This window comes from Rhizobium altiplani (assembly GCF_001542405.1).
Lineage (GTDB): Bacteria > Pseudomonadota > Alphaproteobacteria > Rhizobiales > Rhizobiaceae > Rhizobium > Rhizobium altiplani.
Genome location: NZ_LNCD01000145.1, coordinates 1 through 176,069 on the forward strand (window position 1 = coordinate 1; position 176,069 = coordinate 176,069).

Here is a 176,069-nt window from a genome sequence, read left to right on the forward strand (position 1 = left end):
ACACGCAGAACGCCGTTTCGTCTGGCCTGCGCGTCGGCAAGGCTGCCGACAACGCTGCCTACTGGTCGATCGCCACGACGATGAAGTCGGACAACAAGGCCCTTTCGGCTGTTTCCGACGCCCTCGGCATGGGCGCCGCCAAGCTCGACACCGCATATACGGCTGTCGACAGCGCCATCGATCTCGTCGGCGAGATCAAGGCAAAGCTCGTTGCAGCCAGCGAAGCTGGTGTCGACAAGACCAAGCTTCAGGACGAAATCACCCAGTTGCAGGCACAGCTCTACAGCGTTGCCCAATCCGCTTCGTTCAACGGCGAAAACTGGGTCAACAACACCGGCGGTACCGTCAGCGTCGTTTCCTCCTTCGTCCGCGGCACCGGCGGCACGGTCTCGATCAAGACCACCGACTATGTGCTCGGCACGACCAACACCCTGTTCAACGGCACGACCACCGGCGGCATTCTTGGTGGGACCGGCGCAAGCTCCGGCCAGTCGGTCTACGGCTTCACGATCGGCAACACCACGACCCAGGCCGCAATCGACAACCTGCTGACGGACGTCGAAACCACGCTGAAGAACATGACCACTCTCGGTTCGCAGCTCGGTTCGCTGCAGCAGCGCGTTGATATCCAGACCGAGTTCGTCTCCTCGCTCAGCGACTCGATCGACTCCGGTATCGGCCGCCTGGTTGACGCCGACATGGAAGAAGAGTCCTCCAAGCTCAGCGCCCTGCAGACCCAGCAGCAGTTGGCGATCCAGTCGCTGTCGATCGCGAACTCCTCTTCGCAGAACATCCTCTCGCTGTTCCGCAGCTAATAGCAGGAGCGCCCGCGGGCGCTTCAAACCGAAAGATCGCCGATCGAAGCCGCGCTCCCCCGAGCGCGGCTTTTTTATGTTTGTTAACTCGGCGTTAACCAAACTCATGTTTTCTGCCGTCAACGAAACGGTATGTTAACCAAGCTTAAGAAGCGGTTAGCGGGCATGAAGCTGATTGCCGTTCCCGGTGGCGGACCGGAGTGTCCTTTTCAATATTTGCCAGCCAAGGACCAATAATTTCATGACCAGCATTTTGACGAACGTCGCGGCAATGTCCGCCCTCCAGACCCTCCGCAGCATCAATGGCAGCCTGGAAGAAACGCAGAGCCGTGTTTCGTCAGGCTACCGCGTCGCGGAAGCCAAGGACAACGCTGCCTATTGGTCTATTGCGACGACGATGCGCTCGGACAACAAGGCGCTGTCGGCTGTCTCCGACGCGCTTGGCCTCGGCGCGGCGAAGGTCGATACCGCATATTCCGCCATGGATAGCGCCATCGATATCGTCAGCGAGATTAAGGCCAAGATCGTAGCCGCAACGGAAAAGGGCGTCGACAAGACCAAGGTTCAGGACGAAATCGCGCAGCTGCAACAACAGTTGCTGAGTGTTGCGCAATCTGCTTCCTTCTCCGGTGAAAACTGGGTTGCAGGCAATACAACGAAAAGCGTGGTCTCCTCGTTCGTCCGCGACGCGAATGGACAGGTGTCCGTTCAGACGACAGAATATTTCCTCGATGACTCGACCAGCGGCAACGTTCTGTTTGGCATGACGACAACCGGAGCAATCGACACTGCGACTGGTATCATCGGAACCTCCTCGGGCAGCGTTGGCTCGATCTTCAGCATGGACATCACGAGCTTCAGCGACAGCGATATTAACCTGGCATTGACCACCGTGGAAAACGGCCTCAGCGCGCTGACGAAGGCGGGTTCGCAGCTCGGTTCGATCTCAACCCGTATCGATCTTCAGGAAAGCTTCGTTTCGAACCTCAGCGACTCGATCGACTCGGGCGTCGGACGTCTCGTTGACGCTGACATGGAAGAGGAATCGAGCAAGCTGACCGCGCTGCAGACGCAGCAGCAACTGGCGATCCAGTCGCTGTCGATCGCCAACAACAGCGCACAGAACGTCCTCACGCTGTTCAAGGGCTAAGAACGCCGCCAGCCACGAAGTGAGACAGAAAGCCGCGTCGCGAGATGCGGCTTTATCTTTGTTTTTGAAGCGATAATCAAGGTTGCGCGAGGCTTGCGGCACCGACGCCGTAGCCCTTGCGCCGGTCCGGAGCCTTGGTTACCTTCGCTTAACAGTTGATTTGTTTTAGCGACAATCCGGCCTGGAGGATCCAGTCGGGGGCATGACGCCAGCTCAGTCGCTGCCGCTCGCCGGCCTGTCCCGTTTCCCTATTCAGAGCCAGAAAATGACATACAAAATTACCAGCTCGGCACAGGTGAACGCCCTCGCGGCGCTGCGCATCATCAACAAGGACGCCGCAACGGTTCAGCAGCAGGTTTCGTCGGGTTACCGCGTCGAAACGGCTGCGGACGACGCAACCTATTGGTCCTTTGCAAGCGTCATGCGCTCGGACAGCAATTCGCTGCAGAACATTCACGACGCGCTCGGCGTCGGCGCATCGAAGGTCGATACTGCCTATACCTCGATGGACAGCCTGATTGACCAGTTGGGCGAGATCCGCAAGACGCTGCTGACGGCGAAGGAAGCCGGCGTCGACAAGACGAAGCTTAATACCAGCCTCAGCGAGTTGAAGGGACAACTGCAGACGACGGTTCAGTCGACCAGCATCGCCGGCGAGAACTGGCTTCTTAACCGAGATGCCACGCTTCCGACCTCGCGATCCGTGATCGGCGGTTTCGTGCGCGGCGCGAGTGGTGAATACCAGATGCAAACCATCGATTTTCCGGCGGACCAGACCGTCATGATCGATATGACGGACGCCAATCGCGGACTGCTCACGAAAACGGTAGATGCGAACACCCTGAATTCCGACGGCACTGCGACGGCGCGCAACTATTATCTGCTTAGCGCCGGCTCGACGACGCCGGCGACTGGAACGGAAATAAAGCTCGATGGCAATACGACGTCCGCACAGGTGGACGATATGATCGCAGTGGTCGATTCCCTGTTGTCGACACTGACGGAGACCGCGGCTGGCCTCGGCACGATGAGCGCGCGTATCGGCGATCGCGTTGCCTACACCGCGGACATGTCTGACTTGATCGACAAAGGTGTCGGCGCACTCGTTGACACCGACATGGACGAAACGGCGACCCTTCAGAAGGCGTTGCTTGCGCAACAGCAGATGGGCATTCAGACGATCTCGATCCTGAACACAGCCGCCAGCAAAGTACTGCTACTGCTGCAATAGTGAGGTGAGGCACGGGTGAGCTTGTTGGGCCTCACCCTTCATCCTCGCGCAAGTTTGATTGCCTAGTTTCGATACAAAGGCGCAGTGCGGAAACCGTGCCTGATGAGTTGTCAGTTCATGATGGGGCGCGGCATGTCGCAGTCTTCTGCAGCGAGAGGGTGGATTCGGTGAGCGCGCTGCTTTCTCGGTATCTCAAGGATTTTGGAGAACCGGCCGTCGCCGCTCCCGTCGTGGATGCGGACGATTTCGCGAACGACTTTGGCGGCTTTGCCGATCTTGCCTCAGAGCCTGTCGTCGATCTCGAAGCAGAGCGCCACAATGCTCACGCCGAGGGCTATGCGGAAGCGACCGCCGTGTTAACGGAGAAGTATGAACTGGAAGCGCAAACGGTCGCCTTTGTTCACCAGCGCGAGGTCGAAGAGCTTCGCGACCGCTACGAGGTTGAGACTGCGGCGCTGGTCGCCTCCCGGCTTGATGCCATGGCGAGTGCGATTGCCGAGCTTGTCAGCGCGACTGTCGCAAGGGCGCTGGCCCCCGTAATGACCGATGTCCTGTCGCAGAAGGCTGCCGTCGATCTCGCCGGCATTCTTCGCGAGGCGGTATTGGAAGGCGATGTCGGCACCGTGACCGTCAAGGGACCTGCCCGGCTGTTCGATGTGTTGAAGGGTACTCTTGGCGAAAAGGCAGGTCTTCTGCGCCACCTTGAAACCGGCGATGTCGACCTGACTGTCGAATTTGGCGACGCCGTCCTTGTGACGCGCATGTCGGCCTGGGCGACGAGCTTGAAGAAAGTTCTGGAATGAGTGAGAGCGAAAACCACCATCACGGCAAGAACGAGATCATCATCGTCAAGCGGCATGGCGGCGGCGATCACGATGGGGCGCATGGCGGCGCTTGGAAGATCGCCTACGCCGACTTCATGACGGCCATGATGGCGTTCTTTCTCGTCATGTGGCTGGTCAACGCCGCGAACGAGGAAACCAAGGCCTCCGTCGCGACCTATTTCAATCCGATCAAGCTCTCCGACGAGAAGCCCACGCAAAAAGGCCTGAAGAAGCCTGTCGATCAGGCGGATGGCGATCAGAATCAGGAGAAGTCGAAGGAAAAGGAGGACAAACCCAACGAGGGCGCGGCGGCGGCAAACGGCGACGACCAGACCTCGACATCCGGCGACCAAACGAACTACTCCGAAGCCGACTTCTTCGAGAATCCCTATTCGGTCCTGGCAGAAATTGCGCAGGAGGTCGGCCAGCAGGCAAACGTCAGCGCCAAGGGTGAGGGCGGCGCGAGCGACTCCGGTCCTGCAACCGGAGCCGACGGTGGCCAGGCTTATCGTGACCCGTTCGATCCCGACTTCTGGACGAAGCAGGTCGAAGTTACCCATGCCAACAAAAGGCAGCCGGCTTCGAAAGATGTTCCTGCTGATGAAGCAGCGGACGCCACGGAAGTTGCGAAGGCCGAATCCGGGAACCCGGCGGATCTGACGAAAGCGGCGGACGCCGGCGAGAGTCACGACGCACAAGCCGCAGCGACAGCGGAGGACAAGCCGCAAGCCGAGGCGCAAAAGGCCGTTGAGCAGAAGAAGGCCGAGGACCTGCAAAAGGAAATCGCGCAGCAGATCAGCGTCGTGGCTGGCAAGCTCGCCGAAGGCCTCACGGTTACGGCGTCGGAAGGCGGCCTCCTGGTCAGCATCTCCGATCAGAGCGACGATTCCATGTTCAATATCGGGTCGGCCGTTCCGCGCAAGGAAATGGTGCTCGCAATGGAAAAGATCGGTGAGATCCTGAAGAGCAAGCCGGGCGCAGTCGCCATCCGCGGTCATACGGACGGCCGTCAATACAAGGGTGAAAACGAGAACTGGCGCTTGTCCATGGATCGTGCCCAGGCGGCCTACTACATGGTCGTTCGCGGCGGACTCGACGAAAAACGCGTCTCGCAGGTTTCGGGCTTTGCCGATCGCATGCTGAAGGAGCCGGCCGATCCGTTCAATGCTGCCAACCGGCGCATCGAGATATTGCTGCAGGCGGATCAGGGATAATCCATGGTCCGTCACCACCAACGTCTTCTGCTTTTGCTTTTTGGGCTTGCGGTGAGCCCTGCTACCGGCGTGCACGCGGAAGATCAGGAGGACATTGTCCCTTACAAGATGCTCCGGTCGCTGCAGTTCGTGCAGGATTCCGTCGTGCTCGGGGATCACTCGGCTGCCGAGATGCAGCGCTTCATGCTCGGGACGATCGATCAGCGTCTACGCACGATCGATCCATCGGTTTTCGATGATGAGCGTAATGTCGATGCGGCGCTAATCTACGCGATGAGCGGTGGTAATCCGGAGACCCTCGAATATCTCGTCGCGCGCGACGTGAACGGTCACTTCGACAACCGGGTCAGCGACGTCCTGCGGAAATATCTGAGCGGCAAAGGCCTGCTTGTTGCAAAGAGCCTTGTCGAGACCGCAAACGAATACAAGGACAAGAAAATCGGTCCCTATCTGGCGCTGGTGGGCGGCAACGTCACCATCGCCAAGAGTCCAGTGGAAGCGCTGAAGCTGTATGATCAGGCTCGCCTCTATGCGCCGGGTACGATCGTCGAGGAGGCGGCGCTACGCCGCTCCGTGTCTATCTGCGTCGAAGCAGGGATGGTGGATAAGGGTCTCGACTACTCGCAGCGCTACGTGCGTCGTTTCCTGCATTCACCATATGCCAGCCAGTTCGCGGATCTTTTTGTCAGCCTGCTGGTCAATCACGATCATGAGGTGAAGCCGGACGACGTTGTTAACATCCTCTCCTTCATGGACGAGGCCAGGCAGCGCGAGGTCTACCTCCGCATCGCCCGCGCGGCGGCGATCGCCGGCAAGGGCGATCTCGCACGGATGGCCGCGGCGCGCGCCCAGACGCTTGCAGGCGATTCTGATAACGCCTTTGGAGCGCTGGCGGATTTCTACGGCGGCATGGCGGCGATCCCGACCGACAAGATCGATGCGGCCACGAAGAACATCGAATCCATCCCCGAGCAGGAGTTGTCGCCGCGCGACCAGGCCCTCAGAGCCGCGGCAAAAGCTATTGCGGAACAAGTGCTTCGTCCGCCTGAACCGGCAAGCTTGACGCAAGCGACGACCCCTAAATCTAATGGCCAAGAAATTACTTCTGAACAGGCTGAAGCGGATCAGGGGGAGGTACCAAACCCAGTTCCAGGTCCCGTTGTGGGAGAATCGGCGGGGGGGCCGCCATCCGATGTTGGGGGACAGCAGGACGCCGACCCGTCATTCAACGCATTCGTGACGTCAAGCCGATCGCAGTTGGATGAGATCGACGGCCTCTTGAACAAAGAGAGTAATTGAGATGATGGACATCAGTGTTTTGGGGGGAGCATCCGGAGCAGGGGCTGCCTCTGGCATTGGCCGCCAGACGGGCAGCGGTGGCGATGCGGATGCAGGCGGGTTCTCCGATGTCCTGAACAAGGCAAGCGGCGGAAAGCATGACGCCGCCGAACAGTCCACGGCCGGCCGGCAGGCAGGCGAAGGCACCGATGGCAGCACATCCACTGCGCCGCGCCGCCCAAGCACTCAGCCATTGATCGATCTCGGCAGCACATCTCTCGCTGCGCAGGCGCAGATGAAAGAGAAAGCGTCTGGTTCGGCGGACAAAGAAACGAAGACGACGGAACAGAACGGTAAGCCTAAGGGCAAGCACGCTGATGAAGCCGATTTGCAGGATCTTTCGGATAGGCTGGATGATGACGCTGTAACGGTTCGAAAGGGCGCCAAGGAGACGAAGGCCGACGGTGCCGACGACCAGAAGGTCGCCCCGGACGATAGCACGCTGTCTGATGTCCTGAGCTTACTCAAGCAAGTCCCGACGGACGGAACTGCGGCTGCAGCGTTCGCGGCGATGGCAGCCGCGAAGCCGGAAGGCAAGGTATCGACAGAACCGAAAGAAAAGTCCGTTGCCAGCGTCAAGGCCAAGGATGAGATGTCTGTTGACGCAGGTCTGACCGGCGTCGATACAGCCGCGGACGTCCAGCTACCCGGCACTGAGGCCGAAGGCGGTATCGACGGGACGACATTCCGGCTGACCCGTGCCGACGGCCGTGGTCAGTCCATGGACATGCATCTTGGCGTTGACACGGATGCCGCCGAGTCCGGCGGCAAGGCTAACATCGAGAGCGTCTCTGTTCTGGATTCGCGCCGCTACATCGGTCTTGCGCAGAACACCAATTCTGCCGCCGTGACGGCCGCCATATCCGGTGATCAGGAATGGGCGCACGCCATGCAGGCGAGTTCTTCGCTGTCGAACGCCGCTGAGTGGACGAGCACCGGCAAGGTGGTGAATACACTCAAGATCCAGATGAACCCGATCGAACTCGGTCTCGTCACGGCGACGATGCGGCTGCAAGGCGACGCGCTCAACGTCGATCTGAAGGTCGAGACACCAGCTGCCTACCGGCAGCTCAAGGAAGACCACGGGAAGATCATCGAGGCATTGCGCAGCCAGGGCTTCGCGATCGACAACGTGACGATCAGCATGGCGCCAGTCGACCGTTCGGACACGGGCAACCAAGCGACCGCACAGGGCCAGCAGCAGGGCCAGGCGTTTGCCCAGCAAGGCCAAGGCGGGGAGGCGCGTGAGCGCCAAAATCACTCAGGACAGCGAACTGGCGGAGGCTTCAATGGCTCGGGCGAAAGCGGTGTTGAAAGCACTTCTTCTGGCGCCGCTGGCAGTAGTCGCGCTGGCGACGTCTACCTCTAGCGCTGAAGCGTCGAACAGCGCCTGCGAGGTGGAGATTCAAGCCGCCGCACTGAAATACGGTATTCCGGAAGGCATACTCTATTCCGTGGGTCTGACCGAAACCGGGCGCAAGGGATCCCTCTACCCTTACGCGCTGAACATCGAAGGCAAAGCCTTCTTTCCGCCCTCCGAGCAGGATGCTCTGAGGCAGGTCGATGTGGCGCGCCGATCGGGCGCGAAGCTCATCGACATCGGCTGCATGCAGATCAACCAATACTACCATGGTGAGAATTTCCGGTCCGCGGAGGAGATGTTCGACCCCCGCCGCAATGTGGAATACGCGGCAAGGTTCCTGCGCAATCTCCACGACCGACACGAAACCTGGACGATGGCAGTGGCCCGCTATCACGCCGGCCCCAACAATGACCCTGCCCAGAAGCAATATGTCTGCCGGGTCATCGCCAATCTGGTCGCCACCGGCTACGGCAAATGGACTCGCAATGCGAGCACCTTCTGCCAAAATTGATTCAATCAAAACTAGCAGAAAACAGAACAAAACAGAAATGTGTCATATTGTGGCGAGAATCTGTCTCAATATGGCAAGGCAAGTCACATTTTAGACCTTGTTAACTTTTCCACGAAATTTTTGTGTGCATAATTTCCGACCGCTACTACATCTAGATCAAATCGCGCCCCAATTCTTAATCAACTATTAATTCCTGCCAGTAAGTTCCTACAGCTTGTCCCGGAATCGCGCGATTCGTACCCATAGAGCATCGAGGTACCACAAGTGATTCGGAGGCGGACGAATGATCGTAGTGGTTGATGAGCGTGAGCTCGTGAAAGATGGTTACACTTCACTTTTTGGGCGGGAAGGCATTCCTTCCACAGGGTTTGATCCACGTGAATTCGGCGAATGGGTTCAGACGGCGGCGGACGCTGATGTCGCGGCCGTCGAGGCGTTCCTGATCGGGCAGGGGCAGCAGACTTTCGAGCTGCCGCGCGCGATCCGTGACCGTACCATGGCGCCGGTTATCGCAGTCAGCGATCAGCCGTCGCTGGAAAACACCCTTGCACTTTTTGATTGTGGCGTCGATGACGTCGTGCGCAAGCCTGTGCATCCCCGCGAGATCCTGGCTAGAGCCGCCGCCATTCGGCGCCGACTGAAAGCGATTTCCAGCCACACGGATATCGGTGCGATCCGCGTGTTCTCCGACGGCCGCGATCCGGAAATTCACGGTGAGGTTTTTGCGCTCCCCCGTCGCGAGCGTCGCATCCTTGAGTACTTGATTGCAAACCGCGGTCGTCGTGTCACCAAGACGCAAATCTTCAACGCGATCTACGGGATTTTCGACGACGAAGTCGAAGAAAACGTGGTTGAAAGCCATATTTCCAAGCTGCGCAAGAAGCTTCGGAAGAAGCTGGGCTTCGATCCGGTCGATTCGAAGCGCTTCCTTGGCTATTGCATTGACTGGAACTGATTTTTTCAGAACGGGCCGCGTTGCCTGAACCTGGTCGCTGCATTCTCGCGACATTGGTTCAACGCCAGACAGCCTCACGCAAGGCCCACCAAATACTCTCAAGCCTACTAAGGGAATCGAGGTTTTCAGATGAGCATTTTTGGCAGCATGAAGACGGCCGTGTCCGGCATGAACGCCCAGGCAAACCGCCTTAGCACCGTCGCCGATAACATCGCGAACGCAAACACGACGGGCTACAAGTCCGTTTCGACCGCTTTCTCGTCGCTGGTCCTGCCATCGACCTCGGGTAACTATAATTCGGGCGGCGTCCAGACATCCGTTCGCCAGTCGGTTTCGGAACAGGGCGACATCTCCTACACGACATCAGGCTACGACCTGGCGATCTCGGGCGACGGCTTCTTCATCGTTCAGAGCCCGGACGGCGTTCCGGTTCTGACCCGCGCCGGCGATTTCACCAAAGACCCCGAAGGCAACCTGGTCAATTCCGCCGGCTTCAAGCTGATGGGTTATTCTTACGACGCTGGCGCGCCGGCCGTCGTCGTCAACGGTTTCTCGGGACTCGTGCCGATCAACGTCAACCAGTCCGGCTTGACGGCGATCGCTTCGACGACCGGTACCTTTACCGGCAACTTGAACTCCAATGCCAACGTCGCAACTGGCAACCTTCCGTCTTCCAACACGGCGCCGATCACAGCTGACACGAAGCAGATGTCGATGGTTGGTTACGACAAGCTCGGCAACACGGTTCAGTACGATTTCTACTTCACCAAGACGGCCGTGACGACGCCCCCGCCGGCAGCTCCGGGTGTTGCGAGCACGTGGGAGGTTGCAGTCTTCCGTCATGACGATGCGGCAACAGGTGGAACCTCATCATTTCCGTACACTTCGACGCCCGGTCCGGCTCTCGTTGGCTCGACAAATTTGACGTTCGATGCCAACGGCAAGATGGTCAGCACTGGCGCCCTCACCATCGCCGATCCCGTCACCACCGGTTCGATCGCCATGGACCTCAGCGGTTTCACGCAGCTCGCCGCTGATTTTGCAGGTAGCGGCACGCCGAACGGCCAGGCCGCCAGCCCGGTCAAGGATGTCACGATCGATAAGGACGGCACGGTATATGCCAAGTATGCGGATGGCACGTCGAAGCCGCTCTACCGCATTCCGCTAGCGACCGTCGCCAGCCCGGACAACATGACGCTGATGAGCGGCAACGTTTATAGCGCAAACGGCCAGTCCGGCGTGACGGTCACCGGCTTCCCGCAGACCAACGGTTTCGGGACGATCCAGGCGGGAGCACTTGAAAGCTCGAACGTCGACCTCGCCGGCGAACTGACCGAAATGATCGAGTCGCAGCGCAGCTACACTGCCAATTCCAAGGTGTTCCAGACGGGGTCCGACATCATGGACGTCCTCGTCAACCTCAAGAGATAAGTAGGGTTCGGATAAGCCATGTCGCTCACTTCCGCACTGAATACCGCGCAGAGCATATTCAGCAACACCGGCACTCAAAGCAGTGTGGTGTCGAACAATATCTCGAACTCCAGCAACAGCGACTACGTGCGCCGGCAGGCGATGATCACCACGTCGCTGAATGGAGCGCAGGTTGTGAAGATCAGCCGCGCGCAAGAAGACGCGCTAATGCGTCAGTGGCTGAAGGCGAGTGCGCAAGACAGTGGCCAGCAGACGCTGCTTGGTGGTCTGACCGACCTGAAATCGATCATGGGCGGCAACGACTACGAGACGTCGCCGGCCAACTACCTGGCGACGTTCCGCGAAAAGCTGCAGGCTTTCCGCACATCGCCAAGCAGCACCATTGCCGCGCAAAGCGCGGTCACGGCTGCGCAGGACGTCGCCAATTCGCTGAACAACGCGACGAAATCCGTGCAGGCGGTACGCCTGGGCGCGGACAAGGAAATTGCAACGCAGGTTTCGACGCTCAATACGCTGCTCGCGCAGTTCAAGACGGCGAACGATGCCGTCAAGAGCGAAACGGCAACCGGTGGTAACCCTGCCGATGCGCTGGACGAACGCGACAAGCTGCTGAAGCAGATTTCTTCGATTGTCGGTGTCAACGCCGTCGACCGTCAAAACGGCGACATGGCGCTCTATACGACGGACGGAACCGTCGTGTTCGACACCATTCCGCGAACGGTTACTTTCGTCGCGCAGGACACTTACACCGCCCAGACAAAGGGCAACGGCGTCTACATCGACGGCGTGCTGCTCGGCAGTGGCAAAGGGTCGACAACGACGGCGCAGGGAAGCCTGCAGTCACTGCTACAAGTGCGCGATGACATCGCAACGACGTTCCAGTCGCAGCTCGATGAGATCGCAAAGTCTCTCGTGACGATGTTCTCGGAGACCGGCGGCACTCCCACTACGACACAGCCAGGTCTTTTCGTCTGGAAGACGGCGACCGGAGCAACTGGCGGCACACCGACGACCACAGGCGTGATCGATGGCATCGCGGGTACGATTGCGGTGAATGCCGCCGTCATCACCAACCAGGGCGGCGACCCGATGAAATTGCGTGACGGCACGATCACCGGCCTCACGAATCTCAATCCGACGGGCAGCAGCGGTTTCTCCGACAATCTCGATGCGCTCTACTCGGCGATGGGCGCGGCCCAGACCTTCTCGTCGACCGCCGGCATCTCGTCCAACGTGAACATCATGGACTACGCCTCCAATTCGATCGGATGGCTCGAGCAGTATCGAAGCGATGCGACGACTGCGTCCGAGAATACGGCGGCGGCGCTCTCGCGTTCGACGGAAGCTTACTCCAACGAGACCGGCGTCAATCTCGACGAAGAACTGACCCTGCTCCTCGACATCGAGCAGTCCTACAAGGCGGCCACCAAGATCCTAAACGCTGTCGATGAAATGTTGAAGTCATTGCTAGACATAGCGAGTTAAGCCATGAAAAGTTCATTTATTTCTAGTTCGGCCATTCAGAACGCAATGCGATTGACGATCCGCCAGTCGCAGAAGCAATTGGTAACCGCGTCTCTCGAGGCGACGACGGGCGTTTACGCCGACATCGGCGCCTCCCTGGGCTCTGGTGCAGCCAAGAGCGTGAATTTCACAGCTGAGGTCAGCCGCATCAAGGCCCTCAAGGGCAGCAATTCCATCGTATCGGCGCGTCTCGAAGCTTCGCAGCTCGGCCTCAACAGTATGAAGACGGCCGGCGACGCACTGGTCTCCAAGCTGACCGCGCTTCAGGGAAGCCAGGACAAGACCAGCATCGCGGTGGCCATGCAATCTGCCGGCGACGCGCTTTCGCAGCTGATGGACACGGGCAATTCGATGCTCAACGGCGAGTACCTGTTCTCGGGTATCAACACCGATGTGCAGCCGCTCACCAACCAACAGAATGCCGCAACGACCGCCATTCAGACGAACCTCGAAGCCTACGCGAGCGGCCTGGGCAAGCCGGTAAGCTCTTTGACCGGCGCCGAGATGGGCACCTTCATCACGAACTTCGTTGAGCCGATGTTCTCCCAGGACACGTTCAACGGCACCTCCACACCGGTTGCATTCCCGCCGCCCGGCGCACCGACCCCGGTTGCACCCGCGGCCTACGTCACGCCGCCGGCCTGGAGCGATTGGTCGGCTGCTTCGAACCAGAACATGACGAGCCGCATCAGCAACTCTGAAGTCGTCACGTCGTCGACCAATTCCAACTCGGACGGCATGCGCTACTTCGCGCTGGCTTCGATCACAGTGTCGGCGCTGGCCAGCCAAAATCTGGGCGCCGACGCACTGAGCAAGGTCACCTCCACGGCGATCGGCTATGCCGCGCAGGCCACGACCGGCATCGTGACCCAGGCGAGCCAACTCGGCCTTTCGCAGGAGCGCGTCGAGAAGGCCAATGACGCTCTCGATGCACAGTCGAGCATTCTTCAGAACAAGCTCGTCGATCTTCAGGGCGTGGATACGTCGGAAGCGTCGACGCTGGTCAATACCCTCCAGACTCAGCTGGAGACCGCCTACACCATCGTATCGAAAATCCAGCAGTTGAGTCTCGTGAATTACCTTTGATGATCAAAGGTACGAAAGACAAAGAAGGATGCATGAATGTATCAGTTCTCTTACTCCGAGATCATGGAGGACTCGGTGGCCGATGCGAAGGAGCGGGAGCGTCAAGTTCTCGACCGGTCCATAGAGCTGCTGTCGATTGCGCGAGACAAAGAGAAATACAGCCGGGAAGCCATTGATGCATTGTTCTACACCCGGCGCGTTTGGGTAAGTTTTATCGAGGATCTCAAGCATCCGGACAACCAGCTTGAAATCCAATTGCGGGCCAACCTCATCTCCATCGCGATCTGGATCTTGAAGGAGTGCGATCGGATCAGGCGCCGGCAATCGACAAACTACCAAGGCATTATCGACGTTACCACCATCATCAGGGATGGACTAAAATGAAAAGCACACTTCGTATCTCGCTAAAAGCCGGGGAAAAGATCTTCATCAACGGTGCGGTCCTGCGCGTCGATCGCAAGGTCGCGCTGGAATTCCTGAATGATGTAACATTCCTTCTCGAAAACCACGTCCTCCAGCCGGAAGACGCCACGACGCCGCTGCGCCAGCTCTATTTCATCGCGCAGATGATCCTCATCAATCCGGAAGGCAAGGATCAGTCGACCGCGATGTTCCGCAAGTCGATCACGATGCTGCTGACCTGCTTCAAGAACGAGGAAGTCCTCGCCGAACTGAAGCGCGTTGACGGTCTCGTTTCGACCGGCCGCGCCTTCGACGCCCTGAAGGCGATCCGCGGTCTCTATCCGATCGAGGATAGCATTCTCAACAACCAAGAAATGCACCCGACGATGGTCGAGCAGATTCGCAAGGAGATCGCACCATGGCGGTAGACGGCGTCTCAAACGTCAATAGTTCTTCGTCGTCGAGCACCTCGAGCGCGCAACAGAAGGCGACGCTCAACTACGACAACTTCCTGCAGCTCCTCATCGCGCAGATGAAAAACCAGGATCCGACGGATCCGGTGGACGCGAGCGAACAGATGTCGCAGCTGGCGAGCTTCTCGCAGGTCGAGCAGACGATCCAGACGAACAGCAAGCTGGACACGCTGCTGGCGAGCTCCAGCCTGACGCAGGCTGGCAGCTACATCGGCAAGTACATGACCAGCGCTGACGGCAGCGTGAAGGGCACGGTTGCGTCGGTGAAGGTTTATTCCGACGGCATCATTGCGACGACGACGGATGGCGGTAGTATTCTCGTTCAGGCGGGAATCACCCTGGCCGACAAGGCTCCGACGACGACCGACACATCGTCTTCGAGCTAGTTGAAATGACAAGGCGGTTCGGCCACACCGGACGGACCGCAAGGCGATATGAGGTTGCCTGCAATGAATGAAGCTGATGCACTTGACCTATTCCAGGCAGCGATCTGGACCGTTCTTGTTTCCGCCGGCCCGGCGGTCGCAGCGGCCATGATCGTCGGTCTGATCATCGCGCTGTTCCAGGCGCTGACCCAGGTTCAAGAAGCGACACTCACCTTCGTTCCGAAGATCGTGGCCGTCCTCGTCACCATCGGCATCTCGGCTCCGTTCGTCGGATCGCAGATTTCGATTTTCACCAATCTGGTGTTTTCGCGCATTCAGTCAGGTTTCTGAGCCACTTTCGCGCAAGCTTCGCCATTTAAGTCTCGTTCCGAATTGGTGGGCATCATGCCCGCACCTCTCATGAAGAGACGGAATCGAAATGGCGCAACCTCCTGCACTCCCCCTCCCGAAAGCCGGACTTAGCGTACGTGATATCGGTTTTGCCATGGGCATCATCGTTATTATCTGCGTGCTTTTCCTGCCGATCCCGCCGTTCTTGATCGATATGGGACTGGCCTTCTCGATCGCCTTCTCGGTGCTGATCCTGATGGTGGCGCTGTGGATCCAGAAGCCGCTCGATTTCTCGTCCTTCCCGACCATTCTTCTGATCGCGACCATGACGCGATTGGCGCTGAACATCGCGACGACGCGCGTCATCCTATCGCATGGCAACGAGGGTCATGATGCCGCCGGCGGTGTCATCGCGGGCTTTGCCAGCCTTGTCATGTCCGGCGACTTCGTGATCGGTCTGATCGTCTTTTTGATCCTGATCACCATCAACTTCATCGTTATCACCAAGGGTGCTACGCGTATCGCGGAAGTCGGCGCGCGCTTCACCCTCGATGCGATCCCCGGCAAGCAGATGTCGATCGACGCCGACCTTTCGGCCGGCATCATCGACGAGAAGGAAGCACAGCGCCGCCGCAAGGAGCTGGAAGAGGAAAGCTCCTTCTTCGGCGCCATGGACGGTGCGTCCAAGTTCGTTCGCGGCGACGCGATTGCCGGCTTGCTGATCACTTGCATCAACGTCTTCGGCGGCATCATCATCGGTTACTTCCGCCATGGAATGCCGATCTCCGAAGCCGCCGACGTCTTCGTCAAGCTCTCGGTTGGTGACGGTCTCGTTTCGCAGATGCCGGCCCTCATCGTTTCTCTCGCAGCCGGCCTTCTCGTGTCGCGCGGCGGCACCGTCGGTTCCACCGAACAGGCAGTCGTCAACCAGCTCAGCGGTTATCCGCGGGCGCTTTCTGTTTCGGCGGTTCTGATGGCGATCCTCGGCCTGATGCCGGGTCTGCCATTTGTGCCCTTCATGTTCCTGTCCGGTCTGCTAGCCTTTGGTGCCTGGTTCATTCCCCGCCAGGTCGAGGCGGAGAACAAGGCTCGTCGCGAGCTGGAAGAAAAGAAGGTCGTCCAGAACAAGGAACTCGAAAAGGATTCCGTCAAGTCGGTGCTGCGCACATCGGAAATCGAGCTCGCGCTCGGCAAGATGGTGTCGACACGCCTGCTCGGCGCTCACCAGGAGCTTGCCTTCCGCGTCGGCAAGATGCGCAAGAAGTTCGCAACGCAGTACGGTTTCGTTGTTCCGGAGATCAAGGTCACGGACGATATCGGGATTGCCGAGAAGTCCTATCAGATCCGAATTCACGGCACGACGGTCGCGTCCAACATGCTGCGCGTTGGCGAAGTTCTTGTTGTCACCGGCTCCGGCCGCAAGCCAAGCATTCCGGGCGACGAGATTCGCGAACCAGCCTTCGGCATGCCGGCGGTTTCCATACTCGAAGCATTCGCCGACGATCTGAAGCGCGAGGGTTTCCAGCCGATCGACAACGTTTCTGTCGTCCTGACGCATATGAGCGAAGTCATCCGCAACAATCTGCCGGCGCTCCTGTCGTACAAGGATGTGAAGGTCCTGATCGACAGGCTCGATCCGGAATACAAGAAGCTGGCGGACGAGATCTGCTCGTCGCACATGTCCTATTCCGGCCTGCAGGCCGTGCTGAAATTGCTCCTCGCCGAGCGTGTGTCGATCCGCAACCTGCACCTCATCCTGGAAGCCGTCGCCGAACTCGCGCCGCATGTCCGCAAGACCGAGCAGATTGTCGAGCATGTGCGTGTTCGCATGGCGCAGCAGCTTTGCGGCGATCTCGCGGACAACGGCGTGCTTCGCGTGCTGCGACTCGGCAGCAAGTGGGATCTCGCCTTCCATCAGGCGCTGAAGCGCGACAACAAGGGCGAGATCATCGAGTTCGACATCGACCCGCGCATGCTCGAAGAGTTCAGCGAGCAGGCGACGAAAGTTATCCGTGAATTCATGGATCGCGGCCTGCCGTTCGCCCTTGTCACCTCGCCGGAAACACGCTCCTATGTGCGCATGATCATCGAACGATTGTTCGCAACGCTCCCGGTCCTGTCGCATGTCGAGCTGGCCAAGGGCATCGAGATAAAGATTCTGGGCTCCATTTCATGATAACAGACCCGCAAGGGACCGTCCTGGCGCTGTTCCTGATCTTCTGCAGGATCGGCGGCTGTGTTCTCGTGATGCCCGGCTTTTCGTCTGCCCGTGTCGCACCGCACTTGCGGGTTTTCATTGCAGCTGCCTTATCCCTTGCAATCCTTCCAGTGCTCTGGGAAACGGTCTATCCGATCGTCCACACCTCGAACGCCACCTATATCGGCTACATTTTCAGCGAGTCGCTGGTTGGCGTCATGTACGGCATGCTTGCTCGGCTTTACACGCTCGGCCTGCAGTTCGCAGCCAGCGTGATTGCGATGATGGTCGGCTACACTCAACCGAGCGCGGGCGATATCTTCGAAGATTCCCCGGAAAGCAGCCTTTCAGGGTTCATCACCTTTGCCGGCATGATGATCCTGTTCATGATGGACTTTCATCACGTCGTCTTCAGGGCATTGGTCGATTCCTACACGTCGATGCCCTTCGGAGGCATCCTGCAGATGCGCAGCACGCTGATCTCGTTCACGGACACGCTGTCATCGACATTCATGATCATGCTGCGGCTCTCAAGCCCCTTCCTGATCTACGGCCTGATGTTCAACATCGCGATCGGCTTCATCAACAAGCTGGCGCCGCAGATTCCGGTGTATTTCATTTCGACGCCCTATCTGCTTCTCGGCGGCCTGTTCCTGTTCTATTTCTCAGTGGCGGCGCTGGTTAGCCAGTTCGGCCAATCCTTCGCCAGCGTGTTCATCGGCAGGTAGCGACATGGTGGACAAGACGCGCTCACAGAAACTGAAACGCCTCGTGGCGGTTCAACGTCATCTGGAGCAGATGGCTGAATTCGACCTTGCCGAAACGAGCCGTCAGCGGTCGGAAGTCAACGAGCAAATGGACAGCGTCATCCTGGCGCTCGGCTCCATGGACCCGGTCCATCATGCCTTCTCGCAAAGCTATGCGGATCGCTTCAACCGATTGGGGATCAAGGACAAGCAGCTGATCGGCATGCAGCAGATTCACGAAATGCGCGTTGTTCAGGAACGCGCCAAGGGCGATCGCCTGGAAGACGGCATGCGTGAGGCGCTCGAGGCCGAGCGCCGCGAAGCCGCCGACAACGCAGTCTATGATCTCATCGATCAAAAATTCGGTACGCCAGCCTCCAGCAAGCTTCAAAAATCATAATCGTCACAATCTTAATCAAGAGGATTGTGACTTGGCTATTTCACCTCCGAGTGATCTGGTCCTGGATGTTGTCAAAGCTGCCGACCCGCTCGAGGTGCAGGCAGCCCAGGAAAAACTGAAGGCAAACCAAGCGGCGTTTGCCGCCAACAGTCTTGCCGAAGCCGGCAACGGCTTTACCTCGGCCGTCGATATTCTCGATCGCGCCGCGGGCAAGACCGGTTTGAGCGACAGCAAAAACCGCAGCACCAAGACAGAAGAGGTGCCGGAAACCTACCGCAAGTTCGAGGCCATGGTCCTGCAGAACTTCATCAAGAACATGCTGCCGAACGACAGCGAAGAAGTGTACGGCAAGGGTGCCACCGGTGATATCTGGAAGGGCATGATGGCCGAACAGCTCGGCAACGAGATTTCGAAGGGCGACGGCATCGGCATTGCCAAGCAGCTCTATCACGATGCGCTGAAGAAGCAGGAAGGCAAGGTCGCCAACGCTTCCACCGATCAGGACGATCGCAACATGGCGATGAGCATGATCGACGACTTCCAGCGCAAGACCTTCGGTACACCAACTGCGGACAACAAGTCCGCCAATGACGCCTGAGAAAATCGAGGACAAAAATGGAAATAATCTCGAACGACTATCGTATCAAATCGGTTCTTGGACGCCTCGAAATGATTATCGACAACGAGAACACGCGTATCGGCAACGATCCGCAGTTCGATCTCAAGGTGTCGAACACGCACAAGAGCCGCTGCCTCTACGAGCTGTCGATGCTCTTCCGCGACACAGACCCGAAGGAACTGGCTGCCACGCATCTTGATCAGCTGCATGGGCTCAAGAAGAAGCTGGTGCTGAACGCACGGCGCGTCGAAGCGCATCTGGAAGCGGTCCGCACCGTTGCCGATCTCCTGAAGAATGCAGTCCAGGATGCGGACGCCGACGGCACCTATTCCCAAGAGCAATTCGTAGCACGTGACGCTTGATGATTAAGCTCGTTCTGACAGGCGTCTGGGTTTGCGCGATCACGCTGGCATCGGTCTATTTCTCGGTGCACATGGCAACGGCACCTGCGCCGGCCCCCGATGATTCCAAGCAAAGCCGGCTCGAGCTTGTAAAGGGCGAGACGATCACCGTGCCGATCATCGCCGACGGTACAATTACCGGCTACTTCCTCGGCAGGATCTCTTTCATGATGAACAAGGACGCGGTGAAGAACGTGTCCTTGCCTCTGACGGAAATGACGACCGACGAGCTCTTTACATTGCTCGTCGGCAACAAGATGATCGACATCTCCAACATGAAATCCTTCGATCCGAACGCCTTTCGGGAGATGATAAAGAAGGACGTCAACCAGCATCTGGGTGGAGAGTATATCGAGCAGGTCATGCTGGAACAGCTCGACTACCTCCCCAAGACGAGTGACTCCGGACAACACAAGAGGACGGGCAAGCCCGTCAACGTCGTCGCTCCGGAACCGGTAGCGGATTAAAGCTGCCAGAGAGTGACTCGGTCCTTGCTTTAAGCGGCGCCCTTGGGGCAGCGCCCTTGGGGCGCCGTTTCTGCGTTTTTGTGCCGACTGTAGACGGTTAATAATTCCTTCCACCAAGGGGCGAAATTCAAACGGTTTTCCTAAGAGATAGTTGAAATCGCGCTGTTACAAGACCGGCCCGATGGGCTGACTGTGCACTGACATTCTGTTTCTCGGAATTCTCTCATGCGCTCCCAGGCCAACGCCACCGGTCGATGCTGAATCGTCTGGTGCGGCTATGTGATCTGTTCGGGGATGCATGCGCATGAAACACTATCGTCAGGAAACCGGCATGAACCTGATCGCGAATTTCGCGGTCTTGTCGTCGCGCCGCGCGATTTTCGATCTGCCGGTCTGCGACCTAGGCTGGGATGACGCCCTGGTGCTTTTCAATGAACTCCTGTCGATACCGGTCGGGCAGACATCCGTTTCCTTCGTCACCGCGCGCAACATGCTCATGGCGCTGCGCGACAGCGACTATCGCGCCGTTCTTGCACAAAACCTGCTGCTTCCCAATGGTCCAGGTTTCAACATCGCGTCGAAGGTGGCGCATGGCTCGCCGTTCTCTGCCAGCTTGAGGGCCGCCGATTTCGTGCCGGCGCTGCTGACGTTCATGGAGACACCGCGCCGCATCGGCCTTATCGGCACGAACCCTCAAGAGGCTCGCCTGACTGCAGCGAAATTCCGTCGGCACGCGCCATGGCACGAGTTCACCGTCATTTCCGACACCCTCTCCCACACAGAAGGCAGGTCGCGGATCGTAGATCAGATCGACGGGCAAATGCTCGACATACTCGTCGTCGGAGCGCGCACTCCATTTCAGGAAAAATGGATCCAAGAGAACATCCGGGCGGATCACGCTCGCCTAGTGCTTGCTGTCGGCGACCTGTTCGATGTCGTGGCCGGTATGATCCGCCCCGTGCCGAAGATTGTACGGACGGTGGGACTTGAACGCGCCTATCGCTGGACGCAATGGCCGGCGCGCCCTGGCCTTCGTTCCGGCCTGGGCTTTGCTGCCTTCCTGTACTACGCCCTCCGGTACGACGGAACGCCGCATGCGGATACGGAACTGACCGACGCAAGGTCGGCCAGTTAACCTTTTCTTTGCCATGAACTTTTAGTGTTGGTTAACCCGTCCGCTTTCGCGGATGGCTTCGACCGTTCATACGCATGAGATCTGGCGATGTACGACAACAACCCGAGAAGCCAAGCCTTCCGCCGACCTGTGGCGGTCAAGGGCGAGCGTGTGGCGATGCCATCCAAAACTGCGGCCGCGATGCCGGCTGCGGAGGCAGAATTGCTCGGGGTGATCGAGCGTGCGCTCGAGCGGCAGCGGTCCAGACGTGATGCCGAGGCGCCGCCGCCGCTTGTCAGCCGCATCGAAACGATCCTGGGCAAGCGGCTCGAGGCTGCGAACGATGCAGCGGCTGCCGCGATCGATCCGTCCTCTGTTGTGCCTTCGGAAGTTACGTGCGCCACAGAAGCGACAGCGACCCCGAACGTCGCCACGCTGCCTACCGAACACAGTGCACCGAAATCGCAGCGTCTGAAGCCACTTGCGATAGTTGCTCTCATCTCCGCATTGGGCGCGGCGAGCGGTGCCCTGATCCCGGCCGAAACGACGCGCTATAGCGCTGACGCTGTGCTCGCTGTCCAAGGTGACGGCGAAGGCCGTGCGGCCGTCGCTAAAGTGGCCGAGAAGACGCTTCGGTCTTCCCACGTGATCGCGGCAACGGTCGCTGCGTTGAAACTCGATCGCGATCCGGAATTTTTCGGCCTCTCCTCGGATGCGTTTGCGGTGGCTGTCGACCTGCTTTCGACCGATGGCGCTGCCGCCGATCCGCTTTCGCACGCAGAAGCATCGCTCGTTTCCGCGATCCGCACCACGAGCGACCCTCACGCCGGCACCATCGATTTCAAGGTGACGACCGGCAGCGCCGAGAAATCCGCGCGCATTGCGAACTACCTGGCGTCTGTCGTGACAGGCTCAGGAACCACAAAGGCCGCGGCCGAAGACGGGTCGCTGAAGAAGGCGGCCGACGCGGCGCAACTCGATCTTACGGCCTTCACGCAGAAAAGTGGCGAAGGCAACGTGAAGGTTGCCATCGATCTGCAGCGGCAGATCGGGAGCATGGACGCGGAACTGAAGGCAGGGGACGAGCGAATTGCTGCTACCCAGGAAAGGGCCCGTCGTCTGAAGGCGGCGAAGGTTGGCGATGTCATTGCCGGTACGCTGGATGCGGACCTCATGTCGCCGACGCTCGTCGATCGCCGCGACAAGTATGTGGCGGCACAACTGTCTCATTCACAGCTGTCGGCCAATCTCGGTCCCCGCCATCCCCGCTTGCAAGCTCAGCAGGCAGAGGTCGACGGCTTGAAAGCAGCGATCGGTGACGACATCGCCCGGCTGCTCCGCGAAACGACCGACGAGATGAAGCAGGCGACCGTCGAGAAGCGGCAGCTAAGCGACAGTCGCAATGCACTGATTGCGCAAAGCAAGGATACGGGTGTCGACCTGGCGAAACTCGCCGAGCTTCGCGACAAGGCGAGTGCGGCACGCCAGCGCCTTGAGGATGCGATCACGACCGGAGCGGTGACGCCTGGTGCCGGCAGCCTGCGACTGCAGAAGGCGGTGCAGGTCGCCGCAGTGCCGGCGGAGGAGGGCTGGCTCCCCACGTTGCTCGGCGCCTTTGCTGGCCTCGCATTTGGTCTTGCGACAGTGTCTTTCAAAGCGCGCGCCAGGTTCACGGCGTCCGCAAGGAAGGAACCGTCGCTGCCCACTCCCGCCCCGAAGCCGGTTGTCGTCGCGCCATCGGCAGCTGAGCCTGCCGCGATGCCGCAGGAAGTGGACATTATACGCGCGGAGCTCGCCGCCATGCGCGACAGGTTGCGTACCCGGCAGGCGGCATCCTGACCAGCTGCGACACGATTGTTCTTGCATTTGCCATTTTAGGCAGGATAGGGCGTGGACAGGCAAATCGCGCTCGGCGCCACCGGCTACAATGGGCGAAAGCAAGGGCAGGAGATAGTCTTGACGACAGTGATTGATGGCAAACAGGTCGCAGCTTCCGTAATCGAAACGGTGAAGGCGGCGACATCGGCGCTGGACAAGCAGAGCGGTGTCAAGACGGGTCTTGCGGTCGTGATCGTTGGCAATGACCCGGCCAGCCACGCCTACGTCAACTCCAAGAGCAAGATGGCGAAGGAATGCGGCTTCAAATCCGTCCAGCACACTTTGCCTGTCGAGACCACGCAGGATGAGTTGGCGGCACTCGTCGCGTCGCTGAACAACGACCCCTCGATCCACGGCATCCTTGTGCAACTGCCGCTGCCGAAGCATCTGAAATCCGAACCGATCATCCAATCGATCCTGCCGGAAAAGGATGTCGACGGTCTGCACGTCGTCAATGCCGGCAAGCTTGCAACCGGCGATCTTGTAACGGGCCTGGTATCCTGCACGCCAGCCGGCGCGATGGTCTTCGTGCGCCGCACGCACGGCGAAGATCTCTCGGGCCTGAATGCCGTCGTCATCGGCCGCTCGAACCTGTTCGGCAAGCCGATGGCGCAGTTGCTGCTGAACGCCAACGCGACGGTCACCATCGCTCACTCGCGCACCAAGGATCTGCCCGTTGTCTGCCGCAATGCGGATATTCTGGTTGCCGCCGTTGGCCGGCCGGAAATGGTCAAGAGTGATTGGGTGAAGCCCGGCGCCACGGTCATCGACGTCGGCATCAATCGCATTCCGGCTCCCGAGAAAGGTGAAGGCAAGACTCGTCTGGTCGGGGATGTCGCCTTTGAAGAGGCGGCAAGGGTCGCCGATGTCATTACGCCGGTTCCGGGTGGTGTGGGCCCGATGACCATTGCGATGCTGATGGCCAACACCGTCATTGCCGCCCATCGCACCGCCGGTCAGACACCGCCGACATTCTGATCCTGCCGTGGAGCAGGGCCCGTTGAGGCCCTGACGATCAGCTCGGTCTTCCAGAGCTCCTGCTCCGGGAAGGGCCCTTCCTGCTTGATCGTTCCGATGAGCCGTTGAGCGATGCGCACGCCTGCCGCCCGAAGCGAGGATCGTGTCGTCGTCAGCGGCACCGAGAAGTTCTCGGGCTTCAGATGTGGCAGGACGTCGTCATGCGCGATCAGCGAGATTTCCTCCCCGAGCTTCAGGCCGGCCTGGTTTACGGCGCGGATCGCGCCAAGCGCCAACACCGTACTGGAGCAGAGGATGGCCGTCGGCCGCTCCGGCATCTGCAGAAAGCGCTCCATTGCGGTCTGGCCAAGCTCGTCCGTCATTGATGTGTGGCTCATGTGATCGTCCGGAAGCGACAATCCCCGCTCGGAAAGTGCGGCAATCATTCCGTTCTTGCGACGGATCGCAAAGTCGAGATGCTCCGGCCCGTTGAGCAGGGCAAAGCGCGTATGGCCGAGCTGAAGCAGCAGGCGCGCGGCATCGTAGAAAGCGCCTTCATTGTCGATGTCGAGGTAGGGATAGTCCGGCTCGGAGCCGAAGGAGCGGCCATGCACGAGGAAGGGCATCGAAAGCGACTTCAGCATCGGTAGTCGCGGATCATGGCCGCGCATATAGGCGACGAACAGCGCATCGACATTGCCGCTGATCGCAAGCCGCCTCAGCGCGCCAACTTCGTCGTTGGGATCGGCCGGCATGATCACGAAATGAAAGTCGTGGCGCACGGCCTCCTCGCCGAGGCCCGTCAGGAATTCGCCGAAATGGACGTCCGAATAGTGGTCGGGAGCGGTTGGCATTACGAGGCCGATGGAACCGGCCTTGCCGGTCGCAAGCCGCTGGGCCGCCTTGTTCGGACGGTATCCGGTTTCCTTGACGGCCTGCAACACGCGCTCGCGCGTCGCCTCATTGACTTCGGGGTAGCCGTTCAATGCGCGGCTTACCGTCGTCTGCGACAGTCCAAGCAATTCCGATAGCTGTTTGAGATTCACGTGTTATGCTTCCTCCGCTCGCACTGGCCGCCAGCTCCCAATGGCATCCAAAGCGCTTTCAATTATGTAGCAGCTGCACCGCTTGACTCAAGCAAAATCGCGCCATATTCCCAAGGGTGTGGCGTCGGTACTTCGGGGATAACAGGGCCGCGTCTGCTGCCCTTTTCGCGAAATAGCTTGACTCTTTTCCATCGAAAGTGAAATGAGTGCATTTGTCAAAGCGCTTTGGAACGGCATCCAAATAGTTTCAAAAGTGCGGTTGGGATTGTGATGGGAGGTTGATCACATGAGAAAGACGTTTTTGATGGGCGTTGCCGCGGCGGCGCTTCTTGCTGCGGGTGCCGCGTCGGCTGCCGATCTGAAGTTTGCCCCCGGGCAGGATTCGAAGTTCAACTGGAAGAGCTACGACGACTTCAAGGCTGCCCATGCCGACCTGAAGGGCGAGCAGATGACCATCTTCGGGCCATGGCGCGGTGAAGACGAAGCCTTCTTCCGCAGCATTCTGGCCTATTTCACCGAAGCGACCGGCGTGGACGCCAAGTACTCGTCTTCGGAAAACTATGAACAGCAGATCGTCATCGACACGCAGGCTGGCTCGCCGCCGAACATCGCGATCCTGCCGCAGCCGGGCCTTCTCGCCGACCTCGCCGGCAAGGGCTTCCTGACGCCACTCGGCGATGAGACCTCCGCTTGGGTCAAGGAAAACTATGGCGCCGGCGACAGCTGGGTTGGCTATGGCACCTACAAGGGCAAGGACGGCAAGGAAGCCTTCTACGCCTTCCCATACAAGGCCGACGTGAAGTCGCTTGTCTGGTATGTGCCGGAGAATTTCAAGGAAGCAGGCTACAAGGTCCCGACGACCATGGAAGAGCTCCATGCCCTGACGGACCAGATCGTCAAGGACGGCGGCGTGCCGTGGTGCATCGGCCTCGGCTCCGGTGGTGCGACCGGCTGGCCGGCAACGGACTGGATCGAAGACATCATGCTGCGCCAGCAGAAGCCTGATGTTTACGACAAGTGGACGACCAACGAAGTGAAGTTCACCGATCCGGCCGTCGTTGCCGCGGTCGAGGAATTCGGCTCCTTCGCCAAGAACGAGAAGTATGTCAGCGGTGGCGTTGCAGCGGTAGCTGCGACCGACTTCCGCGACAGCCCGAAGGGTCTCTTCGGCGTGCCGCCGAAGTGCTATCTGCATCACCAGGCTTCATTCATTCCGTCCTTCTTCCCAGAAGGCACGAAGCTCGGTCAGGATGCCGACTTCTTCTATATGCCGACCTATGCGGCGCATGCCGATCTCGGCAAGCCGGTTCTGGGCGCTGGTACGCTCGTAACCGTCACGAAGGACTCCAAGGCCGCCCGGGCGTTCGTTGAATTCCTGAAGACACCGATCGCACACGAAGTCTGGATGGCGCAGTCCAGCTTCCTGACGCCGTACAAGGGCGTCAACACGGCAGCCTATGCAAACGATCAGATGAAGCGGGAAGGCGAGATCCTGACGACTGCGACGACTTTCCGCTTCGATGGTTCCGACCTGATGCCGGGCAAGATCGGCGCGGGCGCATTCTGGACAGGCATGGTCGATTTCGTTGGTGGCAAGTCTGCGGAAGACACCGCCAAGGAAATTCAGGGTGCCTGGGACGCGATCAAGTAACATCGCCTGAGTTCCATGCCGTCGGTTGCGGCGGCATGGTTGAAATACATGGCCGGATACTGGGAGTGTCCGGCCACTGTCGCCTGTCGCGTCGAGCGATGGCGGCGTGACGACATCGGCGCGCATACCCGTCAGGACAGACAGGGTAGCAGGGGGAGGGACGAATGCTGTCGCAGATAGTTTCCGCTTTGGGGGTCGTGGTCGTGGCGGTCTTCGCCTGCTCGGCCTATTTCTATTTTTCCAACAAGATCCTTGATTGGTCCCTGCCGGTGAAGGATGGTGACATCCATTCCGCAGCGCGCAACCTGAATCGCCGGGCGATGATCCGCCCGTGGCTGTTCATCGGGCCGGCCCTTCTCCTCCTTGTCGTCTACCTCGTTTATCCCGTGGTCGCGACGCTCATCCTGTCCTTCTATGATCGCTCCGGTGAGCAGTTTGTCGGCTTTGCGAACTATCAGTGGGCTTTCACCGACCGCGAATTCCGCCAGTCGATCTTCAACAACATCCTGTGGCTGGCGGTCGTGCCGGCGGCCTGCACCTTCTTCGGCCTCGTCATCGCCGTGATGACCGACCGCATCTGGTGGGGCAATATTGCCAAGAGCATCGTCTTCATGCCGATGGCGATCTCTTTCGTCGGCGCATCGGTTATCTGGAAGTTCATCTACGAATACCGCGGCGGCAACGATGTGCAGATCGGCCTCCTCAACGCGATCGTCCAGCTGTTCGGCGGGACGCCTCAGGTATGGATCTCGGTTCCCTTCTGGAACAACTTTTTCCTGATGATCATCCTCATCTGGATTCAGACCGGTTTTGCGATGGTAATCCTGTCCGCGGCGCTCCGCGGCATCCCTGAGGAAACCATTGAAGCCGCCGTCATCGATGGCGCAAACGGCTGGCAGATCTTCTGGCGCATCATGGTGCCGCAGGTCTGGGGTACGATCGCCGTTGTCTGGACCACGATTACCATTCTCGTGCTCAAGGTCTTCGACATCGTGCTGACCATGACCAACGGTCAATGGAATACGATGGTGCTCGCCAACCTGATGTTCAACTGGCTGTTCCGAGGCGGTGGTGACTCCGGCCGAAGTGCTGTTATCGCGCTGATCATCATGCTGGCCGTGACGCCGATCATGGTCTGGAACGTCCGTCGCGCCAATCGCGAGCTGGGAGGCCACTGAGATGACGCTTACCCGAGATTTCTTCAAGATCGGCCCCGCCCGTCTCTTTGTCCACTTTGCGGTCCTCGTGATCGTCGTTCTGTGGCTGATCCCGACGCTCGGTATCTTTGTCAGCGCGTTGCGCGACAAGGACCAGCTCGTCGTCTCCGGCTGGTGGACGGCCTTTGCGGGTTCGTCACGCACCGTTGCCGTGCGCCTTGGACAGCCCGACCAGCAGAAGCAGGAAGGCGCCATTTACGTCATTTCGGGCAATGTGCTGGAAGGACAGCAGGGGCGCTCCATCCGCGCTTTCGGCACGCGTGTCCAGCAGCCGTCCGCCTACAAGGCGGGCGAGACGGCTGATCTCGGCGACGGCGTGTCGCTCACCGTCGCAGCCGACGGCAACTATCGCTATATGAAGTATGCCGCCTTCGGACCGGATGACGGCGGCCGCCGTGTCTACATTTCCGTCGCCACGCCGCCGGAATTCACGCTGCAGAACTACAAGAACGTTCTGACCAGCGAGGGTATCGGGCAGTCCTTCATCAACTCGCTGACTGTCACCATCCCGGCGACGATCATCCCGATCCTGATCGCCGCCTTCGCGGCCTACGCGCTGAGCTGGATGGAGTTTCCGGGGCGCGCGTTGCTGATCGCGCTTGTTGTCGGCCTTATCGTCGTGCCGCTGCAGATGTCGCTCATTCCGCTTCTGCGACTTTACAACGGAATCGGCGCACTGCTCGACGCTCCGTCGAAGACCTATCCCGGCATCTGGTTCGCGCACACTGCCTTCGGCATGCCGCTCGCAATCTATCTGCTGCGCGCCTACATCGCCGGTCTCCCGAGGGAAATTATTGAGTCCGCCCGCGTCGACGGCGCCAGCGATTTTGAAATCTTTACCCGTATCGTACTGCCCTTGTCCTTCCCCGCGCTCGCATCCTTTGCGATCTTCCAGTTCCTGTGGGTGTGGAACGACCTGCTTGTCGCCATGGTCTTCCTCGGCACCGACAGGGACCACCTCGTGCTGACAGGCGCGCTGAACGCGCTGCTCGGGTCACGGGGTGGCAACTGGGAAATCCTGACGGCCTCGGCCTTCGTCACCATTGTCGTACCGCTGCTCGTGTTCTTCGGCTTGCAGCGCTATCTGGTGCGTGGTCTGCTCGCGGGCTCGGTCAAGGGCGGTTAGCAACCCAAGACGATCGAACAGGAAACATGAGCATGGCATCCCAATCCATTTTGACGGCCGACAAGGACTGGTGGCGCGGCGCGGTGATCTATCAGATCTATCCGCGCTCCTACCAGGACTCCAATGGCGACGGCATCGGCGATTTGAAGGGGATCACCGCCCGGCTGCCGCATGTCGCCGCCCTCGGCGCCGACGCGATCTGGATCTCGCCTTTCTTCACTTCGCCAATGCGCGATTTCGGCTACGATGTCTCCGACTACGAGAACGTCGATGCCATTTTCGGCACGCTGGTGGATTTCGACACGCTGATTTCAGAGGCCCATCGCCTCGGCATTCGCGTGATGATCGACCTCGTCATCTCGCACAGCTCGGACCAGCATCCCTGGTTCGTCGAGAGCCGATCCAGCAAGACCAACGCGAAGGCCGACTGGTATGTCTGGGCTGATGCCAAGCCTGATGGCACGCCGCCGAACAACTGGCTGTCGATTTTCGGCGGTTCCGCGTGGGCGTGGGATCCGACGCGCATGCAGTACTACATGCACAACTTCCTGACCTCGCAGCCGGACATGAACCTGCACAATCCCGAGGTTCAGGACCGGTTGCTTGATGTCGTCCGCTTCTGGCTGAAGCGCGGCGTCGATGGCTTCCGCCTCGATACGATCAACTTCTACTTCCACGACAGGGAACTGCGCGACAATCCGGCGCTCGCCCCCGAGCGCCGCAACGCCTCAACCGCTCCTGCGGTCAATCCCTATAACTTCCAGGAGCACCTTTACGACAAGAACCGGCCGGAGAACCTGGAGTTCCTGAAGCGGTTCCGCGCCGTGCTCGAGGAGTTTCCGGCGATTGCTGCCGTCGGCGAGGTGGGCGACAGTCAACGCGGTCTTGAGATCGTCGGCGAATACACGTCAGGCAATGACAAGATGCATATGTGCTATGCCTTCGAGTTCCTGGCGCCCGACCCCTTGTCGCCCGAACGCGTCGAGGAGGTGATGGAAGACTTCGCGGCCGCGGCACCCGATGGCTGGGCCTGCTGGGCGTTTTCCAACCACGATGTCATGCGCCATGTCAGCCGCTGGGGCTCGCTGGTCGCCGATCACGATGCATTCGCCAAGCAGTATGCGTCGCTCCTGATGACGATGCGCGGTTCCGTCTGCCTCTACCAGGGCGAGGAACTCGGCCTGACCGAGGCCGATCTCGCCTATCAGGACCTGCAGGATCCCTACGGCATCCAGTTCTGGCCGGAATTCAAGGGCCGTGATGGTTGCCGCACGCCGATGGTTTGGGATAGCCAGGTCGCCCAGGGCGGCTTCTCGACCGTCAAGCCGTGGCTGCCGGTTCCTGTCGAACACATCCTGCGCGCCGTCAGCGTCCAGCAGGGCGACGAGAACTCGGTCCTCGAGCACTATCGCCGCTTCCTCGCCTTCCGCAAGCTGCATCCGGCCTTTGCCAAGGGCGAGATCGAGTTCATGGAACCGCAGGAGGACGTGCTGATTTTCGTGCGCGAGTACGGCAACGAAAAGCTGCTTTGCGTCTTCAACATGTGCGCTACCGAAAGTGCCGTCGTTTTGCCTGCCGGTGACTGGCAGGCGTTGACGGGCCACGGCTTCGTCAGCAATAACTACGGTGAGAAGATCGATATTCCGGCATGGGGAGCGTACTTCGCTCGTCTCGCCTGACGACTTGAGGAGGAGGATTTAATGACTGGACTGACGCTCAAGGATATTCGCAAATCCTACGGTTCCGTGGACGTTCTCCACGGCATCGATCTGGAGATCAAGGAGGGCGAGTTCGTTGTGTTCGTCGGCCCTTCGGGCTGCGGAAAATCCACCCTGCTGCGCATGATTGCCGGCCTGGAGAACATTACCGGTGGCGACATGTATATCGATGGCCAGCTGGTCAACGATGTGCCGCCGTCGAAGCGCGGCATCGCCATGGTGTTCCAGTCCTATGCGCTCTATCCGCACATGACGGTCTACGACAACATGGCGTTCGGCATGAAGATCGCCGGCGAAAACAAGCAGGAGATCGATCGCCGTGTTCGTGCGGCGGCCGACAGTCTTCAACTCGGCAAATATCTCGATCGCCTGCCGAAAGCGCTCTCCGGTGGTCAGCGCCAGCGTGTTGCCATCGGCCGCGCCATTTGCCGCAATCCGAAGGTCTTCCTCTTCGACGAGCCGCTGTCGAACCTCGACGCAGCTCTTCGTGTCGCGACCCGCATCGAGATCGCCCGCCTGAGCGAGCAGATGGCCGGCACGACAATGATCTACGTCACGCACGACCAGGTCGAGGCGATGACACTTGCCGACCGCATCGTCGTTCTTTCCGCCGGCAACATCGAGCAGGTGGGCGCACCGCTGGAGCTCTACGAGCGTCCGGCCAATCTCTTCGTCGCCAAGTTCATCGGCTCTCCGGCCATGAACGTCATTCCGTCGACGATTACCGAGGCTGGCAACTCAACGACGGTGACGCTGACCGGCGGCAAGTCCGTAACGCTGGACATTCCGACGGCGGGCTCTGAGAAGGGCAAGACCGCGAGCTTCGGCGTTCGCCCCGAGGATCTACGCATCGCCGGTGCCGGCGACGACTACCTCTTCGAGGGCGAAGTCTCGATCGTCGAAGCGCTCGGCGAAGTGACACTGCTCTACATCGAGGGTCTCGTTCCGGGCGAGCCGATCATCGTCAAGCTGCCTGGCATTTACGATATCAAGAAGGGCCAGAAGATGCACTTCTCGGCCGACCGCTCCAAGCTGCATCTTTTCGATGCGGAAGGGCGCACATATCGTAAATAAAGTTGCCTCGTTGCGAACGAGAAAAATCAGGCCCGGGGACCGCGATGTGTTGCCCGGGCTTTGTTATGTATTTGATCGAAAACGGGTTTATTCTTGCAGGTTCGCTGCGGCGTTCAGTGTGTATAGCGTGCCGGATCGAAACTAATCTCACCTTCTGTTAAACATCGCCAGCTAGTATTTCCTCATTGAATATCGAAGGGAATACGGCGGTGGCAGCATCGAATCCAATGCCTTCCGGGCAGCACTTTCTAAATAAGGAGGAATCCTTCATGTACGACCGCGAAGTGCGGTTCAAAATGGAGGATACGATGAATGCCGCACGCATCGAATATACTGAGAAGGGCGTCATGCACATGGCGTCCCGGCGTTGCGATATCATTCGCATTTCGAAGAGCACGGCCGTCCTCGCGCTCCTCACCCAGTACGCCCTTCCGAAGCAGTTCTATCTCGATATCCCGGATGCACGCATCACCAAGATCGGCTGCATGCTAACGCGGGTGAATGCCAACAACACCATCGAAGTTCGTTTTCTGCGCATGCTAAATGATAAGGAACTCAACAAGATCTTCGTCTACAGCACACACCCGGCACACCGCGATCGCGTGCTCGACATCCGCGGCTGATTTCGCCAAGCATCAAAGGCAAAGCCCGCGAGTTTCCTCGCGGGCTTCGTTGTTTCTAGAGCGGGCTATTGCCTCAATGGAAGAGGACGCTGGCCCCGCGATCCGAAGGACCGACGGCGCGGCGGAAGGGCGAAAACAGCTCGCGGCCCATGCCGAATTCGTTCTCGGAAAGATCGGCAACCACGGACTCGCGTTCCGCCAGATCGGCAGCATCGACCAGTACCTCCAGCGTGCCGGCGATCGCGTCGAGGCGAATGATGTCGCCGTCCTTGATGCGAGCGATCGGACCACCATCGACAGCCTCCGGTGTCACGTGGATTGCAGCCGGAACCTTGCCCGAAGCGCCGGACATACGGCCGTCGGTCAGAAGTGCCACGCGGAAGCCGCGATCCTGCAGCACGCCGAGTGGCGGCGTCAGCTTGTGCAGTTCCGGCATGCCATTCGCCTTCGGTCCCTGGAAGCGAACGACGGCGATAAAGTCCTTGTTGAGCTTGCCTTCCTTGAAAGCGTCCTGCAGTTCCTGCTGGCTGTGGAAGACGATGGCCGGCGCTTCGATGACGTGGCGGTCCGGCTTGACTGCAGAGATCTTGATGACGGCCTTGCCGATATTGCCGCGAAGCATTTTCAGGCCGCCATTGGCCTGGAAGGGGGTTTCGATATTGGCAAGCACCTTCGGGTCGACACTCTTTTCCGGTGCCGGTTCGCGCACGATCGTGCCGTCGTCACCGAGGCGGGGATCGATCGTGTAAGCCTGCAGGCCATGGCCGAAGACCGTACGAACGTCGTCATGCACCATGCCGTGCTTGAGCAGCTCCTTGATAAGGAAGCCCATGCCGCCGGCGGCGTGGAAGTGGTTCACGTCGGCAAGGCCGTTCGGATAAACGCGCGCCAGCAGCGGCACGATCTCGGATAGCTCGGCAATATCCTGCCAGGTCAGCTGGATGCCTGCTGCCCGCGCCATGGCGACGAGGTGTAGCGTGTGGTTCGTCGAGCCGCCGGTCGCGTGCAGGCCGACGACGCCGTTGACGATAGAGCGCTCATCGATCATCTCGCCGGCCGGCGTGTATTCGTTGCCCTGGGCCGTAATCGTCAACGCACGCTTGGCAGCTTCGCGTGTGAAGGCTTCGCGCAGCGGAGTGCCTGGATTGATGAAGGAGGAGCCGGGCATATGGAAGCCCATAATCTCCATCAGCATCTGGTTCGAATTCGCCGTGCCGTAGAAGGTGCAGGTGCCCGGACCGTGGTAGGACTTCGACTCTGCTTCCAGCAGTTCGGCGCGGCCGACCTTGCCTTCGGCATAAAGCTGGCGCACGCGTGACTTCTCGTCGTTCGGCAGGCCCGACGTCATCGGACCGGCCGGCACGAAGATCGCCGGCAGATGCCCGAAGGAGAGGGCGGCGATGACAAGGCCGGGCACGATCTTGTCGCAGACGCCGAGGAAAAGCGCGGCATCGAACATGTTGTGGGAGAGGCCCACGCCGGCAGCCATGGCGATCAGGTCGCGCGAGAACAAGGAAAGCTCCATTCCCGGCTGCCCCTGGGTGACGCCATCGCACATGGCAGGAACACCGCCGGCGACCTGCGCGATGCCCCCGGCTTCCGCTGCCGCCTCGCGGATGATCGCCGGATAATGCTCGAAGGGCTGGTGCGCGGAGAGCATGTCGTTGTAGGAAGTGATGATGCCGAGGTTTGGCACGCGGTCGCCTGCAAGCGCGTCCTTCTCGGCGGGGGAACAGACCGCAAAGCCGTGCGCGAGGTTGGCGCAACCGAGAACCGAGCGGCTTACACCCTTGGAGGTCGCATTGCGCAGGCGCTCCAGATAAAGTCCGCGTGTCGGCTTCGATCGTTCGACGATGCGGGAGGTGATCGCAGAAATGCGTGCATTAGCGGACATGGGAGGTATCCTGCCTTGTTTGCTCTTCAGTTTTTCGTTCGCGGCTATCTGCCCGAAGGCTTATGGAGCCCAGTAGATTTCGACGGGGCTCGCCGCCCGCCGCAAAATGGCGCGGATCGGCATCTCTGCCTCGTCGCCGGCGCTCTGCGCTTTCGTCAGGACGTCCTTCTTGCTCTCGCCTTCGATGTGAAGCACGAGCAGCTTTGCATCCTGAAGGCTGGAGAAGGTGAAGGTGAGCCGCGGCTCGCCCGCGCCCTCCGCCTCCATGGTGATGATACCACGCGGCGTGTTGGGATCGAGCGCGACCTTCAGATTGCTGCCGCGCGGAAAGAACGAGGCGGTATGGCCGTCGCCGCCCATTCCGAGGATCGCCACATCGAAGGGATTGCCGATCCTGGCCGTCGCGCTTGTCGCAAGCCTCGCAGCCTCCTCGACCGAGCCTGCTGCCTGGTAGAGCGGCAGGAAGTTTGCAGCCTCCGCCTTGTTCCGCAGGAGGTTTTCGGCCACCAGCAGATGGTTCGAGCGCGGATTGTTCGCCGCTACGAAGCGTTCGTCGACGAGTGTGATGGTCACTTTGGTCCAGTCGAGATCGCGGGCCGAAAGCTCTTGGAAAAACAGTTTCGGCGTCGAGCCGCCGGAAACGGCAAAGGTTGCCGCTCCCCGTGCGTCGATTGCCGCGGAAAGCGACGCAGCGACTTTGTCGGCAAGGTTGCGAGCCAGTTCCGCGCCATTGGCAAAAGCATGCATCGTCGCTGCCATCGTTCTTTATCCTACAGGTTGTCGTGCCAGGTGCGGCCGTCACGCTCGATGAGCGCGATCGACTGGCTGGGGCCCCAGGTGCCGGCGGTGTATCCCTGAACCTTCTGGCCGGTCGAATCCCAACCCTTCAAGATCGGGTCGACCCACTGCCATGCGGCCTCGACTTCGTCGCGGCGCATGAACAGCGTCTGGTTTGAACGAATGACGTCCATCAGCAGCCGTTCATAGGCGTCCGGATTGCGGACCTGGAAAGCGTCGGCAAAGCTCATGTCGAGCGAGACGTTGCGGAGGCGCATGCCGCCCGGGCCCGGATCCTTGATCATCAGCGACTGCTTGACGCCTTCATCAGGCTGCAGGCGAATGATGAGCTGGTTCTGGTTGATACGGCCGGCGGACTGGTCGAAGACCGAGTGCGGGATCGACTTGAAGGTGATGACGATTTCCGACATGCGGCCGGCAAGACGCTTGCCGGTACGGATGTAGAAGGGAACGCCAGCCCAGCGCCAGTTGCCGATTTCGGCCTTGATGGCAACGAAGGTTTCGGTGTTCGAAACGCCGCCTTCGAGCTCCTCAAGGTAACCCTTGACCGGACCGCTGCTGGAAGCGCCGGCGCGATACTGGCCGCGAACGGTATTGGTCTCGACGTTCGATGCATTGATCGGCTTCAATGCGCGCAGCACCTTCAGCTTCTCGTCGCGGACGGCCTCGGAGTCCATCGAGGAGGGGACCTCCATCGCGACCAGGCAGACGAGCTGCATGATGTGGTTCTGCACCATGTCGCGCAGCGCGCCAGCGGTGTCATAATATCCGGCGCGGCCTTCGAGGCCGACCGACTCGGCAACCGTGATCTGCACGTGGTCGATATGGTTGGCGTTCCACAGCGGCTCATAGAGCGCATTGGCAAAGCGCAACGCCATCAGGTTCTGCACCGTTTCCTTGCCGAGATAGTGGTCGATGCGGAAGATCTGCTCTTCCTTGAAGACCTTGCCGATCGTGTCGTTCAGCTGCAGGGCGGAAGCAAGGTCGCGGCCGATCGGCTTTTCAACGACAATGCGCGTCGACTTGGTGATCAGCTTGTGGTCATGAATTTTCTGCGAGATGTCGCCGAAGATGCCCGGAGCAACGGCGAGGTAGAAGGCGCGCACGCGATCCTTGCCTTCGTCCAGAAGCTTCTTGAGCTGATCCCAGCCGGCATCCGAACGCGCATCCACCGGCACGTAGTACAGGCGCTGCAGGAACTTCGTAACCTCGGCCTCGTTGTATTCGCCCTTCTTGAGGTGCTCCTTCAGGGCGTCCTGGGCAAACTTGCGATATTCCTCGTTCGTCAGCGGGCTACGCGACGCGCCGATGATACGGGTCGGTTCGGAGAACTGCCCCTCGATCTGACGATGGTAAAGGGCAGGCAGCAACTTGCGTTCCGCAAGGTCGCCGCTGCCACCGAAAACGACATAATCAAAGGGTTCAACGGGGATGGTTTGGCTGCTCATGAGGATGTCTCTCAATCAGACGGGTTATTGGCTCTTTAATCTAATCGATTTAAAAAAGCCAGTGTGCGATGCAATGAATCTCTCGGAAAGAGGTTTTAGATCGAATTGCCGCGCGATGAAATCCGCAATCTGACTAAAACTTGTCGCGCAGTGCAAACCAGGAGAGCGCCAGGAAAAGCAGCGGCGCGCGCATGGCCGCACCCCCGGGAAAGGCCGGAATATCGAGCGACTTGAAAAGATCGAGATCCGCCGATTTTCCCAGAACCGCTTCGGCATAGAGCTTTCCGCAGTAATTGGCGAGCATGACACCATGACCGGAATAGCCGCCGATCGACGTCACGCCAGGCATGACCTCGCGCACAAAAGGCTGACGCGGCATGGTGATGCCGACCGAACCGCCCCAGGCATGCGTGATCTCGATGTCCCGAAGCGCCGGGTAAATCTCGGCGATCTGCCGGCGGATGTGCTGCGTTATGTCGCGCGGATTGTCGGCCGTATAGGCTTCGCGCCCGCCGAAGAGCAATCGTCCGTCCTTGGACTTGCGGAAGTAGCGCACGACAAAGCGCGAGTCGGCCACGGACTCGCCGCCCGGCAGCACCTGCGGATGCGCGTCGAGCGGCACCGTGGCGCCAATGAAGGAGCGGATAGGCATCACGTGACTTGCCGTCACCGGCTCGAGATTGCCGATATAGCCGTTGCAGGCGATCAGCGCCCTGTCGGCAGTGATCGTGCCCCTTGGCGTCTCGATCAACACCTTGCTGCTGCCATGAAGGATCGCCGAGGCCTTGGTCATCTCGAAGATCTGCGCGCCGGCATTGGCGGCAACCCGGGCAAGGCCGGTCAGCAGCTTCAGCGGATGGATGTGGCCCGTCCCAATGTCGCGAACGCCGCAGTGGTAGCGCGTCGAGCCGAGCCGTTCCTGCGTTTCGGCTTTGTCCATGAAGCGCACATGCGGATAGTTGTAGCGCATCGCCGCGATCTCGGCGTTTTCGTAGTAGTCGGCCCTGTAGCTCGGCTTGTGTGCAACGTTCATCTGCCCCGGCATGTAGTCCATGTCGATCTGATAGTCGGTCGCGAAATCCATGAGATGGTGCTTGGCCGCCTCGGCGAGATCGAACAGCGCGCGCGAACGCTCGTAGCCGATCTTTTCCTCAAGCTCTTCCGGCCACCAGCGTTGCCCGGTGCCGAGCTGGCCGCCGTTGCGCCCCGAGGCGCCGTCGCCGAACCGGCACGCCTCGATGAGAACCACCGAGACGCCGGATTTGGCGAGATTGTAGGCGGCCTGAAGGCCGGTGTAGCCGCCGCCGACGATTGCGACGTCGCATGTCTTCGAGCCGTCCATTTCCGGGTAGGTCGGCCGCTCGCCTGATGTTGCCTGATACCAGGAAATGCCGGGCGCAATCGGGCTCTGCCATCTCTCCTGCGATGTCATGATGAAGCCCTCCCTAAACATTCAGCAGAAGGAATTCGCGCTCCCAGGGGCTGATCACCTGCATGAAAGTTTCGAATTCTCCGCGCTTCACACCGGCGTAGATGCCGAGGAACTCCTTGCCGAACACTTCCTCGAAGGCTTCCTCGTCTTCCATCAACGCGACTGCTTCCAGAAGGCCGCGTGGCAGTTCGATCGAGCCCTCGTTTGCCGTATCCTCTGTTGGTGCTGTCGGCTCGATGCCCTTCATGATGCCGAGCAGGCCCGATGCGAGCGAGGCGGCGAGCGCAAGGTAAGGGTTGGCATCCGAACTCGGCAGGCGGTTTTCGACGCGCCGTGCCTGCGGATCGGATACCGGGACGCGGAACGCCGTCGTGCGGTTGTCATAACCCCAGGCATTGTTGACGGGCGCCGACATGTCAGGCGTCAGCCGCCGATAGGAGTTCACATAGGGCGCCAGCATCACCATGGAACTCGGCACGTATTTCTGCAGGCCGCCGATGAAATGGAAGAACTCACGAGAGGCGGAACCATCAGGGTTGGAGAAGATGTTCTTGCCGGTTTCCTGGTTCACGACCGACTGGTGGATGTGCATCGCCGAGCCCGGCTGTCCCTGCATCGGCTTGGCCATGAAGGTGGCATAGATGCCGTGCTTCATCGCCGCTTCGCGGATCGTGCGCTTGAACAGGAACACTTGGTCGGCAAGTTCGATCGGATTGCCGTGGCGCAGGTTGATTTCCAGCTGCGCCGGGCCTTCTTCGTGGATCAGCGTATCGATCTCGAGACCCTGCTTTTCTGAGAAATGGTAGATGTCGTCGATCAGTTCGTCGAATTCGTTGATGCCGGCGATCGAATAGCCCTGACCCCCGAGGATCGAACGGCCGGAGCGGCCCTTCGGCGGATGCAGCGGATAATCCGGGTCATCATTCTTCGCCACGAGGTAGAACTCGATCTCGGGCGCCACGATCGGCTTCCAGCCGCGATCGCCATAGAGTTTCAGCACGCGCTTCAGAACGTTTCGCGGCGTGTAGGGGACCTCTTCCCCATCCACGCTAACGATATCACAGATCACCTGCGCCGTCGGGTCGGTCTCCCAGGGGACGACCGAAAGCGTCGAAAGGTCAGGCACCAGCTTCAGGTCGCTGTCGCGCGGCTCGTAGCGGAAGCTTTCCGTCTCGTCCGGATATTCGCCGGAGATGGTGTGACGGTAGATCGCCGAAGGCAGCGCAAGCGAGGTGTTTGACGTGAACTTGGAACTCGGCATCATCTTGCCGCGCGGCACGCCGGCAAGATCCGGCGTAATGCATTCGATGTCTTCAATGCCGCGCGCCCGCAAGAACTGCGCTGCTTCCTTCCAGTTTTCCACGCCGCGCTGATGTCCGGGGTCCGGGGGTGTCTTCTTCGAGGCAGGTACGTTTCTGGCAGGCTTCAGCGTCGTCTTTTTTGGGGACATGACACACCGGTTTGCGTTGATCGTGACGGCATCATAGCTGGAGTTTGGCAATTGGCGAGGGGGAGGCACGTTGACTTTCGCCTCTTGATGGAAAAAGAAGATGCCTTTCGACAAGGGAAGTGGTTTTGCAGCGAAAAAGCGATGTGATCGTCATCGGCGCGGGCGCAGCCGGCATGATGTGCGCCATTCGCGCCGCTCAGCGCGGCCGCTCGGTCATCGTTCTCGACCATGCGAAATCGCCGGGCGAAAAGATCCGCATCTCCGGGGGGGGGGCGCTGCAATTTCACCAACATTCACGCCGGCCCGAAGAGCTTCCTCTCCGCCAATCCGCATTTCTGCAAGTCGGCGCTGGCGCGCTTCACGCCTTCGGATTTTATTGCCATGGTCGATCGTCATCGGATTGCCTGGCGCGAGAAGACGCTTGGGCAGCTGTTTTGCGACGACAGCGCCAAGGACATCATCCGCATGCTCCTCGATGAGATGCAGGCTGCCGGAGCGGCGTTGCATCTGCGCACCGAGATCGCGGACGTGGAAAAGAGCGGCGAAGGCTTCCGCATCTTGACGTCGGAGGGGGCATATGAATGTCGCTCGCTGGTGATCGCGAGCGGCGGCAAGTCTATCCCGAAAATGGGTGCCACGGGCTTTGCCTATCGCATTGCTGAGCAGTTCGGCCTTCCCATGGTGGAGACGCGGCCTGGACTTGTGCCGCTGACCCTGGATCAGGCGACGCTCGAAAGCCTTTCCGACCTGTCGGGCATATCGGCGCCAGCCGAAATCCGTCACGGCAAGACAGCATTCCGCGAAGCCCTGCTGTTCACCCATCGCGGCCTCAGCGGCCCTGCGATCCTGCAAATCTCCTCCTACTGGCGCGAGGGCGAGGACATCACCGTCGACATCGAGCCCGATGTCGATCTGTTCGAACATCTGAAGGCGGCGAAAAGGGTGAATGGCCGGCAGTCCGCTCAGACGGCGCTGGCCGAGATACTCCCGAAGCGGCTGGCGCAATATCTGGCCGACCGAGAAGGCATCGTCGGCCATATGGCCGATCTTTCCGACAAGGTCCTGGCGCGTTTGGCCGAAGCGGTACAAAGCTGGAAAATCAAGCCGTCCGGCTCTGAGGGCTACAGGACTGCCGAAGTGACGCTCGGCGGCATCGATACGACGGGGCTCGACTCCCGTACCATGGCGGTGAAGAGTATTCCGGGCCTCTATTTCATCGGTGAATGTGTCGACGTGACCGGCTGGCTCGGCGGCTATAACTTCCAGTGGGCCTGGGCTTCGGGCTTCGTCGCCGGTGAATCTTTATAGGCGCGAAACTATCTGCTCGATTCAAGAGTTCTTAAGAAGGGTGCGCCATCCTGCCTCATGACGGAATGGAAAAGCACTTCCTAAATAGAGCTTTACCAACAGGTCGTTTTGTTGGATTGTTGTGTCAGAAATGAAGTGAGGTTCTGCAAAATGAACAGGAACGCACGACGCGCCCGCGCCATTGCAATCGCTCAAGCCAAGCCCGACAACAAGCTCGTTGCCGCACGCTACTTCGTCCTCTCTGCCAGTGCATTGGCCGCCGTGGCCGCTCTCCTCCTCGCACGTTGCTTCTGACACTCCCGATCTCGGATCTGTGAGCACCGGCCGCATTCGGGCCGCCGGCCATATCTGGGCCAAATCGATTTGACCACCGCTAAAATCGATTTGATTGCGGCTATCCGTAATTTCCGCTTATCCGAAAATTAAGACATCCTCTGCAAAACTTGCTCGATGATTTTTTGGGCGCTTCCGCGTTGGCGTGAGGCGAACCGGCAATGACTGCCGACCGGGCCTCGCCGTCCGGAACTCCAATGTTCCAATAAAGCAGCTCGATGCACTCGGTCGGCGCCCCGCCAGGCGGCCGGCGGGAGGAGTGGTGTATGGAAGGCCGGAACCGCTATGTTGATTGACAAGATTCTTTCCCGTTTCAAGATCAAGACCAAGGTCCTGATCTTTGTATTGCCCTTCGTCGTGAGCATTTCTGCCGTCGGCCTGACCGGCCTCTATGCTTCGGGCATGCTGCAGGGACGTATGGAAATCTCCAACAGCGTCCTGCGGTCGCTCAGCGGGTTCAAGGATCTCTATGGCTCCATGGACGACTTCCTGCAGATGACCAGCCAGGAAGCGCGTGACAAGCTTTACGGGGACATCAAGACGCAACAGGGCACGCTGAACGCCACGCTGAAGCAGATCGGCGACAATGGCGGTCGCGACAACCTTCTTGCCGCCATCGACGGTACCTCGGGAATTTCCGACACCGTGGGCAAGCTCTGGACCCTGCACGAGCAGGAGCTCGCCCTTCGTAAGTCGATCGATGACGCGCAGAAGGTGATGATCACCAGCCGCTTCAACGTCAACTACGATGCGCAGCAACTCGAGGAAAACATCCGCAAGGATGAGGGCAACGCCACTGCAACGCTGCGCGCCGCCGACCGCCTGCTGAAGGGCGGTGATACCCTTGCGGCCGTCATGGCCGACTTCAACAAGGCCCAGCTGCCGGCTGACAAGCTGAAGGTCGTCACGGACGCCATTCCCGCTATCGCAAAGGCGCAGCGCCTGATCGAGATTTCGGTCCCCGCGAACCAGAAGAGCATGACACAGTCGCTGTCGCAGACGATCAGCGACGTGAAGGCGCAGGCAACGGCGGCCGATGCCGGCACCGACGAGGCGATCGCCAATCTCGGGCGACTTGTCTCCCGCTTCCGTCAGATGTCGACCTATACCCAGCTGACGGCAACGCAGATGATGCGCGCAGCGACGACGACCTTCGTCGAGCTCGACAGCCGTATCGCGCAGACGAACTCGGTTCTCGAAGACACGCGCCGTCTGGAGAGCGCGATCTACTCGCTGCAACTCGTGCTCGGTGAGTTCGCTGCCAAGCCTGGCAAGGAAAATCGCGTCCGCCTGCATCAGGAGATCGCGACGCTCGGCACCAACCTAAACACGCTGCTCGCCAGCGCGAAGGGCATGAATTTCGCGGAAGACATCGTCGCGGCAATGTCGCCTGCCCTTGCCTCCATGGATAAGGATGCGCAGAGCCTAGTCGACACGATCAACCAGCGCGTCACCGACTACGCATCCGCTCGCCAGCAGCTTGATGCCGTCTGGGGGCAGCTCACGACGTTTGCCGAATTGCAGAAGAAGAGCGCCGGTGCCGAGCGCACTCAGGCAAATGGCATCTCCGTGCTGACGACGGGCCTCGGCATCCTGGTTTCGATCATCGGCGGCATTGCCCTTGTCCTGACGCTGCAGCGCCCGATCGGCCAGATCACCGCCGCGATGCGCCGTATTGCCGATGGTGCGCTCGACACCAACATCTCGGGCGACCAGCGGTATGACGAAATCGGCGACATGGCGCGCGCGCTTGGCATCTTCAAGGAGAATGCGATCTCCAAGATCCGCATTGAGGAGCAGAGCGAGGAAGAGCGCGTCGCGGCCGAGCATGAACGCCAGCGCAACGACGCCGAGAAGCGCGAAATGGACCGCCAGATCGAGTTTGCTGTCAATGCGCTTGCCTCCGGTCTCGAGCGCATGTCGCAGGGTGATATTTCGACCACGATCGACACGCCGTTCATCGGTCGCCTCGAGCAGCTCCGCCAGGACTTCAACGGTTCGATGATGCGCCTGCAGGCCACCATGAGCCAGATCCGCGACAACGTCGAGATGATCCAGGGCAACGGCAACCAGATGGCTCAGTCTGCTGAAGACCTCTCCAAGCGTACTGAGCAGCAGGCAGCTTCGCTGGAGGAAACCGCCGCTGCCGTTGACCAGATCACTGTCACGGTCCGTTCCTCGGCCGAGCGGGCCAAGGACGCCGATCAGATCGTGCGCCAGGCAAAACGCAGCGCCGACGACTCCGCAGTTGTCGTCAGCAACGCGATCGACGCAATGGGCCGGATCGAAGCGGCGTCCCGGCAGATCGAACAGATCATCGGCGTTATCGACGAGATCGCATTCCAGACCAATCTGCTGGCTCTGAACGCCGGCATCGAAGCAGCACGCGCCGGTGAAGCCGGCAAGGGCTTCGCCGTCGTCGCCATGGAAGTGCGTGAATTGGCGCAGCGCTCCGCTGCTGCGGCGCAGGAGATCAAGGGTCTCATTAACAAGTCGACCACCGAAGTCAGCTCCGGTTCGCAGTTCGTGCAGGAGACCGGCACGGTGCTCGCGAAGATCAGTGCCCAGATCGTCACGATCAGCCAGCATGTCGAAACGATCGCCCGAGCGAGCCACGATCAGTCGAGCGCACTTGGTGAAGTCAACGCGACCGTCAACCAGATGGACCAGATGACGCAGCAGAATGCGGCCATGGTCGAAGAGACGACGGCAGCAAGCCGCGAGCTTGCGGTCGAGGCGGATTCACTGCTGCGGCTCATCCAGCAGTTCAAGATCGGTGGCGACATGCAGGCGAGCGTCTACCGCGCGGCATAAGACGACGGCCAAAACAAGCGCTTGGAGGGCCCCGGTATACCGGGGCTCTTCTGTTTTTCCGAATACCGTCTTTTTAAGTTTTCGACGATTATCAATTTTTTGAAGATTTTCTTTAAATTTTCGCATTAGCCTCCGGGGCTCACGTCTCAGGGGATACCTATGCTACGCCTGTTCTCGGCTTCCATCGTACGTCAGATCGTCGCCATCACACTCGTTCTACTCGTCTTCAGCACCGCAGCGATCGTCTGCGCCACCTATTACAATCTGAGCGCTTACGTGATGACGAGCGCCGTGTCTGACGCCAAGGATGCAAGCAGGACGATGGCGGTCCTCTACGGCGCGAGCGATGCCGGAGTGAAGGTCGAAGTCAGCAACAACGAGCTTGCCGGGGTAACCGAGGAAAAGCTGCCATCGCTCGGCGATCACGTTCTGGTCGATCGCACCGCACAGTCGATTGCTGGCGTTGCCACCGTCTTTGAACGCCAAGGCAGCGACTACGTCCGTGTTTCCACGAACGTCAAGAAAGAGAACGGCGACCGCGCTGTCGGCACGAAGCTCGCGGCGGATCATCCCGCGCAGGCGGTACTGGCCAAGGGGCAGGCCTACTACGGCCCGGCTGACCTTTTCGGTCGGAAGTTCATGACAGGCTATTTTCCGGTGAAGAACACGGCCGGTTCAAACGTCGGCATCCTGTTCATCGGCATCCCGATGGAAGTCTATTACAGCAGCCTGCAGCAACTGCTGATGCTGGTGGCCGGTGTCGGTGTAGCGGTATTGCTGCTCGTCGGCGTGGCAGCCTACTTCGCCATCCGGGCGTCCATCAGGCCGCTCGAGGCGCTGACGGCGACCATTCATACGATTTCCGACGGCAATCTCGACAGGCCGATCCCTTGCGTTGAGAAGCAGAACGAATTCGGCGCGATCGGACGCGCGCTCGCGCTGTTCCGCGACAACGCCCGCGCCCGCCAGGACTTGGAGATGCAGGCGGCCGAACAGCGGCAGCATAGCGATAGTGAACGTGCCCGCAACGACGCCGAGAAGCGCGCGCTTGACGGCCAGATCGACTTCGCCGTCAACCAGCTCGCCGCCGGTTTGGGGCGCCTGGCGCAGGGCGATGTTTCGCAGACGATCCAGACGCCATTCGTCGGTCGCCTTGAGCAGCTTCGCGTCGATTTCAATGCGTCGCTCGTGCGGCTGCAGGAAACCTTGGCGCGCATTCGCGACAACACCGCTTCGATCCAGAACAACTCCGGGGCGATGCTGGCGTCTGCCGATGAGCTTTCGAAGCGTACGGAAGGACAGGCTGCCAATCTGGAGGAGACGGCGGCCGCAGTTGAGCAAATCACCGTGACCGTCAAATCGTCGGCCGTACGTGCCCGCGAGGCGAATGATGCCGTGTCCGCGACCAAGAAAAACGCCGATAGTTCAGGCGCTGTCGTCACCGACGCGGTCGCGGCGATGAACCGTATCGAAGAGGCGTCGAAGCAGATCGAGCAGATCATCGAAGTCATCGATGACATTGCGTTCCAGACGAACCTTCTGGCGTTGAATGCAGGTATCGAAGCCGCCCGGGCTGGCGAGGCGGGCAAGGGCTTTGCCGTGGTTGCGCAGGAGGTGCGCGAACTTGCACAGCGGTCCGCCGATGCGGCGCGCGAAATCAAGGGGCTGATCGAGAAGTCGACGCGCGAGGTTACCGCAGGCTCCGGCCTTGTGCAGAAGACCGGTGCCGTGCTCGCCGCGATCAGCCAGGAGATCATTGCGATCAGCAGCCATGTCGAAATGATTGCGACGGCAAGCCAGGATCAGTCCGCTGCCCTGCAGGAGGTCAACGGCGCGGTCAATGCGATGGACCAGATGACGCAGCAGAACGCCGCCATGGTCGAGGAAACGACCGAGGCGAGCCGCCAGCTCGCCAACGAGGCCGATGCGTTGATGACGCTGGTACAGCAGTTCCGGTTCGAAGCCGCCCAGAATTACGACCGCGTGAGGCATGCGGCGTGACCGACGTTCCCGGATCGGCAAGCGTCCGTTCTTCCGGAGCGGCGCTTCCCGCTCCATAGCCACGGAGACGTGAGGAAAGCCGCGACGCGGACCGCGCGGGAGCTGCCGAGGCTCTCGTAGAATTCGCTTTCGGCCTTTGCCGAGTACTTGTCACGACTGCCATTCAGCAGGTCTGCAATCTGGGCGACGGCGATGAGAGTGATCATGGCGATGTCCTTCTATATGGGCATCGCCTTAGTTATTCCTCGAAATTTGGTTTATAAACGGGAATTTCCTCACTATGTTTTTCATCGATGAAAAGCACACAATGGGATTCCTTTCAGCTATTCGTGCAGGTCGCTCGCTTCGGCGGGCTGACGGGCGCCAGTGCGTCGAGCGGGCTCAGTCCCGCCACGATTGGTCGTCGCATGCTCGATCTCGAGCATGAGATCGGCAAGGCGCTCTTCATCCGCAGCCAGAAGGGTTACAGCCTCACCGCGGATGGCCAGGTCCTTTTGGATCATCTGCAGGACATGGAGGCCGCGGCGCGCAAGATTGACGCCTGGCGGCAGGCCGGGAGCGTTGGTGCGACGGTCAAGGTTGCCGCCGGCACTTGGGTCGCGTGGCTTCTGACGGAGAATTTCGCCGCGATCCGCAAACCCGGCGATGCCTTCGCTATCTCTTTGACGGTCGGCGAAGCGCGCGCCAACCTCAATTACAGGGAAAGCGATATCGGCATCCGCGCCTTCGAGCCCGAAGAAAGCAAGCTTGCCGCCCGCCTGCTGGGCGAGGTGGCCTACGCTGTCTATACGAGACGCAATGTTGACGCGACCGAGGACAGGTGGGTGGCCGTCTCCGAAGAGGATGCGATCTCGAACTATCTCCGCTGGCCGCACCGCAATGCAGGCGGCTTGATCGTTGCAACGGTCAACCGGCCACGCTCGCTGCCGGAGCTGGTGAGAGGAGGGGCGGGCAAGGCGGTCTTGCCATGCTTCGTCGGCGACCTCGATCCCGAACTGCAGCGTCTTGGCGGCGAACTGCCGGAATTGCGCCACCGGCAGTGGATCGTCATGAACAACGAGGATCGGCACCGGCCGGAAATCCGGACCGTTGCCGATCGCATGACGAAATTGCTGAAGAGCTATGTCGATCTGTTTGCGGGCAGGCGCGCCAGCCGAAGTTGAGGGCGCCCGCCGCGATCTCAGTTGCGCCCCGCGACTATGATGGGGATCAAAAGATCTCCCCAGTTACCGTCGCCGCCGTGGTGTCTCGCCGAGCGAACGATCTCGACGGAGACACCGGCATCGACCGCCTTCATCACCGACTGGTTCAGTCGGTGCAGATCGTTGGCGAGCGTACGGATCGTCGTCTGCTGGTCTGTGGTCATGCAGGTGGACTGTTCTTCAGCGCGTTCCTTGACGCGTGCAAGAGTAGGCATGGCATTCTCCTCCTTGGTGCGATCATTCTGCTGCTGGTTTGAACTGTGCATGTTCGGTGGATTCCCTCATCGCCGTAGTCGACGAACGTCCGCCGGTGATGGCCATCGAAACGGCATCGAAGTAACCGGTGCCGACTTCGCGCTGATGCTTGGTAGCGGTGTAGCCGTTGACCTCCGCCGCGAACTCCGCCTCCTGCAATTCGGAATAGGCAGCCATCTGCCGGTCCTTGTAGCCGCGGGCGAGTTCGTACATGCCGAAGTTCAGCTGGTGGAAGCCGGCAAGCGTGATGAACTGGAACTTGTAGCCCATTGCGCCGAGTTCGCGCTGGAACTTGGCGATCGTCGCGTCATCCAGGTTTTTCTTCCAGTTGAACGACGGCGAGCAGTTGTAGGCGAGCAGCTTGCCGGGATGCACCTTGTGGACCCCCTCGGCAAAACGGCGTGCCTGCTCGAGATCCGGCTTCGACGTCTCGCACCAGATGAGATCGCAGTGCGGTGCATAGGCGACGGCACGGGCGATGCACGGCTCGAGCCCGTTGCGAACCTGATAGAAGCCTTCGACCGTGCGGCCGGCATCGTAGTCGACAAAGGGCTGGTCGCGTTCGTCGATATCTGAGGTCAGTAGCTTGGCGGCTTCCGCATCCGTGCGGGCAATGACGAGCGTCGGAACACCCATGACGTCGGCGGCGAGGCGAGCCGCATCGAGGTTGCGGATGTGTGCTGCGGTCGGGATCAGGACCTTGCCGCCGAGATGGCCGCACTTCTTCTCCGACGCCAGCTGGTCCTCGAAATGGACGCCGGCTGCACCGGCCTCGATATAGGCCTTCATGATCTCGAAGGCGTTCAGCGGGCCACCGAAGCCTGCTTCCGCGTCAGCAACAATCGGCGCAAACCAGGTCTCGACGGAGAGGCCGTTCTGCTCTGATGTTTCGATCTGATCGGCGCGCTGCAGGGTCCGGTTGATCCGCTTGGCCAGTTCCGGACCGGCGTTTGCCGGATAGAGGGATTGATCCGGATACATGGCCGAGGCGGTGTTGCTATCCGCGGCGACCTGCCAGCCGGACAGGTAGATTGCCTTCAATCCGGCGCGAACCATCTGCATCGCCTGATTGCCCGACAGGGCTCCGAGAGCATTGACGAAATCATCCTGATGCAGAAGCTGCCACAACCGCTTGGCGCCCATTTCCGCGAGGGAATAGCGCAGTTCGACGGAGCCGCGCAGCCGCTTGACGTCATTGATCGAGTAGGGACGCTCAACCCCATTGAATCGCCCAGCTGGAAGGTCCCGGTGCAGCTTGTCAAATTCTGTCATCTTATGCTCCTTGCAGATTGTGTGGTCAGTTTGGATGATTGACAGAATTTACAAATCCCGGAAAAACACCAGAGTTTTCTATGGAGTAACCATCGGAAACGAGTTAGGATGCAAAGCCTTGACAGGCTGGCTCTGTCAATTTGTAAAGTATTGTAAAGTTATCTGCGCGGACTTTTGTAAAGGATTGTCACATGGCGGAGCGCAAGATTTTTGCGGGGCCAAAGGTCCGGCGCATTCGCAACGGCCTCGGTTTGACTCAGTCAGCGATGGCCGAGGAGCTTGGCATCTCTCCATCCTATCTCAACCTTATCGAGCGCAACCAGCGGCCACTGACGGTGCAACTGCTCCTGAAGCTGTCGTCGGTCTACAAAGTCGATCTGGAGGAGCTGAGGGACGAGAGCGGCGGCAGCCTCAACCAGCTGCGCGAGATTTTTGCGGATCCGCTCCTGGCCGGCGAGCTTCCCGGCGACCAGGAACTCGTGGAGGTCGCGGAGGCCGCGCCCAACGCGGCAAGCGGCATCATCAAGCTGTACCGGGCCTATAGCGAACAGGCGAACCGCCTGTCGGACCTGACGTCGTTGACGGCCGGCGCGGGGCAGGTACCGCTCGCCGGTGCGCGGCTGCCGGCCGACGAGGTCCGCGATATCATGGAGCGGCGCTCCGCCTATTTCTCTCAACTGGAGGCTGCGGCGGAGACCTTCCTGGCCCGCTTTGCCGAGACGCGCGATCTGCCGGCCGCGTTCAGGGAGTGGCTGCGGGCGGAACGCGGGATCAGCGTGCGTGTCCTTCCCGTTCACGTCATGCCCGATCTGCGGCGCCGCTTCGACCGGCACTCGATGCGGCTCTTCGTTTCCGAGCGCCTGTCGCCGGCCGATCAGGCGCATGAGATCGCCATCGAGGTGGCAACGCTCGCCTTGCGTGATGCGATCCTGGCGGAACTCGATGGTCTGGCGCTGTCGACGCCGGAGGCGAAGCGGATAGCGCGCTTCGAACTCTGTCGTTACGGCGCCTTGGCGCTTGCCATGCCCTATGGGCCATTTCTCTCCGCGGCCCAAGGCAGCCGATACGATGTAGATATCCTCCGTTCCCGCTTCGGAGTTTCCTATGCGCAGGCCGCAGCCCGGCTGGTCATGCTGCAGCGACCGGGCGCTTCCGCGATTCCCTTCTTTATGATTGAGATCGACGCCGCCGGTCACCGACTGCGGCGGGCTGGGGCGCAGGGTTTCCCGCATTCGCGTTTCGGCGGCGGCTGTCCCAAGCTGAACATTCATGCCGCCTTCCTGCAGCCGGGCCAGATCCTTGCCGAAACGGTCGAAATGCCGGATGGCGCCCGCTATCTCACGGTCTCCCGGACGCTTGAAGGGCCGAACGCCGCGTTCGGCGAGCGCATCAGGCGCACCGCATTGCAGATCGGCTGCGACGCTGCCGCCGGCGAAGCGTCGGTCTACGGCCAGGTGGCAACGTCTCAGCAGCCAGTTGCGATAGGACCTGCTTGCCGCCTTTGCGAACGGCGCGGATGCCTCTCACGCGCCGAGCCGCCGGTCACACGGCCATTGGGCCTCGACGAGATGGTTGCGGGCCTCAGCAGCTTTGATTTTCAATGATTGTGAAATGATTGAGAGTGCAGGTTTTTGCGCTTGTGGGCTCTCAAAAACATTTCTAGTCTGCTTGCAAAACCAGAGGGTCGGCGTCTACAGGCGCCACAAAGCAAGAAGAAGACAGGAGATATCATGAGGTCAACATTCGCAAGACTTGCAGCGAGCGCCGTTGTGCTTGCATTCGCCGCTGCGCCGTCCTTTGCGCAGGAGCGGGTGGTCAACGTCTACAACTGGTCGGACTATATCGACAGCTCCATCCTTGAAGACTTCACCAAGGAAACCGGCATCAAGGTCGTCTACGATACCTTCGATTCCAACGAGACGGTTGAAACCAAGCTGCTCGCCGGCGGTACCGGCTATGACGTTGTCGTCCCGAGCGGCGACTTCCTGCAGCGCCAGATCCAGGCCGGCGTCTTCCAGAAGCTCGACAAATCCAAGCTGCCGAACCTTTCGAACATGTGGGATATGATCCAGCAGCGCACCGCCATGTACGACCCCGGTAACGAATACGCGGTGGACTACATGTGGGGCACCAACGGGATCGGATACAACAAGAAAAAGCTCGCCGAAATCCTCGGGCCGGACGCAAAGGCGCCGGGCCTCGAAGTCATCTTCGATCCGAAGGTTGCGGAAAAATTCAAGGACTGCGGCATCTATGTCCTCGATGCGCCTAAGGACGTCCTGCCGTCTGCCTTGACCTACATCGGACTTGACCCCAATTCGAGCAAGCCGGCCGATCTGCAGAAGGCCGGCGAAATGCTGGAAAAGGTACGGCCCTTCGTTCGCAAGTTCCACTCCTCGGAATACATCAACGCCTTGGCGAACGGCGACATCTGCATCGCATTCGGTTATTCCGGCGACATCTTCCAGGCTGCCAACCGTGCGACCGAAGCCAAGAACGACGTGGAGGTCGGTTACTCCATTCCGTCACAGGGCGCGCAGATGTGGTTCGACATGATGGCGATCCCGGCGGATGCCAAGCATGTTGCCGAGGCGCACGAATTCCTCAACTACATGATGAAGCCTGAAGTCATCGCCAAGGCCAGCAACTACGTATTCTACGCCAACGGCAACAAGGCGTCGCAGCAGTTCATCGACAAGGAAATCCTCGAAGACCCGTCGGTCTATCCGAGCGAGGACGTGATGAAGAAGCTCTATAGCGTCACCCCATGGGATCCGAAAACGCAGCGCACGGCGACCCGGATCTGGACGAAAGTCGTCACCGGCCAGTAAAGAATATCAGGCCCGGACGGCAACGCCCGGGCCTTTCCTTATCATGCCGATTCTGGGGACGTCGGTTCTCAAAATGACTTTTCGGGGCACATAATGAAGTCACTTGGCAATATTCGCCGTTCCTTTGCGCCGTGGGCAGACCCGGCATCGAAGCCGTTCATATCGTTCAATAACGTCACGAAGCGGTTCGGTGACTTCACCGCCGTCGATGACCTGTCTCTGAATATTTATCATCGTGAGTTCTTTGCCCTGCTCGGGGCTTCCGGATGTGGGAAATCCACGCTGCTGCGCATGCTTGCAGGCTTCGAGCAGCCGACCTCGGGCGAAATCGTCCTCGACGGCACCGACATGGCTGGAACGCCACCGTACAAGCGACCGGTCAACATGATGTTCCAGTCCTATGCGCTGTTTCCGCATATGACGGTGGAGAAGAATATCGCCTTCGGCCTGCGCCAGGATGGCATGCCCAAAGAGGAGATCACCGAGCGCGTTCTGCAGATGCTGAAGATGGTGAAGCTCGAGAAGTTTGCCACGCGCAAGCCGAACCAGCTGTCCGGTGGCCAGCGCCAGCGTGTGGCCCTGGCGCGTTCCCTTGCCAAGCGACCGAAGGTGCTGTTGCTCGACGAACCGCTTGGCGCGCTCGACAAAAAGCTGCGCGAGGAAACACAGTTCGAGCTCATGGACCTGCAGCAAAACCTCGGTCTGACCTTTGTCGTGGTCACCCACGACCAGGAGGAGGCGATGACCATGGCGGACCGCATTGCGGTCATGAGCCACGGAAAGGTCATCCAGGTCGCGACACCGGCGGAGATCTACGAGGCGCCGAATTCCCGCTTCGTCGCCGACTTCATCGGCGACGTGAACATCTTTGATGGCAAGGTCGCGAGCACGAACGACAGCACCGTCGAGATCGCCGTCGACGAAAATTTCTCGATCAGTGTCGTCACTCCCGAAAAGCCGGCAATGGGCGCGCCAGTCGGCTTTGCCATCCGTCCGGAAAAGCTGAAGGTCTCGCGCAAGCCGCCAGCCAATCCAAGGGTAAACGCGGCGTCCGGGGAGCTGTGGGACATCGCCTATCTCGGCGACATGACGGTCTTCCACGTGAAGCTGAAGAGCGGCAAGGTGGTCAAGGCCTCGCTCCTCAATGCGCAGCGCGCTGTCGACGACCCGTTCACCTACGACCAGGAAGTCTGGATTACCTTCGCCGAGGATGCCGGCGTCCTCCTCAAGGATTGAACCATGGGCAAGCTCGGTTCCGCATTCTACAATCGCCTGGTCATCATCATTCCCTATGTCTGGCTGCTGCTGTTCTTCATGGCGCCGTTCTTCATCGTCTTCCGCATATCGCTCTCGACGACGGCAATCGCCATGCCTCCCTACGAGCCGGTCTTTGCTCTGGCTGACGGCTGGGCCGAGTTCTGGGCGAAGATGCGCACCTTTTCCTTCGAGAATTACAGCTATCTGCTCGACGACCCGCTCTATTTGAACGCCTACATATCGAGCGTCGTGATCGCTGGCGTATCGACGTTCCTTACGCTGCTGATTGCTTATCCGATCGCCTACGGCATGGCCCAGGCTCCACGCAGCATCCGTCCGACGCTACTGATGCTCGTCATCCTGCCGTTCTGGACGAGCTTCCTGATCCGCGTCTACGCCTGGATCGCAATCCTCAAGCCGGAGGGATTGTTCAACCAGCTGCTATTGTCGGTGCACGCCATCGATACGCCGTTGATCATTCTGAACACGAATGTCGCGGTCTACATCGGCATTGTCTATTCCTATCTGCCGTTCATGGTCCTGCCCCTCTATTCCTCGCTGGAAAAGATGGACGGCACCTTGATCGAGGCAGCGCAGGATCTCGGCTGCACGCCGATTACCGCATTCTGGCGGGTAACCTTCCCGCTGTCGCTGCCAGGTGTGGTTGCCGGATGCATGCTGGTGTTCATCCCCGCGGTTGGCGAGTTCGTTATCCCCGACCTGCTTGGCGGATCGGAGACGCTGATGATCGGCAAGACGCTGTGGAACGAGTTTAACTCCAACCGCGATTGGCCGGTGTCCTCAGCGGTGGCGACGATCCTGCTCTTGATCCTGGTGATCCCGATCGTGTTCTTCCAGAACGCGCAGGCCAAGGCCGACGAGCAGGGGAGATAGACATGCTGAGATGGACCCGTTTCAACATCGCCTCCGTCGCGCTCGGCTTTGCGTTTCTCTATCTGCCGATCGTCCTGCTGGTGGTGTTTTCCTTCAACGAGTCGAAGCTGGTGACTGTCTGGGGCGGCTTCTCGACCAAATGGTACGTCTCGCTCCTGCACAATCAGGCTCTGCTCGATGCCGCCTGGGTGACGATCCGCGTCGGCCTCCTTTCGGCCACGGCGGCAACGGTCCTTGGAACGCTCGCCGCGATCGCCTTGGTGCGCTACACGCGCTTTCGCGGCCGCATGCTGTTTTCCGGCATGGTCTATGCACCGCTTGTCATGCCCGAGGTGATAACCGGCCTGTCGCTTCTACTGCTGTTCGTGGCGATCGGTTTCGACCGCGGCTTCTGGACGATCACGCTGGCGCACACCACGCTCACCATGTGCTTCGTCGCCGTCGTTGTGCAGTCGCGACTGTTGACGTTCGACAGGTCGATTGAGGAAGCGGCGCAGGATCTTGGCGCACCACCGGTGCGGACCTTCTTCGAAGTGACGCTGCCGATCATCGCGCCTGCCGTGCTTTCCGGCTGGATCCTCGCCTTCACGCTGTCGCTGGATGACCTCGTCATCGCGAGCTTCACCTCCGGCCCTGGGGCGACGACGCTGCCGATGAAGATCTACAGCCAGGTCCGTCTCGGGGTAACGCCTGAAATCAACGCGGTCTGCACCATTCTCATTGCAGTCGTGGCGATTGGCGTCATCTGCGCCTCCACCATCACGAAACGCCGTGAACTGCAGCGCGAGCGTGACGAACGTGCGGCTGCAAACGCGCCGTGATTATTTGGTCGATCCCTGCTGCGTGACGGGAGCCGGGGAGATCACCGGCTCCGGCCACGCGCCGCCAACGAAGAACGGCAGAGGCGGGAAACTCGTAGATGCTGTCGGGTCAGTTGCTTCGATCGTCCCCGACAGTGCCAATCCATTCGAGTGGTATGGGATGACGCCGGAAAGGATCAGCGTCTGCTGGGGACCTTCGATACGGCCGCCATGGATGGTCGCCACGCCATCGGCGAGATCGGCGGCGATGTCGAAATTGTCAAAGGCAAAGGCACGGTGGGATACCGCGTTCAGCGTGAAGAAGTCCGCGCGCGTGGCTTCTTCGCGTACGGCCTCCGCATCGAAGCCCGGAAGCGAGCCCGAGCGCGCGCGGAAAGCGATCCTGCCCGTCACGTCGCCGGCTTCGACCTTCCAGAGCGGCTTTGTCGTTTTGATCGACATGTCGAGAGAGCCGGTGGCAAGGGGGAGTGGTCCCTTCAGCTGAAGCCGCTCGATCAGCCCGGCGAAGTCGGCGCCGCGGATCGACAGTTGCAGTTTGCCGCCGCCGTCGAAATCACCGCGCATCGCCTCGAGATGAGCGGACAGGGAGCCGCCTTCAAACTCGCTGTCACCGATGTCGAACTTTGCCTCGTTGCTGGAAACGATGATGCCCGCTCCGACATCGGAGAGGATGAAAGGTTCGATGAGGGCCTGTTTCGCGGAAAGCCGAAGATCAAGATCGAGTTTCTGCAGCGCACCGCCATCAGGCCGTCCGCCAGCCTCGCCGGCGGCCAGACGAAGCACGAATGCATCGAAGAGCGACCTGAAATTCATCTGGTCGAAGGCCAGCGTGCCGCCAAGTTTGGCGCGTTTGCCTGGCGGAAAGGCCACGTCCATCACGCCCTTCGCATTCGACCCATTCATGCTCATATTGACATTGTCGAAGCGGAAACCGTTCGCAACCGAAGCGACATCGGTCTCGATCGAGAAGGTCTTGAGGGTCGCGATACCCGGCAGCGAGCGGTCGGCCCATGTCAACAGTGCCGGCAGATCGGGGATGTTCAGCGCCATGTTGCCGGAGAGGTCAAAGAGATGCGAGATGTTCGCGAGTCCCTGGAACCGTGCCGTGAGCAGGCTCGAAGTCAGCGATCCGCTCATTTCGGCCTTGTTGCCGCCGAAAATGAGAAGCGGGCTGGGGGACGAGAAATCGAGTTTGAGATCCTGCCCACTCATCCGTGCGATCAGCACGGCGGTAATCGGACTCGACAGTTTGCGCCAGCTGACGTCGGCGGTCACACCCTCGAAGCGATAAGTCCTACCGCTTGCGACATCGGCGACGTTGACGGTGCCATCCTCAACTGTGATGGCACCGACGGCGGCATCCAGTTTCCGATCTAGAACCTCTCTTCCACCTTCCTCACGCGCGCCTGAGATCGCTCGCGCCAGAAGCCCCTCATTGGTCCAGTCGATCACGCCGCTGCTTTCACGGGTGAGTTGCAGGTTTGGGCGGAAAAGGTGGAACTCGTGGAAGCTCGCGCGCCCTCGGATCGCATCGATCAGGCTGAACTCGGCGGAGAGGCTTTCGATCGTTCCGAGCAGCCTATTGCCGTCGCCTTTCTGGTGAACCGAGATCTTGCTGAGGGTGATGCGAGGCGTCGGCCAGAATTCGATGACCGGCTTGCCCGCGACCTCGGCACGATAGCCGGCCCATTTGGACAGGGCATCCTCGATGCCGGAGCGAACGAGGCCGGTTGAAATCAGGTAGGGGGCGGCGACACGAAGCGCCACGAAGATCGACAGGACGACAAGCAGGGTGACTGTGGCAAGCCGGGCGAAGCCAGGCAGCCAGCGTGACACGGGTCTGATTTTCTTCCGCCATCGCGGTTGTCTTGACGTACCCATGAATTCCGCCGGTATTTTCGGCCGTCGCCGCCGTTAATGCTCTGAAATGCCCGATATATCAAATGCAAGCTGCATGCAAACGCGAGCCTCTGACTTTGCTCGTCACTCCCTTTATAAGCTGATATTGCATGGTATACAGGCGAACAAATAGGAGAAGTCTCGAATGCGCGACGATAAGCCACTCTGGATGCCTTGGCGTACATCGGTCGAAGCGAGCCCGATGTACGCCTTCATGCAGCAGTGCAACCGTGACTTCGATCTCTCCCTGACAAGCTACCATGATTTGCACGCTTTTTCTGTCGCCGACAGGGAACGGTTCTGGACATCGGTCTGGGAGTTCTGCGGCGTCAAGGGCGAGCGCGGAGCACGCGCGCTCCTCGATGGCGATGTCATGCTCGATGCGCGCTTCTTCCCGGATGCGATGTTGAATTTTGCCGAGAACCTGCTTTCCGGAGAAGGCGTTGACGATGCACTGATCTTTCGGGGGGAGGACAAGGTTGCCGATCGTTGGAGCTGGGACCGGCTGCGTGGCCTGGTTTCCAGGTTGCAGCAGGCATTCAAGGCAATGGGGATCGGTCCCGGAGATCGGATTGCGGCGATGATGCCGAACATGCCCGAGACGGTGGCCTGCATGCTGGCGGCCGCGTCGATCGGCGCGATCTGGTCGTCCTGTTCGCCCGACTTCGGGGAGCAGGGTGTTCTTGATCGGTTTGGCCAGATCGGGCCGAAGCTTTTCATCGCCTGCGACGCCTATTGGTATGGCGGCAAGCTGCAGGACGTGAAGGCCAGGGTGGCGACCGTGACGAAGCAACTCGGCGCGCCATGCCTCGTCGTCCACTATGCAGGGGATGCCGCCGCGGTCGCAGACGAAACACCCGGCGCCAAGACGCTGGACGACTTCATCGCGCCCTTCGAGCCGCGTTCTGTCGAGTTTACGCGCCTGCCCTTCGCGCACCCGCTCTATATCCTCTTCTCATCGGGAACGACCGGCGTTCCGAAGTGCATCGTCCACTCGGTCGGCGGCACATTGTTGCAGCACCTCAAGGAACACCGGCTGCATTGCGGAATTCAACCCGGCGAGAAGCTTTTCTATTTCACCACATGCGGCTGGATGATGTGGAACTGGCTGGTGAGCGGCTTGGCGGCAGGTGCCACGCTTTGCCTTTTCGACGGCTCGCCTTTCGCGCCTGACGGCAATGTGCTCTTCGACTTTGCGGCGGCCGAGAAGTTTGCTGTTTTCGGGACCTCGGCGAAATATATCGACGCGGTGCGCAAGAGCGGGCTGACGCCGCGCACCACTCACGACCTCTCCAGTCTTCGGCTGATGACATCGACCGGATCGCCGCTCTCGCCGGAGGGCTTCTCCTTTGTCTACGAAGGCATCAAGGAAGACGTGCAACTCGCATCTATTTCCGGTGGCACGGATATTGTTTCCTGCTTCGTCCTCGGCAACCCCTTGCAACCAGTCTGGCGTGGCGAAATCCAGGGGCCGGGCCTCGGCCTGGCGATGGATGTGTGGGACGACGAGGGCCGGCCGGTTCGCCAGGAAAAGGGTGAACTCGTCTGTACAAAGGCCTTTCCGTCGATGCCCGTGATGTTCTGGAACGATCCTGATGGGGCGAAGTACAGGGCAGCCTACTTCGAGCGTTTCGACAATGTATGGTGCCACGGCGACTTCGCGGAGTGGACCGCGCACGAGGGCATCATCATTCACGGGCGCTCTGACGCCACCCTCAATCCCGGCGGCGTCCGCATCGGAACCGCGGAGATCTACAATCAGGTCGAACAGATGGGCGAAGTCGCGGAGGCTCTCTGCATCGGCCAGGAATGGGATGACGATGTCCGCGTGGTTCTGTTCGTGCGCCTCACGCCCGGCGTATTCCTGACCGATGACCTGACGAAGGCGATCAAGAGCCGCATTCGCACAGGCGCCTCGCCACGGCATGTGCCGGCAAAGATCATTGCCGTCAGCGATATTCCTCGCACCAAATCGGGGAAAATCGTTGAACTTGCGGTGCGCGAGGTCGTCCACGGTCGGCCGGTCAAGAACAAGGAGGCGCTTGCCAATCCGGAGGCGTTGGATCTCTTCGCGGGGCTTGCCGAACTGCGCGCGTGAGCGACGGGTGCAACCGGCCACTACAAGCTTTCACCGTTAACAGATTGAAGGCGGCGGCAACTTTTCGTTAAGAAACGTTGGTCATGAATGAATTTAACTTGGGGCTGCAGATGAACGAGGCAGCCGGAGCCTTGGGCTCCTGAAACATGATGTTGCTTAACTAAGCCCTTGTTGAACAGCACACCCCAACTCTCAGGCAGCCCCTCCGGCTGCCTTTTTTGGTTCAGCCTGCAAGGACCCGCTGTGACGGGAAGGCGATCTCTACCAGCGTGCCTTCGTTGGGTGCGGAACTGATCGCGAAAATGGCCCGGTTGGCATCGACCATCGCCTTGGTCAGCGGCAGGCCGAGTCCCGTACCTTCGCCACGCGGCCGAGACTGCGCGGACACCTGACGGAACGGCTTCATGGCTTGGTCCAGTTCGCTCCGTGTCATGCCGACGCCGGTATCGCGCACCCGCAAGACGACGCTGCCGTTTGCCTCATAGGAGGTGGAGACGACAATCTGTCCGCCCGCCGGCGTGAACCGTATCGAGTTCGACAGGATGTTGAGTGCAATCTGCTTGACCGAACGGAGGTCGGCGACGACGTCAGGCACGGCCTGGGATAGGGCTGTGCGGATGATGACTCGCTGGCTGTTGGCCTGCGGCTGGAGGAGCGAGACCGCCTCCGAAACCGCCTCGTTCAGGTCGATGGCGCCGAAATCGAGGTCCATTTCGCCGGCCTCGATCTTCGAGATATCCAGCAGGTCGTTGACGATATCGAGGACATGGCGTCCGGAACGACCGATGTCGTTGGCATACTCGACATAGCGCGGATGCCCGATCGGGCCGAAGCGCTCGCTCGCCATCATGTCGGAAAAGCCGATGATCGCATTGAGGGGCGTACGGATCTCATGGCTGACGCGCGCGAGGAAGTCGGTCTTGTGTTCGCTCGCCGTCTCCGCTGCGCTCTTGGCGCTGCGCAGTTCATCCTCGGTACGCTTCCACTGGGTGATATCGCGGATGACCGCGCAATAGCCGCTCGAGGAGGTGAGGCGTCCCATCGTCATGAACAGCGGCACGAAGCCGCCGCCGGCTTCGCGTCCGATGACTTCGCGGCCATCGTTAAGCACGCTTGCGACGCCGTGGCCCGAGAGGCCGCCGAGGTAATCGAGCACAGCTCTTTGGCTCTCATGCGCAAACAGCATGACGAAGGGCTTTCCGCGGGTCTCGTCCTCATCGTAGTTGAACAGCGCGCTTGCCGAGCGGTTCATCGAGCGGATGTCGCCTTCAGCGCCGATCACCACGACGCCGTCGGTCGCCGTTTCCAGGATCGAGCGCAGTTCTTCGACTTCCACCTGCAGCTTGGCGACCTTCTCCAGCATCCTTTCGAACGAACGAGGCTCTGCGGGCGGCGCAGGGCGCGCGCGAACTGCCGCGTCGCTTGCCGCCGGCATCAACGCCAGCATCAAGGCGCTGCTTTCCTCCCAGCGAATGGACTGCAGCCGCGCCGTGACCGGAACGAGACTATCATCGACCGTTACCAGCATCATCGAACCGGAGCGGCCGGCACTTCCTTCGAGCTCCGAGCGCTGCAGCAGCGCATCGATGCCACCGACCTCGCCCAGGGCTTCCAGCGACTTGTAGCCGGTCAGTCGCATGAATTCCGGGTTGGCGTGGATCAACTGGTCGCCCGCATGCACGAGGACGGCGACAGGCAGCTGGTCGATGGCAGCCGCGGACAGGCCGGCGCCCATTTTTGCGCGCGGCGGAATGAAGCTCGCCAGCATATCCATCTGGCTGACGGTTTCTTCCAACCCCTCGGTCACACCGTCGTCGGGTGCGGAGGCCGAAGTGACCGTCTCGGGTTCGTTGACAGAAGGCTGTGCCTCGTCACCCTCTTTCTGTTCAGGCGAGGCGTCTATCGAATCGTCCTCGAATGCGGAGGATTGATCAGCAAGCATACTGGCCTTCGGCGTTTCCGCTGCCGCGATGTCGCGCTTCCCGGTTTCGCTTACCCGAGGCTCGTCGTCGCTGCGCGGCTCGCGAACGCCGAAGGCTTCGAGACGCTTGGCGATCTCGCGGAAATTTGCCTGCTCGGCGGAGGTGAGCTGCGGCCCGGCCCCGTGGAGCTGTACGATCTTGTCGGTCAGGCGGCGGCTCGGACTTTCGACGATCCGCAGGGCCGGCGGCTCTGCTGATGGTTGTGTTTTCGTCGGCTCGGGTGTCGCCTCAATGTCAGCTTCGGTGGTTGCGGCCTCTTCTGCAGCCGGCTCGAAAGCCGGGGCGGTCGTCTCCACCACCGTCGGCTCGCTGGTCGCCACTTCATCGGCGAGCGCCGACAACGCTGCGTCTTCAGAGGTTTCCGCCTGCTGCTCGAGCGCTGCCGCGTCGATGCCGTTCGGGCCAAGTGTCAGGCCTAGCGCCAAAGGATCTTCGGCGGCATCGGACAGGCGCACGACACCGAAGCCGCGAAAACCGTCGAATTCCCGGCTTCGGGTGTAGGTGGGCAGGGCCGCGAGGTCGACCGGGACTGCCAGACTCGTCCCTTCGATCGGCCAGTTGATTGTCTTGCCCGACCATGTGTCGCGCCGCGCCAGAGCTTCGCTGATCTTGCCATCGGGATCGAGATTGAAGAGTGCCGAAATATCGCTGAAGGGCGTGCCGACGACGTCAGCCGCATGTGGTCCGACCGCCTCGGCAAATTCGCTCGACACCTCGCTGAACCGTCCCGCCGCGTCGATTTTCCAAACAAATCGGGTCGCGCGGCTATTTGGATTGAACACAAAGGTACCCGCCTTGGCGGCCCGGGCTGGCTCCGACTGCTCTATCTCAGGGGCGACGGCGGCATCCTGATCGGCGGCGGCTCTGACATGTTCGGTTGCTGGTGCTTCCGCAGGACTGTATGCGAAGGCAGCGGCCACAGCGGGTTCATCCGTCAGGCGTTCCGGCGTTGTCTCGGTTGCGTTCGGTTCCTCGGCGGCCTCGTCCGTCGGAGTAGGCAGCGGCTCGGCTTCCTGGCCCATCGCTTCAGCGCCGATCGCCTCCTCGGCGATTGCGGCAGCTTCCGTGGTCATGGCTTCGGGTTCGCCCTCGTGATTGTTCTCCTCGGGAAGCTCTTCCATGTCCTCGATGCCAGCAATGGCATCGATCGCGTCGACAAAGCTCGCGACCTGCGGTGCCTCCTTATGGTTAACGGCGGCTGTGGAAAAGTCCTCTGCGGGCGCCTGAGAGTCGATCGGGTCGAGATGCCCGATGACGGTTTCAACGGCGAATAGGAGATTGAGGGCCGGCTCGTCACTGAGTCGTCCGACGGCGGCCGGAAGGAGGCCCTTGCCGGTGGCAACGGGCCGTTTCACCAATCGGTCCGCGTGGCCGCCCGCAAGCGTCGTCATGGCCTTGGCGGTTTGCTCCGTGACGCCCAGCGCGGCAAAACCGGGCGACGCGGCGATGATTTCGCCGTCGGCGCCGATCACAGCCATATGCGTATCCGGATCGTCGAGCCCCTTGAGCATCCGTTCGGCGGATGCCTTGATCGACAGGGCGTTGGTCGCAACCGGCAGGGACAGAAGAACGGCGCGCTCCCCGGAGGAAAGGCGGATCAGTTCGACAGTTGCCTGAACGGCAACACGTTGGAAGCCCCGGGCAATGCGGATCAGAAAGTTGCGGCTGTCGCCGACATTCACGAGCTGCCGGGCTGTGGCTTCCAGCTGGCGAAAGGTGATGTCAGCCGCATTTATGCCTTGGTCGAGCAGATCGTAGACCGCCGATTGCCCGAAGAGCTCGGCGCCGGCGCCGTTCGCCCAGAGCGCGCGGCCGAGATCCGCCGACAGCAGCACCATCGCTTCGCCACGCGAAAAGCGTTCCCGTACCCGGGCATGCACGGCGATGTCGATGAACGGGTACTGCACTGCGGGCATGATCGAACCTTCGGCTTCGGTCATCGTGAAAATTAATAGTCTATTAATAACGATAGCCCGGAACGGGGTCCAGAACGGCGTCCGGCTTTCGGCTGGAAAGGTTAACGCATTGTGCGCCGCACAAGTATGTTGCAATGCACAAGAATCTGCGCTATATAATGGACATCTAACCTACGAGGCCATCACGCATGCCGAGGCAAAAGGAGCGCAAACCAATGGCTAACATAAAGATGGACGACGTTTTTTCAATGTCGTCGTTTGATCCTTCCAAGTTCACTGAATCTTTCCGCGACTTCGCGGAAAAGGGCGCACAGCAGTCGCGTGAAGCCTATGCCAAGATGAAGAGCGCCGGCGAAGAAGCGAGCAAGACGCTCGAAGTCACGGTTCAGACTGCCCAGGCCGGCGCTGTTGAAATCGGCCACAAGGCGATCGACGCTCTGCGCACGAACGCGGAAAACTCGCTGACCCACATGGAAGCGCTGCTTGCAGTCAAGTCGGTCGCCGAGCTCGTCGAACTCCAGACGACTTTCCTGCGCAAGCAGGTCGAGCTGACGATCGAGCAGGCGAAGACCATGCAGGAAACCTCCAAGCAGGTTGCCGAAAAGCTTGCGAAGCCTTCCAAGGAAGCAGCTGAAAAGGTCATGGCCTCCTTCAAGGCGGCCTGATTCTTTAACAGGACACACGAAGAGGCTGGACCATTTGTCCGGCCTTTTTGTATATTGGGGCGAGATAGGGCTTGAATTAATTTCCAAGTCCTCGTATGTGACCCCCGTCGCGTCGGACGCGACTTGTGCGGTTGTAGCTCAGTTGGTTAGAGCGCAGGTTTGTGGCACCTGAGGTCGGAGGTTCGAGACCCCCCAACCGTACCATTCTTCCACAATGAAATCAGAGTACAACCGACCCTGTCCGCCCGGGAACCATGTTCCGGGAATGCTACTTGGAACTTGTCTCGAACATCTGGCGCGTTGAAGGTCTAGGCGTTCTGCAATTGGCGTGGCAATACCGCCGAAAGCTCGTCGGGTCAGCTTCCGCCGTCCGCGCCCTCCCAAAAAGAGGTGGCATTGCGAATGTTTTTCGAGATGCCCCGTTCTTCCCGCCACGTGCGTCCGGTGTCCTCAACTATCGGCTTGCGGTCCGGAGAGAATATATAGTTATCGTAGCCTGCGACGGCGCGCTCCAAGGCCGAATTCACACCTGAATAGAATTGCTTCTCCGGATCGAAGAGCGGGTCCATAAGAACGGCGCTCATCCTGGCGAAATTGCCCTCAATAACCGAGGGAGATGTCGTGAATTTCGGATAAGTTCTAGGAAGCGGAAGCTTGATGCCTAAGATGGTCGTGTAGCGCCTGCGCCTATGAAGATATCCCCGCCTCGCTATGTCCCAGTTTTGATTGGCAGTGTGGAATGATGCCTGCTTGACGTTCTCAGACTCGAAACAAGCCTCGATGCGAGAGTCGATGTCATCCAACGCCAGCCAGTCGTCTTCCAGGTGCATGACGAAGCCGCTCGTCGTCGACGACCAGAGCCTTTTCACCGCGGAACCAAAGCCCGCGTCAAAAGGCGTGAAAATAACAGGTGATGGGAAGTAGCGCCTTACGACTTCGACGCAGGCCCCTAAGTCAGCCTCGTCTCCGAATATGGGATCAATATTTACGAAGACGTTTTGCACATCGTGGTGGGCAAATGCTCGATGGGAGAAGCTGTCCAGTGTCGCGCGCAGGAGTTCCGGTCGACGACCGGCAATGATCGTTACGTCGATTTTCACTTTTGCGTCACCTACAGATTGCCACCAATTGGCTGGCTTTCGCCCAAGCAACCGTGTATGCGAACCCGACATGGATTTGGAGTCCGTAGTGAAAAAAATCGTAAGAGAAAGGGCAAACTCAAGAACGCGACTGGGCTTTTCGTGGCATCTGAAAGGAGAAAATTCAGCGCCAATGAGATCGCGCCCTTGGTGTTTTTCCGTTCGAAGCGTCAACCGCCGATTACCTCGATCTGCTTCAGATCGAAGTCTTTGGCTCTGCGAGCGTATGTGATGTCCCGGACTATTAATGTATATGCGGCTTCCGTAGGTAGCCGGTTCGGTCAGGAGGCGGAGAACTTCGGCGACAACCTAATGGCTGATTTGCTGGAGGGAATGTTTGGCCTCAAAGCCAACTACGTCAAGCATGGCTCCGCGGAACTCCTCGGCGTTGGCAGCATTCTGGACTCCTATTACAGAAGAAAGAAGGGCGCGAGTGTTCCGCTTCTTTCAAGACGTCCCTGGAGAACGCTGCATGTCTGGGGCTCGGGTTTCATGAACGAGAATTCTGCGGCCGTGTGGCCGCAACGATTGAAATTTCATGCCGTCCGCGGGCCGCTCACGGCCGCGAGAGTGAAGCAACGTTTGCCGTTGGGCGACCCGGCTCTCCTTCTCCCCAGGCTCTGGCCTATGCGGGGCATTAAGCAATTCGCTGTTGGAATTATCCCTCATTTTGCAACCCTTCCGCTTTTCAGGGACAGGTACGCGAGCAGCCTTCCTAAAGGATGGCAGATTATCGATCTCCTGCAGAAGCCGAAGGAGATTTGCGAGCTGATTTCGGCGTGTGACGTGATCGTCTCCAGCAGCTTGCACGGGCTCATTGTCGCCGATGCGTACGTTGTACCGTCAAGGTGGGTAGCGCCTGAAAACTCTATTAAAGGCGATGGCTTCAAGTTCAGAGACTATGAGGCACAGCGAGGAGTTGCGTTTTCGCCTCCGGTCGAGTTCCATGAAATATTGAGCAATGGAATCAAGGGCGAAGACCTAACTGTCTCCACGCCAAGCAACCAGTTGCTTGACCAGCTAGTTTCGTCGTTTCCTTTCAAGTGACTTCCAAGATTCTGGGCCATCCTGATCGCTCTCCAAGAATGGTCGGTCTCAAAGGCTTATCACCGGCGAACCCGGAAAGCTTAGCCAGAGCACCCGTTCCCCCCACGCGCATACCAATCAATACTTCGATGGAACGTAGAGTTCTGGCGGCAGCACCTTGCGCTCGTAGTCCGGATTGAAGACGCGGTTGGGCAGGGTGATCTCCTCGTGCGGCACCTCAGTGTAAGGGATCTGACGCAACAGGTGATCGATGCAGTTCAGCCGTGCCCGCTTCTTGTCGTTGCCTTCGACGATATGCCACGGGGCTTCCGGAATGTTGGTGCGCGCGAAGGTCTCTTCCTTCGCCTTGGTATAGCCTTCCCAGCGGACGCGCGATTGCAGGTCCATCGGCGAAAGCTTCCACTGCTTCAGCGGGTCGTGGATGCGCACGAGGAAGCGCATCTGTTGCTCTTCATCGGTGATCGAGAACCAGTATTTGACAAGCCGGATGCCTGAGCGAACGAGCATGCGTTCGAATTCCGGCACGTCGTTGAAGAACTCCTCGACCTGGTCCTCGCTCGCAAAGCCCATCACCCGCTCCACGCCCGAGCGATTGTACCAGGAGCGGTCGAAAAGAACGATTTCGCCCCCGGCAGGCAGATGCGGGACATAGCGCTGGAAGTACCACTGAGTCTTCTCGCGGTCGGAAGGCGCGGGCAGGGCGACGGCGCGGACAACCCGCGGATTGAGGCGTTGCGTGATGCGCTTGATCACGCCGCCCTTTCCGGCGGAGTCGCGACCCTCGAAGATCACGACGACCTTCTCCTTATTATAGACCACCCAATCCTGAAGCTTGATCAACTCCGCCTGCAGCGAAAGCAGCGCGCGAAAATAGTCGAGCCGCGGGATCGATGCCGGATGGGCGTTGCGATAGATTTTGCGGATCGCGTCTGACAGCGCCGGCTCCGAGAGTTCCAGCTCGTAGTCCTCATCGATGGTGTCGGCCAGTTCGGCTTCGAGCCAATCGGACTGGTTGATGTCGGATATGTTGTTCATAGGCGTTCACCCTCGATGCGTTCGTGGCGCGGTTTGAAACCTGGCGGCATGGCGACGATGTCTCTGAACAGTCGTCATCTTCCAGCAGATCCTTAGTCGGATTTATTCCCTTAGAATGAACCTCCTGTGACACTCGGCGTGGGCTTTGCTGCGTTCGAAGAGTGGTCGCTTTTTGCGTGCGCCCGCCGAGTGAATGAGGGCCGGGCAGTAACCTAGGGGCGGTGTCACATGAACCGCGGATGCGCTTTCATCGAGAACTCGTCTCCCGGCCTTTGTCGTCTCATTTGCCCAGTTTCGGCCGCAAATGATTCGCCCGAAACATGCGCCCATGCCTAAGAATAGGTGACAAATCGCCGCGTGCGAGAGGTTTTTTCAACAGGTGGCAACGTCCATGTGGCCGGCGAGGCGGTCAGGAAAATGTGCTTTGCTAACAAGGGGCAATCAGATTTTGCCCACTCGCCCGAGGCTCCGTTGCTGCGCTCTCGTTGATCACGGATTAACCGTACTGCATTGCAAATCGTGATCGGGGGTGTCATTTTCCGGTCGGGGGTTAATTCAGAGTGATTTCAGAAGGAGACGTAAATGTCCATTTCGCTCAGCAATCTGGATGCATCCAAGGCTACCGCCGTTTCGGCCGTGAATGTAGCCGCTGCTGTACGTGCCGCTCGAGAGGCCGTAGGCTATAGCCTCGACGACCTCGCAGTGACTTGTGGCCTGGTTGTTAATGAGATTGAGGAAATCGAGAGTGGTGAGGATGCTGATCCCGCCAAGCTCAAGCGGATCGCCTCTGCATTGCAGGTGCCGCTCTCATCGTTTGCTCCGATGTGATAATAACCTCAGGGCCGGGCAGGCAGTCGCCCGCCTGGCCTTGCCTCTCCCAAAAACGCCTGCAACACCGCCCTTCATCCTTTCTTAACCATCTCCTCCGAACCGCTGAACGCTCTTGCTCGCGAAGGGTAATTTTACCGCCGCTGATTGTCCGGTGCGTTAGCAACTTCATCGCAAATGTCCGCCCTCGAACGAGCCGGGTGCCTGTGCACTTCGGCGGTTTTGTGTATAGAGGAGAGGGCAATGAGCCGGGCTCGACGCATTGGCGCCACGCGGATTGATTTGAACGAGCTCATCAAGCGTAGCGCGCTTGCCGTCCTTGCCATTCTTGCGGTCTTGCTCCCAGTCCTGAAAGTCAGCTTGGTCAGCGAGTCGGACGATATCGTTCTCGGGGATTTCCGGTTGCTGGGTGGGGCGGCCTATCTGCTGCTGGTGGCCTTTCTGTGCGGCCTTTCTACCGTTGTCATCGATAGCATGCGGGCACATTCGCGCTTCATCGACATGGCCGGATTGATCATCGCGGTCGCGGCCGTCTCGCGCGCTGCCTATAGTCTCAGCGCGAGCCTTATACGCAATCCGATCGCGGTTGATGCACCTCCCCAGAGACTGGATCAGTTGGCGCAAGTCTCCTTGTCCTATGGCAGCGTTCCGCTGTTGCTCATCCTGTTCGGCGCCTTGTGGCAGTCGCGAAAATCCTGGCGCAGCTAAGCGATCGATTGGGATGGAACCGCGCTCGCTCCTTGGACGTTCTAGTCGATAGGAGAAATGCGCATGTCGAAGACGCTTCTATATGGCGCGACCAAGGTGGATGAAGGCAACGAAGCCTATTCCGCCATTGCGAGCCTTGAGCAATTCCAGTGGCGGAACCGTGTCCTTGTCATCTTTGCAGACAAGGGAAACGCGCGGGCTGCTCGCCAGGAAAACCAGTTGCTTGCCGATCGCGATGCCTTGCAGGACCGCGATATGGTCATTCTCAAGATCGTCGGCGGCAGTGTCAGGGAGCTATTCGGCGCTGGCGAAAAGCTGGACGCTGCGGCGATTGCCCGCGATTTGGGTGATCCGACTGCCGGAGAGTTCGCAGCCTTTCTCGTCGGCAAAGATGGAACGGTAAAGCTCAAGGCGAGCGAGCCGGTCACCAGCGCCGAACTGTTTGCGATCATCGACAGCATGCCGGTGCGCGCTGCCGAAGTTGCGGCAGAGAAGCAGCAGACGAGCGAAGAATCTGAGAAGCGCGACTGACCCTGCCGCGTTGACCCGATGTTACAGGAATATGTGGCGCTCGGCGGCCACGAGTTCCTGCAGGAAATCGGAAACGGTACGCACCCGCACGAGGTCGCGTGCGCTTTCATGAAACGTGGTCCAGTACGCTCGCCGGATCGAGATATCGGGCAGGATGCGCACGAGTTCGAGATTCTGCCGGGCAATATAGTCGTGCAGGATGCCGATCCCGGCGCCGGAAAGCACGGCTTCTGTTTGCCCCGTCGCTGAAGAAATCTCGAAGGCGGCGTTCCAGTTCCGCATCACCTCGCCGGTGAAGTTCAGCGATTGGGAAAAGATCAGGTCCTCAACATAGCCGATCCGCCGGTGCTGTTTCAGCGCCTCGACGTTGGCGGGCTGGCCATTAAGTTCGGCATAGCTTCGTGATGCATAAAGGCCGAGCGTGTAGTCGGTGAGCTTGGCCGACACGAGCCGGCCTTGTTCGGGCCGCTCCAGCGTTATGGCGATATCCGCCTCACGCTGTGAAAGCGAGAATGATCGCGGCACCGGCACAAGCTGGATCTTCAGTTCCGGATGACGCTCGATCAGTCGACCCATGCGGGGCGCGAGAAAGGAAACGCCGAAACCGTCGGGCGCTCCCACCCGCACCGTCCCGGCGATTGCCGTATCGGTACGGCCAAGATTTGCCTGCACAGACAGCATTTCGGTTTCCATCCGCTCCGCAGAGGCGAGGAAAACCTCGCCCTCGGCCGTCAGCTCGCAGCCATTTGTGCGGCGGACGAAGAGGCGGCTCTTCAGCGCCTCTTCCAACGAGGTGAGCCGTCGAGAGAGGGTGGCATGGTTGAGCCCCAGACGTTTCGAGGCGGCAAGGATCTGCCCGGTGCGGGCCACGGCCAGGAAAATGCGGACATCGTCCCAGTTCATGGCTTGCCACGCATCATGATCGGGTCGACGTCGATGAGCGTCAGGGACTTCACCATTCCCACGGTTCTGTTCTTGTATTTCAGGAAATGCGGTGTCTGCAGGTGCGCTTCGTAGGCTGCCTGGTTCGCATAGACCTCGAGGATACGGATCTTTTGCGGACTGTCCTTGAGGGAAACGGCGTTCAGCGACAGAACGCCGGGCTCCAGTGCGACAGAGGCCTCGATCTCCTCGGTCAACAGAAGGCGATAGATTTCAAGCTGGTCGGGATCGATTTCGAGCTCGGCCATTCTGACAACCAGTTTCCTGCTCATCGAAGCACTATCTCCTCTTCAGTTTGCATCGACCGTGGTAGTCTAGCGGAGTCCTGCGTGGACCTTGAGAGAAGCATCAGCTCGATCAGCTGGGCTTCAATTTACGCACAACGGTTGCTTATCTCAGCGCATTGATTTGTGCAAATTGAAGTGTGATTGTTTCGGCATCCAAAAACAGGAGGAGGCACATCCATGCGTGAGATCGGTCATTTCATCGGCGGTAAGCACGTCGCCGGCACCAGCGGCCGCACCAGCAACGTCTTCAACCCGGCAACCGGCGAAGTCCAGGCCACTGTGGCGCTGGCAAATGTCGAGGAACTGCGCGCCGCAGTCGAGAACGCCAAGGCCGCTCAGCCAAAGTGGGCGGCGACGAACCCGCAGCGCCGCGCCCGCGTCTTCTTCAAGTTCGTCGAATTGCTGAACAAGCACATGGATGAACTCGCTGTCCTCCTCTCGACCGAGCACGGCAAGACAGTCGAAGATTCCAAGGGCGACATCGTTCGTGGTCTTGAGGTCTGCGAATTCGTCTGTGGTATTCCGCATCTGCAGAAGGGTGAATTCACGGAAGGCGCCGGCCCGGCAATCGACATGTACTCCATGCGCCAGGCGGTCGGCATCGGTGCGGGCATCACCCCGTTCAACTTCCCGGCCATGATCCCGATGTGGATGTTTGCGCCGGCAATAGCCTGCGGCAACGCCTTCATCCTGAAGCCGTCCGAGCGCGACCCGTCCGTGCCGCTGCGTCTCGCCGAACTCATGATCGAAGCAGGCCTCCCGGCAGGCATCCTCAACGTCGTCAATGGCGACAAGGCTGCCGTCGACGCTATCCTGACGGATCCGGATATTGGCGCGGTCTCCTTCGTCGGCTCCACGCCGATTGCCCGCTACGTCTACGGAACGGCCGCCATGAACGGCAAGCGCGCCCAGTGCTTCGGCGGCGCGAAGAACCACATGATCATCATGCCTGATGCAGACATGGACCAGGCCGTCAACGCACTGATGGGCGCAGGTTACGGCTCTGCCGGCGAACGCTGTATGGCGATCTCGGTCGCCGTCCCGGTCGGCGAGGAAACCGCCAATCGCCTCGTCGAAAAGCTGACGCCGAAGATCGAATCGCTGCGTATCGGCCCCTACACGGACGAGAAGGCCGATATGGGTCCGCTCGTTACCAAGGAAGCCTACGCCCGCGTCAACGGACTGATCGATCGTGGCGTCGAGCAGGGTGCAAAGCTCGTCGTCGATGGCCGCGGCTTCAAGCTGCAGGGTTATGAAGACGGATATTTCGTCGGCGGTACGCTGTTCGATCATGTCACGCCGGACATGGATATCTACAAGACGGAGATCTTCGGGCCCGTTCTCTCCGTCGTCCGTGCCAAGAACTACGAGGAAGCGCTCGACCTGCCGATGAAGCACGAATACGGCAACGGTGTCGCGATCTACACCCGCGACGGCGATGCCGCCCGTGACTTCGCCTCGCGCATCAACATCGGCATGATCGGCATCAACGTCCCGATCCCGGTTCCTCTGGCCTATCATTCCTTCGGCGGCTGGAAGGCCTCGAGCTTCGGTGACCTCAACCAGCATGGTTCGGACTCGATCAAGTTCTGGACCAAGACGAAGACGATTACCGCCCGCTGGCCCTCGGGCATCAAGGACGGCGCCGAATTCGTCATGCCGACGATGAAGTAAGACGAACGAACGATGTTATTGAGTTGGGGGCTTCGGCCCCCAATTTGCGTTGAACGTGGTTCTGGCCGTGACCGAAAGTCTCGCGTGACATGATCCCGGGTTCCGGACCAAATAACGTCGCGGCAATCCGTCTCACATAAGATGATTATGATTTTCATATTTTGGAATTGTTCAAAACTAGCAAAGCCACTATATAGACCACGTGTAACTGACGATTCTGGAGATCGGCATGCGTTTGACCAAGCAGACCAACTATGCGGTTCGCATGTTGATGTATTGTGCTGCCAATGAGGGGCAGCTGAGCCGGATTCCGGAGATTGCCAAGGCATACGGTGTTTCCGAACTCTTTCTGTTCAAGATCCTGCAGCCTCTGAACAAGGCAGGGTTGGTCGAGACGGTTCGCGGTCGCAACGGTGGCGTTCGGCTCGGCAAGCCTGCGAAAGACATCAGCCTCTTCGACGTGGTTCGCGTCACGGAAGACAGTTTTGCAATGGCAGAGTGTTTCGAGGATGACGGCATGGTCGAATGCCCGCTTGTCGACAGCTGCGGTTTGAACTCCGCCTTGCGCAAGGCCCTCAACGCTTTCTTCGACGTGCTGGCGCAATATTCGATTGACGACCTCGTCAAGGCGCGGCCGCAGATCAACTTCCTGCTGGGCCTGACCGGCGAGCACGAACGCCGCAAATCCCCCGTCGTGGCACCCGCTGCCTGATCGGCGATGACGAAATTTTGATCCGGCCGCGGCAGCGTCAAATGCCGCGGCCGTTCCGTTCTAGGGGAGTTTTTTGTCGGGAGTTTCGCGTGACGCGTGTGTGAAAAGGTCGCAGCTGGCGCGAAATTATACCAAATGCGACAAGAATCACGTTTATTCAGTCCGTTTATTTCTAAGTGCGGCCCATTTTTGGCGGAAAATTACTAAAGTTGCCCATCTGGAAGAATTTTCCACTTCGGTCGTTGATTTCAGCAAACAAATGTCGTTCCATCTGCCGTCATTCCGGGTTCCCCGGGATCTCAAATAAAAGAACAAACCTGGGAAACGATATCATGAAAAAGATGTCTGTCTTGCTGGCCGCGACGGTCCTGGCTTCGGCCATGGCATCCGCAGCCTGGTCTAAAACGCTCGTTTACTGCTCTGAAGGGTCGCCGGAAGGCTTCGATCCGGGCATTTATACCGCAGGCACCACCTTCGATGCCTCCTCGCGTACGGTTTACAGCCGTCTCGTCGAGTTCCAACATGGCAAGACCGAAATTGAGCCGGGCCTGGCCGAAAGCTGGACGGTTTCCGACGACGGTACGGTCTACACCTTCAAGCTGCGTCCGGGCGTCAAGTTCCAGACGACCGAATTCTTCACGCCGAGCCGCGATCTGAACGCTGACGACGTCGTCTTCTCGTTCGAGCGCCAGCTGAAGGCTGACGGCCCCTGGGCCAAGTACGTTGCCGGCGTTTCATACGAATATGCCGCGGGCATGGGCTTCCCGGAACTCATCAAGTCCGTCGAGAAGGTCGACGACCTGACCGTCAAGTTCACCCTGAACCATCCGGAAGCACCGTTCCTCGCCGACCTGGCAATGGACTTCGCGTCCGTCCTGTCGAAGGAATATGCTGACAAGCTGCAGGCTGACGGTAAGATGGAACAGATGAACCAGATGCCGCTCGGCACCGGTCCGTACACCTTCGTTGCCTACCAGCCGGATGCTGTCATCCGCTACAAGGCCAACGAAACCTACTTCAAGGGCAAGGAAAAGATCGACGATCTCGTGTTCGCGATCACCCCGGACGCTTCCGTCCGCGCTCAGAAGCTGAAGGCCGGCGAATGCCACATCATGCCGTATCCGAACGCGGCTGACATCAAGGACCTGCAGACGGACTCGAACCTGAAGGTTCTGGAACAGCCAGGCCTGAACGTTTCCTATCTCGCGTACAACACGCTCCAGGCTCCGTTCGACAAGGCCGAAGTGCGCAAGGCGCTGAACATGGCGATCAACAAGCAGGCGATTGTGCAGGCCGTCTTCCAGGGTGCTGGCCAGGTTGCCAAGAACCCGATCCCGCCGACGATGTGGTCGTATAACGACGACATCAAGGATGACGTATACAACCCGGACGAAGCAAAGAAGATGCTCGAAAAGGCTGGCGTCAAGGATCTCAGCATGAAGATCTGGGCTATGCCGGTTTCGCGTCCGTACATGCTGAACGCACGTCGCGCCGCTGAACTGATGCAGGCTGACCTTGCCAAGGTCGGCGTCAAGGTCGACATCGTCACCCACGAATGGGCTGAATACCTCAAGCTCTCCAAGGACAAGGCCCGTGACGGCGCTGCGATCCTCGGCTGGACCGGCGATAACGGCGACCCGGACAACTTCCTTGACACCCTGCTCGGCTGCGAAGCCGTCGGCGGCAACAACCGTGCACAGTGGTGCAACAAGGAATTCGACGATCTCGTGAAGAAGGCCAAGAAGACCGCTGACGTCGCAGAGCGCACCAAGCTCTACGAACAGGCGCAGGTCGTCTTCAAAAAGGAAGCTCCGTGGGCGACGATCGATCACTCCACGGAATTCGTACCGATGAGCGCCAAGGTTTCCGGCTACGTGCAGGATCCGGTTGGTGTTCACCGTTTCGACGGCGTTGATATCGCCGAGTAATCAAAATTATGCAAAGATGCCCGGCAATCCCGGGCTTGGCCGGCGGTCAGGTTTGATACCTGACCGCCGGAACACTATGGACACTTGCCAATGTTGCGATTTCTCATCGGACGCCTCGCGATCCTGATCCCAACCTTCATCGGCGTTTCACTCATCGCCTTCTCGTTCATCCGCTTGCTGCCCGGTGACCCGGTCATGCTGATGTCGGGCGAGCGCGTGATGGCGCCGGAACGCCATGCCCAGGTCATGCATGATCTCGGCCTCGATCGACCCGTCTATGTTCAATACCTGGATTACCTCGGTAACGTGGTGCAGGGTGATCTGGGCTCGTCGATCGTTACCAAGCGCCCGGTTCTGCAGGAGTTCGGCTCGCTCTTTCCGGCGACGCTTGAGCTTTCGCTTTGTGCGATCATTTTTGCCATCGTTCTTGGCATTCCCGCCGGCGTCTTCGCCGCGGTCAAGCGAGGAACCTGGTTCGACCAGAGCGTGATGGGCGTTGCCCTCGTCGGCTACTCAATGCCGATCTTCTGGTGGGGCCTGCTGCTCATCGTTCTCTTCTCGAACACGCTGCATTGGACACCCGTGTCCGGCCGCATTTCGCTGATGTATTTCTTCAAGCCGGTCACCGGCTTCATGCTGATCGACAGCCTGCTCTCCGGCCAGGCCGGTGCATTCAAGTCGGCGTTCGTTTCGCTCATTCTGCCGACGATCGTTCTCGGCACCATTCCGCTTGCGGTCATCGCGCGACAGACGCGCTCGGCCATGCTGGAAGTGCTCGGCGAAGATTATGTTCGCACCGCGCGCTCCAAGGGTCTCGCCCCCATCCGCGTCGTTGGCCTGCACGCGCTTCGCAACGCGATGATCCCGGTCGTGACGTCGATTGGTCTGCAGGTCGGCGTGTTGCTCGGCGGCGCGATCCTGACAGAAACGATCTTCTCCTGGCCTGGTATCGGCAAGTGGATGGTCGATGCGGTCTTCAAGCGCGACTACACCGTCGTTCAAGGTGGCCTGCTGCTCATCGCCGGCATCATCATGATCGTCAATCTGATCGTCGACCTCATGTACGGTCTGATCAACCCACGTATTCGTCACTAGGAGCGGCTTATGAGTGCGATAACCACCAAGTCGACCCAGCCGTCAGCGCTCTCTGAGTTCTGGTACTATTTCTCTCGCAACAAGGGTGCCGTCATCGGCTTCGGCATCTTCCTGCTCGTGCTTTTGACAGCGATCTTCGCGCCGTTGATTGCCCCGCATGATCCGAACGTTCCTTTCGACGGCATGCAGCGCGTCCCGCCGGTTTGGTCGGACAAGGGCAATCCGATGTTCCTGCTCGGAACGGATGCCGTCGGTCGCGATATGCTGTCGCGCCTCATCTATGGCACGCGCTTCTCGCTGTTCATCGGCCTCGTCGTCGCCTCGCTGTCGGCTGTCGCCGGCGTGCTGCTCGGCCTCGTTGCAGGCTATTTCCGCGGCCGCGTCGACACCTTCATCATGCGCGTCATGGATATCATCCTGGCATTCCCTTCGCTGCTGCTGGCCCTCGTGCTGGTCGCCGTTCTGGGACCGGGCCTGCTCAATGCCATGATCGCCATCTCGATCGTCAACCAGCCGCATTTCGTGCGACTGACGCGCGCCGCCGTCATCAGCGAACGCGAAAAGGAATATGTCGTAGCGTCGCGCGTCGCGGGCGCCGGCACCTTCCGTCTGATGTTCAAGACGATCCTGCCGAACTGCCTGGCTCCGCTGATCGTTCAGGCAACGCTCGCATTCTCCGCCGCGATCCTTGATGCCGCAGCCCTCGGCTTCCTCGGAATGGGCGCCCAGCCTCCGACATCGGAGTGGGGCACGATGCTTGCCGATGCGCGCGAATTCTTCCAGAGCTCCCCGTGGCTCGTCACTTTCCCGGGTCTTTGCATCCTGATCACCGTTCTTGCCATCAATCTGATGGGCGACGGCCTGCGCGATGCGCTCGACCCCAAGCTGAAGAGGTCCTGATATGGCACTTCTTGAAATCGAAAATCTCGCCGTTGAGTTTCAGACGTCCACGGGCCCGTTTCGCGCAGTTGATGGCGTGTCGCTCAAGGTGGATGCGGGTGAAGTCCTGGCAATCGTCGGAGAATCCGGATCCGGCAAGTCGGTCTCCATGCTCGCGGCGATGGGCCTTCTGCCCTGGACGGCAAAGGTAACGGCCGACAAGATGGTCTTCGACGGCCGCAACCTGCTTGGCATGTCGGCGAGCGAGCGGCGCAAGATCATTGGCAAGGATATGTCGATGATCTTCCAGGAGCCGATCGCCAGCCTCAATCCCTGTTTTACCGTCGGCTTCCAGATCGAAGAAGTTCTGCGAATCCATCTGGGGCTGGACAAGGCTGCACGGCGCAAGCGCGCCATCGAGCTGTTCGAGGCCGTTGGTATTCCCAATCCTGCCGAGCGCCTCGGCCATTTCCCGCACCAGATGTCGGGTGGTCAGTGCCAGCGCGTCATGATCGCCATCGCAATCGCCTGCAATCCGAAGCTCTTGATTGCCGATGAGCCGACCACTGCGCTCGACGTCACCATTCAGAAGCAGATCCTTGATCTCCTGATGCGGCTGCAGACGGAGCACCGCATGGGCCTGATCATGATCACGCACAACATGGGCGTTGTCGCCGAGACAGCCGATCGCGTGATCGTGCAGTATAAGGGCCGCAAGATGGAAGAGGCCGACGTCCTGTCGCTCTTCGAGTCGCCCAAGAGCGATTACACGAGAGCGCTGCTTGCCGCCCTGCCGGAAAATGCCACCGGTGATCGACTGCCGACCATCGGCGAAATTTTCAAGGGAGCGGCCCAATGACGCCAGTCCTCGAAGCAAAGAACATTGTCCGCAACTATTATCTGCCGGGCGGTCTCTTCAAGAAGGAGAGAACCGTACACGCCGTCAAGGGTGTGAGCTTCAAGGTAGAGCAGGGCAAGACGCTGGCGATCGTCGGCGAAAGCGGTTGCGGCAAGTCGACGCTCGCCCGCATCGTCACGATGATCGATCCGGCGAGCGGTGGCGATCTCTTCATCGACGGCAAGAAGGTCGATATCGCTGCAGGCGATCTGACACCGGAAATTCGCCGCAAGGTGCAGATTGTCTTCCAGAACCCCTACGGCTCGCTGAACCCGCGCAAGAAGATCGGCGACATTCTGATGGAGCCCCTGATCATCAACACCGATACGGCCGCCGCTGAGCGGCGCGAATTGGCGATGGCGATGCTCAAGAAGGTCGGCCTGCAGGAGATCCATTTCAATCGCTATCCGCACATGTTCTCCGGCGGCCAGCGCCAGCGTATCGCGATCGCCCGCGCTTTGATGCTGAAGCCGCGGCTTCTGGTTCTCGATGAGCCAGTGTCTGCACTCGACCTTTCGGTCCAGGCTCAGGTTCTCAATCTGCTCGCGGATTTGCAGGACGAGCTGAACCTCACATATGTCTTCATCAGCCACGATCTCTCGGTCGTCCGCTATATGGCCGACGACGTCATGGTGATGTATTTCGGTGAAGCTGTGGAGTATGGCGCGCGGGATCAGGTTTTCAACGATCCGCAGCACAGCTATACGAAGACCTTGTTTGCGGCCACGCCGCGCGCGGATGTTGACACCATCAAGGCTCGCCTTGCGCGCAAGAGTGCGACACTCGCTGCTTCATAAGGTCGTCGTTCTCCCGTCCCCGGGAGTGCCGGAACGCTGAGAGAGACAAGCAATGCCAGAGACCAACGGAACCCCTTACGCCATCATCGTCATGGGGGTCAGTGGTTGCGGCAAGTCCTCGATCGGCCTGAAGATTTCGGACGCCCTCGGCATGCAATTTGTCGAGGGCGACCAGCTGCATCCTGCATCGAATGTCGAGAAGATGTCGAAGGGCATTCCCTTGACGGATGACGACCGGATGCCTTGGCTCGACCTCATCGGTCAGACAATGAAAGCGTCGCTTGATCGTGGGCAGGGCGTCATCGTTTCCTGCTCGGCGTTGAAGCGCATCTATCGCGACCGGCTGCGCAAGGCGGTGAATGGAAAACTCTGTTTTGTCTATCTGTCAGGCTCGAAGGAGCTGCTCACGAAGCGGATGGGTGAGCGCAAGGGTCACTTCATGCCTGCATCCTTGCTGGAAAGCCAACTCGCGACACTCGAAGTGCCGACCGGCGAGCTCGGCGTCGTGACCGTCGATATCGACAATACAATCGAAGGGATGGCGGAAACGGCGCTCCGCGATCTCAAGTCTTTGGGCGTTGTTTAGCCGTCGGTCCGCAGCAGGACCTTCATCTCGAAGAAGAAATAGGGCCGCAGGCGAACGCCGATGACATTGCCGGCAAACGCGGCCACGGCCCAGAGATAGCCATGCAGGCTGCCCGACGAGATGCCGGAGAAATAGGCGCCGATGTTACAACCGTAGGCGATGCGTGCGCCGTATCCGAGCAGCAGGCCGCCGATCACAGCAGCTAGAACCGAACGCAGCGGAATATCCCAGCTCGGTGCAAATCGACCGGCGAGCGACGAGGCGAGCACTGCACCTGCAATGATGCCGAAATCCATGACGGAGGTGATATCCGCAAAGACGCTGTCGGCCAGCGCCTTGGCATTGGCGGGCGTCTGCCAATAAGCCCAGGCGGTCGGGTCAATGCCGATGATCTGTGCGCCCTTGGCGCCCCAAAGTGCAAAAGCCGAGGTGATGCCCCAGGGGCGACCGGCGATCGACAGAGTCACGAAGTTCAGCAAGGCAAGGGCAACAGCGCCGAGGACAAGCGGCCACGGTCCGCGCAGGAAACGCGAAAAGCCGCGGCGCGGGGAGGGCGCTTCCTTTTCGAGCGAGCCGTGCCAGCGCTTCTCGACGACAACAGTCAGTACTGCGATCGCTGCAAAGATGATCAGCGAGACCGCGATGCCGCCGATGGCGCCAAAGCTCTGTACCAGCGAGGTCGGTGGAAGTGACGGCAGGCTCACCCACCAGTCGAAATTCACGGTGCCGAGCACCGAGCCGACGATAAAGAAGAACAGGGTGATGAGCATCCGCGCATTTCCGCCGCCGGCGGTAAACAGCGTACCGGAAGCGCAGCCGCCGCCGAGCTGCATGCCGATCCCGAACATGAAGGCGCCGACGAGCACGCCGATGCCTGCGGGCGACACCGAACCCTTGACCTCATGGCCGAACAGCGTGCCGCTCGCCAGGAACGGAAAGAACAGCACGACGGCGATCGCCAGCAGGATCATCTGCACGCGCAGGCCGCGTCCGCGACCATCCATGATGAAGACGCGCCATGCGGAGGTGAAGCCGAAGGCGGCGTGATAGAGGGCAATGCCGAGGGCGCCGCCGACAAGGAACAGTGCGCCCTGAGCCGGGCCGTGATAGTAGCCGAGCAGTAGTGTGCCGAGGACAAGAACGACGAGCGCGCCGAGACCCGGCGTGCCGAGCGGGGGCTGCCGTGTCTCGAGGGCGGGGGAGGAGGCAATAGACATGTTGGATTTCCTGAGAGTTTCCCTCGTCTTATAGGGAACTCGGCGTAAACGTTGGAGGAATCAGGTCCTCCTTTCCGCCGGTCTGGCGGATTGTTGTCCTTCTATGAGCCTGTTTGGTATGCGTGCGTTGCTTATGGGTTGAAGCGCTGCGGCGAATAGGCCGAAATATCGATGAACGGTGCCTCGCCGGTGATCGCTTCCGCCAGGGCGCGGCCGGTGACAGGCCCGAGCGTCAACCCGTGATGAGCGTGGCCGAATGCGAACCACAGCCCGTCGTGCCGGGGCGCCTTACCGATGATAGGCATCATGTCGGGCGTGCACGGTCGGGCGCCCATCCACGGCTCCGGATCGAGCCGCTCGCCGAGCGGAAAGACTGTGCGTGCCACCTTCTCGGCGCGATCGAGCTGCACCGGTGTCTTCGGAGCATCGAGTGCCGCGAATTCCGCACCTGTTGTCAGCCGGATGCCCCGGCTCATAGGTGCGAGGAAATAACCGCGCTCGGCATCGAGCGTCCAGTTGTTGAGGGTCGCATCGCCTGCCGCGGCATAATGCATGTGATAGCCTCGCTTGACGCCGAGCGGGAAGGCATAGCCGAGCCGACGTGTTGCAACAGCAGCCCAGGGGCCGAGCGCCAAAACCGCATCTTCCGCGTCCAGAGCCCCCTCGCTGGTGACCACCCGCCAGCTCGAGCCGGAGCGACCGAGCGAATTGGCGTCGCCAGTGACACACCTTCCGCCCAGACTCTCGAAGTAGGTGCGGTAGGCCATCGTCAAACCGTGCGGATCGAGTACGGACCAAGGATCGCGCCACCGCAGGCCGCCGACGAAATCTCCCTTGATATGAGGCTCCAGCCGCGCGACGGCTGCGGCGTCCAACTGCTCGTGCATGACGCCGAACTCGGCTCTAAGGCGCTCTGCCTCGGCAAATTCCGCGTCGCGCCGGCCAGCCGTGCGGAAAATCTCCATCCAGCCGTTCTTGCGAATCAGGTGCTGTGCATTGGACGCTTCGATCAGATCATTGTGCTCCGAGATCGAGTGCTCGATCAGCGGGGCATAGGCGCGGGAGATCATCTCATGGCGTTTCGCGCCGGAATTCCACCAGTAGCGCGCAAGGAAGGCGAGCTGTCCGGGCAGCGCCTTGAGGTGGTAGTGAGCGTCGATCCGGTTGTTGAAAGCGTAGCGGATCAGAAGCCCGAGTTGCTGCGGAAAACCGTACGGCACGACGCCTTCGCGTTGAATGAGCCCGGCATTCCCGAACGAGGTCTCCTTGCCTGGGGCCTTGCGGTCGATCAGCGTCACCTGCCGACCCCTGCGCTGCAGATGAATGGCCGTCGACACGCCGACGATACCGGCGCCCAGTACAATCGCATTCTTTGTCATTGCCGTACATTCCAGCTATTCCAAGCAATGAAAATGCAACTACGGCAGGCTGCACGCAAACGAAAAATGTCGTTTTATTTCAAAAACATTGTCGTTCTGAGTGCCTGTTTTTCGGCTTTGATGCGGACGTAAAGTACGGCCGCGTTCAGCACTGAAAATGTCGCCGCGTAGAGGGGCATCCCGAAGGCAAGCGGAAGGACGGCGATTTCGCCAGCCACGATGACATAGTTCGGATGAGCCATGAATCGGTAGGGTCCGCTGCTGACGAGCGGAGCGCCCGGGAGAACGATGATGCGTGTTGTCCACCGCCCCTTGAGCGTGCCGATGACCCAGAGCCGGCCAGCCTGCAAAACCATGAAGACGGCAAACCAGATTGCGTCGACCGGACGACCGATCGCCAGCAGCCACAATCCGGCGATCCAACAGCCGTGCAGAGCTACCATGAAAGGATAGTGCTGCGGCGCGACCTCTTTCGCGCCGCTGTTTAGAAGCACCCGCGTATTGTGGCGGGCAAGGGCGAGTTCCGCGAGGCGCTGTGCGGTCACGAAGGCGAGCAATGCAAGGGAGAGCCACATCATGCCGCTCTCTTCAAGGTCACGCAGCTGGCGGAGAAACCCGGTCCTAGGGCGACCATCGCGCTGCGTTCCGGCAATCCCTCCTTCAAGGCGCGCTCCAGCACGAAGAGGATCGTCGGCGAGGACATGTTTCCGTATTCCGCAAGCACCGCGCGCTCGTGATCCAGGGTTCCCGATTCTAGCGACAGCGCGCTCTCCAGGGCCATAAGCACCCTCGCGCCGCCGGGATGGCAGATGAAGCGACCTATATCGCGACGAGAGAGACCGTTTCTCGCCAATATCCCGTCGACGGCCGGGCCGAGTTCCGTCTCGGCAAAGGGCGGTAGCGATTGAGCGAGAACCACGCCGAAGCCGGTGTCGTCGATCTTCCAGCCCATGATACCGAGCGTATCGGGGAAAAGATGCTCCCCCGTCGACTCGACTTCGGCCTTACCCTCTCGCCCCGCCCGGAGAATGCAGGCGGCCGCGCCATCGCCGAAAAGTGCCGTGGCGATGATGTTTGCGCGCGTCAGCTCGTCCAGCCGGAAAGCCAGAGTGCAAAGTTCTATTGCCACGAAAAGCACCGTTGCGCCCGGCCGATCGCGGGCAAATCGCGAGGCGATGGCGAACCCGGAAACACCTGCTGCGCAGCCGAGTCCGAAAACGGGAACGCGTTCGATGTCCGAGCGGAAGCCCATTTTCTCTGCGAGCTGTGCATCGAGGCTCGGTGTAGCAATGCCCGTGGACGAGATGGTGACGATGCAGTCGACGTCGCATCCCTTTAGACCGGCCTGCTTGAGTGCATGGGTGGCCGTCTCGAAAAACAGGCTGCGCGCGACTTCGCCATAAGCCTCCATTCTGTCTTGCCAACCGTGCGGCTCGATGAACCATTCCAGCGGACGGGCGGCATAACGTCTCTTGATGCCGGCATTCTCGAAGACGCTTGCCAAATGCGAAAAATCCTTGAAGCGGGACGAAAACAGGCGCGCAGAGGTTTCCGCCGCCTCCTTTTGCGTGATGACGTGCTCCGGCGTCGCGACGGCAAGACTCAACAGTTTTACGGTATCACTCACGGGATGCTCCTTTTGCCCGGCGCGTGAGCGGCTAACACGTCAGGCCCGCATTTATTCGCCCGCACCGAGATCGCAAGGTGCAAAAAAGAAGAACACGCAATCGAATAAAGTGCCAGTCAACGGTGTTCATTCGCCGCCAACGTCATTTTCGTAGGAGATATCCCATGACGATCGCGACTGTTCGTATTGCTTCCATCCTGGTCGGCGGCTGCATTGCCGCGTTTGCACTCTCCACGCCCGCATTTTCGATTAACGGCGGCAGCAGCAGCGGCGGCAGCAGTAGCGGATCCAGCGGGTCCAGCGGCTCCGGAGGTAGGAGCAGCGAAAGCACCATGCCGACCTGCAAGAAGGGCCAGATGTACGACAAGAGGACGAAGAGGTGCGTCAAACAGAGCAGCGCCAACGTGACGGAAGAAAACCGCACGGACTACGCCTATTCGCTGGCAAAGGCCGGACGCTATGAAGAAGCGCTTGCCATGCTCGATACGCTGAAGGATCCGAATACCGCCGAGGCTCTGAACTATCGCGGCTACGCCACCCGCAAGCTCGGCCGCACGGATGAAGGCATTTCCTACTACCTGAAGTCCGTTGAGCTTGATCCCAAATACGCGCAGGTTCGTGAATATCTCGGCGAAGCCTACGTCATCAAGGGTCGGCTCGATCTTGCCAAGGAGCAGCTGGAAACAATCAAAACGATCTGCGGCACCGATTGCGAGGCGTATCGCGATCTGAACGAAGCGATCCTCAAGCCTTGACCATTGAAGAACAGCGGGAATGCGCAACCACGGTTGAATAGGAACCTTCCAATGCCGGTCGCGTACACCACATTTCCTGCCTATAGTCGCGCAGTACCAGAGCCGTCGGTGCAACCGGCGGCTTTGGAAGGAAAAATCGTGGCGGAGGCTCTCATCGCAAGCGAAGCCGATATCAAAAGTGGCCTGGCGGACAATCTGCTGCGGCTGTGGCGCTATGGCCTTGTGCTCTCGCATCGCCGCGACGTTGCCGACGATCTCGTGCAACAGACCTGTGTTCGCGCTCTGGAGCGCGTCGAGCAGTTCGAGACGGGAACGCGGCTGGACCGCTGGCTGTTCTCCATCCTTCATTCCATTTGGTTGAACGAGATCCGGTCGCAACGCGTGCGCCTCGGTCAGGGCTTCGTCGATGCAGACGAGGCCCTTGTTGTCGATGGCGCCCGCGACGCGGAAACCCATCTCATGGCAAACCAGGTTCTGCGGCTGGTCAATGCGCTGCCGGATGCGCAGCGTGCAGCGGTCTTTCTCGCCTATGTGGAAGGTCTTTCCTACAAGGAGGTCGCAAGCGTACTGGATATCCCGATCGGCACCGTGATGAGCCGCCTTGCCGCCGCGCGCGCCAAGATAGCCGCCAGTGTCTCGGGAGAGGGGGTTACATGAACGACAAGAACCAAATCCTCTCCGATGAGGAGTTGACGGCCTATATCGACGGTGAGCTGTCGGATACGGAGGTCTCGCGCATCGAGGCGCTTCTCGACTCGAACGCGCGTGCGGCCGCGAGGCTGGAGTTGCTGTCGCGGAGCAGTCTCCCCTTCAAGCAAGCCTTCGAGCCGCTGCTTGCCGAAGCTCCGAAGGCAAGGCTCGACACCTTGCTCGGCACGCCGGCCGACGCGAAGCCGGCTCCCGAACGCTTCGGTCGCCGCGGTTTCCTCGGTTCGCTTGCAGCCTGCCTCGTCGCCGGAATTGTGGCTGACCGGGCCTTCATCAGCATCCGCAATCGCGTTGATGCTCCGGATGAAAGAAGCGAATGGCGCGCCGTCGTTGCCGAATACCTCGCCCTCTATACTGTCGATACCCTGGCCGGCCCGTCGCCGTCAGGCGAAGCGCAGGCAGCCCAGCTCGCCAGGCTCGTCGACAAACTTGGCATCTCCCTGTCACCCGAAGCGGTGTCGCTGCCCGGCATCGAGTTCAAGCGCGCCCAATTGCTGCAATACGACGAAAAGCCGCTCGCACAGATTGCCTATCTGGACCCGGAGACGGGGCCGCTGGCACTCTGCATCGTTCGCTCGGACGTCGGAAAGCAGGATCCCGACGTCGAAGGCCGACGCGGCATGAATGTCGTCTACTGGTCGAACGAAACGCACGCCTTCATGCTGATTGGACGCATTCCGATCGACCGGATGCAGGAACTGGCGGAGGATGTCCGCAAAAGGACTGCATGAGGTCTGAGGCGGAGTGGCGGCGAGAGCGGCTATGAAAAAAAGGACTGCCCAATCCCGCGATTTTTTGAGATAGTTGCGTGGGGAGGATGACCTCTACGGCTCGCGTGGCCGGTTCGAATTGGTATCCCTTGAACGTCCTTGGACCCGCCCCATCCGCAGCGTGAGTCGGCTGTCGGCAAGCATTTAGCGAGCATTTTTCACTGTTCAGCACACGCTAGCCAGGAGCAATTCACATGGAAACGTGGAAACCTGATCCGAGCTTTTATCCGTCGCCACGCATGGCCATGAAGGCGGCGCCCGAGACGTTTGCCTATGTCGTCGCCTTCGATCCAACGCGAGCGGTTCCCGATGAACTTGCCGTCGTCGATGTCGATCCGACATCGGCCAGTTACGGGCAGATCATAAACAAGCTCGCGATGCCTAATGTCGGTGACGAACTGCATCATTTCGGCTGGAATGCCTGTTCGTCCTGTCTGTGCCCGAACGCGCCGCACCCGCACGCTGAACGCCGCTATCTGGTCGTGCCGGGACTGAAATCTTCCCGAATCCATATCATCGACACCAAGCCGGACGGCAAAAATCCTCAGATCGTCAAGGTGATTGAGCCCGCGGACGTGGCCGAACGAGCCGGCTATTCCCGGCCGCACACCATCCATTGCGGCCCCGAGGGCATCTATGTGGCCGCGTTGGGCAATGCCGAAGGCAAGGCCCCAGGCGGGATTTTTCTGATTGATCACAGGACTTTCGAGGTCCGCGGACAGTGGGAGATAGATCGGGGAGAGCAACAGCTCTCCTATGACGTATGGTGGCACCTTGGCCACGACACGCTCGTTACCAGCGAGTGGGGCACGCCCGATACCTTCGAAAACGGGCTCGTCCCCGACATCCTGCTCGGCGCGAAATACGGACGCCGTCTGCATTTCTGGGATCTGCACACGCGCAAGCACCTGCAGACGATCGATTTCGGCGACAAGTACCAGCTCGTATTCGAGCTCAGGCCCGCGCACGACCCGACGAAAGCCTATGGCTTTGTCAACTGCGTGCTCAGCCTAGAGGATCTCTCCTCCTCGATTTGGGTCTGGCACCGTGACGGTGAAAAATGGGGGGTGACAAAGGTGATCGACATTCCGGCGGAGCCCGCCGATGCCGACCAACTCCCGCCAATGCTCAAAGGTTTCAAGGCCGTGCCGCCGCTTGTCACCGACATCGATCTCTCGATGGATGACAGATTTCTCTACGTGTCCTGCTGGGGAACCGGCGATCTCCTTCAGTACGATGTATCAGATCCGTTCAAACCGAAGCTGACCGGCAAGGTCCGCATTGGCGGTATCGTTTCGCGTGCGTCGCACCCAGGGGCCAAGAATGGCGCGCTGAACGGGGGCCCGCAGATGGTCGAGATCAGCCGCGATGGTCGTCGCATCTACTTCACCAACTCGCTTTACGGGGCGATCGATGAGCAGTTCTATCCCGATGGCATAACGGGCTGGATGGTGAAGCTCGATGCGAAGCCGGAAGGTGGCATTGCCTTCGACGAGAAATTCTTCGTCGAATGGCCCAAGTCACACCGTCCGCATCAGGTCCGCCTGCAAGGTGGAGACTGCTCGTCGGATTCCTATTGTTATCCCTAGGGAAACGACATCAGGCAAACGAGGCGCCGATGAACGAGCTCTGGCCCTGGATGCTGCTGGCGGGACTGGGCGCCTTTCACGGTCTCAATCCCGCGATGGGGTGGCTGTTTGCCGTTGCGCTCGGCGTTCACCGGCAGAGTTTTACGGCGGTGGTTCAGGCCGTACCCGCCATTGCCCTCGGGCATGCTGTCTCCATCGCGTTGGTGGCGGGAGCTGTAGTCGCCGCCGGCCTTTTCGTGAACCAGGATGCTGTGCGCATGGCCACCGGCGTGACGCTCGTTGCCTGGGCGATCTGCCATCAAGTCTTCGGGCACAGTCGCCGCGTTCGCGTCGGCTTGCGGACGGGACTCGCCGGCCTTGTGCTCTGGTCGTTCCTGATGGCCACGGCCCATGGCGCCGGCCTCATGATCCTGCCCGCCCTGATGCCCCTCTGTCTGACCCAGCCGCCATTGCCGAATGTTGGCGGCGCCGGTTCCGCCGCCATGGCGATTGCCGCAGTCGGCGTCCACACGCTCGCAATGTTGGCGGTCACAAGCCTCATTGCGCTGACGGTTTATCGCTGGGTCGGGCTCGAAATATTGCGCAGTGCCTGGATCAACGTCGACTTGCTGTGGACGGGGGTTCTGTTCGCCACCGGTGTCGGGCTGCTGATCATCAGGTGAAGGCGAGTAGAGCTGGCACACGCGCACCAGTAAGGACCAAACGCGCAGCCGTCCAGCTTGTATCAAGCAGAGGCAGCAGCCAAGACCTCGACCCGGCAGCCGCCTGAGGACCGGATCACCGAAATTGGTGCACTCGAACGACTTAGCGCGTGGCCGCGAGCTGAACGGCGGACTTGGCGTCTTCCGTTTTCATCCGACCTTCAACGACCGCTCGGCAGGCCTTCCAGGCTCGTTGCCACTTGGCCGCACTCTGGTTCGGTTCATGGACGAGCCAGGTCAATGCCTCCTCCGGGGAGCCGACGACAATACGAATGCGGTTGTCTCCCAGCACGAGAGGTGTTTCCCATCGGTGTACCAGCATGGCCACACTCCAATCATGTGAGGGTCCGTTATCGGCGCCATCGAGTACTCGTTCCGCCTTCAGATAGATGGGTATTCGCAGCAGGCAATCAAAGGGAAGAAATGGATGGCAGGTCGCCAAGTGCCTCAAACAGGAACGGTGATCGGTGTTTCTTGGGCGACGATAAGGCGACCGATACAGATGCCGATCGCCCTTCCGAACCTCAATTCTTCTTTGGGGCGCTTTGGCTGGCCTTCGGCTGAGAACTTAAAATGGGCGGGCCGCCTTTGTCGGCGGCCGCCTTTTCCTTCTTGGGCTTCCAAGAAGACGGAGCGGCTGAAGCTCCTCCGTCTGGAACGTGAGGCTTGCGCGCCCCACCGACGGCGAAACCAAAGCGCGGGCGGCACGCTTCTTGGTCTAAACAACAACGTGATGGAGATCAGTGATCTCGGGATCTTCATGGCTAAGACACGACCATCCTCACAGTAAGGAGTTAGGCCATCCGGAACACTGCCTCTGCGTCAAGAGCCGCTGCGAGAAATGCGGACTGCGCGTCTCCCTGAGTGACTGTTTCCGTCATCGTACCAGCGTAGGCCTGCATTGCCGAGAAGAAGGCGCGGTCGTTCGTCACCAGGCCAATTCGCAAAAAAGCATGTCAAAGTCTTCTTCTGGAGATGCAACAGGATGCAGCACGCGGTTGCGTTCACAACGACTAAGACTAGCCAGCTCGGTACCGACACAGGGTCTCCGATTCCACATTCGAGAATAGTGGATCACACAGTTAGCCAGCGTAAGACATGAGGGAGAAACATTCCTCACCCGTGCGATCCACTCCCTCAATCCCCGCCTTGACGCGTTGTTCCAAGGGCCTGCTACATCGGGAAGGCGGAGAGTCCTACAGCTCCAGGAAATTTCTACCGGGGAGGCCGTCCCTGAATGGAGGCGCGTGTCCGCTCGAAGCTTGGTGGAGATATTGCCGAAGTCACCCGGCCAAAATGCCTTTCCAGTTCCCTGGATAGGTCGTCGGGGGAGGTCATCCCATGTTGGAAACGTTCGAAAAGTAGCTTGGTTGCGATGTTGTATCGCTCAGGATGAGCAACACTACTGGCAGCACTGTATCCAGCCGCATCCAAGATGCCTTGCAGCATAGTAAGGTCCCTGGAATGTAAGACATAGCCGAATTCGGAAGACACTTCGGTCCTCCTTCAATTTGGGGCGAGGGCTCTGAGCCCCTGATGCAGCAGCGCCCGTGACATTGGCTGCTGAAGAAGCGAGCATGCCTGAGCGTGGCTCCGGATGCAACGCAATTCGTGCAATTTTTGTTTTTATCAGACTTCGAGAATAAAACCAAAAATTGCGCTTGCGTTTCGTGCAGCGAGTGCCTATATGCCTTTCATCGGCATTGCTGATGAGCGCTGGAATATGTCTGCCGCTCGCAATTTGCCGCAATCGCTTTCTACTTTTGACCACGGATGTACTGGCACTGGTATGAGTAGCGATGTGAGGAAGGTCGGTGCGGTTTCGCCCCGGCCTTTTTTGTTGGCTGCTCCGCTGGTCGACGTCTTGAGGCTCACTGCGAAAGACGAACCCTGCGCGCAGGTCCTACGACAGGTCATGACCGACCTTGGCGGAGTAGGAAAGCTTGCTGAGCGCGTCGTCAAGGAACGGTGCAACTGCGGCGGCACCGATCGCCGGGGCAACAGCGATATCGAGAATTCGGCGCCGGCCAAGCGTGGTCGGGCTTTCATACGTAATGATCGCTGATGGCGGATAGAAGGAAAGGCAGAGACGGGTCGAAACGAACGGGCGCCGACCGGCTGCAGACCGGTGCATCAGCATTCGGATGCCATCCTGGAAGCCGCGAGTGTTCGCCTCATGGAGCAGCTCTAGATAGTTCGATCTGATCGCAAAGGTATGAGATGCAGATACCCCGTTGTCGAGCCGCGAGCAGCTTGTCAGCTCAGCCATTCTCCAGATGGAGCTCCAGCACTTCGATGTCGGCGGGACGGCCGTTGCGTCTTGCGGCGATCGAGACGTCTTCAAGATGCAAGCGCATCACGTCGCGTTCATGTTCGCAAAGCTTTTGGAGCTGCGCCTTGGACATCGGTTCCTTCGAGTTCATCTTCAGCTCGGCCATGAGCGTGTTGAGCTTCCGACCGACTGCTTGAGCCTTTTTATGGTCCGAACAATGAAAGCCGGCTGCCCGGCTGGCATCGCGTGAAAGAACTGGGAACACGCGCCCGCCGGTAAAAGATGTTGCCGCGGCGAATAAGGTTGTGGACGTCGTGGCGGACCGCCATGGGATAGTTGCCCTTGCCTGCCACTGCGACGCCCCCGCGCTCATTAGGCAGGCATCACCTGTGTGCTACAGTTCTGGGCATCAGGTCGCGCATGATGCCAAAACGATATCCGGCAGGACCGGAAAATCAAGGAATTAAGGTGATTTAGGGAGAATTGGCTGGGGAACCTGGATTCGAACCAAGATCGACGGAGTCAGAGTCCGCTGTTCTACCATTGAACTATTCCCCAGCAGGTGCGGCGCTCGAAGCGGCTCCGCTGGTGTGCGGCGCTTATAAACAAAAGCTGGCGGATTGCAAATACCTGTTTCGAAAAAAATGAACAGGGGTTTTACGCTGGCTTTTGAGCTCGAAGAGAGGACCTATTTCGCTAACGCCAAAAAGAATTTGGTGATTTCGCCATGCGCTGGTATCTTCGCGCCAACGCAAAATCGAATGAGCGCCTGCTGCATACCTTTTGGACTTGCGCGGCGCGATGGAAAAAGAACGTGGAAGACCCCGAACGCGGCCAAAGGCCGCAAGGTAACGGGGCGTCGGCGGCAGGGCGCAGGGATGGCAAGAAATCCAGGCGCCGCAAGGGCAAGCGTGGCGGGCAATCCCGCAATGCGAACCAGTCCGCTCAGCATGTCCTGTCCGGCGATGCCGGAGAGGCGGCGCGCCCAATTGAAGCCGACAATGTCGCGCGCAAGCGCAAGCGTCGCCGTCGCGGGGCAGGCGCTCCAGGCGAAGCGGTTCAACAGCATCAGGCAAGCAACGAAAACGCCCTAAGCGCGACGCACGCTGTTCGCGGAGACGGCGAATCGGTGCCGAGTCGCCGCAATCGCCGCAAGCATCGCGGCAAGCGCGGCCTCCAGGGACGCCCACTGGTCCATGAAAAGCCGACCGGACGTCCGGCCCAGCCGCAGCAGCCAGCGCCCGCCGGGCGGGCGGGGGCAGCCGAATTGCGAACCGGCCAGAACGATAATCGTGGGGCGCGCCCGTCCGAAGGAGGGCAGCGCAGCCACGAATATCCGTGGCCGGATGAGCTTTACGCCGCTCTCGATCTCGGCACCAACAATTGCCGTCTTCTGATCGCGCAACCGACGCGGCCGGGTCAGTTTCGCGTTGTCGACGCCTTCTCCCGGATCGTACGCTTGGGCGAGGGACTGGCGGCAAGCGGCCGCCTCTCCGACGATGCGATGGATCGCGCCGTCGATGCGCTCCGCGTCTGCGCCTCCAAGCTGAAGAGCCGCGAAATCCGCCGTATGCGGCTGATCGCGACCGAGGCCTGCCGGCAGGCGAGCAACGGGGCCGTGTTCCTCGAACGCGTCATTGCCGAGACCGGCCTCGAACTCGAGATTATCGATCGGGAGACCGAAGCGCGGCTTGCCGTCTCGGGCTGCTCGTCGCTCGTCGGACGCGAGACCCGCTCCGTTGTCCTCTTCGATATCGGCGGCGGCTCCTCCGAAATCGCGGTCATTCGTATCGGCGACAACCGCTTCAATCGCCTCGCAAACCACATCACCCACTGGACCTCGCTTCCCGTCGGCGTCGTCACGCTATCGGAGCGTCATGGCGGGCGCGATGTCACCCCGGATGTTTTCGAGGGCATGGTGGTGGAAGTGGCGGGCATGCTCGACAACTTCGATTGCCCTGCGATCGACATCGGTCACGCGGATGATTTCCATCTCATCGGCACCTCGGGAACGGTGACGACGCTTGCAGGCGTCCACCTCGACCTGCCGCGCTACGACCGCCGCAAGGTCGACGGCATCTGGCTTTCGGACGACGAGGTCTCGGCGATGCAGGCAAAGCTGCTGTCGTGGGATTTCGCAAGCCGGGCCGCCAATCCCTGTATCGGACCGGATCGCGCCGATCTGGTGCTCGCCGGCTGCGCGATTCTGGAGGCGATCCGCCGCCGCTGGCCGAGCCCGCGCATGCGGGTTGCCGATCGCGGCTTGAGGGAAGGCCTGCTCACGGACATGATGGCGGACGACGGCGTCTGGCGGCGCCACCGCAACCGCCGCGGCCAGCGCGGCAAATAGGGGACAAGCATGGCGAAGCCAACGATTGCGGGTAGCCGCACCGGCCGCAAACTCGGCCAGCGCGTCAAGAACAAGAAGATGAAGGCGTCGTCGCGGCAATGGCTGCAGCGCCACATCAACGATCCCTATGTGCAGCGCGCCCAGCTCGAGGGCTATCGCGCTCGTGCCGCCTTCAAGCTGCTCGAGATCGACGAGAAGCACGGCATCCTGAAGGGCGCCCGCCGCATCATCGATCTGGGTGCCGCACCGGGAAGCTGGTCGCAGATCGCTGCCAAGGTCACGGGCTCGACGGATGAGGATATCCGTGTGGCGGCGATCGACTTCCTGGAGATGGATCAGCTGCCGGGCGTGAAGATCCTGCAGCTGGACTTCCTCGATCCGTCAGCGCCGGCACAGTTGATCGAGGCCGTCGGCGGCACGCCTGATCTGGTGATCTCGGACATGGCAGCCCCCACGACCGGCCACCACCGTACCGACCATTTGCGCACCATGCATCTCTGCGAAGTGGCGGCACACTTTGCCATCGAAGTGCTGGGGGAGGGTGGCCACTTCCTGGCAAAGACCTTCCAGGGAGGCACCGAACGCGATCTTCTCAACATGCTGAAGCGGCATTTCAAGCAGGTTGTCCACGTCAAGCCGCCGTCGTCGCGGGCCGAATCTGTGGAGATGTTCCTGCTGGCGAAAGGCTTCAAGGGCCGCCAGATGGAGCCCGATGTCACCGAAGCTTGATCTTTGGGCTGGTCTCGGGTGATGATCCGATCTCCCAAGACTTGGAATGCCCGGGTACCATGCTCCTATACGTCACCCTCGGAACCAACGACATTGATGAAGCGCGGCGGTTTTACGATATCGTGCTGCCGCTGCTCGGCTATCGCCGCCAGCGCTACTCCGAAGAGGAAATCGGCTACGCCGCAGATGGCGACACCCGATGCCGGCTCTGGATCGTAACCCCGTTCAACCGCAGGCGGGCATCAACTGGCAACGGCTCGATGGTCGCGCTTCATGCCGAGCGCCGTGCGGACGTCGATGCGTTTCATGCCGCAGCCCTTGCCGCGGGCGGCGTTGACGAAGGCGCCCCCGGATTGCGGCCGTTCCATGCCAATTTCTATGCCGCCTATGTGCGCGATCCGGATGGCAACAAGCTGAGCGCCGTCTGCGAGACTCCGGAATAGGCCTTACTTCACGGCCTGTTGTTCCGCCTCGATCGTCGCCGGGGTGATGCGCTTCGCACGGTGGCCGGAAACAAGCGCGCCGGCGCTCCTGTCCATTCGGATGAACGGGATGGTCGCCACGACAGTCAGGATCGCGATCACGTAGAAGGCGACGTGGAAGTCGGCCACCTGCAGCGCCTCGCCGCGGAAATAGATCGATGTTTCAAGGATTGCTGCGGCAACCGCGACGCCAAGCGCCAGGCTGATCTGCTGCATCACCGAGCTCATCGACGTTGCCTGGCTCGCCTGTGCATCGTCGATGTCGGCAAAGGCCAGCGCATTGACGCCGGTAAAGAAGAACGAGCGCGAGAAGCCGCCGACCAAAAGAATGGCGATGATGACGAGATGTGGCGTCTGTGGCGTGAAGAAGCCGGTCGCGACCGTAACCACGGTCGTCACCCCTGCTGCCGAAAGCAGTGTGGTGCGGAAGCCGGCAGCCGCGAAAACGCGACGCGCCATGAACTTGGTCGTGATCGCCCCGATCGCGCCGGCAAAAGTGATGAGACCCGATTGGAACGGCGTCAGGCCGAAGCCGAGCTGCAGCATCAGCGGCGTCAGGAAGGGCATGGCGCCGATACAGATGCGAAACAGCGTGCCGCCGGTTGTCGATGCGCGGAACGTCGGATTGCGGAAGAGGTTCAGATTGAGGATCGGCGCTGGATGCCGTTTGGCATGGCGCACATAGAGAAAACCGCAGACGAGGCCGATTGCCGTCGCCATGATGCCGATAACGGGCGGCAAGGCCGGGAGGCTGACGACGGAAAGGCCGAAGACGACGCCGGCGGCCGAAAACGATGTCAGCAAAAAGCCGGTGAAATCCAGCTTCGGCGGCGCCGTCGCCTCAACCTCCGGCAGGAAGATCGTTGCCAGCCAGACGCCGACAATGCCGACCGGCACGTTGATCAGGAAGATCCAGTGCCAGGTGAAATAGGTGGTGATGAAGCCGCCTAACGGCGGTCCGGCCAACGGTCCGACGAGCGCCGGGATGGTCAGCAAGGCCATCGCCGAGACAAGCTCGCTTCGCTTCGTCGTTCGCAGAAGCACAAGGCGGCCAACCGGCGTCATCATCGCCCCGCCCATGCCCTGCAGGAAGCGCGCAATGACGAACTCGATCAGGCCGGACGAGATTGCGCAGAAGATCGACCCGACGACGAAGACGCAGATAGCCAGGCGGAAAATGCGCTTGGCGCCAAACCGGTCCGCCATCCAGCCGCTGATCGGAATGAAGACCGCAAGCGACACCATGTAGGAGGTCAGTGCCAGCTTCAGCGTGATCGGCCCGACGTGGAGATCGTTGGCGATGGCGGGCAGGGCGGTCGATATGACGGTGGAGTCCATCTGCTCCATGAAGAGAGCAACGGCGAGGATCAGCGGAACGATGCGGTTCATACGCGAAATGCCTTGAAGGTCTTGCGAAGGCGGTGGAGGCCCGTGCTCTGTAGTCCTCGCGACAGGCTCTGCCAACCCTTCATTCCGCTTCCGAAGCACGTTTGCATCACGTCTGCGTGAGACCGCTTGCTCAGCAAATTCAACGGCCAAGATTGACATATGCTTGTTTTGGTCGGGTGCAACAAACGCGGCGGCTGTTGGTCATTTGGGGGTATGCGGCAGTGATGCTGCACGCTATTGGGAGGCGGGATATGGCACTACCGGGGATGAAACGGCGCACTTTGCTTGCTGCGGGCATCAGCCTGCTGGCGACGCCGATGATTTTGAAAGAGACGGCCGCTATGGCCGTAAGTGGAGACAAGACCAAGATGGATGCGACGCCGCAGCCCCAGTTCAATCAGTTTAAACTCGGCTCCTACAAATTTACCGTCTTCAAGGACGGCGCCACGATTGCCGAAAAGCCCTATGAAACCTTCGGAACCAACCAGACGCCGGAAACGGTTCAGGAGCTGCTTGCGAGGAATTTCCTGCCGACCGACAAGTTCGTCAATACTTACGCACCGACGCTGATCGACACAGGATCGGATGTCATCCTTGTCGATACGGGTTTTGGCGAAGGCGGTCGCGCCCGCGGCAGCGGGCTGCTTCGCGATGGGCTCAAGGCTGCCGGCTATTCGCCCGACGACATCACGCTGGTCGCGCTGACCCATCTGCATGGCGATCATATTGGCGGCCTGATGGAAGGGGGCGCACCGGCCTTCAAGAACGCGCGTTACGTCATCGGCCAGATCGAATACGATTTCTGGACGGACAAAGCGCGTGAAGGCACAGCCGCCGAAGGCGGTCACAAGACAGTTCTCGCCAACGTCGTGCCGCTTGCCGAGAAAGCGACGTTCATCGGCGATGGCGGCACTGTTGCAAGCGGCATCACCGCAATGCTGGCGCCGGGCCACACGCAGGGCCACATGGTTTTCCACATCGAATCCGAGGGTAAGCGCCTCGTGGCAACGGGCGACACCGCCAATCACTATATTCTGTCGCTGCAGAAGCCGGATTGGGAGGTTCGTTTCGATATGGACAAGGCGCAGGCAGCAGCAACGCGCCGCAAGGTCTTCGGCATGATCGCGGCCGACAAGATTGCCTTCCTAGGCTACCACATGCCGTTCCCCGCCGTCGGCTTTGTCGAGGCACACGACGACGGATATCGCTTCGTTCCGAAGACCTATCAGTTCGACCTGTGAGACCGCTGCATGGCAGCCATACCAAGCCCGGCGAACACGTCGGGCTTTTTGCTATTCACTTCCTGTCATAGACGTGTTACGAGCCCTCGCCAACTTCCAAAGCAACCCTTGCACACTGCCGGTGCGGACGATTCGTTCCGGGAGGCGTTGCATTTTTCTTAATTGAAGGAAATTGGCCATGGCTCGCATCATAGAAACGCCAACCGGTTTGGATGCACTCACCTTCGATGACGTGCTCCTGCAGCCCGGTCATTCCGAGGTCCTGCCCGGTCAGACGAGCGTTGCAACGCGCATCGCCACTGACTTCGAGCTGAATATCCCGATCATCTCTTCGGCCATGGACACCGTCACGGAAAGCCGCCTTGCCATCGCCATGGCTCAGGCCGGTGGCCTTGGCGTGATCCACAAGAACCTGACGCCGGCCGAGCAGGCCGAACAGGTCCGCCAGGTCAAGAAGTTCGAAAGCGGCATGGTCGTCAACCCGGTTACGATCGGTCCCGACGCGACGCTCGCCGATGCGCTCGGGCTGATGAAGACTTACAGCATCTCGGGCATCCCGGTCGTTGAAAAGTCCGGCCGTCTCGTCGGTATTCTAACCAACCGCGATGTTCGCTTCGCCTCCGATCCGAAGCAGAAGATCTACGAGTTGATGACGCGCGAGAATCTCGTCACGGTCAAGGAAAGCGTCGACCAGCAGGAAGCCAAGCGTCTGCTTCATGCGCATCGCATTGAGAAGCTGCTGGTGGTCGACGGAGAAGGCCGCTGCGTCGGTCTCATTACCGTCAAGGACATTGAAAAGTCGCAGCTCAACCCGAACGCATCCAAGGATGCGCAGGGCCGCCTTCGCGCCGCTGCCGCTGTCGGCGTCGGTGACGATGGTTTCGAGCGCGCCGAACGCCTGATCGAGGCAGGCGTCGATCTTCTCGTCGTCGATACCGCGCATGGTCATTCGCAGGGCGTTCTCAATGCCGTCGGACGAGTAAAGAAGCTATCCAACTCCGTCCGCGTCATGGCCGGCAACGTCGCGACATCTGACGGCACCAAGGCGCTGATCGATGCAGGTGCCGATGCCGTCAAGGTCGGTATTGGCCCGGGCTCGATCTGCACGACGCGCATCGTCGCCGGTGTCGGCGTTCCGCAGCTCGCAGCCATCATGTCGGCGGTTGAGGCAGCACGGGCGCAGGATATCCCTGTCATCGCCGACGGTGGCATCAAGTTCTCGGGTGACGTCGCCAAGGCGATCGCATCCGGCGCTTCCGCTGTCATGATCGGTTCGCTGCTCGCCGGCACCGATGAGAGCCCGGGTGAAGTCTATCTCTACCAGGGCCGTTCCTTCAAAGCCTATCGCGGCATGGGTTCCGTCGGCGCCATGGCGCGCGGCTCGGCAGACCGCTACTTCCAGGCGGAAGTGCGCGATACGCTGAAGCTCGTGCCCGAGGGCATCGAAGGCCAAGTTCCCTACAAGGGCCCGGTTTCGGGCGTCCTGCATCAGCTTGCAGGCGGCCTCAAGGCAGCCATGGGTTATGTCGGCGGCAAGGACATCAAGGACTTCCAGGAGCGCGCGACCTTCGTGCGCATCTCCGGCGCCGGCCTTCGCGAAAGCCACCCTCACGATGTGACGATCACCCGCGAGAGCCCCAACTATCCGGGCTCCGGCGGCTGAAAATGAACGCGGGCAGCCGTATTCCGCTCTGGATTATTGCGCTGCTCGCGGCTATCTGCCTTGGCGTGCTTGCGTGGACGACGTTCGGCTTTGTTGTCCCCTTCAAGCACGAAACCGGGCAAGCCGTTCTCGATATCTATTTCGCCGGTTATGACGAATTCACCGTCGGCCGGATGCAGCGGCTCCTCGGCGAGAACGAGATTGCCAACAATCTGTTGCGGGCCATGTACGCTGGTCCCGAGCTGATCTTTCCGGCACTTCTGACGGCACTCCTCTTGCTGGTCTTGATCAAGCTGAGACCCGGCGGCTCATACTTCAACCGCCCGATTCGGCCGTTCTTCGCCAAGCTGATCTATGCGCTCCCCTTCATCTATGGCCTCGCCGACTACGGCGAGAATGTCTCCAGCTTGATCGCCTTCGGGGACAGTGCCTGGGCGGATCAGGCCGCGCAGTTGTTGCCGTGGATGACACGGCTGAAATTCTCAAGCCTCGCCATCTGCCTCGTCGTCATCATCCGCTTCGCTGTCGTTCGTGCGATGCGCGGCCAAGAGGGCGAGCAGTAGCTTACCGCGGCCACCGCCATGGCGGATTGGAAAGGCGAGCCGCCATGAACTCCGATAATACTTCGACCTTTGCCGGTCGTGCGCGTGCGGACGGCGTGACAAAATAAAGTGCCCCGCTGGGCAGGCTCCAATCGGTCAAGATCGCCTTCAAGCGCCCGTCAGCTAGATATTCGCTGGCCATGAACTCCGGCAGCTCGCAGATGCCGAGGCCGCGCAACGCCATTGGGATCAATGCTTCCGAATTGGTCGCCCGAAGTGGGCCGGTTGGGGTGACGAATTCCTCCTCGCCTGCCTTATTCGTCAGCCGCCATATGTCCTGGCGTGGCCGATAGGCATAGCCGAGGCAGTGATGCGCGGCCAGCTCTCGAGGATGCTCAGGACATCCGTATTTCTCGAGATAGGCAGGCGACGCCAGAATGAACGGCTTAACTGGCGCGAGCCGACGGGCAATTAGGGACGAGTCCGGCAAAACCGCGATACGAAGCGCAGCATCGAAACCTTCCCCCACGAGATCGACGCTCGCGTCGCTCATGTGAAGATCGATGCTGATGTCGGGGTAGAGTTCAAAGAACTCGGGCAGGATCGGTGCAATCCAATGCACGCCGAACGTCATTGGCGCTGCCAGCCGGATCAGACCGCGGGGACGACTCGACAGCTCGAGCGCCGCATTCTCGATCTCCTCCGCATCGGAGTAGATCCGCGACGCGCGCTCGGCGAGACGGAGGCCGAATTCCGTCAGCGACAGTTGGCGCGATGTCCGATTGAACAGCCGGGCGCCCAGTCTCTGTTCCAGGCGTGCGACGCCGCGCGAAACGGTTGCTACGGAAATACCCAGCGTCTTTGCCGCGCGGGCGAACGATCGCTCCTCCGCCACTTTGGCAAACATCGCGAGGCCTTCGAAGTCTGGCAGCTTCATCATTTCGTATTTGCAACAATGGTTTTCATTCCTTTCTATTTCGAAACGATCGGCTCGTCCATATCTTCTGCTCAGTCGAACAAAAGGAGACGACGACAATGACTCAGAAATTGAATGGCAAGATTGCAGTGATAACCGGCGCCACGTCGGGCATCGGTCTCGCCACGGCGAAGCGTTTCGTCGCCGAAGGCGCTCGCCTCTTCATCACCGGCCGCCGCGCAGATGTGCTCGCCGCGGCCGTCGACGAGATCGGCGGCAACGTCATCGGCATCCAGGCCGACTCCGCCAAGCAGGCCGATCTCGATCGTCTGTTCAATCGCGTGAAGGAAGAGGCCGGCCGCATCGACGTGCTCTTCGTCAACGCAGGTGGGGGCTCGTTCGCGCCGCTCGGTCAGATCACCGAAGAACAGTTTGACGACACGTTCAACCGCAACGTCAAGGGCGTGCTCTTTACCGTGCAAACGGCACTGCCGCTGCTCGGTAACGGCTCGTCGGTTATTCTGACGGGCTCGACGGCCGGTGCGACGGGCACGCCCGCTTTCAGCGTCTACGCTGCCTCGAAGGCGGCGATCCGCAACTTCGCGCGCAACTGGATCCTCGATCTCAAGGACCGCGGCATCCGCGTCAACACGCTGAGTCCCGGCCCGACGGAAACGACCGGCCTGGTCGAACTCGCAGGCAAGGACAAGGCTGACCAGCAGGGCCTTCTCGACTATCTCAGTTCGCAGGTTCCGATGGGCCGCGTCGGTCGCGCCGAAGAAATCGCCTCCGCAGCTCTGTTCCTGGCTTCGGATGAATCGAGCTTCGTCTCTGGCGCAGAACTCTTCGCCGATGGCGGCATCGCCCAGGTCTGATGCAGCAGCCATGCCCGTCGCACAATCGCGACGGGCATTTGCGGCGTCGGTTGTTTTCCTCTACAGCGTGGAAATCAAACGAAAAAACCGCAAGGAAGAGACAGCATGACCGGCTACGAGATGTTCTGGCCCATTATTGCCCACGTAGCCCTAGTCTATTTCCTCTACATGCTTCTCTCGTACCGCCGGCAAAAGCTGGTTCGGGGGGGCAAGATCCGGCGATCGAACTACCGGGAAAATCGCGACGAGCCAGCGGAAGGCCTTGTCGTCAAGCATTGCCTCGCCAACCAGTTCGAGTTGCCGGTGCTTTTCTACGCCTGTTGCGTCCTTCTTTACATGACGGAAGCCGATAACCTCGTCGCCGTTGTTCTTGCCTGGATCTTTGTCGCATCGCGCTATCTGCACGCCTTCATCCACGTGACCAGCAACAATCTGCGTTATCGCAGCCCGCTCTTTGCCTGCGGCTATGTGGTGCTCGGCGCCATGTGGATGTGGGTTGCCGCCTGGATGGCATTCGCGAACGGTTGAGCGACTTGAAGTAACGCAGTTTTGTTCCTGCGTTACTGGCCGCTGACCTATCTTCCCCGACAGGCGAAAGCCGACATGTAGGGAACGGGAGGCCTCAAATGAACAAGCCGGAAATCACGCAGGCGATGATCAACGCCTACGACGAATACACGCATCTGACACTCGATCGCCGCAACTTCATGGACAAGCTGACGAAACTGGCCGGTTCCGCCGGTGCAGCCGCTGTCATCGCACCGATGCTTGCGGCCAACAAGGCAAGCGCCGAAATGATCGCCGCCGACGACACGCGGGTGGTGGCCAAGGACGTCACCTATCCCGGTGGAGCTGGTGAGATGAAAGGTTACTTCGTCGAACCCAAGGATGCATCGGGAAAACTCGGCGCCGTGATTGTTATCCACGAGAACCGCGGTCTGAACCCGCACATCCGCGATGTCGCGCGCCGCATGGCGCTGGAGGGCTTCATCGCGCTGGCGCCAGACTTCCTCTCGCCCCAGGGCGGCACGCCGGAGAATGAGGACAAAGCCCGCGAGATGTTCAGCACGCTCGACCGACCCGCCACGGTGGCGAACGCGGAGGCGACGCTTACATATCTGAGCAAACTCGACAATTCCAATGGCAAGGTCGGCGTGATCGGTTTCTGCTGGGGTGGCGGGCTAGTTAACGATTTCGCTGTTGCCTCGCCGGACCTGAAGGCGGGTGTTGCCTATTACGGCGCCCAGCCGAAGGCGGCCGATGTGCCTGGTATCAAGGCTGCGCTGATGCTGCATTACGCCGGCCTCGACGACCGTATCAATGCCGGCATCGACGCCTACAAGAAGGCGCTGCAGGACAATGGCAAGGACTTCCAGATCTTCGTCTATGACGGCGTCAACCACGCCTTCAACAATGACACGTCGGCGGCTCGCTACGACAAGAAGGCGGCCGACCTCGCTTGGAGCAGGACTGTCGAATTCCTGAAGAAGAACCTGGCCTGATCAGGCCGCCAGCTCGCGCGGCGCAGGGGCGACAGCGATGATCGCCTCTGCCAGCGCCTCCATCTCCTTGCCACGATGGTTGCTGCGACGCCAGGCAAGGCAGATCTCGCGCGACGGCTGTGGATCGGTAAAGGGCACGATGCGGATCGAATTGCGGCTGGTCTCCGTCGGAATGGCGATCTCGGGAATGAGCGTCATGCCCATATCATGCGACACCATCTGCAGCAGCGTCGCCATTGAGGTCGCACCAAAGTTGACGAGGCTGCGCTTGCCGGCGCTGCAGACGGCAAGGGCCTGATCGCGCAGGCAATGTCCTTCCTCGAGCAGTAGCAGGCGATCGACATTTACTTCATGCTCGGTGAGCGGCGACATCAGCACCGCCTCGCCGTTGTCCGCTACGGCCATGAAGAAGCGGTCGGTGAAGAGCGGTCGCGTCTGGATGCCTTCGATATCGAGCGGCAAGGCCGCGATCACGGCATCGAGCTTTCCCGTCTGGAGGTCCGCCATCAACCGATCGGTGACCGCCTCCCGAAGTTCCACCTCAACGCTGGGGTAAGTCTTGCGCAGATGCGGAACGAACTGAGGGACGAGGTAGGGCGCGACTGTCGGAATAATTCCGATGCGGATCAGACCTTCGAGCGTGCCTTCGCCCTTTCGGGCCGTCTGCTCGAGCAGGTCGACCTGATGCAGGATGGCGCGGACATAGTGCAGAACCTCTTCGCCTTTCGGCGTCAGGATCGTGCTCTGCCGCGTTCGCTCGACCAGCTTGGCGCCGAGATATTCTTCCATTTCCATGATCTGGGTCGACAGCGCCGGCTGGCTGATGTGGACCATTTCGGCGGCCCTGCCGAAATGGCGCGTCGTTGCCAGCGCATCGAAATAACGCATCTGTCGTAAGGTCAGCATGATAATCTCTTCCAATCGATAATCTCATTAAATACGACTTGAGATTATCGAAGGTCAATGGAATTACGAGCAAGGCCGCTCTTCAGGCGGCATCCTGAGTGGCCGCCGATTTGAGGGCACTTGAGGCACATGTAGCGTGCGCGAATCGGTGCGCGCAGCGACCGAGAAGCCACGGCCACAACGATTAACGTCCAACCCGTCGCAAGTGAGCAAAACAACACGCGGAGTTGACCAAATACGGGTGTATCACCCCGATTTTCTTATACTTTTCCCCATCCGTACAATCCGATGCATCTCGTTTACGAGTCGTGAAGACCTGCATGTCATATCGGCGAGATGGCGCCGGTATGAACCACCTCCGTCGCTCCACATAGAACAAATGGGAACGACATGAAGGTCGGAAGTTTGGATCGTATTGGCCTCCGCCGGAAGCCAAAGCAGGAACGCAGTATTCAGCGGCTCGACCACATCTTGTCGGCCGCAGCCGCACTCATCGCTGAAAAGGGTGTAAGCGCCATGCGGATGACGGAACTGGCCGTCGCCGCCAAGGTTCCGATTGGTTCCGTTTATCAGTATTTTCCCGAGAAGGCGGCGATCGTCAAAGCGCTCTTCGACCGCCATGCGCTGGCGCTCCAGACGCGCATCGCCGAGGCCTTTGCGTCCGTGCACTCCGTCGACCATGCGCTCGAGGTACTCGTCGCGACGATCGACTGGCACTACGCCGACTATCGCAACGATGCCGCCTATCTCGGCATCTGGATGGGTACCGAAACCGACCACGACCTGCTGCTGCTCAACATCGAGCATAGCAAGCGGATTGCCGACATCTTTCAGGATACCGTCCGCCGCGTCGCACCTGAGCTCTCCGCAGCCGACATGCAGGCCCGCAGCTATCTGTTCAGCCATCTGCTCGGGGCATCGATCCGCCTTGCGGTCGTCAGCGAGGATTCCCTTGCAAGACGCATCCTGGATGAGTGGAAGCGCTTGATCCGAACAGCCTTCCTCTCACCGGTTGCCGCCTGAGCCTACCAACTCGGGACGATGCCAGCGACCTTGAGGCGGGGCTGAGCCCGCCCATAGGCGTTCTTGACGTCAGCGTCGAGATTGTCGTCGACGACAGCGGGCGTGATGTTGTCGAGGCAGGCGGTGATATGCGCCGTGATCGCGTTCATCAGCGAGATGGAAACACCCGGCCGCTTCATGATGCCGATCTGGACCGGGGGCAGGGCAGGGAAGCCGTCCGCCTGGCTTAGCACCTTCATCCCCGTGCGCAGAGCCGATTCCGGCATGACGGAAACGGCCATGCCGGCGAGGACCGCGGCCGCGACGACGGTGCACGACCAGCTGGTGAACAGGATCTGGTGTTCGCGACCGACCGCGTCCAGCGCCGAGCAGGCGAGCTGCCGCCACTGGCAGTCGCGACGGCCGACGGCGAGCGGCACAGGGGCATCGTCGCGGATCGGATGGTTGGCAGAGCCGACCCAGCAGAGCGGTTCCGTTCGCACGACATCCGACATGCGTTCGCGCGGATTGTGGGTCACCAGCGCAATGTCGAGCTCGCCGCGATTCATGCGCTCGGCGAGGCCCACCGAGGGTTCGCAGACAATGTAAAGCTCCACGTTCGGATGCGTCTTGGCAAAGCGGCCGATGATCTCGGGCATGTAGCGGTCGGCGTAGTCATCGGGCGTGCCGATGCGCAGCGTGCCCTCGAGACGGTTGTCATCAAAGGCTGCGATCGCTTCGTTGTTGAGGCGAATGATTCGTCGCGCATAGTTCAAGAGCTTCTCGCCTTCGACGGTGAGGCGGTTGCCGCGCCCGTCCTTGATGAAAAGCTGCTTGCCGATGCGCTCTTCCAGTCGCCGCATCTGCATGGAGACAGCGGACTGCGTCTTGTAGACTCTGTCGGCAGCCTTGGTGAAGCTGCCGGAATCCACAATCGCAATGAAGGTCTGCAACTGATCAATATCGAGAGGCGCTGACATGAGTTCACCTATAAAGATCTCTGATGTTAATCATTAGAAACATTCGTTGGACTGATCAATAGGTGTTTGGCATCTTCGGGATGCAAATCAAGCAAAGTGAAGGACAGACACCCTGCCTGTCCGCTCCGATTTCAACCCGATGCCTTGCCGCTCGACCTCGCGGGAGGGGTGGGTTGTTGCGCGCCAATGAAAGGATCGTCCCATGCGCACGACAGACCGGATACTCGAACTCGACTGCAGCCAGACCTCGCTGACGTTCTTCCAGCGTCTCGTAAATGGCTTTGCAACGCTGTCATCCGTACTGCGCGTGATCCGCAACCGTATGGAGATCAACAAGCTGAACGAGCTCGATGACAATCAATTGAAGGATATCGGCCTTAGCAGGACCGATCTCACTTCCGCGTTCCTGGCGTCCACCTTCTTTGAAGATCCGTCGGAACACCTGACTAAATCCGCGCGCAACCGCGGACCGACGTCGCTCTTCCGGTCCCGAAAGGATTGAGACCGGCCCAGTTTTTCCCCGCAGGGTGATAGCCAATAGCCCTGCCTCTTACCCGGTGACCGGCCTCCCAGCCGTCTCCGGGTTTTTTTATGCCTTCGGGGGAGTGGAGGGCTCCTTCGGCATATAGGTCTCGAAGATCGCTTCCATGCTCATCTGGTAGCTCTTCTGAACCTCGAGCCCGCTGTCGAACATGTTGTTCAGCATGTCGACGTAGCGTTCCGCCTCTGCCTTTGCCTGCTCTTTCGGGGCTTCGGCTCGTTTCGGCTCAACCGGCTTTCCGAGCGAGCCCATCATTTCCTGAAAGGCCTTTGCGAATGGATTGTCGAAAAACGGATTGGTGACCGTCTTCTCTGCCTCCGGCTTCTGCATGCCGAACATCTGCTGCATGGCCTGAGTGAAAGGATTGTCGAAGATGGTGGGCTCCGGAGCGGCCTTCTGCTTCGGCGCAAAGCCGGTGCTTTCCAGCCATTTCTGGATGGTTTCGCCCATGGCGGTGTTGATGAATGGATTGACGGGCGCGTTCATCTGCCCCATCGACTGCTTGAACAGGCCGCCCATCAAAGTATCGGCCATCACGGGCAGCATCTGCTTGTAGATCTCCTGGCCGATCCCGGTCATCTGGGCAGCCTGCGCCGCAACCGCCCGCGAGACCTCCTTGGAGCCGAACAGCTGACCGAGGATGGTGTTGCCATCATCGATTCCTTGCGGGGTGAAGGCCTTGCCCATGTCCTCGAAATATTTGGCGTAGTTGCCGGAGGCGACCGCCTGCATCAGCCCCATGAAGTCGTAGGGGTTGCTGCTGCTCCGTTTCAGGCTGGCGGAAAATGCCGGCATCAGCGCGGCCATCGCCTTTGTGGCCTGCTCCTGGGCAAGATTGAACTGCTTGGAGACCGCATCCATCGCCGCGCCGTTCTGGGCCTGCATCATCATGTCGAAGAGTGGCAGCATGGTAATCCCTTTCCCGGTTTCGCAACGCGTAATTGCGTCACTATAGCCGGAAAAAGGAATGCGCAAACCGCTTTTTGCAGAAGGGCTTAGGGTAGACCCTAGTATTGATACTCTTCGAAGACAGGCTCCACGGAACCGTTCCAGCGGCCGTGATACAGCGCCAGCAGATCCTCGGCCAAAGTCGCCTTCTTGGCCATGACTTCGTCGAGCGGCGCAAGGAAGATGGTTTCGTCCTGGCCTTCCTTGTTGAGCTTGTTGCGCGCTCGGAGACCGGACTTCGAAACGGCGATCACTTCGCGCGCCGTCTCATAAAGCTCATGGCCGCGGAACTTTGCCCTTAAACCCTGAGACGGGACGGCATCGCGCAACGCGTTGACCTCGTCGAATGTCCAGTCCTTGGTCAGCATATCCGCGTCTTCGAGTGCAGCATCGTTGTAGAGAAGCCCGACCCAGAAGGCCGGCAACCCGCAAATGCGCCGCCACGGGCCGCCATCGGCACCGCGCATCTCTAGGAAGCGCTTCAGGCGAACGTCGGGGAAGAGGGTCGAAAGGTGGTTCGTCCAGTCGCCCATCGTCGGCTCCCAGGCGGCAACCGCGCCCTTCAGCGCGCCGTTCATGAACTGGCGGAACGTGATGTGGGTACAGTCGTGATAGTGCCCGTCGCGCACGATGAAATACATCGGCACGTCGAGGGCCCATTCGGCATAATCATGAAAACCGAAATCGTCGCGGAAGGTGAAGTCCAGCAGACCGGAGCGATTGTTGTCGGTGTCGCGCCAAATGTCGCCGCGCCAGGAGAGCAGGCCGTTGGGCTTGCCTTCGGTAAAGGGCGACGAGGCAAAGAGCGCAGTTGCCAGAGACTGAAGCTTCATCGAAACGCGCATCTTCTTGCGCATGTCGGCTTCGGAGGAAAAGTCGAGGTTCACCTGGATGGTGCAGGTGCGATACATCATGTCGAGACCCTTGGCGCCGACCTTCGGCATGTAGCGGGTCATGATCTCGTAGCGGGATTTCGGCATGACAGGCGTTTCGGCCAGTGTCCATTTGGGGCTGCCGCCAATGCCGAGGAAGCGGATGCCCATCGGCTCGGCGATCTCGCGCAACGTCGCCAGATGGGTATTCGATTCCTTGCAGGTCTCGTGGATCGTTTCCAGCGGCGCGCCGGACAGTTCGAACTGGCCGCCAGGCTCGATCGATATCGCGCCCATTCCGTTCGGCTCGCCCAGGCCGATGATATTGTCGCCGTCCATGATCGGGTCCCAGCCGGATTTCTGCTGAAGGCCTTTCAACAGCGCCGAAATGCTGGCCTCGCCGAAATACGGCACAGGGCCGTTGTCCGCCCGGAAGAAGGCAAACTTCTCATGCTCGGTACCGATGCGGAATTTTTCCGCCGGCTTGTTCCCCGCGGCAAGATAATCGGTCAGCTCCTGAACCGAAGAGAGTGGCGTCTGGTCGGTGGTATCGCGAGCCATTCAAGTCTACCTGCAATGGGAGAGCGCCTGGAAAAACCCGGGCAATTGGAAGGGTGATTAGGACCGCTCCCACGTATGTTGCAAGTGAAATTGTTTCAACGGTCCATCAAAAAAATAGCAGGATATTTCGGCTGCGACCGATCCTAAGGTTAATTCCAGTCGCCGATCGACGCTTGAATGACTGCCATGGCAGCAACCGCAGCCGTATCGGCTCTGAGGATCCGCGGCCCAAGCGGGATTGCGGTCACGAAATCGAGGCCGCGCAGCCGCGCGCGCTCTTCCTCGGAGAAACCGCCCTCTGGGCCGACAAGGAGCGCCAGCTGTCGCTCGCTGATCTTGGACAGCAGTGGTAGCGGGTTCTGCCCCGCATCGCCCTCGTCGCAATAGATGATGCGGCGGTCGCTCGGCCAAGTGTCCAGCAGGTCGAACAGCTTCACGGGCTCGGCAACGTCGGGGATATCGAGTATGCCGCATTGCTCCGCTGCCTCGATGACGTTTGCCTTCAGCTTGTCGAGATTGGTGATCTTGCCCTGCACATGCTGGGTCATCACTGGACGCAGAAGGCCTGCGCCCATCTCGACGGCCTTCTGCACTAGGTAGTCGAGTCGCCCGACCTTCAGTGGTGCAAAGAGATAGTGCAGATCGGAGGCTGCCGGCTGCGGGCGGGTCTGCTCCTCGGCGACCACTACAATCCGTTTCCGCGTTGGAAAGGTGAGGCGCGCCTTCCACTCGCCATCGCGGCCATTGAAGACGAGCAGTTCGGCGCCATCAGTCATGCGCAGTACGTTGGCGAGATAGTTGAAGTGGTCGCCCGTCGTCTCGACCGTTGCTCCGGTGGCGAGAGGAGCGTCCACAAACAGCCGTTGCATCCGAAAATTGGCGCGCATCGAAAAGTCCTGCTCATACAAAGAGCGCGAACATAACCCAATAGATCATCGCTGCAAGCGCTGCCGAGGCCGGCACCGTGATGATCCAGGCGGCGATGATCGTCATGAAGTGCGAACGGCGAACGAGATAGCGGCGACGAACCTCATGCGTGTTCGGATCTTCCGGTTCATCAATCGCCCAGCTTTCCGCCTTGCGCCGCACGTACCGGATGCGTCGCTTCGAGTTCCGGGTGTACCACTCGCGGAAGAAGCCGACGCCAAACACGGAACCGACCGCGATATGCGTCGTACTGACGGGCATGCCGAGCCACGAGGCCACGATAACCGTGAAGGCCGTCGACAGCGCAACGCAATAGGCGCGCATGGGGTTGAGCTTGGTGATCTGTTCACCGACCAGCCGGATCAGGCGCGGCCCGAACAACAGTAGGCCGACCGAGATACCGAAGGCGCCGATGAGCAGCACCCAGATCGGGGGCTGGCCATTCGGGCCGGCTGCGGATCCCGCGACCGCGCGCACGATTGCCGAAAGTGGGCCGACTGCGTTGGATACGTCGTTGGCACCATGTGCGAAGGAGAGCAGAGCTGCCGAGCCAATCAGGGGAATCTGGAAGAGGACGCGCAGCGAGCTGTTGCGGTTTTCCAGCCCTACGGCCTGCCTGTGAACGAATGAACGCGCGGCAAACCATCCGAGGCCGCCGGCCGCGACGCCGAAAAGGAGGATTGTGAACGAGGAAAACGCGCCAGCGGGCGTAAGCTGCAGCACCATGTAGGAAGCAAAGCCACCGAGCATCATCGCGATCAGAACGGGGACCCAACGCCGCGCCGCGGCAATCTTGTCGTCGCGGTAGATGATCAGGCTCTTCACGAGGAAAAGCAGGCCGGCCGCAATCACGCCGCCAAGCAGCGGCGAAGTCACCCAGGCCGATGTGATCTCGACCATCACCCGCCATTTCACCGGGTCCGGACCGACCGCGCCGATACCCGCTCCAATCACCGCGCCGACGATCGCGTGCGTGGTCGAGACCGGTGCGTTCATCCAGGTCGCGAGGTTGATCCACAATGCGGCGGCCATCAGTGCCGCTATCATGATCCAGCTGAGTGTGCCTGGTGGGACTTGCACGGCATCCACGATGCTGGAGGAGATCGTCTTGACGACCTCGCCGCCGGCAACTGTCGCCCCGAGAATTTCGAAGATGGCTGCGATGACAAGAGCTTGCCCCATCGTCATCGCTCGGGCGCCCACGGCGGCGCCGACGTTATTGGTAACGTCGTTTGCACCGATGTTCATGGCCATGTAGGCGGCGAGCGCCGCTGCCGCGATCACCAGCACGGCGCTTGGCCGGTCAAAGACATAGACGCCCGCGAAAAGCATGGCTAGCCCAAGGAAGATCAGCCCGAGGCCCGGCGCCACCAGTTTGCGCGAGACGAACTTCGTCGCATCCTCGACATGCGTAAGCTTGTCGAGGTCTTTGTCGAGGGTTCGTTTCGTGAGGACGGCTGATCGGTTGGGCATGCTATTCCTTCGTTGAATCCTGCTTTAGCGCCGCCAAGTTTAGCAGCGCAAGATGGCAGTATTCATTCCGCCGGAATTTGCTTTGGCATGCTTGCCGCAAGCTGTTCCGTCATGCGGCGCTTGAACAGCAGGATGAGATTGCGAAGTTCAGGCTCATGAACGCGCTTCACAGCCTCGTCGCAGGAGACCCACTCCACCTTGCGCTCGCCTTTTTCCTTGAAGTTCTTGGCGATCTCCAGAACCTCGAGAGCATAGACCTGCACTTTACAGGTGACCTTTAGGCCGTTCTTCAACACCTTAGGGTAGGAGTAGGAACCAAGGATCTCGTTTTCGACGGTTCCGCGCGCACCGGCTTCCTCGAATGCCTCGCGTGCGGCGACCTCATACGAGCACCTTCCGTCCATCGGCCATCCCTTGGGGATCACCCAGCGGCCGGTGTCGCGGCTGGTCAGTAAAAGTACTTCAACGTCGTTGGTTTTCTTTTTGACCCGATAGCAGAGCGCAGCATATTGTTGACGCGGAGGGCGCCGAAACATGAGCTGGACGTCTGCAGCGAGGCGGGCGAGAAGAGTCAACGGTCGGGTCACCTTGGCGTTCTGTTCGAGTGAGTCGTCTATATTAGTATCCGCTGGAAAGCTTGCGCGATCCATACGCATTTCATGCTTTTGGCTCGGATTTGATAACTATCAATAGGAACTTTTTGTTTCGCCGGGTAACAAAAAATCCGTCAGATACTATCCTGATTCCGCCAATGCACAGGCGTTCAATATGAGCGCGCCTTGCATTTCAATCAACGGCGGCGTCATCTCATACACTGTTATGTCAATACTATGGTAATCATGCGTCTTCCTCCCTTAAAAGCCATTCGCGCCTTTGAAGCCGTATACCGTCACGGCAGCATTCTTGGCGCCGCCGCCGAGCTTGGTGTTGTACGCGGCGCGGTGCGCCAGCAGATCTCGATCCTGGAGAACTATTTCGGTGAGAAACTGTTCGAACGCGATGGCAGAAAATTGGCTGCGACCGCGAAAGCTGCACTGTTCGCGGAGGCCTCCACCGCTGCCTTCGCGACGCTGGAACGCGCCGCTGCAGATTTTGTCGGTGGCGAGGATCGCCGCATTCGCCTCGGCGTACCTTCGGCCTTTGCTATATGGTGGCTGATGCCGCGGCTTGCAAACATGCAGGCTGAGCTTGGCGTCGTCGACGTCGATATCGTGCCGATGTCGGTCGTCGAGCCGCTGGCGCTGCACCCGGAACTCGACGCCGTCATCATGGGCGCCGAATACCGGCCAACGGCAGGGGTGACAGCGGTCAAGTTCATGGAGGACGAATTCGGACCCGTCGCGACACCGGATCTGGCAGAAAGGATCGCCGGCGATCCCGCGCGGATGGTGGAGATCACCGCTCTTGTCAGCCGCAGCGCGCCAACCCTTTGGCAGGAGTGGTTTGCCGAGAGCGGCACTCAGGCCGTGATGTTCCGGCGCAAGCAGGAATTCGAGGATCTGCTGCTGGTGCTCGGGGCGGTGCGATCGGGGATTGGTGTTGTGCTCGCGCCGCGCGCTGCCATCGAAGATGACTTGCAGCGCAATCTGCTTGCTGCACCCTATGGCTTCATTCGCCGACTGGCCGGCTATAGCCTGTGCTGTCGCAACGTCGACTCGCCGAAACCCGCGTTCGTCGCCCTTCGCGACTGGTTGCTCCGCTCTGGCGCGGCGACGCAATAGGGCAGATTTTCTGCCCTATTGCGCAGAATTATCTCCATGGTCGAAAGGCGCTGCCGAGCCTAACACTGCGTTGCGAGCAAAAGGACATGGATATGCAAAGAGTAGCAAGCCGCATCGAATGGATCGGCAACAGCTGCAGGTTGCTCAAGGCAACGGCGGCAGAATTCGAGAAGACCCAACCGTTCAACGGCTTGACCATCGGCACGGGGATTCATCTGGAGCCGAAGACCGTGGCGCTGCTGATGACCCTGAAAGCCGGCGGCGCACGGCTTGTCTGCACCGGAAATCTGAACAGCACGCAGCCTTCGACTGTCGAGTTTCTCCGTTCGCAGGGGATCACTGTGTTCGCGACCCAGACAACGGACCCAGTCGCGCATCATGAGAGCCTGCAGGCGGTCGTCGCGGAAAAGCCGGATCTTCTGCTCGACAACGGCGGCGACCTCTTGGCGATTGCGGCCGGGGCTCCTTACGCCAGCCTTCTCGGAGGCACCGAGGAGACTACGTCAGGCCGCACACGCCTGCTGCCGATACGGGCAAAATTGAACATGCCGATCCTGGTCATCAACGACAGCCCGATCAAGCAGTTCGCCGAAAACAGACATGCCGTCGGCCAGAGCCTTTTCGAAAGCTACATGCGCTTCACCAACCGCTCGACCAACGGCAAGCGTGTGACGGTTTTCGGCTACGGGGCCTGCGGCAAGGGAACCGCCGCCTGTTTCCGCAACGCGTTTTCAGCCGTCAGCGTCGTTGATATCGATCCGGTGACGGCGCTGGGGGCGCATCTCGACGGATTTTCCACGCCGCTGCGCAACGAGGCGATTGCCTCGGCCGACGTGCTCGTCACCGTTACGGGCTTTCCCGCGATCATCACCGCAGCCGACCTTCCGCTGATCAAGGATGGTGCAATCCTGATGAATGGCGGACATTTCCCGCATGAGATCGACGTTGCCGCATTCCGGCAGCACCCCGATGTCGTGCGGATCGATCGCTACGAGGCGGATCACATCGAGACCCTGCACCTGAAGGACGGTCGCTCTTTCCATGTTCTCGGCGGTGGCCACATGGCGAACCTCGCCGGTCCCAGGCCGCTCGGCAATTCCGTTGAATCGATGGATCTTGGTTTCACGCTGCAGGCGCGCTGCCTCGAGCGTGTCGCCAGACGCGAAGTCGGCGCCGAGAGCTGTCTCGTCCCGGTACCCGCGGATATCGATGCCATGGTGGCGAGCGCCTATCTCGATCTGGCGCGATAGGTGACGGGCGCGGCGAGATTCCGCCGCGCGCGTCCAGATTTCAGGCGATCTCCACCACCAGCTTGCCGTTTGCCTGACGGTTTTCGATCAACGCGTGCGCTTCGGCGGCGTCGGAAAGTCCGAAGCGGCGCGCGTCCAGCCTCGGCATCAGCTTGCCGGCCTCGACGAGCTTGCCCACCTCGCGCAGGATCTCGCCGTGGTGGCTTCGCCCTTCGCCGGTCAGAAGCGGCAGCAGCGTAAAGACGCCCGAATAGGTCGCCGCCTTGAACGACAGCGGGGCAAGCGCATGCGTCCCCCATCCGAGCGCGCTGACGACGTGGCCAAACCGGCCGACCGCCTGGAAGGCTGTATCGAGGCCCGGGCCGCCGACGGTATCGCAGACGATGTCGAAGCCCTTGCCGGCCGTGTGATTGCCGACATAGTCCGCCACGGTCTCTACCCTGTAGTCGATCGGCGTTGCTCCAAGGCTTCTGAGATAGCCAGCCTTGGAGCCACCGTCGACGGCAAACACATCAGCACCCGCGGCTTTTGCGATCTGTACGGCAATGTGCCCCACGCCACCGCCGGCGCCGAGGACAAGAACCTGCCGGCCTTCGCGGACATTGGCTCGATCGACCAATCCTTCCCAGGCGGTAATCGCGATCAGCGACAGGGCTGCTGCCTCCCGCATCGAGAGATTGTTGGGCTTCGGCGCGATCAGCCGGGCGTCGACCGCTGCGAATTCAGCCAACGAGCCCTGGATGCCGCCGACGCCACCGGTCATGCCATAGACTTCGTCGCCGCGATGGAACTCGGTGACGCCGGGACCGACCTGCTCGACGACGCCGGCAATGTCCATACCTAGAACGGCCGGGAACGGATGGCGCGCATGGGTGGCATTGCCGGCGCGGATCTTGGTGTCCAGCGGATTGACGCCGCTTCCCTTGATACGGACTAAAACCTCGCCTTCGCGCGGCGCCGGCCGGGCGATCTCGGCCAGGCGGAAATCCGCGTTCGGCGCGTCGATCAGGAGCGCCTTCATCGTTGTGATCTGTGACATGCAACTCTCCTTCGTCTGTTGTTGCCTGGAGAATGCGCCGTTGATATGAGAATGGAAATGAAAGACATTGCACGAAGTTCATACATTTTTGTATGGGAGTCGGCTTGTGGAATGGAGCGATCTCAAACTGTTTCTGGCGATCGCGCGCCAGGGAACTCTCGGCGCCGGCGCCCGCAGCCTCGGCCTGACGCAGCCGACGATGGGGCGTCGCCTTCGCGCCCTTGAAATCTCGCTCGGCCAGACCCTGTTTCAGCGGACAGCCGACGGGTTTGTGATGACCGACGAGGGCGCAGCCGTCTTTGCCCACGCCGAGCGGATGGAAGAGGAAGCACTCGGGCTCGAACGCGAACTTGCCGGACAGAGCCGGCAATTGAGCGGCTTCCTGCGCTTGTCCTCTTCGGAGTGGTTCGGTGCACATGTGCTGGCGCCGGTCCTTGCGGAATTCTCGCTGCGCTATCCGAAGATCGTCGTGGAATTGCTGACCGATAGCCGCCTGCTCAGTCTCTCCCGCCGGGAGGCGGATGTCGTCGTTCGGATCGCGCCCTTTACCGAGCCGGACGTGATATCGAGGAAGCTGCTGCATATCGACTACCGGCTTTACATCCGCCGAGGGGCGGAGCACCCGAAGGCAGGAGATGGCGCGGGCGCGCGCCTGGTAACGATGGACGAGGCGTTTGGCGGCATGCCTGATGTGACATGGCTGGCGCGTCTTCTGCCAAAGGCCGAGATTGCCATGCGCAGCAACAACCGCGATGTCCAGGCGACGCTGTGCAGGAATGGGGCCGGGCTCGCCGTCCTGCCGCGCCCCCTTGGCGATTCAATCGCTGATATCGAGCCGGTCGACCTCGGTGAAGCGCCGCCGGGGCGCGACACCTGGATTGGCTATCACCGGGATATGAAACGGCAGGCGCGCTTGCGGGCGCTGCTTAATCTCGTCATCGAGAGACTGGCGAATTGAGCGCTAGAAACCTCTAGCGTTCCCAGTAGGGAACCGGGCCGCAGATCTCGGCGAGATAATCGATGAACAGCCCTACCTTGGCCGGCAAGAACTGGCGGCTGGGAAAGACTGCGGAAAGCCCCCGCCTCGTGAGCAGGGCCTCAAGACTAAGCGGGCCAGTGGGTTTTGGGTGCCAAGTCCGCCGCGCCGGTCCTTAGGATCCGATCTCCCGGTTCGATCAACCCTGAAATTTTGCCTGTCGCGGTGACTGGAAAAGGCGACAAGGTATTGCGCATTAATCGCGCTAGATCTCTATTAGGGGTAGTGAAGATTGTAAGCCACAGCTCGCTGTTTCATCCTGAGGTGCTCTGATCCCGGCAAGCGCTTATAGTGCACCCCCGCATTTCCTGGAGTTATAAAGATGGGTTGGTCTCTGAATCTCGGCACGATCGCTGGCACGACCATTCGCGTTCACTTCACCTTTCTGCTTTTGCTCGTCTGGATCTGGCTGATGCACTACCAGATCGGCGGCACGGCGGCCGCGTGGGAGGGCGTTATCTTTATCCTTGCCGTCTTTGTCTGCGTGGTCCTGCACGAATTCGGCCACATCACAGCCGCCCGGTATTTTGGCATTCGCACGCCCGACATCACGCTTCTGCCGATCGGCGGCGTGGCCAGGCTCGAACGCATGCCGGAAGAGCCGGGACAGGAGTTCGCAATCGCGATCGCGGGGCCGCTCGTGAACGTCGCGATCGCCGTGCTGATCTTCATCGCGTTGGGAGGGCCGGCGGCCGTCGAGCAGATGGCGGAGATCGAGGATCCACGCACGAATTTTCTCGTCAGGCTGGCGGGCGTCAATGTATTCTTGGTTCTCTTCAACATGATCCCGGCCTTTCCGATGGACGGCGGACGCGTCCTGCGCGCCGCCTTGGCCTCGCGCCTCTCCTGGTCACGCGCGACCCAGATCGCCGCCACGATCGGACAGGGGCTGGCCTTCGTCTTCGGTTTCGTCGGGCTCTTCTACAATCCGCTGCTGATCTTCATCGGCATCTTCGTCTATCTCGCCGCGGCGGCGGAAGCACAGAACGCGCAGATCCGGCAGGTGGCGACCAGCGTGCAGGTCGGGGATGTGATGGTCACGGAGTTCGCCCGGCTGGAACGGTCCGCAACGCTCGACGAGGCGGTCGAGATGCTGCTCGCCACCACGCAGCACGAGTTCCCGGTGGTCGACTCCGCCGGCCATCTCGAAGGATTGGTGACCCGCGACGACATGATCCGGGCGTTGAAGGAAAAGGGGCCAGCCGCTCCCGTCACCAGCGCAATGCGGAGCGACATTCCCAAGATACATTATCGGAAATCTCTGGAGGAAAGCCTGCGTCTTATGCAGGAGGCAAACGCTCCGGCCGTCGCCGCGACCGACAATACGGGACGGCTTGTCGGCCTCCTGACACACGAAACCATCGGTGAGATGCTGATGGTCCGTTCGGCCGTCCCGGATGCATTCCGCTTTGGCCGCCTGCGCGGGAACGGGCCAAGAACCGCTCGACCCAGCGGCTAACTATTCTTGAAGTGACGCGGTAAACCCTGCCGCCTGGGCTTTGGAACAACGGTCGTCGACGACGTTGCGCGCCATCTCCTCTCGACAAAGCGGCATCAAAACCGGCGTTCTCATGGATGTTCAGTCGGAGCGATCCTGCAAGGCTGAGTGTGTAACTCCAGTCTCCTTAATCCGCTCCGAATGGACAACCTCCTGAAAACCCACAGCTAGCGTTCCCAGTAGGGAACCGGTCCGTAGATCTCGGCGAGATAGTCGATGAACAGCCGTACCTTGGCCGGCAGGAACTGGCGGCTGGGATAGACCGCGGAAAGCGTCACGTTGCGCGATCCTTCGTAGGCAATAAGGATGTGCACCAACCGTCCGTCTTGGAGCTCCCTGCCGATGTCCCAGGTGGAGCGCAGCGCGATGCCGAGCCCCGATATGACGGCCTCCCTGATGACCTCGCTTGAATTGGTGACGAGCATTCCTTCCGGCCGCAGGGAAAGCGGACCCTCCGGCCCCTCCAGCCGCCAGGCATCGTTGTTGTGGGCGGGCAGGCAGCGGTGGTGCTTGAGATCTTCGATGGTCTGGGGCGTGCCGTTAGCGGCAAGATAGTCCGGCGATGCGCAGAGCAGGCGACGCACGGGGGCAAGGCGCCGCGCGACGAGGCTTGAGTCCGTCAGTTCCGCAATACGGATGGCAAGGTCGAAGCCTTCGCCGATGATATCGGTGAATTCGTCGCTGAGCACGAGATTGATCGCCAAACCGGCATGCATATCCATGAAGGATTTCAGGTGCGGGGCGACATGCATGCGTCCGAACGAGGTGGGCGCCGTCACCTTCAGCGTGCCCTGCATCTGCGCCGAGCGTCCGGAAATGTAGTATTCGGCCTCCTCGATGCCGGCGAGAATGCCAAGCACGCGATCGTAGAAGCCCTGGCCTGCCTCCGTCAGGGAGATCTGCCGCGTCGTGCGCTGCAGGAGCCGCGTGCCGAGCCGATCTTCAAGCCGTTTTATCCGCTTCGACACGACCGCCGGCGAAAAGCCGAGAGCCCGGCCGGCAAGCGACATGCTCCCCGTCGAAACGACCTTTGCGAAAATTTCGAGATCACCGAGATTGGTCATTCGTCAGATTGTTTATCCTTTTGGAATAAGTGCTTAGCATTTGCGCCGTAATCGGGAAAGTGCTAAGCCCGACTGAGCCGGCAGCGCAGAGGATGTCTCCGGTTTTCGCTGTCGGAGCGAAGGGAGAGAGTCATGTCCGATACTATTTCGTTTCTCGCCCCACGTGCCGACGTGCTTGCCCGCCGCAGGCAGATCGTCGCAGATCTCATCGACCTGCTGCCGCCGGAATGCCTGGTGCACGAGGCGCGCGAGTTGATGCCGTTCGAGACCGATGCCTTCGTTTCCTATCGCCGGATGCCGCTTGCTGTTGCCCTGCCGCGGACGACCGCGGAAGTGGCTGCGGTCATGAAATACTGTCATCGCTATGGCGTGCCGGTGGTGCCGCGCGGCGCCGGAACGTCACTCTCGGGCGGAGCAATCCCACAGGAGGATGCGGTCGTCATTTGCGTTTCCAAGATGAACCGCATTCTCGAAATCGATCTGGCCAACCGCGTGGCGGTCGTCGAAGCCGGCGTGACCAACCTGAATATTTCAGAATCCGTCTCGGCGGACGGCTTCTTCTATGCGCCCGATCCGAGCTCACAGCTGGCCTGCACGATCGGCGGCAATATCGGCATGAATTCCGGTGGCGCGCATTGCCTGAAATATGGGGTGACGACCAACAACCTGCTCGGCGTCAAGATGGTGCTGACCGATGGCACCGTCATCGATTTCGGCGGCAAGGCATTGGACGCCGGAGGCTACGACTTGCTTGGCCTTGTCTGCGGACATGAGGGCCAGCTTGGGATAGTCACCGAAGCGACTGTCCGCCTGATCGCCAAACCGGAGGGCGCGCGGCCGGTCCTCTTCGGCTTTGATACGTCCGAGGAGGCGGGATCCTGTGTCGCCGACATCATCGCATCAGGGATCATTCCCGTCGCGATCGAATTCATGGACAAGCCAGCGATCGAAATCTGCGAGGCCTTCGCCAAGGCCGGCTATCCGCTGGATGTGGGGGCGCTATTGATCGTCGAGGTCGAAGGATCGGAGGCGGAAATGGACGACATGCTGAAGAGCATCGTCGAAATCGCGCGCAAGCATGGCGTGAAAACCGTCCGCGAATGCCAGTCGGCAACCGAGGCGGCGCTGATCTGGAAGGGCAGGAAATCCGCCTTCGGCGCGACTGGCCGGATAGCAGACTATATCTGCATGGACGGAACCGTGCCGCTCAGCCAGCTTTCTTATGTGCTGACGAAAACCTCTGAAATCATCGACAGCTATGGGCTTCGCGTCGCCAACGTCTTCCATGCCGGCGATGGCAATATGCATCCGCTGATCCTGTTCAATGCGAATGATCCGGAAGATGCCGCCCGTGCGGAAGCTGCGGGGATGGAGATCCTGAAGCTCTGTGTCGATGCGGGCGGCTGCCTCACGGGCGAGCATGGTGTCGGCATCGAAAAACGCGACCTGATGCGTCATCAGTATTCCGAGGCGGACCTGGAGCAGCAGATGGCGGCGCGCGCCGCCTTCGATCCGGCCTGGCTCCTGAACCCCTCCAAGGTTTTCCCGCTCGAGGGACGTCCGGCCGCATGATCGATCTATCGCCCACAACGGACGAAGAGGCCGAGGCAATCGTCCGCAGCCACACCGAGGCCGGCGAGCCGCTGGCGATCTGCGGCGGCAACACTCGCTCGGGTTTCGGGAACGCCGTGGCGGCGGAAAGCCGCCTGCGGTCGTCCAATCTGCGGGGCATCACGGCCTATAATCCCGGCGAGATGGTTTTGACCGCTCGCTCGGGAACGCCGTTGTCCGAGATCGAAGCCGCACTCGCCGAGAACGGTCAAATGATGGCCTTTGAGCCCATGGACCATCGGCCGATCATGGGAACGACAGGTGAGCCGACAATCGGCGGCGTCTTTGCCGCCAATGTCTCGGGGCCGCGCCGTTTCGTCGCCGGCGCTGCGCGCGACAGCCTGCTTGGCGTGAGCTTCATCAACGGCAAGGGCGAGATCATCAAGGCAGGCGGCCGCGTGATGAAGAACGTCACCGGATTGGATCTCGTCAAGCTGATGGCTGGCTCGCACGGCACGCTGGGCTTCCTGACGGAAGTAACTTTCCGCGTGCCACCGCGGCCGAGAACCGAAGCAACGATCGTCATCTCGGGGCTGAACGATGCGGAGGCCGCCAACGCCATGGCGGCGGCGATGGCGCTGCCGGTCGAAGTCTCCGGCGCCGCACATCTGCCGATGACCGTCGCCTGGAAATTTCTCGACAGTACGCTCTCCGAAGGCGAGGGAACCTGTCTCAGGATCGAAGGCCTGCCCGGCTCAGTCGATGCCAGGGCAACCAAGCTCGCCGCAGCCATGGCTGCATTCGGATCCGTCACGCGCTTCGAGCAGGCAGACAGTGTCCGTCTCTGGAGAGATATCCGCAATGTCGCGCCCTATGCCGACGGTACGGCTCGACCGGTGTGGCGCGTCTCCGTCGCCCCAGGGACCGGCCATCAGCTGGTCGCGGCACTTCGCCTCGAAGCCGGTGTTGACGCATACTATGACTGGCAGGGCGGCCTGATCTGGATGCGGATGGAGGCCGACGCGGATGCGGACCTTTTGCGCCGGTTCATCAAGGCGCTGGGCGGTGGCCATGCGACACTGATCCGCGCACCTGAAAAGATGCGATCTGGGATTGCGGCCTTTCAGCCCCAGCAGGAGGCTGTGGCCTTGCTATCGCAGCGACTGAAACTGAAATTCGATCCCGCCGGCATCTTCAATCCCGGGAAGATGGCAGGAGCTTGAGGCATGCAGACCAATTTCACCCCGGCCCAACTTGCCGACCCGCACGTTGCCGAATCCGAGAAGATCCTGCGCAAATGCGTGCATTGCGGCTTCTGCACCGCGACCTGTCCGACCTATGTCACGCTCGGCAATGAGCTCGATAGCCCCCGTGGGCGCATCTATCTGATCAAGGACATGCTGGAAAACGGGCGCCCGGCCGACGCCGAGGTCGTTACCCATATCGACCGCTGCCTCTCCTGTCTCGCCTGCGTAACGACCTGTCCCTCCGGTGTCGATTATATGCACCTTGTCGACCATGCGCGGGCGCACATCGAAAAGACCTACAAGCGTCCTTTCATGAACCGGCTCGTGCGCGCCATCCTTGCTGCTGTTCTGCCTTATCCCGATCGGTTTCGCCTCGCGATCAAGCTGTCGTCAGCGGGGCGGCCGTTCGCAGGTCTTTTAGCGCGCGCGCCCGCATTGAAACCATTTGCCGCGATGCTGGCGCTGGCGCCGCGTCGCATTCCTCCCGCCTCCGCCTATGCCGCGGCGGCAAGCCACCCGCCGGTCGGCGAGAAACGCGGTCGCGTCGCGATCTTGACTGGCTGCGCGCAGCCGGTTCTCGATCCCGGGATCAACGAGGCAACAATCAGGCTCCTGACACGGCTTGGTGTTGAAGTCGTCGTTCCCAAGGGAGAGGTTTGTTGCGGCTCGCTCGTCCACCACATGGGACGGGAAGAGCAGGCATTGGCGAGCGCACGTGCCAACGTCGATGTGTGGACGCGTGAACTCGAAGAAGGCGGGCTCGACGCAATCATCATTACCGCTTCCGGCTGCGGCACGACGATCAAGGACTATGGCCATATGCTGCGGCTGGATGCGGCCTATGCCGAAAGGGCGGCACGCGTTTCGTCCTTGGCGAAGGACATCACGGAATATCTCGCATCGCTCGAGCTCCCCGCGCAGATGCCGAAGGGCATCATCGTCGCCTATCACTCTGCCTGCTCGATGCAACACGGTCAGAAAATCACGATGGCGCCGAAGCAGCTGTTGAAGGCGGCCGGATTCAATGTCCGCGATCCTGCCGAAGGTCACCTCTGCTGTGGGTCGGCGGGTACCTACAACATCATGCAATCCGACATTTCCGATGCGCTCAAGACCCGCAAGGCCAAGAACCTCGAAGCAACGAAGCCGCGTGTGATCGCAACCGGAAATATCGGCTGCATGATGCAGATCGGGACAGAGACGGCGATTCCGATCGTTCACACGGTGCAATTGTTGGATTGGGCCTACGGCGGAGATATGCCGGAGAAACTAAAGGATCTGCCGCTGGCTTAGAGGTGCCGGATCGTCCGGTGGTCTCGAAAGCCCATGCATCGCATAGCCCTTGCGCTTGCGACCCCGCATCCGCGGTTTGAGATCGGCGACCGGTTGCCCGGCCGCCTAATTGCTTGGCTTAGCCGCCGAAAATCGTCCGCAGCACGTCGATGCCGCGATCTTCGAAGCTGATTTCGCCCTGCTTGTTGCCAGGGCCGACGACGATGACCTTCGTGCCGACGGGCGCACGATCGTAAAGATCGATCACATCCTTGTTCATCATGCGGATGCAGCCGGACGACATGTTGAGCCCAATCGACCACGGCTGGTTGGTGCCGTGGATGCGGAAGCTCGTATCGTTGCCGCTCTTGTAGAGATACATGGCGCGGGCGCCAAGCGGATTGTCCTCGCCGCCTTCCTGGAAGGTCGGGAGGATGTGGCCCTTCGCCGCCTCGCGAACACGCATCTCAGCCGGGGGCGTCCAGCCCGGCCATTCTGCCTTGCGGCCGATCTTCACCACGCCCGACCAGCCGAAGCCCTCGCGCCCGACGCCGATGCCATAGCGCGTCGCGCGGTCCTTGGTTTCGACGAGATACAGGAACTTGTGGTTGGTATCGATGATGATCGTGCCGGGTGCCTCGTTGGTGATGAGGTGCACGCGCTGGCGCTTGAACTGCGGCTTGACCGACTTCGGCGGTGCGGCGACCCGAACGACAGGCGCGCGATCGTGAGCGGGTGCAATCGGCTGCGCCGAGACCGATGCGGACATGGAAGTGACCAGAAGGCCGGTGGCCGCAAGAGCCGTCGCGAATTTCAGCATGGTTGATTCCCTCAAAGCAAAACCGGACCGAAGCTACCCTAACTTCGATCCAGTTCAAGATGTCGGCGCGGAATGAAACAGCTGCGATGTCTAATTGCAACTATTCTTGGCCGCGCGCCCGATATTCGGGAGCCTTTACATGACGATGACGCGGGTTCCAACCTTTACCCGCTCGTAAAGGTCAACGACATCCTCGTTGCGTAGCCGGATGCAGCCGGAGGAAACGGCGTTGCCGATCGTCCAGGGGGCGTTGGTACCGTGGATGCGGTAGAGCGTCGAACCGAGATACATGGCGCGCGCGCCAAGCGGATTCTCGGGACCGCCGTCCATGCGCGCCGGGAGATAGTGGCCCTTGGCGGCTTCGCGGCCAACCATTTCGGCTGGCGGCGTCCAGTCCGGCCATTCGGACTTGCGGGTAATCTTGTGCACGCCGGCCCATTCGAAGCCTGGCTTGCCGACGCCCACTCCGTAACGCCGCGCCTTGCCGCCCTCCATTACCAGGTAAAGGAAGCGGCTGTTGGTATCGATGACGATCGCGCCGGGCCGTTCCTTGGTGTCGTAGGTGACGATCTGCGGCAGAAATTGCGGCTCAAGCTGGCGGCGGACGACTGGGACGCCGGGATTGATGGCGGACAGCGGTTGCGCCACGGCGGCCGGAGCCCGGCCGAAGACGCCGGATGTGAACAGACCGCGTTTCGGAAAGGCCGGTTGTCGGTAGACGACGGGACGAACCTTGCCGCCGAGCTGCATGACCCATGGGGCTGCAAGGTCCGGGCTTAGCACGACCGGCGGGCGCGTTGCATAACGGTCGTCGCCGAGCGCAGCGGTGGAAAAGACGCCGAGCATCGCTGCGGCGAGCAGAAGGGATTTCATCATCGGACGGACTCTCTACAAATGGCCGAAAATGCGCGGACGGCAGCGGCCGCCTGCCGCCACGCTGCCACCGTTCCCGCCAGCGAATCGTAAATTTGAATTCATTCAAGTCCGAAGCGAGAGATAAACTTTTCGTCAGGGTTATCGTTCGGTTTGGAAAGAGAGTTTGCAAATGGTAAAGCCGGATTCGCAGCACGAAAGCGAAGCGGGATCATGAGCGATACGGGCATCATCATCGGCGAAGACGGCAAGAGCCGTTGTCACTGGCACGCCAACCTCCCGGATTACCTCAAGTATCACGACGAGGAATGGGGGCGGCCGGTAACGGATGACATCCGCCTCTTCGAGAAGATCTGCCTGGAGGGGTTCCAGTCCGGTCTCTCCTGGCTCACCATCCTGCGCAAGCGCGAGAATTTCCGCGCTGCCTTTGCCGGCTTCGACTTCGAGAAGGTTGCGCTCTTCGACGACAGCGATATCCAACGCTGCCTCGCCGATCCCGGCATCGTGCGCCATCGAGGCAAGATCGTCTCGACGATCAACAACGCCCGCCGTGCGATCGAACTGAGGCAGGAGTTCGGGTCGCTCGCCCGGTATTTCTGGAGCTTCGAGCCCGGTCATAACGATAGGCCAAAGGTGGTCGATCGTGCCACTGTCATGGCCAACCCGACAACGCCGACATCGGTTCTCATTTCCAAGAATCTGAAGAAGCGCGGCTGGACGTTTGTCGGCCCAACCACAGTTTATGCCTTCATGCAGGCAATGGGTCTCGTCAACGATCACATCGAAGGTTGCTTCTGCCGCGTCGAGGTAGAGGCGATGCGCAATGCGCTGGTGCGCCCATGAAGGCGCTCGCGGCAACCGTCGCATTCTGCCTGGTGGCATCCGTAGCGTTCGGCCAGTCACCGGAGCTGCAGCCCGGCGAGCGACTGGAGAAGCTGCAGTTTCCGGCTGCAACCATGGAGCTCAAGGGCTGGACGAAGCTCGGCAACGGGCGGGTTTACACACTTCCCGTCAAGGCTGGCCAGCATGTGAAGATCAGCTTTGCGACCAAGAGCAAGTTTGCCTTCCTTTCGATCTTCGATCTGGCAACGCCCGACGAGGAGGCGATCTTTGGTACCGATGAGGATGGCACCAGCTACACCGTCACAGTGAAGGACAACACCACCTGGCTGCTGCGGCCCTATTATTCCAAGGCGTCGCCGCGCCGCGGCCTGGGTGCGCCCTACAGCATTCTCGTCGAGCCGCAGGCAACAGCGCCGCAGCCCACGGCTCCGGCTGAACAGCAATCGCCGTCGCCACTTTTCCCTTCAAGGCAGTAATGAGGGGCTAGCCCAGGCCTTCGATCAACCTGCGCAGTTCTCCGAGATGTTCGATCTTGCGAAAGCGCGGTGCGTCCTTCGGTTCCTCGACATGCTCGACGACCCAGGTGAGTTCGTGCGGCACGAAGACGCCGTAGCTGCCGGCGGCAATCGCGGGGACAATGTCTGATTTCAGCGAGTTGCCGACCATCATCGCCCGTTCCGGGCCACCGCCGACCTTGGAGAAGATCCGCCGGTAGGTCACGGCGGTCTTGTCGGAGACGATCTCGACGGCGTGGAAGAAGTCGCCAAGCCCGGATTGCGCGAGCTTACGCTCCTGATCGAAAAGATCACCCTTGGTGATCATCACCAGCAGGTAGTTTTCCGAGAGCGCCGCCAAGGTCTCCTGCACATGCGGCAGGGTCTCGACGGGGTGAGAAAGCAGGTCGCGGCCGGTGTCGAGGATATTGGCAATGACGCTGGCGGGCACCTTGCCCTCGGTGACCTCGATCGCCGTCTCGATCATGGACAGCGTAAATCCCTTGATGCCGAAACCGTACTGCCGGAGATTGCGCTTCTCTGCCTCCAGCAAGCGCTCGGAAATTCTTGGACCATTTGCAAAATCGGCCAGCAATTCCGTGAAATGCGCCTCGGTAAGCCGATAGTATTGCTCGTTCTGCCAGAGCGTGTCGTCGGCATCGAAACCGATGGTCGTCAGCATGCGGGTCGTCATCGCCCATCTCCGAGTAATCTGATTTGAATCTATTGAAAGATGGCCGCGAAACAAGAGCATCGCAAAGCCGTGAGGCGAGTACACGGCATGTTGAAATGCCGCCGCCTCGCCTTACATCGATAGTGCCTTCCACGCGGCCGCATTCCGGCTGCTCCTGTCATGTGCAGGCCAACAACCAAAAAATGAACTCATGGCAAGCCTGCGGTCGTCACAAGGAAATTTTCGACCATGCGTTACAATCAACTTGGAAATACTGGACTATTCGTCTCGGAAATCTGCCTCGGTACGATGACATTCGGCGCCGCCGGCGAAAACAACCTTTGGGGCTCGATCGCCGACGTCGACCAGAAAGCCGCCGATGAAATCGTTGCGAAGTCGCTGGCATCGGGCGTCAACTTCATCGACACGGCCGACGTCTATTCCTTCGGCGAATCCGAAAAGCTGCTCGGCCAGGCCCTGAAGAACCTCAGCGTTCCCCGTAAGGACGTGGTCATCGCCACGAAAGTCTATAGCACCATGGGCGACAAGCCGAACGACCGCGGCGCCTCGCGTGGCCACATCATGGATTCGGTCGAGGCCAGTCTGAAGCGGTTGCAGACCGATCATATCGATCTTTACCAGATCCATGCCACCGATCCGGTCACGCCGATCGACGAGACGCTGCGAGCCCTGGACGATCTCGTATCCCGCGGTCTCGTGCGCTATGTGGGTGTCTCCAACTGGCAGGCGTGGCGCATCGCCAAAGCGCTCGGCATCTCGGAACGTCGCGGTCTTGCCCGGTTCGAGACGGTACAGGCGTACTATTCGATCGCCGGCCGCGATCTCGAGCGTGACATCGTGCCGATGATGCAGGAGGAAAAGCTTGGTCTAATGGTCTGGTCGCCGCTGGCGGGCGGTCTTCTCTCCGGCAAGTACGGGCCGGGAGCGCCGGGCAACGGGGAAGGACGCCGCGCCTCGTTCGACTTCCCGCCGGTCGACAAGGATCGCGCCTGGGCCTGCGTTGCCGTGATGCGCGAGATCGCCGCGAAACACGGCACAAGCGTCGCGACCGTCGCGCTTGCCTACATCCTGGCGAAACCTTTCGTGACGACTGTCATCATCGGCGCAAAACGCGTCGAGCAGCTCGACCAGAACCTGGCGGCCGTCAACCTGAAGCTCGATGTGGACGACCTGAAGAAGCTGGACGAGGTCAGCGAACTCGCGCCCGAATATCCGGGCTGGATGCTGGCGCGGCAGGGGGCAGCCCGACGGCCGGAACCTTTCGAACCGAAGGGCTGATCAAGGCCTTGTGAAGGCGGACGCCGGGGCTTCGTGCTCCGGCGTCCTTTGAGATTACTTGCCGTGAGCCTTCAGCCAGGCCTGCATATCGGCGATCTCAGCCTCCTGGGCCTTGATGACGGCTTCCGCGAGCTTGCGAATTTCCGGATCCTTGCCGTACTCCAGCTCGATTTTCGCCATGTCGATCGCACCTTGATGGTGCGGGATCATGCCGCGGACGAAGTCGACATCGGCGTCGCCGCTATACTTCATCGTCATGTCCTTGTGCATTTTAGCGTTCGCCTGCGCAAAGGCGTGGCTCGATGCGCCGTGGTCGCCCATTGGCTTGCTCATGTCCATTTTCATCTCCTCTGCGAAGACGGGTGCGGACGAGAGTGCGAGCGTGGCCGCTATGGCGAGAACTTTCAGAGACATGGGATTTCCTTCCTCTGTCTGATAATGGAATTCAATGCGCGGCCGAAGCCGCAGCGTTCATGAAAACCGTCAGACAAACCGGGGAGGCGGCGCCAGCGGTGCTGGGCGGGCATCCTGCATGGCGTGAGCCGGTCCGGGCGCAGGATAGGAAAACATCTGCTTGCCGGTCGCGGCGATGACGCTCAATGGCGGAATGACCAGGCAGGCCGAACAGAAGGGCATGTGCACCATACCGGCGGCCGAACAAGGATCCTGTTGCGCCGGCGACGACTTGGCCTTCTCGCCCATATCCATGCCGGCCATATGCTGATGCTCGGCGCTGGGCGTCGCAGCGACCGGCTGCATGGACAGGCATGTCGGACAGCCAGCCCATGCGGACATGGTGCCGAAGGCAAACCAGCCGAAAACCATCGCTATGATTGCAAGAAACCGCATATCGTCAAAATAGGTGCAGCGCGCGAAGAAGCCAAGCCCGCTTTATACACTTTGGCGAGAGAAGCGTCGGCCGACGTGCGGAGGCTGGCGCTAGTACGCGGCAACGACCTGATGGACGATCTGATAGTCATTGCTCTCTTCGCCGAGTGGCGCCACGGGCCACTGCCAGTTGGCCCGAACCGATGACAGCGCCACGCCGTGCAGCAGATCAGTCTCGTCATGAACCCTCCCCTGTCGGTCTATCACGGCATAGGAAACATCGGTAACCAGGCATGTCTTGCAGGGCGCTGCCTCAAGCGCCGACCTGTGCGCCTCGATCAGTTGCGCGACGGTATCGGCGGGCATGGCGCCGGCCTGTTCCTCCTCGTAGCGGCGTTGTGCGCCGCGACCGATCTGGGAGAGGAGATTGGCCGAGACGACGAAGTCGAGATACGGAACGCTTCTCAGGAACGCCAACGGCTCTGGTTGTTTGCCCGCGGCAAGCTCGTCGTAGCCGGAGAGATCGCGCTCGATCAGCCGAACATTGCTGTAGCGCTTGAGCCGCAGCCAGAGGCGCACCGAGGCAAGATGCACGAGATCGACGAGGACGACAGTGTCAAAGGTCCTGGCTAACTCCTCAATCGGCACGTCGCGGAGCAGGCCCGAGCCCAAAACGACCGCCGTCCTCCTCTGCCGCAACTCCGCAATGGCACTTCTCACAGCGTTCCGGCTTCGCTCCTCGTGCTCCGCCCATTGCCGGCTGCAACGGCCGGCGCGGGACCAGAGATTGACGGAGTATCGGATGAACCGGCGATGCGCCTTCAATGTCATCGGAACAGTGGCAGCATAGAGAAGCGCCTCGGCAATCATCGTGTAGCTCCCGCCATTCGATCCATTCTCTCTCGTTCAATCGATTCTGTGTTCCTGATCAAGGGCCTTCGCCCTTGCCGCACCCGGTCCTTTCCGCTAGGTAACCGCCACTGTCACAGCGAGCGGAATACCTTGGAAATGAACGACAAGCAGAAGAAACCACAAAAGCTCAAGGCCAGACTTCCTCGCGGCTTCGTCGATCGTTCGGCAGCCGACATTCGCGCCGTCAACGAAATGACCGCGAAGATCCAGGAAGTCTACGAGCATTATGGTTTCGATCCTGTCGAAACGCCGCTCTTCGAATACACCGACGCGCTCGGCAAGTTCCTGCCGGATGCCGACCGGCCGAACGAGGGCGTCTTCTCGCTGCAGGACGATGACGAGCAGTGGATGTCCTTGCGCTACGACCTGACGGCGCCGCTCGCCCGTCATGTTGCCGAGAATTTCAACGAGATCCAGCTGCCGTACCGCACCTATCGCGCCGGCTATGTCTTCCGCAATGAGAAGCCAGGCCCCGGTCGCTTCCGCCAGTTCATGCAGTTCGACGCCGATACGGTCGGTGCGCCGGGCGTGCAGGCCGATGCGGAAATGTGCATGATGATGGCCGATACGCTGGAAGCCCTCGGCATCAAGCGCGGCGACTACGTGATCCGCGTCAACAACCGCAAAGTTCTCGACGGTGTTCTCGAAGCAATCGGTCTCGGCGGCGATGACAAGGCCGGCCAGCGCCTCAACGTGCTACGCGCCATCGACAAGCTCGACAAGTTCGGTCCCGAGGGCGTTGCTCTCCTGCTTGGTCCCGGCCGCAAGGACGAGTCTGGCGACTTCACCAAGGGTGCTGGTCTCGACCAGGGACAGATCGACAAGGTTCTCTTCTTCGTCGGGATCAAGGACTATACCGAAAGCGCTGGGCAGCTTGCCGAGCTGGTTGCCGGAACGTCCAAGGGTGCGGAAGGCGTCGAGGAGCTGAACTTCATCGGCGCATTGGTGCGAAGCGCCGGCTATCAGTCGGATCGCGTCAAGATCGACCCCTCGGTTGTTCGCGGCCTCGAATATTACACCGGCCCGGTTTACGAAGCCGAGCTCCTCTTCGACGTGACTAACGAGAAGGGCGAGAAGGTCGTCTTCGGTTCCGTCGGTGGCGGCGGTCGCTACGACGGTCTCGTGTCCCGCTTCATGGGCCAGCCCGTGCCGGCCACTGGCTTCTCGATTGGCGTCTCTCGCCTGATGACGGCGCTGAAGAACCTCGGCAAGCTCGGCCAGGCCGAGGTCATCGAGCCGGTTCTGGTCACTGTCATGGACGGCGATGTCGAGTCGATGGGCCGCTACCAGCACATGACGCAGGAATTGCGCAAGGCTGGCATCCGCGCCGAGATGTTCCAGGGCAACTGGAAGAAGTTCGGCAATCAGCTGAAATATGCCGACCGCCGCGGCTGCCCCGTCGCCATTATCCAGGGCGGTGACGAGCGGGCGCAGGGCGTCGTGCAGATCAAGGACCTGATCGAAGGCAAGCGCCTGTCCGGCGAGATCGAGGACAACGCCAGCTGGCGCGAAGCGCGCGTCGCACAGGAGACAGTTGCCGAAGGCGACCTCGTCGCCAAGGTGAAGGAAATTCTGGCGGCGCAGGCCGAAGACCGCAACAGGGCGGGCTGAGATGGCCCTGATCAACCTGCCGGACTTCTCCGGCGAGCTCCTCTCAGAGTTTGCGGCGCGAAAGACGGAGCGGGTAGATACGCCCGTCATCCAGCCGGCCGAACCATTTCTTGACATCGCCGGCGAGGATCTTCGCCGGCGCATTTTCATGACCGAAAGCGAGACGGGCGCCAGCCTTTGCCTGCGGCCGGAGTTCACGATCCCCGTCTGCCTGCGCCACATCGAGAGCGCGACCGGCACGCCGAAGCGCTATTCCTATCTCGGCGAAGTTTTCCGCCAGCGGCGTGAAGGCGGCAACGAGTTCTATCAAGCCGGGATCGAGGATCTTGGCGATATCAATATTGCCGCTGCCGACGCGCGTGCGATCGGCGATGCGATCGGCGTGCTGGAGCGCGTCGTTCCTGGCAAGCGTCTTGCGGTGACACTCGGCGATCAGGCTGTCTTCGAAGCAGTGGTGCAGGCGCTTGGCCTGCCGCTCGGCTGGCAGAAGCGCCTGATCCATGCCTTCGGCAACATGAGCCAGCTCGAAGCTCTGCTGGCAAGCCTCGTCAGCCCTCAGTTCGTAACTGGATTGAGTGACGAGATGGCGCATCTGATTGCCGCCGACGATGAAGCAGCACTTGTTGCTCACATAGATGCGACGATGCAGGCGACGGGCTATTCGACGAATGCCAGCCGTTCGCCGCTCGAAATCGCGCGCCGTCTGAAGGAAAAGCTGATCCTCTCCGAAACGCGCCTCGATGATGCGGCCTTCCGCGTGCTGGAAGAATTCCTGTCGCTGAACGTACCGCTGATCAATGCTTCGGCGGCCTTGGCCGGTTTTGCCGATGCCGCGGGCCTCAAGCTCGGCAACGCGCTGGCGCGTTTCGACGGCCGCGTGGCCGCTCTGGCCAATGCCGGCGTCGATTTGGCGCTGATCGATTACCGCGCAGCCTTCGGGCGTCCGCTGGATTACTACACCGGCCTGGTTTTCGAGATCGGCGTCCTGGGCACGTCGGCGGTTCTCGCCGGTGGGGGTCGTTTCGATCGCCTGATGACCTTCCTGGGCGCCAAGGAACGCATTCCCGCCGTCGGCTTCTCGCTCTGGCTGGATCGCATCGAAGCCGAGAGGGCCGTATGATGACGATTACCATCGCATTGCCCTCCAAGGGTCGGATGAAGGACGATGCCTCGGCGATCTTCGAACGCGCCGGGATCAGGATCACCGCTGTCGGCAACGATCGCTCCTATCGCGGACGCGTCGAAGGTTGGGACGACGTCGAAGTTGCCTTCCTTTCCGCCTCCGAGATTTCCCGTGAACTCGGCAGCGGCACCGTCGATTTCGGTGTCACCGGCGAAGACCTTGTCCGCGAGGGCCTGGCGGAGGCGGACAAGCGCGTCGAGATCTGCGCGCGTCTCGGTTTCGGCCATGCCGATGTCGTGGTTGCCGTTCCTGAAATCTGGCTCGACGTCGACACTATGGCCGATCTCGGCGATGTTGCTTCCGACTTTCGCGCCCGTCACGGCCGGCGCCTGGCGATTGCCACGAAATACTGGCGGCTGACGCAGCAATTCTTCTCCAGCCAGCACGGCATCCAGCTCTACCGGATCGTCGAAAGCCTTGGGGCAACGGAAGGGGCTCCTGCCTCGGGATCGGCCGATATCATCGTCGACATCACCTCGACTGGTTCGACTCTTCGCGCGAACAACCTGAAGATCTTGTCCGACGGCGTCATCCTTCGCTCCCAGGCCTGCTTCGTCAGGGCACGCAAGGAAAGCCACGCGAACGACGCGACCGTTCAGCGGCTGATCGACGCCGTTCGCTCGGCACTCTGACCATCGCCAAATCAACACACGAAAAAACCCGCCGTCTGGTGACGGCGGGTTTTTCCTGCTTGGGAGAATGCTTGATCGCTTAGGCGACTGCGTAGGCGCCGCGGCGTGCGTCGAGCGAGTAGAGGCCCGGGCCGACAATGGCGAGGAAGATGTAAGCGCCGGCCAGCGTGAAGTTCTTCATGACCATGATCTGGTTCAGGGCGTTGATCCAGCCGAGAGCGGCAGCCGGGAAATCCGGAACGTTGACCGTCGGCAGGTGGAAGACGACAGCGGTGAAGATACAAAAGGCGGCGAGCAGCCAGCCGACGATCTTCGTCTGGTAGCCGACGAGAACCGCGAGGCCAGTCACAAATTCAAAGGCGCCTGCGAGATAGGTCAGGGCAGTCGACGCCGGAAGACCAGCACCGGCGATCATGCCAGCGGTTCCAGCCGGATCGGTCAGCTTGCCGAAGCCGGCAAGTATGAACATGAACGACAAGAGTACGCGAGCGACAAAAATGACAATATTGTTGGTATTCGACATGAACGTTGTCTCCGTTGAATGGCGTTTGAGGTTGTTGTGCCCCGGCACGGTTGCAACCTCGGATGCCACTTTGTCGCCTTTTTTTGCTGTTGTGGAAAGATAGACGGAAGGGGACACTTCGTTCTCTATTATTGAACGACCGATCTCGGCGAAGTCGGCTTGCCATCGATGGTGCGCCTCTTTTATGGTCGGCCGCCCAAGATGGAGACCCCGATGGCAGATCTTTCCGCATTTCCGATCACGACGCGCTGGCCAGCAGCGAACCCGGACATCATCCAGCTTTACTCGTTGCCAACCCCGAACGGCGTGAAGATATCGATTGCGCTTGAAGAGCTTGGCTTGTCCTATGAACCGCATCTGATCTCGTTCAGCACGAACGACCAGAAGTCGCCGGAATTCGTATCGCTCAATCCCAATGGCCGCATCCCGGCAATCATCGATCCCAATGGCCCCGATGGAAAGCCGATCGGCATTTTCGAATCCGGTGCCATCCTGCTCTATTTGGCAGAGAAGACAGGCAAACTCATTCCATCAGATACAGCCGGGCGCTACGAGACGATCCAGTGGGTCTTCTTCCAGATGGCCGGTATCGGACCGATGTTCGGACAGTTCGGGCACTTCTACAAATTCGCGGCCGATAAGGTTGCCAACAACTCGTATCCGATGGAGCGCTACCGCGACGAATCAAAGCGGCTGCTGAGCGTACTGGAAGCACGCCTCCAGGGTCGCCAATGGATCATGGGCGATCTCTACACGATCGCCGATATCGCCACCTTCCCGTGGCTCCGCGGTGCCGACATCTTCTACGGCGGGCGTGAGGTGTTGGACTATAAGAGCTTCCCGGCCGTGATGGACTGGCTAGAGCGCTGCATCGCCCGGCCGGCCTCGGAAAAGGGATTGAATATCCCGGCACGGCCTGCGTAAATCTGAGGCAAATATGCAAAAAAGCCGGTCCAAAAGGCCGGCTTTTTTCATGTGCGGGAGCGTCTATTGGCGCCTGGCAAACTCGCCGCCGGTATTCGTCTTGAAACGAGGGAAGATGAAAACACCGAGCATGCTGCCGTGATTAGCATCGTCGTGGCCGTTCGACTCGCCCATGCAGAACAACGGCTGACGGAAGCCATTCGACATCATGATGGTGGTCGAGAAACAGAAGGATGAGGAGAGCGTCGCAGCCTGCTCGAAGAGTTCCAGGATGTGATCGTGATCCTTCGGATCGTAGCAGCGCATGAGGCTCAGAAGCCCGCATTCCCGCGCCGGGAGTCCGTGCAGCAGGGCGCTCCATTCCTTGAGGCGGATCACGCCGCTGGACAGGTCTCCGACCCAGGTTTCCGAAATGGAAAACTGCGCCAGCATTTCAGGATCATGATTGCTGATATCCAGTGAGCCCGGCATAAGCGGTGCCGCGGCGTTGGTTCTCGCGATTTTGAACAAATTTTTCCCCAGCTTAGGTGCGGCTTCCCCCGCCGCACGTCCGGCAAAAATGAGCAGGTTCATGTTGCACCGCGCATCATGCTCGGGCGACCGGGAAATGGGGTCTGGATTGCCGGTTCTTCTCACGGAACCGCTTCCAATTTCACGGGGGCGTTACTCAACTTCTAATATATTTTTCGGGAAGGGGTTGTCCCGAATCCTACGTCGCATTCTCGTGGTCAGGATCGATGCGCATCGTGACCCATCGGCTGATGACACGCGCCGAATGCGAGGGGATTTATAGGCACTTTCATGCAAACGGCAATCCGCTTTTTGCATAATGCCGGTCGCTACTGTGAGTGGAAAAACAACCGTAAAAGTATGGGGGACGCGAAAAAGAGCAAAAAAATGCGCAGCTGCCGAAGTGCAACCGGTTTCAATGCTCTCCTGAGCTCTGAAATGTGCATAAAATTGCAGCGAACGGATAACACAGCTTTTGGAAGAAATAATGCAGGCTCACAAGCTCTGCGAAAGCTTCGCCGAATGCGAGGCGCATTCAGATATGCGGTTAAACGTTTCACCTGACGATTGAAAAAGCTCACCTGGCGAATCATGCGCCGGAACGAAAAAGGGCGGTCCGAAGACCGCCCTTCCTATTCCGGGAAAACCAGGAGATAGATCGGTGAAGCTTTATGGACGCTTCAGCGATAGGCTTTCGCCTATCACATCATGTCCATGCCGCCCATGCCGCCCATGCCGCCCGGCATGCCAGCCGGAGCGTCCTTCTTCGGGAGCTCGGCGATCATGGCTTCGGTGGTGATCAGCAGCGAAGCAACCGAAGCTGCGTCTTGCAGAGCCGTGCGAACAACCTTGACCGGGTCGACGATACCCATGGCGATCATGTCGCCGTATTCGCCGGTCTGGGCGTTGTAACCGAAGTTGTCCTGACCCTTCTCGAGGATCTTGCCAACAACGATCGATGCTTCGTCACCAGCGTTCTCGGCGATCTGACGGGCCGGAGCCTGCAGAGCGCGGCGAACGATGTTGATGCCAGCTTCCTGGTCGTCGTTCTCGCCCTTGACGGAGATCTTGGCGGAGGAACGCAGCAGGGCAACGCCGCCGCCCGGTACGATACCTTCCTGAACAGCAGCGCGCGTCGCGTTGAGCGCGTCGTCGATGCGGTCCTTCTTTTCCTTCACTTCGACTTCCGTCGAACCGCCGACGCGGATGACTGCAACGCCACCAGCGAGCTTAGCAAGACGCTCCTGCAGCTTTTCGCGGTCGTAGTCGGAGGTGGTTTCTTCGATCTGGGCCTTGATCTGGGCAACGCGGCCTTCGATGTCGGACTTGGCGCCCGAACCGTCGACGATCGTCGTATTTTCCTTGGAGATCGAAACCTTCTTGGCGCGGCCGAGCATGTCGAGGGTAACCGACTCGAGCTTGATGCCGAGGTCTTCGGAGATGACAGTGCCGCCCGTGAGGATCGCGATGTCTTCGAGCATGGCCTTGCGGCGATCGCCGAAGCCAGGAGCCTTGACAGCAGCAATCTTCAGGCCGCCACGCAGCTTGTTGACGACGAGCGTAGCAAGAGCTTCGCCTTCGACGTCTTCAGCGATGATGAGGAGCGGCTTGCCGGTCTGAACGACAGCTTCGAGAACCGGGAGCATGGCCTGGAGGTTCGAGAGCTTCTTCTCGTGCAGGAGGATGAAGGCGTCTTCGAGATCAGCGATCATCTTTTCCGGGTTGGTGACGAAGTACGGGCTGAGGTAGCCGCGGTCGAACTGCATGCCTTCGACGACTTCGAGTTCGGTTTCAGCGGTCTTGGCTTCTTCGACGGTGATAACGCCTTCGTTGCCGACCTTCTGCATTGCTTCAGCAATGTCGAGACCGATCTGCTTTTCGCCGTTTGCGGAGATCGTGCCGACCTGGGCAACTTCTTCCGAGGTGTTGATCTTCTTGGCCTTGGCCTGGAGATCCTTCACGACTTCAGCAACAGCGAGGTCAATGCCGCGCTTCAGGTCCATCGGGTTCATGCCGGCTGCAACAGCCTTGGCGCCTTCGCGAACGATCGCCTGAGCGAGAACCGTTGCGGTCGTCGTGCCGTCGCCGGCGATGTCGTTGGTCTTCGAAGCAACTTCGCGGACCATCTGGGCGCCCATGTTTTCGAACTTGTCTTCCAGTTCGATTTCCTTGGCGACCGAAACGCCGTCCTTGGTGATGCGCGGAGCGCCGAAGGACTTGTCGATGATGACGTTACGACCCTTCGGGCCGAGCGTTACCTTCACTGCGTCAGCGAGAATGTCGACGCCACGCAGCATCTTTTCGCGCGCGGTGCGGCCGAACTTGATTTCTTTAGCTGCCATGATTGAAACTCCTGAATTCGAGTTGTCCGGGCTTTGGGCCCGTAGCTAAAATCGGAAAGGGGAAAAACGGCTGATTAGCCGATGATGCCCATGATGTCGGCTTCCTTCATGATCAGAAGGTCTTCGCCGTTGATCTTGACTTCAGTGCCGGACCACTTGCCGAACAGAACGCGATCGCCAGCCTTGACGTCGAGAGCGACGACCTTGCCGGACTCGTCACGAGCGCCGGAACCGACGGCGACGATTTCGCCTTCCTGCGGCTTTTCCTTGGCGGTGTCGGGAATGATGATGCCGCCCTTGGTCTTTTCTTCGGACTCAACGCGACGGACAACGACGCGATCGTGAAGGGGGCGGAAATTGGTGCTTGCCATTGTCTAATCCCTCGATCAAATGACACTAGCAGGCCGAGAGCGGCCCGCACGGATGGGTGTTAGCACTCGTGCTTGGTGAGTGCTAGCGAGGCAGCATTTAGGAGTGGCCCAACGGGGAGTCAAGAACGGCCGCAATTTTTCTTCGCCGTCCTCACAAACAGCCATAACAGCAAATCCTTGTCGGAAGTGCGACAGGCTGCGTTCTCTCCGAGATTTCCGAACGTCCTGAAGCTGGAGAGCTTTTGTATCCCCGGAACGTTTGCGGCACCCGCGGGGCGAGTAGCGTCAGGATTGCCGCGCATACACGCCGATGGTATCGAGCAGCTTGGGGCAGGGGGCGGCAACCGTGAACAAAACGATCGCGGCGGACGAAATCATAGCGGTACCGACACTTGGGGAGGCGGCGCGTGTATGGGCGCGCATCGGCTGCTTGGGCTTCGGCGGGCCGGCCGGTCAGATCGCCCTGATGCACACGACGATTGTCGATGAGAAGCGCTGGATTTCCGAGGAGCGCTTCCTGCACGGATTGAATTTCTGCATGCTGCTGCCTGGCCCGGAGGCTCAGCAACTGGCCACCTATATCGGCTGGCTGATGCACGGCGTGCGCGGCGGCCTCATTGCCGGCTTGTTGTTTGTATTGCCGGGCTTCCTTGTCATCCTGATGCTGTCGAGCCTCTACGCCGTCTTTCAGGAGGCCGCGTGGCTTCCCGCTCTTTTCTTCGGAGTAAAGGCTGCCGTTTTGGCAATCGTCATCGAGGCCTTGCTCCGGGTGGGGCGCCGAGCGCTGAGGGAGCGCTTTCATTATTATGTGGCCGGAGCGTCGTTCCTGGCTCTCTTCTTCCTGAACTTGCCGTTTCCTCTGGTTATCATCCTGGCCGGAGCAGCAGGCTTGTTATGGATGAAGTATTCCAAGCGTCGATTGGCAGCGCCGGTCTTGCCGCAAGCCTCTTCGCGCACGCATTTTCCCGAGGTTACGACGCATGTGATCGCAAGGCCTCTTGTGGTGCTCGTGTTCTGGATCCTTGTCTGGCAGTCGCCACTCATTTTCATTCGCGGCCTCGATGTACCGACGGACCTGATCGCCGAAACCCTGAGCGGCGAAACCAATGTTTTCGGCGCGGTCTTCATCTTCTTCTCCAAGATGGCCGTCATCACCTTCGGAGGCGCGTACGCCGTCCTCTCCTATGTCGGCCAGGTCGCCGTCGGCCATTACGCCTGGCTTCAGCCGGCCGAGATACTCGATGGACTGGCACTTGCCGAGACGACGCCCGGGCCACTTGTTCTTGTTCTCTGTTTTGTCGGATTTCTCGCCGGCTATCGCAACCCGCTCGCCATGGCGCCGCTTGCCGGGGGCTTCCTTGGCGCCTTCCTCGCCGCCTGGGCGACCTTCGTGCCGAGCTTCATCTGGATCTTCGCCGGGGCTCCCTACATCGAGAAGCTGCGCAGCAACGAAAACCTCTCGTCGGCCCTTTCGGCGATCACCGCGGCGGTAGTCGGCGTCATCCTCAACCTTGCCCTTTGGTTCGGTCTGCACGTGCTCTTCGCCGAAGTTGGCCGTGCCGCACTCCTGTCCGGGAAAACCGGTCTGCCAATCGTCAGCGTCGCATGGCCGGAGTGGCGGACCCTCGATATCGCGGCGCTTGGGATCTTTGTAATGGCGTGCGTGATGCTCTTCCGATTCGAGAAGGGCCTCCTGACGATACTTGCTGTGTCGACTGCCGCAGGCCTGCTAATCAAAACGGGCGAGGCCCTTCTCTAATCGACGGGCACAGTTTTTTGCCGTTGCTCACTGCAAAATGCCTTGCCATCCCGGCATGCCTTTGCGATGTCACCTTGACTTAACGACAGCGGGAAATCGGAATGGCCAAGCGGATCGAGAACTTTGCAGAAATCACCAGCCACTACGACGCGGTGTTCTGCGATGTCTGGGGCGTCTTGCACAATGGAGTCGATCCCTTTCCCAAGGCGGCTGCGGCGCTGGAAGCAGCGCGCGGCGAGGGGCTAACCGTCGTTCTCATCACCAATTCGCCGCGCATCGCTCCGCAGGTCGTGACGCAGCTTCGCCAGATCGGCATCCAGGATGGCGCCTATGACCGCATCGTCACATCGGGCGACGTCACGCGGGGCCTGATCGCCGAGGGTCCGAAGAAGGTATTTCTGCTTGGACCGGATCGCGACGAGGCGATCATCGAGGGCCTTGGTGTCGAGCGCGTCGAGGCCAAGGATGCGGACTCGGTCGTCTGCACGGGCTTCTTCGACGACGAAACCGAGACCCCGGAAGACTACACCAAGTTGCTGAAGGCATTTCAGGCGCGTGGCGTGCCGATGATCTGTGCCAATCCCGATCTGGTTGTCGAGCGCGGCCACAAGATCATCCCCTGCGCCGGCGCGATGGCGGCGTATTACAATCAGCTCGGTGGCCAAACGCGCATTGCCGGCAAGCCGCACAAGCCGATCTACGAGGCCGTGCTATCTGCCGCCCGCGAAGCCCACGGGGACTTTCCGCTGAACCGTGTGCTTGCGATCGGAGACGGTATGCCGACCGATGTTCGCGGCGCTCTCGATTACGGGCTTGATCTCCTCTATATCAGCGGCGGCATCCACGCGACGGAATATACGCTGAATGGAGTGACCGACGAGGCGGTCCTCACCGCCTATCTGGAGCGCGAAAGAGCGACGCCGATGTGGTGGATGCCCCGCCTCGCATAACGAGCCTCGCAAGAGAAAAGCCAGCCGATGACCGTTTTTCACCGCAACGAAACCCGCGAACCCCTGCCGGCCCATCTGCATGGCGGCGTGATTGCCATCGGCAACTTCGACGGTGTGCATCGGGGCCATCAGTCCGTGCTCAACCGGGCCTTGGAGATATCGAGGCAGCGGGGCATTCCGGCACTGGTCCTGACGTTTGAGCCACATCCCCGCACTGTCTTCCGCCCGGAGCAGCCGGTCTTTCGCTTGACGCCGGCGCCGCTCAAGGCGCGCATCCTCGAAGCGATCGGCTTCAATGCCGTCATCGAATATCCCTTCGACCGGGAGTTCTCACAGCGCTCGGCGGACGATTTCATCCATTCGATCCTCAAGGATTGGCTCAGCGCATCCGAGGTCGTGACCGGCTTCAACTTTCATTTCGGCCGCAGCCGGGAAGGCGGCCCGGCCTTCCTGATGGATGCCGGCCAGAAATACGGCTTTGGCGTGACGCTGATCGACGCGTTTCGTGACGAGAATACCGACGTCGTCTCCTCGAGCCACGTTCGCGAATTGCTGAGGGATGGCAATGTCAGCGAGGCGGCGGCGATGCTCGGCTATCACTATACGGTGGAAGCGGAAGTCATCGGCGGCGAGAAGCTTGGCCGTCAGCTCGGCTTTCCGACCGCGAATATGCGGTTGCCCGCCGAAGCAGACATTCAGGCGGGCATCTATGCCGTGCGCTTCCGCCTTGCCGATGGCACGCTCTATGATGGTGTCGCCAGCTACGGTCGCCGACCGACGGTCACCGACAATGGCGCGCCACTGCTCGAAACGTATCTCTTCGATTTCAGCGGCGACCTCTACGGGCAGCTCTGCTCCGTGTCCTTCCTCGGCTATCTGCGCCCGGAACTGAAGTTCGATGGCCTCGACCCCCTCGTGGAGCAGATGAACCGCGACAAGGAGGAGGCGAGTGCGCTGCTGACAGGCGTACAGCCGCTCGGCGAGCTCGACCGCAAGATCTGCTTCGCCTGAAGGTTCAGACGCTTTCGAAAATTGCGGCCCTTTCGGGACGACGGCCGTTGCCGTGTGGGGGCAGGGGTCTATGTCATCTGTTTGATTAGACGCGGATTCGCTGCGCCCCCAAGCACCGAAAGGCAATCATCAAATGGATAAAAGGTTTGGAACAGCAGCCTGCTGGCTGCTCATCATTCCCTATATCGGGCTCCTTTGGGTTCCCTTCTACAACTTTCACGACCCGGTTCTCTTCGGTTTCCCATTCTTCTACTGGTATCAGCTCGCCTGGGTGCCGGTTACCGCTTTCCTGACCTGGATCGCCTACCGGAGCATGCGCAATGACGACTGAACTCAACACCACCGCGCTTGCCGTCTTCGTTTTCTTCTTCGTGCTCGTCACGGTGATGGGGTTTGTCGCCACCCACTGGCGAAGGCCGAAGACGCTTGCCCATATCGACGAGTGGGGCCTTGGTGGCCGCAGCTTCGGCATCTGGATCACCTGGTTTCTGGTCGGCGGCGACTTCTACACTGCCTACACGGTCATCGCTGTTCCGGCGCTGGTCTATACGGTTGGCGCCTACGGTTTCTTCGCGCTGCCCTACACCATTATTGTCTATCCCTTCGTCTTCATGGTCATGCCGCTCCTTTGGCAGCGGGCGAAAGACTTCGGCTACGTGACCGCCGGTGACGTGGTTCACGGCCAATTTGGTTCGCGCGGGCTGGAGCTTGCCGTCGCTGTAACCGGTGTCATCGCCACGATGCCATACATCGCGCTGCAGCTCGTCGGCATGACCGCCGCGCTGAAGGCGCTGGGGCTGCATGGCGAGGTACCGCTGGCGATCGCCTTCATTGTGCTGGCGCTCTACACCTATTCGGCCGGCCTGCGGGCGCCGGCATTGATCGCCTTCGTCAAGGATATCATGATCTACATCGTGGTGATCGCCGCCGTGGCGCTCATTCCCTCGAAGCTTGGCGGCTATGCCAATGTCTTTGCTGCCGCTGATGCCGCGTTCCAGGCAAAGGGCTCCGGCAGCCTGCTTCTTCAGCCCAACCAGTATGTCGCCTATGCGACGCTGGCCCTCGGCTCGGCGCTTGCGGCCTTCATGTATCCGCATACGCTGACTGGCATCTTCGCCTCCAACAGCGGCAACACCATCCGCAAGAATGCTGCGTTGCTGCCGGCCTATACACTGCTGCTCGGCCTTCTGGCACTGCTCGGCTACATGGGACATGCCGCAGGCTTGAAGCTGGACAACGCCAACGATGTCGTGCCGGCGCTCTTCCAGACGCTGTTCCCGAGTTGGTTCGCGGGCTTCGCCTTCGCGGCGATTGCGATCGGCGCGCTGGTACCGGCGGCGGTGATGAGCATCGGCGCGTCCAACCTCTTCACCCGCAATTTCTGGAAGGCCTATGTCAATCCTCAGGTGACGGATGCCGGCGAGGCAAAGGTCGCGAAGGTGACGTCGCTCGTCGTCAAGGTCGGCGCGCTTCTTGTCATCCTTTTCCTGCCGACCCAATTCGCGCTCGACCTTCAGCTTCTCGGCGGCGTCTGGATCCTCCAGACGTTTCCGGCGCTGGTCTTCGGCCTCTACACCAATTGGTTCCGCGCGCCCGGTCTGATCGCGGGCTGGTTCGTCGGCTTCGTCGGTGGCACGCTCTTCGTCTGGATCAACGGCCTGAAACCGCTGCAGCCTGTCACGATCGGAGAGACCTCGTTCACCGTCTATATCGGCCTGCTGGCATTGGCGTTGAACGTCATCGTCGCCGTCATCGTCAACGTGCTGATCCCGGCAAAAGTGACGGCGCGCGCCTGATCGTCCCCCGAAAACAGAAGCCGCGGGCGGGCAAGTTCGCGGCTTTTCCATGCGATGACCTCATGGAATCCCTCTTCCTTTTCCCTGCAAAAGCGCCTATGAACCGGCGCGATGAACAAGTTCCGGCTGGCGATCACGATACGAATTATCGGCCCGGCCTTCCGCGCGCGCTAAGCGGCCGGAAGGTCCGGGTTTTCGGCGCTTGGACGACGAGCGCCTCCGTCACCAATTTTCAAGCCCGTTGCGCCCGCTCCCGTGGCGCCTAGAGACGATTGCTAGACATGACCGATACAGCCGAAAAAGTTGACTATTCGAAGACCCTCTATCTGCCGGAAACAGACTTCCCGATGCGCGCCGGTCTGCCGCAGAAGGAGCCGGAAACCGTTGCCCGCTGGCAGCAGATGGGCCTCTACAAGAAGTTGCGCGCTTCCGCCGCCGGCCGCGAAAAATTCGTGCTCCACGATGGCCCTCCCTATGCCAACGGCAACATCCACATCGGCCACGCGCTGAACAAGATCCTCAAGGACGTCATCAACCGCTCGTTCCAGATGCGCGGTTTCGACGCCAACTACGTTCCCGGCTGGGACTGCCATGGCCTCCCGATCGAATGGAAGATCGAGGAAAAGTACCGCGAGAAGGGCAAGAACAAGGACGAGGTTCCGGTCAACGAATTCCGCCAGGAATGCCGTGACTTTGCCGCCAGCTGGATCAAGGTGCAGTCGGAAGAATTCAAGCGCCTAGGCATCGAGGGAGACTTCGACAACCCCTACACCACGATGAACTTCCACGCTGAATCGCGCATCGCCGGCGAACTGCTGAAGATCGCGAAGTCCGGCCAGCTCTATCGCGGCTCCAAGCCGATCATGTGGTCGGTCGTCGAGCGCACGGCGCTCGCGGAAGCCGAAGTCGAATACGCCGATGTCGAAAGCGACATGATCTGGGTGAAGTTCCCGGTGGCTGACGGCCCCAACGAACTCAAGGACGCCTTCGTGGTGATCTGGACGACGACGCCGTGGACGATCCCGGGCAACCGCGCGATCGCCTATTCCTCGCGGTATAGCTACGGCCTCTACGAGGTCGAAACGGCCGAGAACGACTTCGGACCGCAGCCCGGTGAACGGTTGATCTTCGCCAAGCGTCTCGCAGAAGAGTCGGCCGCGAAGGCGAAGGTGACCCTCAAGTTCGTCCGCGATGTCGCGGCGGCGGAATTTGCCGCGATCACCTGCGCACACCCTCTGCATGGCCTTGGCGGTGGCTATCACTTTGAAGTGCCGCTCCTCGACGGCGACCATGTCACCGACGAGACGGGCACCGGCTTCGTCCACACCGCGCCGAGCCATGGTCGCGAAGACTTTGACGCCTGGATGGACAACGCCCGGGCACTCGAAGCGCGCGGCATTTCGTCCGCGATCCCGTTCCCGGTCGACGATGCCGGCTTCTTCACGGCCGACGCGCCCGGCTTCGGTCCGGACGCCGAGGGCGGTGCTGCTCGCGTCATCGACGACAAGGGCAAGAAGGGCGATGCCAACGAGCGTGTCATCAAGGGGCTGATCGGTCGCCATGCGCTGTTTGCGCGCGGCCGCCTCAAGCACTCCTATCCGCATTCCTGGCGTTCGAAGAAGCCGGTCATCTTTCGCAACACGCCGCAGTGGTTTGTCTACATGGACAAGGAACTCGGCGACGGCTCGACGCTGCGTTCGCGCGCATTGAACGCGATCGACGCAACCCGCTTTGTGCCGGGAGCCGGCCAGAACCGCCTGCGCGCCATGATCGAACAGCGGCCCGATTGGGTCCTGTCGCGTCAGCGCGCCTGGGGCGTGCCGATCTGCCTGTTCGTCGATGATGACGGCGGCATCCTGCAGGATGATGCCGTCAACGCCCGCATCCTGAAAGCCTTCGAGAACGAGGGCGCCGATGCCTGGTTCGCCAATGGTGCTCGCGAGCGCTTCCTGGGCGAGAAGGCGAATCAGCCCTGGACGCAGGTGATGGACATCCTCGATGTCTGGTTTGACTCGGGCTCGACCCACACCTTCACGCTGGAAGATCGTCCCGACCTGAAATGGCCGGCCGATGTCTATCTCGAGGGATCGGACCAGCACCGTGGCTGGTTCCACTCGTCACTGCTGGAAAGCTGCGCGACGCGCGGCCGTGCGCCTTACAATGCCGTCGTCACCCATGGCTTCACCATGGATGAGAAGGGCGAAAAGATGTCGAAGTCCAAGGGCAACACCGTCACCCCGCAGGAGGTGATGAAGGATGCCGGCGCAGACATCCTGCGTCTTTGGGTCATGACGACGGACTATTGGGAAGACCAGCGCCTCGGCAAGGCGATCATTCAGACGAATATCGACGCCTATCGCAAGCTGCGCAACACGATCCGCTGGATGCTCGGCACGCTGGCACACGACAAGGGCGAGGTTATTGCGCTTGCCGATCTGCCGGAACTCGAGCAGCTGATGCTGCATCGTCTGGCGGAACTCGATCAGCTCGTCCGCGAAAGCTACGACGCCTTCGAGTTCAAGAAGATTGCCCGCGCGCTCATCGACTTCGCCAACGTCGAGCTGTCGGCCTTCTACTTCGACGTCCGCAAGGATGCGCTCTACTGTGATGCGCCGTCGAGCCTGCGCCGTCGTTCGGCCCTGCATGTCATTCGCACCATCTTCGAATGCATGGTGACCTGGCTGGCGCCGATGCTGCCGTTTACGACGGAAGAGGCCTGGCTGTCGCGCAATTCTTCGGCTGTATCGGTTCACCTCGAGCTGTTCCCGACCATTCCGGCCGAATGGAAGAACGAGGCACTCGCCGAGAAGTGGAAGAAGATCCGCGCCGTTCGTACGGTCGTTACCGGCGCGTTGGAAATCGAGCGCAAGGACAAGCGCATCGGCTCTTCGCTGGAGGCTGCCCCGGTTGTCCACGTCGCCGATGCGGAGCTCCTGAAGGCACTTGAGGGTCAGGACTTCGAGGAAATCTGCATCACTTCGGGCATCGTCGTAGACAGCGCCGAAGGACCGGCAGATGCCTTCCGTCTACTCGAGGTTTCAGGTGTCAGCGTCGAGCCGAAACTGGCCGAAGGCACCAAGTGCGCTCGCTCCTGGCGGATCACCACGGATGTCGGCTCCGACCCCGCCTATCCGGACGTCTCGGCCCGTGATGCGGCTGCATTGCGCGAACTATCGGTGCAAAACTGAAGAATATTGCCGGGTGAATTGCCTAACGGTGGTTCATCCGGTAAAAGCTGCCTGAAAATGGCCGGATTTTTGCGTCAGGGGGACGATTGTCCGGTAGGGCGAAGATTGCACCGGCATGGCTGGAAGGGTTTTCATGTTATCAACGCGTTGGTTCCGTTTGGGCGTCTGCCTGACCGTCGCCGTGGCAGGCGGCTCGCTGATTTCCGGCTGCGTGGGGAGCCCGCGCTACGGAACAGACAAGACCGCCATGGAACAGCTGACCGACGACATTGGTCAGTCCGTTTCTCTCACCGGCGACGGTCCGAAGAACAAGGGCGTCAAGTACAGCGCTCGTCCGGGCCTCGTTCTGCCGTCCGCAGCAGCCAAGCAAACCCTCGCCGAGCCGCAGCAGACCATCGCCAGCAAGGACAATCCGCAGTGGATCGAATCCCCGGAAGAAACGCGCGCCCGTCTGGTCAAGGAAGCTGACGAAAACAGCGACAACCCGAACTATCGCTCGCCGCTCGCAAGCGACAAGGTTGAAGGTGGTCGGCAAACGACTGAGGCCCAGACCAAGGCTTATCGCGAGGCTCGCGCCGCCCAGAAGGGTACCTATACAGATCGCCGCTACATCTCGGATCCGCCAACCGAATATCGCGCGGTCGACGATCCGGCAAAGCTGGACGATCTCGGCGAACCGGAGCTGAAGAAGGCGAAGAAGAAGAAAAAGGAAGCTGCGATCGCCGGTACCGGCAAGCAGTGGTGGAATTTCCTCCAGTAAGGTTTCAAGCGGGGCAGTCAGCCCCGCTTTGCTTTTGCCCACCTGTCAATCAGCAAGGCGTCCAGAAACTGGCAGGCTAGGAAGATCCTGCGGGCGGCCCGATCTTCGTGCTCCTGTTACGGCATATCCCGCTTCTGCGCGAAGAATGTCCGAAGGATTTCGGCGGATGTCGTTTCCTGCAAGCCGGAATACACGTCCGGGGCGTGATGGCAGGTAGGTTGCTGGTAGAAGCGCACGCCGTTGTCGACGGCGCCACCCTTAGGGTCTTCCGCGCCATAATAGAGCCTGCGAATGCGCGCGAAGGATATGGCCGCCGCGCACATCGTACAGGGTTCCAGCGTGACGTAGAGGTCGGCGCCGGTCAGCCGTTCCTGACCAAGCTCTTCGCAAGCCATTCGAATGACGGCGACTTCGGCATGGGCGGTCACGTCGTTAAGCTCGCGCGTACGGTTGCCTGACGCGGCGACCACGGCCCCGTCAATCACCAGAACCGCTCCGATCGGCACCTCGCCGCGCTCTCGGGCGGCGCGGGCCTGGTCCAGCGCCAGCTCCATAAATTGATTTGTCTTCACGATCCGACAATTTCCACTTAACCGCAGGGGCGCGACCTGATAGGAAGGCCCGAAAAGGCAGGCAAACAACAAATGACATTCAAAGACAAGCCAAAACGGCCAGGCGGCAAGCCATCCCCGCGCAATGCCGGCCCAAAATCCGGTGCCAAGCCGGCAAAGGCGCTCGTCGAGACCGAGGCGGACGACGTCGCCGAGGGCGATGCCAAGGCCGAGCGCATCTCGAAAGTGATGGCGCGCGCCGGCGTCGCATCGCGCCGCGATATCGAGCGCATGATCATGGACGGCCGCGTCAAGCTGAACGGCAAGCTCCTCGACACGCCCGTCGTCAACGTCACCTTGGCCGACAAGATCGAGGTGGACGGCGTTCCGATCCGCGGGATCGAGCGCACACGACTCTGGCTTTATCACAAGCCCGCTGGCCTCGTGACCACCAACATGGACCCGGAGGGACGGCCGACGGTTTTCGATAACCTGCCGGAAGACCTGCCGCGCGTCATGTCGATTGGCCGCCTCGACATCAACACCGAGGGTCTGCTGCTTCTGACCAACGATGGTGGCCTCGCCCGCGCGCTGGAACTGCCGACGACGGGCTGGCTACGCCGCTACCGCGTGCGCGCCCACGGCGAGATCGACCAGGACGCGCTGGACAAGCTCAAGGACGGCATTGCCGTCGATGGTGTCCTCTACGGCGCAATCGAAGCGACCCTCGATCGCACGCAGGGCTCGAACGTCTGGCTCACCATGGGCCTGCGCGAAGGCAAAAACCGCGAAATCAAGAACGTGCTCGGCGCGCTCGGTCTCGACGTCAACCGTCTGATCCGCATTTCTTACGGCCCCTTCCAGCTCGGTGACCTGCCGGAGCGCGACGTCGTCGAAGTGCGTGGCCGCACCTTGCGCGACCAGCTCGGCCCGCGCCTGATCGAGGACGCGAAGGCCAATTTCGACGCGCCGATCTACAACACGCCTGCTGTTGTTGCCGAGGAAGAGCCGGAAGCGAAGCCGGAGCGCCGCGAACGCCCCCGCAAGCCTGAGGACAAGCGCGAGCGTGCGCTGAGCCGCCTCGACACCAAGCGGGACGACCGCCGTGATGACCGTCGCGATGGTGGCCGCATGGACGATGATCGCCCGAAGCGCCCCGCGCTCGGCAGCCGCCGCAACGCCAATGTCTGGATGGCGCCGGGCGCCCGACCGCTCGGCGAAAAGGCGGCCGCCAAGGCCGAGAAGAATGCGAAGACCGCCCGCAAACGCGGCGAGGCTCCGGGTTCCGCAAAGCCCGAGCGCTCGAGCCACGGCGACGACCGGCCGCGCGTTCAGATCAACCGCGCCCGCGATGACGAGGGCGAGTGGATCCGTTCCAGCGAGATCGTTCGCAAGCCGAAGGATGAAGGCGACGAGGGCTTCGGCCGGAAGCGCTCTTTCGGGGATCGTCCGGCTCGCGGTGAGCGGTCCTTTGGTGACCGCCCGGCGCGGGGCGAACGTTCGTTTGGCGACCGTCCCGCCCGCAGCGACAGACCGCACGGCGATCGCCCTTCGCGCGGCGACCGTCCCTTCGGTGACCGCCCTCGCGGGGATCGCAAGCCGCGCGAAGAGGGTGACGAGCGTCCGCGTTCATTTGGGGATCGTCCCCGTGGCGACCGCCCGTTTGGCGACAAGCCACGGGGCGATCGGCGCCCCCGCGCCGAGGGCGACGAGCGTCCTCGCGCCAAGAGCTTCTCGGGCGAGGCCCGTTCGGAGCGTCCGGCCGGCAAGTCCTTTGGTGACAAGCCGCGCGGCAAGAGCTTCGGCGGCAAACCCGGCGGCGGCAAGAATTTCTCCGGCAAGCCGAAGGGCGACAGGCCGGGCGGCGGTGGCAAGCCTTCGGGCGGGCCGTCGCGGGGTGGACCGAAAGGAAAGGGAATGACGCGCGGTGCGGATCGTCGGCGGTGAATTTCGCGGACGGCCGCTTGCCGTACCGAAGTCAAACGACATCCGGCCGACAGCCGACCGGACGCGTGAGAGCCTGTTCAATATTCTGAGCCATGCCTATCCGGAATGCGTCGACGGCACCCGGATACTGGATCTCTTTGCCGGCACCGGCGCCGTCGGCCTCGAAGCCGTCTCCCGCGGCTGCCGCCATGCGCTATTCGTCGAAAACAGTGTCGAGGGCAGGGGCCTGCTTTGGGAAAACATCGATGCGCTCGGCCTGCATGGCAGGACGCGCATCCTGAGGCGCGACGCGACCGATCTCGGCAGCGTCGGCAATCTCGAGCCGTTCCAGATGCTGTTTGCCGACCCGCCCTATGGCAAGGGTCTCGGCGAAAAGGCGATGGCCGCCGCCGCCAAGGGCGGTTGGCTGCAACCGGGCGCGATTGCGGTTCTTGAGGAACGCGCAGACGTTGCCGTTTCGGTCGATCCTTCCTATCTGTTTTTGGAAAACCGAACGTTCGGCGATACCAAGGTTCATTTCTTCCGCTATCAGCCCGAATAAGGGCTGAGGAAATCGGGGGCAGCGGTGCAGCAGGCAGGGACGATGGAAACCGAGTTGCCTGCCCCACGCAGCACATCACGAGCTATGCCCACTGTTGCTGTTGCCTTCGGCGGAGGCGGCGCGCGCGGCCTCTCCCACATCCACATCATCGAAACGCTGGATGAGCTCGGCATTCGCCCCGTGGCGATTGCCGGATCCTCGATCGGCTCGATCATGGGCGCGGGGATGGCGGCCGGAATGACCGGCGAAGCCATCCGCGAACATGTGATGATGACGGTAGGCAACAAGGCTGCCGTTGTCAGCCGCCTGTGGGGCCTGCGACCGCAGACGGTGCGCGATGCCGTTGCCAACGGCGTGCGCATCGGCCAGTTCAATCTCGAGCGTATCCTGAAAGCCTTCCTGCCCGCCGATCTGCCGGATCGCTTCGAGGACCTCTCAATCCCGATGACAGTGACGGCGACCGATTACTACGGCCAGTGCGAGGTGCTGACGAGCGGGGGAGCGCTGCTCCCGGCGCTGGCGGCTTCATCCGCGATCCCCGCCGTCTTCATGCCGGTGCGGCTGCACGGTCGGGTGATGATCGATGGCGGCATCAGCAATCCCGTGCCTTACGAATGCCTGATGGATCGCGCCGACATCGTCATCGGCATCGACGTCGTAGGCGCGCCGGAAGGAGATGGCGCCCACATTCCAAACCGGATGGAAAGTATCTTCGGCTCCGGCCAGCTGATGATGCAGACCGCGATTTCCCTGAAGCTGCGGCTGCAGGCGCCGCACATCTTCCTTCGCCCCGCAGTCGGGCGCATCGGCGTGATGGATTTCCTCAAGGCGCGCCAAGTCCTGTCCAAGTCGGTCGGCGTCAAGGACGAACTGAAATACGCACTCGATCGGGAGATCGAGGCGCGGATCGCCTCCTAGAAGCTTCGCCCAGGCTTAGTAGCCGTTAATGCCGGCCCCACGAACCGGGCCAATCCCCGCGGGAGTTGCGTAGGTGGTATTCCCTGCGCCCGAGCCGGTGGTTGCACACCCGGAAAGGGCAAGGATCGCGATGGCCGCGACGGCCAGAAGACAGCGTAGAGGCATGGCATTGTCCTATCATCGAAGACTGCGCGGGCCTCAGGGGCCGGAGCGGATACTCCCGCAAATCAATGGCGATGGCAACGGGTAGCTAAGAGCGTAGGTTCGATGCGCTGCCCGGATTGATCTCCGGATGCATCCTCACTCGTCCGGGCTATGGCTCGGACATCAACACAGCCCGCCCGGTTCGCCGTGGCGGGCTTTGTCGTAGCCAGCATTCGTGGATGCCCGGCAGGAAAAGGTTACCACCGTCGGCTAGTGCGGCGCACGTCGACGATGCGCCCATCCCTTTGACGGACCCCTATCTCGTAGCGGTTCCCATTGCGGATTGCGCGATAGGTAAAGTACCTCCCGCGGCAATTGTCCCGAATGACGTCGCGAAATCCCCGGGTACGAAGCAGCCTCGCACCCTGAGGGCAGGTTATCGGTCGCCCGTGGTTCAGGCTGCTGCCGGAGCCGATGATGATCTGAGCGCTCGCTTCCTGGGGAAGCGCGACCGGTGAGACGAATACGACCAGAGCAAGTGCACATGAGAGAAGCGAAGATCCGAGTATAGCCTTGAGACTCATAACATCCTCCGGGTTAGCCCGCCTGAGAAAGGCAGGGCATGAGAAAATCGCCTAAGTTGTGGCTCAATACAAGTGATGACTCGACGACCCAGCCGGGGGAGCACGCTCATCAAACTCTAACGAACCTGCCACGCCTCTCAACGCGCTTTACAAGGTGACAAAACGCCCCCGCGATTTCTAACTAGAACGGATAACTTAACACGGCCCGATTGCAAGAGCATGCTTGCTTCGATGGTGAACGGGACAAACACTAGTAGTTTCTGGCAGGGGGGCGTCTGCGGCGCCGCCGGCAGCCTGTTGTTCAATGCCTGGATCGTGCCGTTCCTCACACTAGCCTTCGACAAAGTCGGTGCCGGGCCCGAAGAGGTGGCTGATGCCGTTTTCCGATGGATCGAGCAATACATAGACCTCGGTATCTCGAGTGGGGGCAACTTGTGGAGTGCTCCCGACCCGGATTTCCTTCGACTTGTCTACTACGCGTTGCAGGTTGCGTTCCCGGCTACAGCAATCCTCATCGGTCTGCAGATAAGGCGTCTAGTTGTACGCTTCTGGCCCCAAGGGCCATAAATATGATCGCGCCAGAGAGCCCGTCGCCTGTCCTCTTTCCAACGGGCGAGTACAGGTTCATCATGCCATGGGATGCTTGCCGCCGCTTAGCTGTTGCAGTAGACCCCCGAGCCCGGAACTTGGCATCGGAAAACTTTGGCGGTCAGGCTTTGTAGGATGCTCAATTGGAGAATTCCCATGACCCGCTTGCACAAGCCAATCGCGGCACTCGCTTTTCTCTTGCTCACTGCAATCAGTTCGTCATGTACCACCGGTGGGCCGGGAGCCCGCTCGCTAAATGAACCCGCGAACCCCGCCTGCGCAGATGGCTTCACGCCCAAAGGCGGCGGTTCATGTGACTTTTGAGATCTGGGAAAGATGGAGATTGCCCACTCCGGGCGAGTTCCTATCAGACGCGAAGGCCAGGGGATCGATGAGGGTGTATCACATCGTCGCTCACGCGGGCATCCTTTGAGCAAGCAGAACGCTTCAATCTAACGTGAAAGGGTTCTAAGCGTCGGCCGTCACTTCTGCCGTGCCCGCCAGCGGGTCCTCGTCGAAGCTAGCGGCGCGCTTTGGCTTCATGAGCGGCTCCGGTTTGACCGGCTGCGAGAAAAGCATGTCGCGGCCGGCCTGCAGTCCTTCGGTGACCTGGAGCACGAGGCGCGCCTCGTCGCGCTTGCGGATATCCTCGCCGATTTCATAGGCCTCCGCTTCGCCGACGCCCAAGGCCTCGAGCGTTCGCCGGCCGAAGAGCAGGCCTGACTCCAGCGTTTCGCGCAGTTCGTAGTCGACGTTGAGGTTGCGCAGCGCTATCGAGTGGATGCGGTCGTAGGAGCGCACGAAGAGCTTTGCGTGTGGATAATCCGCCTGCACCAGTTCGACGATCTTGTCGGTGATCTCGCGCTTCTGCGTGCAAACAACAACGATCTTCGCCCGGTCGATGCCGGCGGCCCTGAGCACGTCCTTTCGGGTGCCGTCGCCGAAGTAAATCCGGAAACCGAAAGAGGAAGCCTGCCGGATGCGATCGGCTGAAAAGTCGATGACGGTCACGGCGCGCCCGCCGGCGAGCAGAATCTGGGCGGCGATCTGTCCGAAACGCGAAAATCCGACCATCAGAACATCCGCGCCGGCACCTTCGAAATCCTCGTCCAGTTGTTCTTCCTGATTTCCCGACAGCAGCCGCTTGGCGAGCATCGTTCCGATCGGCGTGAGGGCCATCGACAGGGTGACGATCGCAATCAGCAGCGAGGCGGTACTCGTCGGCATCAGGCCGGAAACGGCAGCGGCCGAAAACAGGACGAAGCCGAATTCGCCGCCCTGCGGCAGCAGAAAAGCGATCCTGATAGCGTCGTCATGCGGCGAGCCGGTTGCGCGGCAGAGTACGTAGATCACCAAGGCCTTCGCTGCCATGACAACAGGCACGGCGACGATGATGAAGAGTGCGTTGTCTCTGAGTACCTCGAGCTGGATCGAAAGCCCGACGGCGATGAAGAAGATAGCGAGCAACACGCCGCGGAAGGGCTCGATGTCCGCTTCCAGCTCGTGGCGATAGGAGGATTCGGCCAGCATCACGCCAGAAAGGAAGGCGCCCATGGCCATCGACAGTCCGGCAAGCTGCATCAGGCTCGCCGATCCCATCACCACGAAGAGGGCGGCGGCGATCATCGCCTCGCGGGCCCCGGTGCGGGCGATGATCTGAAAGAGCGGTGTCAGCAAGTAGCGTCCCATGACGATCATCGCGCCGACAGCACCAATGGCGATCGCGAAGTCCAGCAGGGGCGTTCCGCTGCCCTTGCCACCGTTGAGAATACTGATCAGGGCCAACAGCGGCACGATCGCAAGGTCCTGAAACAGCAGCATTGAGAACGAGCGCTGCCCGTAGCGCGTATTCACCTCGCCTTCATCCTCGAGGATCTGCATCGCGAAGGCGGTGGAGGAGAGAGCAAGCCCGAAACCCGCAACGATGCTGCCACGCCAGTCGAGAACGCCGGAAAGGCCGCTCAACAGCGTCAGCAGTAGACCGGTCGCCACCACCTGCGCGGTTCCGAGCCCGAAGATGTCACGCCGCATTTGCCAGAGGCGCGAAGGCTTCAGCTCAAGCCCGATGATGAACAGGAGGAAGACGACGCCGAGTTCGGCAACATCCAGGATCTCTTCGCCATCCGTCAATCCATGGAAGATCGGGCCGATGACGACGCCGGCAGCCAGGTAACCGAGCACCGTTCCGAGACCAAGGCGCTTGAAGATGGGCGCCGAAACCACGGCGCCGCCGAGGAGCAGGATCGTCTCGGCGAAGAGAGTGTTGGGCTCTGACATCAGGCGAGTTTCTTTCAATGCGGGGAGGCATACAAGCGGCGGGCAAAAGAATCGGCTCACGCGACCTTGATGCTTTTCGTAGTGCACAATAAATGGAACGCGAAGGAAAGGCCAAATCATGTCTTCAGAAATCGACTCCTCGACGCTTCTTTCCCGCGCAAGCCAATTGATCGACCTGGCAAAAAAGGCTGGCGCCGATGCCGCGGATGCGGTGGTCGTGCGCTCGCGATCGCAATCGGTCAGCGTACGCCTCGGCAAGGTCGAGAGCACGGAATCGTCAGAAAGCGATGATTTCTCGCTGCGCGTCTTCATCGGTAAGCGCGTTGCCAGTGTCTCGGCAAATCCGGGCTTCGATCTTTCTGCTTTGGCCGAGCGAGCCGTGGCGATGGCCAAGGTGTCGCCGGAAGACCCGTTCGCCTGCCTGGCAGACGAGGACAGGCTTGCGAATTCCTATCCGGATCTCGAGCTCCTCGATACGACCGAGGTGTCGTCCGACCAACTCCGCGAAGCCGCCCTCGAGGCGGAAGCCGCGGCCCTTGCCGTCAATGGCGTGACCAATTCGTCCGGCGCCGGAGCCTCAGCCGGCATGGGTGGCCTTGTCCTTGTCACCTCCCACGGTTTCCAGGGCAGCTACATGGCCTCGCGTTTCGGCCGATCCGTCAGCGTCATCGCCGGCGAAGGCACGGCGATGGAACGCGACTATGATTTCGACAGCCGCATCTATTTCGGCGAGCTGGATAATGCCGCCGAGATCGGCCGCCGGGCCGGCGAGCGCACGGTCAAGCGCATCAACCCGCGCCAGGTGGATACTGGCAAGGATATCACCGTCGTTTTTGATCCCCGTGTTGCTCGTGGCTTCGTCGGACATATTGCCGGGGCCATCAATGGCGCCTCGGTTGCACGCAAGACCAGTTTCCTGCGCGACAAGATGGGGCAACAGGTCTTGAAGGCGGGGCTTTCGATCTCCGACGATCCGCTGATCGTCCGTGGCCCGTCGTCGCGCCCCTTCGATGGCGAGGGCGTATCCGGCGAACGACTGCTGATGATCGAGGATGGTGTTCTCAAGCACTGGTTCCTCTCCACCTCGACGGCCCGCGAGATCGGAATGGAGACCAACGGCCGCGGGGTGCGCGGCGGCAATTCGGTGACGCCATCCGCGACGAACCTCGCTCTCGAGCCGGGCGACATTTCACCCGAGGACCTGATCCGCGGTGTCGGTAACGGCTTCTATGTAACCGAGCTGATCGGCCAGGGCGTCAACATGATCACCGGCGAATACAGCCGCGGCGCGACCGGCTTCTGGATCGAGAATGGCGAACTGACCTTTGCCGTGTCTGAAGTGACGATCGCTTCGAACCTCAAGGACATGTTCATGCGGGTTACGCCGGCAAACGACATCGACCGCAAGTTTGGTGTCGCCGCTCCGACGCTTGCGATCGAGGGAATGACGCTCGCCGGGCGCTGATGGATTGGATTGCCGAAATGACTGACGTGGACACAGCCCTCTGGCGGAGCGATCTGGAATTGATCGCAGATGCTGCCAGGCAGGCCGGCAAAGTCGCACTCGGCTATTTCAATCAAGCGCCTGAGGTCTGGTGGAAGAACGAGGGGCGATCGCCCGTCAGCGCCGCCGATTTCGCGGCCAACCGGACGCTTGAATCCATTCTCCGCTCAGCCCGGCCGGATTATGGCTGGCTTTCGGAAGAAACTGAGGACAGCGGTGATCGGCTCTCACGGGACACGCTGTTCATCATCGACCCGATCGACGGCACGCGGGCATTCCTGGCGGGAATGGATCTGTGGTGCGTGAGCGTCGCGGTCGTGCGCCACGGGCGACCTGTCGCCGGCGTTCTCTACGCTCCTGCTCTGGAAGAACTCTTCGAGGCGGTCAAAGGTGGCGTGGCCCTGAAGAACGGGCGGCCGATTACTGTATCGACAAAACCGCTCGATGCACCAGGGCGCTTTGCCATCGCGGAGGATGTGCTCAAGGCATTCCCGGAACCGTTCAAGCATCGCATCGAGCGCGTGAAGCACGTGCCGTCCCTTGCCTATCGCATTGCCATGGTTGCCGACGGTCAAATTGATGGCACTTTCATCAAGCACAATTCACATGATTGGGATCTCGCGGCCGCGGATCTCATACTCGAGCGCGCCGGAGGCCGGCTGGTTGATCTCCGCGGTGACGTGCCGCTCTATAACCGCATGCAGGTCAGCCATGGCGAACTCTGCGCCGCCGCTGGGCCGCGACTCGCCGATCTTATAACCCGGATCGGTGAGCGACGAGGCAGTTGACGTTTCCGTCAAAATCCCTCAGATGAAGCGGCGGAGGAGAATAGAGCAGAAAGAGAAGAAAATGACGGAATCCGGCGGCAAAAAGCAGCTCTTGCATCTCGTATTCGGCGGCGAACTGGAAAGCTTGGACGATGTTCAGTTCAGGGACCTGAAGGATCTCGATATCGTCGGCATTTATCCGGACTATGCCACGGCATTGACGGCCTGGAAGTCAAAGGCGCAATCGACTGTGGATAATGCGCATATGCGCTACTTCATCGTCCACATGCACCGTTTGCTGGACCCGGAAAGCAAGTCTGCGCAGTAACCCTCCCCCGGGCGCGGCTCGCTACGAGCCGTGAGCCGACTGACTGCCTGACGCATTCTGAACAAACTGATCGGCCATTGCGGCCGCAACAATAATTAGGAATGGGTTGATGTCGATCATTTGTGATCGGAGATTTGGCAGATGAGCGGTCGCATGGCGCGGTTTGCGCTGGGCGCCTATCAGGCAACGGGAACGTTGCTGACGCCGTTCGTCGGAGGGTATCTCGCCTATCGGGCCGCGAAGGGCAAGGAAGACCGTGCGCGCCGTTTGGAGCGCTCGGGCTATGCCAGCGCCGACCGTCCGGCCGGACCGCTGGTCTGGTTCCATGCCGCAAGCGTCGGTGAAACCAATGCCGTCATTCCGCTGATCCGCGAAATTCGCCGCCGCGACATCCACGTCATTCTGACCACCGGAACCATCACGTCCGCCAAGCTGGCCGCTGAGCGCATCGGCAACGAAGCGATCCATCAGTACGTGCCGCTCGACCTCAAGCCCGCCGTCAGCCGTTTCCTTGAATATTGGCAGCCGGACTGCGTACTGATCGCTGAGTCCGAAATCTGGCCGGCGACCCTGATGGAACTTGGCCGCCGCCGCATCCCGCAGATCCTCGTCAACGCGCGCATGTCGGACCGCTCCTTCGCGCGATGGAGTCGGCGTCCGGCACTTGCGGAAGCCCTGTTCGAGAACCTGGCGCTTGTTATTGCGCAATCGGATGTCGATGCCGAGCGCTTCCGCGATCTCGGCGCGCGCCACGTCATGATGTCGGGCAATCTCAAGGTCGATACCGACGCCCCGCCTTACGATGCTGCGGTATTCGCCGACTACAAGAAGCAGCTCGGCGGCCGCAAGACCTGGGCAGCGATCTCCACCTTCGACGGTGAGGAAAAGGCCGCAGGCATCGTCCATCGGGCGCTGAAGGAGCGGGACGAGCAGTTGACGATCATCGTGCCGCGGCATCCGGAACGCGCCGACGACATCGAAGCCGAGCTCGTCAAGCTGGGTCTCAAGGTCGCCCGCCGCACGCGCGGTGATGCGCTGACCCCTGATGTCGATATCTTCCTAGGCGATACGATCGGCGAAATGGGCCTCTACCTGCGCCTGACGGAGGTTGCTTTTGTCGGGCGCTCGCTGTTTGCCGAAGGTGGGCAAAATCCGCTGGAGCCGGCGATGCTCGGTTGCGCGGTGCTGTCGGGCAGCAACGTGCAGAACTTCCGCGAAGCCTATCAGAAGCTGGCGCGGCGCGGCAGCGCGCGCATGGTCCGCGATACGGAGATGCTTGCCAAGGGCGTCCACTATTTGCTCACCAACGACGGAGCGCGTCGCACCATGATCGAAGCCGGGATCGGCGCCGTGCAAGAAATGCGGGGCGCGTTGACGGCGACGGTGAAGGGCTTGGAGCCCTATATCAATCCGCTCACCGTGAAGGCGAGGCTGCTGCCGAAGGCGGCTTTGCAGCGCTGAGGGCAGGGCGGCTATGAAGGCAATCAAGGGAATACTTTTCGACAAGGACGGCACGCTTCTCGACTACGACGAGAGCTGGCTGCCGGTGAACCGCGAGCTAGCGCGCATCGCATCGGAAGGCGATCCCGAACTTGCGGACCGGCTGCTTCTGGCTTGCGGCATGGATCCCGTCAGCGGCCACATCGTTCCCGACAGTCTGCTGGCGGCCGGCAACACGCGCCAGATTTCGGAGGGGCTCGTCGCGGCCGGCTCGATGCTCGACGTTATCGAGCTGACGATCAAGCTGGACGAGCTCTTTTCTCATGCCGCCGAGTTTTCCGTAGCGGTCACTGATCTGGCCGCCTTTTTCGGTAGGCTGCATGCACGCGGCTTTCGCCTCGGTGTCGCCTCGAGCGACAACGAGCGCTCGATCAGGCAAACCGCCCAGCGCTTTGGCTTTGCGCCCTTCATCGACTATGTGGCCGGATACGATAGCGGCTTCGGCACCAAGCCGGAACCGGGCATGGTGCTTGGTTTCTGCGCGGCGACGGGCCTTGATCCCTCCGAGGTCGCCCTTGTCGGCGATAACAACCACGATCTGCACATGGGCCGCAACGCCAAGGTCGGCGTGACCGTGGCCGTACTGACTGGCACCGGATCGCGTGAAACGCTCGCCGCCGCATCCGATTACTGCCTGAACGACATCACCGAGCTTGAAGGCCTGCTGCCCGACCGTCAGCTTGCTTGATTGACCAAGGGCTTGCTTTTTCTTGAAATTTACCTTCTCTTTCCGCCCGGTCGAGGACACAGCCCGTCAGCATGACGCTCGGGGTCCGAAAGGCAGGGCGGGGAAAATGGTATCCGAAGCGCCACCCTTCTGGTGGTCGAAAGCCGATTGGCGTGCCTGGGCGCTCTATCCGATTTCCTTCCTGTATGGGCGTGCGGCCGGCTATCGGATGGCCAACGCCAAGCGTGCTTCGGTTCCCGTGCCCGTTATCTGCGTCGGCAATTTCACCGTCGGCGGCGCCGGCAAGACGCCGACGGCGCTGACGATCGCCCGCGCGGCAAAGGCAAAGGGGCTGAAGCCTGGTTTTCTGAGCCGTGGCTATGGCGGTTCCCTCGATGTCACGACTGTTGTCGATCCGGTTCATCACCGCGCCCTGGCTGTCGGGGACGAACCTCTGCTTCTCGCTCGAGAGGCGCTCACCGTGATTTCCCGCCGCCGTGTCGAAGGGGCCCAGCGCCTCGTCAAGGAAGGCGTGGACCTGATCATCATGGATGACGGTTTTCAGAGCGCTCGCCTGGCGATCGACTATGCGTTGCTGGTCATCGACGCCACGCGTGGCCTCGGCAATGGCCACATCGTTCCCGGTGGTCCTGTACGCGCGCCCATCCGTCAGCAGTTGCGCTACGCGACAGCCCTTTTGAAGGTTGGCGGGGGCGAAGCGGCCGACAATATCGTTCGGATCGCGGCGCGCGCCGCCAAACCCTATTTCACGGCTTCCCTGAAGGTGTGCGACAGCGCCGATCTTTCCGGCCGCAACGTGCTGGCCTTTGCCGGTATTGCCGATCCGTCGAAATTCTTCCGCACCGTCGAATCCGTCGGCGTGCATATCGCCGCTCGCCGCTCGTTCGGTGATCACGAGCATCTGACCGATGACGAGATCGACGACATTCTGACAACGGCAGAGAGCGACGGCCTTCAGATTGTCACGACGTCGAAGGATTTCGTCCGGCTCGCCGGCCATCATGGCAAAGCCGAGGAACTCGCGGCAAAATGCCGGGTGATTGAGGTGGAGATGGCCTTCGAGGATGCTCTGGCGCCAAGTCTCATCATCGACCGGGCCATCAATGCCTGCCGCGATCGGCGCTTGAAGGAAGGGCGGAAGGCCTAATCGGAAAATCTCGGGGTGCCGGTGTTCAGCGTCAGCGCTTCTGGTTCGGCAAAACGCCAGCGCGCTTGTCAGCCTCCAGCGAGGCTACGGCATCGGCGTAGGGCTCCTGGCGCGCGACGCTCCAATAGCGCAGCTCGTCGAGCGGGATCTGCTTGCCGGTAATTGCACATACGACGTAGGAGCCCGGCGACAGGATCTGAAAATCCGCATCGAGATAGCGTATCTGCGCTTCGCGGTTTCCATTTCCTTCGAACAAGTTCATGCGCTCCATTCCTTGCAGGCTGTCATACCCCTGCCATAACGCGCCGCAGCGGCCTTTTCCAGCTTTTTCAGCTACGGCCGAACAACCGCTCAATATCCGAGAGCTTGAGCTCGATATAGGTCGGTCGTCCGTGGTTGCACTGCCCTGAGCCGGGAGTAACTTCCATTTGACGGAGAAGGGCGTTCATTTCTTCGGGTCGCAGCCGTCGGCCCGAACGCACGGATCCGTGGCAGGCCATGGTCGCTGCAACATATTCCAGCTTGGCCGACAGGCCGGAGGCGGTATCCCATTCGGCGATCTCGTCCGCCAGCTGACGGATAAGTCCCGTGGCGTCCACCTCTCCCAGCATGGCAGGTGTCTCACGCACGGCGATCGCGCCGGGGCCGAAGCGCTCGATGGCCAGCCCCAGCTCGCCAAGCTCGGTGGCAAACTGCATAAGCCGATCGCAATCCTCTTCCGGCAGATCGACGATTTCGGGGATGAGGAGCACCTGCGAGGCGAGCCGTTTCGAATGCAGCGCCTTGCGCATCGCCTCGAATACCAGGCGCTCATGCGCGGCGTGCTGATCGACGATTACGAGGCCATCATCCGTCTGCGCCACGATATAATTTTCGTGAATCTGCGCCCGGGCGGCACCCAGCGGATAGCGCTGTGGCGGCTCTTCCGGCGCAACCGGCATTCTTGGGGTAGGGGCGATGTCGCTGCGGGCCGTCGGCGTCGCAAGGCCGTCGAAGGAGGCCTGCGGCCGTTCGCCGAAGCTGCCGTTTGCAGCCTGGTGGAATGGACGCGATGGCGAGGTCGCCGCCGACCAAGGCTGTTGGGGCCGTTGGGCGCCAGGCTGGAAACCGGGCCGGAAGGAGCGCAGCATGCCGTCTGCACCCGTTGTGGCCGTCCGGCTGCCGTCACGCGCCAGCGCCTCGCGCACGGCGCCGACGATCAGGCCGCGCACCAGTTGCGGGTCGCGGAAGCGCACGTCCGATTTGGCCGGGTGCACGTTAACGTCGACAAGAGCCGGATCGAGCCTGATCGACAGTACTGCGACCGGATAACGCCCGGCTGGGATGGTCTCGGCATAGGCGCCGCGGATCGCCGACAGGATCAGCTTGTCCTGCACCGGACGTCCGTTGACGAAGGCATATTGGTGGGCCGAGTTTCCGCGATTGAAGGTCGGCACGCCGGTAAAGCCTGTCAGCGATATGCCCTCCCGCTCCGCATCGATCTCGATCGCATTGTCGCGAAAATCCTTGCCAAGGATCTGCGCCATCCGCGCCAGATGATCGTCACCCGTCGCCGGCAACTCCAGCGTCGTTCGATCAGTCCCCGAGAGCACGAAGCGCACCCCGGGGAAGGCAATCGCCATGCGCTTGACGACCTCGGTGATCGCCGCGGCCTCGGCCTTTTCCGTCTTGAGGAATTTCAGGCGGGCCGGCGTCGCGAAGAAGAGATCGCGAACTTCGACGATCGTGCCCGGATTGCCGGGTGAGGGGCGAAGATGTGTAATTCTTCCGCCCTCGACGGCGATTTCGTTGCCGCCTGCGCTGTCCCGGCGGCGGCTCGAAATGCTGAGCCTGGCTACCGAGCCAATCGATGGCAGCGCTTCGCCGCGAAAACCCAGCGTGCGGATATCGTCCAGCGTATCTGAGATCTTCGAGGTGCAGTGGCGTCGTACGGCAAGCTCCAGATCCGCAACATCCATGCCAGACCCGTTGTCCGAAACCCGCAGCAGGCTCTTGCCGCCGCCCGACGTCGCAACCTCAATGCGCGTCGCGCCTGCGTCGAGGGCGTTTTCGATCAACTCCTTAGCGGCGCTCGCGGGCCGCTCGATGACTTCACCGGCGGCGATTTGATTGATGAGGGTCTCTGAAAGCTGTCTGATGGCCATGCGCCTATTCTCTTGGATTCGCGGGTCCGAGGGAAGGGCGAAAGCGCCACCGCCTTTCCGTTCTGCACGCCCTAATTCCGGCTGCTTAATATTAAGCGCGCCTTAAGACAAAGGTGCCATTTTGCGACTTATTCCGAGGACTGGGTTTAAATCGGACAGATGTGGGACGCGTAGGAATGAGTGCCGGCTTCGAACAAGCGGACACATCATCTGTAAGCAGCGAAATGCCGGCTGAATCAAGCCTGCAGACGGTGCTGTTTGACGCGGTATGCGAGAGCTTGGGCGCCGCATTCATCGTCTATGACAAGACCGACCACATGGTCTTTGCGAGCCGCCAGGTTCTCGATTTCTTTCCGATATCGGCGGCGATGCTGAAGCCGGGGAGGCGGTTGCGTGACTTCCTGGGCGCCATCTACGACACCGGCATCCGCACGCAGTCGGCCAGCAACCAAGGTGCGATGAGCCGTGAGGATTGGCTGTCCCAGAAGATCGCCTCGCACTGGCGCGAGCGCTTCGAGGCCGTCGAGCGGCATGGTGCGGATCGGTGGATCAGGTTTGGCAAGCGGCGCCTTGCGAGCGGCTACGGCGTCTGCGTCATCCAGGACATTTCCGAGAACAAGAAGCGCGAGGAACAGTGGCGCTCCGATCTCGAGCGTGTGCAGCTCACGGAGGATATCCTCGACAACCTGCCGTTCCCACTCTTCGTCAAGGACCGCAATCTGAATTACGTCGCCGTCAACATCGCCTTCTGCGACAAGTATCAGACGACGGTCGATGAAGTGCTTGGCCGCAAGAGCAGCGACCTGTTCTCCGAGGATGTCGCCCAGCGTTTCGAGGAAAGCGACCGTCATGTTCTGGAGACGGGCGAAATGTCGATTTCCCGCCAGCGGCAGGTCTCCCGCGACGGCGTCGAACGCGACATCGTCACGCGCAAGCACCGGATCGGCAAGCCGGGGCGCTATTTTCTTGTCTCGACCATGCAGGATCTGCCGCGCGACGGCGACGATCTAGAAGAGTTCCGGTTCGCATCGACGGTCACGACGTCAAGCAAGAATTCCTATCGGCGCGCCTATGTTCCGATGAGCGGAAACGGCGAACGGCGCGAGCCGGCGGCAATGGAGGCGATCGTCCCGGAGAACTTCTCCGGTCGCAAGATCCTCGTCGTGACATCGGATGTCGTGGCAGAAGGCGCGGCCCTGCGGACCCTCGCCAAATACGGTTTCGAGGCCTGTTCGGTTCGCGGCGAGGACGAGGAGGAACAGTTCCTGGAAATCGCGAACTCTTCCGGCATCGCGCTCGACCTGCTCGTGATCGACAACCAGCTCGGCATGCGCTGCCTCGAGCTCGCCGAGCAATACGGCATCCCGGCACTGGCGATGGACGGCTTCCAGCTCGCCAATGAGCTCACCTTCCAGATCGCCCGTCATTTCAACCGCAGCAACCGCGGCCAGATGGCCGAAGGCATTGACACCGACTGGGAAATCACTGCCGTGGAGGAGGCGAACACGCTCGACGTGCTCGTTGCCGAAGATAACGACATCAACCAAATCGTTTTCTCGCAGATTCTCGAAGGCCTCGGCTACCGTTACATGATCGCCCCAAGCGGCGATGAAGCCGTTCGCCTCTGGACAGAGCACCAGCCGAAAATCATCCTGATGGATATCTCTCTGCCGGGCTTCAATGGTTTCGAAGCGGCGCGGCTGATCCGCCAGACAGAGGAAGGCGGCAGTACAAGAACGCCGATCATCGGTGTTCTGACGCAAGCCTTCGAGCGCGATCGAGCTGAGTGCGCAAAGGCTGGAATGGACGACGTAATTATGAAGCCGGTAAGCCCAGATATTCTTCAAGGGATCTTTCAACAGTACCTTGCCCAGGACATCAGACAGGCCAGCATGTGACGAACAAAGCTCGTCAACTCCCTAAATCTTGGGACAAAACACGGTTCCAACGTGACCGATCCACTATCGAATTCTTAAGACTTGCCCGCCATCCTTCCTGCCGTTGGTGCAGTCTGGGTCTGAATGATGATGTCGGCTGAAATGCCTCTGGTGCCCGTAAGTCAGAATGAACTTCAGACAATGGCCTATACCGACCCACTGACCGGGCTCGGCAACCGCTACCGCATGCGCGACCGGATTGCCCAGATCTCAGCCGAACGCGCGAGCGATCCAGCACCATTTACGATCGGCATCGCCAATCTCGATTCCTTCAAGCCGATCAACGATCTTTTCGGCTCATCGGCGGGAGACGAAATTCTCTGCCAGGTCGCCCATCGATTGAAGGCCTGCATTCCCGACGGTGCCCTCGTGACGCGTCATGACGGCGATGAATTTGCCTTTGTCCTGCCGCTGGTGTTCGAGCGGGCCAGCGCCGAGAAGTTCGGCCAGATGATACGCGAAGTCCTGTCGGCGCCGTACGATCTCGGCGACCGCAATGTGCGGCTGTCGGCATCCTTCGGCTTTTCGATCTATCCCTTCGCGGGCGAGGAATTCGACGAACTGCTGAAAAGCGCCGAAACCGCGCTCTACCGTTCAAAACGCCGCGGCCGTGGCCAGATCACCGTCTATTCCCGCGAGATCGCCCAGGAAATGAAGCGCGCGACGCAATTGGAACAGGCGCTGCGCAATGCCATCATTTCCGATGTGATCGACGTGCATTTCCAGCCGATCGTCGCACTTTCCAATAACCAGGTCGTGGGCTTTGAAGCTCTGGCGCGATGGAACGATCCTGATCTGGGCTTTGTGTCACCGGGCGTTTTCGTCCCGCTGGCGGAGGAGCGCGGCTTCATTGATGCGCTGTCCGAGGCGCTCCTGCGCAAGGCGGCCGAGGCTGCCCTTTCCTGGCCGCGCGAACTTTTCCTCTCCTTCAATCTCTCCTCGGCGCAGTTGATGGATCCGGGGACGAGCAGCAGCATCCTGTCGATCCTCGGTCGTGTCGGCTTCGATCCGCACCGGCTCGAACTCGAAATCACCGAGACTGCGGTGATGGGCTCGGCCGACACGGCAAACCGGATCATTGCCGATCTCCGTCAGGCCGGCGTGCGCATCTCGCTGGATGACTTCGGGACGGGTCAATCGAGCCTCGGCCGCCTCCGCGACTTTATGTTCGACAAGATCAAGATCGATCGCGCCTTCGTGTCGCGCATCAATTCCGATCGCGCCTCGGAGCACATCATCAAGGCGATCCTAACCATGTGCGAGGGGCTCGACCTGGAAGTGGTCGCCGAAGGGATCGAGGACTATCTGGAAGCCGTCAAGCTGCGTTCGCTCGGCTGCGGTATGGGGCAGGGCTACCATTTCGGCAAGCCCGCTGACAGCATTGCCACGCTCCGGTTCTTGCACGAGAACTACTACGACACGTCTGATCGCGTCAGCGCCTGAAACTCCGATGGCGCCCTTTCGGACGCCACCGGTTACGCGGTACTCACTGCGCAGTATCTTACTTGTTCGTCGTTGAACCCGTGGCGGTGGTATCCGTTGTACCGCCAGGCGCAGGGGCCCTCTCGGCTGCAATCATCTGAAGCGTCTTGAACTGCGGAGCCGCCTTCAGCGTTTCTGCGGTCTCGGACGTGGTCAGCTTCACTGTGCCGTCCTGCGTGTTCTGAGCGACGGTGATCTTATCCATCGGAACGGCAACATCCTTTTCGCCGATTCCAAGGAAGCCGCCGACGCCGATGATCGCTGCGACCAGGCCGCCGTCCTTCTTCATGATCAGGTCGTTGACCTCACCGATGCTCTCGTTCTGGCCGGTGTAGACCGACTGGCCAATATAGGTGTTGGCACTGATCTGATCGGCGGCCTGCTCCGTTAGATATCCACCACTCGCCTGCGCGGTGTCAGCCGTTGCGGCCGGCGCCGGAGCCTGAGCGGCGTTGTCCATCGGTGCTGTGGCGTCCGGGACCTTCGGCGGAGCTGCCGGGTCGGCCGGCGCGGCCTGTGTTGCCGGAGCGCCTGGTGCTGCCGGCTGAGTCTGTGAGAATGTCGCCGGTGCAAAAGCCGTGGCAAACAGCGCGCTAGCGGCAACAGTCTTCAGGAGTTTGCTTGTCATTTTGAACCTACCTTTGCGTTCCTGAGGGATCTTTAGCCCGCTCCCGCCATGCTCGGCGTTTGCGGCCGGTTCCCTATTGAAATGAACGGGATTTCAATTGGTTCCCGAAAAAAATCGCGCAAAAATTGCTAATTCCACGGACCTTTTAGCTCATACGATGTATGGCCACGCGGGGTTCGGTCGACAAAAAAGGGGCGCCAAATGGCGCCCCGGGAAGCCTGATTATGGTTCTTCACATCACGTAAACCGGGTCGAAAACGCCCTTCACCGTAACATCCAGTTCGAGCAGGGAACCCGCCTGCGGTTGCATCGAGCGGGCATGCTCATCGAGCCCCTCCCACGCCGTGGTGACGGCAAGCCGGTCACCGTTTGTCCCGATGAAGGCAGGGCATGACGGCTGTGACGCCGGCACCTTGTAGCGTGCAATGCGCAGTCCATCAGGGCTGTAGCGATCGACGGTACCGGCACCCCAACGGGCATTCCAGATGTATCCGTCGGCATCCACCACCGAGCCGTCGATGCCACCCGGCTCATCCATCGTGTCCACAAGCACGATCGGCTCGCCTGTCGGGAGACCGGTCTGCGGATCGACCATCACACGCATCAGCCGGCTGATGCGTGTATCGGTGAAGTAGCCCATCGTTCCATCCGGCGAGAAGCAGATCGAATTCGGGATGCTGATGCCATCGAATATCTTGGTTACGCGACCGCCGGCGACATGGTAGATGGCGCCTGCACGGCTTTCCGCCCGCTTGCTCATCGTGCCGATCCAGAGCGAGCCGGAGGGGTGGGTGCGGCCGTCGTTCGAGCGGTTTTCCGGTTTGTCGCTTTCAAGAGCTGCATAGAAGGTCAGATTGCCGCTCTTGATATCGCGAATGAAAAGGCCTTGTTCGGTCGCAAGCAGCTGCCGGTCAGGATCGACCCGGGCGAGCACGCTCGCCATCATCGGCAGCGCATGCACCTTCTTCTCTTCCGTCGAAAGGTTCAGCTCGTGCAACTCCTTGCCAAGAATATTGAACCACCAGACCGTGTTGGTGTCCGGATCGTAGGTCGGCCCCTCACCAAGCACGGAGTTGGTGCTGCAGAGTGTCCTGCCCGCGAACTCATGAATTTCCGTCATATGCCTTAAGCTCCTACGGCTGCGTCATAGGCGTAAATGGTCGCCTTGGCACGCTCGGCAACCTCTGCGGCGGTCATTCCCGGCTTGTAGAGGCTGGTGCCGAGGCCGAAGGCATTTATGCCAGCCTTGGTGTAATCGGAGAAATTCTTGTCCGAAACACCACCAACGGCCGCAATCACGAGCTCCGGCGGCAGAATTGCGCGGATAGCGGTGATGCCCGACGGTCCGAGAACGCTGGCGGGGAAAAACTTCAACCCCGTTGCGCCGGCGCGGGCAGCCGCCAATGCCTCCGTCGGCGTGAAGACGCCCGGCATCGTCACCATACCGTAGTTGCGGGCGAGAATAATGACCTCGGGCTCGACGTTCGGCGTGACCAGCAGCTTGCCGCCTGCCGAATGGAGGCTGTCGACGGCCTCGGTCGTCAGCACGGTCCCGGCCCCGATGAGGCAATCGGCCGGCGCCATCTTTGCGGCAATCTCGATCGACTTGAACGGCTCGGGCGAGTTCAGCGGGATTTCGATGGCGGTCAGACCGTTTTCGATCAGTGCGCCGACCACGCCTTCGGTTTCTTCAGGCTTGATGCCACGTAGAATGGCAATCAGTGGACGCTTCATCGTAGGAAAGGGGATGCGGTTCATCGCTTTGGTACTTTCTCAGTTCGGCCAAATAGTTTTGGCGGCGGCAGCAAGGCCGCCACGGACGGCCGTGTCAGCATCAATGGTGTTGTAGGATAAAGATAATGCCTTGAAGGCCGCTTCATAAAGGCCCTGCAGCCGGCCGGCGGCGACGAGAGTGACGTCGACGCCCGTCCCCGCATCTGACATCGCGCCCGCGATTTCCAGGCCGATCAGGGTCCCGGATATCTTCGCCTGCGCAGCCGCAGCGGTCAGACCATGCAGCAACTGGCCCGAGCGCGCGGTAAAGAAGAGGTTGGTCGCCATCGCGGGTCGGTCATAGGCCGTTTTTACGGCGCTCTCGAAGGCTGCCTCGTCCGCCGGGCTCTGATCGGCACCGGCGATTGCATGCGACAGGATCGTGTGCTTGGAGATCGCGTCGAAAAGTTCGCCGGTCATGAAGCTGGAGAAACCGGTGACACGACCATTCTTGACATGCACCCATTTCGAATGCGTTCCGGGCATGCAGACCGCCTGCGACCCAGTGCTTTGCGGGCCAAGCGCACCGAGGAGCTGTGTTTCCTCGCCGCGCATGACATCTGGCCGCGCCGGATCCCTCTGTGCAAGTCCGGGCAGGATGCGGACGTCCCGGGTCTGGCCGGGGACGGATACGGCGCCGGTCAGGATCGAGGATAGCGATGCCGGGACATCGACATAGCCCGCTTCGACCCATCCCTGTTTCGCACCTGCCATGCCGCAGATGATGACCGGAAGATTTTCCGGCGGATTTACCTTGCCCAAGTGCGAGGCGAGAACCTCGGCAAATCCGGTCTTCGCTGCCGTCGTCATACCTTCATTGCCACGGCTTTCGGCCAGGACGCTGTCATCCTTGCCGATCAGCCAGAGCCGAAAACTGCTCGTTCCCCAATCCACCGCGACATAAGCGGGATCCGCCATCAGAAAATGCCTCCATCGACAATAAGAGATTGTGCGCTCATCGCCGCCGCGCAGCTAGACGCCAGAAACAGGCACGGACCGACGATCGCATCGGCGTGCAGAACCTTCTTGATGCATTGGCGCTGCACCGTTTGCGCAATGCCGTCCTCGGTCAGCCAAAGCTTCATCTGGCGATCCGTGACGATCATGCCGGGCAGAATGCAATTGACGCGGATGTTATCCGGTCCGAGCTTGCCGGCCAGGCTTTTCGTCAGTCCGATCACGCCGGCCTTCGCGGTCGTGTAGGCCGGGAATTCGGGCATGTTGAGGAGAAAGGCGATCGACGACATGTTGATCACCGCGCCGCCGCCAGCGGCACGCATCGAGGGCGCGACGGCTTGCGTGGTGAAGAAGACGTGCCGCAGGTTGGTCGCCTGGTTGTTGTCCCAATATTCCTCGGTCACCGTTTCGAAATCGTGTCGGTCGTCGCGGGCGGCATTGTTGACGAGCACGCTGATCGGACCGGAGTGAGCGACAACCTCGTCGACTGTCCTGCGGATGGCGGCGACATCGCGAAGGTCGGCCTTATGAAAGCGAACGGGATGCAAGGTGTCGCGCGACAGCCTCGCGACGAGGTCATGGCTTTCCGTTTCCGCGATGTCGATGAAGGAAACCTTGGCGCCTTGTCGGGCGAAGCCTTCGACAATCGCTGCCCCGATGCCTGACCCGCCTCCCGTGATCAGGACCGTGCGGTCCCTGAATTCCGGAAACTGCGCAACAATACCCGTCACTATTTCCTCCCGGCTTTCGGTTGTTCTATTATTTGGAACTTAATTTGACTATGTGGAATTATCCGACTACCCTGGCATTTCTGTCAAGGCGTTTGGGGCAACAATGAGTGCGGCAAAAGGGAGTGCGCCCGAGAGGCGCGACACGGGCACCCTCGGCAAGCTGATGGTCCTTCTCGACCTGGTGACCCACGCCGACGGTCCCATGCGCTTCACGGATATACTGGCAGTTGCCGATCAGCCGCGTGGTACGGTCCACCGCCAACTCAGCCATCTCGTGGAGGAGGGCCTACTCGAGATCGATGCGGAGGGCAGATACTCGCCGGGCTTACGGCTTTTGGACTTCGCGTCTCGCAGTTGGGCGCGCAACGAGTTTCGTCTGGTTGCGGAGCCGCATCTTAAGGCTCTCCAGAATTTGACTGCTGAAACGGTCCATCTCGGCGTGCTGCGCGGCACCTCGATCATCTACCTCGACAAGTTCGAAGGGCAGCAGCCCGTCAGAATGTATTCGCAGATTGGTAACGCCTCACCGGTCTATTGCACCGGCGTCGGCAAGGCGGCCCTTTCCATCCTGCCCAGAGAGCGGGTCAAGGCCTTGGTGGCGGACCTCTCCTTCCATCGGTTCACGGCAAACACCCATACGGCCGAGTCGCTTCTTGCTGAGATCGAGCAGATACGGGAGCAGGGCCATGCCTTCGACCGTGAGGAGCACGAGGTCGGGATTCGCTGTATTGCTGCGCCGATCTGGTCGGAAACTCAGTCGCTTGTTGGCGGCGTTTCCGTGACTGGTCCGGCTTACAGGCTCACTATGGAAAAGCTTTCGGAATGGGCGGCTCCGATCCAGCAGTCGGCTGAACGGATCATGGAGGCGATGCGCATCGGGCTTGGTCCGCGTCGCTGAACTGCTGACGGCCGGCTTGGCCTAAAGCACAATATTGAGATTTTCTGACGAATCGTCACAATTGATGCTCGTCAATCCCCCGTCTTGGGGTGTATGTGCTGGTAGATCGTCACCGGCGATACAAACTAGGGACGGCGCGGAGGCGTCGCCGCCCATCAGGCTTCCATCTTTTTTTGAGTTGAACAAGTAAATGACTTCATCGCAGCCAGGATCTTCCGTGGACGTACACGTTAGCGAGATCGCCGGACTGAAAACGCAGTTCGATATTTTCCGCTTCATGAAGAAGGTAACGGAAGCCTATCGGGCGCGGGCCTTTATGGTTTTCAATCTTCCTTCCGTGACAGCACGGGACCTGCAGAGCAGCACGGTCATCTCGAGCTGGCCGGTGGAACTTCTGGCTGCCTACGACCACGAGGGGCTTGTGGCCAATAGCCCGGTCATGAAGCGGCTTCGGACTTCGACAACGCCCTTCTTCAATGACGTGTCGCAAGCGAAACTGGATCGCCCCGACGGGAAGGCGGGCATCGTCAAGGCACTTTTCGAACGCTTTCGCATGATGCGTTGCGCCTATTTTCCAACCCACGAGCCCTCAGGCGGTCGTGGCGCCATTTCATTCTCAGGCGATCGCGAGGCATTCACCGCAGAAGAAATGCGCGAACTCCACTATATCTCCATCCACGTCTTCGACCGGTTGGCGGAGATCCGCAACCATGACAACTGCGTCACCGATACCTTGACCGATCGGGAGATCGATTGTCTGAACTGGACCGCGGCTGGCAAGACCAGTGTGGAGATTGCCGAAATCCTCACCCTGTCCGAGCATACGGTGAACCACTACCTGAACCGCGCGACAAGAAAGCTGGATACGGCAAACCGGACGCAGGCAGTCGCCAAGGCGCTGCGGATCGGTCTCATAAAGTAAGGGTTGCGCAAATTGTGGGCTTGCCAATCATTCGCGCCCAATTTCTCGCCAATTCCGACGACCCCGGCGCCATGCCGCGCCGGCATTGCTGGCGGTTTGCCAATTGGCATGTTTTCTGCTTGCTTACATTCAGCGGTCCAGAGGGGACCTGGCACGACGCCGGACAAACGGCGCGGCCTGCATACCGCCAGCCGATGCCACAGGCCCGACCTCGGGCGTAGGGCGTCGGCGGCGGTTGTTGCCTTTAGAACACGCCGCCGACGGCATCCCTCACGCTTGCTCTTCCCATGGGCATTTTTCGCTGGCCTTTTGTGACGCTTGCTCTAGTTCGCAAGGCTTAGCTCGCTATCCTGGAAGGCTGTTGTGACCATCAGGGCGAAAGCCCGGCGGACTTGGTGGACATAGTGGCCTTCCGGTGAGCCTCGCCTCCTCAAATGCGGTCCCGATCGCCGATTTTGTTTGGCGAAGAGGCGGCGCTCCTCTATCTAGAATGCCAAACACAGGCAGTGAGGATGGAATGACGGGCGTCACCAAGGAACAGGTTCTCGAAACGCTGAAGACCGTACGCGGCCCCGATCTCGAGCATGATATCGTCGAGCTCGGTATGGTGTCTGATGTCTTCATTTCCGACGGCAAAGTCTATTTTTCCATCACCGTTCCGGCCGATCAGGCTAAGGAGCTCGAGCCGCTTCGTCTGGCTGCCGAACGGGTCATCAAGGAAATGCCGGGCGTCAAGGGAGCGCTGGTTGCGCTGACGGCAGACAAAAAGGCCGGTTCCGGCTCGGCGCCGGTCTCGCGCCCGCAGCCGCAGGCCGGGCATGACCATCATGGCCCTGCGCACGCCCCGCAACAGCAGCCGCGCGCCGGCAAGCTCGGCGTTCCCGGTATCGGCGCGATCATCGCCGTCGCCTCCGGCAAGGGGGGCGTTGGAAAGTCCACGACGGCCGTCAATCTTGCGCTCGGCCTCCAGGCAAATGGCTTGCGTGTTGGCATTCTCGACGCCGATATCTACGGCCCCTCGATGCCGCGGCTGCTGAAGATTTCCGGCCGCCCCACCCAAATCGATGGGCGCATCATCAACCCGATGGAGAATTACGGGCTCAAGGTCATGTCGATGGGCTTCCTCGTCGATGAGGAGACCGCCATGATCTGGCGTGGCCCCATGGTGCAATCGGCATTGATGCAAATGCTGCGTGAGGTGGCCTGGGGCGAACTGGACGTGCTTGTCGTTGATATGCCGCCCGGCACCGGCGATGCGCAGTTGACGATGGCGCAGCAGGTGCCGCTGGCGGGCGCCGTCATCGTTTCGACGCCGCAGGATCTCGCCCTCGTCGATGCCCGCAAGGGCTTGAACATGTTCAAGAAGGTCGAGGTCCCCGTGCTCGGCATCGTCGAGAACATGAGCTATTTCATCGCGCCCGATACCGGTACCCGCTACGATATCTTTGGTCATGGCGGGGCTCGCAAGGAAGCCGAGCGCATCGGCGTTCCTTTCCTCGGTGAAGTACCGCTGACGATGAACATTCGTGAGACGTCCGACGCCGGCACGCCGCTTGTCGCGACGGAGCCGAACGGCATTGTTGCCGGCATCTATCGCGACATCGCGACCAAGGTCTGGCAGCAGCTCGGCGGGCAGCCGCAGCGGGCCGCACCGGAGATTGTTTTCGAGTGAAATGCTTCGCTGCCGCTAGACTCCCAATTGCGGAGGAAATGTGGTGAAACGGCGCAGTAAGCGTAAGATGTCTTGATTCTTTCGCAGCTTTCCGTCATATGGCGCGCCGTCGCCATGAGGCGGTTTTTTGCGAATGCTCGATGATGGCCACCCCGCCGGGGCGGTCAGCTGCATGGTCGGAGTTATCTTGGTCGAAGGATTGGCGACTGCGATGCGGTTGAGCACGTTGCATATCCTGGCGGTTGCCGGATGTGCCAGGAGTCGTATGAACTTTCTTCAATCGCTTTCATTAAGATCGGGAACTTGCATCCCGCGCGCTCTCGCAGGCGGCGCGCCGTGGAAGGGCTTTCGATGAAAACAGCGATGCGCGCAACAAGCCCTGATTGCCAGAGGCCCAACCGGTGATCACGGCCTACTGTTCCAATTGCAAGTCGGTTGACGTTGGCGACCTGTCGCGAGGTACGTTACGCGACGATGTGATGTGGATCGACCTGATCGAGCCTTCGCGCGAAGAGGAGCTTTTTGTTGAGAAAGCTCTCGGCATCGAGGTTCCGACGCGAGACGATCTCAAGGACATCGAGCCGTCAGCCCGTCTCTACGTCGAAAACGATGCCGTCTTCATGACCGCTTCCCTCGTCTGGAAAGCCGAGACAGATGCACCGACGCTGACCGACGTGGCATTCATCCTCGCCGGCAAGCGGTTGGTCACGATCCGCTACGCGCAGCCCAAATCCTTTGCGCTCTTCATTGCCGCGCTCCACCGCGTGCCGCAGCAATGGCGCAGCGGTGCCGCATTGCTGGCAAAGCTTTTCGAAACGATCATCGATCGCACTGCCGAGATACTGGAGCAGTCCGTTGCCCGCATCGACATCCTGTCGACGCATGTCTTCGGCGATCGCGCCAGGAAGGTGCGCAAGCCGTCGAACTATCTGGAAGAGAAGCTCCGGGACATTGCGGGCCATCATCGCATCGTGAGCAAGGTCAGGGACAGCCTCGCCTCGTTGTCCCGCCTCATGACCTTTTTCTTCACCATCCCAGCAGTTCAGCAGGATCGCGACACCAAGGAATTGTGCAAAACGGTCTCGCGCGACATCCAGTCGCTCAACGAGCATGCCTCCTTCATCGCCGGCAACATCACGTTCCTGCTCGACGCCTCGCTCGGCCTGATCAACATCGAGCAGAACTCGATCATCAAGATATTTTCGATCGCGTCCGTGGTGTTCTTGCCGCCGACGCTGGTCGCCTCCATCTACGGTATGAATTTCGAGTTTATGCCGGAACTGCACTATGCCCACGGATATCCGTTTTCGATTGGGCTAATGGTGCTGTCCGCCGTCATTCCCTTCTTCTTTTTCCGATGGAAAGGCTGGCTCTGAAGAGCCTGTTTTCATTTCATGCACGAAGGTAGCCATACACACGAACGACACATGAAGCCGCGCAAGCTGGCCTACCTTGCGCTCGGCTCCATCGGCGTCGTCTACGGCGATATCGGTACCAGCCCGCTGTACGCGTTCCGCGAAGCCCTGAAGCCCGTCATGGTCGACGGCCTCACCCGCTTCGAGGTGATCAGCCTCATCTCGCTGATGATCTGGACCCTGACCATTATCGTCACCATCAAGTACGTGCTCTTCCTGCTGCGTGCGGACAACGAAGGCGAAGGCGGCACGCTTTCCCTGCTGGCGTTGCTGATGAAGACGGCAAATGGACATACCGCGCTGCTGATGTTGCTTGGCCTGGTGGGCGCGGCGCTGTTCCTCGGCGACGCGATGATCACGCCGGCTCTCTCGGTGCTATCGGCTGTCGAAGGTCTGAAACTCGTGGCTCCAACTCTGACGAGCTACATCGTACCGATCTCGGTCTTCATCCTGGCTCTGCTATTTGTCGTCCAGTCTCGAGGGACCGGGGCCGTCGCCCGCTTTTTCGGGCCGATCATGGCGCTCTGGTTCATCGTGATGGCGGCCGCCGGCATTTCTCACATCTCGGATGACTTTGGCATCCTTGCCGCTTTCAACCCTTACTATGCCGTTAGCTTCCTGCTGCATGAGGGGTTCTACGGCGTGGTCGTGCTTGGCGCGGTCTTCCTAAGCGTGACCGGTGCCGAAGCACTTTATGCCGATCTCGGGCACTTTGGTCGCCGGCCGATCCAGTGGGCGTGGTTTGTGCTGGTTTTCCCGGCATTGACACTGAACTATCTGGGGCAGGGCGCTCTGGTGCTCGGCAATCCCGCGGCCGTGTCCGATCCGTTCTTCCTGGCCTTTCCGCAATGGGCGCTGCTGCCGGCCGTCATTCTCGCGACCGCGGCCACCATCATTGCCAGCCAGGCGGTCATCACCGGTGCCTTCTCGCTCGTCCGCCAGGGCATCAACCTCGGCTTCCTGCCACGCATGGAAATCCTCTTCACCTCGGAGACGAATACCGGGCAGATCTTCTTGCCCTCCGTTAATGCGTTGCTGTTCGTCGGCGTCATCTTCCTCGTCATCAGCTTCAAGACGTCGGACGCGCTGGCCATTGCCTACGGCATCTCGGTTACGGGCGCGATGGTCGTCACTTCGATCATGGCCTTCGAGTTTGTGCGCGCGCGATGGAACTGGTCGATTCCGGTCGCCACGTTGGCGCTTGCCCCGCTGCTCTGCCTGGAAATGATCTTCTTGGGTGCAAACCTGCTGAAGATCCACGACGGCGGTTACATTCCGATCCTGATGGCGACCGCCTTTACGATCCTCATGTGGACCTGGCGTCGCGGCACGGCCCTCCTGATGGAGAAGACGCGCCACACCGATATCCCGCTCGCCTCTTTTGTCAGCTCGATCGAGCGCAAGAGCGATCATTCGCCCGCCCAGGTACCCGGTACCGCGATCTTCCTGACGAGCGATCCGGAATCGGCGCCCGCGGCCTTGCTGCACAATCTTAAGCACAATCACGTTCTGCACGACAAGAACGTGATCCTCACGATCCGCACCATCAACAAGCCGCGCGTTGCGAGCGCCGATCGCTACAAGGTCGAGCAGATCTCGGAGCGGTTTTCGCGCGTCGAGCTCATGTTCGGCTTCATGGAGTCGCAGAACGTCTCGCAGGCCTTGGCGACGTTGCGCAAGACCGGCCTGAAGTTCGACATCATGTCGACCTCATTCTACCTCGGCCGCCGCAAGCTCGTTCCCGATGCGAAGTCCGGCATGCCTTATTGGCAGGACCGTCTTTACATCGCGCTTGCCAATGCCGCGGCCAATCCGTCGGACTATTTCCGCCTGCCGGCAAACCGCGTGGTGGAACTCGGCTCGCACGTCATTATCTAGAAGAGCAAATGCGCTTCTGAAAAGCCCGGCGATCCGCCGGGCTCAGACCGCTGACAAACCCGTCGATATTTTCGGCGGGTTTGTTTTTTTGGACGTTGGTTGTTTTAAGTTGGGTTCTGCGGCGCGGCGAAGTTGGCGGTCTCTGGCCCTCATGCCATGGCTGGTCTGGGTGGCTTGGTGAGCGCCATTGCGATCTTCTTGATGTTTTGGGCGGCTGCGGCCAGCAGGCACTGGCATGCGACACGGGTGAGACTTCGGAAGCGGGCATAGCGATGGCCGTGAAGCTGCTTGGCATCGGCAAACGAGCGCTCGACCGTCTCCTTGCGGCGCTTATAGATTGCCTTGCCCCAAGGGGTCAGGCGGTTGGCGTCGGTGCGCTGGCGCGCATCGGCCCAGACATGGCGGGTGATGGTGCGCACCGCCTTGGTGTTTGATGTGCAGGAGGCGAGCAGCGGACAGGTTTGGCAGATCGCCGGGTCGGATGTGTAGTGGCGATAACCGTTGCGGTCGGTGGTGGCATAGGCGAGCAGTTGGCCTTCGGGGCAGCGATAACCGTCCGTCTCGGGCTCATAGTCGAACTTCGACTTGCGCATCATGCCATCTTTGGGTGGGGTCGGATTGCGATAGCCGGTGACGCCTAGGATCTGGCGGTCCTCCAGCCCCTTGGCGATGCCGGACGTGGCATAGCCGGCATCCAGGCCGACGGCGCCGACCTCGAAGCCGAACCGCTCCCGCTGCCGGTCGAGCCGCTCGAGATAGACGATACTGTCATGCACATTGGCCGGCGTCACATGGGTGTCGGTGATGATCGCAAGCTTGCCGTCGACCGTGCGGTGGTCGAGATAGAAGAAGCCCTTCGGCTTGCCGTCGCGCACCATGTAGCCGCTGTCGGGATCGGTGCGCGACACCTTGATTTCCTTCACCTGCGGCTCACGCTCTTTGTCCTTCAGCGGCTTTTGCCCGTGCAGCGTCCGCTCCGCCTCGATCGCCCGGTCGAGATCGGCCCAATAATCGGCCCGCGACTTTTCGATCATCGCAAGATCGTATTTGCCCTTGTTGGCATTCGCCTTCAGATGCGTTGAATCCGTGTAAAGCACCGTGCCATCGACCAGCTTGTGGGCGATCGCCTGGCTGACGATATGATCAAAGATGTCCTGGGCCACCGACGTGTCGTTGAAGCGCCGGCGGCGGTTCTGCGACAGGGTCGAGGCGTCGAACACGGGATCCGTCAGCTTCAGCCGCAAGAACCAGCGGTAGGCGACGTTGACCTCGATCTCGCGCACCAACTGACGCTCCGAGCGCACGCCGAACAGGTAACCGATGAACAG

164 protein-coding genes, 2 tRNA genes and 3 pseudogenes are annotated in these 176,069 nt (G+C 60.4%); 111 read left to right on the top strand and 58 right to left on the bottom strand.

The window, feature by feature from the left end:
- The 25 genes from AS026_RS36550 to folD all read left to right on the top strand — a co-directional run.
- Positions 1–815: flagellin N-terminal helical domain-containing protein (locus AS026_RS36550; protein WP_062375873.1), on the top strand; the 815-nt coding region annotated here is incomplete at its 5' end.
- 241 nt (positions 816–1,056) lie between these two features.
- Positions 1,057–1,965, top strand: a complete 909-nt coding sequence (locus AS026_RS36555) for a flagellin N-terminal helical domain-containing protein (protein WP_018856795.1) — start codon at positions 1,057–1,059, stop codon at positions 1,963–1,965.
- Between the two features lie 265 nt (positions 1,966–2,230).
- Complete coding sequence (locus tag AS026_RS36560; RefSeq protein ID WP_025659529.1) at positions 2,231–3,196, top strand: flagellin N-terminal helical domain-containing protein; 966 nt, start codon at positions 2,231–2,233, stop codon at positions 3,194–3,196.
- A gap of 167 nt (positions 3,197–3,363) precedes the next feature.
- On the top strand, positions 3,364–3,999 hold the full coding sequence (locus tag AS026_RS36565; protein WP_025659528.1) for a hypothetical protein: 636 nt from the start codon (positions 3,364–3,366) through the stop codon (positions 3,997–3,999).
- Positions 3,996–5,234: a MotB family protein gene (locus tag AS026_RS36570; protein WP_025659527.1), complete on the top strand. Its 1,239-nt coding sequence runs from the start codon at positions 3,996–3,998 to the stop codon at positions 5,232–5,234. The genes AS026_RS36565 and AS026_RS36570 overlap by 4 nt, the downstream gene beginning before the upstream one ends.
- Positions 5,235–5,237: 3 nt before the next feature.
- Positions 5,238–6,533 carry a chemotaxis protein MotC gene (gene motC / locus AS026_RS36575; protein WP_025659526.1) on the top strand — a complete coding sequence of 432 codons (1,296 nt, stop codon included), beginning with the start codon at positions 5,238–5,240 and terminating at the stop codon, positions 6,531–6,533.
- A gap of 1 nt (position 6,534) precedes the next feature.
- A complete protein-coding gene (fliK, locus tag AS026_RS36580) occupies positions 6,535–7,941 on the top strand; it encodes a flagellar hook-length control protein FliK (protein ID WP_062375876.1) in 1,407 nt (468 codons plus the stop codon).
- Entirely contained in the window at positions 7,883–8,446 is a 564-nt protein-coding gene (locus AS026_RS36585; RefSeq protein ID WP_025659524.1) for a lytic transglycosylase domain-containing protein, read from the top strand. Before fliK ends, AS026_RS36585 begins: the two co-directional genes overlap by 59 nt.
- A 283-nt stretch (positions 8,447–8,729) precedes the next feature.
- Positions 8,730–9,401 (top strand): transcriptional activator Rem, encoded by a 672-nt coding sequence (gene rem / locus AS026_RS36590; RefSeq protein ID WP_018856802.1) that lies wholly within the window; start codon positions 8,730–8,732, stop codon positions 9,399–9,401.
- A gap of 129 nt (positions 9,402–9,530) precedes the next feature.
- Positions 9,531–10,832: a flagellar hook protein FlgE gene (locus AS026_RS36595; protein ID WP_018856803.1), complete on the top strand. Its 1,302-nt coding sequence runs from the start codon at positions 9,531–9,533 to the stop codon at positions 10,830–10,832.
- Positions 10,833–10,850: 18 nt separating this feature from the next.
- The gene (flgK, locus tag AS026_RS36600; protein ID WP_062375881.1) at positions 10,851–12,317 is read left to right on the top strand and encodes a flagellar hook-associated protein FlgK; all 1,467 of its coding nucleotides are present in this window, start codon (positions 10,851–10,853) and stop codon (positions 12,315–12,317) included.
- Between the two features lie 3 nt (positions 12,318–12,320).
- Positions 12,321–13,442, top strand: coding sequence for a flagellar hook-associated family protein (locus AS026_RS36605; RefSeq protein WP_025659523.1), 1,122 nt, complete (start codon positions 12,321–12,323; stop codon positions 13,440–13,442).
- A 36-nt stretch (positions 13,443–13,478) separates the two neighbouring features.
- Positions 13,479–13,826, top strand: coding sequence for a flagellar biosynthesis regulator FlaF (gene flaF, locus AS026_RS36610; protein ID WP_007530128.1), 348 nt, complete (start codon positions 13,479–13,481; stop codon positions 13,824–13,826).
- Positions 13,823–14,272, top strand: coding sequence for a flagellar biosynthesis repressor FlbT (flbT, locus tag AS026_RS36615; RefSeq protein WP_018856806.1), 450 nt, complete (start codon positions 13,823–13,825; stop codon positions 14,270–14,272). Before flaF ends, flbT begins: the two co-directional genes overlap by 4 nt.
- Positions 14,263–14,703: a flagellar hook assembly protein FlgD gene (flgD, locus tag AS026_RS36620; protein ID WP_018856807.1), complete on the top strand. Its 441-nt coding sequence runs from the start codon at positions 14,263–14,265 to the stop codon at positions 14,701–14,703. Before flbT ends, flgD begins: the two co-directional genes overlap by 10 nt.
- Before the next feature lie 63 nt (positions 14,704–14,766).
- On the top strand, positions 14,767–15,033 hold the full coding sequence (gene fliQ / locus AS026_RS36625; RefSeq protein WP_018856808.1) for a flagellar biosynthesis protein FliQ: 267 nt from the start codon (positions 14,767–14,769) through the stop codon (positions 15,031–15,033).
- Positions 15,034–15,121: 88 nt separating this feature from the next.
- On the top strand, positions 15,122–17,209 hold the full coding sequence (gene flhA, locus AS026_RS36630; RefSeq protein ID WP_025659521.1) for a flagellar biosynthesis protein FlhA: 2,088 nt from the start codon (positions 15,122–15,124) through the stop codon (positions 17,207–17,209).
- On the top strand, positions 17,206–17,958 hold the full coding sequence (gene fliR, locus AS026_RS36635; RefSeq protein ID WP_018856810.1) for a flagellar biosynthetic protein FliR: 753 nt from the start codon (positions 17,206–17,208) through the stop codon (positions 17,956–17,958). Before flhA ends, fliR begins: the two co-directional genes overlap by 4 nt.
- 4 nt (positions 17,959–17,962) lie before the next feature.
- On the top strand, positions 17,963–18,376 hold the full coding sequence (locus AS026_RS36640) for a hypothetical protein (protein WP_018856811.1): 414 nt from the start codon (positions 17,963–17,965) through the stop codon (positions 18,374–18,376).
- Positions 18,377–18,407: 31 nt separating this feature from the next.
- Positions 18,408–18,974 (top strand): rod-binding protein, encoded by a 567-nt coding sequence (locus tag AS026_RS36645; protein WP_025659520.1) that lies wholly within the window; start codon positions 18,408–18,410, stop codon positions 18,972–18,974.
- A gap of 17 nt (positions 18,975–18,991) precedes the next feature.
- On the top strand, positions 18,992–19,357 hold the full coding sequence (locus AS026_RS36650) for a hypothetical protein (protein ID WP_018856813.1): 366 nt from the start codon (positions 18,992–18,994) through the stop codon (positions 19,355–19,357).
- Complete coding sequence (locus tag AS026_RS36655; protein WP_062375884.1) at positions 19,357–19,863, top strand: hypothetical protein; 507 nt, start codon at positions 19,357–19,359, stop codon at positions 19,861–19,863. Before AS026_RS36650 ends, AS026_RS36655 begins: the two co-directional genes overlap by 1 nt.
- A 304-nt stretch (positions 19,864–20,167) precedes the next feature.
- Complete coding sequence (locus AS026_RS36660) at positions 20,168–20,998, top strand: WecB/TagA/CpsF family glycosyltransferase (protein ID WP_245307750.1); 831 nt, start codon at positions 20,168–20,170, stop codon at positions 20,996–20,998.
- Positions 20,999–21,085: 87 nt separating this feature from the next.
- Positions 21,086–22,816, top strand: coding sequence for a GumC domain-containing protein (locus AS026_RS36665; protein ID WP_062375892.1), 1,731 nt, complete (start codon positions 21,086–21,088; stop codon positions 22,814–22,816).
- 117 nt (positions 22,817–22,933) lie between these two features.
- Positions 22,934–23,833 (top strand): bifunctional methylenetetrahydrofolate dehydrogenase/methenyltetrahydrofolate cyclohydrolase FolD, encoded by a 900-nt coding sequence (gene folD, locus AS026_RS36670; RefSeq protein WP_025659516.1) that lies wholly within the window; start codon positions 22,934–22,936, stop codon positions 23,831–23,833.
- Here the strand turns inward: folD and AS026_RS36675 are convergent.
- Positions 23,812–24,858 (bottom strand): LacI family DNA-binding transcriptional regulator, encoded by a 1,047-nt coding sequence (locus AS026_RS36675; RefSeq protein ID WP_062375895.1) that lies wholly within the window; start codon positions 24,856–24,858, stop codon positions 23,812–23,814. The genes folD and AS026_RS36675 overlap by 22 nt on opposite strands.
- Before the next feature lie 286 nt (positions 24,859–25,144).
- Between AS026_RS36675 and AS026_RS36680 the strand changes: the two genes are divergently transcribed.
- From AS026_RS36680 to AS026_RS36705, 6 genes are all read left to right on the top strand, one after another.
- The gene (locus AS026_RS36680; RefSeq protein WP_025659514.1) at positions 25,145–26,509 is read left to right on the top strand and encodes an ABC transporter substrate-binding protein; all 1,365 of its coding nucleotides are present in this window, start codon (positions 25,145–25,147) and stop codon (positions 26,507–26,509) included.
- Between the two features lie 164 nt (positions 26,510–26,673).
- Positions 26,674–27,687, top strand: a complete 1,014-nt coding sequence (locus tag AS026_RS36685; protein ID WP_018856820.1) for a carbohydrate ABC transporter permease — start codon at positions 26,674–26,676, stop codon at positions 27,685–27,687.
- 1 nt (position 27,688) lies between these two features.
- Positions 27,689–28,852 (top strand): carbohydrate ABC transporter permease, encoded by a 1,164-nt coding sequence (locus AS026_RS36690; RefSeq protein WP_018856821.1) that lies wholly within the window; start codon positions 27,689–27,691, stop codon positions 28,850–28,852.
- A gap of 26 nt (positions 28,853–28,878) precedes the next feature.
- A complete protein-coding gene (bglA, locus tag AS026_RS36695; RefSeq protein ID WP_062375898.1) occupies positions 28,879–30,531 on the top strand; it encodes a beta-galactosidase BglA in 1,653 nt (550 codons plus the stop codon).
- Positions 30,532–30,552: 21 nt separating this feature from the next.
- On the top strand, positions 30,553–31,644 hold the full coding sequence (locus AS026_RS36700; RefSeq protein WP_018856823.1) for an ABC transporter ATP-binding protein: 1,092 nt from the start codon (positions 30,553–30,555) through the stop codon (positions 31,642–31,644).
- A 269-nt stretch (positions 31,645–31,913) separates the two neighbouring features.
- Positions 31,914–32,267, top strand: a complete 354-nt coding sequence (locus AS026_RS36705) for a hypothetical protein (protein ID WP_018856824.1) — start codon at positions 31,914–31,916, stop codon at positions 32,265–32,267.
- A gap of 73 nt (positions 32,268–32,340) precedes the next feature.
- Here AS026_RS36705 and edd read toward each other — a convergent pair whose 3' ends face one another.
- The 5 genes from edd to AS026_RS36730 form a co-directional block, all read right to left on the bottom strand.
- Positions 32,341–34,161 carry a phosphogluconate dehydratase gene (gene edd, locus AS026_RS36710; protein WP_062375902.1) on the bottom strand — a complete coding sequence of 607 codons (1,821 nt, stop codon included), beginning with the start codon at positions 34,159–34,161 and terminating at the stop codon, positions 32,341–32,343.
- Between the two features lie 60 nt (positions 34,162–34,221).
- Complete coding sequence (gene pgl, locus AS026_RS36715; protein WP_062375907.1) at positions 34,222–34,920, bottom strand: 6-phosphogluconolactonase; 699 nt, start codon at positions 34,918–34,920, stop codon at positions 34,222–34,224.
- Between the two features lie 11 nt (positions 34,921–34,931).
- Positions 34,932–36,407, bottom strand: a complete 1,476-nt coding sequence (zwf, locus tag AS026_RS36720; RefSeq protein ID WP_062375911.1) for a glucose-6-phosphate dehydrogenase — start codon at positions 36,405–36,407, stop codon at positions 34,932–34,934.
- Between the two features lie 133 nt (positions 36,408–36,540).
- On the bottom strand, positions 36,541–37,839 hold the full coding sequence (locus AS026_RS36725) for an NAD(P)/FAD-dependent oxidoreductase (protein WP_062375914.1): 1,299 nt from the start codon (positions 37,837–37,839) through the stop codon (positions 36,541–36,543).
- 13 nt (positions 37,840–37,852) lie between these two features.
- Positions 37,853–39,289, bottom strand: a complete 1,437-nt coding sequence (locus AS026_RS36730) for a glutamine synthetase family protein (RefSeq protein ID WP_025659508.1) — start codon at positions 39,287–39,289, stop codon at positions 37,853–37,855.
- Positions 39,290–39,465: 176 nt separating this feature from the next.
- Here AS026_RS36730 and AS026_RS44725 point away from each other — a divergent pair.
- From AS026_RS44725 to AS026_RS36745, 5 genes and pseudogenes are all read left to right on the top strand, one after another.
- A pseudogene (locus AS026_RS44725) lies at positions 39,466–39,609 on the top strand (aminoacetone oxidase family FAD-binding enzyme); the annotation flags it as partial.
- The gene (locus AS026_RS36735) at positions 39,581–40,597 is read left to right on the top strand and encodes a BaiN/RdsA family NAD(P)/FAD-dependent oxidoreductase (RefSeq protein WP_425349848.1); all 1,017 of its coding nucleotides are present in this window, start codon (positions 39,581–39,583) and stop codon (positions 40,595–40,597) included. The pseudogene AS026_RS44725 and the gene AS026_RS36735, both read left to right, overlap by 29 nt.
- A gap of 150 nt (positions 40,598–40,747) precedes the next feature.
- Entirely contained in the window at positions 40,748–40,891 is a 144-nt protein-coding gene (locus AS026_RS42560) for a hypothetical protein (RefSeq protein WP_167354931.1), read from the top strand.
- Positions 40,892–41,215: 324 nt separating this feature from the next.
- Complete coding sequence (locus AS026_RS36740; RefSeq protein WP_062375918.1) at positions 41,216–43,744, top strand: methyl-accepting chemotaxis protein; 2,529 nt, start codon at positions 41,216–41,218, stop codon at positions 43,742–43,744.
- A 159-nt stretch (positions 43,745–43,903) separates the two neighbouring features.
- A complete protein-coding gene (locus tag AS026_RS36745; protein ID WP_062375922.1) occupies positions 43,904–45,745 on the top strand; it encodes a methyl-accepting chemotaxis protein in 1,842 nt (613 codons plus the stop codon).
- On the opposite strand, the gene AS026_RS36750 is transcribed toward AS026_RS36745, so the two are convergent.
- On the bottom strand, positions 45,718–45,951 hold the full coding sequence (locus AS026_RS36750) for a hypothetical protein (protein WP_018856834.1): 234 nt from the start codon (positions 45,949–45,951) through the stop codon (positions 45,718–45,720). The two genes, AS026_RS36745 and AS026_RS36750, sit on opposite strands and share 28 nt — an antisense overlap.
- 87 nt (positions 45,952–46,038) lie before the next feature.
- Here AS026_RS36750 and AS026_RS36755 point away from each other — a divergent pair, with 87 nt between their 5' ends.
- Positions 46,039–46,908, top strand: coding sequence for a LysR family transcriptional regulator (locus AS026_RS36755; protein ID WP_062375926.1), 870 nt, complete (start codon positions 46,039–46,041; stop codon positions 46,906–46,908).
- 17 nt (positions 46,909–46,925) lie between these two features.
- On the opposite strand, the gene AS026_RS36760 is transcribed toward AS026_RS36755, so the two are convergent.
- On the bottom strand, positions 46,926–47,162 hold the full coding sequence (locus tag AS026_RS36760) for an SMc00767 family acetate metabolism repressor (RefSeq protein WP_025659502.1): 237 nt from the start codon (positions 47,160–47,162) through the stop codon (positions 46,926–46,928).
- Between the two features lie 22 nt (positions 47,163–47,184).
- Positions 47,185–48,474, bottom strand: coding sequence for an isocitrate lyase (gene aceA / locus AS026_RS36765; protein WP_062375930.1), 1,290 nt, complete (start codon positions 48,472–48,474; stop codon positions 47,185–47,187).
- Positions 48,475–48,665: 191 nt separating this feature from the next.
- Between aceA and AS026_RS36770 the strand changes: the two genes are divergently transcribed.
- The 5 genes from AS026_RS36770 to AS026_RS36790 all read left to right on the top strand — a co-directional run bounded on the left by AS026_RS36770 (position 48,666) and on the right by AS026_RS36790 (position 54,277).
- Positions 48,666–50,078, top strand: a complete 1,413-nt coding sequence (locus AS026_RS36770) for a helix-turn-helix domain-containing protein (RefSeq protein WP_062375935.1) — start codon at positions 48,666–48,668, stop codon at positions 50,076–50,078.
- A 126-nt stretch (positions 50,079–50,204) separates the two neighbouring features.
- The gene (locus AS026_RS36775; RefSeq protein WP_062375939.1) at positions 50,205–51,305 is read left to right on the top strand and encodes a polyamine ABC transporter substrate-binding protein; all 1,101 of its coding nucleotides are present in this window, start codon (positions 50,205–50,207) and stop codon (positions 51,303–51,305) included.
- A gap of 93 nt (positions 51,306–51,398) precedes the next feature.
- The gene (locus AS026_RS36780; RefSeq protein WP_018856840.1) at positions 51,399–52,541 is read left to right on the top strand and encodes an ABC transporter ATP-binding protein; all 1,143 of its coding nucleotides are present in this window, start codon (positions 51,399–51,401) and stop codon (positions 52,539–52,541) included.
- A gap of 3 nt (positions 52,542–52,544) precedes the next feature.
- Positions 52,545–53,456 (top strand): ABC transporter permease subunit, encoded by a 912-nt coding sequence (locus AS026_RS36785; protein WP_062375944.1) that lies wholly within the window; start codon positions 52,545–52,547, stop codon positions 53,454–53,456.
- A gap of 2 nt (positions 53,457–53,458) precedes the next feature.
- On the top strand, positions 53,459–54,277 hold the full coding sequence (locus AS026_RS36790; protein ID WP_025659499.1) for an ABC transporter permease: 819 nt from the start codon (positions 53,459–53,461) through the stop codon (positions 54,275–54,277).
- Here the strand turns inward: AS026_RS36790 and AS026_RS36795 are convergent, their stop codons facing one another.
- Entirely contained in the window at positions 54,278–56,158 is a 1,881-nt protein-coding gene (locus AS026_RS36795) for an AsmA family protein (protein ID WP_062375948.1), read from the bottom strand. It abuts the gene before it with no gap.
- Positions 56,159–56,321: 163 nt separating this feature from the next.
- On the opposite strand from AS026_RS36795, the gene AS026_RS36800 reads away from it, so the two are divergent.
- Complete coding sequence (locus tag AS026_RS36800; protein WP_062375953.1) at positions 56,322–58,274, top strand: acetoacetate--CoA ligase; 1,953 nt, start codon at positions 56,322–56,324, stop codon at positions 58,272–58,274.
- Between the two features lie 223 nt (positions 58,275–58,497).
- Here the strand turns inward: AS026_RS36800 and AS026_RS36805 are convergent, their stop codons facing one another.
- Complete coding sequence (locus AS026_RS36805) at positions 58,498–62,172, bottom strand: PAS domain-containing sensor histidine kinase (protein ID WP_062376067.1); 3,675 nt, start codon at positions 62,170–62,172, stop codon at positions 58,498–58,500.
- A 215-nt stretch (positions 62,173–62,387) separates the two neighbouring features.
- Between AS026_RS36805 and AS026_RS36810 the strand changes: the two genes are divergently transcribed.
- Positions 62,388–62,837: a phasin gene (locus AS026_RS36810; protein WP_018856846.1), complete on the top strand. Its 450-nt coding sequence runs from the start codon at positions 62,388–62,390 to the stop codon at positions 62,835–62,837.
- 127 nt (positions 62,838–62,964) lie between these two features.
- Positions 62,965–63,041 (top strand) — tRNA-His (locus AS026_RS36815).
- Positions 63,042–63,193: 152 nt separating this feature from the next.
- On the opposite strand, the gene AS026_RS36820 is transcribed toward AS026_RS36815, so the two are convergent.
- The gene (locus tag AS026_RS36820; protein WP_062375956.1) at positions 63,194–63,937 is read right to left on the bottom strand and encodes a hypothetical protein; all 744 of its coding nucleotides are present in this window, start codon (positions 63,935–63,937) and stop codon (positions 63,194–63,196) included.
- A gap of 351 nt (positions 63,938–64,288) precedes the next feature.
- Here AS026_RS36820 and AS026_RS42165 point away from each other — a divergent pair, with 351 nt between their 5' ends.
- Positions 64,289–65,023 (top strand): polysaccharide pyruvyl transferase family protein, encoded by a 735-nt coding sequence (locus tag AS026_RS42165; RefSeq protein WP_160330135.1) that lies wholly within the window; start codon positions 64,289–64,291, stop codon positions 65,021–65,023.
- A 117-nt stretch (positions 65,024–65,140) separates the two neighbouring features.
- On the opposite strand, the gene ppk2 is transcribed toward AS026_RS42165, so the two are convergent.
- Positions 65,141–66,058 (bottom strand): polyphosphate kinase 2, encoded by a 918-nt coding sequence (gene ppk2 / locus AS026_RS36830; RefSeq protein ID WP_018856849.1) that lies wholly within the window; start codon positions 66,056–66,058, stop codon positions 65,141–65,143.
- A 582-nt stretch (positions 66,059–66,640) separates the two neighbouring features.
- On the opposite strand from ppk2, the gene AS026_RS36835 reads away from it, so the two are divergent.
- The 3 genes from AS026_RS36835 (at position 66,641) to AS026_RS36845 (ending at position 68,125) form a co-directional block, all read left to right on the top strand.
- Complete coding sequence (locus AS026_RS36835) at positions 66,641–66,886, top strand: helix-turn-helix domain-containing protein (protein WP_018856850.1); 246 nt, start codon at positions 66,641–66,643, stop codon at positions 66,884–66,886.
- Between the two features lie 243 nt (positions 66,887–67,129).
- On the top strand, positions 67,130–67,594 hold the full coding sequence (locus tag AS026_RS36840) for a hypothetical protein (RefSeq protein ID WP_018856851.1): 465 nt from the start codon (positions 67,130–67,132) through the stop codon (positions 67,592–67,594).
- A 63-nt stretch (positions 67,595–67,657) separates the two neighbouring features.
- A complete protein-coding gene (locus AS026_RS36845) occupies positions 67,658–68,125 on the top strand; it encodes a DUF4174 domain-containing protein (protein ID WP_062375960.1) in 468 nt (155 codons plus the stop codon).
- Between the two features lie 21 nt (positions 68,126–68,146).
- Here AS026_RS36845 and AS026_RS36850 read toward each other — a convergent pair whose 3' ends face one another.
- Both AS026_RS36850 and AS026_RS36855 read right to left on the bottom strand, forming a co-directional pair.
- A complete protein-coding gene (locus AS026_RS36850; RefSeq protein WP_062375965.1) occupies positions 68,147–69,028 on the bottom strand; it encodes a LysR family transcriptional regulator in 882 nt (293 codons plus the stop codon).
- Positions 69,025–69,339: a putative quinol monooxygenase gene (locus AS026_RS36855; RefSeq protein WP_062375969.1), complete on the bottom strand. Its 315-nt coding sequence runs from the start codon at positions 69,337–69,339 to the stop codon at positions 69,025–69,027. The genes AS026_RS36850 and AS026_RS36855 overlap by 4 nt, the downstream gene beginning before the upstream one ends.
- 192 nt (positions 69,340–69,531) lie before the next feature.
- On the opposite strand from AS026_RS36855, the gene AS026_RS36860 reads away from it, so the two are divergent.
- From AS026_RS36860 to AS026_RS36895, 8 genes are all read left to right on the top strand, one after another.
- Positions 69,532–71,028 (top strand): CoA-acylating methylmalonate-semialdehyde dehydrogenase, encoded by a 1,497-nt coding sequence (locus AS026_RS36860; RefSeq protein ID WP_018856855.1) that lies wholly within the window; start codon positions 69,532–69,534, stop codon positions 71,026–71,028.
- Between the two features lie 229 nt (positions 71,029–71,257).
- Positions 71,258–71,740, top strand: a complete 483-nt coding sequence (rirA, locus tag AS026_RS36865; RefSeq protein WP_018856856.1) for an iron-responsive transcriptional regulator RirA — start codon at positions 71,258–71,260, stop codon at positions 71,738–71,740.
- A gap of 332 nt (positions 71,741–72,072) precedes the next feature.
- On the top strand, positions 72,073–73,668 hold the full coding sequence (locus AS026_RS36870; protein ID WP_018856857.1) for an ABC transporter substrate-binding protein: 1,596 nt from the start codon (positions 72,073–72,075) through the stop codon (positions 73,666–73,668).
- A gap of 90 nt (positions 73,669–73,758) precedes the next feature.
- Entirely contained in the window at positions 73,759–74,763 is a 1,005-nt protein-coding gene (locus tag AS026_RS36875) for an ABC transporter permease subunit (protein WP_016552833.1), read from the top strand.
- Positions 74,764–74,772: 9 nt separating this feature from the next.
- On the top strand, positions 74,773–75,663 hold the full coding sequence (locus AS026_RS36880) for an ABC transporter permease subunit (protein ID WP_018856858.1): 891 nt from the start codon (positions 74,773–74,775) through the stop codon (positions 75,661–75,663).
- Position 75,664: 1 nt separating this feature from the next.
- Positions 75,665–76,501: an ABC transporter ATP-binding protein gene (locus AS026_RS36885; protein ID WP_018856859.1), complete on the top strand. Its 837-nt coding sequence runs from the start codon at positions 75,665–75,667 to the stop codon at positions 76,499–76,501.
- The gene (locus tag AS026_RS36890; RefSeq protein ID WP_062375973.1) at positions 76,498–77,337 is read left to right on the top strand and encodes a dipeptide ABC transporter ATP-binding protein; all 840 of its coding nucleotides are present in this window, start codon (positions 76,498–76,500) and stop codon (positions 77,335–77,337) included. The genes AS026_RS36885 and AS026_RS36890 overlap by 4 nt, the downstream gene beginning before the upstream one ends.
- A gap of 52 nt (positions 77,338–77,389) precedes the next feature.
- Entirely contained in the window at positions 77,390–77,923 is a 534-nt protein-coding gene (locus AS026_RS36895) for a gluconokinase (protein ID WP_062375977.1), read from the top strand.
- Here the strand turns inward: AS026_RS36895 and AS026_RS36900 are convergent.
- From AS026_RS36900 to AS026_RS36915, 4 genes are all read right to left on the bottom strand, one after another.
- The gene (locus tag AS026_RS36900) at positions 77,920–79,140 is read right to left on the bottom strand and encodes a YeeE/YedE family protein (protein WP_062375981.1); all 1,221 of its coding nucleotides are present in this window, start codon (positions 79,138–79,140) and stop codon (positions 77,920–77,922) included. The two genes, AS026_RS36895 and AS026_RS36900, sit on opposite strands and share 4 nt — an antisense overlap.
- Before the next feature lie 131 nt (positions 79,141–79,271).
- Positions 79,272–80,519 carry an NAD(P)/FAD-dependent oxidoreductase gene (locus AS026_RS36905; protein WP_025659486.1) on the bottom strand — a complete coding sequence of 416 codons (1,248 nt, stop codon included), beginning with the start codon at positions 80,517–80,519 and terminating at the stop codon, positions 79,272–79,274.
- 74 nt (positions 80,520–80,593) lie between these two features.
- Entirely contained in the window at positions 80,594–81,097 is a 504-nt protein-coding gene (locus AS026_RS36910) for an isoprenylcysteine carboxyl methyltransferase family protein (RefSeq protein ID WP_062375985.1), read from the bottom strand.
- Entirely contained in the window at positions 81,094–82,146 is a 1,053-nt protein-coding gene (locus AS026_RS36915; RefSeq protein WP_018856865.1) for a type III polyketide synthase, read from the bottom strand. Before AS026_RS36915 ends, AS026_RS36910 begins: the two co-directional genes overlap by 4 nt.
- A 164-nt stretch (positions 82,147–82,310) precedes the next feature.
- On the opposite strand from AS026_RS36915, the gene AS026_RS36920 reads away from it, so the two are divergent.
- From AS026_RS36920 to AS026_RS36940, 5 genes are all read left to right on the top strand, one after another.
- Complete coding sequence (locus tag AS026_RS36920) at positions 82,311–82,901, top strand: tetratricopeptide repeat protein (RefSeq protein WP_062375989.1); 591 nt, start codon at positions 82,311–82,313, stop codon at positions 82,899–82,901.
- A gap of 51 nt (positions 82,902–82,952) precedes the next feature.
- Entirely contained in the window at positions 82,953–83,558 is a 606-nt protein-coding gene (locus AS026_RS36925) for an RNA polymerase sigma factor (RefSeq protein ID WP_025659483.1), read from the top strand.
- A complete protein-coding gene (locus tag AS026_RS36930) occupies positions 83,555–84,340 on the top strand; it encodes an anti-sigma factor family protein (RefSeq protein WP_062375992.1) in 786 nt (261 codons plus the stop codon). The genes AS026_RS36925 and AS026_RS36930 overlap by 4 nt, the downstream gene beginning before the upstream one ends.
- 233 nt (positions 84,341–84,573) lie before the next feature.
- Positions 84,574–85,968, top strand: coding sequence for a selenium-binding family protein (locus tag AS026_RS36935; protein ID WP_062375996.1), 1,395 nt, complete (start codon positions 84,574–84,576; stop codon positions 85,966–85,968).
- 29 nt (positions 85,969–85,997) lie between these two features.
- The gene (locus tag AS026_RS36940) at positions 85,998–86,630 is read left to right on the top strand and encodes a hypothetical protein (protein WP_025659480.1); all 633 of its coding nucleotides are present in this window, start codon (positions 85,998–86,000) and stop codon (positions 86,628–86,630) included.
- Positions 86,631–86,772: 142 nt separating this feature from the next.
- Here AS026_RS36940 and AS026_RS36945 read toward each other — a convergent pair whose 3' ends face one another.
- The 5 genes and pseudogenes from AS026_RS36945 to AS026_RS36955 form a co-directional block, all read right to left on the bottom strand.
- Positions 86,773–86,991, bottom strand: coding sequence for a DUF982 domain-containing protein (locus tag AS026_RS36945; protein ID WP_025659479.1), 219 nt, complete (start codon positions 86,989–86,991; stop codon positions 86,773–86,775).
- Between the two features lie 472 nt (positions 86,992–87,463).
- Entirely contained in the window at positions 87,464–87,601 is a 138-nt protein-coding gene (locus AS026_RS42170; RefSeq protein ID WP_156932686.1) for a hypothetical protein, read from the bottom strand.
- A gap of 1,007 nt (positions 87,602–88,608) precedes the next feature.
- Positions 88,609–88,707, bottom strand: a pseudogene (locus AS026_RS44730) (LysR family transcriptional regulator); the annotation flags it as partial.
- Between the two features lie 223 nt (positions 88,708–88,930).
- A complete protein-coding gene (locus AS026_RS43875) occupies positions 88,931–89,107 on the bottom strand; it encodes a hypothetical protein (protein ID WP_245271653.1) in 177 nt (58 codons plus the stop codon).
- A 318-nt stretch (positions 89,108–89,425) separates the two neighbouring features.
- Positions 89,426–89,499: transfer RNA gene (locus AS026_RS36955), tRNA-Gln, on the bottom strand.
- Positions 89,500–89,755: 256 nt separating this feature from the next.
- Between AS026_RS36955 and AS026_RS36960 the strand changes: the two genes are divergently transcribed.
- From AS026_RS36960 to AS026_RS36970, 3 genes are read left to right on the top strand one after another with little or no spacing between them, the layout of a single operon-like run.
- Positions 89,756–91,291 (top strand): Ppx/GppA phosphatase family protein, encoded by a 1,536-nt coding sequence (locus tag AS026_RS36960; RefSeq protein ID WP_025659477.1) that lies wholly within the window; start codon positions 89,756–89,758, stop codon positions 91,289–91,291.
- Positions 91,292–91,300: 9 nt separating this feature from the next.
- A complete protein-coding gene (locus AS026_RS36965) occupies positions 91,301–92,020 on the top strand; it encodes an RlmE family RNA methyltransferase (RefSeq protein ID WP_018856877.1) in 720 nt (239 codons plus the stop codon).
- Positions 92,021–92,079: 59 nt separating this feature from the next.
- Positions 92,080–92,463, top strand: a complete 384-nt coding sequence (locus AS026_RS36970; protein WP_018856878.1) for a VOC family protein — start codon at positions 92,080–92,082, stop codon at positions 92,461–92,463.
- Between the two features lie 3 nt (positions 92,464–92,466).
- On the opposite strand, the gene AS026_RS36975 is transcribed toward AS026_RS36970, so the two are convergent.
- Complete coding sequence (locus tag AS026_RS36975) at positions 92,467–93,891, bottom strand: DHA2 family efflux MFS transporter permease subunit (RefSeq protein WP_025659476.1); 1,425 nt, start codon at positions 93,889–93,891, stop codon at positions 92,467–92,469.
- A gap of 251 nt (positions 93,892–94,142) precedes the next feature.
- Here AS026_RS36975 and AS026_RS36980 point away from each other — a divergent pair, with 251 nt between their 5' ends.
- The 3 genes from AS026_RS36980 (at position 94,143) to AS026_RS36990 (ending at position 97,358) form a co-directional block, all read left to right on the top strand.
- On the top strand, positions 94,143–95,132 hold the full coding sequence (locus AS026_RS36980) for an MBL fold metallo-hydrolase (RefSeq protein ID WP_025659475.1): 990 nt from the start codon (positions 94,143–94,145) through the stop codon (positions 95,130–95,132).
- A gap of 178 nt (positions 95,133–95,310) precedes the next feature.
- Positions 95,311–96,795, top strand: a complete 1,485-nt coding sequence (gene guaB / locus AS026_RS36985) for an IMP dehydrogenase (RefSeq protein WP_018856881.1) — start codon at positions 95,311–95,313, stop codon at positions 96,793–96,795.
- A 2-nt stretch (positions 96,796–96,797) separates the two neighbouring features.
- Positions 96,798–97,358, top strand: a complete 561-nt coding sequence (locus AS026_RS36990; protein WP_062376000.1) for a hypothetical protein — start codon at positions 96,798–96,800, stop codon at positions 97,356–97,358.
- A 1-nt stretch (position 97,359) separates the two neighbouring features.
- Here AS026_RS36990 and AS026_RS36995 read toward each other — a convergent pair whose 3' ends face one another.
- Entirely contained in the window at positions 97,360–98,277 is a 918-nt protein-coding gene (locus AS026_RS36995) for a LysR family transcriptional regulator (protein ID WP_018856883.1), read from the bottom strand.
- A gap of 95 nt (positions 98,278–98,372) precedes the next feature.
- On the opposite strand from AS026_RS36995, the gene AS026_RS37000 reads away from it, so the two are divergent.
- The 3 genes from AS026_RS37000 (at position 98,373) to AS026_RS37010 (ending at position 100,630) form a co-directional block, all read left to right on the top strand.
- Positions 98,373–99,128 carry an SDR family oxidoreductase gene (locus AS026_RS37000; RefSeq protein ID WP_062376003.1) on the top strand — a complete coding sequence of 252 codons (756 nt, stop codon included), beginning with the start codon at positions 98,373–98,375 and terminating at the stop codon, positions 99,126–99,128.
- A 105-nt stretch (positions 99,129–99,233) separates the two neighbouring features.
- The gene (locus AS026_RS37005) at positions 99,234–99,656 is read left to right on the top strand and encodes an MAPEG family protein (protein ID WP_018116127.1); all 423 of its coding nucleotides are present in this window, start codon (positions 99,234–99,236) and stop codon (positions 99,654–99,656) included.
- 98 nt (positions 99,657–99,754) lie between these two features.
- The gene (locus tag AS026_RS37010; protein ID WP_062376006.1) at positions 99,755–100,630 is read left to right on the top strand and encodes a dienelactone hydrolase family protein; all 876 of its coding nucleotides are present in this window, start codon (positions 99,755–99,757) and stop codon (positions 100,628–100,630) included.
- Here AS026_RS37010 and AS026_RS37015 read toward each other — a convergent pair whose 3' ends face one another.
- Positions 100,631–101,536 (bottom strand): hydrogen peroxide-inducible genes activator, encoded by a 906-nt coding sequence (locus AS026_RS37015; RefSeq protein WP_062376010.1) that lies wholly within the window; start codon positions 101,534–101,536, stop codon positions 100,631–100,633.
- A 390-nt stretch (positions 101,537–101,926) separates the two neighbouring features.
- Between AS026_RS37015 and AS026_RS37020 the strand changes: the two genes are divergently transcribed.
- Positions 101,927–102,559 (top strand): TetR family transcriptional regulator, encoded by a 633-nt coding sequence (locus AS026_RS37020; RefSeq protein ID WP_062376015.1) that lies wholly within the window; start codon positions 101,927–101,929, stop codon positions 102,557–102,559.
- A 2-nt stretch (positions 102,560–102,561) separates the two neighbouring features.
- On the opposite strand, the gene AS026_RS37025 is transcribed toward AS026_RS37020, so the two are convergent.
- Positions 102,562–103,518, bottom strand: a complete 957-nt coding sequence (locus AS026_RS37025) for a LysR substrate-binding domain-containing protein (protein WP_018856888.1) — start codon at positions 103,516–103,518, stop codon at positions 102,562–102,564.
- A 202-nt stretch (positions 103,519–103,720) separates the two neighbouring features.
- Between AS026_RS37025 and AS026_RS37030 the strand changes: the two genes are divergently transcribed.
- Positions 103,721–104,020, top strand: coding sequence for a DUF1127 domain-containing protein (locus tag AS026_RS37030; RefSeq protein WP_025659469.1), 300 nt, complete (start codon positions 103,721–103,723; stop codon positions 104,018–104,020).
- Positions 104,021–104,107: 87 nt separating this feature from the next.
- Here AS026_RS37030 and AS026_RS37035 read toward each other — a convergent pair whose 3' ends face one another.
- From AS026_RS37035 to AS026_RS37055, 5 genes are all read right to left on the bottom strand, one after another.
- The gene (locus tag AS026_RS37035) at positions 104,108–104,968 is read right to left on the bottom strand and encodes a DUF937 domain-containing protein (RefSeq protein WP_062376018.1); all 861 of its coding nucleotides are present in this window, start codon (positions 104,966–104,968) and stop codon (positions 104,108–104,110) included.
- 98 nt (positions 104,969–105,066) lie between these two features.
- The gene (locus AS026_RS37040; RefSeq protein WP_018856891.1) at positions 105,067–106,440 is read right to left on the bottom strand and encodes a glutamate--cysteine ligase; all 1,374 of its coding nucleotides are present in this window, start codon (positions 106,438–106,440) and stop codon (positions 105,067–105,069) included.
- 149 nt (positions 106,441–106,589) lie between these two features.
- Entirely contained in the window at positions 106,590–107,327 is a 738-nt protein-coding gene (locus AS026_RS37045) for a 16S rRNA (uracil(1498)-N(3))-methyltransferase (RefSeq protein ID WP_025659468.1), read from the bottom strand.
- A 13-nt stretch (positions 107,328–107,340) separates the two neighbouring features.
- Positions 107,341–108,840: an inorganic phosphate transporter gene (locus AS026_RS37050; protein ID WP_018116693.1), complete on the bottom strand. Its 1,500-nt coding sequence runs from the start codon at positions 108,838–108,840 to the stop codon at positions 107,341–107,343.
- 62 nt (positions 108,841–108,902) lie between these two features.
- Positions 108,903–109,415, bottom strand: a complete 513-nt coding sequence (locus AS026_RS37055) for an NUDIX hydrolase (RefSeq protein WP_025659467.1) — start codon at positions 109,413–109,415, stop codon at positions 108,903–108,905.
- A 255-nt stretch (positions 109,416–109,670) separates the two neighbouring features.
- Between AS026_RS37055 and AS026_RS37060 the strand changes: the two genes are divergently transcribed.
- Positions 109,671–110,561, top strand: coding sequence for a LysR substrate-binding domain-containing protein (locus AS026_RS37060; RefSeq protein WP_018856895.1), 891 nt, complete (start codon positions 109,671–109,673; stop codon positions 110,559–110,561).
- Positions 110,562–110,653: 92 nt separating this feature from the next.
- Positions 110,654–111,811, top strand: coding sequence for an adenosylhomocysteinase (locus AS026_RS37065; RefSeq protein ID WP_018856896.1), 1,158 nt, complete (start codon positions 110,654–110,656; stop codon positions 111,809–111,811).
- A gap of 40 nt (positions 111,812–111,851) precedes the next feature.
- Here the strand turns inward: AS026_RS37065 and AS026_RS37070 are convergent, their stop codons facing one another.
- Positions 111,852–112,850 (bottom strand): zinc-dependent alcohol dehydrogenase family protein, encoded by a 999-nt coding sequence (locus tag AS026_RS37070; protein ID WP_018116689.1) that lies wholly within the window; start codon positions 112,848–112,850, stop codon positions 111,852–111,854.
- A 106-nt stretch (positions 112,851–112,956) separates the two neighbouring features.
- Between AS026_RS37070 and AS026_RS37075 the strand changes: the two genes are divergently transcribed.
- Entirely contained in the window at positions 112,957–113,808 is an 852-nt protein-coding gene (locus AS026_RS37075) for a LysR family transcriptional regulator (protein ID WP_025659464.1), read from the top strand.
- A 13-nt stretch (positions 113,809–113,821) separates the two neighbouring features.
- On the opposite strand, the pseudogene AS026_RS41525 reads toward AS026_RS37075, so the two are convergent.
- Positions 113,822–113,926 (bottom strand): annotated as a pseudogene (locus AS026_RS41525) (LysR family transcriptional regulator); the annotation flags it as partial.
- Positions 113,927–114,208: 282 nt separating this feature from the next.
- On the opposite strand from AS026_RS41525, the gene AS026_RS37080 reads away from it, so the two are divergent.
- On the top strand, positions 114,209–115,345 hold the full coding sequence (locus AS026_RS37080) for a site-2 protease family protein (protein ID WP_025659463.1): 1,137 nt from the start codon (positions 114,209–114,211) through the stop codon (positions 115,343–115,345).
- A 206-nt stretch (positions 115,346–115,551) separates the two neighbouring features.
- On the opposite strand, the gene AS026_RS37085 is transcribed toward AS026_RS37080, so the two are convergent.
- Complete coding sequence (locus AS026_RS37085) at positions 115,552–116,448, bottom strand: LysR family transcriptional regulator (protein WP_018856900.1); 897 nt, start codon at positions 116,446–116,448, stop codon at positions 115,552–115,554.
- 132 nt (positions 116,449–116,580) lie between these two features.
- Between AS026_RS37085 and AS026_RS37090 the strand changes: the two genes are divergently transcribed.
- Genes AS026_RS37090 through glcF form a run of 3 tightly spaced genes read left to right on the top strand, consistent with a single transcriptional unit; the run spans position 116,581 to position 120,539 of the window.
- Positions 116,581–118,020, top strand: coding sequence for an FAD-linked oxidase C-terminal domain-containing protein (locus AS026_RS37090; protein WP_018856901.1), 1,440 nt, complete (start codon positions 116,581–116,583; stop codon positions 118,018–118,020).
- A complete protein-coding gene (gene glcE / locus AS026_RS37095) occupies positions 118,017–119,222 on the top strand; it encodes a glycolate oxidase subunit GlcE (RefSeq protein ID WP_062376022.1) in 1,206 nt (401 codons plus the stop codon). Before AS026_RS37090 ends, glcE begins: the two co-directional genes overlap by 4 nt.
- A gap of 3 nt (positions 119,223–119,225) precedes the next feature.
- Positions 119,226–120,539, top strand: coding sequence for a glycolate oxidase subunit GlcF (glcF, locus tag AS026_RS37100; RefSeq protein WP_062376025.1), 1,314 nt, complete (start codon positions 119,226–119,228; stop codon positions 120,537–120,539).
- 118 nt (positions 120,540–120,657) lie between these two features.
- On the opposite strand, the gene AS026_RS37105 is transcribed toward glcF, so the two are convergent.
- On the bottom strand, positions 120,658–121,338 hold the full coding sequence (locus AS026_RS37105; RefSeq protein ID WP_062376029.1) for a L,D-transpeptidase: 681 nt from the start codon (positions 121,336–121,338) through the stop codon (positions 120,658–120,660).
- A 135-nt stretch (positions 121,339–121,473) separates the two neighbouring features.
- Complete coding sequence (locus AS026_RS37110) at positions 121,474–122,214, bottom strand: L,D-transpeptidase (protein ID WP_018116681.1); 741 nt, start codon at positions 122,212–122,214, stop codon at positions 121,474–121,476.
- Between the two features lie 210 nt (positions 122,215–122,424).
- Here AS026_RS37110 and AS026_RS37115 point away from each other — a divergent pair, with 210 nt between their 5' ends.
- Complete coding sequence (locus AS026_RS37115; protein ID WP_018116680.1) at positions 122,425–123,054, top strand: DNA-3-methyladenine glycosylase I; 630 nt, start codon at positions 122,425–122,427, stop codon at positions 123,052–123,054.
- Positions 123,051–123,530: a hypothetical protein gene (locus tag AS026_RS37120; RefSeq protein WP_018856906.1), complete on the top strand. Its 480-nt coding sequence runs from the start codon at positions 123,051–123,053 to the stop codon at positions 123,528–123,530. The genes AS026_RS37115 and AS026_RS37120 overlap by 4 nt, the downstream gene beginning before the upstream one ends.
- A gap of 7 nt (positions 123,531–123,537) precedes the next feature.
- Here the strand turns inward: AS026_RS37120 and AS026_RS37125 are convergent, their stop codons facing one another.
- Positions 123,538–124,242, bottom strand: a complete 705-nt coding sequence (locus AS026_RS37125) for an HAD family hydrolase (protein ID WP_018116678.1) — start codon at positions 124,240–124,242, stop codon at positions 123,538–123,540.
- A gap of 228 nt (positions 124,243–124,470) precedes the next feature.
- Between AS026_RS37125 and AS026_RS37130 the strand changes: the two genes are divergently transcribed.
- Positions 124,471–125,520 carry an aldo/keto reductase gene (locus AS026_RS37130; RefSeq protein WP_018116677.1) on the top strand — a complete coding sequence of 350 codons (1,050 nt, stop codon included), beginning with the start codon at positions 124,471–124,473 and terminating at the stop codon, positions 125,518–125,520.
- Positions 125,521–125,574: 54 nt separating this feature from the next.
- On the opposite strand, the gene copM is transcribed toward AS026_RS37130, so the two are convergent.
- The 3 genes from copM to AS026_RS37145 form a co-directional block, all read right to left on the bottom strand.
- Positions 125,575–125,934, bottom strand: coding sequence for a CopM family metallochaperone (copM, locus tag AS026_RS37135; RefSeq protein ID WP_025659458.1), 360 nt, complete (start codon positions 125,932–125,934; stop codon positions 125,575–125,577).
- 69 nt (positions 125,935–126,003) lie between these two features.
- Complete coding sequence (locus AS026_RS37140) at positions 126,004–126,369, bottom strand: hypothetical protein (protein ID WP_041912287.1); 366 nt, start codon at positions 126,367–126,369, stop codon at positions 126,004–126,006.
- 90 nt (positions 126,370–126,459) lie between these two features.
- Positions 126,460–127,218 carry a hypothetical protein gene (locus AS026_RS37145; RefSeq protein WP_018116674.1) on the bottom strand — a complete coding sequence of 253 codons (759 nt, stop codon included), beginning with the start codon at positions 127,216–127,218 and terminating at the stop codon, positions 126,460–126,462.
- Between the two features lie 138 nt (positions 127,219–127,356).
- On the opposite strand from AS026_RS37145, the gene hisS reads away from it, so the two are divergent.
- The 3 genes from hisS to hisG are packed head-to-tail and all read left to right on the top strand — an operon-like array spanning position 127,357 to position 130,686.
- Positions 127,357–128,871, top strand: a complete 1,515-nt coding sequence (gene hisS / locus AS026_RS37150) for a histidine--tRNA ligase (protein WP_062376033.1) — start codon at positions 127,357–127,359, stop codon at positions 128,869–128,871.
- A 1-nt stretch (position 128,872) separates the two neighbouring features.
- Positions 128,873–129,991 carry an ATP phosphoribosyltransferase regulatory subunit gene (locus AS026_RS37155; protein WP_018116672.1) on the top strand — a complete coding sequence of 373 codons (1,119 nt, stop codon included), beginning with the start codon at positions 128,873–128,875 and terminating at the stop codon, positions 129,989–129,991.
- On the top strand, positions 129,991–130,686 hold the full coding sequence (gene hisG, locus AS026_RS37160) for an ATP phosphoribosyltransferase (protein WP_025659453.1): 696 nt from the start codon (positions 129,991–129,993) through the stop codon (positions 130,684–130,686). The genes AS026_RS37155 and hisG overlap by 1 nt, the downstream gene beginning before the upstream one ends.
- A gap of 79 nt (positions 130,687–130,765) precedes the next feature.
- Here hisG and AS026_RS37165 read toward each other — a convergent pair whose 3' ends face one another.
- Positions 130,766–131,209, bottom strand: a complete 444-nt coding sequence (locus tag AS026_RS37165) for a DoxX family protein (protein ID WP_062376070.1) — start codon at positions 131,207–131,209, stop codon at positions 130,766–130,768.
- Positions 131,210–131,422: 213 nt separating this feature from the next.
- Here AS026_RS37165 and AS026_RS37170 point away from each other — a divergent pair, with 213 nt between their 5' ends.
- The gene (locus AS026_RS37170) at positions 131,423–132,133 is read left to right on the top strand and encodes a glutathione binding-like protein (protein ID WP_018856915.1); all 711 of its coding nucleotides are present in this window, start codon (positions 131,423–131,425) and stop codon (positions 132,131–132,133) included.
- A 63-nt stretch (positions 132,134–132,196) separates the two neighbouring features.
- On the opposite strand, the gene AS026_RS37175 is transcribed toward AS026_RS37170, so the two are convergent.
- The 3 genes from AS026_RS37175 to groES all read right to left on the bottom strand — a co-directional run bounded on the left by AS026_RS37175 (position 132,197) and on the right by groES (position 135,356).
- A complete protein-coding gene (locus tag AS026_RS37175) occupies positions 132,197–132,643 on the bottom strand; it encodes a hypothetical protein (RefSeq protein ID WP_041912288.1) in 447 nt (148 codons plus the stop codon).
- 701 nt (positions 132,644–133,344) lie between these two features.
- The gene (gene groL, locus AS026_RS37180) at positions 133,345–134,985 is read right to left on the bottom strand and encodes a chaperonin GroEL (protein ID WP_018116667.1); all 1,641 of its coding nucleotides are present in this window, start codon (positions 134,983–134,985) and stop codon (positions 133,345–133,347) included.
- Positions 134,986–135,059: 74 nt separating this feature from the next.
- Entirely contained in the window at positions 135,060–135,356 is a 297-nt protein-coding gene (groES, locus tag AS026_RS37185; RefSeq protein ID WP_004675403.1) for a co-chaperone GroES, read from the bottom strand.
- Positions 135,357–135,666: 310 nt separating this feature from the next.
- On the opposite strand from groES, the gene chrA reads away from it, so the two are divergent.
- The 7 genes from chrA (at position 135,667) to AS026_RS37225 (ending at position 144,820) form a co-directional block, all read left to right on the top strand.
- Positions 135,667–137,115: a chromate efflux transporter gene (chrA, locus tag AS026_RS37190; RefSeq protein WP_062376038.1), complete on the top strand. Its 1,449-nt coding sequence runs from the start codon at positions 135,667–135,669 to the stop codon at positions 137,113–137,115.
- Between the two features lie 101 nt (positions 137,116–137,216).
- The gene (locus tag AS026_RS37195) at positions 137,217–138,065 is read left to right on the top strand and encodes a TIGR01459 family HAD-type hydrolase (protein ID WP_062376042.1); all 849 of its coding nucleotides are present in this window, start codon (positions 137,217–137,219) and stop codon (positions 138,063–138,065) included.
- Between the two features lie 27 nt (positions 138,066–138,092).
- The gene (locus tag AS026_RS37200) at positions 138,093–139,076 is read left to right on the top strand and encodes a bifunctional riboflavin kinase/FAD synthetase (protein WP_025659448.1); all 984 of its coding nucleotides are present in this window, start codon (positions 138,093–138,095) and stop codon (positions 139,074–139,076) included.
- Positions 139,077–139,209: 133 nt separating this feature from the next.
- On the top strand, positions 139,210–139,407 hold the full coding sequence (locus AS026_RS37205) for a DUF3311 domain-containing protein (protein ID WP_018856919.1): 198 nt from the start codon (positions 139,210–139,212) through the stop codon (positions 139,405–139,407).
- Positions 139,397–140,872, top strand: coding sequence for a monocarboxylate uptake permease MctP (gene mctP / locus AS026_RS37210; protein ID WP_025659447.1), 1,476 nt, complete (start codon positions 139,397–139,399; stop codon positions 140,870–140,872). The genes AS026_RS37205 and mctP overlap by 11 nt, the downstream gene beginning before the upstream one ends.
- Before the next feature lie 281 nt (positions 140,873–141,153).
- On the top strand, positions 141,154–144,060 hold the full coding sequence (ileS, locus tag AS026_RS37220; protein ID WP_025659446.1) for an isoleucine--tRNA ligase: 2,907 nt from the start codon (positions 141,154–141,156) through the stop codon (positions 144,058–144,060).
- 133 nt (positions 144,061–144,193) lie between these two features.
- On the top strand, positions 144,194–144,820 hold the full coding sequence (locus tag AS026_RS37225) for a hypothetical protein (RefSeq protein ID WP_018856922.1): 627 nt from the start codon (positions 144,194–144,196) through the stop codon (positions 144,818–144,820).
- 116 nt (positions 144,821–144,936) lie between these two features.
- Here the strand turns inward: AS026_RS37225 and AS026_RS37230 are convergent, their stop codons facing one another.
- Positions 144,937–145,374, bottom strand: coding sequence for a nucleoside deaminase (locus AS026_RS37230; protein WP_025659444.1), 438 nt, complete (start codon positions 145,372–145,374; stop codon positions 144,937–144,939).
- 90 nt (positions 145,375–145,464) lie between these two features.
- Between AS026_RS37230 and AS026_RS37235 the strand changes: the two genes are divergently transcribed.
- From AS026_RS37235 to AS026_RS37245, 3 genes are read left to right on the top strand one after another with little or no spacing between them, the layout of a single operon-like run.
- Positions 145,465–147,318 carry a pseudouridine synthase gene (locus AS026_RS37235; protein WP_018856924.1) on the top strand — a complete coding sequence of 618 codons (1,854 nt, stop codon included), beginning with the start codon at positions 145,465–145,467 and terminating at the stop codon, positions 147,316–147,318.
- A complete protein-coding gene (gene rsmD / locus AS026_RS37240; RefSeq protein WP_018116136.1) occupies positions 147,299–147,859 on the top strand; it encodes a 16S rRNA (guanine(966)-N(2))-methyltransferase RsmD in 561 nt (186 codons plus the stop codon). Before AS026_RS37235 ends, rsmD begins: the two co-directional genes overlap by 20 nt.
- Positions 147,860–147,901: 42 nt before the next feature.
- Positions 147,902–148,777: a patatin-like phospholipase family protein gene (locus tag AS026_RS37245; protein WP_100248240.1), complete on the top strand. Its 876-nt coding sequence runs from the start codon at positions 147,902–147,904 to the stop codon at positions 148,775–148,777.
- Positions 148,778–148,792: 15 nt separating this feature from the next.
- On the opposite strand, the gene AS026_RS42565 is transcribed toward AS026_RS37245, so the two are convergent.
- On the bottom strand, positions 148,793–148,942 hold the full coding sequence (locus tag AS026_RS42565; protein WP_167354932.1) for a hypothetical protein: 150 nt from the start codon (positions 148,940–148,942) through the stop codon (positions 148,793–148,795).
- Between the two features lie 236 nt (positions 148,943–149,178).
- Entirely contained in the window at positions 149,179–149,505 is a 327-nt protein-coding gene (locus tag AS026_RS37250; RefSeq protein WP_025659441.1) for a hypothetical protein, read from the bottom strand.
- A 231-nt stretch (positions 149,506–149,736) separates the two neighbouring features.
- Between AS026_RS37250 and AS026_RS37255 the strand changes: the two genes are divergently transcribed.
- A complete protein-coding gene (locus tag AS026_RS37255; protein WP_131815374.1) occupies positions 149,737–150,072 on the top strand; it encodes a hypothetical protein in 336 nt (111 codons plus the stop codon).
- A 489-nt stretch (positions 150,073–150,561) separates the two neighbouring features.
- On the opposite strand, the gene AS026_RS37260 is transcribed toward AS026_RS37255, so the two are convergent.
- Positions 150,562–152,370 (bottom strand): monovalent cation:proton antiporter-2 (CPA2) family protein, encoded by a 1,809-nt coding sequence (locus AS026_RS37260; RefSeq protein ID WP_025659439.1) that lies wholly within the window; start codon positions 152,368–152,370, stop codon positions 150,562–150,564.
- Between the two features lie 118 nt (positions 152,371–152,488).
- On the opposite strand from AS026_RS37260, the gene AS026_RS37265 reads away from it, so the two are divergent.
- The 6 genes from AS026_RS37265 to lpxK all read left to right on the top strand — a co-directional run bounded on the left by AS026_RS37265 (position 152,489) and on the right by lpxK (position 158,304).
- On the top strand, positions 152,489–153,835 hold the full coding sequence (locus AS026_RS37265) for a TldD/PmbA family protein (protein ID WP_025659438.1): 1,347 nt from the start codon (positions 152,489–152,491) through the stop codon (positions 153,833–153,835).
- A 17-nt stretch (positions 153,836–153,852) separates the two neighbouring features.
- The gene (locus tag AS026_RS37270; protein WP_062376073.1) at positions 153,853–154,662 is read left to right on the top strand and encodes a 3'(2'),5'-bisphosphate nucleotidase CysQ; all 810 of its coding nucleotides are present in this window, start codon (positions 153,853–153,855) and stop codon (positions 154,660–154,662) included.
- Positions 154,663–154,723: 61 nt separating this feature from the next.
- The gene (locus AS026_RS37275) at positions 154,724–154,969 is read left to right on the top strand and encodes a DUF4170 domain-containing protein (RefSeq protein ID WP_018856931.1); all 246 of its coding nucleotides are present in this window, start codon (positions 154,724–154,726) and stop codon (positions 154,967–154,969) included.
- 141 nt (positions 154,970–155,110) lie between these two features.
- Entirely contained in the window at positions 155,111–156,430 is a 1,320-nt protein-coding gene (gene waaA / locus AS026_RS37280; RefSeq protein ID WP_025659436.1) for a lipid IV(A) 3-deoxy-D-manno-octulosonic acid transferase, read from the top strand.
- A gap of 13 nt (positions 156,431–156,443) precedes the next feature.
- The gene (locus AS026_RS37285; protein WP_062376050.1) at positions 156,444–157,157 is read left to right on the top strand and encodes an HAD family hydrolase; all 714 of its coding nucleotides are present in this window, start codon (positions 156,444–156,446) and stop codon (positions 157,155–157,157) included.
- 106 nt (positions 157,158–157,263) lie between these two features.
- Positions 157,264–158,304, top strand: coding sequence for a tetraacyldisaccharide 4'-kinase (lpxK, locus tag AS026_RS37290; RefSeq protein WP_062376054.1), 1,041 nt, complete (start codon positions 157,264–157,266; stop codon positions 158,302–158,304).
- Between the two features lie 31 nt (positions 158,305–158,335).
- Here lpxK and AS026_RS37295 read toward each other — a convergent pair whose 3' ends face one another.
- Both AS026_RS37295 and mutL read right to left on the bottom strand, forming a co-directional pair.
- On the bottom strand, positions 158,336–158,566 hold the full coding sequence (locus tag AS026_RS37295) for a DUF2093 domain-containing protein (protein WP_007530431.1): 231 nt from the start codon (positions 158,564–158,566) through the stop codon (positions 158,336–158,338).
- Positions 158,567–158,633: 67 nt separating this feature from the next.
- Positions 158,634–160,448, bottom strand: a complete 1,815-nt coding sequence (gene mutL / locus AS026_RS37300) for a DNA mismatch repair endonuclease MutL (RefSeq protein WP_062376057.1) — start codon at positions 160,446–160,448, stop codon at positions 158,634–158,636.
- Between the two features lie 176 nt (positions 160,449–160,624).
- Between mutL and AS026_RS37305 the strand changes: the two genes are divergently transcribed.
- Together AS026_RS37305 and AS026_RS37310 are read left to right on the top strand one after the other, a co-directional pair.
- On the top strand, positions 160,625–162,346 hold the full coding sequence (locus AS026_RS37305) for a response regulator (RefSeq protein WP_062376059.1): 1,722 nt from the start codon (positions 160,625–160,627) through the stop codon (positions 162,344–162,346).
- Between the two features lie 123 nt (positions 162,347–162,469).
- Entirely contained in the window at positions 162,470–163,828 is a 1,359-nt protein-coding gene (locus tag AS026_RS37310) for a putative bifunctional diguanylate cyclase/phosphodiesterase (protein ID WP_025659431.1), read from the top strand.
- Between the two features lie 58 nt (positions 163,829–163,886).
- Here the strand turns inward: AS026_RS37310 and AS026_RS37315 are convergent, their stop codons facing one another.
- The 5 genes from AS026_RS37315 to AS026_RS37335 form a co-directional block, all read right to left on the bottom strand.
- Entirely contained in the window at positions 163,887–164,495 is a 609-nt protein-coding gene (locus AS026_RS37315; protein WP_062376062.1) for a PRC-barrel domain-containing protein, read from the bottom strand.
- Between the two features lie 232 nt (positions 164,496–164,727).
- Positions 164,728–165,615, bottom strand: a complete 888-nt coding sequence (locus AS026_RS37320) for an SMP-30/gluconolactonase/LRE family protein (protein ID WP_025659429.1) — start codon at positions 165,613–165,615, stop codon at positions 164,728–164,730.
- 5 nt (positions 165,616–165,620) lie between these two features.
- Positions 165,621–166,253, bottom strand: a complete 633-nt coding sequence (locus AS026_RS37325) for a 2-dehydro-3-deoxy-6-phosphogalactonate aldolase (protein ID WP_018856940.1) — start codon at positions 166,251–166,253, stop codon at positions 165,621–165,623.
- A 15-nt stretch (positions 166,254–166,268) separates the two neighbouring features.
- Positions 166,269–167,186, bottom strand: coding sequence for a 2-dehydro-3-deoxygalactonokinase (locus AS026_RS37330; RefSeq protein ID WP_025659428.1), 918 nt, complete (start codon positions 167,184–167,186; stop codon positions 166,269–166,271).
- Entirely contained in the window at positions 167,186–167,956 is a 771-nt protein-coding gene (locus tag AS026_RS37335; RefSeq protein WP_018856942.1) for an SDR family NAD(P)-dependent oxidoreductase, read from the bottom strand. The genes AS026_RS37330 and AS026_RS37335 overlap by 1 nt, the downstream gene beginning before the upstream one ends.
- A 103-nt stretch (positions 167,957–168,059) precedes the next feature.
- Between AS026_RS37335 and AS026_RS37340 the strand changes: the two genes are divergently transcribed.
- The 5 genes from AS026_RS37340 to AS026_RS37360 all read left to right on the top strand — a co-directional run bounded on the left by AS026_RS37340 (position 168,060) and on the right by AS026_RS37360 (position 174,741).
- Entirely contained in the window at positions 168,060–168,854 is a 795-nt protein-coding gene (locus AS026_RS37340) for an IclR family transcriptional regulator (RefSeq protein WP_062376064.1), read from the top strand.
- Positions 168,855–169,044: 190 nt separating this feature from the next.
- Positions 169,045–169,776 (top strand): LuxR family transcriptional regulator, encoded by a 732-nt coding sequence (locus tag AS026_RS37345; protein ID WP_025659426.1) that lies wholly within the window; start codon positions 169,045–169,047, stop codon positions 169,774–169,776.
- Between the two features lie 517 nt (positions 169,777–170,293).
- Complete coding sequence (apbC, locus tag AS026_RS37350) at positions 170,294–171,448, top strand: iron-sulfur cluster carrier protein ApbC (protein WP_018856945.1); 1,155 nt, start codon at positions 170,294–170,296, stop codon at positions 171,446–171,448.
- Between the two features lie 401 nt (positions 171,449–171,849).
- Positions 171,850–172,824 carry a magnesium transporter CorA family protein gene (locus tag AS026_RS37355; RefSeq protein WP_025659424.1) on the top strand — a complete coding sequence of 325 codons (975 nt, stop codon included), beginning with the start codon at positions 171,850–171,852 and terminating at the stop codon, positions 172,822–172,824.
- Between the two features lie 18 nt (positions 172,825–172,842).
- Entirely contained in the window at positions 172,843–174,741 is a 1,899-nt protein-coding gene (locus tag AS026_RS37360) for a potassium transporter Kup (RefSeq protein WP_025659423.1), read from the top strand.
- Positions 174,742–174,890: 149 nt separating this feature from the next.
- Here the strand turns inward: AS026_RS37360 and AS026_RS37365 are convergent.
- Positions 174,891–176,069 (bottom strand): IS1182 family transposase (locus tag AS026_RS37365; protein ID WP_062371485.1); only part of this gene is annotated, 1,179 nt, incomplete at its 5' end.

Coding starts and splice junctions, on each gene's coding strand:
- AS026_RS37035 (WP_062376018.1), bottom strand. CDS start 104,968: ATGCTGCCACTCTTCGACATGATGATGCAGGCCCAGAACGGCGCGGCG.
- AS026_RS36785 (WP_062375944.1), top strand. CDS start 52,545: ATGGGCAAGCTCGGTTCCGCATTCTACAATCGCCTGGTCATCATCATT.
- AS026_RS37120 (WP_018856906.1), top strand. CDS start 123,051: ATGAAGGCGCTCGCGGCAACCGTCGCATTCTGCCTGGTGGCATCCGTA.
- flbT (WP_018856806.1), top strand. CDS start 13,823: ATGAAAAGCACACTTCGTATCTCGCTAAAAGCCGGGGAAAAGATCTTC.
- AS026_RS36800 (WP_062375953.1), top strand. CDS start 56,322: ATGCGCGACGATAAGCCACTCTGGATGCCTTGGCGTACATCGGTCGAA.
- AS026_RS37065 (WP_018856896.1), top strand. CDS start 110,654: ATGCAAAGAGTAGCAAGCCGCATCGAATGGATCGGCAACAGCTGCAGG.
- AS026_RS37080 (WP_025659463.1), top strand. CDS start 114,209: ATGGGTTGGTCTCTGAATCTCGGCACGATCGCTGGCACGACCATTCGC.
- AS026_RS36775 (WP_062375939.1), top strand. CDS start 50,205: ATGAGGTCAACATTCGCAAGACTTGCAGCGAGCGCCGTTGTGCTTGCA.
- AS026_RS37200 (WP_025659448.1), top strand. CDS start 138,093: ATGACCGTTTTTCACCGCAACGAAACCCGCGAACCCCTGCCGGCCCAT.
- fliR (WP_018856810.1), top strand. CDS start 17,206: ATGATAACAGACCCGCAAGGGACCGTCCTGGCGCTGTTCCTGATCTTC.
- AS026_RS37305 (WP_062376059.1), top strand. CDS start 160,625: ATGAGTGCCGGCTTCGAACAAGCGGACACATCATCTGTAAGCAGCGAA.
- hisG (WP_025659453.1), top strand. CDS start 129,991: ATGACGATTACCATCGCATTGCCCTCCAAGGGTCGGATGAAGGACGAT.
- bglA (WP_062375898.1), top strand. CDS start 28,879: ATGAGCATGGCATCCCAATCCATTTTGACGGCCGACAAGGACTGGTGG.
- AS026_RS36900 (WP_062375981.1), bottom strand. CDS start 79,140: ATGTCTATTGCCTCCTCCCCCGCCCTCGAGACACGGCAGCCCCCGCTC.
- AS026_RS36880 (WP_018856858.1), top strand. CDS start 74,773: ATGAGTGCGATAACCACCAAGTCGACCCAGCCGTCAGCGCTCTCTGAG.
- AS026_RS36850 (WP_062375965.1), bottom strand. CDS start 69,028: ATGAACTGGGACGATGTCCGCATTTTCCTGGCCGTGGCCCGCACCGGG.
- AS026_RS37340 (WP_062376064.1), top strand. CDS start 168,060: ATGAGTGCGGCAAAAGGGAGTGCGCCCGAGAGGCGCGACACGGGCACC.
- AS026_RS37270 (WP_062376073.1), top strand. CDS start 153,853: ATGACTGACGTGGACACAGCCCTCTGGCGGAGCGATCTGGAATTGATC.
- lpxK (WP_062376054.1), top strand. CDS start 157,264: ATGGTATCCGAAGCGCCACCCTTCTGGTGGTCGAAAGCCGATTGGCGT.
- edd (WP_062375902.1), bottom strand. CDS start 34,161: ATGTCCGCTAATGCACGCATTTCTGCGATCACCTCCCGCATCGTCGAA.
- AS026_RS36555 (WP_018856795.1), top strand. CDS start 1,057: ATGACCAGCATTTTGACGAACGTCGCGGCAATGTCCGCCCTCCAGACC.
- AS026_RS36965 (WP_018856877.1), top strand. CDS start 91,301: ATGGCGAAGCCAACGATTGCGGGTAGCCGCACCGGCCGCAAACTCGGC.
- AS026_RS36835 (WP_018856850.1), top strand. CDS start 66,641: ATGTCCATTTCGCTCAGCAATCTGGATGCATCCAAGGCTACCGCCGTT.
- AS026_RS37225 (WP_018856922.1), top strand. CDS start 144,194: ATGTTATCAACGCGTTGGTTCCGTTTGGGCGTCTGCCTGACCGTCGCC.
- AS026_RS42560 (WP_167354931.1), top strand. CDS start 40,748: ATGAACAGGAACGCACGACGCGCCCGCGCCATTGCAATCGCTCAAGCC.
- AS026_RS37130 (WP_018116677.1), top strand. CDS start 124,471: ATGCGTTACAATCAACTTGGAAATACTGGACTATTCGTCTCGGAAATC.
- AS026_RS36680 (WP_025659514.1), top strand. CDS start 25,145: ATGAGAAAGACGTTTTTGATGGGCGTTGCCGCGGCGGCGCTTCTTGCT.
- AS026_RS37230 (WP_025659444.1), bottom strand. CDS start 145,374: ATGGAGCTGGCGCTGGACCAGGCCCGCGCCGCCCGAGAGCGCGGCGAG.
- AS026_RS37070 (WP_018116689.1), bottom strand. CDS start 112,850: ATGTCACAGATCACAACGATGAAGGCGCTCCTGATCGACGCGCCGAAC.
- AS026_RS36665 (WP_062375892.1), top strand. CDS start 21,086: ATGTACGACAACAACCCGAGAAGCCAAGCCTTCCGCCGACCTGTGGCG.
- AS026_RS37250 (WP_025659441.1), bottom strand. CDS start 149,505: ATGAGTCTCAAGGCTATACTCGGATCTTCGCTTCTCTCATGTGCACTT.
- glcE (WP_062376022.1), top strand. CDS start 118,017: ATGATCGATCTATCGCCCACAACGGACGAAGAGGCCGAGGCAATCGTC.
- fliQ (WP_018856808.1), top strand. CDS start 14,767: ATGAATGAAGCTGATGCACTTGACCTATTCCAGGCAGCGATCTGGACC.
- AS026_RS37005 (WP_018116127.1), top strand. CDS start 99,234: ATGACCGGCTACGAGATGTTCTGGCCCATTATTGCCCACGTAGCCCTA.
- mctP (WP_025659447.1), top strand. CDS start 139,397: ATGACGACTGAACTCAACACCACCGCGCTTGCCGTCTTCGTTTTCTTC.
- AS026_RS37110 (WP_018116681.1), bottom strand. CDS start 122,214: ATGATGAAATCCCTTCTGCTCGCCGCAGCGATGCTCGGCGTCTTTTCC.
- AS026_RS37260 (WP_025659439.1), bottom strand. CDS start 152,370: ATGTCAGAGCCCAACACTCTCTTCGCCGAGACGATCCTGCTCCTCGGC.
- pgl (WP_062375907.1), bottom strand. CDS start 34,920: ATGGCAGCGACGATGCATGCTTTTGCCAATGGCGCGGAACTGGCTCGC.
- guaB (WP_018856881.1), top strand. CDS start 95,311: ATGGCTCGCATCATAGAAACGCCAACCGGTTTGGATGCACTCACCTTC.
- AS026_RS36595 (WP_018856803.1), top strand. CDS start 9,531: ATGAGCATTTTTGGCAGCATGAAGACGGCCGTGTCCGGCATGAACGCC.
- AS026_RS36935 (WP_062375996.1), top strand. CDS start 84,574: ATGGAAACGTGGAAACCTGATCCGAGCTTTTATCCGTCGCCACGCATG.
- AS026_RS36655 (WP_062375884.1), top strand. CDS start 19,357: ATGATTAAGCTCGTTCTGACAGGCGTCTGGGTTTGCGCGATCACGCTG.
- groL (WP_018116667.1), bottom strand. CDS start 134,985: ATGGCAGCTAAAGAAATCAAGTTCGGCCGCACCGCGCGCGAAAAGATG.
- flgD (WP_018856807.1), top strand. CDS start 14,263: ATGGCGGTAGACGGCGTCTCAAACGTCAATAGTTCTTCGTCGTCGAGC.
- AS026_RS37020 (WP_062376015.1), top strand. CDS start 101,927: ATGAAGGTCGGAAGTTTGGATCGTATTGGCCTCCGCCGGAAGCCAAAG.
- AS026_RS37295 (WP_007530431.1), bottom strand. CDS start 158,566: ATGAACTTGTTCGAAGGAAATGGAAACCGCGAAGCGCAGATACGCTAT.
- rem (WP_018856802.1), top strand. CDS start 8,730: ATGATCGTAGTGGTTGATGAGCGTGAGCTCGTGAAAGATGGTTACACT.
- AS026_RS37325 (WP_018856940.1), bottom strand. CDS start 166,253: ATGAACCGCATCCCCTTTCCTACGATGAAGCGTCCACTGATTGCCATT.
- AS026_RS36570 (WP_025659527.1), top strand. CDS start 3,996: ATGAGTGAGAGCGAAAACCACCATCACGGCAAGAACGAGATCATCATC.
- fliK (WP_062375876.1), top strand. CDS start 6,535: ATGATGGACATCAGTGTTTTGGGGGGAGCATCCGGAGCAGGGGCTGCC.
- AS026_RS36750 (WP_018856834.1), bottom strand. CDS start 45,951: ATGATCACTCTCATCGCCGTCGCCCAGATTGCAGACCTGCTGAATGGC.
- AS026_RS37345 (WP_025659426.1), top strand. CDS start 169,045: ATGACTTCATCGCAGCCAGGATCTTCCGTGGACGTACACGTTAGCGAG.
- AS026_RS37205 (WP_018856919.1), top strand. CDS start 139,210: ATGGATAAAAGGTTTGGAACAGCAGCCTGCTGGCTGCTCATCATTCCC.
- AS026_RS37315 (WP_062376062.1), bottom strand. CDS start 164,495: ATGACAAGCAAACTCCTGAAGACTGTTGCCGCTAGCGCGCTGTTTGCC.
- AS026_RS36770 (WP_062375935.1), top strand. CDS start 48,666: ATGGCGGAGCGCAAGATTTTTGCGGGGCCAAAGGTCCGGCGCATTCGC.
- AS026_RS36980 (WP_025659475.1), top strand. CDS start 94,143: ATGGCACTACCGGGGATGAAACGGCGCACTTTGCTTGCTGCGGGCATC.
- mutL (WP_062376057.1), bottom strand. CDS start 160,448: ATGGCCATCAGACAGCTTTCAGAGACCCTCATCAATCAAATCGCCGCC.
- AS026_RS37245 (WP_100248240.1), top strand. CDS start 147,902: ATGGAAACCGAGTTGCCTGCCCCACGCAGCACATCACGAGCTATGCCC.
- AS026_RS36640 (WP_018856811.1), top strand. CDS start 17,963: ATGGTGGACAAGACGCGCTCACAGAAACTGAAACGCCTCGTGGCGGTT.
- AS026_RS36895 (WP_062375977.1), top strand. CDS start 77,390: ATGCCAGAGACCAACGGAACCCCTTACGCCATCATCGTCATGGGGGTC.
- AS026_RS36910 (WP_062375985.1), bottom strand. CDS start 81,097: ATGATGTGGCTCTCCCTTGCATTGCTCGCCTTCGTGACCGCACAGCGC.
- AS026_RS37040 (WP_018856891.1), bottom strand. CDS start 106,440: ATGGCTCGCGATACCACCGACCAGACGCCACTCTCTTCGGTTCAGGAG.
- AS026_RS36875 (WP_016552833.1), top strand. CDS start 73,759: ATGTTGCGATTTCTCATCGGACGCCTCGCGATCCTGATCCCAACCTTC.
- AS026_RS42165 (WP_160330135.1), top strand. CDS start 64,289: ATGGCTGATTTGCTGGAGGGAATGTTTGGCCTCAAAGCCAACTACGTC.
- AS026_RS36885 (WP_018856859.1), top strand. CDS start 75,665: ATGGCACTTCTTGAAATCGAAAATCTCGCCGTTGAGTTTCAGACGTCC.
- AS026_RS36995 (WP_018856883.1), bottom strand. CDS start 98,277: ATGATGAAGCTGCCAGACTTCGAAGGCCTCGCGATGTTTGCCAAAGTG.
- AS026_RS37125 (WP_018116678.1), bottom strand. CDS start 124,242: ATGACGACCCGCATGCTGACGACCATCGGTTTCGATGCCGACGACACG.
- AS026_RS37235 (WP_018856924.1), top strand. CDS start 145,465: ATGACATTCAAAGACAAGCCAAAACGGCCAGGCGGCAAGCCATCCCCG.
- AS026_RS36730 (WP_025659508.1), bottom strand. CDS start 39,289: ATGTCCCCAAAAAAGACGACGCTGAAGCCTGCCAGAAACGTACCTGCC.
- zwf (WP_062375911.1), bottom strand. CDS start 36,407: ATGAGCAGCCAAACCATCCCCGTTGAACCCTTTGATTATGTCGTTTTC.
- AS026_RS37085 (WP_018856900.1), bottom strand. CDS start 116,448: ATGACCAATCTCGGTGATCTCGAAATTTTCGCAAAGGTCGTTTCGACG.
- AS026_RS36690 (WP_018856821.1), top strand. CDS start 27,689: ATGACGCTTACCCGAGATTTCTTCAAGATCGGCCCCGCCCGTCTCTTT.
- AS026_RS36605 (WP_025659523.1), top strand. CDS start 12,321: ATGAAAAGTTCATTTATTTCTAGTTCGGCCATTCAGAACGCAATGCGA.
- AS026_RS36890 (WP_062375973.1), top strand. CDS start 76,498: ATGACGCCAGTCCTCGAAGCAAAGAACATTGTCCGCAACTATTATCTG.
- AS026_RS36870 (WP_018856857.1), top strand. CDS start 72,073: ATGAAAAAGATGTCTGTCTTGCTGGCCGCGACGGTCCTGGCTTCGGCC.
- AS026_RS36745 (WP_062375922.1), top strand. CDS start 43,904: ATGCTACGCCTGTTCTCGGCTTCCATCGTACGTCAGATCGTCGCCATC.
- AS026_RS36990 (WP_062376000.1), top strand. CDS start 96,798: ATGAACGCGGGCAGCCGTATTCCGCTCTGGATTATTGCGCTGCTCGCG.
- hisS (WP_062376033.1), top strand. CDS start 127,357: ATGAACGACAAGCAGAAGAAACCACAAAAGCTCAAGGCCAGACTTCCT.
- AS026_RS37360 (WP_025659423.1), top strand. CDS start 172,843: ATGCACGAAGGTAGCCATACACACGAACGACACATGAAGCCGCGCAAG.
- AS026_RS37010 (WP_062376006.1), top strand. CDS start 99,755: ATGAACAAGCCGGAAATCACGCAGGCGATGATCAACGCCTACGACGAA.
- AS026_RS37025 (WP_018856888.1), bottom strand. CDS start 103,518: ATGTCAGCGCCTCTCGATATTGATCAGTTGCAGACCTTCATTGCGATT.
- groES (WP_004675403.1), bottom strand. CDS start 135,356: ATGGCAAGCACCAATTTCCGCCCCCTTCACGATCGCGTCGTTGTCCGT.
- AS026_RS37090 (WP_018856901.1), top strand. CDS start 116,581: ATGTCCGATACTATTTCGTTTCTCGCCCCACGTGCCGACGTGCTTGCC.
- AS026_RS37155 (WP_018116672.1), top strand. CDS start 128,873: ATGGCCCTGATCAACCTGCCGGACTTCTCCGGCGAGCTCCTCTCAGAG.
- AS026_RS36920 (WP_062375989.1), top strand. CDS start 82,311: ATGACGATCGCGACTGTTCGTATTGCTTCCATCCTGGTCGGCGGCTGC.
- flaF (WP_007530128.1), top strand. CDS start 13,479: ATGTATCAGTTCTCTTACTCCGAGATCATGGAGGACTCGGTGGCCGAT.
- AS026_RS36840 (WP_018856851.1), top strand. CDS start 67,130: ATGAGCCGGGCTCGACGCATTGGCGCCACGCGGATTGATTTGAACGAG.
- AS026_RS36905 (WP_025659486.1), bottom strand. CDS start 80,519: ATGACAAAGAATGCGATTGTACTGGGCGCCGGTATCGTCGGCGTGTCG.
- glcF (WP_062376025.1), top strand. CDS start 119,226: ATGCAGACCAATTTCACCCCGGCCCAACTTGCCGACCCGCACGTTGCC.
- AS026_RS36780 (WP_018856840.1), top strand. CDS start 51,399: ATGAAGTCACTTGGCAATATTCGCCGTTCCTTTGCGCCGTGGGCAGAC.
- AS026_RS37030 (WP_025659469.1), top strand. CDS start 103,721: ATGCGCACGACAGACCGGATACTCGAACTCGACTGCAGCCAGACCTCG.
- AS026_RS36930 (WP_062375992.1), top strand. CDS start 83,555: ATGAACGACAAGAACCAAATCCTCTCCGATGAGGAGTTGACGGCCTAT.
- AS026_RS36970 (WP_018856878.1), top strand. CDS start 92,080: ATGCTCCTATACGTCACCCTCGGAACCAACGACATTGATGAAGCGCGG.
- AS026_RS37165 (WP_062376070.1), bottom strand. CDS start 131,209: ATGTCGAATACCAACAATATTGTCATTTTTGTCGCTCGCGTACTCTTG.
- flhA (WP_025659521.1), top strand. CDS start 15,122: ATGGCGCAACCTCCTGCACTCCCCCTCCCGAAAGCCGGACTTAGCGTA.
- AS026_RS43875 (WP_245271653.1), bottom strand. CDS start 89,107: ATGGCCGAGCTGAAGATGAACTCGAAGGAACCGATGTCCAAGGCGCAG.
- AS026_RS36660 (WP_245307750.1), top strand. CDS start 20,168: ATGAAACACTATCGTCAGGAAACCGGCATGAACCTGATCGCGAATTTC.
- AS026_RS37195 (WP_062376042.1), top strand. CDS start 137,217: ATGGCCAAGCGGATCGAGAACTTTGCAGAAATCACCAGCCACTACGAC.
- AS026_RS42565 (WP_167354932.1), bottom strand. CDS start 148,942: ATGCCTCTACGCTGTCTTCTGGCCGTCGCGGCCATCGCGATCCTTGCC.
- AS026_RS36940 (WP_025659480.1), top strand. CDS start 85,998: ATGAACGAGCTCTGGCCCTGGATGCTGCTGGCGGGACTGGGCGCCTTT.
- AS026_RS36685 (WP_018856820.1), top strand. CDS start 26,674: ATGCTGTCGCAGATAGTTTCCGCTTTGGGGGTCGTGGTCGTGGCGGTC.
- AS026_RS36740 (WP_062375918.1), top strand. CDS start 41,216: ATGTTGATTGACAAGATTCTTTCCCGTTTCAAGATCAAGACCAAGGTC.
- AS026_RS36860 (WP_018856855.1), top strand. CDS start 69,532: ATGCGTGAGATCGGTCATTTCATCGGCGGTAAGCACGTCGCCGGCACC.
- AS026_RS37320 (WP_025659429.1), bottom strand. CDS start 165,615: ATGACGGAAATTCATGAGTTCGCGGGCAGGACACTCTGCAGCACCAAC.
- AS026_RS37170 (WP_018856915.1), top strand. CDS start 131,423: ATGGCAGATCTTTCCGCATTTCCGATCACGACGCGCTGGCCAGCAGCG.
- AS026_RS37105 (WP_062376029.1), bottom strand. CDS start 121,338: ATGCTGAAATTCGCGACGGCTCTTGCGGCCACCGGCCTTCTGGTCACT.
- AS026_RS37045 (WP_025659468.1), bottom strand. CDS start 107,327: ATGCGCGCCAATTTTCGGATGCAACGGCTGTTTGTGGACGCTCCTCTC.
- AS026_RS37140 (WP_041912287.1), bottom strand. CDS start 126,369: ATGCGGTTTCTTGCAATCATAGCGATGGTTTTCGGCTGGTTTGCCTTC.
- AS026_RS37115 (WP_018116680.1), top strand. CDS start 122,425: ATGAGCGATACGGGCATCATCATCGGCGAAGACGGCAAGAGCCGTTGT.
- AS026_RS36975 (WP_025659476.1), bottom strand. CDS start 93,891: ATGAACCGCATCGTTCCGCTGATCCTCGCCGTTGCTCTCTTCATGGAG.
- AS026_RS37015 (WP_062376010.1), bottom strand. CDS start 101,536: ATGCTGACCTTACGACAGATGCGTTATTTCGATGCGCTGGCAACGACG.
- waaA (WP_025659436.1), top strand. CDS start 155,111: ATGAGCGGTCGCATGGCGCGGTTTGCGCTGGGCGCCTATCAGGCAACG.
- AS026_RS36855 (WP_062375969.1), bottom strand. CDS start 69,339: ATGAGCAGGAAACTGGTTGTCAGAATGGCCGAGCTCGAAATCGATCCC.
- aceA (WP_062375930.1), bottom strand. CDS start 48,474: ATGACAGAATTTGACAAGCTGCACCGGGACCTTCCAGCTGGGCGATTC.
- AS026_RS36945 (WP_025659479.1), bottom strand. CDS start 86,991: ATGCTGGTACACCGATGGGAAACACCTCTCGTGCTGGGAGACAACCGC.
- AS026_RS37330 (WP_025659428.1), bottom strand. CDS start 167,186: ATGGCGGATCCCGCTTATGTCGCGGTGGATTGGGGAACGAGCAGTTTT.
- apbC (WP_018856945.1), top strand. CDS start 170,294: ATGACGGGCGTCACCAAGGAACAGGTTCTCGAAACGCTGAAGACCGTA.
- AS026_RS36755 (WP_062375926.1), top strand. CDS start 46,039: ATGAAAAGCACACAATGGGATTCCTTTCAGCTATTCGTGCAGGTCGCT.
- AS026_RS36700 (WP_018856823.1), top strand. CDS start 30,553: ATGACTGGACTGACGCTCAAGGATATTCGCAAATCCTACGGTTCCGTG.
- AS026_RS36560 (WP_025659529.1), top strand. CDS start 2,231: ATGACATACAAAATTACCAGCTCGGCACAGGTGAACGCCCTCGCGGCG.
- AS026_RS36790 (WP_025659499.1), top strand. CDS start 53,459: ATGCTGAGATGGACCCGTTTCAACATCGCCTCCGTCGCGCTCGGCTTT.
- AS026_RS37285 (WP_062376050.1), top strand. CDS start 156,444: ATGAAGGCAATCAAGGGAATACTTTTCGACAAGGACGGCACGCTTCTC.
- AS026_RS36795 (WP_062375948.1), bottom strand. CDS start 56,158: ATGGGTACGTCAAGACAACCGCGATGGCGGAAGAAAATCAGACCCGTG.
- rirA (WP_018856856.1), top strand. CDS start 71,258: ATGCGTTTGACCAAGCAGACCAACTATGCGGTTCGCATGTTGATGTAT.
- copM (WP_025659458.1), bottom strand. CDS start 125,934: ATGTCTCTGAAAGTTCTCGCCATAGCGGCCACGCTCGCACTCTCGTCC.
- AS026_RS36760 (WP_025659502.1), bottom strand. CDS start 47,162: ATGCCTACTCTTGCACGCGTCAAGGAACGCGCTGAAGAACAGTCCACC.
- AS026_RS36805 (WP_062376067.1), bottom strand. CDS start 62,172: ATGCCCGCAGTGCAGTACCCGTTCATCGACATCGCCGTGCATGCCCGG.
- AS026_RS37275 (WP_018856931.1), top strand. CDS start 154,724: ATGACGGAATCCGGCGGCAAAAAGCAGCTCTTGCATCTCGTATTCGGC.
- AS026_RS36845 (WP_062375960.1), top strand. CDS start 67,658: ATGTCGAAGACGCTTCTATATGGCGCGACCAAGGTGGATGAAGGCAAC.
- AS026_RS37000 (WP_062376003.1), top strand. CDS start 98,373: ATGACTCAGAAATTGAATGGCAAGATTGCAGTGATAACCGGCGCCACG.
- motC (WP_025659526.1), top strand. CDS start 5,238: ATGGTCCGTCACCACCAACGTCTTCTGCTTTTGCTTTTTGGGCTTGCG.
- AS026_RS37255 (WP_131815374.1), top strand. CDS start 149,737: ATGGTGAACGGGACAAACACTAGTAGTTTCTGGCAGGGGGGCGTCTGC.
- AS026_RS36925 (WP_025659483.1), top strand. CDS start 82,953: ATGCCGGTCGCGTACACCACATTTCCTGCCTATAGTCGCGCAGTACCA.
- AS026_RS37145 (WP_018116674.1), bottom strand. CDS start 127,218: ATGATTGCCGAGGCGCTTCTCTATGCTGCCACTGTTCCGATGACATTG.
- AS026_RS36705 (WP_018856824.1), top strand. CDS start 31,914: ATGTACGACCGCGAAGTGCGGTTCAAAATGGAGGATACGATGAATGCC.
- AS026_RS37050 (WP_018116693.1), bottom strand. CDS start 108,840: ATGCCCAACCGATCAGCCGTCCTCACGAAACGAACCCTCGACAAAGAC.
- AS026_RS36725 (WP_062375914.1), bottom strand. CDS start 37,839: ATGACATCGCAGGAGAGATGGCAGAGCCCGATTGCGCCCGGCATTTCC.
- AS026_RS37060 (WP_018856895.1), top strand. CDS start 109,671: ATGGTAATCATGCGTCTTCCTCCCTTAAAAGCCATTCGCGCCTTTGAA.
- flgK (WP_062375881.1), top strand. CDS start 10,851: ATGTCGCTCACTTCCGCACTGAATACCGCGCAGAGCATATTCAGCAAC.
- ppk2 (WP_018856849.1), bottom strand. CDS start 66,058: ATGAACAACATATCCGACATCAACCAGTCCGATTGGCTCGAAGCCGAA.
- AS026_RS37310 (WP_025659431.1), top strand. CDS start 162,470: ATGATGATGTCGGCTGAAATGCCTCTGGTGCCCGTAAGTCAGAATGAA.
- AS026_RS36810 (WP_018856846.1), top strand. CDS start 62,388: ATGGCTAACATAAAGATGGACGACGTTTTTTCAATGTCGTCGTTTGAT.
- AS026_RS37265 (WP_025659438.1), top strand. CDS start 152,489: ATGTCTTCAGAAATCGACTCCTCGACGCTTCTTTCCCGCGCAAGCCAA.
- AS026_RS36650 (WP_018856813.1), top strand. CDS start 18,992: ATGGAAATAATCTCGAACGACTATCGTATCAAATCGGTTCTTGGACGC.
- chrA (WP_062376038.1), top strand. CDS start 135,667: ATGGTATCGAGCAGCTTGGGGCAGGGGGCGGCAACCGTGAACAAAACG.
- ileS (WP_025659446.1), top strand. CDS start 141,154: ATGACCGATACAGCCGAAAAAGTTGACTATTCGAAGACCCTCTATCTG.